The sequence below is a fragment of the Mesobacillus maritimus genome, from assembly GCF_023715205.1.
GTDB lineage: Bacteria > Bacillota > Bacilli > Bacillales > Cytobacillaceae > Mesobacillus_B > Mesobacillus_B maritimus_C.
This window is the reverse complement of the sequence record NZ_JAMBNR010000005.1, coordinates 1-230,686: the sequence shown is the minus strand read 5'-3', so window position 1 is coordinate 230,686 and position 230,686 is coordinate 1. Positions and strand designations below refer to the sequence as shown.

Below are 230,686 nucleotides of genomic sequence, written 5' to 3'. Positions count from 1 at the left end.
CAAAGTTATAAAAATGGGTTTATCCACTTCATGAATCCTATCCCAGTTCTCAAATGTCAACAGAGTAAAACCATGATCACGTAAATACACCATCTGCTTTTCAAAGTTTTCGGGAGTCACAAATAGCTCCTTTGACCCTTGCCCAGTGAACTCACCGATGGAGTGATAAATCAAGATTGGCACCTGATGCTGAGCACAAAATGGAAAAGGAAAAACAAAGAATAAACATGTAAGTAAAAACAAAGTCTTTTTCAAATATAGTCCCCCACTTTAGGCATTATCACGGTGGTAAACATTTCGCATTAAACACTTTATGTATTAATATGCCGCAAATGAAAGGATTTGTTGCGGAGAAGTTAAATATGTATACAGATCAATATAAGAAGAGAGATTTTAGATATGGCCAGCATTAATGAGGATATTCCTTTCCAAACACACAGAAAAACAGGTTCTCCGTCAAATGTTGGGGTGATGACTAATTGTCGTCACCCTAACCAATATGAAGTCCAATTCCTTTATACTGATGTGACAATAGTATTTTTGCTCGAAAGCGTTCAAAACTTCTGAATCCATAGGCATTTCGCTTGAGCACCTTCGTTGAGTTATTTATCCCCTCTAAAAAACCATTAGAGTAGTTGTAGACAAAACTATTCAGGATTTCTGTCTGCCAATTCTGGAATGTCCCAATAAGATTCACCATCTCAGGGATGCCAGAGGATTTTAGTGACTCATAGAAGAGCTTCAGCTCTTCCTTTACCACACTTATTTCATTTGTTCCAATTTCTTTCGCTTTTGAAAACCACTTCCGGTATTCTTCCTTTAACTTATATGCTTTCCTTAGTTCCTCTGACATTCCTAAGTACCTTTCTAAATGCCAGCGTTCATCTTTTGTAAGCTGTTCTTGCGCCTTATGAAAAACATATCTCATGCGCTTGCACTTCTTACGATCATACGGGTGAAAGTTCTTTTGAATCCTTCTTCTGACCCCATCCAGTGCCCAATAAACATATCGGCAAAAATGAAACCGATCGGCTACATTCACCGGTTTACCTAAAGCGCTTTGAACAGCTGCTTTAAAGGAATGACTCATATCCATAATAACAACTTGAACTTGATTTCCATGTCTTTGAAGATAATGCTTAATTGTACTCTTGTAACGATTGGGAAGTATATCTAGTGGTTTTTTTGTAATTCCATCGGCAATTATAAGCTGGTATTTTCCCTCTCTTGTATCACCTTTATATTCATCAATGGCAATGACTGGAGGTAGTTCTTCTACTGGTTTTACTTCACCTCTAGCTAGCTGATCAAACCTTCGGACAATGGTCGTAGCTGACGTTCCATAATTGTCCCCAATCTCTTTAAACGTTTTTCCTTTAATGGCTCTAATACCAACAGCTTGATTCCACTCAATAGAGGTACGTTGATACCTTTTAACAAAACTATTCCTCTCTGAGAAGCGCTTACCACAATCGCAAACATACCGCCGGCGTCTATAAAAAATTTGTGTCTTTCGTTCAAAGTCTTCAGGTGTTGAATTTTTTGAACACGGTAATCATGTACACGAGAGGTTCTTGATTGACAGCTGGGGCAACGATGAGTTTTGCGTTCCATTTCTACGAAAATACGTATAGTTTCCTCAACTTCCTCCACTCGCTTAATAACGACTTCTTTTAAACCTGGTAAACTTATGCTAAAATGCACTTACACGCAACTCCATTCATACTTGTTTCTCGACAACTCAAGTATAAAAGAATTGGATGTTTGCGTGTTTTTTTATGCTTTCATAGTTGTATTAGAACCCCAACAAATATTATAGAGCCGAAAACAAAAGGCCGTTGTTGTAAAGAGTGTTGTTAAAACCTTAACTAATTTTAACGTAATATGTTTGAGAAAAGATCAAAACAAAAAGAACAGCATTTTTTCAGCTGTTCTTTCTGTCTGCCCGGCAACGTCCTACTCTCACAGGGGGAATCCCCCAACTACCATCGGCGCTGAGAAGCTTAACTTCCGTGTTCGGCATGGGAACGGGTGTGACCTTCTCGCCATCGTTACCAGACTTTTTAAAATTTGTGATGGGCCTAAGTGGACTCGAACCACCGACCTCACGCTTATCAGGCGTGCGCTCTAACCAGCTGAGCTATAGGCCCATTTTGTAAAGTGGAGCGGGTGATGGGAATCGAACCCACGAATGTCGGAGCCACAATCCGATGCGTTAACCACTTCGCCACAACCGCCATATTGGCAATTTTGTATAAAAAATGGTGGCTCAGGACGGAATCGAACCGCCGACACATGGATTTTCAGTCCATTGCTCTACCGACTGAGCTACTGAGCCACACGACATAATCTATTTCAACAGCACAAACACATGCTGAAGTTTTATTATGATGGCGGTCCGGACGGGACTCGAACCCGCGACCTCCTGCGTGACAGGCAGGCATTCTAACCAACTGAACTACCGGACCAAAAATATTTTGCTTTTTAAATATTTGGTTGCGGGGGCAGGATTTGAACCTGCGACCTCCGGGTTATGAGCCCGACGAGCTACCGGACTGCTCTACCCCGCGATAATATTGTATAAAATATTAAGTAAGAAGAATTCAATGGCGGAGGAAGAGGGATTCGAACCCCCGCGCGGTTTAACCCGCCTGTCGGTTTTCAAGACCGATCCCTTCAGCCAGACTTGGGTATTCCTCCATCATATTTGGTAGCGGCGGAGGGGATCGAACCCCCGACCTTACGGGTATGAACCGTACGCTCTAGCCAGCTGAGCTACACCGCCATATTAGTATTTTTAATTAATATAAATTGAAAATGGTGGAGCCTAGCGGGATCGAACCGCTGACCTCCTGCGTGCAAAGCAGGCGCTCTCCCAGCTGAGCTAAGGCCCCATTTTATAATGGTCGGGAAGACAGGATTCGAACCTGCGACCCCTTGGTCCCAAACCAAGTGCTCTACCAAGCTGAGCTACTTCCCGTTAAACTGGCGCGCCCGAGAGGAGTCGAACCCCTAACCTTTTGATCCGTAGTCAAACGCTCTATCCAATTGAGCTACGGGCGCATAATTTTATTTACAGAGTTATTTTCACTATCGTGATTTTATGGAAGATTATTTTCACTATCGTGAAAATAATCTTGATGCCGAGGACCGGAATCGAACCGGTACGGTAGTCACCTACCGCAGGATTTTAAGTCCTGTGCGTCTGCCAGTTCCGCCACCCCGGCCTAGAATAAGAGCGGAAGACGGGATTCGAACCCGCGACCCCAACCTTGGCAAGGTTGTATTCTACCACTGAACTACTTCCGCATATAGGGTAAACTCTTTTTTTAATACAATGAATAAAGTTTATTTTCGCTGTGGCGTTTTAAAGGATGATTATTTTCACTATCGTGAAAAAATCATGGTGCGGGTGAAGGGAGTCGAACCCCCACGCCTTGCGGCGCTAGATCCTAAGTCTAGTGCGTCTGCCAATTCCGCCACACCCGCAAAGTTGATTATTTTTACATAGGTGAAAAAGTGGTAAGTTATTTCGCTACCGCTATTTTAAAGGATGTTTATTTTTGCTATCACAAAAAGTAGAAAGTTATTTTCACTATTGTGAAAAAACTATGGTGAGCCATGAAGGACTCGAACCTTCGACCCTCTGATTAAAAGTCAGATGCTCTACCGACTGAGCTAATGGCTCATAAAAAATGGTGCCGGCCAGAGGACTTGAACCCCCAACCTACTGATTACAAGTCAGTTGCTCTACCAATTGAGCTAGGCCGGCAAATATTGAAGAGTATTTTCATAAATGAAAAAATCATGGTGGAGGATGACGGGCTCGAACCGCCGACCCTCTGCTTGTAAGGCAGATGCTCTCCCAGCTGAGCTAATCCTCCACATTGTAAATTATCTTCTCCTAATAAGTTGAAATTAAGGAGAGTTATTTTCGCTAACGCGAAAATACTTTGGTGACCCGTACGGGATTCGAACCCGTGTTACCGCCGTGAAAGGGCGGTGTCTTAACCGCTTGACCAACGGGCCAGAACATTATTATTATTATTATTATTATTATTATTATAGTAAGAAAAGGTAAATAACCTTTTGGGTGTTTGCCTGGAGACGAGACAACTTACTCACACAGGGGTAATCACTAACCACCAGCTGAGCTGGGAAGCTTAACTTCCGTGTCGCTGACGACGTTTATTAATATACAATATGCATTATTACATCGTCAATACTTTTTTATAAGTTTCCTAGATTTATTTAACATAATTTATTGAATAGCTTTTTATCATGGTAGTTTCTCGCGTTTAAATTTATAAAGATTCGATATTATACTACTAGTCCTCAAAAAAACTGTCTATCTCCGAATTTAAGTGATAGACAGTTTTTATCATGCAAGTTCAAACTCTTTGATTAAATGTTTCTCGTAGTTTATACTTTTGAATTTTTCCTGAAGGTGTTCGTGGTATTTCTTCAACGAAGTAGACTTTACGTGGCTTTTTATAACTGGCAAGTTGTTTTTGGCAATGAGATACTACTTCATGTTCGGTAAGATCACTCTCTTCTTTCTTGATGATAATCGCACAAACTGTCTCAATATATTTCGGATCTGGGATTCCAATAACAGCTACATCCACAATATCTTGGTGATGCATCAAGACATTTTCAATTTCCGCCGCATAAATATTTTCGCCACCGCTTCGTATCATATCTTTCTTACGTCCAGCCACTATCAAAAATCCATCTTCATCGACTTTCCCTAAGTCCCCTGTATAGCACCATCCATCTATAAATGTTTCTGCATTCGCTTCAGGTCTGTTCCAGTATCCTTTGCATACTACCGGACTTTTAATGCAGATTTCACCTACTTCCCCGGCGGGCAGTTCTTCTCTTTCTTGATTGACCACTTTTACTTCTACCATTGGCAATGGCTTTCCCACTGTATGACCTTTTATTTTTGCGTCTATTCCGTCTAGCGATGTTCCGATTGGTGTGCCTTCTGTTAATCCATATACTTGAACAAGCCCAATTTGCGGATAACGTTTCTGTAATTGTTCAATGGCCCAAGGGCGTACTGGATCACCACCTGAATAAATGGTCTTAATTGAATTTAACGGAAATGTTTTTTCAGATGTATTATGAAGCAATTCATAAATCATGAAGGGAAACAACATTAAATCTGTTGCTTTTTCTTTTTCTGCGATAGAAAGTGCATGTTCAATAGAAAAGTCACCACTCTTCATCGTAATGACTGTTCCGCCTGCTAAAATAGTAGGTAATGCGAAATCCTCCATTGCTCCGACATGGTATAGCGGTCCTGTTGTCATCGCAATCGTTCGATTACTAATCCCCCACTTCATGATTTGCATCGAACAAAACCACAATGTATTGCTATGTGACCAAAGTGCCCCTTTTGGACGACCAGTTGTACCTGAAGTGTACATCAACATAACAGGATCTGTAATATCTACATCTGAACTTGCGTTAAATGACACATCACCACGCTCAAAGATTTGCCAATCTAGCGCCCAATCTGGTCTATCTATTCCGTTACTTTCTAAAGATATATATTCTTTAACGGGCACTTTATCTTTAATTGGTTTTAGCGAATTTTTTAATTCAGAATGAAAACACAGAACCTTTGTACCTGAATCATTAATAATAAACTTTAATTCTTCGCTGGAAAGCCTAAAGTTTAGCCTTACTGCGATGGAACCAAGCTTGGCAATCGCAAAGTAAAGAGCCCAGTATTCTAATGAATTATATAATAAGATTCCGACACGGTCTCCTTTTTGAACTCCTAACTTCTGTAGGGTGTGAGCATATTGATTTGATATTTCATCAAGCTGTTTATACGTCCACTTTTTTTCACCTTCAAAGATCAAATCCACTTTCTGTTTATCAATGATACTTGTCGATCCTGAAATGCGCTCTAACATATGTGAAACATTCATTTTACTATACACCCTCCTTCTGTTCTAATCGTCGTAGATCTTCCTTACCTTCCTATCCGATGATTTTACTTGGCAACCATAGAATAAGTTGCGGGAAAATAGCACACAAAACTAATACCAATAATTGAAGGAACACAAATGGCCACGCGCCATTCATAATGTCTGAAGTTTTGACCGTTTTAGGTGCTACTCCTTTTAAATAAAAAAGTGCTGGTGCAAATGGTGGCGTGATAAAGGATGTTTGATACATGATGCAAATCATCGCTGCAAACCATATGGGGTCAAACCCAAGACTAAGAGCAATCGGAGTGAATATGGGAACGATAATCAAGATAGAAGCAACCCAATCCATGAGTAAGCCTAAGATAAAGACCACCAATAACATCAGTGCAAAAATCACCCATTTTCCAAATGGTAATGAAGTGAACGCTTGTTCCACCACATCCCCACCACCAAGGCGCATAAATACACTGACGAAAAACGTACCCATAAACAGAATGGCATAAATCATACTAGTTGTTTGCAAGGTGTTATAAAGGGTTTCTTTTAAGACTTTAAAGTTTAACTTCCCATAGCATAATGCTACAACCATCGCAGCCAAAGAACCGAGCGCTGCCGCCTCCGTTGGTGGAGCAATCCCAAACCAAATGGAACCTAGCACAGACAAAATAATCACTGCAATCGGTAGGATATGTAAAACCCCTATCAATTTGTCTTTTAAAGTATACTGCGCCAATTCTTCCTCAGGAATAGCTGGAGCTGTTCCCGGCTTTACATGTGCAATGATTAAAACATATATAATATACACAAACCCAAGTAATATCCCTGGAACTAAGACAGCATAGAACAGCTGCCCTACGGATATTTGGGCTAGAGGTCCATAAACAATTAACATAATACTAGGTGGAATCAATATCCCAAGTGTTCCTCCTGAACTAATGACACCTGTAGCTAATTTGACGTCGTATTTACGTTCAAGCATCGCGGGTAAAAACAGCAGTCCCATTGTGACGACAGTTGCGCCAACAATCCCTGTACTTGCCGCAAATAATAATGAGATTAATAGAGCCGCAACAGCAAGACCACCTTTTATCCTGCCAAGTAAGATACTAAGAGAATGAAAGATTTTATGCGCAAGACCTGATTTTTCCATAATATTCCCCATGAAAATAAACAGTGGGACAGCTAACATCGTATAATTTTGTATTGCCGTAAACGCACTGGTTGTAAGTAAATTGATCACGGTCTCACTCCAGAAAAGATACCCAAAAATGAGCCCCAAACCGCCAAGAACAATAAATAAGTAGTATCCCGAAAAGATTCCAATTAACAAACCAACAATCATTAAGACAAAGATAAATAAGGAATAACCGTCCATTTTTTAAATCCTCCTCCCTAGCAGTTGATAAATGTTCCGAATCATATCTGCCACTCCTTGGAGGAAGAGGAGCCCTAAAGCAATTGGAATCACCATTCTTAACGGATAAATCAATGGGCGCCATGAACCAGTTGCTGCCGTTTCTGCTCTTAAATAGGAGTTCATTGCGGCATCTAAAGAATTGCTAAATCCTAATATAATCAGCGGAAAAAACAAGCAAAGGCTTAAGACAATATCTAAAAGCGCTTGATTTCGATTCGATAGTTTTTCATAAAATAGATCCACCCGAACATGCTGGCGATTTTTTAACACCCACGCCATTCCTAAAAAAGCGGCGGAACTTCCAAGCATGTAACTAATATCATAAGACCAGAATGTTGGTTTATTAAATAAATGGCGACTAATTACCTCATAGACTAGGGTAAAAATGAGGACTAGGATCAGCCAACTCGAAATTTTCCCAGCCCACTCTCCCAAAGTTTCTAAAAAGTGAATGATTTTCTTGATCACGCATACACCACCTTTTCTTATTCCTACAATGCAACCAGGCAGTCATCACCCAACCGCTATATAAAGGTGAATGACTGCACAGTTTTTAATATTTTAATGCGCTGGTGTCATTAAATCTTTCCAGTACTTATATTCAACAAGATAATCTTGCTGAGATTCCCAAATTCGTTTAAATAGTTCGTCTTCGGCAGCACGCTTCTCGTAGTACTCATCAATGATGGTTTTTAATTCTTTTTGTGATTCTTCTTCAAATTTAACAATTTCAATCTTTCCTTCTTCTTCAAGCTTGCGATATTCGTCCATTGCTTCAAAATCTTCTTTTGCTACCATTGCGAAGCCTTTCCCCCACATATTTTCAGTCGCAAGGCGAACAATTTGTTTTAGATCATCTGGGAGCTCATCCCACTTTTCTTGATTAATAATAAAACTAGAAACACTTGATGGTTGGTGGATCGATGGAGTGATCAAATATTTAGCAATTTCATGAAATCCTAAAGGTAAGTTAGAAGCTGGACCAGAAAATTCGACTGCATCGACGACACCACGCTCTAATGATTGATACAGCTCGGGGCTACTAATTGAAACTACTGAAGCACCTACTTTTTCTAAAATAGCTCCCCAGTCACCAACAGCTCTAACCTTTAGCCCTTTAAAATCCTCTAGTGTGCGGATTGGTACGTTGGAGTGATAGAAAATTTCCGGTGTCCCAGGACCCGAATCCAAAACTTTTAGATTATAACCAGCTTGATCATAAGCTTCTTGCCATAATTCACGTCCTTCGTCCGTTGTTATCCATCCTAAATATTCTTGCTCATTCATTCCCATTGGAACCGAAGCAAATAAAGCAACTTGTGGAATCTTCCCAACCCAATAACCATCCCAACTATGAATCGCATCTACAGTTCCATTTTCAACTGCATCCAAAAGCTCCGTTGGTTGAACAATTTCTCCGGCTGCATGCATCTCCACTTGCAGGCGACCTCCTGAGGCTTCAGTGATGTCTTTTGCAATCTCTTCAGCTAATAATTGAAGAGCTGTCCCCTCTGGCCACGGGGAATGAGCGACCCATTTGTATGTTTCTTGTGAACCTCCTCCACCTGCCCCCTCATTCGTTGTGCTTTGTTTGTTTAAGCATCCTACCAACATACCCAGTAGTAAAACGCTTACAAAAAAGACCTTGGTTGCTTTCTTCAAACGCATTTCCCCCTTTGGATCAAATTTTTGGTTTAATAGTTATGCATACGATAATGCAAGTTTTATGCCAAGTCCTTCTATCTATTAATTAATGGTTTTTATGGGTGAAAAATAAATTTTAAGCAAAACTTGTAAGTAAAAATGAACAATCAGGTTTAAACAATTGTCAGGATTTCTGAACATTAAGAAAGCCCGCCGAATGGCAGGCTATCCTTACATCTAAAAAAACCACACAAGCATCGGTGCGGTTTTAAAGACAACAATATATTCGTACTATTTTAAATCCCAACTAATAAAATAATGAAAAAGCACAATTGTAATCGCTTCCACTTTTTGTAAGGATGTTAAGAGTTTCCCTTTAATTGTTTCAATATATCTGGCGGAAAGACAAGTCGACAAATAATCTTTGCTATAGCATGATAATTAGGTTCACTCTGATCCGTTCTCCTTTCCGGCAGTTTTTCAGTTAAGATTAAAATTGACCAAGCTACTTCAGTTAATTCAAGGTCGTCCCAAGTATACCCTAACTTTTGAGCTTGAAGGAGACCTTCATAGATGCTACCATGTAGCTTTTTTCTGACCTCAGCATAGACTTGGGCGAGTTCAGGGTCATGAGGCAGTAACTCATGTAGTACATGGTGAAGTCCTAACTTGTCTAATCGTTGGTCATGTTTTTTTAACATGGAGGCTAATCCTATTTCAGGATCATGGTTCATCCAACTCGGATTCGGATTCGGCGGCATAAACCTGTCCAATTGATCTTTAATGAGAGCCATCAAAAGTTGCCGTTTATCACAGAAATAACGGTAAAAAGTTCCCGTGGCCACATTTGCATGGGCTGCAATATCTTTCGCTGTTGTTTGTTCATATCCTTTTTCACTAAATAATTTTCGGCCGCTTTCAAGCAATGCTTCACGCTTTTGATATGCACGTTCTTGTTTCGGCAATGATGGAAACTCTCCAATCAATGGCTGCCCATCCCGGTCTATCATAAAAATCACCTCAAGATTAATATAGCACAAAAATGATAACTGAAGAGAGGTTCATTTTTTCCTTGACGATATTTCCCTCCTGTGGAATACTTGAACTATAGTTCATGTTTATCCATTTTGTTTATCACCCCTCTAACAAAATAGGTAAACATGAACCATTCAGATAATACTTCATTTGAATAAGGAGCTGTGACAATTGAACAGTATGAAAACGTTAACAAAACAAAAACGAGTGGCAAATCTAGGTGAAAAGGTTCGTTTTATGAGAAATGATATGATCATTGTTGGCGAGGTTACGATTGTCAAAGATGAAAGCGTTATCGTCAATGTCAGTCGTTCGGATGCGCGTAGGTTAAATATTGACACTCCGCTAACGGTTGTTGCACATAAAAATTATCAAGTATTATAAAAGGCTCCTATAAGTGAAAAGACAAAATGACCATACTTCCCTCATCTAGAAAAGGCCATTTTGTAAACGTTCAAAAAGCCTGGATCTTGATAATGCCCAAGCTTTTTGAATGTTTCAAGTTGCAACCTGTCATGAATAGAACAAACCTAAAAAGGCCTTAAGCTAAATTCCGTAGTATTCTAACCAAAATAACAAATTAAAACTCGCGTCTGCCTCGCAACTAATAATAAACCTAAAGAAAGGCCAACGATTACGTTGGCCTTTCTTACTATGCTTTAAGACGATAAACCAGTGACTCATAAGGGCGTAAATTGATCTTAGTGGAAAATGCAGGTGAATTAGGATAATTTGAAAGTAAAAGTTCACTCTGATAGCCTGCTACTTTTACATCCTCAGGTAGTTCAAACACAATTTCATTGTCATAAAAATTATTTACGACAACTAATTTTTCGTTCTCTACATTACGAACATAAGCAAAGATTTCCGGATGTTCATCGAGAATTAATTGATAATCGCCATCTGTAATAATATCGTAGTCTTTCCGTAATTGAATCAATTTTTGATAATGATAAAATACGGAATCAGTATCTTTCAATGCGCTTTCGACATTGATTTCTGGATAATTTGAAGCCACTGGAATCCATGGCGTTCCCGATGTGAAACCAGCATGTGGCTCATTGTTCCACTGAACAGGTGTCCGAGAATTATCTCTGGATTTATGTTTAAGAATCTCGAGAATCTCTTCTTTGCTCATTCCCTCTTCTTGCTTAATTTTATAAATATTTAACGACTCAACATCGCGATAATCATCGATGGTTTCAAACTTTGGATTGGTCATCCCAATTTCTTCACCTTGGTAGATATAAGGAGTTCCTTGCATCATATGAATGGTCGTTGCTAACATTTTCGCTGACTCTCTATGATATTCCCCATCATTTCCATAACGAGAGACAATCCGTGGTTGGTCATGGTTACACCAGAATAACGCATTCCAGCCGCCGCCTTTGTGCATTTCCACTTGCCAAGTAGACAAAATCTGTTTTAACTTCAGGAAATCAAAGTCTGCTATTGACCACTTCTCACCATTTGGGTAATCCACTTTTAAATGGTGGAAATTAAAAGTCATACTCAGTTCATGGCGCTCTGGGTTGGAGTATTTAATACAATGATCAATGGTTGTCGACGACATCTCACCTACCGTCATCGCATCATGTTTAGAAAACACTTCACGATTGGTTTCTTGTAAAAACTCATGGACACGTGGACCATCGGTATAAAACTTGCGGCCATCTCCTGGTGGAACAGAACCGTCATCATCAGGGAAGTCTTGATCTTTGGAAATCAAGTTGATGACATCAAGGCGGAAACCATCGACCCCTTTATCGAACCAGAAGTTCATCATTTCATAGACTTTCTTCCTTAATGTTTCATTTTCCCAGTTTAAATCCGCTTGAGTGACATCGAATAGATGTAAGTAATATTGACCTGTTTTTTCATCATATTTCCAAGCAGATCCGCCGAATTTGGATTCCCAATTGGTTGGCTCGCTGCCATCTTCTTTCGGATCCTTCCAAATGTAAAAATCACGATAAGGATTATCTTTTGAAGACAATGCTTGTTTAAACCATTCATGTTCCGTTGAAGTGTGGTTGACAACGATGTCCATAATAATTTTAATACCGCGCTTATGTCCTTCCGCTAATAAGCGATCGAAATCTTCCATTGTTCCGTACTCTTCATGAATGGAGTAATAATCACTAATATCGTACCCATTATCACGTTGAGGTGATTTGTAGATCGGCGTTAGCCAAATAACATCGACACCTAATTCTTTCAAATAATCTAGTTTTTCGATTATTCCTGGCAAATCTCCGACTCCATTGCCTTGGGTATCGTTAAAACTTTTTGGATAGATTTGATAAACAACTGCTTTTTTCCACCATGGTTGTTGCATGTATTCCACCACCAATAATTTATTTTACTAAAAAGACTTTTGCTTCATATGGTGCTAAATTCATTGTAGAAGAAAGGTCTGTGTTCTTGGATTCGTAATTTGTAATCAGAAGTTCTGAGTTGCGATTTTTTAGTTCCACCGGACAATCGAAGAATACTTCAAGTTCAGCAAAATTACAGATGACCAACAATGTCTCCTCGTTAAGTATACGCTTGTACACAAATAAGTCCGGATGCTCCTCATGTAATAACTCGTAATCACCATGTAAAATGACTTCATGCGTTTTACGAAGCTGAATCAATTTTTGATAATAATAATAAACCGAATTCTCATCGTTTAAAGCTTCCTCGGCATTGATGTCAACATAATTTGGATTTACTTTCATCCATGGTGTCCCCGTCGTAAAGCCGCCATTTTTTTCACGATTCCACTGCATCGGTGTTCTCGAGTTATCGCGGCCTTTTGCATAAATACTTGCCATAATCTCTGCTTCAGGAACACCTTCTGCTTTCATTTCTCGGTAGAAGTTTAAGATTTCAATGTCTTTATAATCGTCAATCGTTGGGTATTGGATATTTGTCATTCCCAACTCTTCCCCTTGATAAACATATGGGGTACCCTTCATCATATGTAATACCGTTGCTAGCATTTTAGCTGATTCTTTGCGGTATTCTTTATCATTCCCAAATCGCGTTACCGAACGCGGTTGGTCATGATTATTAAAATAAAGACTATTCCAGCCTTGCTGTTCGAGAGCTTTTTGCCATTTCGTTAAATTCGCTTTAAGATCAACTAAATTTAACGGTTTTAAATCCCATTTGCCATTTGGCCCATTATCAAGCCCCATATGTTCAAATTGAAATACCATATTAAGTTCTTTCCGATCTTCGGCCGTATAAAGCTGGGCTAGTTCTGGTGTCACCCCAGGCATTTCGCCTACGGTCATCACATCATATTGCGACAACACTTTTTCATTCATCTCTTGTAAATAGTCATGAATATGAGGACCATTGCGATAAAATGGGCTACCAGAAGCGTACTTTTTCCCTTCTTTTGGTTCGCCATCTACAAACACATCTGGTTTGGAGATAAAGTTAATCACGTCCATACGGAAACCATCAATTCCTTTATCCAACCACCATTTCATCATTTTATAAATGTCTTCACGTAAACTTGGATTCCGCCAGTTTAAATCGGGCTGTTTTTTCGAGAAAAGGTGTAAGTAGTATTGCTTTGATTGTTCATCATACTCCCATGCTGAACCTCCAAAGTTGGAATACCAGTTGGTTGGTTCTTTTCCATCTTTCCCTTGACGCCATATGTAATAATCACGATAAGGATTATCCGGTGATTTCTTCGCTTCAATAAACCATGGATGCTCATCGGAACTATGATTAACAACTAAATCCATGATCAATTTCATTCCACGGTTATGAACTTCTTTTAATAGTTCCTCCCAATCTGCCATGGTCCCAAATTCATCCATGATGTCTTGATAATCACTAATATCATAACCATTATCGTCATTCGGAGACTTATATACAGGTGAAAGCCAAATCACATCAATACCCAGTTTTTTTAAATAGTCAAGCTTTGAGATGATTCCTTGTAAGTCTCCAATCCCGTCCCCATTGCTATCCATAAAACTGCGTGGATAAATTTGATAAACAACACTTTCTTTCCACCAGTTTTCATTCATATGTATCACACTCCTATATGTATTCTAGGATCGTTTTGTTTAAGGTGCTAATAAGTAATCAATAATATTATTAATTGTAGAAAAGCTTATTTGAATATATCTTTTGTGCCTACTACCTATTTAGTGTTAACTGTTTGCTGGAAAAAGATAGCTTAAATTCTTGATTATTATCATAAAAATAAGTAACTATAAGAAGGATCCTTTTAAATAAAACAGAGGGCCAAATTTTGTTTGGCCCTCTTTGGTTTTATTGTACTTTGCGCATTTTACCCCATGCAAAGGTTAAGATAAATGGAACCACTAATGTGATTGCCATTCCGATAAAGAACGCTCCCCAGTTTTGTGGGAACACGGATAAAAAGGCTGGCAAGCCACCGACACCAATTGAAGGCGCTTGGACACTCATAAAGGAAATCACTGCACCTGCTATAGCAGAACCAATAATTGCGGAGATAAACGCAAATCTGAAGCGTAAATTCACCCCAAACATTGCTGGTTCCGTAACGCCTAGATAAGCAGAAACGGCAGATGTAACAGATAAACTCTTTAACTTTTCATCTTTTAATAAGAACATCATCGCTAAAGCAGCCGTACCTTGGGCAATATTGGATAACGCAACCATTGGCCATAAGAATGTTCCACCAATACTTCCGATTAACTGAAGGTCAACCGCCAAGAAAGTATGGTGCATTCCAGTGATAACAAGTGGTGCATATAAACCACCATATAATAATCCCCCAATAATTGGAGCAAATTCAAACACACTAACTACTGCGTTTGTGATACCACTTCCGATTGCAAACGTAATTGGGCCAATTGCTACGAATGAGACAAATCCCGTTACAAGCAAAGCAATCGGTGCAACAAGGAGCAATTGAAACGCATCCGGAATTCTCTTCTTTAAGAAAGTTTCAATCGATGCAAGTACATAAGAAGCAAGCAATACCGGCAATACTTGACCTTGATAGCCCACCTTTTCGATTTCAAGACCGAATAAGTTCCAAGTTGGAATTTCATCAGCCGCACCATAAGCCCATGCATTTAACAAGTCTGGGTGGACAAGCATTAGCCCAAGTACAATTCCAAGTAACGGACTTCCACCAAAACGTTTTACTGCGGACCAACCAATTAACCCTGGCAAGAAAGTGAAAGCGGTATTGGCAATTAAGTTAATAATGTTTGCAACATCCGCCCATTGCGGATAAACATGTACAACTGCCTCATCAAAGAAAATCCCAGGACCCGTGAGAAGATTATTGATTCCCATTAACAGACCTGCTGTCACAATCGCTGGAAGAATTGGGATAAAAATATCCGCTAATGTTTTAACGGCACGCTGCAATGGATTTAGGTTCTTTGCTGCTTCCGCCTTTACATCTTCTTTTGATACTTCGCCGATTCCTGTAATAGCCACCATTTCTTTATACACTTTATCGACTGTTCCTTGCCCAATCACGACTTGGAACTGACCATTTGTTGAGAAAGATCCTTTTACTAGACTCACATTCTCTAGAGACTCTTTATCGACTTTCCCTTCGTCTTTTAAGGCAAGACGTAATCGAGTGACGCAATGGGTTGCTGCCGAAATATTATCTTTCCCGCCGACAGCCTGAACAATTTGTTCAACCGATTTCTTGTCAACACTCATTTGTAATCCCTCCTGTCAACGTTCTTTCTTGCTGCTAATGTTGTTTGAACAACCATACCTTATAAACTAGAAATCTTACGATACCTTTGTTGCCGTTTTCATTCTGAAAAGAAAATATTTAAAGAAATACATTAAATAATTAGGTATTCGTTTACATTTCAAATTCGGTATTTGTATAGGCAAGTTTCATCTTGTATATACAAGATATTAAAACTACAAAAAATAATTGTCAACAAAAAACGACAAATTTAATAGTTTTGTATTTTTAAAGACCCAAAAAACGACATGAGCATGCGATTTCGGTCCAAGCTAAATATATTGTTAACACACCAAAACTGTTTTCATAAAATTTGTTGTTCAAATCCAATCCAATTTTAACGCGAAAAAAGCCTTTCTCTGCGTAAATACTTAGTTTGTAAGTTCTTTTCTCATCTTGTAAACGAACTTTTGAATGAAATCATAGGTAACTCATTCTATATTCCTTTAAAACCAACAATCCTTGAGAAAAAAGAGCCCACAAAAAAACAACTGCTTTGTTCCAAGCAGTTGTTTTTTGTGGTTAAGAGCTAAACCTCTGATGCTATTAGCGGCCTAACAAATAAGTCCTCGATTGCTTTATGTGCCGTTAAAGGGCCTGTACAATAAATATCTTGTTCTTGCCGTTTTCGTTTGCGGACGTTTTGAATGACTTCCGCTAATAACAATCCTGAAAATAATAAATATGGAACAACGATTACTTTCCCAGTTGCCTTTGTCGAAACGGTTTCAATCCCCTCTGAAAAGCGGGGATGTGCTGCTGCTAAATAGCAGACTGAGACTTTCTTTGTTCCTAATCTTGTACCGATTCCAGTCGCAATTTTCGCGAAGGCACGATGAATGCTTGGGTCACTACTTCCTCTACCCACAATAAGCACAGAGTCCTTTTCTGTAATTGTTTCTACTTCATCTCGGACTAGGTCCGCAATTGCATCTAAAATCTCTCCTTGCACCCCGAAAGGGTCCATCATGGAAAGTTTTATATCCGGATAATGCCTACTGACTAGCTCTAAGGCTTCAGGAATATCTTTTTTAATATGGCCAGCCGCAAGCAAAAAGAGAGGAACAACGGTAATCTCCGTTGCTCCTCGCTCTACACAGCGCTTAAAGCCTTGGTCAATGAGCGGGTCTGTCAGTTCAAGAAAACTGATTTCTTGAACTGGGATATTAACACGGTCGATGACTCTTTGTAAAAAGGATTTTGCCTCTTCCGCCCCTTTTTTTGACCTTGTTCCATGACCAATATACAAGATGGCTTTCAATGCGGTGTGCCCCTTTCTCTACTATAACGTCCCCGATTCTAATGATTGATTCTTATATTATATAATATTTTCATCTCGTAAGTAAGTGAGAACTTGTTCAACTGCTTCTTCCACAGAAAGTTGATCTGAGTGAATCGTAATCTCAGGCTTATCTGGTGCTTCATAAGGAGAATCAATTCCGGTAAAATCCTTGATTTCCCCACGACGAGCTTTTACATACAATTGTTTCGGATCGCGACGTTCACATTCCTCTAATGGGCAATCAACAAAGACTTCAATGAACTCCCCTGCTTCAAACAACTCGCGAACTTGGTCACGGTCAGAGCGAAATGGTGAGATAAAAGCAGTTGTGACAACTTTTCCACTATCAACAAACAGTTTTGCCACTTCGCCAATTCGGCGGATGTTTTCCGTCCGGTCTTGTTCAGAAAAGCCCAGGTCTTTATTTAAACCATGGCGGATATTATCGCCATCTAACACATACTCATTGATTCGTTGACGGAACAATTCATTCGAAACTGCGTTTGCGATCGTTGATTTTCCTGAACCAGATAGACCGGTAAACCAAAGAACACAGCTTCGATGCCCGTTTTGTGCATGACGTTCTAATTTCGTTACAGTTGAATCATGCCAAGTGATATTTGTAGCTTTTGTCATGTTTGCTCCTCCTTACACCGTTGTTTTTTCACGCATTCCGTCAATTAATACTTCAACAACCTCTTTCCGGCTAAAAGTCGATGGTGGAAGTTGACCTGAACGTAGCATTTCTCTAACCTTTGTTCCCGACAGAATCACGCGGTCTTCTTTTCCATGTGGGCACGTTTTATCTGAAGCCATACCTTCGCATTTTGTGCAGTAAAAGCTGTGTTCAAAGAAGAGTGGTTTGATCCCTAATTCTTCTTCAGTGAAGTTGCTAAAAATCAATTGAGCATCATACGTACCATAGTAGTTTCCAACACCGGCATGATCACGGCCCACGATAAAGTGAGTGCAGCCAAAATTTTTACGAGCAATTGCATGGAAAATCGCTTCTCTTGGGCCGGCATAACGCATTGCCGCTGGATACACACCTAGTTGTACACGTTCAGTAGGATAATAGTTTTCTAGTAACACACGATAGCTTTTCAAACGAACATCCGCTGGGATATCATCTGATTTTGTTTCGCCAACTAACGGATTGACAAATAATCCATCGACAGTTTCAAGCGCGGCTTTTTGAATATATTCATGTGCGCGGTGAATCGGGTTTCGCGTTTGGAAGCCGACGACTGTTTTCCAGCCGTTGTTTTCAAATAGAGCACGCGTGTCTTTCGGTTCGAGCCACACGTCTCCAAAAACGCCTTTTTCAGGCTTTTTAATTAACGTAACATCTCCTGCTACATACACAGAACCTCGTTCAAACAAACGTTTGACACCTGGATGGGCGAGTTCCTCCGTTTTATATACTTCGCGAGCTTCAAGGGTTAAATCTGGTTCATACCATTCTGAAACGGTAATCACCCCGTAAGTTTCATTTTCAAAAGTTAAACGATATTGTTCGCCAACTTTTAGAGTGGTTGCTACTTCTGAAGACACTGGTAATGTAACTGGGATGGACCAGATTGTATTGTCTTTTAAGCGCATATTGCGGACTACAGATTCATAGTCTGCTTGACCTAGGAAACCTGTTAGCGGACTGAACAGTCCTACGCCGATTAGTTCAAGATCACTTAGAGCAATATTATCAATAACAATTTCCTTTAGGATGTTGCTAACATCAAAAGCAGGATCATAGGCTTGAATTAGTTTTCCACCATGTGGTTTTGGTAAATATGACATATTCTATCAACCTTTCTATTTATGTTTTGAGATGTTGATTAGCCTTCAATATTGGCTGTTTCAGAACTCGATCTTTTCATTAAGAAAAGAACACCTAAAATCGAAACAACAACGCCAACAATAGCAATCACTGGGTAAATATCATTTTCAATTAATAACTGGATGAGTGTGTAGGAAAGCACCATTGATAATACGGGAGACACGACCCACACCGTTAGCAATTGCACAACTATCCCTTTTTTCAAGACTTCTTTTCCTTGATTGACAAATCCGATTCCAATAATTGATGAAGTGGTAATTTGTGTTAGTGGCACTGGGATTCCGAATAAAGAAGCTACAGTCACAATGCTTGCACCTGTCCCTGAAATGACACAGCCTTCTTCAAGCTTAATGTTTGTGATTTTTTTTCCATTTGTCTCAAGAACTCGGCCGCCTAGGAAAAGGGCCCCTATTGCAACAAAGAGTCCACCCCACAAAATTCCGTTTTCAATTGACATCATCCCTGCTCCGACGAGCGGTCCAACGGCATTGGCCACATTGTTCATCCCCGCGGCAAATGCTTCAAACATCCCCATTATTAAGACCAGGACAGATAAAAAAGAGAATGCCTTTTTGGAGGCAACCCATCTCTTGATCCACTTTGTTTTAAGCAGATACGCGGAGATAATTGCTAGAAGAAATGCACCCACTGGTGTAAGGACCCAAAACAAAAGAATCCATAGTAATTTTCCAACGAAAATACTTTGGTAAACGATCCCTACGCCAATAACAGAACCGACAGCAACTTCACTAGTTGATAGCGGGATTCCAAAAATATTGGCTAAAAATAACGACAAAGCCGCTGAAGCCAGCACGATAATTGCGATTTGCGTCGTAAAGGTACTACTAGGTACAATTCCGCTTCCTAGTGTTTTCACGACTTCCCCACCACCCAACCATGCACCAAGGAACACAGCTACACCACATAGGAGGAGAGCAATTCGTTTTTTTACGACGCCTGCACCATAGGCAATCCCCATTGAGGCAGCAGCGCCACTAGCTCCAATATTTAATGCAAAAAACAGTCCAATCGCTATGGCGATGATAACCAGCATGGGACCTCCTCCTTCCGGATAATAACGTGCTGTATAATCGTCGCAGTTTACGTGTGTAAACCACACTCCGTTTTGCTACTACCTGTCCAGCGACCTGCACGGGAGTCTCCATTAGCAGCAACAGCTTGAGTACAGGGAAAACAACCAATGCTAGGGTAATTTTGATCATGCAGTTTGTTATATGGCAAGTTATTTTCTTTGATGTATTCCCAGACTTCATCCCACGTCCAATGAATCAACGGACAAATTTTAATATTCTTAAATTTTTCATCCTTATTGAGGAATTCTGTATTGGCTCTCGTTGGTGATTGCTCACGCCGCAAACCAGAAATCCACGCTTGTTTTTGTGTCAATGTTTCCCGAAGCGGAATGACTTTTCTTATTTCACAGCATTTATTCGGGTCCCTTTTCCACAATGCCGATCCATACTGCTCTCGCTGTTCATCAAGAGTCAATTCTGGCGTTTTCTTTTCAATTTTCAAGGAAGGAAATCTTGCTTGAATTTGGTCAATCACGTCATAAGTCTCCGGAAAATGAAGACCTGTATCGAGAAAGACAATATGTGCGTCTGGTTTCACTTGAGCAATCAAGTTAATTAAAACAATCGCTTCGGCACCAAAACTTGATGCATAGACAATTTGCTGTTCTGGGTAAACTGCATATGCCCACTTTAAGACTTCGAACGCACCTTTCGTCTCCGTTTCGATTGGAAATTTCTCTGAGATTGAGGACCAATCTTCATAGGTTACCGCTTTACTCATTCAATATTTACCACCTTTCTGATGAAAAAAAGGCGGTCTACACCTTATACCAGATAAAGTGAAGACCGCCTCTAGTTTGTCTAGTCAGCGTGTTTTATTTGATTGAAGACGAACCTTCTCGTTCTTCTCAATTTGAATGACTTTTCCATCCTGAATTACTAAAGTGATGGAACCAAAGTTTAGACTTTCTAGCATTTGTTCCACATGTTGGGAAACTTCCTGCCATTCTGATGGTTTCAGTATAGTTCGCCCTCCTCCCCGAAGTACTTTTTTCCTTTCTTAATCGAATGTAAATTAATCCTACCATACACATAGGATTTGTCAATATTAATATTGCAATTTTTCTTTTAATTGGACGAAAGTACTATAAATCTAGGAAGCATATACGGTTACAGGAGGCGAACAAAAAGCCCTTTTCTGCATAAGCAAAGGGCTAAACTTGCGTGAATACAAATTCTAATTAAAAGTATTTATAACAAGTTATAAAGAAATAAAGACCCGGTCTTTATTTCTAAAAAAACACCATTCTTTATAGCCGATGTCCTTTAATTTTTTGGCCACTAGTTCAAAATCATCTCCGACCCGCTCTGGATCATGGGCGTCCGACCCAAAGGTAATTTTCACTCCAAAATGATGTGCGCGTTCAAGAATATCGTCTGCTGGATACCAGCCTCCAACGTCCTTGGTTTTTCCTGAAGTGTTCACTTCGATGGCCATGTCATGCTCACCAATCGCTTTTAACGTTTTCTCAACTGCGTTCGTTTCGATTGTGGAAAACTCAGGATAAAATCCCTTCATGGCATCAATATGACCAAGGATTTGATAAAGGCCACTTCGCGCAGAATGTTCGATTAAATCATAATACGTTTCCTTTGTTTGGACTTTTTCTTTTTCAGAAAGCTTTTTCCATCGCCGCCTATTAAAAATACTAATCCCATCGACTTGATGGACTGAGCCTATGATGTAATCAAATGGGTATTTGTCAAAATAGGGACGGTAATCTTTTACTTGCTCGGGAAAAAAGTCCGCTTCAATCCCAAGTAAAACCTCGATTTTACCTTTGTATTCCTCTTTTAGCCTGAGAACCTCGTTTACGTACTTTGGGAATTCACTTTTTGCCATTGCAACATTAGGTAGGGCATGATCTTCTGGTTTTGAAAAATATGGCGTATGATCGGCAATGCCAATCACGTGCAAACCTTTATCAATCGCTGCTTCAATGTAATCACGTATGCTTCCACGAGCATGTCCACACCGTTCATGATGAGTATGTAAATCGAATTTGATTTGATCTCCTAGGTTCGTCATCTTCAAACCACTCCATTCATCGAATCATCCTTTTCAAATTATCTCCGACTTCCCTACCCAGCATTCATTCATAATTGGAAGAAAAAAGGATGGTGCCAGGCACCATCCTTTTTTTTACCATTATGAAAGTCCGATAATTTCACCGTTTTCGGTGATGTCCATGTTGTTGGCGGCTGGTGTTTTTGGCAAGCCTGGCATGGTCATAATATCGCCTGTTAGTGCGACAATAAAGCCTGCCCCTGCAGAGACTTTTACTTCTCTAACTGTTAAGTTGAAACCTGTTGGCGCGCCGAGTAATGCTGGGTTATCTGAGAACGAATATTGTGTTTTTGCCATACAAATTGGCATTTTATCTAACCCTAATTGAGCGATTTGAGCGATTTGTTTGCGGGCTGCTGAGGTAAATTCTACATGGTCTGCACGATAAATTTCAGTAGCAATCTTGGTGATCTTTTCTTCAATCGTTCCGTCTACTTCATAGAGCGGTGCGTAGTTTGAAGTTTTCGTTTCACAAATCTCAACTACCTTCTTTGCAAGTTCGACGCCACCTTCGCCACCTTTTGTAAATACATCTGTGAGAACCACATCGACGCCTTTAGCAGCACATTTTTCTGTTAATAACTGAATCTCCGCTCCTGTGTCGGTTGGGAACTTATTGATTGCCACAACTGCCGGGACACCAAATTTTTCAATATTTTCAAGATGACGCTCGAGATTCACCAAGCCGGCTTCTAATGCTGACAGATTTTCAACACCAAGGTCACCTTTAGGGACACCACCATTCATTTTCAAAGCGCGGATGGTTGCGACTAGAACGGTTGCATCTGGCTTCAAGTCCGCTTCCCGACATTTAATATCGAAGAATTTTTCAGCACCAAGATCAGCACCGAAGCCCGCTTCGGTCACCACATAATCGGCTAATTTTAGCGCAACTTTTGTGGCCATAACGGAGTTGCAGCCATGAGCGATGTTGGCAAACGGACCGCCATGGAGAAAGGCTGGCGTATTTTCAATCGTTTGGACTAAGTTTGGCATAATTGCATCTTTTAAAAGCAATGCCATTGCACCAGTTGCTCCTAAATCACCTGCAGTCACAGCTTCTCCATCTTGATTATACGCGACAACCATTCGAGACAAGCGGTTTTTCAAGTCTGATAAACTCGTCGCCAAGCAAAGAATCGCCATAATCTCAGAGGCAACGGTGATGTCAAAGCCACTTTGACGCACGAAACCGTCCATTCTGCCCCCTAGGCCAATAATGATATTGCGAAGCGCGCGATCATTCATATCAAGGACACGTTTCCACACAATCCGCTTTGGATCAATTTCCAATTGATTGCCTTGGTGAATATGATTATCTAACATCGCTGCTAGTAAATTATGGGCCGAAGTAATCGCGTGAAAATCACCAGTAAAGTGAAGATTAATATCTTCCATTGGGACCACTTGGGCATAGCCACCGCCTGCAGCGCCACCTTTGATTCCAAATACCGGACCTAATGAAGGCTCCCTTAATGCTGTGACCGTTTTTTCACCAATTTTATTTAACCCCATTGAAAGTCCCACATTCACTGTCGTTTTTCCTTCTCCAGCTGGGGTCGGATTAATTGCCGTCACGAGAATCAGTTTGCCATCCGGCTCAGCTTCTAATCGGTCAAGAACGTCTAAAGAAACCTTTGCTTTGTATCTTCCGTACGGTTCTAGTTCTTGCTCATTGATTCCAAGAGCATCTGCAATTTCTGTGATGGGTTTCATCTTAGCTTCTTGTGCAATTTGAACATCTGTTTTCATTTAGGCCTCTCCCCTGTATGTAGTATGTATCATCTTCCCATTAGATTTTAACAGGAATCTGTTTGATTCGACATGATTAATTTCACAAATCAGAGTGTTTCTAAAAGGTCAACAGCCCGTGACAGTATGTTTCGTGTCCATAACCGCCGTATTGTTTCTAATTGCTCGTCCTTCTAAAATAATCGTGAAATAGAATAAAAATTTGTTTCATGATTTATTGTTTGAACCGAAAACTCAACCTCAAGCTTCTGTTCGTTTTAACATAAACTGTTTTTGAATTGTAGTGGACTTACCGGTTGATTAACAGTGAACTATCGGTACTCCACCTTACTTGGTGAGCTTGTATCCATTTTGGAAATATACTTGTCCAATTCCGCCATCCACTCCTCAAATTATTATATTCCACTATTTTCATCTAAAAAAGAAAGCATTTTCCTTGTATACTTACAGCATGGAAGGAGCTGAAGCGAATTGAAATTTTTATTCATGATTTTAGTATTATCGATTCTTTTCAAACTAATTAAGAAATCCTATCAAAATACAAAAGATGTTCAGATAAATGAAATTACCGTTAACAAACACCTCTCGCCTGAGCAAAATCCAAGCTTATCAATTTTACAACTTTCAGACTTGCATCTTGAAAACATCTCGATTTCTCCAGAAGAACTTTATCAAAAAATAATAAATCAACCAATTGATATTATTGCCTTGACTGGTGATTTTCTTGATCGGTCATGGACCATACCTAAGCTTATTCCGTATTTAGAAGTTCTGAATAAAATAAATGCTCGTTACGGTATGTATGCTGTACTTGGAAACCATGATTATGTATTAAAAAAGAAAAATTTAGATAAACTGATTCAAACGCTAGAGGACCATAATTGTAAAGTGCTCCGTAACCAAAACGAGACCATTCTCGTCCATGGACGCCCAGTCAATATCATTGGGGTTGATGACTTCAGTACAAAGCGAAGCGATTTGACTGCTTCGTATGCAAACCTAAGCGATGGTACAAATCTGGTACTAACGCATGACCCTAATGTTGTGCTAAACATGAAAGACTATCATTTTGATTATTTGCTTTCTGGTCATTTGCATGGCGGGCAAATTTGTTACCCGAAGGCCTATCACCTTGTAAAAATGGGCAAACTACCGCGCATGAATATTATTAAAGGAATGCATATGATTGATGGAAAGCCTTATTATATCAGTGAAGGGCTTGGACAAACGGGGGTTAATATCCGTGTTGGTAGTCGTCCGGAAATCACGTTTCACAAGCTTCCACTTATTTCAAATACGAAACAGAGTCAACAAGCAATTTAAAGCTGCTTCCTATTAGCAGCTTTTTTTCTATTTGCGATAACGTTCAGTTAACATGTTAGTGGACATGAATAAATAGCTTGGTTTGTGGTTTTTCACAATTTCTTTTATTGATAAATTGTGGTTGGATAATAATTCAATTGGCAAGAACGCAAAGGTTTTAAACAATCTGTAAAGTGGATGCGAAATGTCAAATACTTCAAACCCTAGTCGTGTGCTAGCTTTATTTAACGATGTAATTCCGATAATTCCTTTGATTTCTTCTTTCCGTGGATGTCGCCGAATAAACTTCTCCAATTCAGGTAATGAGTTTTGCATACCACGATAAATCATTTTTGCTCGGCGAAGTTCACTTTTGATTTCTTTTAGTTCGTATAAAAGCTTGGCATTGTGAAGATGGATTTTTACAAGAAAATCATTCCGATTAATTGTTGTTCCGTCCGACAACATGATTTCTCTCCCCTTATACTTTGTTAAACGTACTCTGAGGATGTTTCCTTTACAGGGTAAACATTGAAGGCGATTAAAAAAATAATAAATTGGGTCGAGGAAATTCCAGACAGTAAGGACATAACTTCGCATCTTTCTGCTCCTTTTTTGATGATGAAATGCACATAGGTTGCTGTTTTAATTTAACCAGTTTTGACTTCCCTCATGTTTGTAAAAATATCCATGCTATTACCGCTGGTCCTTTTTATAAATGGCTGTTTTCGTAAAGTTTGTTGTTAAAATCCTAAAGCCGATTTTAACGAGAAAATAGCTTTTCTCTTCGATACTACTTAGTTTTTAAGCTCTTATCTCCTCTTATAAACGAATTTGAAGGGAATCATAGTTAAATCATTCTATGTTTTCTTTAAAAAGCAACAATGTTTGAGAAAAGAGCCTTATAAATAAAAAAACAGTCAATTCCCCCAAAAAGGAAGAAAAATTGACTGTTTTTTGGCTCAGCTAAGTCTTATCAAAGGTGATAGGGCCGTACTTAGTTTGATTTTTTTATCTTCCGAGTTTTCCCTAAGAGATAGGTTAAAACGAATGGAACAATTAAAACGATAACCATCCCGATAAAGAACGAGCCCCATTTATCAGGAAAAATCGATAAAAACGCTGGCAATCCACCGACACCGATGGACGGTGCTTGTACACCAGCCATTGCGATAAAAGCTCCTGCAAGAGCAGACCCTATCACTGCAGAAATAAACGCAAACCGAAAGCGTAAGTTTACCCCAAACATCGCCGGTTCCGTAATCCCCAGATATGCGGATACTGCTGATGTCGCACTCAAGCTTTTAAGTTTCTCATTTTTCAACACGAAGAACATTGCTAACGCAGCCGTTCCTTGGGCAATATTGGAGAGTGCAACCATTGGCCATAAAAACGTCCCACCAGTGCTACCGATTAATTGGAGATCTACAGCCAAGAAAGTATGATGCATCCCAGTAATAACAAGTGGTGCATAAAGGCCACCGTATATGAGACCACCGATTAATGGAGCAACATCAAAAATGCCAACTACCGCATTGGTAATTGCGTTTCCAATGGCAAATGTGATTGGCCCAATGGCAATAAACGAAATAAAACCTGTTACCAATAAGGCAACTGGTGCAACTATTAATAATTGAAAGGCATCCGGAATTCTCTTCCGCAACCCAACTTCAATTTTAGCTAACACATAAGACGCAAGTAAAACCGGTAAAACTTGCCCTTGATATCCAACCTTTTGGACGGTTAAACCGAATAAATTCCATGTAGGGATTTCCTCTGTTGCCCCGTAACCCCAGGCGTTCAATAAATCAGGATGGACAAGCATTAACCCCAAGACAATTCCGAGAAGTGGGCTCCCACCAAAACGGTTCACTGCGGACCAACCGATTAAACCTGGTAAGAAAGTGAACGCCGTGTTGGCGATTAAGTTGATGATGCTTGCGACATCTGCCCATTGTGGATAAACATCAGTGACCGCTTCTTCAAAGAAGATCCCTGGACCAGTGAGAACATTATTGATTCCCATCAGAAGACCAGCCGTCACAATTGCAGGTAAAATCGGAATAAAGATATCTGCTAAAGTTTTAATGGCTCGTTGAAGTGGGTTTAATTTTTTTGATGCTTCATTCTTGATATCCTCTTTGGTCGCTTCTCCAATACCTGTTTGAGCGACCATTTCTTTATATACTTTGTCGACCGTTCCTTGACCAATCACAACTTGAAACTGCCCATTAGTTGAAAAAGAACCTTTTACAAGGTCATTCTCCTCAAGCGCATCTTTATCGACTTTTGCTTCATCCTTCAAAGCAAATCGTAAACGTGTCACACAATGCGTTGCGGCGGAAATGTTTTCTTTCCCTCCAACCGCTTGCACAATTTTTTCCACAGACTCTTTGTTTACGCTCATCTTCCATCCTCCTATTACCCACGTTAAAGAATCATAAATCTATACAGAAAAACAAAAAATATCAGCCTCTACTCTCTTTTACCTTTTGTTTACAATGCTCATCCTATTCTTTGGTAATTAACTGGAAGAGTCCTTTGAATACAATAAAAAATGGGAACATACTTCCTACTCGCTTTGAGGAAGACAGTTCCCATTTGGTGAAGTAAATTATTGTTTCAAGACAAATTGAGGCAATGCAAAACAACCGGTAACGACTTCAGAGTTCACATACTTTGTCTCTTAGTTATCAACCTTACTTGGTACCGGTTCCGTATACTGTTTTGAACCGATTGTGAAGCTCCACAGACCTCCAGGATAAGTCGGAACGACAGCGGTATACCGCTTTACATGCGGAAAAAATTCCTCAATGCGATGATACGTTTGATTCATAATCTTTTTATGAAAAATCGGCGATTGACTTTGACAAACCATAATACCGTCTTGTTTCAATGCTTGATAAAGACTTTGGTAGAAGCTTTTCTCGAACAGCACATGCGCAGGTCCAACCGGGTCGGAGGAATCTACAATAATGACATCATACTCATTCTTTTTCGTTTTCGCAAAGGCCACGCCATCTGCGAAAATAAACTCGACCCTTGGATCCGAAAGTTTTCCTGATACAGCAGGCAAATACTGCTTGCACGCGGTTACCACTTGACGATCAATTTCAACCATATGAATCTTTTCAATATTTTCGTACTTACAAACTTCTTTTGCGACACCGCAATCTCCACCACCAATAATTAAAACTGTCTTAGGATCTGGATGAATCGCAAGTGGCACATGAGCAATCATTTCGTTATAAATGTATCCGTCTAAGGATGTGGTTTGTACCACGCCATCTAACACCAACATACGGCCAAAATCATATGAATTGAGAATCATCAAATGCTGGAAAGGAGTTTGTTCTTCGTATATCACTTCTTTAATGCGATAACTCACTTTCAAATTATCTTGTTCATCCTCAATCAACCACAAATCCCCATTTATCTCTTCTAAATAGTTCACCAATTTGCTTCGTCCTCCTCAATAAGCAAAATCTTACTGGTTATTTTTCGGTAATTTTTTCATGGTGACATGCACCATCCAGTTATTTGGTAATTAGCTCCCTTTTGTTTCAAAGCGAAAAAACCTTTCCATTTTTCAACTTTTAGAAGTAGGAGCTTGTCGAGTCTATCATAATAGAAATATAGTTTTTCGTAAAAAGAATATACTTTTCAATCGAGATTTAAGTGTCATAGTGGTCCTTTTACTATTGCCAATCAAGGAATTGAAACAAATCGTTCCCAACTTGAGTAAAAATACTCTATCCACTCGTTTCCGATGACAAATTAGAACTAATTCGAAATGTAAATAGGTTGACCTAAACGTCTCGAATACACTCCGTGGCTTTGTGGCTCTAGCGGAAGATGGTGCTGTTCTCCACTCTCTAGAACTTGATTTGATTTGTGAAGAAGTTGTTAATATCTTCGACTATGCTGCTGAAATTTGGCCAATCAATAGTTAAAGAATTTACCTACAAAAGACAACTAACGTTTAATGACAATAAAAGCCTAAAAAGTTTAAACCTTATAAAGGCGAAACTTTTTAGGCTTTTTCTCATCCTTTCGCTTTTAAAACTTGATTAAACCAACTAAATAATTTAACAACACCATAAAACAACAAACTTAGTTAAAAAGTAGGTAACTGGTCCAAGTTATTTTCTTTGACACCATCTGGCTCACTGCGGAGAATGTCACGCCCATATTTATGAAATACATCCACATGTGCTAATCTTCCAGCTTTCGCTTCTTCTAAGGCGGTCACGTAATCCAATTCACGTCCACTCTCGGTTTTAAAGGCAATCAAATCGCCATCGTCATTTTTACGCACAGCGACAATCTGTTCTTTACCAGGTTGGACCTCCACATTTGATTCCATTTGTGCTTGCTGCTCACTTTGTTGCTTATAATTTTGATAAATTTGGTTAAAATCTTGATTGTTGTCCATAAAATCAGCCTCCCGAACATTAGTTTGCACTAATTAAGAGGTTTTATGTATGCATTCAAACACACTAAACGTTTTGCCATACGCCACTATACTTCTTCTTATACTTTTCATCCTCTTCTTCCTCAATTAACCTTAATGCGAGTGACTTTACTTGCTCATCATGAGTTTCATCAATAAGTCTCGCAATCCATGTATAATGTCAAAGCGAATTAACGTATAATTTTTTTCACCTACACAAGTATGAAAACGCTCTGTGATGCTTTTAAGGACGAGGTCTTTTTGCTCATCGCCAGCAAGTGCGATCCTCCAAATGCTTTGCAAACTATGGCGTGCAGTCACGAACTTTTTATCTTTGGTGACTTCCCATATGGAGGGATAATCACGTAAAATTCGTTTTTCAGGGTCACTAATGGCAAGCTGACTAAGGAACTGCGCCGCTCTTGAACGTTTATGAGCGTCCTTATCAGTTAACTCTGTAACCAACTGGTTCAAACTTCATAAGCCCAATTCACTGGTTCTTTTGTTACGAGCATGATTTTTTGATAGGCTACGTACTGTTCTTCTTTGTCTGTTGAAGTTAAATTTTTAAAATATGTCTCGGTACTAGCATCCACTGGTTTCTCTCTCCCTATAATTAATAGCGTTTTTCAAATCCACCGCCCCAGAGTTCACGACCACCGGTATGTCCAGTATGCTGATGATAGTCGCGGTCAACCAACTGCAGTTTGCCAGGTTCTTCATGATGATGCCATGCATAGCCGTCAGGTGTGTTGCCGACTTTTAATCTCTCAATATCTTGTTGATCCAAGTTTAGTTCATGAACTAAATCCGAATTTGTCTCCAAAGCTTGATGTAGTTCTATATTAGCATAAGCAAAATGAACATCGTCAGAATAAAGATACAAGCTTTCTGGTAACTGTATTTCATATCCAACATCAAACACAGGAAAAGTCCCGGTTACTTCCCCAATCGGTAGTTCAATCGTTTTTTCAACAAACGGAACCTTTGTGTCAGCTTTGACATTTTCTTTTGATTTATCCTGTTCTTTATGAGTATTTTTAAAATCGACACTCCCCACAGAAAACATGAAACCTGCATTCACTTTACCGTTCTTAAGTCCAGCGGGTTTCCCTTCATACATCACTCCTGACGTTTTAACCTGATAAGTAAGAGAGTTGCCAGTATTATCAAGTATTTCTAGAGCCGACGCTTTCAATGGGTCCACACCTGATTCTGATTTTAGTTCCTTCTTTGAAAAAACATCAACACTGTCGTGGTCAGCTTGATTGATTTTCTTCCCGACACGTTCCATCGCCTGTTTCGTACCTTCTGTTATACCGGCACCAAATTCTTCGACCCCCGGAGAATGAAGCTTTTTGCCAACAAAACGAACTCCACCACCTAGCACAACCCCCGCTACTGTTCCAATGCCTTTTCCAATCACATGAAAGAATCCGATGATAATCCCCTCCATAACATTTCATCCTATCTACATGATTGCCAAAGATGAAACAGTGCATAAGTTGTCCATTAGTGGAAGATAAAAGAAATATTTTGAGTGAGGATAGAACATGATTTATTGTTCAGGCAAATCAAAGCTTAAGCCTTTTCTATATAACAAAATGTCCCAAAACAAATCAGTCGTTTTGGGACTTCAAAATTTGTTAATATGGCTGCCAAGTTAGCTTACTTGCTTTATTAAATCGGTCTTCAACTTCCTTCCAGTTAACCACTTTCCACCAATTTTCAACATATTTTCCTTTTTCGTTTTTATACTGAAGATAATAAGCGTGCTCCCATACATCTAATACAAGCAATGGAATTGTATCCCATTGAGTTAAGTTTTGATGTTTTTCTGCTGTCAAAATTTCTAATCTGTGAGCGCGCGGAGACCAAACGAGAATAGCCCAACCGACAGCTTCAACATTCTTCGCTGCTTCTGTAAAGTGCTTTTTAAATTTGTCAAAGCTTCCAAAAGATTGATCAATCGCTGTTTTTAATCTTCCCGATGGCTTGCCACCGCCATCAGGACTCATTACATTCCAAAAAATCGTATGAAGATAATGACCAGAACCATGAAAAGCGGCTTCTCTTTCCCAATGTTTGATCAAGCTAAAATCGTTATTGTCACGAGCTTTTTTCATCTCTTTTTCAGCCTTGTTTAACCCATCTACATACCCTTGGTGATGCTTCGTATGATGAAGTCTCATAATTTCTTCTGCAATGACTGGTTCCAATGCATCATAACGATATGGCATTGGTGGTAAACGATGACCACCAATCGGTACAGGTTGAAGTTGCATCCCCTCTTGACGCTCTGCCTGGCTGAGAAAAGAATTTAATTCATCATGTAACAAAGTTGCTTTTTCATATAAAGAAACTTCATCTTGAATATCGACTTCTGCTTCTACTTCTCTTTTTAATAAACTTAATTGTTCTTCCCAAGTTTGTATTTCATTTTCATCCATACGCCCGATTAGGTGATCTTTTACATCGATAAACGTAAACTCAATTTCGTTGCACCAATCAGCGATTATTTCTCGGTAGGATTTTTCCGCCAAATTCTTTCGCCTCCCTAGGAATAAAACATCTTTAACAGCCTATGAGGCAAATATTGGATTGGTGCCCGTTTCAGGAGCCTTCCCCTGTTTTATAAAATTGCTTCGAAAATGTTTTTGGCGGAGAGTCCTTTTTCATATAAGCATGCCAATACGCCCCGGCGATAAAAATCGCGCCGCCAACGGCATTCCCTAAGAGCACAGGGATAAAATTATGTAAGTATTCAAACCAGGAAAAATAGCCAGCAAAAATTGCACTTGGAATCACAAACATATTCGCTACAACATGCTGGAACCCGACCGCTACGAACGCCATTGTTGGAAACCAAATGCCAACAATTTTCCCAATTAAGTCATCTGAGGAGTAACAAAGCCAAACAGCAGAGGCAACAAGCCAATTGCATCCAATCCCTGAAATAAACGCTTGGATAAAAGTTGCGTCAAGTTTATGAGCCGCAATCGATACCGTTTCCGCTAGATATGGAGCGGACTCCGTTAGACCCACCACATGTCCGAAAAAATAGGCAATAAATACAGCGCCGAGAAAGTTGCTAATCATCACGAAAAACCAATTGATAAATACATGATGCAAGGTAACACGATTTGCGAGCTTGGCAAATGGAACTGTCATCATATTGCCAGTTAACAACTCCCCACCAACGAGTAAAGTTAAAATTAGTCCGATTGGGAACACCGATGCTCCGACCAAACTACTGAGCCCTTGTAAATGCTCGGGAAGAACGGCGGTTACTCGGATTGATAATAAATATCCCAACGCAACAAACGCACCTGCTTGGAAACCTAAAATGAAAATTTTCAAGAAGGGGTAGCCGGTTTTATTGACACCTGTTTCAACGATTTTTTCGATATTTTCTTCTTGAGTTCGATATGCCATTCCTTTTGCGCCTCATTTTCTTTTTTGTTTGTGAAACTCCTCACTTAATATTAAATAGTTTTAGGAAGATGCACCTCTTACTAAGATGTAACTTGGTGTTCACTTTCATTTTCATTGTCACTTCCTCCCTACACTGCAAATCCATCCTGCTCCATTCTTCTATGTACCTCTTCATTCTACTCTTTTCTTTTTCGAAGAAGCTTTAAAAATATTACAATTTAATAGAGATTTATTGTGAAAAAAGCACGAAAATTTCTCTCCTTCATGCTAGAATGCTTTTAAATAGTACTTAACAAAGGCTGATAACGTGGAAGTAGTTATGAAAATCTATACATGATTTTAATGAAGATGTTGTTTATAGGCTATCTCCTAAAAGGTCTACCCAAGTTTACAACTAAAATAGCCCTTAACTTTTTCCATTAACAACATATTTTGCGAAAAGACTTTATTAAAAATAGCTAAGAAATGGAGCAGTTTCCCAATGATTTTATTAATCGACAACTATGATTCTTTCACTTTTAATCTATTCCAGTATATTCGTGAGCTTGGCGAAGACGTGGTTGTGAAACGGAATGACCAGATTACAATAGCGGAAATCTCAAAATTGAACCCTTCCCATATTCTGTTGTCTCCTGGTCCAGGGAACCCTGATTCTGCAGGTATTTGTTTAGAGGTTGTCCAAACTTTTTATCAGGAGATTCCGATTTTTGGGGTATGTCTTGGTCAGCAAATTATTGCCCAAGCATTTGGATGTCAAATTATTAAAGCCAAACGGCCGATGCATGGAAAAGTCTCTTTAATTGAACATGACAATCAAGGCGTTTTTACTGGACTTTCAAAGCCTTTGCAGGTGGCACGCTATCATTCATTAATAGTTGACGAGCACACGGTTCCTCATTCTCTTGAAATCAGTGCTCGCAGTACGGATGGAGAAATCATGGCGTTGCGGCACCGGGCGTTTCCCGTTGAGGGCGTTCAATTTCACCCGGAAGCGATTCAATCAGAACAAGGGCTAGATTTGTTGCAAAACTTTTTTATCAACCAACCAGCACAACAACAAAAGGAAAAATTAAATTATGACACAACTAGAACCCCTATTATCGTTTGAGTTTGCCACTAGTGATGGCCATATTAAGCCACTTACATTTAAAAATGCAAAGAAGATCTTTTGTGCTAATTCTATTGATGATGTGATTCCTATGTTAAAAAAAGTACAAAATGAAGTGCAAAATGGCTTTTATGCTGCTGGCTTTTTATCCTACGAAAGTGCACCTGCATTTGACACTGCTTTTAAAGTGAGTAAAGGTGGAGAATCTTTTCCACTGCTTTGGTTTGGAATCTTTGATGAACCGCATGAATCACCGCTTGCTAGTTCAGGAGTGTATCAAATTTCAGAGTGGACTCCTTCCGTTCCAGTTGAAACATACGAAGAAGATATCAACACGATCAAACAGTTCATTGAGAGCGGTGAAACATATCAGACAAACTACACCATTCGGCTAAACGCGAAATTTACTGGGGATGATGTGGCTTATTTTGAAAAACTAAAGAAAGCACAAAATGCGAATTATTGTGCTTATCTTCATACTGGAGAGGTGAGTATTCTTTCCGCTTCGCCTGAATTGTTTTTTCACTTAAAAGGAGAAAACATTACCACCCGTCCGATGAAAGGCACGGTGAAGCGAGGTCCGACACCAGAAGAAGACAAAAACAATGCGGATTGGCTTTATCATTCTGAGAAAAACCGGTCTGAAAATGTGATGATTGTGGATTTGTTGAGGAATGATTTGGGCATGATTGCTGAGCCGGGAACAGTCCATGTTGCTAAGCTTTTTGAGATTGAAGCTTATCCAACCGTACACCAAATGACTTCCACGATCACGGCAAAACTCGTGGAAGATACCAAATTGGTAGATGTGTTTAAAGCCTTGTTCCCATGTGGTTCCATTACTGGTGCGCCGAAAATTAAGACGATGGAAGTAATTGCTAATTTGGAAACGTCTCCCCGCGACGTTTATTGCGGAGCAATTGGTTATATCACCCCTAATCAAGAAGCTATTTTTAATGTCCCGATTCGAACGGTGCTAATTGACCATCAAACTGGAATAGCAACCTATGGAGTTGGCGGCGGCGTGACATGGGATTCAACCGCTGACGGAGAATATGAGGAGGTACTCGCAAAAGCTAGTTTTCTACAGGAAAAACGAGCAGACTTTCACTTATTAGAAAGTTTATTGCTTGAGAATGGTCGTTATTTTTTATTAGCTGAACATTTGGAGAGGCTTGAGCGGAGCGCGTGTACATTTGGCTATCAGTTTAGGCGTGATGACGTAAAACAGCATTTGAACAGCTATGCCGCTTTGCAACAAGAGGATAGAAAAGTTCGCCTTTTGCTACATAAAAACGGTGAGATCACGATTGAGGGGCAACCACTTTCTGCTTTTGAATCACCTTTTACTGTCACTTTGGCCGATGAACCAGTTGACCGCGAGCACCCTTTTCTATATCATAAAACGACAAATCGTGAAATCTACAACTATTTTCAACAGAAAAAGGCTGATGACGTTTTCGACGTTTTGCTTTGGAACCAAGATAGAGAGCTTACGGAGTTTACCAATGGCAATCTTGTTGTTGAAATGAACGGAGAACTTTGGACGTCACCAATTTGCAGCGGTTTATTAGCTGGAACTTTCCGGCAACACTTACTTCAAAATAATGTGATTAAAGAAAAAGTACTAACAATAGAAGATTTAGAATACGTGAGTCAAGCATGGTTTGTGAATAGTGTCCGAAAATGGGTACCAGTGCAATTTGATTAGAAGTAGAAAAAAAGGAGTATTCCACCGTACAAGTAGGAGGAATGCTCCCTTTTTCTAGTATTCTAGGTTTCAGATGTTAAAAACTTGATGACATCGGGAAATCGCCGCTTAAATGTTTCATAGTTATGTAGTGCGCCTTCGATTTGACGAGACTCCGCTAGTTTCACTTTGATTTTCAACAGTTGGAAAACTGTTTGATTGGAGTCCAGAAACAGCTCACTCACTCTATCGTTTTCGCCAGCTTCTGCTGTGCCGCAATCTAAGTAAATTTTTTCAAGGGAAGATAAATCACTCTTTGTAATGATATTTTCTATTTCTTCTTGGTTTCTGTAATAAGCTGCGGATAGGGCGGCCACTCTTTTGAAAATATGCGGATAGCAACAAGCGGCATACGTCGAAATCAGCCCACCCAAGGAAATCCCAGCCATATAAGCTTGTTCAGGATTTGTTCGATATGTATGGTCGATATGCGGCTTTAAATTTTCGACGATAAACTTTATATACTCCTTCCCTTTCCCCCGTAAGTCGGGATAGATCCGATTAACTTTTCGGTGAAAGTGCCGTTTTTCCAGGGGCAATATTCATTAACTCTTTCTTCCCCTTCTGTATTTTGATCAATCGCCACAACAATCAAATCAAGTTCTTGATCATCTAAATATTTGTGCAATTTTAGTGAAACACCGTTAATCGCCTCCTCGTTTCCAAACACATTCTGGCCATCGTGCAGATACAAAACAGGATAACGACGAGATAAACCATGTTGATAGCTTTTCGGAAGGTAAACACGAATTTTTCGATCCTTCCCAAATAACGAAACCGAAAACATTTCTATCATAAACTCCCCCACTTTCAATTAACAATTACTGGATGGTGCCTGGCACCTTCCAAATTCATTCCATGTCTTCTAATGCTTTGTGAATGAAGTGTAATGTGGTTTCTAAGTATAGTTTATCTTCATTTAGTAATTGGTGATTGCCTCCATGTATTGTGCAGATGGTACAGTTTGGGAATTTCTTTTTGATAAAAGATAAGTTGTATTGCCAGTCGACCGTTTGGTCCTGGTCGCCTTGGATAACAAAAATCCTTTTAAGTGACGGTGCCTTCTTTTGAATCCTTCGATACCATGTATGTAACGCTTCAAACCATATTAGCGGGAGCTTGTCATGTTGTAGTGGGTCCTGTTTTACCACTTCGAGATAGTTATGATTTGAGGAATTCCGTTTAAAGACCCGTTTAATTTCTTTTAAAAAATGGTTGATCAGTAAAAAACCCAATCTCGAGCTATACCAACGATAGGATCGCACTAACGGTGCCAGTAAGATAACTTTTTCAAATGGAGAAGAGCTTTCCAATAAATAGTCGATACAAATTGCTCCTCCGGTACTATGGGCTACAACGGCTAACGGCAAATCTGTATCTTTGAACCTGTTATTGACCAAGTCTTCAAAAACGTGAACATAGTCATCAAAGGCTGTGATCTCAGCTCTTGGCCCAGAAGACAACCCATGCCCTGGCAAATCAAACGTCATCACTTGATATCGTTCTGCTAAGAGATGATCGATTAAATTCCGCAGGGAACCTGAATGATCTAAGTAACCATGTAAGACAACCACACGGCCGATTGGCTCATTAGGGGTAAAACTCTGAAGGAATATATTTTCCCGCTTTATTTGGTAAAACTCATAATGATGATAAACATCGGACCAATTTAATTGATAATAATCTAAATATATTTGAATATCTGCTGTGCTCGCATCTGTTGTGATTGATTTTATTTTGGCTTTTACGTCTAGTTTTCGCTTCATTTTCGAAATTCCTTCCTTTTAACAAAGCATCCTTTTTCTAATCATTTACAGATTCTTTCGTTTTACTATAGGTAAACTTGAAAAAATCCTTGCTCTAATATTTTATAGGTCAAATAGGTTAGGAATAAATACCCATAACCCCTAATAAAATTATATTGTTCAACACATAAGGGGGTTAAATTATGAGAGTAGGGATTTGGTTTTTAAAGCTAGCTGCTTTCTATTTTTTAGTTGGAGTTGCGATGGGATTAACGATGGAAATCATTGGTGATCATCGTCTATCTGGAGCACACGCACATATTAATCTAATTGGTTGGGCCTCAATGGCTCTATTCGGAATTATTTACGTTCTCTTCCCAAAAGCTGGCGAAACGAAACTAGCTCAACTTCATTTTTGGCTTTATAACATATCTTTCCCATTATTTATGCTAGGATTATCCTTCATTCTTTTAGGAAACGAGTCGCTTCTGATTTTATTAATGGTTTTCCCTAATTTCCTTGTCTTAGCTGTCGTGTTCTTTGTTTTAAACGTATTTTTACAAGTAAAAGTGGAGCATGTGAATTCCTTTTTAAACAAGAATTGATTTTGTATAGCCCTAAGATGACTATAGACAAACTTAATAAAATGAGCCTGCCAAAAACGCTGGTTGGTGACTGTTTCCTGTGGGAGATCTTCTTTCTGTCTTTCAAACGCTGCTTGTTAGACACATTCCACACGGATTTTCTAATTTCTGCCCTTCAAACGCTAATTGTTAGACAGATTCCTCGCAGAGACTCTAATTTCTGTCCTCCAAACGCTGCTTGTTAGACAGATTTCTCGCGAGGACTCTGATTTCTGTCCTTACAGTTTTTTTGCTGTTTCTTCTTTGTCATTTGAGACCAAAAAGATTTTTATTTCCAAAACACTTCCATCTCTTCCGCTGAAACCGCTTGACTAAAATAATAGCCTTGGGCTTCGTCACAATGATGCTTTTTCAAAAAGCGAACATGCTCTTCGGTCTCGACTCCTTCTGCTATGACTTTCAGATTTAAATGATGGGCCATCATAATGATAGTCATTACGAGTGTTCGATCACTTGCCGAACAGATATCACGGATAAAGGATTGATCAATTTTTAATTTATCGATTGGAAATTTTTTTAGATATGAAAGAGAACTGTAACCCGTTCCAAAGTCATCAATACTGATGTTGACTCCAATTTTCTTTAGGTCTTGCAAAATTACGATAGCACACTCGACATCCATTGTAATATTTTCAGTGATTTCAAGTTCTAAATAGTTGGCTCCGAGTTCTGTCTCCCGCAAGATTGTTTCAATCTGTTTCACTAAATGTGCTTGGAATTGTTTTGGTGAGATATTCACCGATATCGTAATGGGCGGAAATCCTTGAGCTTGCCAGTTTTTATTTTGTTGACAAGCTTCACGAATCGCCCACTCCCCAATTCGAAATATTAAACCAGACTCTTCAGCGAAAGGAATGAATTCACTCGGAGCAATGACCCCTTTTTCCGGATGGTTCCAGCGAATTAATGCTTCAACCCCAATGATTTCTTTACTTTCAAGATTGAACTGCGGTTGATAAACCAGAAAAAGTTCGTTCCTTTCTAGCGCTTTTCTTAGGTCCATGTCCATCTTAATCTCATTTTCTTTTTGTTTCATCAATTCCTGAGCAAAGATTTGAAAGCGATTGGAGCCTTGCTTTTTCGCATGATACATTGCGATATCTGCATGTTGAATTAAAGTATCCGGATCTACCCCATCACGCGGAAAAAGAACCATTCCGATGCTTGGGGTTATGACTATTTCATGATTCCTAAGTGTGACTGGTTTGGATAATTCCGCTAAGATTTGTTTTGCGAGGTGTACAGCTGTATCTAAATTTGAATCTGATAGCAAAATCGTGAATTCATCGCCACCATGTCTTGAAATCAGATCATTTTCGCGTAGACAGCTTTTCATTTTATCCGCAATCTTTATTAGTAATTGGTCTCCTATTTCATGACCTAGATTATCATTTACTAGTTTGAATCGGTCGAGGTCCACAAACAATAAGGCAAACTCGCTTTCCAGTTTGGTGGAAATGTCGATCAATTCCGTTATCCTTTTATAGAAAAGATTTCGGTTAGGCAAGTCTGTTAGTTGGTCATGGTACGCCATATGCTTTATGATTGCTTCATTTTGCTGTTGTTCCGTTACATCAATTACAGTCCCAATTACCGCATTTTTCCCATTATACATAATTTTTGTTCCATAAACTTGTAAAGTAATGACGGTTCTGTCTCTCTTAAGCGCCCGGTATTGATATGTATTGGTTGTGTCCGATCCCGCTAATCTTCTTTGAACATTGTTTTTCACTTTATTAATGTCGTCAGGATGAATAATTTCATCTAAGCTCTTCGTAATGGCTTCTTCATAAGAGTAACCAATTATTTCACATAAACCAGGGTTGACGTAAACCATACGATTATCTTGTAAAATATAGACGCCAACAAGTGAGTGTTCCACTAGGCTCCGATATTTCGCCTCAGCCTCCAGCAACTCCTGCTCAGCTTGTTTTAGTTCAGTGACATCTTTGATAATACTGTAGACTCCTATGACTTTCCCGTTTATGACAATTGGAATATTGATTACCTTGTTCTGTCGATGATTCCCCTCTGAATCGATAATTACGCACTCAAATGCATTGACCGTTCCTTCCACTGCCTTTTTAAAATTACTTTGTGCTTTTTCCAAATCCTGTTTAACAATATAAGGTGTAAACGGTTTGTTCACAAGGTCCTCAATCCGGTAGCCAAACAATGAAGTTAACGCTTGGTTTGCAGTTAAAAAGCGACCTTCTAAATCGAATGTTAGAATCGTGTCTGGGTTTTGTTCGTACAAAGACTTGTAGTATTGTTCATTTAATTGAATCGTTTCTTTTTGAGTATCCATTTTTTGATCGATTTTAGTGATCACCAATAAAAGAATACCAACCATAACAATGGTGGTTTCGACGCCAATGCCTAATAAAGTTGTCTTGACCATTGGCGTAAAATGTTCACTATGCCCATCATAATGATAAACGAAATCCGTTGCGAGCATTGCGAGATAATGCAAGCCGCTAATGGCACTGCCTAATAACAGACCACTTTTTAATTTACCCCAAAAATAAGCACCTTGGGTGATAAAGGTTTTAAAAGCGAGAGTAGAACAAATGCAACTAAATATTACCCCGCCTAAAGTAAGGACAGGATCATAAGAAAACTCATATTGCTGATGGAAGGTGCTCATTCCACTACCGTGGCTGACTCCTATTCCAATCCCCATGAGGACTCCGCTAATTGTTGCGCGAAATGCGACTATCTTTTCGGTAACGACAATAAAGAGAGGAATAGTCGATAACAAAAAAGCCAAGACAAACGTTAACAAGAAATTTAAAGGAGAATACTCTACCGGATGCGGCATCATAAGCGCCAGAATCCCGATATAATGCATCGACCAGATTCCAAGCCCTAGATTAAAAGCACTGCCTAGCAACCAAGATGCTCTTTTCATCCCATATAAGTCTCTTGCTCTTACGACGAGTTCTATCGCAGTATAAGAAGTGAGGATAGACGTGATAATCGATAAGATAAAAAGGATGGAATTATAGTTCGTAAACAGGCTAATGTTTCCCATTAATGCATTACACCGCCAAATAAATTTTCAGAATAGAAAAACTCAGAACCTTACTAGTCCTGAGTTTTTTCTTATAATTAGTTTTCGATTATCCATCATAATTATACAAATTGTTGAGCTCCATTCACTGGTGCTGATTGAGATTCGTTTAAACGGAAACACTTCGTTCAGGTACAAACATTTATGTCTGACAAAAATAAAGAATGCATAGAGGAATTCTATTTAAGGGATGCTTTGTTTTCTTATAAAAGATCATTATAAAACTTTACTTAAAAATGATTGTGTCCGACTATTTTGCGGATCTTCAAAGATTTGGTTTGGTGAACCTTCTTCCATGACAATTCCTTCATCCATAAAAATAACCCTGTCACCGACTTCTTTAGCGAAGCCCATTTCATGCGTGACCACGACCATGGTCATTCCTTCGCTCGCTAAGTCTTTCATGACCTGTAGTACGTCTCCAACCAGTTCCGGATCGAGTGCTGACGTCGGTTCATCAAACAGCATCACTTTCGGCTCCATTGCCAGTGACCGTGCAATGGCTACTCGTTGCTTTTGACCGCCTGATAAACTTTCAGGATAAACTCTCGCTTTGTCTGATAAACCGACTTTCTCAAGTAAAGGCAAGGCAACTGCTTCGGCTTGTGCGTCTGTATAACCTTTAATCTTTCGTGGCCCTAACGTAATATTTTCAAGTACGGTCATATGTGGAAAAAGATTAAAATGCTGAAACACCATTCCTACCCGAGAGCGAATTGAATTGATATCAATTTTTGGGTCAGTTAACGATTCTCCGTCCACATATACCTCACCGCTTGTTACTTCTTCTAACAGATTTAAACAACGTAAGAAAGTACTTTTGCCCGAACCAGAAGGACCGATTACACAAACAACCTCTTTTTCTTTGATCTCAGCGTCAATTCCTTTTAATACTTCAAGTTTTCCAAACGATTTATGCAAATCTTTTACTTGTATCATTAAACATCGAGTCTCCTTTCAACCCTTCTTAAATAAATTGAGGTTGGAATTGTAATGAGTAAATAAAGCACACAAACCATGGTTAATGTTTCAAAAGGTGTAAATGTCGTAGCATAATAGGTTTTCGCTTTATATACCATTTCCCCCACCGCGATGGCTGAAAATAACGACGTATCTTTTAAGCTAATCACAAATTGGTTACCAAGTGGCGGAATCATCCGCTTAAATGCTTGTGGCCAAATAATATACCGCATCGTTTGACCTTTGGTTAAGCCGATGGAACGTCCAGCTTCCATTTGGCCTTTGTCAATGGAATGTACAGCTCCGCGAACGATTTCGGCGATATAGGCGCCGGCGTTGAGTGCAATGGCTAAAATAGCAGCCACGAGTTTGTGCATGTTAATATCCATTAGCTGTGATAATCCGAAGTAGATAAAGAGAATTTGTGCCAATAATGGCGTTCCCCGGATCACTTCAACATACACAGATGATAGACCGTAAATGAATTTATTCTTTGATAATCGCCCTAGACCGGTGAAGGCCCCGATAATAAAGCCGAAGAAAAGCCCGGCAAAAGTGATGAGCAATGTATATACTAATCCTTCTAATAGATAAGGCATTGGTTTGATATATTCTGAGTTTAAAAATACTTCCATGTTCTCTCCCCTCTTATAATTGCTCTCTTCTTGGCAATTGCTTTTGCATTCAAGATGAGAGATTTCGTTTATTGATGTTTTTACCCTTTAAGCAGCTTCACATGCTAGGAAGGTAAGCTTGCCATTACGCAATGTTTTTATGACAATCCGCTTCGAATCGAACTAACCTACTGAATGATAAGAGCCTCGTGTAGGTCACTAATCTAAGTGTAAAAAAAGTGTAACAAGATTGAACTTGCTACACTTTTTATCAGGTGTTTATTTCTCTGTGCCGAATGGGCGCTCCCCAAACCATTTTTCGTAAATGTCATCATAGGTGCCATCTTCTTTGAATTTAGCAAGTGCTTCGTTGAAAGGTGAAACAAGCTCTGAACCTTGTTTAAAGGCTATCCCGTATTGCTGTGCTTCGGCAATATCCCCAACTGTTTTCAAGCTACCATCTGCTTTTTCATTTACGTAATATAATGCGTTCGGAGAATCATAGACAACGGCATCAATTCGACCACTGCGTAGCTCCATATAAGCTTCAACGATTCCTTCAAATGGAATCACTTCTGCATCCGGGTAATTTTCTGTTAAGTAATCAAAACTAGTAGATCCTGTTCGTGTTGCAACCTTTTTCCCTGAAAGATCATCCATGGACGTAATGTCTTCGTTATCTGCTTGGACTACCGTAATTAAACCTGCATCGTAATACGGATCAGAGAATTCAATTTTTTCTTTTCGTTCATCGGTAATCGTAATTCCAGCAATCCCAATTTCGAATCGTCCACTTTCCATTCCGGCAATCAGCCCGCTAAATTCTAGCGTTTCAAACTGAATTTCCACGCCCGCTTCATCCGCAAGTGCTTGAATCAATTCGATATCAAACCCTTCCATTTCCCCTGTATCAGGATTTTGAAACTCAAACGGCACGAAATTGCTATCGGTTGCTACTGTATAAACTTGACTATCCCCAGATTCATTACTAGAACCATCATTCGATTCACCAGATGACTCCTCACTTCCACCACATGCTGCTAGCAAAACCAAAACAAAACTGAGCATTAGTGATAATAAAAATCCTTTTTTCAAATAGCTCTCCCCCTTTATTACCAATTATCACAAAGTTCATATAATTGAGTAAACTTTTATATTGACGGTTTATTCTGAATAATCAGTCGTATACTAGCCCTAGGCTTCTCCAAATTTCTTTTCCTTACATTTCCTATCAATCGCTAGAGTATCCTCAAATCCACCGACAACAACAGACAAACCTCAACTAAATTACCAATTTTATGGATGGTGCCTGGCACCTAGGAGGTTTTTCCCATAACTTTTATTTTTATCCTACAACGTCTTCAATTTTCTTCTTTCATATGGTGAACAGGAATTTTTTGCTATACTTATTTTTGAGTGAAATGGGTTGAGGAAGGTTGGTGGATGGTTTGTTTAAAATTATGCTGATTGAAGATGATGCCACCTTATTTCATGAAGTAAAGGATCGGTTAGAGACATGGTCCTACGAGATACATGGTGTTTCTGATTTTTCGAAAGTTTTTCAAGAGTATACGTTGTTATCACCTGATTTAGTGATAATCGATATTCAGTTGCCTAAATTCGATGGGTTTCACTGGTGTCGAATGATTCGCACACACTCAAAGGTTCCTATCATTTTCTTATCGTCGCGGGATCATCCCACCGATATGGTCATGTCTATGCAATTGGGAGCCGATGATTATATTCAAAAACCTTTTCACTTTGACGTGCTAATCGCTAAAATTCAAGCGATTCTCCGCCGCGTTTACAACTACAATACGGAAGAAACCGTGCTGAAAACTTGGTCTGGAGCAACGATTGATTACGAGAAAAATATTGTGACAAATAAGCTAGGTTCAATTGAATTGACGAAAAATGAAATGTTTATTTTAAAGGAACTCATTGCACATAAAAACAAGATCGTTTCTCGAGAGGCTTTGATGAAAAGCTTATGGGAGGACGAACGTTTTGTAAGTGATAATACCCTAACAGTAAACGTAAATCGCTTGCGGAAAAAATTAGAGGAACTTCAAATTGGTAGATTCATTGAAACAAAAGTTGGACAAGGATATATCGCAATAGAAGAGGAAGCTTCTAATGGTTAAAAATTTTTTATTAGAAAGACGAAGGTGGATTCTTTTCAGCTTTCTGTTTCCAATTTTACTTGTGATCGTTGCCTATCTTGATCCTGCCCTCCCGCTAAAATCAATCTACTATGTCCTGTTTTTATGGATCATTCTGTTTCTTTTCTTTCTAATCATTGCCTATATAAAAGAAACAAAATTTATCAAAAGTATTGAAGATTGGTACGAAGACCTCGATATAAGCTCGATTACCAAAGCCGAAAGTCCTTTTGAGAAAATCATTCAAGAGCGACTTTTTAATCAAACAAATCGGCTCAAAAGTGAAGCTTCTCTCCAGAAAATTCAATCTGAACAAGAAAAAGATGATTTGATGGCATGGATTCATGAAGTGAAAACACCGTTAACGGCGATGTCGCTCATTATCGATAGGATGGAAGAAACTCCACTGAAATCTCAGCTAGCTTATGAATGGCTCCGAATCCATCTCTTACTTGACCAACAACAGCACCAAAAGCGGCTTCCATTCATGGAAAATGATTTATATATTGAAAAAGTCGATTTGCAAAAAATTGTGTTTACTGAAGTGAAATCGCTCCAATCTTGGTGTATGCCAAAAGGCATTGGTTTTGATATCGATTTGCAAGAAACAGTGTTGCTCACAGATGCGAAATGGCTTAGTTTCATCTTGCGTCAACTGATAACTAACGCGATAAAATATAGCGAAAAAGCAGACATTGTAATTACAAGTCGAGTCAAGGATGACCACATCATCATAGAGGTGACTGATTTTGGTCGTGGAATTGCTCCAAAAGATTTACCAAGGATCTTTGAAAAAGGATTTACGTCTACAACCAATCATCAAGATTCAGCCGCAACTGGAATGGGCCTTTACTTAGCGGAAAAAGCAGCAGAATCGTTAAATATTGTGATTCAAGTAGAATCTGAATTAGGTCTCGGGACTACTTTCACACTCATTTTTCCAAATAAAAATGAATTCGTGAATCTTGCAAGCATGTGACAAAAATGTCACATGCTTTCCTCATTTGTTACCTCAATCGCAGGAAAAGTCACGTTGCCATTTTTATAATGAAATTATGAACAAAAAGGAGCGTGCGGAATTGAAGATATTGGAAGCAAGTAAAATTTATAAAAGTTACGGAAATAAGTTTAATAAGCAAGAGGTTTTGAAAGGTGTCGACCTTTCGATTCACCAAGGAGAGTTTATCAGCATTATGGGTCCCTCCGGTTCGGGAAAAACCACCTTGCTAAATGTGCTTTCGTCGATCGATAAACTGAGTAACGGCTCGATTCTAATTAATGGTCAAGAAATGACCAAACTAAAAGAAAAACAACTCGCAGAATTTAGAAAGGCGCATTTAGGTTTTATTTTTCAGGAGTATAATCTTCTAGATACCCTAACGGTAAAAGAAAATATCTTATTGCCATTAACACTTTCAAAAACCTCTCGAACCGTAGCTAATCATAAATTCAAAGAAGTCGCCGAAGAACTCGGAATCTTCGAGTTACAAGACAAATACCCGAATGAACTTTCTGGTGGTCAAAAACAACGAACATCTGCTGCTAGGGCTTTCATTCATGAACCGAGCATCATCTTTGCTGACGAGCCAACAGGTGCACTAGATTCAAAATCTGCTTCTGATTTGCTGAATAAACTAAGTCAATTAAATCAAAAACGTCAGGCAACAATCTTGATGGTCACTCATGACCCAGTTGCCGCGAGTTATTGTAGCAGAGTTATTTTTATCAAAGATGGACTGATTTTCACTCAACTGAATAAAGGGAACGAAACAAGACAAGCGTTTTTTAAAGACATTATGCGAACACAAGGTGTTTTAGGTGGTATTCAACATGACCAGTAAGCAACTTCTATTTCGGAACTTAAGAAAGAATTTAAAAAACTATTCTTTATATGTGTTTGCCTTGATATTTAGCTCTGCCCTATATTTTTCGTTCGTTACACTTCAATACGATCCATCAATGGATGCAGCGGAAGGATCGATTAAAGGGGCCGCAGCAATTCGAACTGCTTCCATTTTATTGATTGCCATTGTCGCCATCTTTCTGTTGTATGCCAATAATCTTTTTATCAAACGGCGAAGCAAAGAAATCGGCTTGCTGCAATTAGTCGGGATGAATAAAGGGATGATTTTCCGACTACTAAGCGCTGAGAACTTTATGCTTTATTTTGGATCACTGTTAATTGGGATCTTTATTGGGTTTTCCTTTTCCAAATTAATCATCTTGTTGTTATTTAAAATAACCGGCGTAGAATCGATAGCGACATTGAGGTTTTCAACGGAAGCTCTTCTGCAAACGTTGATTGTGTTTTGTATGATCTATCTTTTGATTATGCTTATTAATCATCTTTTCATCAAAAGACACACGATTCTCGCTCTCTTTCGGGTAACTTCTTCAACAGAAGAACAAATCAAGAAAGTGACGTTTTTGGAAATGATGATGGGAATCATCGGTCTCTTCTTAATTGTTCTCGGATATTATATTTCATCGAAATTGTTCGGCGGCGATTTTACAACGATTACGGAATTATTCCTGGCAATGGTCATTATTTTAGGGAGTGTAATTATTGGAACCTACCTTTTCTATAAAGGTTCGATCCGATTTATTTTTCATCTTATTCGCAAACGAAAAAACGGCTATCTGAAGGTTAATGAAGTCGTTTCGCTTTCGTCTGTAATGTTCCGGATGAAATCGAATGCTTTGTTATTAACCATCATTACGACGGTTTCTGCACTTGCGATAGGTTTATTATCATTAAGTTACATTTCCTATTATTCGGCCGAAAAGACTGCTAAAGATTATGTAGCCGCTGATTTCTCTTTTACTGATGAAGATCAAGCGTCAACCTTTACAGAGACGTTAAATGAAAATGGAATTGAATTCGAGGAAAGAAGCACTGAAGTCATCCAAGTTGAAGTAGATTTATCACACATTTCCGATGGCGATATTGAAGGAGATCTAGTGGAGGGTACGGTCCTTCCTGTCGTCAGCGATACAGCGATTGAACATATCGACTTATCTTCTGGTGAAGTCATTCTATCAGGATATAACGACTTACTTCAAAATTTTATCCGTTTAAAAGACACTGGTGCACTTGAGTTGAACAACCAAAAGTTTACTTATTTAGGTTTAGAAGATGAGTTTATAGTCTCTGGCTATTTTACTAGCGGAGGTTTACCTGTGGCAATCGTTGATGAGGAAGTGTTTACAAAGTTCGTGACCGAAGCAAATCCTGACATTCAAAAACCGTCTAATACGTTTTACGGTATTGATATTACGAATAAAAATCAACTAAAAGAAGCAAACCATTTTTTCAATGAAATCATGGCAACAAGCAATGGACCTCATGAATCCCAACTCAATTTAAGCAATAATCAAAAAACAAATATGGGTTTCATGATGTTTATCGTTGCCTTTTTGGGATTAACGTTTTTAGTCACTTCAGGATGTATTCTCTACTTTAAACAAACAGGTGAAAGTGAAGAAGAGAAGCCAAATTATACAGTTTTAAGAAAGTTAGGTTTTACTCAGAACGATCTTTTAAAAGGTGTCCAACAGAAACAGTTATTTAATTTCGGGATCCCCCTCCTACTCGGTTTATTTCATAGCTATTTTGCTGTCAAATCTGGATGGTTTTTATTCGGTAGTGAGCTTTGGACACCAATGATCGTCGTGATGTTGCTGTATACTGTATTGTACTCAATTTTTGGCCTCCTTTCTGTTAACTACTACCGTAAAGTGATTCGTGACGCTCTATAACGGTAAGTGACATATTTTAGGGACGCTGCAACATGAGAGAACGCGTAGCAAGAATAAAGCAAAACAGGATCCTTTCCGAGCACAGTCTCCTCCAGTAGGGCACTGTGCTTTTTTGTGTAACGTCAGGAATTTGGGGACTTTCTTTTAAAGGCTACATATTCCCTACTTTATTGGTAATTATATGAAAGGAAAAGTTTCCCGAAAGGACGTAACGCCTATGGATGATTTATTGATTGCCCGTTCCCTGTTTGGAACCACGATGGCCTTTCATATTATTTTTGCGACGATCGGGGTTGGACTTCCCCTGATGATTCTGACCGCAGAGCTTCTTTATCAAAAATCAAAGGATCTTGAGTATGTGGTGATGGCCAAACGCTGGACGAAAGCGTTTGCCGTGTTATTAGGAGTTGGGATTCCAACAGGAACGATAGCTGGAACGCAATTATCGTTATTATGGCCAGGTTTTATGGAAGTGATTGGTCGGGTTATGCCACTGCCGTTTCAAATTGAAATTTATGCCTTTTTTATTGAAGCTTTATTTATGTCCATCTATGTATATGCAGCGGAACGAATAGCTCCGTGGATGCGGATTGTCAGCTTAATTTTAGTCGCATTAGGGGCTCTTGCTTCAGCTGTGCTGATTACCAATGTTCATGCGTTTCAAGGAACGCCGGCCGGTTTCCGAATTGAAGACGGCAACATTGTAGATGTTAATCCATGGGCTGCTTTCTTCAACGCTAGCTTTTTCGTAACAGCTGGCCATGTCGCCTTATCCGCTTACGTGACTGGTGCGTTTGTTGTTGCTAGTGTGGCAGCGTTTAAAATGCTTCGCAATGAGTATGGCTCGAGATTGTATAAGTTTCATCAAAAAGCATTAATGATTAGCCTTGTTGTTGGGGGCATCGCCTCATTCGGAACAGCCTTAAATGGGCACTCAGCTGCTCAATACTTACATGAATATCAACCAGAAAAGCTCGCAGCTGCGGAAGGGTTATTTGAAACACAATCTCATGCCCCGCTAGCAATTGGCGGCATTACCGACCGTGAAACAGAATCAGTAAAATGGGGAATTGAGATTCCTTGGGCCTTGAGTTTCCTTGCTGGGAACAGCTTTGATACGGTTGTTGTCGGCTTGAATGATTTCCCTGAGGAATGGTGGCCACCTTTGTTCATTCATACCTTATTTAATGCAATGGTCCTGATTGGGTCTTTATTGATCATGATTGCGTTTGCCGGGATTGTATGGAAAAAGTTTCTGAAAAAAGATCGTTTTCCAAAATGGTTTTTATGGTTATTGGTCACTTCGGGGCCATTAGCTGTTGCTGCGATTGAATTCGGTTGGATCTTTGCATGTACTGGACGTCAGCCTTGGGTCATTTATCGAATTCTTTCAACTGCTCAGGCCGCTACTACTGCGACGGACCTTGGCTTGTTGTTTATTTTATTTATAGCGGTTTACATTATCCTCGCAATTGCTGTTGTGTTGGTCTTGCTTTATTACTTTAAGAAAAATACTGTCTTGGATGATATTAGACGAGCGGAAGATAAAAATGTTCAACTATTTAGTTCTAACTCTTAGGGGGCTTTCGTTATGACGGACGCACTAATTGCAATTACTGTGCTTTGGGGATTTGTGTTTATTTACGCTGTAATGGCAACCATGGATTTTGGTGCAGGATTTTGGTCGATGATTTACATTAACCGTGAAAAAACAAAAGCAACGAATATTGCCAATCGCTATCTCTCCCCTACATGGGAAGTAACAAATACGTTTATTGTTGCGCTGGTCGTGGCGGTGTACAGCTTGTTTCCGACTGCTGCTTATACGCTTGGAACAGTTCTTTTAGTTCCAGGAAGTATGATATTATTGTTACTTGCGTTAAGAAGTGCGTTTCTCGTCTTTTCTAATATCGCTACAGAATATCGCAAACCATTAACGTATATTTCGGGCATTACGGGGATTTTGATTCCGGGACTATTAATCAGTGTGCTCCCGATTACACATGGGGAATTTGTTGACTATGAAACGGGATTTGCGCAACTTAATCTTGGAGAGTTGTTTACGAGCCCAAATGTATATGCGTTTATTGGGTTTGGTATTAGCAGTACACTGTTTCTATCATCTGTTTTGTTGGCGGATTATTCAAAGGTCTCGCATGCAATGGACGCATATCAAGTGTACCTTCGTGATGCAAGAATTTTTGGTCCAATTTCATTAGCGATGGCGTTTCTGATTATGTTGACCTTACGAGGGGAAGCGCCTTGGTTATATGATAAAATGATGGAAGATTTGCCGCTGCTATTGTTTTCATTGGTCTTCTTTTTAATTGGCGGTGCTGGTTTATTTCTTCCCTCGTTTTTCGAAAAAGGGGTTCGCGGGATGCCTCGGCTTGCAATGATTGCTGTGACCATTCAGTATTTGGTGGCAAGTTATGTATATGGAAAGGCTCATCTTCCGTATATTGTCTACCCTGGCGTGACGATTGAATCCGCGTTTACTGATCCAAATTCATTTCGCGCCGTATTTGTCACCTACATCGTCGGCTTTGCAATTCTATTTCCCGGATTTATTTATTTCTGGAGCTTATTTATGCACGATAAACGCTATTTGCGCCAAAGAAAACCAAAAGAAGGAACACAATCATAATGTGGAAGAAAAATGGAAGGTGCCAGGCACCTTCCATTTTTCTGTAAACTTAATTAATGATGGTTTGAATGGTCAATGGTTTGCTTTAAGATGCTATTCACATGTTCATCGTCACAGCTATAGTACACAGTCGTTCCCTCTTTGCGAAATTTAACAAGGCGAAGATTTTTTAAAAACCGCAATTGATGAGAAACGGTTGATTGAAGAAGGGAAAGCCTCTCAGTAATTTCATTGACTGAGTGTTCTCCCTGAAATAATAAATGAAGAATGCGTAAACGAGTTGGATCCGATAACGCTTTAAAGGTTTGCGAGACAATAAATAACGTTTCTTCATCCATGACCTGGTATTCTTTTTTATCCAAGGAAAATCAACCTCCTTCCCGACGTTTGTTTCCTACTTTTACTTAATTAGTTCCTGATAATGTTTATTGTAAGTCTAATTTTATCATAAGAAGATTTTTAAATTCGTTGAACGTATCCCATTGGCTATATTTAGCAAAAAACTCATCAACATTTAGAAAAGCAGCAGTATTTGAGGAAAATACCTAAGTCTAGTTGCAGTTTCCATGCTTGCTTGGACAACCAGCTTCTTCCGATTCTACTTGGATGGTACAATGATCGACCCCAAATTGGTCGTGAAGCAAGGTTTGGGCATTGTGAAGAACGTCATCATGTTGTCCGTCGCGTGATATCGAAATATGACAGCTTAACATCGGAACACCAGAAGTAATGGACCAAACATGCAAATCATGTACTGATTGAACATGGGTCAAAGAAGAGAGAGCCTTTTTCAATTCTTCAATGCTCAGATGATCTGGTGAACCTTCCATCAGCACATGAAGTGAATCTTTCATGACTCTCCAGCCACTGAATAAAATCAAACCGGCCACAATGACACTTGCAATCGGATCTGCAATTCCCCAACCAAAGAAATAAATCAACAGCGCCGCAACGATCGCTCCAACTGATCCAAGCATATCTCCAATTACATGGAGAAACGCACTGCGAACATTTAGGTTTTCATCTTTATCGCCACCCATTAACATCCACGCCGCGAGAATATTGACCAATAGCCCAATAATCGCAATCGTCAACATTCCAAGACTTTGGACTTCCGGTGGATTCAAAAAGCGATCAATCGCCTCATAAAAAATGAAAATAGCAATGATGATCAGTGTGGCCCCATTTATCGCCGCCGCAATAATTTCAAATCGTTTAAAGCCAAATGTTTTCTTAGCTGTCGCACTTCTTTCTCCAAGTTTGATGGCAAATAAACTTAACCCTAGAGCGGCCGCATCACTTAGCATGTGCCCTGCATCAGATAACAACGCTAAGCTATTCGTTAACAAACCACCAATAAATTCAATTATCATATATGTTGCAATCAGCAGAAACGCCATAAATAACGCTTTTTTATTGTTCGTATGATGGTGGTGCCCATGACTATGACCGTGTCCATGCCCGTGGTGGTGATGTCCATGTGAATGACCGTGACCCACTTCAACCCCTCCTAATGTTTATCGATTCAAATATGAATATATGCTCATATTTACATTATGTAAGAAAACAACAAAATGTTCAATCCTTTTTCAAAAATCAATTATAATTAGTATATGGAATGTTCCGCCCCTTAAAAAATAAGAGGCTGATTGGTTTGTAAAAAAATTAAAGATTGAGTTCAAACTAATATAAATAGAAAGGACTTTCCCAATGATTCTACTTGAGCGCAATGAGAGCTTTTTAATGGTAACGCAACAAGATCATGCGAAACTTTCCGGAGAAATTGCGAGCAATTGGAAACGAAATTATTTTGCAGGTTTCGAACGAAAGGATGATGTCATCCAAGCAATTTATGAGCATGATCGGTGTTGGATTGAGTTAGACAAAAAGCCACTGTGGAATGAAGAGAAACAACAGCCCTACTCGTTTACGGATTATCCTGCAAAGCCTAAACTTGATGCATATACAAGAGGAATTGATGAAGTGAGTAAACTGAGTACTTACGCAGCTCTTTTATGTAGTTTGCACTACACGTCGTTTCTGGAAGATTCGACAGATTCCCTGGCAATATCATTTTGCGAACAAGAACGAGTCCGGCAGAGACTGATTTTTAAACAATTAGGCAAGGTAGGAAACAAAAAGTTCCTTCAGGAAGTTGACGAGCATGTTAAATTGCTTAAGTTTTGTGACAATCTTTCGTTGTATTTGTGCTTAAATGAGCCAGGAGGTCCTAAAGCAAACGAACATCCATTTTTTCGCAATGGATTTCCGCAACGTTTTTGGTTTTATCGCGAAAAGATTCATGCGCATTGGCAAACAAAAGAAACGGTCACCTTAACTTTCTTACCTTTTTCTCAAAACCTCCAGCTTACTCTGCCTTATAAAAACGTAAATAAAAACCAAATTCATATAGACGGTTTGGCAAAGGCGTACGCAGATACTCCCTTAAGCTATCGAGAATTAGAGATCAAATAAGATAAATATAAAAAAAGTTGGCAAGCCCAAAAGGTAGTGTTTCCTTGTGGTTTGCCAACTTTTTATTGCGTTTTCAACAAAGTTTCTGTAGTCTCCACCTCCAGCCCCGTTGAATCCTGCTACCGTTTTCTTTTCATAACTTCTACTGGGGAGTCTGGTTACGATAGAGGTTCGCTTTTCAATATATAGGCGTCGTCTATGCCAAATTCCTTTAATGCTTCGAGTTGTTTCTCTGCGTTTTCCTTTTTCGAAAACGCTCCTACCTGAATCCGGTAAAATACCTCATCGTCTATAACATAAGGAACCATAAACGCGTCTATGTCATCTTCTTTAAAGTTTGACACTTGTTTTTCGGCATTTTGTTTGTTCTTAAACGAACCGCCGATCACAAGATATAGCTCAGAATCCAGATCCGCAGGAATTAAAAGTTGCTCCCCAGCAAAAATGAGATCACTGGTGAGACCATTCAAGTCTTTTATTTCTTCTACCGTTAAACCATATTTTTTCGCAAGACGATATAGTGTATCTCCTTTTTGAATTGTAATAAAGCTGTGCCTTGCTGCTTCATCAGCTGTCGCTCCTGCAAGACCTGAGCTAAATGCGTACATGCCGGCTGTTACAACCAATGAACTTAAGAAAAGTTTAATGGTTGTTTTTATTTTTCTCATTTGAATCACCCCCGTTATTATACCGTACGCAAGAGGGTGGAAATATTCTCCAATTTAATGCACCCAATTTTGCTTATGGAGAAAATTTGCTTGAACAGAAAAAAGCCCTTTTCTTTTTGAAAGAGCTGTTTTGGACAGACAGATAGTTGTTAAAATTCTAAACCTCGATGTGAATTGATATTTGTGAAAAGTTAAATAAATCTTGTAGGCTCTTTTCGCGTAAATTTGATGTCTAAATACGAAACGTCGCTACATAAGAAATTTGAGAAAGAGCCTCCTTCATTAAAATTAGATTGAACTGCTTGTAGACAGCATTTACGATGTCTTTTTTTGATGGTCGTCCATTTGAACAAGTAAACCTCGTTTGATCCAATATTCAAGATGCTCGACTGGAAACACCCCTCTACCATTGGATTTATCCATTTGGATAATGACGCTGTTTGGGTTCACTTCAAGTATTGTCAATGATTCAGAACGACTAAGATTCGGCATAAAGCCATTTTTGATCTCAAATTGCATATTTTTATCAAGATTCACGAGGAGACCTCCTTTATATATCTTTTAATCTTATCTTTCCCAAACTCTTCGTTTATATCCATATAATGGATTGCAGGAACCAAAAAAATGGATGGTGCCAGGCACCATCCATTTTTGGGATTAGCTAGTATATTGTTGGTTGTTGTTCATGATGGCGGCTACTTCTCTTAAGCGGCTAACGCGGTTATTTATTGGGTATTTGGTCAGTTCTTTGATCACTAAAGAAGAGATTTCTGGGAGTGTAGGGTGATTACTTTCGAAGCCGGCAATTAGTTCTTGGCTAAGGAGTTGAACTTTTAAAACACTTTGCTCAACGACCATCTTTGCGAGTTGTTCTTTCAATCTTTCGTTCTCCTCACCATTTTGGTTAATTGCTTTAACAGAACGTAACACGGCCGATTCTGCTGCGTATAATTCAATGGCGATATCAGATAGCTTTATCACAGTTTCTTGTTCGTCCGCAAATTGGTTGCCGTATACTTCATAAACCAATCCGGCTAATGCAAGGTAGGCTCTCCGAATGGACGCCACTGCTTTTCTTTCGGCTGCTAACGGACCGCTCACTTCCATCACTTTTCCTTCCCGGAGCTCGCGAACGGCGTTCCAAATTGCTTCTTTACCGGCTAATTCTCCTTTGGCCATTTTCTTGTAAAAATTCCCGGTAATCAATAATCGGTTAATTTCATTGGTTCCTTCAAAAATTCGATTGATTCGTGAGTCGCGATATGCTTGTTCAATAGGATATTCTGCAATAAAACCAGAACCTCCATGTAATTGCAGCGATTCGTCCACAACTTGATCCAATGTTTCCGATCCGTACACTTTACAAATGGCACATTCTAACGCATATTCCATCATCCGGACACCGACCAGTTTTTGATCCTCGGTATCATATACATCTCCTAATGCATCTTCAATTAAGTTCGCTGTGCGATATAACAAAGATTCAGCGGCATAAATTCTCGCTGCCATTTTTGCTACCTTTTCTTTGCTGGCACCAAACTCAGCTATCGTTTTGCCAAACTGCTGACGTTCATTTGTATATTCAACCGCTAGTTTTAACGCTTCTTTCGCTCCGCCCATACACGCGGCGCCAAGATTAAAACGACCAAGATTAAGGACATTTAACGCAATCACATGGCCTTTACCAATCTCTCCTAGCACATTTTCGACGGGAACAAGGCAATCTTCCATAATCACAGATCTCGTCGACGACCCTTTGATGCCCATTTTCTTTTCTTCTGGTCCAAGTGATAAACCTTTGAAGTCTTTTTCTACAATAAATGCCGTTAATTTTTCTCCATCAACCTTGGCATAGACAATAAATGTGTCTGAAAAGACTGCATTGGTAATAAAGATTTTGGTCCCGTTTAACACATAATGTGTCCCTTCCTTATTTAAAACAGCAGTCGTTTTCGACGCTAATGCATCTGAACCTGCTGAAGGCTCTGTTAAACAATAAGCTCCTAAATATTCACCAGAAGCTAATTTTGGTAAATATTTTTTCTTTTGCTGTTTCGTCCCCCAGTAAGTAATCGGGAGCGTTGCGATACACGTATGATTTGATTGGGCTACTCCATATCCACCCGTTCTCCCAACGGTTTCCCCAACGATGATTTTACTAATCTTATCTAAACCAATCCCACCATATGCCTCAGGAATGCTATGCCCTAATAACCCCAGTTCTCCAGCTTGATGCAGCAAACTGACTACACGCTCAAAATCTTGGTTTTCAATATCCTCACGATATGGGCGCACTTCTTTCTCAATAAATTGTTTAGCTGTCTTTTTAATCATCTGATGTTCATCGGTAAAATCTTCGGGAGAAAACACCATTTCTGGAGTTGACTCTGAAATCAGATACTCCGCACCCGCTAATTTTCTCACTTTCTCCAACAACATCCCTTCCCTTCTTATAAAGTGAAACTTCATTCAGTGGGAGTTTTGTCCACCCGAACTGAATGTTCGTCACGCATACCCCGATTGATTTTTCTAAGCGCTAAGGAAAGTTTTAGTTCACCAATCGGGCTGTTGACTTTCAGTTGATCCCCTACTTATCCTCTTTTGGTCTTCCTCAAAACTTGATGTGGGGGGTAGTACTGCCAGTTAATGTGGAATAAAAAAGCTGTTTGGCTAGAATTTTCCTCTCAAACTTACAAATCAGTCCCATTTTCTCGATGATTCTAGCTCCCCACAAATTTATGCATGAACAAACTTGAACATGCATGGCCTGACAGCTCTTTGGAGGTTTTCATATCAGAAATACGATTAATGATTTTACAAATTTCTAAATATTTTGTATTGTTTTTATTAGTTTAATAGAAAAAAGGATTGGTCCATATGAAAAAGAAGATCTGGATTATGGTATTGCTCATAGTAGGTTTGTTCACAGGCCTTTATCTACTTATCATCCTTAATCCCCCTATGGAAACGGGTACGCTTGCGTCGAATGGTGATCGGCATGTGGTTGTCGTAGGTGTTGGAAATAAAGGCATTCATGAAGTGAAAATAGCAAAAGTTACGGTCAATAATGATGAAGAGCCATTCAAAACAAAGATTCAAGTTAGTCATGCGTTACAAGGGTTTATTATTGTGGATGATGAAACAAATAAAGAAGCGAAAAAATACAATTTTAAAAGCTTAGAAGATGTGGGAATTCAAACCGGGACAGCTCCTTCGACTATTTTAGAAAAACAGAATACGAACAAAGCCACGGAAGATGATAAATTATACGGAATTACCGTGTTCCATCATGAGCCCATTCGGCAAGTAACCATTTATTATCGTTACTTAGGTGTCTCATTTCGTGAATCGGTAAGTTTTCAGTAAAGGCTCTTTCTGAAAATTTGTTGCTTTTGAAAAAAAAGACTGAGTGGTCTAGTTTTTACAAGAAATAGCTTAACTCAAGAGAAAAACTCATCCCACACAAATAGGCTCGCTGATTAGCGAGCCTATACGTAATTTTTGTCAGTATTCCTATTAAGGATTTTCTTTTCGTCAACACACATATTGCCAAACTTCATCATCCACTGCTGGGTCCCACTCAACTATTTTATGATTCTGTTTGGGTTGGTTATTGATTTTACTAGATTTTGAGTCATTCACTATTTCATATAATGATTCAGCTTCCTGCTCATCCATTTCATCGATTAAATGATGCAAACGTTGTTTTACTGATTTCACTTTGCCTCACCCTTTCTAATGAAGACTATACCACTTAAATTTAATAAAAAGTGAATGTTCACGTACTCTTCAATAATTTGTCACGGGACATTCTTTTTTAGTGTGAAAGATTGCTGGCCTATAAGGAATTGATAAACCATTTTAGCCTAAAATTAAATGAAAATAACATCAAAAAGACCGGGAACGATTTATATTTTTTAAAATGTATATATTTTGTTTTATAGGATAATGAAAATAAAACGACCTAGGGGGATAATATGGATAATCAATTTAGGAAATTCTTGAACATTTATTTAGAGGCTTGGCGTGCTTCCTCATTAACAGAAATAAGAGATTTAATTTCAAAGAATTACAAAGGCAGAGAAATTACAGGTGGAGAGATCGTTGATTTTGATTTTGAAGAATCTATACTTGGTTGGGAACAAGGATTTACTTTTGTTAAAGAAAATAACGCTCAATGGAACCTAAAAGAAATTTCTATTCTTCCATTAAGAGTTGATGAGATGTTAGTTATAATATCTGCATCTATTATTTTACAAGGCGAGGAATTAAAAACTGCAAACCTATTTTTCCAGACCTTTGAAAAAGGTAATTCTAACGATTGGAAATTGATAAGAAGTTATATTGAAACAGGTATACCGATCGAAAATCTAGGGAGTATGAAAATCAACTAAAGACATTTAGAAAGGGTTCCCCTTTTTGTGATATATTCAGAAAATTCAAATATATAAAAGAGAACGAGAAAAATGGAGATTTTGCCCACTTTTTTGAAAAAAATGACCTAATATGCGTTTTACATCTATTTGCACTTTTATAAAGGTAGTAATAAAATTATCTAAAATAATCAATAAAGGTGGTTAATATGATTCAATCAAAAGTTAGCAAACTAGGAATGCCCTATTTGCATTTTGGTGTTGGTGAGCCACTGGTGTTGATACATGGTCTTGGTGAAATAAAAGAGGGGTGGGTGAACCAGTTTGAGTTAGCCGATCAATACGAATTATTTATTCCAGATTTACGCGGTCATGGCGAACATGACCTTAACAAAGAAATTTCCATATCCCTATTTGCCACAGACATTATTCAAATGCTTACAGAAAACAGTATTGAAAGCGCTAACATAATGGGGTTGTCAATGGGCGGTGCTGTTGCTCAAGAAATATTCCGGCAAGCACCTGACAAATGCCGGTCGCTGATTTTGGCGAGTACCTTCCACTACTTTCCGAAACAATTGGCACCGCTGTTCTTAAAATATCGTAAGAATAAAGTAAAAAAGTTAGCTTCACATCAAACAAAACAATCAGCAGCGGAACTTGCGCTGTATTCATGGAATCAAGATGGACTTGACGAATTCGAAGATCATTTCCACCCAAAACAAGAATCATTTATAAAATCCCTTCAAGCCTGTTTAAACGTAAATAACTTAAAACTTTTACGCAAAATCAATGTGCCCACGCTCGTGATTAGTGGACAATACGATGCCGTAATCCCTGTTTGGATTCAGGTGTGGATGCATAAACTGATGCCTCATTCTGAATTTATCATCATGAGAAATACCGGTCATGTTGCTAAATTAGAGGCAAAGGACCGCTTCAACACCTTAGTCCGTGATTTCCTAAGCAGGAATGGCACGTTGTCTGAACCACTAGAAAAACAAAATATTATATAATTAGTCATTTTTTCCACTCCCTAATTCGTATATATGGTAAAAAACGGATTTTCCTCAAGCGAATACTTCCCTTTTCGTCACGTTCCCTTACAAGTTGAAAATAAACTCAGAAAAATCAAACATTAATTTACAAAAATTTGTTATAATGGTTTTATCCGTATGAAAAAAAGGAGATTGACTAACTGAGGCTTAATTGTTCCTGCTAATCCTTTTTTAAATAAAACCATTATTCTAAAGGAGGAGCTCTATGTACAAAATCAAAGAAAAAGAAAAATTATTTATTTACACAGGTCCAGATGGCTCAGGTAGAAAAACGATTGCCAAGATGGTAGCGACTGCTTTTGATATGGAAACAGTATTAAGTTATACGACTCGACCACCTCGGCATTATGAACAAGACGGAGAAGATTACCATTTTGTAACAGTGGAGCAATTTAAACTCATGCAGGAAAATCAAGAGTTTCTTGAAAGTGTCGAGATTGATGGCTTTCATTATGGCATCCGCGAAGAAGATATTGTCAAAGCCTTCGAATCTCATAATCTCGTGTACTTAACGTTAAACCCCGAGGGAACCGAAAAACTAAAGAATATGTATGGTGACAAGGTTATGCGTTTCTTCATATATGCGGATCGCGAAACCGTTATTCGGCGCCAAAAAGAGCGGGAAGATAACGCTGAAACGATAGAACGTCATATGAAACACTATGATGAAATCATGACTTATAAAAATCAGTGTGAGCATGTGTTTGAAAACTACGACCGACCGCAAGTTTCTTTTCAAATTAGTGAAGTAATTGAAAAGTTTTTAGACCGGGACTTCATTGTCACGGATTATTAAAAAAACCGGAAGCGGATCGTTCCTAGGCGATAGACTAATTAATTTAAACATTGTTGGGACTTGTTGGATTTTATCAGCGGGTCCCTTTATGATTTCATACTTGATAATGAATGAAACTAGCATTCTAGATAATTCTTCGCTTTGATCACAGCATTGACCGCGTATTGGAAAGCTCTCCAGCAATAAAATTGCTTTTCCTTCATCACTCACAATATACCTACCCCGTACAACCATTCAATAGAGGATTCACAATAGGGGTTTGTTTTTATAAAAAAAATGTCCACTAATTCAATTTTAAATAGTGTGGCATTCTAATTAGAGCCTTGATTAATGACCACTTAGTCCACTTCAATTGAAAAATTCCCATCGCGCAAATGGTGTTCAAGTTTCACTGCAAGAGTAACACAATAATCGACGTTTTGAAAACAGCACTACAGAACTGTTTTGCAACTTGGTCACTTCAGATTCATTCCCTTTAAGGTTTCGCCACGGTAAATGAGAATCACTCTTTTAGCTACAGGTTCTAATTCATTGCCCAATCAGTAGCCGAATTTCCTCCTCCTGAAATCAGCACTGTTTTTTAAAAAAATTAATGTTTTAAATTCTTGTTTCATATCATTCCACTTCTTGGTTTGGAAGCTTTTTTGTTTTCAAAATCCCACTCCAACCGCAACAATCACCGCATTTAAATAATGCTTTCCCCCCACTTAAAATAAAGATTCCGTTTTCTTGTTTTGTTTTCGATTGAATTTTCTCTTTAGAACAACACATTGATTGAAAGTGATTCCCTGTTGAATGAGCTGTGGACCGGTCACAGGCGTTACTTCCCCAACCTCCCTGATTATTTTTTCAGCAAAAAGGAATTCTCTCTCCAAGCTTTGGTTGAAACTCAAGATTTTTTTGTTTTCATTGCCCTTAAGCTACTTTAAAATGCCGAAAATTAGCCTGTAGGACCCCCACCGATAATCGTGACATCAAACAAATATTCTTTCTATATGCCGCTAGCTCCCTTTCTAAAAACACCTATTTTTATTTAAAAAAATTGTGTTGACATTCGAAATAAACAAAATTATAGTCTAATTATAACTGAAACTGAAAATCATTATCAATTAGTTTTTGAGAAGGATAATGACAAATTGGAGGATTGATAATGACACGACTTTATACAGAGCAATTACATATCGGTTATGGAAATAACTTGATTGTAAAGGGTTTAAATATCAAAATTCCTGACCAACAAATCACAACGATTATTGGCGCTAATGGCTGTGGGAAATCTACCCTATTGAAAGCAATCACTCGAGTGCTCCCCCACCATTCAGGTAGCATCATTCTTGATGGTGAAAGCATTACAACCGAAAATACAAAAAAACTTGCAAAGAAGATGGCGATTCTGCCCCAAACACCTGAAAGTGCTAGTGGTTTGACCGTCGGCGAGTTAGTATCTTATGGTCGCTTTCCTCATCAAAATGGCTTTGGAAAGTTAACGAAAAAAGACCTTGAGGTCATCAATTGGTCATTAGAAGTTACTGGCATCAAGGATTTCAAATATCGATCTGTTGACGCTCTTTCCGGCGGGCAGCGACAACGAGTTTGGATTGCAATGGCTCTTGCCCAAGAAACGGAAATGATTTTTTTAGATGAGCCTACCACCTATTTAGATATGGCCCACCAACTTGAGGTATTGGAATTGCTGCAAAAACTCAATAAAGAAGAGAATCGTACAATTGTCATGGTCCTCCATGATTTAAACCAAGCCGCACGTTTTGCGGACTATATCATCGCGTTAAAAAATGGCGAGGTTGTCAAAGCCGGACCTAGTGATGAAGTGATTCAACCAGCAGTTTTACGCGAAGTCTTTCAAATTGACGCGGTAATTGGCCGCGATCCACGTACAAACAAGAAAATGTGTCTTACTTATGACCTCATCAAAGGAGAAGAAAATCATGAAAAAACTACTTATTCCATTCCTACTGCTATTAGTAATGCTTATTAGTGCATGCGGAGCTAATAACGAAGAAACCACAACGTCAGATACAACTGAAACAGAAGAAAAAAGTTCAGAGACCATTACGTATCAATCAGAAAATGGTCCGATTGAAGTTCCAGCTAATCCACAACGAGTAATAGTGTTGTCGACTTTTGCCGGGAATGTCAAGGCGTTAGATGTGAACTTAGTTGGCGTCGATTCTTGGTCAAAGATGAATCCGCGTTATGAACTAGATGGTGTTGAAGAAGTTACAGACGAAAGCTTGGAAAAGATCATCGAACTCGACCCTGATTTAATTATTGGTCTTTCAACTATGAAGAATGTTGATAAACTAAGTGAAATCGCCCCAACGGTCACATTCACTTACGGGAAGCTAGACTATCTTACGCAACACCTTGAAATCGGAAAACTATTAAACAAGGAAAAAGAAGCAAAAATATGGATTGATGACTTCAAGAGTCGTTCCCAAGCTGCAGGTGAAGAAATTAAGGCGAAAATTGGTGAAGAAGCAACTGTATCAGTAATTGAAAACTTCGATAAACAATTATATGTATTTGGCGATAACTGGGCACGTGGAACTGAAATTCTTTATCAAGAAATGAAATTAAAAATGCCGGAAAAAGTAAAAGAAATGGCGTTAAAAGATGGGTATTACGCAATTTCACCAGAAGTATTAAATGAGTATGCTGGAGATTATGTGATTTTTAGTAAAAATGCTGATACAGAGACATCTTTCCAAGAAACACAAACGTATAAAAATATCCCTGCTGTGAAAAACAATCAGGTGTTTGAAGTAAACGCGAAGGAATTTTATTTTAATGACCCAATTACACTAGAATACCAACTAGAGTTTATCCAAAAGTCCTTCCTTACAGAGTAAAAGTTTAAAAGAGGAATTCACGACATGAGAGTTCCTCTTTTTTTATCATCGTCAGTTTTACAGGTTTGAAGCAAATTATACGGACTCTATTCTCATTGGTGTTTGCTTTAAAAACTACAAAGCTATGAGAAATAAGAGCCTTTCCAAAAAACAAGAAGAGTTGAGATGCAGATGAAGATAAACACGACCAATTCATATATTATTAAACTACTAGCTGGAGTATTTTTATTGGTGATTGCATTTATACTGAGCATGACGTTTGGAGCGGCGGACACAACGTTGAAGGATGTTTGGTTGGCACTCACAACCGAAGCTGGGACCGAAAAAGCCAATATCATACGCGAAATCCGACTGCCACGTGAAGTTGCAGCGATCCTAGTTGGTGCTGCGCTTTCTGTTGCCGGTGCCATCATGCAGGGTTTGACTCGAAATCCACTGGCTGATCCAGGACTGCTCGGGTTAACAGCCGGAGCGAATGCTGCTCTTGCTTTTACAATGGCACTCATTCCTAGCGTCAATTACTTCGGAATCATGATTGCCTGTTTTATTGGAGCTGCTGTTGGTGCCCTTTTAGTCTTTGGGATCGCAAGCTTAAAACGTGGTGGCTTTTCCCCATTTCGAATTGTTCTTGCTGGATCAGCGATTTCCGCTTTCCTCTATGCCATTGCAGAAGGAATTGGATTATTGTTTAAAATTTCTAAAGATGTTTCAATGTGGACGGCTGGGGGCTTAATGGGCACCAATTGGAATCAAGTTCAGGTGATTCTCCCCTTTGTACTGATATGCATGATTGTGTCACTCTTTTTAGCAAGACAGCTAACCATACTTAGTCTGAATGAAGAAGTGGCGATTGGGCTCGGACAAAAGACGTTGAGAGTAAAATTAGTGTTATTTGTTCTTGTTGTTATTCTCACAGGGGCTTCTGTTTCTCTTGTTGGGAATATGGCGTTTATCGGCTTAATGATTCCACATATGGTTCGCCCTTTTGTTGGCACCGATTATCGAGCAATATTGCCGATGTCCGCGTTGTTTGGAGCTTCATTTATGCTGATTGCTGATACGGTTGGACGTACCATGAATGCACCTTATGAAACACCAGTTGCTGCAATTGTTTCTTTATTGGGCCTCCCCTTCTTCTTGTTTATTGTTCATAAAGGAGGGAAAGCTTTCTCATGATCCATCCAGATTTGATCAAAAAGCAGCGAATTATTTTAGCGATTTTAACAGCACTCATACTTGTCACAGCTGTAACTGGTTTGGTCGTTGGGTATTCCTCAATCCCATTAAACCGAATCCTTCCGATTCTATTAGGAGAAGGTTCGTTCAAAGAAGAGTTTATTGTCTTTTCCGTCCGAATGCCACGCTTGATTATTACGTTATTGGCGGGGATCGCGCTCGCGTTGTCGGGCTCCATTTTACAGGGCATCACGCGAAATGATTTGGCTGACCCTGGGATTATCGGGATAAATTCTGGTGCAGGTGTGGCTGTCGCTATATTCTTTCTGTTTTTTCCAATTGAAGTGGGTTCATTTACATACCTTCTCCCATTGGTCGCGTTTATTGGTGCGCTTGTTACGGCCTGTTTGATTTATCTTTTTTCTTATCAGCGAAAAGTTGGTCTTCAGCCAGTGCGATTAGTGCTTGTCGGGGTCGGGTTTTCGATGGCGTTATCAGGTGCGATGATAGTCATTATCTCAGCGGTCGAACGTGAGAAAGTCGATTTCATTGCTCAATGGCTTGCAGGCAACATATGGGGAACCGATTGGCCATACATTTTTGCCATTCTCCCTTGGTTAATGATCCTCATTCCATTTACTTTGTTTAAAGCAAACCGGCTGAACCTTCTCGGATTAGGAGAACAAAGTGCGATTGGAATTGGATTGGCGGTTGAAAAAGAACGTTTGATCCTATTGTTTACAGCTGTTGCTCTCGCAGCTACTGCGGTGTCTGTCACCGGTGGCATTTCTTTTATTGGCTTGATAGCCCCTCATTTAGCGAAAGCACTGGTCGGCCCTCGTAGCCAGTTGTTTTTACCAGTGGCAACGCTTATTGGCGGATGGCTGCTGTTAGTAGCTGATACAATTGGCCGCAACCTAGTCGAGCCAGCTGGTATTCCTGCAGGAATCATGGTCGCGTTAATCGGTGCGCCGTATTTTATTTATTTGTTATTAAAGAAAGCATAGTGTTTTTTAAAGTCCCCTTTGTTTGGGGCTTTTTTTGTTGAAGGCGTAAAACTTTTTACGTTGTGTTGGCTTTGATTAGGGTGGGAAATGAAAGTAGCTCTCGGTTACCGTCAAAGTGATTTTTTTTGACTGGATGGGCATCAAGTCACGCTCCCGGTTACCGTGGGATTGTGTTTTCAACTATACGGGCAGTGAGACAATCTTTTGTTTTTCGTTTGCCTTTCTTTTGTATTGACGCACTATGCACAGTTTTTATCAACACCCTTTTCACTAATAACCATGCACTATGCTTGTTAGTAACCAAAATAAAAAGGGAGCAGTTTCCTGCTACCTATTTGTTAAAAGTCACTTGTTCGTAAGTTTCGCCTAGTTGAATGCTTGTTTCACGTGGTTTCGTTTCGGCAATGATTTGGCCGTTGCGGATGGAGTAGCGGACGGCGGCTTGTTTGCGAATGGCTTCATATTCATTTTCTGCATCTAATACAATCAGATTCGCTGTCTTCCCGACTTCGATTCCATAGCGGTCTTCGATGTGCAGGGTTTTCGCGCTGTTGTCAGTAATCAGGTCAAAAGAACGAACGATTTGCTCGTAACCCATTAATTGTGCTACGTGAATGCCCATATGCACGACTTGGAGCATATTTCCTGTTCCTAGTGGATACCATGGGTCGAAAATATCGTCATGGCCGAATGAAACATTCAAACCAGCTTCGACTAATTCTTTTACGCGTGTCATTCCTCTTCGTTTCGGGTACGTGTCAAATCTTCCTTGAAGATGTATGTTAACGAGTGGATTTGCTACAAAATTGATTTCTGATAATTTTAATAAACGAAACAGTTTTGAAGCGTATGCATCATTATAAGAACCCATTGCTGTTGTGTGGCTTGCTGTGACACGACTCCCTAATCCGCGTTCATAGGCTTCAGCTGCGACCACCTCGACAAAACGTGATTGTTCATCATCGATCTCATCGCAATGAATGTCGACAAGACGGTCGTATTTTTCCGCCAAATCAAACGCCTTTTTCATTGATGTCACGCCATACTCACGTGTAAATTCATAGTGCGGGATACCGCCAACGACATCAGCTCCCATTTTTAACGCTTCTTCTAAAAGCTCTTCCCCGTTTGGATACGAAAGAATGCCTTCTTGTGGAAAAGCAACAAGCTGAAGGTCCACGTAAGAAGATAGTTCTTCTTTTACTTCTAACATTGCCTTTAAGGCGGTTAAATCGGGATCTGTTACGTCTACATGCGTGCGGACATGCTGTATCCCTTGAGCGATTTGCCATTTCAACGCAGTTTTTGCTCTTGTTTTTACATCTTCAATGGTTAAACTTTCTTTACGCTGAGCCCAGCGTTGAATTCCTTCAAACAAGGTTCCGCTCTGGTTCCATTCAGGTTCGCCTGCTGTCAACGTGGTATCCAAATGGATATGTGGTTCGATAAACGGTGCAGTCACAAGGGAACCCCCTGTGTCTAACACCTGTTGATCATTCACTGGCAATTGTTCTTGTGTAATCTCAGTAATTTTCCCTTCATTAATTTTAATATTCCATAATCCGTTTCGGCCTCTTAGTTTTGCATTTTGTATAATCATTTATGAACCCACCTCTTCAAATTTCGTCATTACTGTCTTTTTCGCTTCCAATTGAGCAACAAGTTTGGAGACAATCACGAACGTCACCGCAGCTCCTAATAATCCGTTAATTGGCGGAATGCCTGGGACTAAGTTTGCAGCCATAACACCTGTGCCCCATGCTAAAATCGCAACCCAGTTTACCTGCTTAAATTTCATGTCTTTAAACTCTTTGTAATTTCCTCGTCTGACGATGAAATAATCTGCTAAGATAATCGCGCCAATTGGTGGCAACGCTGCACCTAAGATGCTTAACCACCCGACAAAATGGTTGTATAACCACATCGCTGCAATGGTTCCGAGAATTCCGTTGAACACAACGACTTTCTTTTTAGCGATTTTTGTAATGTTTGAGAATCCTAGACCAGAAGCGTACAGAGCATTATCGTTTGTCGTCCAAATGTTCAATCCTAGAACTAAAATCGCTGGAAGAATTAATTTTTGTAAAAACATGACTTCTGAAATATCCGCAAACCCTGTAGCGATTGCCCCAATAGCACCGAACAAGAACATTAATGAGTTGCCTAGGAAGAAAGCAATCAGTGTTGTGATGACAGAAGACCGTTTTGTTTTTGCAAAGCGGGCAAAGTCTGGTGTCAGTGTACCTGCAGAGATAAAGGACCCGATACAGATGGTTAAAGCTGTTGCCAGTCCAATCGCTTCTGTTGGTTGGTAACTCATCAAGCCTTCCATTCCACCGAGTGTTTCCGTTGCTTTCACCATCGAGAAGCTTCCTAGCATTGCGATGAGTGGGACGGCAATAAAACTTAAAATTGCTAATGCTTTCATCCCAAAAATGGCGGTCACAGTCATCAACGCTCCCATGATGATGATCAGTATTGTCGTATCGATCCCTGTTACGCGGTGAACAGGCACCGCGAACATCGCAACTCCGACTCCAAACCATCCAATTTGTGTTGATGCTAGTAAAAATGAGGAAAGATAAGAACCTTTTACACCAAAAGCATACCGCGTTAAAAGATGCGTAGATAATCCTGTTTTCGCAGCAATATAGGCCAGTGCACCGGTATAAGCGCCAAGAATCAAGTTACCTGCTAATACGATGAACATAAATTCGCTAAAAGTTAAACCCAAGCCCAATGTTCCACCGCTAGTCATACTCGCTGAAAAGAAAGTCAGTCCTAACATGACCGCAAGCATTTTCCAAAACCCATTCCTATTCGCTTGTGGTACCGCCTCTAACGAAAAATCCAAGTCTACCTTTTTCATTTTTTATTCCTCCAATTTCAAAATTGTTTGAAACTGGTACCGAAGGATTCTTCGAGTATGGTCGATGGAATGCACCTAGGTGCTGTGCTGGAGAACGAAAAAAGGCTTCTTGCCGTTTTCCGACAAGAAGCCTCTTCTCCATGACAATCTAAAGGGTAGTTACACCTCACCCAATGGATTGTCAACATTCCGCTGTCCTTGTCAGCCTCACGGGACTGAATTAAAGGTACCAGTATTTAATTGATTTTATTATTGCAGAATACTGAAAATGTGTCAACACTTTTTTCTGAAGTTTATTGTTTTTCTAATTAATAATCTACACGTTTGATTCGACCATCAATTTCATAAGAGAAACCCGCTGGTTGGTCTGCAATAAAATCAACGAGTGCATCCAAATCAACTGGTCCTACTTCCCGGTCTTTCCCTTTCTTAAAGACAGTAAATCCGTCGCCACCATCTGCAAGAAATAAATTGACTGTGACGGTGTAGGTGCTATTTGGATCAAGGCTTGTTCCGTCTGGTAGTTGAACTTGCACAACTTTATTCCCTGCGGATTCGCGGCCATCCCATGTATAGGTAAAACCGGAAATTTGCAACATGATTGGGTTCGTGCCCGCCCATTGCTGATTCAGAACATCGATAATTTGCTGTCCAGTCATCGTCATTTTGACTAAATCATTATTAAATGGTTGGACTGTATAAATATCTCCCCAGCGAATATCACCCGCTAACAGATCCGCGCGAATGCCACCAGGATTCATCAGCGCAAAATCGGTTCCCATTGCCTGGCGCTGGGCATCTGCTACAAGGTTCCCCATGATGCTTTCACCATTTTCATTTCGAGCGGCAGTCAAGTCTACACTAGTTGAACCGATCACTTGATTGACGATTGGTTCGACCTCCATTTCGTACTCAGAAAGAAGCTGTGAAATTTCAGTATCTGGCTCGATGCCCTCATGGAATGTGGTTACGATCTCAGCTCTTTTGCTAACAATGTCCTTTGTCTTAGGGTCAATTTCAATGTCCACATCTGAAAAAGCGGTGCCATATGAATAGGATTGCACCAATAGCTTATTGTCGACAGTCGCATTCATATAAGCATGATTATGTCCACCAAAAATGATATCGACTTCATCATCGACACCTTTAGCGAGTTCAACAAGTTCACCTGTAGGATTTTCTCCGTTTGGTCCCGACGAACCAGGATTATGGGCTAGAACAACAATCGCCTTGACTCCTTGTTTTTTAATTTCAGGGATATACCGATTGATGGCTTCGACTTCATCGGTAAATTTTAACCCTGCAACACCACTTGGAACCACAATGGATGGCGTTTCAGAATACACAACCCCAATAAAAGCAATTGGCATCCCATTTACTTTTAAAATTTTATACGGTGGGAGAATCGGTTCATTTGTTTTTTTATCGACGACATTGGCCACTACCCATGGGGACTTTGAACCGGCAAAATTCCCGGTTATTTCATGCGTACCGCCATTAATTAAACGCTTTAATTCGTTAAGTCCTTCATCAAATTCGTGATTACCTACTGTCCCGATATCAAAGCCTAGTTTGTCGAGAATTTCAATTGTTGGCTCATCTTGTAACAGCGCGGAAACCGGTGGACTTGCGCCAATCATATCACCAGCTTGAACATACAGCGTATTCTTCGGGTTTTCGGCTTCCCGTTGCTTTAAATATGCCGCTAAATAATCGACGCGTCCTGCATTTTTTCCGGCGACACGGCGAGTGACATTTAGCTGCCCGTGCAAATCATTGATTCCGAGTAATTGAATCTGCTTATAACGGTTATTGGCTGCGGGAGGTTGGTTTTTTTTGTTTTTCAGTTCTGGTCGGTCTGAAATATGACCATGGTATTCAGCTGAAGCACCCCCACCTGTCGTTTGAGAGTTGTTCATAAAGCCGACGTTTCCCTCAGTGTTTAGTGAAAGTGATTCGTCGGGGATGTGTTTGGTATCATCCTGGTGTTGCTCACTAGGATGACCTGCTTCACGTTCGTCTCTCCCATCATCCTTTAGAGTTCCCCCCTGTTCAACTGGGGTCTGTGAAATCTCAAATGTCGAAGACTGATCATTTTGGTTCCTTTTCTTTAACAAATATTGTGAGTACTGTTGATTACCTGCACAACCTGCCGCAGCAACCAGCATGATCACGGAAAGAACAAAAAGATAAAGCCGCTTCATCAAATTCCCTCCTTAGTCATTTCTCATACACCCTTGGTATTTTTTGCAGACGGAGGAAACCTATGCAAAAGAAATGGAATGAAAATGGAAAGTGCCAGGCACCATCCAGTTTTCTGGATGGTGCCTGGCACCTGGTAGAGAATTTCCATTTTAGACTTTTAATTTTACTTTTTTTGTTACCGTTTCGGTAGATTGTTTTTGCCACATAAATGTCGTAAATAGGGTCGCAATTAACAAGAGTAACCCTAAAATAAATGGATAAATAATGTTCACATCATAGAGCAAACCTGCTAGTGTTGGCCCTAAGACATTCCCAATGCTCATATAAGCGTTGTTCATTCCCATGGCAAAGCCTTGTTCATTGTCCGCTAGTTTTGATATAAGGGTGTTTAACACCGGTCGTAAAATGGATGTTGCAAGGAAGATTAATAGAGTGATAGCGAAGAATAAAAGATACGTAGAAGCAAATAAGGACAATAGGAACCCAAATGCCACTACCCCTAAAAAGATATTTAACACCTTTCGTTCTCCATATATCGTTACAATTCGGTCGACAATAAATAATTGCACAATCACACTAACAATTCCTGTGCTAGTAATCATGACGGCAATTTCTTTCGGAGAAGCACCAAATTGATTGTCTACAAACAGCCCAAGAACAGATTCGTAAGCCATCAATCCGAAGCTCATCACGAGCGTAATCACCAATGGAATGAAATAAGGCATTTTGACTGAACGAGCCATTTTCTTTGCCATCGATTCATCGACTTGGATTGTAAAATCAGGTTTTTCTGTTTGACTTTCTTTAAGGACAATGACTGAAAAAACAACCGCCACAAGAGAAACTAACGCCGAAATGAGGAAAGGCATTTTCAGACCAAAATCAGCCAAAAACCCGCCAATCCCAGGTCCAACCACAATCCCTAGAGACATCGCAGCTGAAACTAAACTATTCCCTCTCGCCCGTTGACCAATTGTCGTAATATCTGCTACATAGGCGAATATCGCCGGAATCATCAAGGCTGCTCCAATTCCCCCAATCACTCGGGAAGTATAAAGCCACCAGATATTATCAAACGCATAAAAGATAAACATCGAAAGAGTTAAGCCAATCAAACCGCTAATAATCATTTTTCGACGTCCATATTGATCCGTCCACTTTCCAGCAATCGGCGACATAATAAACTGTGCACCTGCAAAAATCGCAATCATTAAACCAGCCGCTGTTCCTCCTTCGCCGATGGATTCTAAATAAGCTGGTAAAATCGGAATTATGATCCCGAAACTACCTATCGCAATAAACATATTGATCATTAATATCCCAAGTTTTTTTCGCTGTTCGGATGTCACCTGAACAACACCTTCCTTCTCATAATCTATTTTTATTATAAGCACTATTTATGACAAAAAATGTTCTACAGATAAGTAAGCTAATTAAAGTGATTATTTGTCAAAAAGAAAAATCATAACACCGTGTTTAGAAAAGGTCAATAGGCAAAAAAACGCCAGGCACCATCCAGTTTCTGGATGGTGCCTGGCACCTTACATTTTTTACATGTGAACTTTTATCCTGAAGTAGATCTTCCTAACAAATTATCGTTTAGTTGGAGCAACTTGCTGTTTTGCTTCGTTTGCTGGAGAGCTATTTTTTAGGAAACAGGCGAGGACGAGGCCCGCTGCTGCGAGCAGACCTGCGACCATAAACGCAACATTGACACCGTGAATATAGCCCTCTATTCCATGCGACGCCGGATTCAATGCCGTACTCGTCATTATCGTGACAAGCAGCGCGGTTCCAATCGAAGCGGAAACCTGTCGCATCGTATTATTCATCGCGGACCCGTGTGGAATCAGGCGGACCGGTAATTGGTTCAAACCTGCAGTCGTAACCGGCATCATGACCATTGAGATTCCTAACATGCGCACAGCATTCACGACGGATAGAAATGTAAACGAAGTGGTCGCTGTTAAATCTGTAAATAAAAACGTAGATACTGTAACTAAGGATAACCCGGTAATAGCTAACCATTTCGCCCCAAACTTGTCAAAAATTCTCCCTGTGATTGGATTCATGATTCCCATAACAATTGCACCTGGCAACAACATCAATCCAGATTGTAGAGCCGTATAGTCATGCATATTCTGCATATAAATGGGCAGAATCGTTGCTCCACCAATCATGCTAATAAAAACCAACATACCCATGATGGTCGTAATGGTAAAAATCCTGTATTGGAAGACTTTAAACTCTAAAATTGGCTGTTTTAGCTTGAATTGCCTCAAAACAAAGGATATCAGTGTCAGAGCTCCAACAATGATTCCAATCAGAACATGAGCACTGGTCCACCCATAATTACCGGCACTGCTAAACCCGTACAAAATCCCACCAAAGCCAAGTGTCGAAAGAATAATCGACGCAAGGTCGAGTTTTGGAAAACTTTGTTTCGTAACATTTTTTAATAAAAGATAAGCGAACAGAAAATCCAAAATGGCGATTGGTAAAATGATAAAAAACAACACTCGCCATGGAAATTGATCAACAATATATCCAGATAACGTCGGTCCAATGGCTGGTGCAAAGGCAATAACCAAGCCAAATAAGCCCATCGCTTGCCCACGCTTTTCAATCGGAAAGATGATAAAAAAGATGGTTTGCATTAACGGCATCATAATTCCAGCACCAGCTGCCTGCAACACACGTCCGACCATCAGCATGCCAAAAGCAGGTGCAAACGCACAAATGACCGTTCCGATGATGAACAGCCCCATAGCGGTTAAAAATAATTTCCTTGTTGTAAAGGTTTCAATTAAAAAAGCTGTGATGGGTATCATGATGCCATTAACAAGCATGAAAATCGTGGTTAGCCATTGAGCTGTGTTTTCAGTTAAGTGTAAATCATGCATAATATGCGGCAACGCTGTCACCAACAGCGTCTGATTTAAGATTGCGACGAAAGCTCCAGATATAAGTACTGCCATCAGTGGAGCGACTTTAATATCTGGAGTTTGTGGGGTTTCCTCCATCATTTGTCCCTCCATTAATTTTTTTAAAATTCCAATTCTCAAAAAATCCAAAAGAAATCATTCTACTTAAAAACATGCTTGTATGTATCGTAAAAAGCGAAATCACACGACGAAAAGAATCCATTATACACTCTATGTACCCTTTCCAACCGTTATTCCTCCTTATCTACTTCTGTGGGATTCCCAAATAACCCTCTTTTTTATGATAAATATGCTAGAATCATAGGTTCCCGGACTTAATTAGAAATAAATGGTATAATCAACTTGAGCAATAAATGATTAAGCAACAAGACCAAATGTTTTAAGTTAAAGGTATATGTATCCTTTTTACTTGGAGGTGTTAAATCGATATGATTTGGCTAATTATACTCATCCCTTTATTCATCATCGGTGCGATTGCAGTTTATTTTGAAAAAAGAACCGGGATGACTCCGCCAGAAAGTACGGATAAACAATTAGATAAGCTTGCGGAAATTAAAGCACAACAACGGAAAGATATGGGTGGAGGAAACCACTCTGGTTACAATTAAGTTGAGAGAAAACATGAATATGAATCTACATCATTAAATTTTTCAGTTGAAAGAAACATCAAATTAATCGATCAATAGCAAACTCGTTCATCTAGATTCATAGAAAGACGCTTGTTCTCCAAGCGTCTTTTTGGATTTTCTACATTATGATATTGCTGGTTTATAGTTGCTTTATCGTAGGTTTAACGTAGACTTGTTTTTCCGAATTTGAACACTAAATTATATCTTAAGTAATTTTTACTTTCTAAAAGCAACTTACACAAATCCGAAACTTAATTATTAATTTTTCCTGAATACCACCAAAACCATTCGACAAGCCCTTTTGTTTGTTGACAAAAATCATCAATGTTCTATTAGCGATGTGATATCTTATGCTAGCAATTTGTCATTTGTTGCTATCACGCAGCTAAAATTGCTGCTATTAAAGGATTTATGGTTTGTCGAACAAAAAAGTAGCATGCCAATCAATAAGCGATTTAGCATGCTACTTAATATTGTATTTTTGATTGCAATATAATAGCTATTGTTATTTCAGCTTATAAAAATAAACGAACCCTTGAGATTCATCAAGGGTTCGTTTAAAAAAGCTTATTTAAAAATCGTATTGATCACTTCATCCATGGACATCTCACTGTCAAGGGTAAAGGTTCCTGGACGTAATTCATTTTCTAAGTTGCGTTTTTCAACTTCACGGTAGAAATCCATTGAATTATCAATGATTTCCCCTTGTTGAAGCGCTTTGCCAACATCAATGCTTGTCATCCCAGTAGCGACATTTAAGACCGTCTTGTAAACAACAGACTGATCGCCGTCTTTCGCCTTTTCAGCAACTTCTTTTTCAGCGGTTTTCACAGCCTCCGCGACTTGAGCATCCATTTCTTCTTGTGTTAAAACGACATATCCTGAAGACGATAGTAGTGTTTTCATATCTTCTTCCGTTGGTTGCTCAGCAACAATTACTTCTTCTTCAAGAGGTTGTTTTTGCTCTTCGACTTTTGGTTCCTCTTCAGCCGCTTCTTTTGTACTTTCTTGACTCACAGCATCACTTGGCGCCAAGAAATACACAGCCCCACAGACACCTGCAGAAACGATTAGACCAGCGGCAAAGCTACGTAATCCTTTAGCTGTCATTTGCAACTTTTCTCCTTTCGCTCTTAGCTGCCATATATGGAGCAAGCAGGTATTCAACTTCTTTTTCATTTAATTGTGTTTTCTCTGCAATGCCTTCCATTGTGTAGCCACGCTTGTACAAATCAAGCAGTTCGCGAAGTAGGACTCTTTCTTTTGTATGGATTCCAATAATTTGAGCTTCTTGTGCTGTAATTTCTGCATCTAGCTCAACATTTCGAAGTTGCTCTTGAAGTTTATTAATCTCTTCCATCAACGAAACGTATACTGTATCAATTTCTCGCTGCTCTACCTGGGATGATTGTTTTGTTTTTACAAAAGACACAATCAACAGTACAGCTGCTGTACCAAATAAAATTGCTATTGCCCATTCCATTTTCCTAGAGTTCCTCCTCATCAAACTATCATCTTGCAGATTACTATTATACATCCAACTTCGACCATTTTCGAATCATTTTATGAAAATACTCCAAAAGTCTTGTTTTTTCGTAGTTTAAAAGGAAAATTCCCACTCTAAATACAAAAATTGGTTTAGGTTTTGAAACAAACAATACTAACTGGGAGTTTACTGGATGGTGCCAAGCACCATCCAGTAAACTCCCATTAATTCAACTTTTTCCTATGTGATACATAAATTAGTGTATCTATTTTTGTAGGTGATTTGAAATGAGAAGAGAGATGCAACCGATGATTGGGCAAGCTTGGACAGGGAGACATGTTGTCTTCCTTCACTGCACATCGGATAACCAGTTGCTATCACTATACAAGAGTCATCATGCTCCAATCGAACCTCCGCAACCAAATTGTGCGGAAACATTAGCTCAGTTCCTAAGCATTGGTTATCAAATACATGCCATTACTTCTTTAGCTCAAAACGAAATTCAATATGTTTTGGTATTATGAACACGAAAAGAAAGCTCGGAGCATATCACTATATGCTCCGAGCTTTCAGGCAATAACTAATCAGGTTTTCCTACTGAACTTTATTCTCTTTATCCGCTAATAGTTGATCAACCTTTTCTTCCACGCGCTTTAACTGATCCTTTTGGTTTTTTCGACTTCGAATCAAAAAAATAATAAGGATAGGAATTCCCACAAGAGTAAGGAGCATCATCATTTGAAAAATAACATCTCCAATATTAAAACCTGTCTGTGTGGATACTACTGTCAGTAACATCCTAATTCCTCCTAAAATCTATTCTATGTATGTAACTGATAGCTTGTCATTTCTTTACACCACCACTTGTAAAATACAAATAATTTTACATATTATTAATCACCTTTTCAACTGTACGTTCGAATATAATTGAATACCACTTTAAATATAGGTATATTAGGAAAAAGGAAACAAGCTACCCTACTCTCAAAAGAAAAAGGTGAAACAAAATGAACGGTCAAAATCGAAAAGACATTAAACCTGGTATCGAGGTTGAAATTGTGTTAAAAGCCGATCAACGAACAGGCAAGCTAACATCTGGAATTGTAAAAGATATATTAACAAATTCCAGCACGCATCCGCATGGCATCAAAGTTAGACTTACAGATGGACAAATTGGCAGAGTAAAACAAATTCGAGGTTAACCTCCTTGCCTCTTTATCTTGATGAAGAGGCATTTTGGTCAACTCCATATAGCACCTTGCTTTCTTAGTGGTTACAACTTCTCGTCTAAACTATCCCAATCTTACTCATCAGTAAGTTTGCTATATTTCGAGACCAAGAGTAGAAACACAATGTACATACTTAAGCTTAGAAGAACAGAAATCAATTCGTAAGGAACTAAGAAATCTGTTGTCATATTGACGGCAAAAGTGCTTGAAAACAAAACAAGAAACATCGTACCCATATAAATTTTAAACGTCGTCATCGTCCGCTTCGATAACTCACTAACCCCTTTTACTCTAGCTACCTCAAGCATCAATTGAAACAGGAAAAACACCAGAACTAGATTCAAAATCTCAAACGCATTTTGGTAAATGTTCCACCCTGAGAAAGTGCCCATCTGTTGGATGACCTCTTTTTCGATAAAAACCGTAGGAATAGATACTAGTAGCAGCACCAGCGAAATGAAATTCGATTTATTAGCGAAACCAAAATGGTCATTTAACAAAGATACTCCAGTAAAAATTAGATAGTACCCTATAGGATCTGCTAATAAATCAAAAGCAATAATATGAATTTCAATCAAAATAAAAATTAGGCCCCAGAAAATTTGCCGAGAACCTCGATAAATCATTTCACTTCCCCCGCTTTCTCAGCTATGATTTTGTCAACCTGCTGCTGGTTCAAATAGGGTTGGTCATTAATCGGCGAATAGTTAATAAAAGGTTCTCCCTTTTCGGTTTTCCCTTCCATTTTAATCCCGAATTGATAATAGCTCGTACGGTTTGGATTGAAATACATATTTAAACTTACCCATTCGCCTTTTCCTAGTTTTAATGGAAAGAGATCCTCTGTAATCAATATCCCCGATCTTTCTTCCAACTTTAATTCTTGCTCTTCTTCAATCCATTCTGGAATTTCTCCTCCATAGTCAAGGTTCTCCAACTCTTTTAATCTCTGTTGATTGGTCTCCATCTTAATCGCCACTTCTTTATTCAGATCAAATGGGACTGAAATCTGCTCGATGGTTATCGGTTCTCTTGTTACCATCGCTTCATGACTCCAGTGCTGATTGCTGCTTGAACTCATCCGTGAATCAAAAACATTTGATTCATCTGTTCGATAAAAGTTCACTTTCCCAATATCCGCAACGATCGAGGACTGATCATTAAAAAAGACTTCCATCCTTTCAAATGAAAAAGAATCTCCTTGTTCCTTTAGTGGCAGAATGTTCTCGTTAAACTCCAAAGTGACCGATTTCAAATATTGATGACGAAAGTAATGCTCATAACTAGGCTCGGACCCTTCCCAGAAAGAGTGATTTCCGACCGGATACACCTCGAAATCCATGCCATCGATCGTAACATATTGCACCTCCGCTGGGTTTTCTTTATTTGTTAAATAATAAAAGGTTAAAGGTTGTTCATAGGCTGTGTTTACTTCATAATAATGATCAAGGAAGATTGGCGAATCTAGTTGTTTTGATTGATAATAAGCATAATTGAGTACCCAGCTTAATAGAATACTAGCAATCCCTAGCCATAAAACCTTTTTGCTCAAACTTACTCCCCCCTTTTACATCCTTGTCGATTGTACCATATCTATAAGGAGTGAAATGGTAAATCCTCCTAATTTACCCACATTCTCCTTGTTTGAATATAGAACCCCTTCAACTCGCGCTTTTCAGTCGTTTTTTAAGGCTCTTTTCTCAAACTTTGTTGCTCTTGAACAAGAAATCCGGCTGAATGAGCTAGGTTATACAAAAAAATAACTTCACTTATGAGAAAAGAGCTTGCAAACTTAATTCAAACATAAGAACTGGCTACAATTGCGTTAAAATCGGCTTTGGGATTTTAACAACAATCTTTACGAAAAGAGCCTTTTTAAATTACTGTGTTCTAAATTGATTTTGAAAGTAAAAAGAAACAGTTGCTTTCAACGGCAAAAACTGTCAAACTTAACGGATGGACAACTTCAATAAAGAATGAGCAGGTGACAAACATGATTGAAATTAAAACTTCGAAACTCAGTGATGGGGAATTCAATAGAGGCGTGTTTGCAACAAGGGATATTGCAAAAGGTGAGTTGATTCATGAAGCCCCCGTGATTGCCTATCCAAATGAGGAGCACGCACATATTGAGAAAACGTTACTTGCTGACTACGCGTTTGAATATGGAATTAATCATACCGCGATTTTATTAGGATATGGGATGCTGTTTAATCACTCCTACACACCAAATGCAACCTACGAAATCAATTTCGCTAATCATACTTTTGATTTCTTTGCTTACAAAGACATCCAAGCAGGAGAAGAAATTCTCATCAATTACAATGGCGATGAAGATGATCAAGAATTGCTTTGGTTTGATCGAGAAGACCAAGAATAAAGGAATCGACTCACCAAACGAACTGTTGTTTCCTTACCAAAAAAGGAACTTCCATCATGATGGGAGTTCCCTTTTTTGTTCCTTAGTCCACTTCTTTTTCCAAATTACTTCGCTTCGGACTTGGCGGATTGATTTCCTTATCTTCATCATTATCCCGTACAACCTTTTGTAAAACGATTGCAGATGAAATTGCCCATAATGTCGCAGCGGCATAATAGCCTTTTTCCACCAACGGCCAATCGGCGTTCCATAACGCGACAAAAATAAACGCCAGCGACAATACAAAGGACGTCCACGCAAGGAAGGTAAACGCCGGGGTATTTCTTCTTCTCATTGCTTCACCTCATATAAAATTAAAAATACTATTCCGGATATTATATATTCATCACTTAAGGTCATTATCCTTCTTTTTCAGAATCTTATTTTAACAAGAACCCTTTTGACAAAAAATCGTTTGTCTTCCCTCATGCTCTTCTTCTTCATAAAACAGGATTTTCCAATCGATAAATTCTTTCAATAACTCTTGAGATTTTAATTTATACTTATTACTAACATGCTGTTGATCTATTTCTGATGTAAGAAAATATGTCTCGATAAACAGAAAACCAGATTCTTTGAGTATTGATTTTATAATTGGAAAAAGGTTTCGGTCCAAATAATAAGTAATGTGGACCAAATCGTATTTTTGATGGTTCAGTTTGAGGTTTTCGTACTCTGTTAAATCAGCCAAAATCGGCTGGATGGACAGGTTTTCCTTTTCTACTTGCTTCTTTACATACTCAATGGCTACGTCTGACCCATCGATCGCATCAACTTTATACCCTAGTTGTGCCAAGTATCTACTATTTGCTCCAAGCCCACAAGCAATGTCTAACGCAGTGCCTCCTTTTAAGTAAGGAGAAAAATTTATTAAGCGCTTATTGACCTGCGATGGTTGACTGGTGGTTAAACGTTGTTGATATTTCTGATTCCATTTCTCTCTAGAATTCATGCTCCGTCCTCAACTTTTTTTCTTCATTTTAATCTAAAATCAAAGAACTATCTAACCTTGATTGAAGATTAATTGGTTGAATTTTCAAAAATTAAAACTCATTTCTGTCCGCTCTGCATATAATAATCAATAAACTCTCTCTTTTTCCATTTTGTGGAGAAATACTTTTAAGGAGTGATGTGCATGAAAGAAAACCTGAATTACCGTGAGTTTTACCACAAGGTCCCTTTCCATATTTGTCAAAATGATTGGTTTGCAATGGAAAAGAATCCTAAATACGCAGGTAGAATCAATGAATATACCCATTGGGTGATTGCATTAGAAGGCAATGAAATTGATTGGCAGCGTTCACAATGGCGTGTCGTTGTTTTCCCCTCCAATGAAGACGGTCAATTTAATTCGAACCTTCCTTTCTTCCAATCTCCTTTTCAGCGAACTTTTGACGGAGCCTATGAGTTGTTGAAAAAAATTGAGCAACTGGCAAAGCAAGACCAACTATCCAATCTCCAACTATAAAAAAAAAGACCCCAATGAATATTTTTCCTTTTTGAAGTTTTATGTGAAAAAAGTACATAATAATCTTTGTCTTCTAAACATAGATTTATATAATAATGAATAAGAGAGCATAAATGCGGAGCAATTAATAAGGGTATTTCCTGATAGGTGAGAATCAAAAGTGGAATGGAGTAGGTTCATTGTGAGGTATTCAGTGTTTACAAACTCTGATTATTGGACAGGCAGTTATTATGAACTTTCAATTGAGTTTCATCCAGCTGGAAACGATCAGAGGTTAAACGAGGCTCTCACGGCTTTGCAACTGAGTGATTTTGTTAGTGACTTATATGATCAGCAAATGAAGCCTGTTAGATTCCCAATTTCAATTGAACCAAGCAGTATTTATTCCTTTTACGGTATGTTGACCTTATCAGATGTAGTGACCTTACCTTGTTTGATTTCAATCATAAGAACGGATGAAGAGTCTGACTGGTTGGATTTCAGCTTTCCTTTAGCGAGTTTTGAGAAAAACTTTCTCCTTAAATATCCACTCACAAAGGAACTTAATCTTTGGTTAGGTGAGGTAGATAAGCTGTTTATTAAGTTAGCAGAATTCATTTACAAGCAGTCTCCCTTCGATTTTGCAATGATAGGCGAAGAAATATCTGGTTATACCGATCAAGAAAATCTGAAGGTGGATTGTTTAGATACAATCACCTGCCTTTTACCTTTTGAGTTACAAAGACGACTTGGAGTGCAGAAGCAAGGAAAAATCCTTTCTAATCAACTCAGACTTTATTGTAAAAGTTAGAATAGTAATTGTTTGTTGACTTGTTACCACATATAAAAAATAAAAGGCTGTTTTCGTAAAGTTTGTTGTTAAAATCATAAAGCCAATACTAACGGTAAATAAGCTTCTTTCTGCGTTATTACTTAGTTTATAATCTCTTCTCCTATTCTAAACTTGCTGTGGATGAAGTCATGGCTAAATTATTTATTTTTTATATTTATAAGTTTAGAAAAGAGCCAATTAAAAAGAGGACTACTCCACAAGCTAGCCCCCCAGTAAATGTTTATCCTAATCGAAATACAATGCCGTGTCCGCCTTTTGGATACTCCCATTTGATATTTTGATGAGGGCAGCCAATTCGACAGCTTCCACATTCATGGCATCCTTCATAACCGACATGCATGCGAATATCTTCCCACTTGTAGATTTCGGCCGGACAGAAAATGGTACAAATTTTATCTGGACAACTGGTCATGCAAATATCTGGATCTTTCACGTGAAGATGTGACTTTGTATCAGCGTTGAAGCGAACGAGGTACTGCTTTTCTTCGATGCTTTGCCCTTTTTTCTGTTCACTCATTACTTAATCACCTTCCAAGCTCGATACATATCTCGAGCGAGTTTCATTTTGTCTTTCCCCGATCCAATGTCTTTCCAGATTTTCTTTTGTTTATCCCATTTTGACGAACCATCGACGGTAAACATTTGACTAGCCGCTTTGTTCAACATTGGAATGTACTCATCGAAATAATGCGGGAATTTATCGAAATGATGGGTCGCGTCTTTATACTTTTGCATATCTTGACCAACAAATCCGCTCATTAATCTCGTACGATATAAATCAAGCATACTCTCAGAAAAGTCGCCGGCTTCTTTCGCAAGTAAAATTGTTTCCGCTGCCATTCGGCCTGAGGTCATCGCCAAGTTGGAGCCTTCACGGTGAATCGCGTTAACCAGCTGCGATGCATCGCCAATCACAATCACCCCGTCGCCGACGATTTTCCCCATTGATTTAAAGCCGCCTTCCGGAATCAAGTGCGCTAAATACTCTTGAGGCTCACTGCCTTGAATATACGGGCGAATCATTGGATGATTTTTCACGTATTCCAACAGTTCATATGGCTTGATTTTATGCTTAATCAAACCTGACAATAATGTGCCTACGCCGATGCTCAAAGAATCTTTGTTCGTGTATAGGAAACCGGTGCCGAGGATCCCTTTTGTTGCGTCGCCGAATAATTCGATGGTACAGCCTTGATTTTCTTCGAGATTAAAGCGATCTTCGATAATTTTTTTATCCAACTTTAAAACTTCCATAGTCGCAAGGGCGACTTCGTCTGGTTTGTATTCTTTGTGGAAGCCAAGCGATTGCGCTAGAAGGGAATTGACGCCATCTGCTAACACGACTACGTCTGCATAAACATCCCCATTAGGTCGATCGGTGCGAACTCCGACGACTTTTCCGTTTTCAACAATGCACTCTAGCACAACGGTTTCATTGACTAAAACCGCCCCTTGCTCGACAGCTTTATCAGCGAACCATTGGTCAAATTTCGCACGTAACACAGTGAAATTGTTATAAGGCTCTTTGCTCCATTCCATACCTTTGTAGCCAAAAGTGACGGCGGATTCTTTATCCATCATCATGAACCTTTGCTCAACCACTGGGCGCTCTAACGGGGCTTCTTTATAAAATTCCGGGATAATATCTTCCATCATTTTCCGATAAAGTACACCGCCCATGACATTTTTTGAACCTGGATACTCCCCCCTTTCTAGCAACAAGACGTTAGCGCCGCCTTTCGCTAATTCATAGGCACACGAAATCCCCGCCGGACCAGCTCCCACGACAATGCAATCAAACTTCTCGGACATGGCTAACCTCCTCACGATTGAGCGCTGCTTTAAATTGCTGCATTAAAATTGGTACAATTTCAAACGCATCGCCGACGATTCCATAATGACAAGCATCAAAAATTGGTGCCTCTGGGTCCTTGTTGATGGCAATAATGATTCCTGAATTTTTCATGCCGACAATATGTTGAATGGCACCGGAAATGCCGATCGCAATATAAATTTTTGGAGTCACAGTGACGCCGGTTTGCCCGACTTGATGAGGGTGCTCAATCCAACCGGCTTCAACAACATCTCGACTAGCACCTACTGCAGCACCAAGGGTATCGGCTAAATGCCGAACAAGCTGAAAGCCTTCCGCACTTCCCAATCCTTTGCCACCAGCGACAATGATGTCTGCTTCATCTATACGCACTTTCTTAGTCGTTTCTCTGACAATTTCCAATACCTTCGTGCGGATATCGGATTCTTTTAAATCAATGGTTTCTTCAATCAATTCACCTGATCGCCCTGGCTCTCGCTCGAGTGCTTTCATCACTTTCGCCCGCACCGTCGCCATTTGCGGCCGATATTTTTTACATAAGATCGTTGCCATGATGTTGCCGCCAAATGCAGGTCTGCTGGCTAACAACAGCCCTGTTTCTTCCTCGACATCCAATTCTGTTGTATCGGCAGTCAGCCCTGTTGGAAGATCGGTTGCTACAGCACTGGCGAGGTCTTTCCCAGTTGACGTCGCTCCGAACAGAATAATTTCCGGTTTATACTTATTCGAACATTCAAGAAGCGCTTTCATAAAGGATTCAGTGCGGTAATTTTCAAAAATCGGTTGGTCATACAAATACACTTTATCGGCGCCATACTCAAAAATAGGAGATGCGAGTTGTTTAACATGATGACCAATTAAGATCCCTGCTAACTCGGTGCCCCGTTTGTCCGCTAACTTTCGCCCTGCTCCTAAAAGTTCCAATGAAACAGAAGGGATTTCACCATCTTTTTCTTCAATAAACACCCAGACACCCTTGTAATCCTTGAAATCCATTAAACACCCTCCTTGCTCTGAAACAACTCTTTCTTATCCAACAACACTGAAAGCAATTGTTCCACTTGTTGTTGCGGATTGCCCTCGAGCATTTCTCCACCTTGTGGTTTCGGTGGAGCCCAAACCTTCGAGACAATCGTTGGCGAACCTTTTAAGCCAAGTTGCTTAATATCGACATCGTCCAGATCGTCAACTGACCAGACATGCGGCTTATATCGGGCTGCTTTCAGCATATTTGGAAATGGTGCATAAGGAACTTCATTGACCGTTTTTTCAACCGAAAGTAAACAAGGTAAAGTTGATTGAACCACTTCGTAGCCGTCCTCCAATTTCCGATGAACCACTATGGTACGTTCTGTTTGGTTTATTTCAACGACTTTATTCACCGATGTGAGCGGTGGGATGTCTAGCCGCCTTGCAATTCCGGGACCAACTTGGCCCGTATCGCCATCGATAGTCATCTTGCCGCAAATAATGAGATCAACTGGGTTTTCCTTGGAGATTTTCTCGATCGCTTTTGTCACCGCATAACTTGTTGCAAGTGTATCGGCTCCAGCAAATCGACGGTCTGTAATTAAATAGCCTTCATCCGCGCCAATTTCGATACACTTTTTGATTGCTTTTACTGCGGGTGGCGGGCCCATCGTGACAACCGAGACTTTACCTCCATATCTCTCTCTTAAGCGAACAGCCTCTTCCACCGCATGGGCGTCGTAAGGATTTAAAATCGCTGGTGCTGTTCTCCTGTCCATTGTGTTGGTTTTTGGATTCATTTTGATGATTTTTGTGTCCGGTACTTGTTTAATACAAGCCACAATATGCAACATGTATCCCCCTCCTCCTTTAAAAAAACGGGTAGGATCCCTCTAGATGATGATTGTTTAAAACTCCTTAAGGAAATAAACTAAAATGAAGACAGACTTGTCGTAGAAATTCCACATTGTTTGCAACTTGAATTGGGAATTAATCCGAATTTCCTCACTTTATGCTTGTTTACGTTAGATATATATTAGCGAAACAGTTAAAAAATGTGAATTTTCTGATAAATGATGTTAAAATAACTTTTTATAGTCTATTTAAGTGGATATGGTACGAGGGATAATTCAGTTGAGTTTGGGAGTTTTGTAGCCTTACTATAATAATCATGCAAACACTCATTATAAAAGCTTGAAAGCTTGTTTTCGTAAAGATTGTTGTTAAAATCCTAAAGCCGATTTTGACGCGAAATAAGCTCTTCTCTGTGTTACTACTTAGTTTGTAAGCTCATTCCTCCTCTTCTAAATGAACTTTGGAATGCTTTCATAGCTAAATCAATTCTATATTTACTATAAACAGCAACAAAGTTTGAGAAAAGACCTAAATAAAAAGTTCCCGTTTAAATCCTTGTGTTTTTAAACGGGAACTTTTTTAAAATATTGTTCTTATTCTTCTGAAGGTAAATTGCGTTGTTCTGGTAATGTATCCCAGAAACTTGTATCAGCTGTTTCGATGGATCCGTCGGCAATCGCGCGTACGGCCGCATCTAAAGTGAGTACCGTTTGTTTAATTAAATAACCATTGCTCTTTTGACCTAGAGCATAAGACTCGTAGGAATGGTCGGACATACCGCGCATTTCAAATAACAGTGTGGAGATGTCGTAGCGAACAGCGGCACCGTTACGGCCAATGTTTTCACCTGTTCCGCCAACATATTTTCCAATATGCCCCCAGCCTGTTGGGTGAAGCGTGTTAAACACAACCGATCCTAATTTTTTCGAACCTTCAAGAACTTCTGGGTCAACATTTGGGTTGGTTGGATAAAGAATCGAACCTGATACGAGTTGTCCGTCCGTCGCACTTCTTGTTCCTTGGTGATGAAGGTCAATCATATAATCAATCTCGTACTTTTGGAATACATTTTCATGAAGAACTCTTGCTTCAGGAACCATCTCTTCTGTCGCTTTATCATGCTCACGGTTTATATCTACGCCATTCGCATTATAGCGAGTCAAATGGCGATCACCATCAGCAAGATAATCATCTAGTGAGAAGTTGACATCGCCCATCGCTCCGTCTGCATTTAACATTGGGATTACGAGAACGTTTACATTTTCTAATACACCTTTTGATTTCCCTGTGCCAAGATGCTTCATAAACTCAAGCGCACCTTCAGTTGTTAATTGTTCGTTTCCGTGCTGCTGAGTTAAAAATAGAATGGTAGGATTTTCGGGATTGGAGATGTACTTTGCCATATAAATGTCACGGCCTTTAACAGTTTGACCAATCACTTCGAGCTCCATTGCTTCTTGATTTGCTTCATAGTTTTTTAGTGTGTCTACTAACTCATCATATGTATGTAGAATCGAAGTTTGGATAGAACCTCCAACATTGGGTCCATTTCCGACAGCTCCTACTGGTAAACCGATTGCAGTTACAGCACCAAATGCCATTAACCCTGATAACGAGACAGATAAAACTTTCTTTTTCATACTCATTAAAATGACCTCCCTCATTTATTAATTCTAGTAAAAGAATCTTTCTCTCTTATTGTAACGGCAACATTTACTAGTCTTAAATAGAGTATCCTTCCTATCCTTTTGACAATTTTCGCGTTAACTAAATGGTTTTATTTTCCTATAAAATAAATAAAAACATTATATAATAGGTATTTTACCACCTTTTTACTTTTATGATTTAATGAAGCAAAGGCATCGAGGATAGGTAAAAAGTCTTCTCTTTGACGTCTCAATATGCTAGGTTATTCAAAAAATAGTTTTTATGAGAAAAGAGATTGCGAACTAATTTTAAACATATAAAATTCTACTATTTCGTTAAAATCGGCTTTAGGATTTTAACAACAATCTTTACGAAAACAGCCTTGTTTTTTTTTTGCGAATGAATGAAATTTTTTTATTATTCCTAGGAAACCTTTATAATAAGAATGAAATGGATTGGAAATAGAGAGGAGTTTTACATTGGCTTATCCTAATACAGAAGAAACAGTTCAATTAATCAAGGAATTGGTGTCAATTCCAAGTCCGTCAGGTAATACAAACGAGGTTATCACTTTTGTGGAGAATTACCTAAAAGACTTACAAGTTGAAACGAAGCGCAATCGTAAAGGCGGGTTAATTGCCACTTTGCCTGGGAAAGATTCACACAATCATCGCATGCTGACTGCACATGTTGATACGCTTGGTGCGATTGTAAAAGAAATTAAAAGTAGCGGCCGGTTAAAGCTCGATTTAATTGGTGGCTTTAAATATAACTCGATTGAAGGTGAGTATTGCGAAATCGAAACGTCCGCAGGCCAAAAGTTTACTGGTACGATTTTAATGCACCAAACATCTGTTCATGTTTATAAAGATGCAGGTAAGGCAGAACGCAACCAAGACAATATGGAAGTTCGCCTTGATGAGACCGTACATAATGCTGATGATGTCCGCGCACTCGGGATAGAAGTTGGCGATTTCGTTTCCTTTGATCCACGCGTGCAAGTAACCTCAACTGGTTTTATTAAATCACGTCATCTTGATGATAAAGCAAGTGTTGGCATCTTACTTCAACTCATTAAACAAGTAAAACAGGAGCAGATTGAACTTCCGTATACCACTCATTTTCTGATTTCTAATAATGAAGAAATAGGATACGGTGGGAACTCCAATATTACGCCTGAAACAGTGGAATACTTGGCCGTCGATATGGGAGCCATGGGTGACGGACAGGCCACTGATGAGTATACTGTGTCCATTTGCGTGAAAGATGCTAGCGGTCCTTACCATTATGAATTAAGAAAACGGTTGACGCAGCTTGCTATTGACAATGAAATTGGTTACAAACTCGATATTTATCCATATTACGGCTCAGATGCGAGTGCCGCGATTCGTTCGGGGCATGATATCGTTCACGGTTTAATTGGACCAGGAATTGATTCTTCACATGCTTTCGAGAGAACACATCGAGATTCTATTGAAAATACCGCAAAGCTTTTATATCATTACGTGCAATCGGAAATGGTTCTGTAAACGTGAAAAAGGAAATCCACATTAGCTGGTGGATTCCCTTTTTTAATTTGTTGTCAGAGTTTGCTTTTTTGTTTTTAACCATTTTATCAAGATAAAAGTTTCTCCGACTATTAGCCCGATGAATAACGCCAATATAGCTGTTGAGTAGTCTGGGGAAACGTTTAACAATCTACCAAGTAAAAGTCCGATAAAGATTCCTACTAAGGTACCTTTATAACTCTTGATTCTTGTTTTAAGATAGGTTTTCATTTCAGATTCAAATCCTTCTTTAGATCATCATTAACACGTAAATAGAGGTTATCTTTGGCCTTTGAAAGCCTCTTCTACTATACCGTTCCTTGGTTTTCAACAAGTATGTCAGCTAAAAGCTTTTCCTATTAGCTGTCACTTTTTTTCAACTCACTGAATCTTTCCAAGAGTTCGAGTAACGAGCAAATTATTTAGGAATGCCGATTTCATCAAAAGGATAATAGCGGAATTTGACTTCTCCTACTACGGAATCGTTGGAAATGAAACCAAAAATGCGGCTGTCCTTACTCTTGAGACGATTGTCGCCCATAACAAAGTACATCCCTGCCGGTACCGTTGTTTCTCCGGTTTTATCCTCTAACAAAAAGTCCTCAGTTAATTTAACCAATTGATTCTTTGCTTTATTTTCCGTTAAGTACGGTTCTGGTAGGGCTTCGCCATTGATATACAATACATCATCTTCGACCATGATTCGATCACCAGGAAGACCGATGACTCTTTTCACATAAAATTTGTCAACAGCGTCTGGGGCATCAAATACGACTACATCAAAACGGTCAATCGTAGATGTTTTGCTCACAATGACGCGATCATGATTTTGAAAAGTCGGGGCCATCGACTCCCCTAAAACAGTAGTTGGAGTAAAAATAAAATGACGACAAATAATGGCTACTATGAATCCAAATGCCAATGCTTTTAACCAAGAATAAATCTCTTTTTTGGTAGTCCCTTTCATGCCTTCCCTCCTCCAATCAATCCGAATTAAAATTATTAAGTATATCATATCATTTTTTTACAATTTTTAGATAATAATTCTATTAGGATATAGAGGTTTTTCCTTGATGGTAAGCTTTCGTTAGTTAACATAATAATTCTATCGGAAACTTTTACCCAAAAAACAATGACTAAATAACTCCTGCTAATCATAAGATGGTATGGATTTTTATGGTAAAATAGAATAAACATAGAGTTTAAAATGGTGAGGATGACCATTACTAGCTTGAGAGCTTCCCTACCCATTCTTATTTTCAATAAAAATCTCAACGGTTTGGAGACGTTCTAGTCAAGTAGTTTAAGCCTTTATGGTCAAAATTAGCTCGAATTAAAAAAGCTTTACAATAACCATTACTCGTAGAGGTGTAACCGATGCTTAAAAATGAACTGATAAAAAAATTAAATTTGAAGTACCCAATTGTACAAGCCCCGATGGCTGGCGGTGTTACTACTTCCCAATTAGTAGCCGCGGTCAGCAATTCCGGAGGGTTGGGAATGATTGGTGCAGGTTATCTGTCTCCTGCTAAAATGCGAACACAAATTCAGGAAATCAAAGAGTTAACACCGAACATGTTTGGGGTGAACCTCTTTGTGCCCGAAGAATTTAAAATCAGAGCAGAGCAAGTGAAATCCGCCAATCAACTATTAAACCCTATTCGTACGAGTTTAAACTTACCTCAACAAGAACAAACTGAAGTACCTAGTTTTCATCATGTGCTTGAAACCTTTAAAGAACAAATTCAGGTTGTCATCGACCTACAAGTACCTGTTTGCTCTTTTACATTTGGGATTCCTTCTAAAGAGATCATCGCTGAACTGAAGCAGCAAAATATCATTCTGATTGGCACGGCTACGACGGTTAGAGAAGCGATTGAAAATGAAAAAGCAGGCATGGATATAGTGGTTGTCCAAGGAAGTGAGGCTGGTGGTCATCGAGGATCTTTTATTGATGAACACAACGAGAGTCTAGTCGGGTTAATGTCCCTGATCCCTCAAGTTGTTGATCAAGTCAATATTCCAGTGATAGCGGCTGGGGGCATTATGGATGCTAGAGGTTTGATGGCTTCGCTTTGCTTAGGAGCTAAAGGAGTCCAAATGGGGACGGCTTTCTTGACTTGTATAGAAAGTGGTGCCCATCCTGTCCATAAGGAGGCGATTCTCCAGGCCGCCGATGACCAAACCGTTATTACTCGAGCTTTTTCTGGTAAACCTGCAAGAGGGATTCACAATCAATTTATAGCAGATATGCAAAATCAAGAACTAGAAGTCGCTGAATTCCCCATTCAGAATACCCTCACTCAGGATATTCGAAAGGCAGCTTCAGCGCAAAATAACTCAGAATTTATGTCTTTATGGTCTGGCCAGAGCGCTAGTTTAGCGAAAAAGCAAACTGTGGAAGAGCTTATGAAAAGCTTGATTGCAGAGGCGAAAAAACTGGACCTAAAATTCTAATAAAAGATTATGGTCAGTCAGAAGCATATTCTGGTTGGCTTTTTTATTGTTCATTTGTGTATGCTTTGTTGCTTGATATATATTTTGTGTTATTTCCATATGCATCATTTCATAGAATCCAACCTTATTGGAAAAGATATACTATCCGTCTTTTAAGGGGAGTTGGATTGTGGATTTACAGCTAATTGAGGCTTATATTCCTAAAAAACATTTTGAAAAAGTCAGCGAAACTTTATCTGAGTTTCCGATTGTTTCTAATTGGGTTTCTAGAGAATCGGAAGAACGAAAATTGGTACGTGTTTTAGTTGAGACGAAAAATACGGAAGAAATTTTAAATTACTTAGAAAATGCCAGCAGCGTAGTGGACGGCTTTGAAGTGATGTTATTTCCGGTTCGTTCATATTTGACTCGGTTTACAGATGAAGAAAAAGAACAAATCCACCGAGAAGAACAAGAAGATAAAACCAAAATCCAACGAGCCAGTCGCCATGAACTATTAGGAGCAATTGAAAAATCGAGCCGAATTACGCTAAATTTTACTTTGCTAGTCATTTTATCAGCCATAGTGGTCACAATTGGATTTATCAAAAATAGTGAGGCGGTTATCATTGGGGCCATGGTGATTGCGCCAATGTTAGGTCCAATCAATTCGATGGCGTTTGCATCGATTTTAGGGGATTTTAAATTGTTGCGGCAGTCAACGATAACGTTGTTATATGGAATTGGAATAGTTTTAGCAATTGCAATCTCCCTTTCTTTTGTTTTACCCGTCCCCATTGAGAACAACGAATTCGCGTCAAGAACTCATGTAAATTTGTCTGATATTATACTGGCAATTGCATCCGGAACTGCCGGGGCATTGTCCATTATCAGTCGTTTGTCGGATGCGTTAGTAGGGGTCATGGTGGCGGTTGCTCTATTGCCTCCAACCGTTGTGGTCGGGATGACAGTAGGTTCAGGGTTTTGGCAGGAGGCTTTTGGCTCTGGGTTACTTTTGTTAGGAAATATTAGTTCTGTTATCTTAGCCGCAATCATTGTATTTTCCCTAAGTGGCATCCGGCCTGTTAAATGGAAAGATGTTGATCGTGCTAAAACCTCACGTAAACTCTCAATTTTGTTTGTTAGCTTAACGGTTATCTTTTTAATACTTGCTATTCTGTTTAGCTCGCATATTGATTTAATTTAATGCCGTAAAAACCCAGAGTTCATAGATAGAGTTCTGGGTTTGAGTGTTTAGCGTTTTGAGAAGAAGTCGCCAACTTGGTGAAGCGTCTGTTTTGATAGTACATAGATTAGATAAAGCCCAAGATATGCACCTGAGGTTAAAAACACCGGGTTAAGGAACAAGCCATGGATATTCGTCATGAACACAGTATCATCCTTGATGATTTGGAGAATTGCCATCGCCGAGATATTCCCGAACACCAGAGCGGAAAGAACAGCAAGACTATCAAAAAAGAACATCCATCTTTTTGATTGATAACAAAGGAACATCATAAGAGCTGGGCCGAGCACACTTCCAATCATAATGAAGAATTTCACTAACAATCACCTCTAGTATGATTCTTCACGTTGAAAAAGAACGGTATACTATTGTGGATGAAAATAAAATTGAAAGTGGGCTCTAGAAGTTATAATTGAATATTGTGACGATGTGACGGGGTTTGTGAATCTATTATGGGGCACATTTTTGCCTCTGCAACCTTCTTGGCTCTCCTTTCTATTTTTGCTTATGAACACTTCATGGTACACATTTTCTGCTACCTCGCGTTGAACTCTTCATGGTGCATGTTTCTGCCTTTCCTTCTCCTATTAATGCTCTATGAAACTATACTTAAAAGATGTGTTAATGCCCACCTACCCAACAAAATTTTAAATGTTGTCGACAAATGAAAATAATTGTTTGTATTCCCAAAAAATTCAATTATAATAGGTTTGAAATTTTATATTTTTCTAAAGGAGAAAGAAGGATGCAATCCGATACGCAGTATCCAATCTGGGCCTGGGTTGTTTTAATTGGCGGGGCAATCTTTTTGGTTTCAGCTTTACCAGGGTTTATCTCCACCCTACTCATCCCGCTATGGAAACCAGATGAGTTAGGCATGTTTTCAATGTTGTTTAGTTTGATGGCTCTCTGTTTTTTATTTTTTAGGATTTGGGGTATGAGAAAAGCTTATCAAGCTTTAAAAGCCTATCAACCATTGCAAAAACAACAAGCTAGTTTCGTATCTCAGCCTCAAAACATAGTCGAAGAATCCCCTCTTCCAGTTATCAAAAAACCAATATGGCCCTGGTTTTTCATCGTACCAGGAGTACTTTTGCTCATTGGGATGGGATCAGCTGTTTTGATGCTCCCGATTATGCCATTGTTTTTAGCGGGGATGTCGACCGATTCAGGAACCGTACCAGATTATGTTCCCATTCTGATCATTTTGGTTGGTTATGGAGTTATGATCGGCTTTACCATTTTGTTAGTTCTCGCAATTCGCGCATTACGAAAGAAGTAACAAAAAAGGCAAAGGAGTCAAAAACCCTCCCTTGCCTTTCTATATTTTATTTATTTTCACTAACAGCTTTATCTTTTTCAAATAGCACAATTAAACCTGGCAATAATACTCCTCGAATGATGAACGTATCGATCAAAATTCCAACCGCGACGATGAAACCAAATACGAATAATAATTGAATTGGTTGCGTCATCAGTACTGCGAACGTTGCGGCTAGGATGATCCCCGCTGATGAAATAACTCCGCCTGTATGGGCAACTGCGATTTCTACCGCTTTTTTCACCGAATGTTTTTTCCGTTCTTCCTGGAATCTGGAGATTAACATGATGTTGTAATCGATTCCGAGTGCGACCAAGAACACAAATGAATACAGTGGAACTCGGTTACTGATCGTATCGATGTCGAAGAACAGATTTGATAAAAACATTCCCAAGCCTAGTGCCGCTAGGAATGAAATTAAAATTGTTCCCATCATATAAATTGGCATTTTAATGCTCTTTGTTAACACAATCAACATTGCAAAAATTAAAACTGTTTCGAGGATGACAATTAAAATAACATCACGATTATTGATGCTGCGGTCATCAACAGAACTTGCTGTTTCACCTGCAAAATAAAGTTCCCCAGAAACCCCGCTGTCAGCCACGATTGTTTCAGCCTTTTCAATCATGCTTTCCATCGCATCGATGGCTTCAACTGAGTATGGACTTTCAGTAAACGTTAAATTGAAGTTAATGACCTTTTCATCTTCAGCCGTCCCATTCATACGTACATTGCTTACTAGAGGTTGATTGCTCAGTTCTTCTCTTAAAGCTTCCTGCTGTTCAAGGCTCAGGCTCTCTTTGCCTTCAAATAAAACCGTCGTTGGAGCAAGGTCTCCTTTTTCAAACTTTTCTTCTAAAATTGCATATCCTTGACGCGATGGCATATCTTCAGGAAATGAATTCAGTGTATTGAAATCATATTTTAGATTAAACATGTTGCTTGCGGATAGTAAAATAAATGCAGTTACAAGTAAAACAGCCCAACCTGGTTTTTTCACGACCCAGCGACCAACTTTACTCCACATGGAATTCTTTTTCACCATTTCTTCGCCAACACGTGGGACTTTAGGCCAGAATGATTTACGGCCAAACAGTGTAAATAATGCTGGAACAAGTGTGATCGAGGCCAACATTATGATCGCCATCGTTGTGGCAAAGGTTGGAGCAAAGTTGCGGTAGTCCGCGAATTCTGCAAAGAACAGCACAAGCATTGCCGCTAACACGGTACCTCCTGAGAAAAACACCGGCATCCCCGTTTCTCTCATTGCTGCTCTCATTGCCTCATACTTATTCTCATGAAGTTTTAATTCCTCACGGTAGCGTGAGAACACAAACAATGAATAATCAATGACCGCCGCGAATAACAAGATCGACATGATGGAAATTGTTTGATTGCTCATCACTAGTCCAGCTTTCCCCATCAATCCAAGTGTCTGCATGACCACTTCATAAACAAATACAGCGGCGAGAAGTGGAATTAATGCCAACAATGGTGAACGGTAAATCACGATTAATAAAATAAGAATTAAACCTACGGTAGACAAGATCAAGACTAAATCCGCTCTTGAGAATAAATCAAGCGTATCGGTTGCAATTCCTGCAGGTCCGGTAACATAAAGATTTAAATCTGAGTGATTTTTGACCAAATCATTGATTTGCTCTTTTGAAGTTTTAATTTCTTTCGTTTCCAGCTCAGGATCAAAATTTAACGGAATGACAGCCGTTGTTTTATCCTCTGAAAGGAAACCTTCAATTGCCTGTGGTGGCAACTGTGTAATTGGGATCAACTGTTTGACACCTTTAATCTCAGCTTTGTCGATTTCGTCAAAAACCGATATTAATTCAGATGTATCCAAATTGCCTTCCTTGCTTTGAAAGACTAAAATCGCAGGGATTCCATCATTGTTTTCAAAATATTGGTCGACTTTTGCTTGTGCAACAACTGATTTGGCATCTTCTGGTAGTGAATCGAGACTAGATACTTCATAGTCTTTGACACTCGGTGCAAACATAGCCAACATCATAGTGACCACCAACCAGGATGCTAGCGTAATCCACATCCCTTTCTTGGTGGCGACCCGGTCGGTGATCACTTGTAAAAACGAACTCATATTTTCTCTCCTTGTCTAAAATTAATTTTTCTAGGTTACTAAAACGACAAAATGACACAAGTGTCACTTTTACTAAAATAGGGGCATTTGGATTGCCATTCCTATTATCTTGCAAAGTGACAGATGTGTCAATTAATTTTGTAGAAACATTCCGTGACAAATTATTTCCTTTATTCCCTCAATCCATTCACTACGAGGGACGTTAAAGTGATTCGGAATCGTGATCGTTTGGAAAATCAACCCTAAAATCAGTGAAGTAGGCAGATTCTTTTTTAGTCTCTGCTCCCTTCTCCCTAATTGAATATAAGACTCTAGTTGGTAGTACATATCCATACGTTGTTCGTCTAATTGCTTTTTATTCTTTTCCACTTTTTCATTGGTGTTGGGAATATGTCGCCCTATTTCAATCAGTTCTGGAATGGTAGTTTGTTTAAAGATTAAATCAATTAAATACTCCGTTTGGGCTTCAAAACCTTCTTGCGCGTGAATATCTTTTAACTTCAGCATAAATTGGCTCATTTCATAGAGCATAAACTCGGTAATGAGCTCATCTTTATTTTCATAATACTTGTATAAGGTTCCCCTCGATACTTCTAACTGCTCGGCGAGGATACTAAATGTAAATCCTTCGTACCCATATGTAAGCAGGAGTTGATGCGTTAGTTGAAATAATTCGTCCGTTGAAAATTTCCGGTCGCGTGCCATGTAATCACCCCGCTTTATTATAAACAAAATAACCACTAATTTAACAACGAAGGATTAATATTGTGTTGTAAAAAATAAAAAAGAAAGTCCTACATCCATTTTTTTGGATGGTGCCTGGCACCTTCCAGTTACTGGTATCGAAGGAATAAGTCGAAGCCTAATATGGTGGCAAATCCAAATACGAGTGTCCAAATGGCGAGACTCGCAATCATCCAAACTAGAACCCAGTTTTTCTTTGCTCCTAACGACATTCCAATAAACGTCGCAATGTGGATACCAATCAAAATTGGACCCAGTAAAGCAAGTCCTGGCAATCCATATTTATTCCAAATCTTTTTAGCTCGTTCATTTCGTTTTGATGGTTCTTTCCTTTGTTTATTCCGTCTTTTATCGAGCCATTGTTTCACTTTTTCATATGCGTAGACGATGGGAATTACTGTACTTATATTTCCGACGAACGCCAGTACCATAACCCAAAACGGAGATAAACCTGCGACAATCCCAAGTGGAATCACTAGCGCAATCTCAAACCAAGGAATCGCTGCACCTAAAAACACCAAAAAATATTCATAAATAACCAAACTATTCCCCCTTATCCTTTCGTTTGCATATGCCCCATAATAAAGGATGGATAATAAGATGAAAAGCGTAATTCACTAAATCACAAAAAATGGTGGGGATAATAACGATTCAATGGACAGGTTTTGTAAGCTCCGATGCGAATGGATTGATCACCTTCCAACCTTTTGCCTCAAATAGCTTACCTAGCATCCAAAGATGGTCACTTCCCACTAATAATAGAATCGGACCCTCATCATCGGCCGCACTCGACAATTCAACCACTCTTTTAAACATAATCAACTCTCGCTCCATCCATTTTTGCAAAAACTGAACCCCTATTTGATCTTTGTTCCTGTTCTCCACGGTCACAAATGAAAGGTACATCATCTCTAATTCTTTTAATCTGTCAGGAGATTGTAAACATCGATAACTTTCCATTAACTCTACATCTTGATGGAGATTCGCCACTTTGTCTTGGTAGCATTTATCTGTTTTAAAATTTGAGGATAAAATTCTGAACAGTGGTCATGAGATCGTCCAGTTCATCTTGTGTAATCTTTCCAGCTTCATTGAAGCATATACTCGATCGTGCTGTTGCTTTTTTGCCAATCTAAAACCAATTTGTTGGATTTCATCCATCGTATACTGACCATCTGAATGAAGATAGGCTGTATTTAATTCATCTTCAGTGGAACTTTCCCATTCTAAAGCAACTTTAGTTGGTTGATATTCAGCTAAAAAATCTACGAGTTGCTCAATTTCTTGTGTTTTCTTTTGAAGAATGTCTTCATGTTGTTCAAAATGGAAAGTACCGACAAGAATAAGTTTTTTGATCACGTTTAGCCTCCGTTATTACATAAGGCTTTTTTCTGTAACCTTGTCGCTGTGAAAAGAATTAGATAGATTTCGAACGACTAACTCTTTCATAAAATGCTTATTACAAAATCGCTTTTAAATTTCTATAACAGTTTTACGAAAAACAGCTTCATATAAAAATGGCGCGATTTTTTATCGCGCCATCATGATATGAATGTATTAAATCACACGAACAGTGACAATGCCGTCGATCTGCGTGATTTTTTCTAATAAACCTGGAATGGTTTCTCCGTTTACTTTATTATCAATATCGATCATGGTATACGCGTATTCGCCACGGCTACGATTGACCATGTCTGCGATGTTCAGGTTGTAAGCAGAAATCGCGTTTGTAATTTGCCCAACCATGTTTGGTACATTTTTATGGAAAGCCGCAACACGACGCTTGCCAGTATAAGGAAGAGATGTGTTCGGGAAGTTCACAGAGTTGCGAATATTTCCTGTTTCTAAAAACTCCTTTACTTGACGGGCAGCCATGAGCGCGCAGTTTTCTTCTGATTCTCTTGTAGATGCACCAAGATGTGGGATTGGAACAGCGTTTTTCATTTTTAATACACGTTCATTTGGGAAATCAGTAATGTACTTGCCAACGCGTCCGCTTTCAAGTGCAACGGCCATATCTTCTTCATTCACAAGTTCACCACGAGAAAAGTTCAAAATATGAACGCCAGGTTTCATGATCGCAAACGTTTCTTTATTGAACATTTCTTTTGTTCCGTCCGTTAATGGTACGTGAACGGTAATATAATCGGAGTTTGCAAACAATTCTTCAAGGGACATTGCACGTTGGACATTGCGGGAAAGGTTCCAAGCAGTATCAACAGAAATGAATGGATCAAAGCCGATGACATCCATATCTAAATCAAGTGCATCATTGGCAACAAGTGCACCAATCGCTCCTAAACCGATGACACCAAGTGTTTTGCCTTTAATTTCTTTTCCAACAAATTGCTTTTTGCCTGCTTCCACTAACTTCGGAATTTGCTCCCCTTCACCTTCTAGTGATTTCGTCCAAGAAACACCAGCAAATAGATTACGAGAAGAAGCCATTAAACAAGTTAAAACTAATTCTTTAACGGCGTTTGCATTAGCCCCAGGTGTATTGAAGACAACAATTCCTTGTTCCGTACATCTAGCTACAGGGATATTATTGACTCCTGCTCCGGCACGTGCAATTGCCTTTAAATTCTGGTCAAAAGACATGTCATGCATATTGAAACTGCGGACAACAATGGCATCAGGGCTTTCGCTATTTTCATCAATTTTATAATCTTCTTGGGTTTGAAAGACATTTAGTCCACATTCCGCAATATTATTTAATGGTTTAATCGTTTTGACTTTGTCAACTGTAAGTGCACTCATTCCATTTTCTCCTCTTTTCGTTTAATTTCTCTTTATAAAAACTCTTTTCTCGAAAGCTGATTAATCAGCAAAAATGAAAAAAAGAGCAAACAAACAAAAACATTTTTCTACTTGAAATTAGCTGTAGGATTTTAACAATAATCTTGAAAGTTCTTTTATCGAACTTTGTTGCTTGCTTGTTTTAATTAAGGCTGTATTTATTATGGTTCAAACTAGCCTCGTGATAAAGAAACTTTATCAGAAAACATTATGACTCTCTCACTCACTAATCTGAATAATTAATAAACTACCATTAATAACTCCTGATGTACACCCTAAACTGCTGGATAAAAATACTTTTCTTCTGCTAGCGCCTCCCTTAAAACACAAAGAGGTAAAGGGATTCCTCCCCTTACCTCTGCCCAGGCGAACGGCTTTTCGATACTATGTGCTCCCTCACGGTGATCCGTGTTTCGCCAGTTACACATAGCCATTTCATTTTGTACTATTTTATCAGAATCTACATTTTCCATCAACAGAAATGTTTACTTTTTTCGAATAATTTCGAAACTAACTAGCCAAAGGTTGAAAATTTCAGAGGGGGTGAGCAGGAATTTTACAATTTCTACAGAATATGTGCTAAAACTACCATTTTTTCATTGTTTTTAAAATACTATTTTTCCTAAGTATGATAGAATTTAGCTGTTCTCATATTAAATAGGATAATATTGTCAGATTTTAGGAGGCGAAAATGAAAAAGAAAAAGAATCTCTTCCTACCGAGTCTATGCTTTGCTGTTTTATCAACAGCAGCTTATGAACAAATAATAGACTCTGGAGACCGCGTGTTGGCAGCAGAATTTCAACCCTTCGCTGAAACACAATACGTAAATGTGAGTTCCGGGTCGCTGAATCTTCGTGAAGAAGCGTCTACGAATGCAAAAGTAATTGCTGGACTTGCAAATGGAACACAAGTAAATGTCTTGGCAGTTGATAACGGCTGGGCAAAAATTCAAGCAATTGGCAAAACTGGGTATGTGAGTACGCAATATCTGGGGAAAGAGAAAGCATCAAGTAAAACCGAAACTTCCTCACCTACACCTGCCAAGTCAGTTGCTACTACGACTAAGTATGTGAACGTGAGCACTTCCCTGAACTTAAGGGCTTCGGCTTCTACTAGTTCAAATGTACTTGCGAGTATTTCGAATGGCACTTCCGTAAAAGTTTTATCGGAAGAAAATGGCTGGAGCAAAGTGACCGCTGGCGGTAAAACCGGATATGTGAGTTCACAGTATCTGGGAAAAGAGAAAGCTTCAAGTAAAAACGAAACTTCCGCTCCTGCACTTAGCAAGTCAGTTGTTACTACGACTAAGTATGTGAGCGTGAGCACTTCCCTGAACTTAAGGGCTTCGGCTTCTACTAGTTCAAAGGTACTCTCGAGTCTTTCGAATGGTACTTCCGTAAAAGTTTTATCGGAAGCAAATGGTTGGAGCAAAGTGACCGCTGGTGGCAAAACTGGGTATGTCAGTACACAGTTTCTGGGAAAAGAGAAAGCTTCAAGTAAAACCGAAACTTCCGCTCCTGCACTTAGCAAGTCAGTTGCTACTACGACTAAGTATGTGAGCGTGAGCACTTCCCTGAACTTAAGGGCTTCGGCTTCTACTAGTTCAAAGGTACTTGCGAGTCTTTCGAAAGGTACTTCTGTAAAAGTTTTATCGGAAGCAAATGGTTGGAGCAAAGTGACCGCTGGTGGCAAAACTGGGTATGTGAGTTCCCAATTCCTGAGTAACGAGAACAAACAGGGATCGACGAATGAAGCTAAACCTGCTAGAACTGTGACTAAGGTTGTCAACGTTAGTTCTGGATCTTCTCTAAACATGCGTGCTGCGGCTTCCACCAGTTCGAAGGTGCTTGTGAGTCTTTCGAAAGGTACTTCTGTAAAAGTTTTATCGGAAGCAAATGGTTGGAGCAAAGTGACGGCTAGTGGTAAGACTGGGTATGTCAGTTCGCAATTCTTGGCTAACAACGAGAACAAACAGGGATCGACGAATGAAGCTAAACCTGCTAAAACTGTGACTAAGGTTGTCAACGTTAGTTCTGGATCTTCTCTAAACATGCGTGCTGCGGCTTCCACCAGTTCGAAGGTACTTGCGAGTCTTTCGAAAGGTACTTCTGTAAAAGTTTTATCGGAAGCAAATGGTTGGAGCAAAGTGACGGCTGTCGGTAAAACTGGATATGTGAGTTCCCAATTCCTGAGTAACGAGAACAAACAGGGATCGACGAATGAAGCTAAACCTGCTAAAACTGTGACTAAGGTTGTCAACGTTAGTTCTGGATCTTCTCTAAACATGCGTGCTGCAGCTTCCACCAGTTCGAAGGTGCTTGCGAGTCTTTCGAAAGGCACTTCCGTAACAGTTTTATCGGAAGCAAATGGTTGGAGCAAGATAAAAGTTAGTGGCAAAACTGGATACGTGAGTACCAAATATCTGGCTAATACCTCGAATTCTTCGAGTAAACCAGCTGCACCAAGTCAGTCAGTAGCAATCACAAAGGCAGTAAAGGTTCAGCCTGGTTCTAGTTTGAATATGAGAAATAAGCCTACAACCAAGGCGTCCGTCATGATAAAATTAGCAAACGGCGTTAAGGTTACTGTTTTATCAGAAGAAAATGGCTGGGCGAAAATTAAGATTTATGGTCAAGAAGGCTATGTCAGCTCCGAGTATCTGACGATTGTTCAAGCCGAAACAGCACCAACACCTCCAGTGGAAGAATTGCCTTCTGAACCTGAAGTTGAAAAAGAGCCCACCCCTTCTCCAAATACAAACGTAAAATATGTGAATGTTTCTGAAGGTTCCACTCTAAACATGCGTGCCGAACCATCTACTAAAGGTAGGATTGTTACGGCTTTAAATCGAGGAACAGCAGTTAAGATTCATGCCGAAGAAAACGGTTGGGCCAAAGCTACCGCGAACGGGCAAACAGGTTACATTAGTTCGCAATATTTAACTACTAAGACAGATCAGTCAGAATCTGCTAATCGGAAAGTGAACACGAGTTATTTACAATACGATGTGACATTGGATGCATTAGTTGATATGCAAATGTCAGCGAAACCACAAACAGATAAAAGTTATGCCTCATACATACGAGAAGATGCACTTGTCTTCACCGACGCCTCGACTGCAAAAATTAAAGGAAATGGTTGGAAAGTTAGAGGTGGAGCTGGAACTGAACATTGGGAAATCGGAACGATTAAAAACGGAGAAACCGTTAATATTCTTTCAAAGATGAAAGGATCTGACGGGTATAATTGGTATCAGATTGAATTTAAGCAATCATGGGTAAACGCAAGTAAAGAGGATGTTAAAAACTATCTTGATCCAACTAACTTCGTCGATGATCCCGTCTCTTCGTTGCAGTTCTTGAAGTTATCGGAATCCACTTCTTTGGATCAATTTGAAGTTAATGAAAAAATTCTATCCGGAAAAGGTGTTCTTTCCGGACATGCCGCTACTTTTGCTGCTGCGGCTGCAAAATATGGAGTCAATGACGTGTACTTGATTTCCCACGCCCTGTTAGAAACAGGAAACGGAACTTCAAAGTTAGCAACAGGTGTAGAAATATACGGTAAGACCGTTTACAATATGTTCGGCATTGGAGCATACGATGGTTCCGCTGTTGAAAGTGGCGCAAAACACGCCTATAATGCTGGGTGGTTTTCTCCTGAACAAGCGATTATGGGTGGCGCTCAATTTATTGCCAAGGGCTATATTAGTAAAGGACAAGACACACTTTATAAAATGCGCTGGAATCCAGATGCTACAATTGCAAAAGGAACAGCCACACATCAATATGCAACCGATATTGGTTGGGCAACAAAACAAGTTAGTTCGATTTATAACCTATATAGCTTACTAGATTTCTATTCTATTTCTTTGGAGATTCCGAAGTACAAGAGTTAACCATAAAAGTGCTTGATTCCCACGAGAATCAAGCACTTTTTTCAATTGTATGTAAAGCTTCCAAGTCCCAAGGAATATATCTTTACTATATATCTAATAAGAAAGGAGGCATTGGGATGATCTATAAGGTTATAGCTGGAGCTTTTAAACTGAAGGAGAATGCGGAAAAGCGCAAGGCAATGCTCCAATCCAATGGGATTGAGGCCGATATATATTCAGTGAATCGTGCACACGAAACCTTATATCGTGTGCAAGCTGGTGCCTTTTCCACCCGTGAAATGGCCGAGAAAAGGCTAGCAGAAGTGAAGAAAAATGGAGTGCCTGATGCGTACTTTTTTCTTGAAAAGAAAGGCTCTTCCCCTACATCTGTTTCTATATTAGGGAAATCAATTCTATCCTCCAAACAAATGCAAGCATTTGTGAAAAGCAAGAACCCATTCGCCATTCGATTGGAAACTATGTACTTATCTTTTGCTGAAAGTTATGGCATTCGTGGAGATATTGCCTTTGCCCAAGCTTTGCTGGAAACAAATGATTTGCGTTTTACAGGTGTCGTCCGCGCCGAACAAAACAATTTTGCTGGAATCGGCGCAACGAATCGCAGCACACCAGGTGCTATCTTCAGTACACCTCAAGTTGGCGTCCTCGCTCACCTTCAACATTTGTATGCTTATGCTACCAACAAACCACTACCACCTAAACATCCTCTCGTCGACCCGCGTTTTCATCTAGTTTCAAGAGGTTCTGCTTCGACCTGGGTCGCATTAAATGGTAAATGGGCCGTTCCGGGTGAAGAGTATGGACAATCGATTTTGCGAATTTATCATCAAATGGCTGGATACAGTACAAAATGAGACGGTGAGTTGTATTAATACTGGTTGGATGATCTACCGAACCTGGTATAAAACCAAATGTTTGCTCATTTATAGTCTATTTTTTAACAGAAAAACAACAGATTTATTCTTTTGTGAATAAACCTTTTGAAGTTACTAGTTAAAAGGATTTTGGGAGGGTATTTTTCTCTATTTTACAGCTAAACGTGGGCACTCTGATCAAAATACCCTCCCCCTTCTTTTTTTATGCAGTAACCTTTTATTCTCCGCTTAATTGCATTTTATTGCTAGGACTGGGAATAAAACAATAGTAGGTATGCTACTAAACCTCCATCCTTGGTCTGTTATTACTTTGTATTATATTTTATACTCGCTCTTCGAAATCCTTGGAACACTTCCAAAATCGCAAAGACTACAACTAAAAATAAACTACTGCCAATGAGCCACTTCCCCCAACCAGATGGGAAATCCAATAAATCAGTTATCGTGGTTGTAAAAGCTGAGTTTAGTAGATTAGGGTCTATTATAATCACAACAAAGACAATCGTGGTTACGACTTGGACATTGAGATTAAATACAGCCAACCGATATGTCCACTGACCAACCACTAGTTTATAGAGCGCAAGAATGACTTCTAGGGCAAGCACTACAACAATTAGGGCCCAATACGTTTCCAAGACGGTTTGATTGAAGGTTGGTGTTACAAAAACACCACTCTCAAAGACACCAATCAGTTTGTCAACATGAAAATAACCAGTTCCCCAAATTGCAGTCCATATTAAACTCCAATAAGGTCTCTCCTTGTAATCATTTTCCCTCTCACCATTTGAGAAACCTCTACTAAATCATCTGGTGTCCATTCTTTTAGCTTCAACGTGACAGGTTCCTGACTTTGATTGCGGTCGGTTCGATCTAAAAATCGCAAAAATAACTGTTAACCAGAAAAAGACTTGAAACGAAATGGTGATAAAACTCAAAACCGTCTCACCGACTAAACCGTAAAGCACTGTCATAATAGCTAATTCCCCGTCGTAAGATATGATTTGGTTTCCTAACACTGATATTAAAGAAATCACCGCAGCGAATTGCAAGATCAACTTAAGCAGTTGAACATAAAGATCATAATAACGGCGGTCCGATTAAATGCATCGGTTTATCCTGGTAACCGTTCGCGAGATTTAGCCGGACTTCCTAACTGTTTTAAAACGGATTTTACATCGTCCTCGGTATAATTGTCAGGAAGCATATCTTCAATCGTCGACCTCATTTCAAGGGCAATATCTTCCCGAGTTGCTTCTGGAAGCCTCCGCGTTACATCGTGAATATAAAGCTCAATCCGATTCATCCTCGTTTTCTCCTTCAGTTAATAATTGAGACAGCTCTTTCGTAGTCTTTTCCCACTCTTGTTTTAATTGGGTAAAAATTCCAACTCCAAAATCGCTTAAAACATAATATTTGCGTGGTCTGCTTTCGGTTGTATCCCACTGGCTTTTCACTAACTCTTGCTTTTCTAAACGTCTTAAAAGTGGATATAACGTACTCTGTTCAATCGAGATGCCTGAATGTTCTAAGCGCTGAACTAAAGAATATCCATACTGTGGCGTCCGCAATTGACTTAAGACCGCAAGTGTTAACGTCCCCCTTCGTAATTCGGTTGTCATTGTGTTTAATAATTGGCTCATCTCTACACCTCAGTTGCTTAAATACTGTATGTCATACAATATACTTTATACTATGTATCATACTCTATTATGTTTCTTATACCAATTGTTTGATCTAGGTTCTTTACAACAATCTTTACGAAAGACAGCATAGAATACGAATGGCTTAAATTGGAACTTTTATCCTAGGCAAAGTAAGATAGAGAGGTAGAAAAAGTTTGAAATGAATGGAGTTTGTTTATGGAAAAACAACAAGGTAGCTTAAAACCGTTTTTTTTACTGATTTTATCCACCAATATTCCAATATGGTCGTTGACAATTGGTTTAATAGCAAGTGTGTTTACGACGTTTGTCGGACTTTCGATTCCGCTGCTAACGAGAGAGTTAGTTGATGGATTTTCACTATCGGCGATTAGTACGACACTCATCGTGACCATTGGAGTCGTATTCATTCTTCAAGCCGTACTTGATGGGATTTCCACGTATCTTCTCGCTGCAGTGGGTCAACGAATCGTTGCTCGTTTGCGACAGAAAATGTGGGTGAAACTGATTCGCCTACCAGTTCCTTATTTTGATAAAAATCAAAGCGGCGAATCGGTCAGTCGGGTCATCAACGATACTGGAATTGTAAAAGATTTGATTTCACAACATTTCCCACAGTTCATTTCAGGAATGATTTCGATTATTGGTGCCATCATTATTCTTCTAATCATGGACTGGAAAATGACGTTGTTGATGCTGGTTTCAGTGCCGATTACAATGATGATTATGATTCCACTTGGTCGAAAAATGGCTAAAATCTCACGAGGCTTACAAGATGAAACTGCTCATTTTACAGGAGATATTCAGCAAACTCTTAGTGAAATTCGTTTGATGAAATCTTCCACCGCTGAGAATTTTGAGGAAAACAAAGGTATTAAAGGAATCCAGAATTTATTACAATTTGGTTTAAAAGAGTCACGCGTATTTGCGCTGATTGGACCGTTTATGTATTTTGTCGTCATGGTGGTCATTGTGATGATTATCGGTTATGGCGGAATCAGGGTTGCTAACGGAACGATGTCGACAGGTTCTCTTGTCGCGTTTTTATTGTATTTGTTCCAAATTATCTTTCCGATTACCTCGTTTGCAATGTTTTTTACGCAATTACAAAAAGCTACTGGTGCAACCGAACGAATTATCGAAATTTTGGACCTCCCTCTCGAAGAAGGTCAGGTTGGAAAGGAAATGGACATTTTCGGAAAATCAATTACGGTCGCGAATGTCAGCTTTGCCTATAGTGAAGATGAGCCAGTGATTACAAATGTCTCTTTCGAAGCACAACCTGGTCAGATGATAGCTTTTGCTGGTCCGAGTGGTAGTGGAAAAACGTCGATGTTTGGTTTAATCGAGCGTTATTATGAACCAACCTCTGGGGCCATTTTTATCGGTGACACTCCGATTTCCCAGTTGTCACTTACTTCATGGCGCAATCAGATTGGCTATGTGTCACAAGAAAGCGCGATGATGGGCGGAACGATTCGCGAAAACTTATGCTACGGACTTGAGAACCCTGAGTCAATCCCGGATGAACGCTTATGGGAAGTCGCCAAAATGGCTTATGCTGACCAATTTATCCATTCCTTTTCGAAAGGCTTGGATACGGAAGTTGGGGAACGTGGCGTCAAACTTTCAGGTGGTCAAAGACAGCGAATTGCGATCGCCCGGGCGTTTTTACGAGATCCAAAAATCTTGATGATGGACGAAGCAACTGCAAGTTTGGATAGTCAGTCTGAAAGCATCGTGCAACAAGCATTAACTAGATTAATGGAAGGTCGGACCACCTTTGTGATTGCCCACCGCCTCTCGACAATTGTTGATGCCGATCAAATTATATTTATTGAAAAAGGTGAAGTGACGGGTATTGGAACACATCGCGAATTAATTATGTGCCATCCATTGTATCGCGAATTTGCCGAACAGCAGTTGGCTTAAAGCTAGAGAAAGTTGTTTAATCATTTCTTTACATAACAACAGATACTAGCATGGTAAAATGAACGATATAAATAGAAATGCGGATGTGGATTGTTTTATTCCGACAGTCATAATAGACCAAAATGGAAAGCATTATTCCCATCAATTTTGAAATGGATTATCACGCGAAGAGTTATCCGCTGATCATAAAATTTTCAAGTTGAAAATTTTATGATTTTTTTAAAAGAACTTAGTTTAGTTTGGAGGAATGTACATGAAGCGATTAGCGGTTTATTGTGGCTCTAGTTTAGGAGGCTCTGATGCTTACAAAACAGGAGCCATTGAGTTAGGAAAAGAGCTCGCACGTCGGGAGATTACGTTAGTTTATGGCGGCTCTAGTATTGGCCTAATGGGCATTTTAGCAGATACTGTTTTAGATCATGGTGGTCAGGCGATTGGTGTGATTCCACGGGTGTTAGAGGAAAAAGAAATCTCTCATCCAAACTTAACAGAATTGTACGTTGTTGAATCAATGCATGAACGCAAAGCGAAAATGGCTGAACTCTCTGATGGTTTTATCGTCCTACCTGGTGGAGCTGGTACATTGGAAGAGTTTTTTGAAGTTTTCACCTGGGGTCAAATCGGGATTCATCAAAAGCCATGTGGGTTGCTGAACATTGAAAAGTATTATAACCCATTGCTTCACCTCTTTGACCATATGGTTGAGCAAAAGTTTTTACAAGAGAAATTCCGATCTATGGTACTTGTTGATGACTCCCCTTCCCGCTTAATCAACCAGTTTTCGGTTTATACTCCACCGGCCGTGAAAACGTATCATGGGGAAAAGAAGATAATTTTGGAGTAGATAGCTTTTTTTGAGGTTGATGAGTCATACAAATTAACATCATATTCTATCTCGGTGACTTTTTGAATGCAACTCACTAAATCTTGAAACCTCTAATTTCCTTACATATTTGTCCCTCCCTTCATCCATTAGGATTACTGGGTAGTCAAAAGATAAGAAAGGGTGTTATTTTGTGGAGAGACTACAAAGTTGGAATGTGAATTTGTATGATTCAAAGCATTCGTTTGTTTCGATGTATGGAGCCGATTTGATTGAAATTCTAGCACCAAAACCTGGGGAGAGAATCTTGGACCTTGGCTGTGGCACTGGAGACTTAACTAAAAAAATTTATGATTTAGGAGCTCAGGTTGTAGGTGTTGACCAAACTGAAAAGATGATCCACCGTGCGAAAGAAAAATATCCCCATCACCAATTCCTTGTCCAAGATGCAACGAACTTAGCTTTTTATCATGAATTTGATGCGGTGTTTTCAAATGCGACTCTCCACTGGGTTAACGAACCTGAAAAGGCGCTCACTTCAATTTATCAGGGTTTAAAGCCCAATGGACGATTTGTCGCAGAATTCGGGGGCAAGGGCAATGTTCAATTCATTACGAGCGCCATTCTGCAGCGAAGAAAAGATTTGCAAAAAGACGAAGTTAGGTTCCCTTGGTATTATCCAACCATCGGCGAGTATACCCAGTTGATGGAAAAGCTTTCCTTTCGGGTCACCTTTGCACAACATTTTGACAGGCCGACAAAATTAGTAGGGCCTGATGGGTTAAGAAATTGGATAAAAATGTTTGGAGATGGTTTGTTAGATGGGCTTTCCCTAGAAGAAAAAGAGTCATTGATTATTAGAGTGGAAAATCATTTGAAACCGCAGAATTTTGATGGTTACGATTGGTTGGTTGATTACAAAAGAATACGCGTTATCGGGATCAAATAACAACATTAACACAAACAAAGGTGACAATATTCTTGGTTATTGTCACCTTTTGTCTATTTCCTAGAAAATTCAAATTCCCATAGTATTGCTTAAAACTTGGGTAGGTAAGCAGATTGACTAGTTTTCTGCGCTTCCATATGCCGCTCGACTTTTTGAAAATGAAGTTCTTCTTCTATTGTATAGTCACGCTTTTTAATGCTTATGGTAAACAGAATTAAATTTAGTGTCATTGTTATAACCTCCATTTAAAGGGTAGGCGTTTCAGGAAAAAACATCCATTAACTGCCGACAATGATTCATTTTAGCCGAAAACGATTAAAGCTAAACTTAAAAAAGATAGTTCGCCAATATTTTTTAAATAGGAATAATCTTGTTTATCCACTTCCTCATAAACCTCCCCTTCATTCAGACAAATAAGTGGTTGTAAAACCCTCTTTGTTTTTTGTCCGAAACAACCACTTCCCCGAATAGGGCAATGGCGGCTACTTTGGCTGTTAATATCCCCGGTTCGTCTTCTTTATCAAGAATCCATTGACCTTCAATACCGAAATCTAAATATAAGAATTGTTCATTTGACCATGAGATAACAGTTCCGTTATTTTTAAGTTTGTGACAGCGGCTACCTGAATGGAAAAGTCCAAAATCCCCCCATTCTGTTAGTACTCTTTGTTTTCACGGTCATCATTAATTAATTTATTTTTCATCACTCTGAAAAACCATGAACGTTGCTTATATATCTGGTAACTGAAGAATTTCAGGACTTTTTACGCTTTTTCTACTGCACTTGTATCATGTCATTTGCTTCCTGTTCTTCCCGCGAAATGGACCGAGCAAAACTTTACAAATCTTCCTTTAGCTTTATATATAAATCACTCACTTCCATTTGAATCACTCACTTTTTACTTGTTTAATTGGAATCATGTAATGGCTGTTCATTAAGATAACGGATGAAAAACTTGAAGTGTTGGTAAAAATTTTAAAAAAATAAAATTTATTGAGGTTTTTTATTAAGTAGAATAAATCTTCCTCCATAATTTTCGCACATATGTTCGTGTTTGTCGAGCGGTTTTTATCATAGAATGAAAAAAGCACCATCCTTTTACAGATGATGCCTTTCCGGTCATATATATTAAAGGGGGTTTGAGGGAGGAAAAGGGTTTATCCTTTCCATGTAATTATTCTATCTAAAATTTATGAACAAACTATGAACAAAGCATGGCTGTACTATTAAAATCTTCCGTCCCCTTTCTCTTATGAAAAACCTAAATTTGTAAACTTTTCCCTCTATTTTTATAGAACTTTATACTGTTTATGAGTACAATAGTACTATTGCAATATTTTTTGAGGTGACAGGTATGAATATACAAGTAGAACCAGATTACATAACTCAGTCGAAAAAGTTATGTAAAGCAGCTGGCATGGACCCAAATGCCCCCCCTAATCCCAAAAGGTCTATGTCTAAAGAAGACCTCAACGTGAAACGAAAAGAATTTCAAGAGATATTGTCTGTTGTGACAATCTTTTCAAATAAATTATTAGATTTTTTGAAAGGAAATCCCGTTTTAATTGTCGTATCTGATGCAAATGGGTATTTGTTAGAAATGTATGGCGATGATAGTATTCAATCGACTATTCGCACGTTAGGAATTCGAATAGGAAGTTTATTTACCCAGGAAGATCCTGGGACTAATGTAATAAGCCTAGCTCTACAACAAAGACATCCTGTTCAAGTGATAGGTGCAAATCATTTTCATAAAGCGCTCCATGGGATTGCCTGTTACGGAGCAGCTTTTTGTTGTCGCGATGAAAATTCTTTACTTGGTACGATTAACATCATGACCCCTATTACCCATCAGGATCCGATGTTGTTGACGATGTTATCGCAGATAGCAGAAACAATTGAACGAGAACTTCAATTACGAAATCAGAATAAGAAGCTCGATATCATGAATCAGATTATGTTAAACCGTACAAGAAGTGGCATCATTGTTACTGACATCGACGGTACCATTATCGAGGCAAATGAATTGGCACAAGAAGTTTATCCCCACCATCAAGGCGCAATAATAGGTGAAAATATTTTTGACTCTGACATATTCGGAAACTACTTTTCCCAAGTTCTCCACCATCATAAAGTCTATGAAAATAAAGAATTTAAATTTACAAATTCACATGGACAGCCGTTTGTTTGCCTATTAGACGCGCAACCAATATTCGAAGATAAAAAAATGATTGGTTCCTTCGGGCGGTTTCGGGATATTACGGATCGTTATAGAATGGAAGAAAAAATGCGCGAAGCTGAAAAAGAAGCATTGTTAGGTCGGATTGCCGCTGGAATTGCCCATGAGGTTCGAAATCCCCTCACCACCGTTAGAGGATTTTTACAATACCTTGAAAAAGATGTGGATGATCATATGAGCGAACTTTTCTCCAAGTTATTAATTCCGGAAATTGATAGGGCAAATAAAATCATTTCCGATTTCCTAAGTATCTCAAAACCTTCGTTCAAAGAGTTTGAAAGCATTCGAGTAGAGAGCTTGCTTGAGTATATGTGGCATTTTCTTAAAAGTGAAGCATTGCTATATAACATTGATGTTCAAGTTGAGATTGAACCACGAACAAAAGATGTTCCCATCCTGTGCAATCGTGATGAAATGTTACAAGTGTTCATTAATCTCTTTCAAAACTCTTTGCAAGCGAAGCATAGTCAACCATTGCAAATTATGCTCGCGACAAAGCTGGTGAACGGAGAAGTTCATTTTGTTTTTAGTGACAATGGCAATGGGATTCCTGCTGAAGTCCTAGAACATATATTTGAACCGTTTTTCTCGACTAAAGATGAAGGAACGGGTTTAGGATTATCCGTCTCACGAAAAATCATTGAAAACCATAATGGAACAATGGAAGCCAATAGCAATCCTAATGGGACAAGCTTTGTGATTGTCCTCCCGATACATCACCAACCAGAAAATTAAATAAGCTGTACGGAATCAATTGAAGTCTCCTATTCTCAGGTATAGGAGACTTTTTGATTTGCCCTTTTAATAATGTAAACTCAACTTAAGGTTTCCTAGGTCTCAATTCCATAAAAAAGTTTTTATTTTTTTGAAGTGAGAGAAAGTGTATAATTTTAAAAGTGAAAATTCATAGAGATTAGAGGTATACATATGGGCACTATTAGAAGAAAACCAAACAGTACAGGAAAAATGGCGTTACGTGCCATTCCAATCATCATTGGGGCCTTCATTACGGCTTATGGATTAGAAGCAGTGTTAATCCCAAATAGTGTGTCTGATGGAGGTGTCACGGGCCTAAGTATCGCTGGATCGCAGTTGATGGGATTACCACTTGGACTGCTAATCGCAATACTGAATATCCCTTTCGTCTACTTAGGGTATAAACAAATTGGTAAAAGCTTTGCCATCTACTCTGTGATCGGTATTGCTTCCCTTGCGGTTGGAACAAGTGTGATGCACCATATTCCTACGATTGTAGAGGGAGATACATTACTGGTTACGGTTGTTGGCGGAATCATCATCGGTTTTGGAATGGGACTTGCATTGCGAAATGGTGGTGCGTTAGATGGCATTGATATGTTGGCCGTTCTCCTTTCTCGGAAGTTGCCATTTGGAACAAGTGATCTGATCCTCTTTTTAAACCTATTTGTGTTCATTATCGTTTCATTCGTATTTGGTTTAAAGGGAGCTTTTCTCTCAGGAATAGCCTATTTTATTGCTTCCAAAGTCATTCATATTGTCGAAGAAGGCTTAAGTGGTTCGAAAACCTTTAAGATTATTACAAAACACCCTGAGGAAATGGTTGAGACGATTCGCGATCGGTTAGGAAGAAGCGCCACCTATAATCTTGTGCTAGGGGCTTATTCAAATGAACAATTCAAAGAAATCACGTGCATGATTAACCGCCTCGAAGAAACAAAAATGAAAGAAATCATTAACGAAATTGACCCTCAGGCGTTTGTTGCAGTATATGATGTCGCCGAAATTAAGGGCGGAGACTTTAAGAAGAAGGATATTCATTAAAACATGGATGCAATGGTCATTCTTGTTTAGAAGGATAGGATAGATGACATCATTTCATCTATCCTTTTCTTTATTTGTGTAGGGTATTCACATTTTTTCGATGGTGGTTTCCGTCAAATTTGTCACACCCCAAATCGACGGGTGGGTAAACAATAATCCGATGATGACAACCTGTTTTATGACGAGCTTATCTAACATTTTTCCATATATCGGAGACATAAACGCATTCACCAATGCTCCTGGAAGCAATAATAACGCAGTATCTAAAACGGAGAATCCCCTACTTGTTTGCAGGTAAATAGGCAATAAAATCATATCACCATACATGACCATCATGCTTATAATTGTCGTGTTTGTGTACATTCTAAAGTTGAAAACACGTAAATTGAGCAATGGATCTTTAGAAGAGAGTTGCCGATGGATGAAGAAACCAAGAAAAACAAGTCCAATTGTGATAAATATCAAAACTTGAGGGCTACCCGAGCCTTTGTCTCCTGCACCACTCAGTCCAAACAGTAAGGCACCAAACCCGATGGTCGACATTAGGACTCTAGTAACATCGAGTTTAGATTTGCTGTTTCTGAGACATTAATAAGAAACTTATAGGGTAAAAGAATAACGATCGCAACAAGTGGTAGCATTCCGATGAAAATCCAGCGCCATGAAAATTGCTCGCTTACAATCCAGCCAATACTGGACCAATCGCGGCGTGGAGAAATTTTATAACGGTCATTAGGTGTCTTATCTTTTTTTATAAAGAGGGAAGCAAAGTCTTCAAAGAACACGTTGCGCTGATTACAGAAGGATAGATGGTGTTATTCACGAACGTAGCGTTGATTTTTTTATTAGCTATTGGGAGTTTCTCACACATTTTATGAGGCAAGCAAACTTAAGCAGATGAAAGAGAATGTTGGTACCTCTCACCATATTTTCTGGAAGATTCCAGGAAACGTAAGTGGAACCTATCAACATCAGGTTATGCACTCTTAAATCTACGAATCCCCTTAACTAGTAAATAAGGACATCCTCTTTCAACCTGAGGATGTCCCTTCTCTTTTATTCCTAGACTAATGCATTGATTCGAGCTTTTTCCTTCTTCCCATGCATCACAAAATATAGACCAGTAGAAGCCAACACAACGACTCCTAGAATCATATAAAGCATACTGTAGCTCATCATTGGAATGAAAAATCCAAGCAGATATGGGCCGAATCCAAGCCCGGCATCGAGAAAGATGAAGAACGTTGACGTCGCAAGTCCCATCCGATGGGAAGGAGTTAATTTTACAGCAATGGCTTGCGTACAAGACTGCATGTTCCCAAATCCAAGTCCGATGAGGACGCCTCCCAACAACAAGGTAAAGCTGTTATGAGCTGAAGCTAGAATCATCATTCCGGCAGCAAAGAGAATAAACGCTGGGTACATGACGTAATTTGCCCCTTTTACATCCATTAACCGACCTGTAAATGGACGTGAAATTAAGACTGCAATCGAATAGACTAGGAAAAAGAAACTTGCAGCGTTCACTAAATCAATTTCAATCGCATAAAAGTTGATAAAAGATAGAACACTAGAGTAACAGAAAGCCACCACTAGCGTAATCACCGCAATTGGAACGGCCTTTGGCTCAACAAATTGGGAGAGTTTGATCCCTTTCTTTTCAGTTGCATCGTTTGATGACTCCACTTGAGGTACATACACAAAGAAGGCAGTGATGAAACTAAAGACCCCTAAAGCCAGGCAAAGGCTGAAAATGATATGAGTGCTTGTATGCTGGCTCATATAAAGTCCTATGAATGGTCCGATAGCAGTTGCTAGCGTCGCACTCATACTATAATAACCAATCCCTTCACCCTTACGTGTATTCGGAATGATTTGCGCTACAATCGTTCCCGTTGCGGTGCTTGCAATCCCCAATGTCACTCCATGTAGGAAGCGAGTCAATAGCAAGAAGCCAATCCCTAATTGGATAAAATAGAACGAGGTTGCGATGGTAAATAAAATTAATCCTAAAAACAACGTCTTTTTACGTCCAATAAAATCAATATTCCGGCCGATTAACAATCGACCAATTAACGCGCCAACAATAAAAATTCCGGTAACAAGCCCAGCTTGACTAGTAGTCGCCTGAAATTCGTCAACCGCATAAACCCCCATAATGACGATCAATAAATAAAAGACTAATGTTAAGAAAAAATTAACACTGGATACTATGATAAAATCCTTCGTCCATAATTTAGGTTTAATCACTTTTGTTCTCCTCTCGATGCAAAATGTTCTCTTTAATTTTAGGTAAGGTATGAAACGTCGTAATTTTCTCATCTGAATGGATGCCTTCCATCACACTATGTTCCAAATCTGTTATTTTTTTTCTGCATTCCTTATAAATTTCTTCGCCTTTTTCGGTTAGCTGAATGATCTTCTCTCGTCGATCTTTTCCTGGAATCTGCTTCACAATTTCCAGCTCTTCGAGGCGATGTACCCTTCTCGTAATCGTCGGTTTTTCAACTTGGTACTGATTCGAAATATCGACAAGTGTAGATGGACCATGATTTTTTATATAAAACATGACTTGCCATAATGAGTAAGAGAGCTCATATGTACTCAATAGTTCATTCAATTTCGTGATCAGTGGTCGATATAAACTTAAATAACGTTGAAAAAAGCCTTCCACTTTTCACCCATTCCTTTCTTTCAATTAATTTAATTATCATAGGTAACTATTACTGAAGGTAACTATATGCTCTTTTCATTTCACTGTCAAGGAGGGATTATTGTCATTTCTGTCCTTCATTATGTTAGAAAAACTTGAAATGGGGCTAATTGACCATTAAGAAAGTCTTGAAGGTGTTGTCAAATTTCGCGGAATTCACTTTATGATATAAAAGCTTGTATAATGATTACTTAGGAGGACAAAACATGCAATTCACTAAATGCAGAGAAAAAGTGCGATTAGTGGCTAGTATTGATGAAGTATGGAGGAAATTTGTTTCAGCTGTCTTTTAGTAAAAGTGAGCTCTAGTTCAAAAGTCTGGTCTACCTTCGAGTTAAGGTGGTTTTTTAAAGGAGAGAGAAAATTGTGTTTGCTGAGTAATTTTAGACGCTATATATACCCTACCATGTACAGTATTTATTCCGAGTACAGCGAATAAAGTAAGTTTAACAGCAAATAAAATCGAGTTTACAGCGAAAAAATTTAAACGTACCAGCATTATATCCCTTTTGTGAGGGTATTTTATATATCTTATTACTCATATCGATCGTAAGCATTACGCCTAATAAAACCCTCCATACAAGGGTCTTTCTAGTAAAAGTAATTTTTTTTAAAAGATTTGGTACATTTTTAAGACAAGATACTAATTTTTTATCTTTACTTGAAGGATTTCGCACATTTACCCATATGGGTACCAACTATAATTCGGCTACTCCGTAAATAATATAAAACTCGCATCCTAAAAACACATTTAAAATAACTTGCAAGGTACTTTTAGCCAATTCTAGAAAGTTCGTTCCTTTTTAATAAAAAAAGCCGTGAAACATCACGCCTTTAGAGAGATACCGAATATGTTGTTAAAAAACATCTACACAAAATTAGTGCTCGTAACTTTCTATATACCCGGAACCAATCTAGGAATTTGAGCCAATGATCTTAAGAAGTTCGTTTTGAAAGTCTTCAGGTTCGTTTGCATAATTGTAGATTCCTAAAAATTTTTCTTTTAGAGTAGTGTTCATACTAATTAGCTGGTTGATTGCATTTTCTTGACCTGTAATTGGTTGGTTTTTTGAGAGTTCACAGCCCATGTAATACCGAGACATAAATTCAGATTGTATGGATTTTTGGTACTCCTCGGCCATTTGGTTCCAATCAGGTTGTTGGAGCGTATGTTTGCTATTGACGTTGGCTAATATTTTTGCACCATAGATTGCATCATGAATTCCTTGGGCCATCGCAGGGTCTTTAAAGCAAATGGCATCTCCGACTAGCGCCCAACCATTCCCCATTCCTCGGTACCAGTAGTTCTCATATCCAACGAGTCCTTTCGGTGATTCTTCCAGTTTTGCGTTCTTAAAGCGCTCTAGAAGAGAAGTATTGGGAAAATGATCGATTACCTGTTGACGAATACTCTTCTCTGGGTCTTTTTTAAAGTTCTTAAGTAATTCCTTGTTTTCTAACGGAAAATTTACGACAACGACATACATCTGATGGTTAGTTGGAAACAAAATCGCCATGCGATCTTTCTTCTTATAGACTTCAAACGCAGGTTTCCGCTCCGGATGGATCCCTGAAAAATAGCCAAAATAAATCCCTACGGTTGACGGACTGCTTAAAACCTTTTCACTTTTTACTAGTTGACGAATCGTCGAGTTTCGACCATCTGCCCCTACTACAAGCGGAGCATAAAATTCATTCACTCCCGTTTTAAAAGAAACCCCTCTTACTCCCGCCACCTTCGCTTCTTCCCAGATGATATCTGTAAGGCGAAACTCCTCTAAAGCAGTAACATTCTGTTCTTTTTCTGCTTGTTGAAATAAAAGATGGTCCAGGTAGGTTCTCCGGATACAATAGCCTGCATCTTCCCCATTCATTTCAGGCATCGGGCCTTCAATCACGGTATCTTCTAACTGAAACTTAATCTGTTTAACGGGAGTTACATGCGTCTTTAATAACTCGTCCATGACTCCGAGTTCTCTAAGGAGCGTTACAGTATTATTAAAAAATGTATTTGTCGATAGTGTATCGCTTGGGAAAGATGACCGATCAATTAATAACACTCTATACCCCGCTCTCGCTAAATAAATCGCAAGACTCGAACCAGAACAACGAGCCCCCGTCACGATAACATCATAATTCTTCCTCAAATGCTCACACTCCCTCTAATAAAATCCATACCACGATACAAAATATGGAAATACCAGATGAATATACCTAGTTGTTATTTAAAATTTTCCTAGAAAAAAATTTGGTTAATGAATATTTTAAAATCTGAGGGATGCGAAATCTTCTTATTTTTTATCAAAATTAGGGAAAACCAAAAGAGATTCCGGTTTAATTCGTTGACAGTATTACCGGAGTTGGTTAATGTACCCTATTAGGTATAAATTTTAGGAGGTTATCAAAATGAACGAAATTATTGTTTACACAACAAATACTTGACCGTACTGCACAATGATGAAAGAATTCCTTGAGGCTCAAGGATTAGACTACAAAGAAGTGAATGTACAAACAGATCAACAAGCGGCCCAAAAGCTCGTTCAGGAAACGGGACAAATGGGTGTCCCTCAAACGAAGGTAAATGGCCATTGGGTCCTTGGTTTTGACCCTGAAAAGTTAATGTCCCATATTAAATCTTAATTCAATGCCTGTAGACTGTTTCATCCTGTCTACAGGCTTTCCTTTTATAAAAAGAGACGCAAAAAGGATATGTTCATCTTGAACACATCCTTTTTGCGTATTATAAGCTTTGTTAGGTTAACACCATTAAAATGACTAGGTGAGTTTAACCTCTTATAAAATGTCCATCCAAATGTTTACTGCTGTTGCTAGTATTAACACAGCTAGGATAATTTGAAGGAGTTTTGTATTGATCTTTTTCCCTGCCATCGCTCCAATTGGAGAAGCAATTAAGCTGGCGACAACCATAATCCCGGCCGGACCCCAGTCAACTTGCCCAGTGGTTACTTTTCCTACTGTCGCTCCGATAGATGAAATCAATGTAATTGCTAATGATGATGCAATCGTCATTCTTGTAGGGATTTTAAGGACAACCAGCATAATTGGGACTAATAAAAATGCTCCGGCGGCACCGACAATTCCTGCCCCAACCCCAACAATCAAGGATAGAACAGCTGCTAACCATTTGTTAAACTTCACTTGATCTAGTGGTATATCATCAATTCCCTTTTTAGGAATGAACATCATGACTGCTGCAATTAACGCTAAAAGTCCATAAACGACATTAATGCCGCCTTCTGACATCAATTTTGAACCGTATCCACCGATAAAACTACCGATTAAAATACTAACACCCATATAAGCGATGAGTGATTTGTTTAGATAGCCACCTTTACGGTAGGCCCAAACTCCACCGATGGTCGCAAAGAACACTTGCACCGCACTGATACCAGAAACCTCATGGGCAGTAAACGCCGCAAATCCCAACATTGGTGGAATATAAAGAAGCATTGGATATTTAATGATCGATCCGCCAATTCCGAGCATCCCCGAAACAAACGACCCGATAAAACCAATTAAGAATATTGTAAGAATAAAGCCAAAGTCCATGGTGGTATGTCCCCCTTATAAAAAGGGAACCAAAACGGTTCCCCTTATCATTTTACGCCTTTTTAATCCAGAATTTAAGAACATCGCCGTCTTCTTCATGCTTAACAAGCTCATGTCCACCAGATTTTGCCCATGCTGCTAGATCGTTTTTTGCCCCTTTGTCTGTTGCATGAATTTCTAGAACTTCTCCTGATGCAAGATCGTTCATTGCTTTCTTTGTTTTTACGATTGGCATTGGGCAAGCTAATCCTTTTGCATCTAAAACTTTTGTTGATTCCATTTTATGATTTCCTCCTAGTAGTTAATTAATTATTTTTATCGTACAGCACAACGGTTTGGTCCAATTTCCATTTCACGTTGTTTTTCAATATCAGGGTTGGCTTTCCCCATATTGGTTTCACGGATTTCTTGGTAAGCATTTGGTTGTGGTGGTAAGTTTTCAGTAACAATTTTACGGAATTCATTTTCGTCTTGGATGTTTAGACCATGGTTCTTTGCAAACAAAGTTCCTAATTTCTCGCCGACGCTTCCATCTTCATTCAATTCATCAATGATCATAAAGTGTGCTGGTAACACAACAAGTTCATCAGAAAGTTCGCGGTAACGCTTGTAAAGTGTTTCTCTTAAATCGCCTACCCAATCTTCTGCTAAACCAGCAAGGTCAGGTCGGCCAATTGAATCGATGAATAGGATATCCCCTGAAAGCAAGTATTTTTCATCGACAACAAAGGATGTTGACCCAATTGTATGGCCTGGAGAATACAATGAATGAATGTTGATTGTAGTGCCTCCGATGGTTACATCGTTTCCACCTTCAAGTGCGTTGTATTCAAATGTAACTTCTGTTGCATCTTTTGGTGGCAACCAGTATGCTGCACCTGTTTTCTCGGCAATTTTGCGTCCGCCAGAAATATGGTCTGCGTGTAAATGTGTGTCAAATACATGCTTAATTTCTGCATTTTTACTTGCAGCAAAATCAAGGAAAATATCCGTCATCCGAGTTGCATCCACAATCGCTGCCTCCCCATCGGAAATCGCCATATAAGATAGGCAACCTTTTCCGATGCGAACGAATTGATAAAGTTCGCCGCCATCTTTTAAATCCCCAACTTTAACAGGCTCCAGATGTTCGCTCCATGATTTCATGCCACCTTCTAGATATGCCACGTCGCGTCCTGCTTCAGAAAGCATCTCTGCCACCATTACAGATGAACCCTCTTTTGCACAAACAACAAGAACGTCCATATCAGTTGGAATTTGATCAAGAATATCTTCGACACCATCAAGAAGCTCAAAATAAGGAATGTTTAAATATTGAAAGTACTCGCCTTCAATTTTCCAATCTGCAAAATCACTTTCGTTCCGCACGTCAAACACGAATAGCTTTTCTTTATTAAAGACTTTTTTCGTTACTTCACTTGAATTCATAGCTTTTACAGTCATTTTTTGTTACCTCCTAGGGTATATTTTTATTGAAAAATTTTTAGAATGTGAGTGTTACATCTGCATCTTTTGCGAATTCTAAGAATGTGACTGCGCCACCAACTTCGATTCCATCAACAAAGTCTTCTGTTCCTAAGCCCATAACATCCATTGTCATTTGGCAACCGATAAACTTAACACCAAGTTCTTGAGCCATAGCCACCAATTCTGGGATTGCTGGTACATTTGCTTTTGCAAAGCCTTCTGCAAAATGCTCTTTGCCCTCTGGCATTGGTAGTTGCTGGTTTGCTTGTTTATGAATCAAGTTTAATCCTTCAAAAGTGAAGAATACTGCTACTTCTGAATCAGAAGCAGCTGATGCTGTTGCGATGTTAAATACTTTATATGCGTCAAATAATCCACCATTGCTTGCGATAATTGCTACTTTACTCATGTTTAAATTCCTCCAATATTGTGGTTTTATTTATTTTTAATTATTAATGCTTTCTGTTGTACCTTTCCAAGCACTCATCCCTGGTACGACATTGGTTACGTTCATAAAGCCATTTTCAGCTAGTTTTTGTGCGGCGAAATCACTACGGCTTCCTGTACGGCAAACCACATAGATATCCGCATTTTTATCTAATTCATTTAAACGCTCTTCCAATTGACCTAACGGAATCGAAACCGCATTTGGAATATGATTAAAAGCATATTCTGCTTCTTCCCGAACATCCACAACAACGATTGATTCATTCGCTGCAAGCTTCTGTTCAAGTTCTTCATTTGAAGCAACTACAGGATGTTTTGTTTCTGATTTCACTTCATCATTTGTTGCTTTTCTTAAATAATGATAAAGCACTTCTCCTTCAGTCATTGATCCTAAATATTGATGTCCTGTGCTTTCTGCCCAAGCTTTGATATCAGCTAAAGAACCTTTATCAGTTGCTTGAACCTCAATTACTTGGCCAGCTTCGACTTCATTCATTGCTTTTTTTGTTTTTACGATTGGCATTGGGCACGCAAGGCCTTTTGCATCCAATACGAAATCTACATTTAATGCTTTCATTAACGAAATCCCCCTGTGTGTTTTTTACCCCTAAGGGTATAGTTTTTAGTAAAAAAATATGGTTATTGTTAAGTTATCAACTATACTACTATGGGTATAATGTTAATAAAATAAAAAAGATTTGTCAATCAAGAAATATTTTACTTAAAAACGAATGTTTCTTGGAATACTGTGACGCGAATCACTTACAGGACTAATAATATACCCTACTGGGTATAATGTCAACGCATTCTGTGAAATTTTTTTTACAAAATATTATTTAGTTCGATTGTGCACCGTCAATCTCGTTACTGCCTATTACAAGATACCCTATAGCCTATCATTTTGCAACGAATAAACCTGCTCATTTTGTTAGAACCATCCACAGCCAAGTTCATTGGAGTATTATGGTAAGATTATAGGTACATGCGTATGAAAGGGGGTTGATTAGATATGAAACGATTAGCAATGAGTGCACTTGGGTATGTGACAACGGGGATTGGCTTTTACCATACCTTTTTTGGAAAAGGACCTGTTGTTTATGGAGTGATCTTGTTCTTACTTGGATTAACGGCTATTCTGTTTAATTTATTTCAACCGAAGCCTAATGAAGTTTTTGAAAACAAATAAACGATGCTATACGAATGCACAGCAAGGTTTCGAATGGCTGTTTCTCTCTATAATTATCTATTAGTTAGAAGACGTGAACGATTCAATCTGACGCAAGCTTATGCCAAAATAGATTCATCTAAATCCAGTCCAACGATACCCAGCGACAGAGTTTCGGCCGACAAAGCTTGGATAAAACCAAAATTGTTGATCCTGGTGCAAAAATATTAGCCAACGTCATTAGCAAACATACGCTCCAACAACCTGATTGGAACAAAATGACCGAGGAGTACCAACAATCCATACAATCTGAATTTATGTCTCGGTATTACATGGCCCCCCTTTTAAATCATATATAGGTGAAGCGGAAAAGGTTGTGCCTGTGCTTGTGCTCGTACGAAAGTTGGTGGTGAAGTTGTTGGGACTATCGTCGGCATTCCCATTTGTCTATCTTCTTGAGGTGGAAAATAACCGAACTGATGAAAATTTGGATACATAATACGTCCACCTCTTTTACTACTCTCACCTCTATCGTATTCGATAGTCGTTAACCCATTATCTTGTACGGATAAAAAAGTGTGTTTATCTAAGTGAGTTATAGCACTATTTGAGTCCGACCCTCTTCTTTTTATAAGAGAGAGTATTGTAGTACATCAAATTGTCTAGGCTGAAATTAGTGATTAAAAAAAAGGAGCGAACAGAAATGACAAAAAAATGGCGAATGATTTTTTACGCAATTCCGCTTTTCCTATTCTTACAAGGATGTAATACGAACAACGATGAAGTGAACTCTCCGCCTGAAGAAGCACCCGTTGAGCAAGAGGCCACACCTAAAGATAATGAACAAAATCAAGCAGATGAACAGCAAAACGGTCAAAGTGATGAAAATCAAGACGCTCAGAAAAATGAACCATTATTTGCTTTTACAAGTTTTGATCTAGATGTGGAATATAAGGATAACCAGTCATATGAAGTGGATTATGAAAATGAAAAAAATGGAATGGAAGCAGAAATCGAGGATCAACGAAATAACGAAAAAGTAAGTGGCGATGAAGCTTTCGAACAACTTCGACCAATCTTTGAAAACTTTTCGTTTGATCAAAATACCGCAAAAGACGAAGTGATTTCAGAGGTATTAAAAGCCTTTGAGCTTAATGCCGATTATACGAAATTTGAATTGGATATCGATTTTGCGGACGGAACAAAAAAAGAATATAAAGGATAAAACAGCTATAGCACCTCTTTTTTAGGAGTGCTATAGCTGTTTTAGAAAGGTTGTTGAATAGGAGGTATTTCTGCCTCAGGAAATAGAATGTTTTCTACGTATCTGATCCATTGTTTTTTCTGCGTAGGTGGTCACTTAGAACTTCTATACATGACCGACCTCCTAATTATTCCACGCTGGTGGGCACGTAGAACCGCTCTATGGTACCGATCCCTTAGTTTTTCCGCGGGAAAGGGCACATAGAACCCCTCTACGTTACCGATTCCTTGGATTTTTCGAATGAACGGGCACGTAGAACTTCTCTTCGTGACCGCGCACATAAATTTCACGCAGTGACGGGCACATAGGAAATATCCACATTGAACTTCTCCCCCATTCCACTAATAAAAAACAGTCCTACTCCGCTAAGAGTTGGACTGGCTATCTTCTATTAACACATCTATTAAGCTAGCAATGCTGCCATGTCTTCTTCAACTGTAGAGATAGTGCTGATGCCGAAGTTTTCAACAAGCACTTTTGCTACATTTGGTGATAAAAATGCTGGTAGAGTTGGCCCTAATTTAATGTCTTTTACACCTAGGTATAATAGCGCTAATAACACAATGACCGCTTTTTGCTCATACCAAGCAAGGTTGTATTCAATTGGAAGTTCGTTGATATCGTTTAGTTCAAAGATTTCTTTAAGTTTCATTGCCACAACGGCTAATGAGTAAGAGTCGTTACATTGTCCAGCGTCAAGCACGCGTGGGATGCCGCCGATATCGCCTAAAGGCAATTTATTGTAACGGTATTTCGCACAGCCTGCTGTTAAAATAACTGTATCTTGTGGAAGGGTTTGTGCAAAGTTTGTGTAATAGTCGCGAGATTTCATGCGACCGTCACAACCAGCCATAACAAAGAACTTCTTGATTGCGCCTGTTTTCACCGCGTCAACGACTTTGTCTGCTAACTGTGTCACTTGGTTATGTGCAAAGCCACCAATGATGGTTCCTTCTTCAATTTGCGTTGGTGCTGGCAAAGTTTTCGCATGCTCAATGATTTCAGAGAAATCCTTCTTGCCACCTTTATCACGATCTGGAATGTGCTTGAACCCTGGGTAGCCTGTAGCACCTGTGGTATAAATTCGGTCTTTATAGCTTGCTTTTGGTGGCACAATACAGTTGGTAGTAAATAAAACTGGACCGTTAAAGCTTTCAAACTCTTCTTTTTGCTTCCACCATGCGTTACCATAGTTACCAACGAAATGATCGTATTTCTTGAACGCTGGGTAATAGTTCGCGGGTAACATTTCAGAGTGTGTATATACATCAACTCCTGTGCCTGCCGTTTGTTCAAGCAATTCCTCGAAATCTTTTAAATCATGACCACTTACAAGAATCGCTGGATTGTTACGCACGCCAATGTTGACTTCGGTCATTTCTGGGTGTCCGTAAGAAGTTGTGTTCGCTTGATCCAACAACGCCATTACGTCTACGCCAAATTTTCCTGTTTCCATTGTTAGGTCCACTAGGTCATCTGCTGTTAAACTGTTATCTTCAGTTGCGATTAACGCTTTTTCGATAAAATCGGAAATCTCATCTTTTTTATATCCAAGATTCAATGCATGCTCTGCGTAAGCTGCCATTCCTTTTAATCCGAATAAAATCAGTGAACGCAAGCTGCGAACATCTTCATTTTCTGTTCCTAGAATCCCTACTTGTGTTTCTTCTGATTTCGCTATAAAACTAGCACGCTCGCCAGTCCAAGTTGCATAATCTGGATAAGGATAATCTTGGTATTGATTTTGCGCGATCAACATTTGTTTGATGACTTCGCGCTCTGCTAATGCGCTCTCAATGCGCTTAGAGATAGAATCTTCATCGAAGTTTGCATTTGTAATTGTTGAGAACAAACCATCCATAATCACACGATCGGTTTTCGCCATGTTCAAGCCAGCTTTACGTGCTTGCTGGTTAAACTCTGCTACACCTTTTAATGTGTAAATGAGCAAATCCTGAAGATTCGCGACAACACTCGTTTTTCCACAAACCCCTGCCATGGCATTACAACCAATTCCTTTTAACGCTTCCTGACATTGATGACAAAACATACTCATAAAAATAGAACCTCCTATACTCTCTTCGCTTTCTAGTTAAAAGTTTAAAGGTGAAGCGATTTTATTGTTGTGATTTAAATCACAGCAATTGCTTATGTCATAAAATGGTCAAATTTGGGTTAGGTATCTTCATTTTTAGAATTATCCGTAAAATTAGACAGATAAGTTTAGAAATAATAGGATAAGTAGAGAGGAATGTAAGAAAAGAGGAATGTAAAATGTCAGGGATTCAACCGGGAACATCATCGTATAAACAGGCGAAGTTTGCATTGTTTATCGCTGGTTTAGTTCCATTTATGCTCATTTATACGGTACAACCGACCTTGCCACTGTTTGCTGATGAATTCAACGTCTCTGCACCAGTCGCCAGTTTAACACTGTCATTCACGACTGGTTTACTCGCTGTTACTTTACTTGTCGCTGGGTCATTTTCGGAAAAAATCGGCATGAAGAAAATGATGGTTTTGTCAATGATTATGACATCCATTTTCGCGGTGCTCTCTTCTTTTAGCCCTAACTTTATAACATTGCTCTTGTTTCGAACGTTTTTAGGAGTCGTTGTTGCTGGGGTGCCTTCAATAGCGATGGCGTATATCGGAAAAACGTTTCATCCTCTACATACGGCAATGATTATGGGCTTTTATATTTCCGGTTCCAGTATTGGTGGCATGTCTGGAAGACTGTTGACGGGATTATTAACCGATTTGTTCACATGGAGAACGGCCTTTGCAATCATCGGGATTGTTACCTTATTATTAAGTTTCCTATTTTGGTATACTCTCCCCACTACAAAAAAACAGTCTGACCAAGCTAGTCTTAGCTGGTCCACGATTTTGAAATGGTATCAAAACCATATCACGAATCGCCAGCTTAACTACTTATTTTTATTAGGGTTCTTATTAATGGGCAGCTTCGTGTCGATGTACAATTACATCGGTTTCTTATTGGTAAAACCTCCGTATAATTTAAGTCAGGCGTTCATTGGGTTTATTTTTATTGTGTATTTATGCGGTACTTTTAGCTCGATTTATATGGGGAAAAAGGCGTCGCAATATGGAAAAACGGTGATTTTGAAGCTTTCGTTTGTGATTACCATTGCAGGTGTGCTCATCTCGCTGATTCCAGTTCTGGTGTTTAAAATTGCTGGGCTCGCGATCTTTACCTTCGGGTTTTTCGCTAGTCACTCGATTGTTAGTTCGCTAGTCACGGAACGTGCTCATGAAAACAAAGCCCAGGCCTCGTCACTGTACCTGTTATTCTATTATCTCGGCTCGTCGGTGGTCGGATCAATTGGCGGCTACTTCTGGGAACATCTTCATTGGCCAGGTGTGATTGGATTTAATTTCTGTTTGCTCCTGGGTGGATTGATTCTGTTGAGCTTGCGAGGCTATAAAACAGCTGAAGTTGGCTATCATGAAAGGGATTATCTTAACTCGTCGAAATAAGTTTTGCTTGAGAACAATGTCCAGATCGCGTAAAAGGAAAAATGCTTGGTTCACCCCAAGCATTTTTCTCTATTTGTTTTCATTTTCTTGATCATTTAGAACAAGTGCGACGTTATTGTTATTGATAAGTGGGTCGACATCGATGGTGTCTTGCTCATTTTCTCCGTTTAAAATTTGATTGATTTTAATATTTGCGTTTTCTGCTTCAGATTTCCGATCTTTCATGCTTGCACCCCCTAAATTTTACCATCACTCTGTATTAGTCATTTAAATCGTATCTTCTCCCTTTTACAAGATAAAGAAGATGTTCGGATATGTTTGTCGAGTGGTCGGCAACTCTTTCAACATGTCTGCAAATAAACGACAATTGCGTGATTTGTCCGATATATTCAGGTTTTTCGGTCATCAACTCTAATAATTCTTGGGTCAATCGACCATATGCTTCATCTACCTCATCGTCCAGTTTGGCTACTTTTTTTGCGAAGCTCACATCTTCATCATCGTATGCTTTGAGCGAATCAGCCACCATCTTATTCGCAAGCTCTGCTATGCGTGGGATTTCCTCAATGGGCTTGATGTGTGGCTTTGATCCGATTCGAATGACCGACTTTGCGATATTGACAGCTAAATCCCCTACTCGTTCTAGATCCGAAGAAATTTTAATGGCAACAATTACTCTTCTTAAATCAATCGCGACTGGGGATTGCTGGGCAATTAATAAAATGGCTTTATCATTGATTTCTTCTTCCATTAAATTAATTTGACCATCATCTTCAATGATTTTTAATGCTTTATCGATATCCTGATTTTTTAGCGCATCAATCGACCGACCTACCGCATCTAGTACTTGATTCCCTAATTCTAAAATCATTTGTTTAAGACTGTTAAGTTCTCCTTGAAAGGTTGCTCTTATTGACACTTTAAACGCCCCCCTATTTTACCCGAAACGACCTGTGATATAATCTTCGGTTTCCTTTTTCTCTGGGTTTGAAAACATTTTACTTGTCTCACTAAACTCAATCACTTCGCCACTTAAGAAAAAGGCTGTTTTATCTGAGATCCGCGCCGCTTGTTGCATATTATGGGTCACAATGATGATACTGTAATCCTTCTTTAATTGCTGAATCAGCTCTTCAACCTTTAGGGTTGAAATTGGGTCAAGTGCGGAAGTTGGTTCATCCATCAAAATAACATCAGGTTCTATCGCTAAACATCTCGCAATGCATAAACGTTGCTGTTGCCCACCAGACATACCATAAGCATTTTCCTTCAAACGATCCTTGACTTCATTCCAAATCGCAGCTCCACGCAAACTTTTTTCAACAATTTCATCTAATATTTTTTTATCGCGAATCCCATGAACTCTTGGACCATAGGCAATGTTGTCATAAATTGATTTTGGAAAAGGATTCGGCTTTTGAAACACCATCCCCACGTTTGTACGTAACGCTTCGACTTTATAAGATTTGTCAAAAATATTCTTTCCGCGATACAAGATTTCACCTGAAGTACGGACAACGGGAATTAACTCCACCATCCTGTTCAATGTTTTGAGGTAGGTTGATTTCCCACAACCTGACGGACCGATAATCGCCGTCACTTCATTTTCAGCGATTTTTAGATTAATGTCTCTCAAAGCTTGGTCTTCACCGTACCATAAGTTTAGATTTTTTGTATCATAAACAATTTTCTTTTCATCAATTGATGTTTCAGTGGTTTTTCCCTTAATATTTTTCTGGATACTTTCAGTTGAAACGGCCATTTGTTGTTTTCCTCCAATAATTAATACCTTTTTTGGAATTTATTCCGAATAATCACCGCAATTGAGTTCATGATTAGTAGAATCAAAAGTAAAATCACAATCGTCGCCGCAGCCAAATTGGAATATTCTGCTACTAATGCGGAATCGATTGTCCAATAATAAATCTGCATTGGTAAGACCGTAAATTTATCTAAAATAGAATCCGGAAACGGAATTAATAAGGCTGGGATTCCAATCACAGTCAGTGGAGCTGTTTCTCCAACTGCGCGTGACAAAGCTAAAATCACGCCAGTCAAAATTCCGGGTATGGCTGCTGGAAGAACCACTTTTTTAATGGTTTGCCATTTTGTCGCTCCCATTCCATAAGACGCTTCTCTTAAAAATTGTGGGACGGACCGGAGTGCTTCTTGGCTTGCGACTACGACAATTGGCAGGACAAGGAGTGCCATCGTCAGACCACCGGCAAGAACAATATTTCCAAGCCCCATTCCTCTCACAAAAACAGTTAATCCAAGGATGCCAAAAACAATGGAAGGCACACCGGCTAAATTTGCAATATTGGTTTGGATGAAAGACTGGAAACGTCCCTTTTTCGCATATTCCTCCAAGTAAATCGCTGTTCCGATTCCAAGAAACATTGTGACCGGTGCCACAACCAGCATTAACCATAATGTTCCTAAAATGGCCCCCATAATTCCTGCCCTATCGGCATCTACAGATAATCGATTGGTAAGAAAGTTCATATTTATCCAACCAAGACCATCCGCTAACACACGATAAAACAAAACAACCAAAACAACGAGACCAATCAGAGTGGATATTAGAAAAAGGATTTTCATGATTTGGTTCGTTCGTAATCGACCACCCATGTTTTTCTGTACTTGAGCTGAATCTACATATTTCATCTTTAATATCCCTCCCTAAATCTCTTAGAGATATATTGAGCGATTAAATTCATGATTAAGGTAAAAACAAATAATGTCATCGCCACAGCATAGAGACTATAGTATAAGGTTGAACCAGCCGGAGCCTCGCCACCTGTTACTTCAACAATATAGGCTGTCATGGTTTGCATCGACTGAGTTACATCAAACGTAAAGTTTTTTGAACTTCCACTTGCAATCGTGACAATCATTGTTTCCCCAATGGCTCGTGAAATCCCCAATACAAAAGATGCGACGATCCCAGACATCGCTGCTGGGATGACGACTCGCCAGGTAGTCTCCAGCTTAGTCGCACCAAGAGCTAAAGCACCCTCTCTCATCGCATTTGGAACAGAGCTCATCGCGTCTTCAGACAGAGAAGCAATCATTGGAATAATCATGACTCCCATCACAAGGCCAGGACTTAAAATATTCGTTGGCTCTAATCCAGGAATAATTGTACGTAATAACGGAGTTACAAAGGTAAAAGCAAAAAAACCATAAACAATCGTAGGGATACCAGCTAAGACCTCCAATAGAGGTTTTAATGTCCTTCGTACTCCTTCGGATGCATACTCGCTTAGAAAAATTGCCGACATAAGTCCAATGGGTATCGCTACGAACATAGCGATAGTAGAAGAAATGATTGTTCCAGTTACTAATGGTAAAATTCCAAATTCAGCATCAGAACCTAGTGGACTTAATTCAGTGCCGGTGAAAAACTCTGCAAAAGATACGTCTCTAAAAAAATGGACCGTTTCGGTTAGTAGGGTGATGACGATTCCAATTGTTGTAATAATCGAAATGATGGCTACAACAAAAAGAAATCTCGGCATAAGTTTTTCCGTAACACTGTTTAAACTAACGTTTTGCTTGTTCTGTTGAATCATCTCACGTACTTTTAGGTCCCTGTTCTGTTCATTATCCATTGTTCACATCCCCTTTCCCTGTTTAGATTCTAATAGGAGACCGCTGTCATTACTTGTTAGACGAGTTCTCTTCTCCGTTTACACTTTTTAAGCCTTCCAAATATTCAACAGAAGCTTGAAGCTCTTTTTCGGGTACTGGGGCAAATCCAGTTTTTTGTGCAGCAGTTCCTGCATTCTTCATCGCATAGATGGCGAAATCCAGCACTTGTGGTTCTTCTTTTGCTACCCCTTCTTTTAGGTATGTGAACACGGGGCGAGTAAATGGAGCATAAGCTCCGTCTTCTTTAATTGTTTCGAGCGTAGGTTCAACCGGTCCATTTCCAAAGTCGATTTTTACCGCATTTAGCTTATCTTTATTGCTCTCATAATAGCCATATCCAAAAAAACCAATTGCATTTTTTTGCTTTGAAACGAGGTCTACTAATGTTGCGTAATCTTGTTGCAGATTAATATCATCGACAAGGTCCTGCTCTTCTAAGATGGTTTCCCAGAAGAATTCATAGGTTCCATGGTTTTCATTTGGACCATATGTCTTGATTGGCTCATCAGGAAAGCCCTCCCGAACATCAGACCATTTCTTTTTGCCACCACTGGCAAGGAATATATCAATCACTTCCTGATGGGTAAGCTCTGTTGCCCAATCATTTTCCTTATTGGTCACAATCGTAATTCCATCTAGGGCAACTTTTAACTCTTTCACGCTTAAGCCTAGCTTTTCTGCTTCGGCAAGCTCTTCTTCTTTTATACTGCGTGAAGCATCATTGAAATCCGTTCCTCCATCTTGAACTAAAAATTTTTTGAAGCCTGCACTCGTACCAGATCGACTAACTTCAACTGAAACATTTATTTCCTTATTGACCATGTAGTCTTCAGCAAGTCTGGCCATTAAAGGATAGACGGTTCCAGATCCATCAATTACAACACTCCCTTCTAATCCAGTGCTGTTCCCTTCGTCACCACCACATGCGGTTAAAAAAACGAACAACATGGATAAAAAGATCATATGGAAGGTTCTCCTGAAATTCATCACCCATCACCCTACCTATCTTTTTCTCTTTTTTACATTTCCCATCAATATCTTGAATTATTTCTTAAGATTGGAGTTGATAACTGAAGATGTGGAAAAAAATCCAGGCGTTAGGAGGAAAAGATGATTTTACAAGCCATCAAATGGAGGTTTTTACTTTCTCGACACTTTTTAAAAATTTTCATAAGTGTAAGTTTACACTTCGCTATTAGAGGGAATAGTTTTTTACCATTATTGACATTCAGATGACCAAGTCTCCAATCCTTAATTGGTCAGTTTTGTGTTCAACTTGACTTTTCAATCGATATGCCCCTACTCCTATATTTTGATGAATTGATAGATTCGCGTCTATTTGTTACCCTAAAAAGCCTAAGCGAAAATCGCTTAGACTATATTTTATAAGAGGTGAAAATGTGAAGAATGTTAGCTCAGTCTTTTGGTATGCACTTTCGATTTGTGCAGTTCTTGTTGTTTGGGGAGTGTTCAAACCGACACATCTTCAAACACTATCAGCGAATGTGACGAATTGGATTTCCGAATCATTTGGTTGGTATTATTTATTGATTGTGATGATATTATTGGCTTTCTGTATCTACTTAATTTTTTCACGCTTTGGAAGAATTAAACTAGGTAAAGAAAGTGATCAACCGGAATTTAGTCTTGCTTCCTGGTTTGCGATGTTATTTAGTGCAGGAATGGGGATGGGATTAGTCTTTTGGACAACAGCCGAACCGATTTCCCATGCGTTTAAAAGCCCTCCTCGTACTGCTGTTGGTTCTGATGAGGCGATTAAAGAGGCGCTTCAATATTCTTTTTTCCACTGGGGCATTCATGCTTGGGCCATATACGGAATTGTCGCACTCGCCTTAGCGTATTTTAAATTCCGGCGCGGTTTTCCTGGATTGATTAGTAGCACCCTCGTTCCGATATTTGGTGAACAAAGCATGCGAGGAGTGCCTGGAAAATTAATCGATACACTGGCCGTATTTGCGACAGTGGTCGGGGTTGCTTCCACACTTGGCTTTGGCTCTGCGCAAATAAATGGGGGCTTATCTTTCCTATTTAACACTCCCAATAATTTTGGTATGCAACTACTGATTTTAGCAGTATCCACCGTTTTGTTTATTCTTTCCGCTTGGTCTGGGATCGGCAAGGGGATCAAATATTTAAGCAATATCAATATGGGACTAGGATTTCTTCTATTAATCATGTTATTTATAGTTGGACCTACTTTATATATCCTAAACATGTTTACACATACAATAGGAAGCTATATTGCAAACTTTTTTGATATGAGTTTCCGTATCGCACCGTTAAATGCGGAGGGACGTACGTGGATTGACAATTGGACCATTTTTTATTGGGCATGGTGGATTTCTTGGGCACCGTTTGTAGGGATTTTTATTGCGAGAATCTCGAAAGGACGGACGATAAAAGAGTTTATGCTTGGGGTCCTATTTGTCCCTGCGCTCGTATGCTTTATCTTTTTCTCCGTTTTTGGGGTTTCGGCATTGAATATCGAACAACACGGAGTCACACTGATATCAAGTTTATCTCTTGAAACAACGACGTTTGGAGTTTTGCAACATTATCCTTTAGGTGAATTCATGTCTCTCCTGACCATCGCGGTAATTGCCATCTTTTTCATCACTTCCGCAGACTCTGCTACATTTGTACTAGGGATGCTCACTACGGGTGGCTCTTTAAACCCTGCCAATTCTGTGAAAATTGTCTGGGGCCTTGCGATGTCCGCAATGGCAGCCATTATTGTTTATTTTGGAGGAACCCAAGGACTACAGAATATGTTAATCATTGCAGCTCTTCCATTTTCTTTTGTCATGCTGTTGATGGGAGTTTCTTTCTACAAAGAAGTACGACATGATCTTGGAAAAAAGAATGATCATAAACGTGAAAAGTTAAAACAAACTTCCTAACAAAACTGAACCACCCTACTTATAGGGTGGTTTGTTTTTGTTAAGAGGTTACTAGTAAAGGAAATTGTTTTTTTCAGGGTAGAACTTTATTATGTATATCATACCCTATACAGTATTTATTCTCCGTACAGGGAATAAAGATAGCATTGAGAGAATAAACCTGAGTTTACAGGGAATAAATTTACATGATTGCCGATTGAACGCCATCAATGGTGGATAAATTCGTAAGGAAACTCATGTCATTGTCTTTGAAACGAACCTCATTCGTGACTTCATAATCATTTCCAGGCATCATAGATTTTGATTTAACCGTATGTTTTTTAGCATGGTTGGCGATTAAATGCTCAATTGATTTCTCCCGAGAGACCTGCGGATAATTTGAAAGTTCCTGCTTTTATGGCTAAGAGGTCACGCCCCATTAAGGCATCGTCTACTGCATAAATTTGGATTTGTCCACTTGTGATTTTTTTATTCATCTTTAGAGGCAATACCGTTATTATAATGGCCTTGTACCACTAATGTTCCGCTGCCATTAATGTCAAATCGTCCTTGCTAAACAGGTCAGCGTTGGGCTCGTCGTCTTCTGAGTCCTCATAAAAATCATTAATATGAGTTCACCGCAACACCTAGCACAGATGCGCGAACCATCTCTACATCTTGTAAAAGCCCGACATCGACTGCGGTTCCAGTTACGACCGCACCGCTGATTTTAACATCTGCATCTGATAATACGGCTGAATCTCCTCTCAAATTGTTATTGATCCGTGTGAACTCTCCAAAATATTTTCCATCTTCCCTCTCCAAGCCCATTTTTACATCTGAAACAAAGTTTTTTACACTATTTTTAGGGTCCGTAGGATCTTCCGCAAATCCGTATATTTCCGTTGCTAATTCTGTTGTCTTTTCTAGTTGATTTGTCGTTTTAATTTCTGAATCAGAATACGTATCAACCCAATACCATTTAAGTGAAAGGGAATCAGGAATCGCTTCTCTTACTTCTTCTACTGTATAAGCTTTATTAAAAGATAATCCGACCTCAAGCAAGGTATCATCCGAAAAATCACCAATCATCCTTAGGTCCTGACGTATTTGCGAATATTGAATTTCTGGATGATAAAAATGAAGCATTCTCTGTTTCGTTTCACGGTCATAATAGCGGATGAGCCCATCTTTTTGGTCTTGAATTTGAATCGGAGCATGGTCCCCTACTAGACGGCTGACACCGCCAAATAAGCTATAAGTAAACACGTCATCACTCCAATTAACCGGAATTCCTTCGACTTCTTTATAGCGATTAAACGTTAGAAGCCCCTCAAATATCCCATTTGATTCACTCTGACTTCCTAAAAGCTCCACATTCGGGTCGGTGATACGGTTAAAAATTACAATGTCATCTATAGCTTGTTGTTCATTATTACGCATGATGGAAAGCCAGGTATAGCTTAAAAGGATACTCAGTAACAGTATGACCCCTAAAGTGATCGCTACATTTCGAAGGAAGGTCATTCTTTTCGCCTTTTTTACTACTTTTGTCAGATTGTTCTTAGAATTCCCCGAAAATAAATCGTCTAACTCCTTTTCCTTGTTGTGTTTATTGGTTTCATTCATGTTTTTCCTTCTCCTTTCGATACAAGTCTTTAAAAGATTGTCTTGCACGATATAAATAGGTTTTTAACGTACCAGGGTTCAAATCTAGCATTTCAGCGATTTCTTCATAACTATAGCCAAGGACATATTTGAGTAAAATCAATTGTTTATGTAAGGGTGACAACTGATCTAGGAGATGCTGAATCTCTTTTTCCATCTCCATCTGTTCGATATACTCTTCAGGTAAAAACAATTCATCGACAAACTCCATGTTCTCAAAAGAAAAAGATACTTCGCGCTTCTGTTTGCGGCACAAATCATAATATTGATTGACTGCAACGCGAAACAGCCAGCTATATGCTTTGTCAGGGTCAACGGAATCAATGTATAAAAATAATTTATAGAGTGCTTCTTGAACAATATCTTCCGCATCGCGAGGATTGGCCCCGATTTTAATGAGATATTTAAAAATCGTTACGGTTTTTTCTTGCAAGACCATCATCATTTCATCATTCCGATTCATTACTCCCCTCCTTTTCTTCTATTAGACTCTTAACCAATGGGAAAGTGAACATAAGACATAGAATTATTTTTTAAAACTCAAGATTATTAAAAAATACAAGGGTCAATTTGAGTTCACATGACTGAGCTAGTTACTGTTTGCCCTCACTACCATTACCATTATAATAGAATCAAAAAAGTAGAATTTTCTTATATTAGAGAACTCTTAGTAAGTGCAGATATCAATCATACAATAATTCAAATAAAGGGAGAGAATATTTTTGGCTGATATGCAAATGGTGGAGCTTAATACGGAAATCTTGAAAGGCATGGGGAGTTATTGTCTTAGAAGCAAGAAAAAATCGCATGGATACATTCAGAAAAATAAATGGTTAAATGAGAGATTCGAAGAAGGTTTAAAGTACATTCAATTAATGGAAAACAAAAAACAGGTCGGTTTTATAGAATACACAGTAGAGGAGGATTATTTGGTTATCCATTGCTTGTGGGTAAGTGAAACTGGAAAAGGATACGGAACGAAACTAATTCAGCAATGCCTACACGATGCAAAAAGCCAGTCTAAGCGAGGCATAGTTGTGGTCACCAATCCTCAAACGTCTTGGACACCAAGCAAGGAGATTTTTATAAAAAATGATTTTCAATTGATAGACACAGCCCCCTATCATTTTGAATTACTTGTTTATCATTTTGATTCTCGTACCCCACTCCCTAGCTTCCCGACAAATTGGGAAGAAAGATTGAATCAATTTCATGGTCTGACCATCATCCGCTCTTTTCAATGCCCTTATGTAGAAGTAGCAACCGAAAATATCATCGCAGGTGCAAAGCAATTAGGGATTGATGTCAAAATCATTGATTTGAAAAACAGAGAAGAATTAATGAAGTTAGCTCCTACTCCCTATGGAATCTATTCTGTTGTTTTTAAAGGAAAACTTATTTCGTTTCATCGATTGACCATTCATTCGGTCGTGAAAAAGGTAAAAGAAGTGATGGGACAATGAGACTGGGAAATTGATGTTTTGGTATAAGCGATTCACCTAATGATTGCGGGAATCTTATAAAGTGAAACAAAGGCCAAAGTAGACTATGATTATCTAGTTTGGCTTGCCCCACTCCTCTGTATATAAATCATTCTGGCTCTGAGCTCCTTAGAGACTTATCGTTTAAATCCACCTTCAGAATGAAGAATTTGTCCTGTGATCCAATCGGCGTCTTTGCTCACGAGGAATTTGATTGTTCTGGCAACATCTTTCGGTTCGCCAATTCTACCGAATGGAAACTTGGGGGTCTCAACTCAGCTTTGATTTCCTCTGTCATCCATCCGGTATCAGTAGGACCTGGATTAACGGCATTCACGGTAATTCCGAGTGGAGCAAGTTCAGCCGCTAGTGTGATGGTGAACGCATCGACGGCTCCCTTTGTTATTGCATACGCCAATTCACCAGGCATCGGTCCTTGAAACTGACCGGAAGTGAGATTGACGATTCTACCCCCTGATTTCTTTTTAAAATTTTTAGCAAACTCACAACTTAAAAGTGTCGTAGCACGGACATTGATATTGTAATGTTGATCTAGACCTTCTGGTGTCAGGTTCATAAAATCATTGTTCAATGAATAAGCTGCATTATTAATCAAGATATCCGGATCCCCCATTTGTTCAATTACCCTCTTAAGTAGGTTCTCAGGTGCCAATCTTTGAGATAAATCCAACTCAAGGCAAGATACATTCACACCTTTTTTCATCAATTCTTCTTTTAATAGCATGGGTTCCTTTTGGTCCACATGCCACGGCATCTGTTGGTCATATTCACTCCAATAAGTGAAGAAGAGATCACAACCCCGCATGAGCAAACTCTCTACAAATAGCAGCACCAATCCCTTTAAGACGGCCGACGCCTGTTACAATAGCGATTTTATTTTCTAAAGACTTCATTGAAAAATCCCCTATTATATTGGACGATAGAGTATCTGTACAAGAAGATTAAAATAAGCGGAATTTGTATACCGAAGCAAAGACCCAAACATGTGAATTGGTTTATCAACGGTAATACTCCCCACACATTATTCATAAGCAGAGAATTTTCGATGATTCAAATTATTACCATTGCACCCGAATTTTAGTATAAAATGGAGAAGGAATGTCTAGGTCTGTTGCCCTAATGCTAGATGTTTTGAATTAAAAAGAAACAGAGGTTGTAGGTATATGAAAACGGAATTTAAAAAAGAAAAGAGTTCTAAGCTTCCATTGATTTTAGGTGGTCTTGTTCTAGTCTTACTGATTGGGGCTTTTGTGGTCTACAAAATGAATGAAAATGCTCGTGCATATGAACTAGAACAACAAAAGAAACAACAGTTACAAGAAGAACGCATGGCGTTATTGGAAAAACAACAAGAGGAAGAAGCGAAACAGGCTGCAGAAGAAGCAGCGGCCCAAGAAAGTGCGGAACAAACTGGATTCATTGGTGGGATTGAATATGATACGGGCTTAGCTGAAGATTCTACGGAAGCCGAAGTTATCGATGTTATGCACAAAATGACTCATCAAAAAGTTAGAGCCGAAAAGAAACACGGAGCCATCCCAATGGTAGAGGATACCATAAATCAAGTTTATGATCTTGTATTGAACAGTTCTTTTCCAAATAAAGAAAAAATGCTAGAAATTGCCGATAAATGGAAAAACGGGTGGTTTGATACAATTGATTCTGATCACAACTTTTTCTGGGAACTACAAGATGGTCAAATCGGCAAAGCATATGGTGTCTTAAGTCGAGATGAAGAGAAAACGTTTATTAAAAACAATTTTCCTGAATTTGTAGAAGAGTAAACATGGTTAATTAGAGGAAAAATTATACATAACGGGAGGCAATCGGATTGATTGCCTCCCTTCTTTTTGTCCGTTTCTCGTACGAAACATGAATGTCGACTATACTTAAAATTTTTAGGTGACAATAAAGAAAAAGGAGGTGCACCAGTGAATTCTATTATGTTTTTCCTCCTCTCCTTCTGTTATCTAGGTTTGTTCATATGGGGTGTTGCTTTGGGAAAGAAACAGGTTTTTTTTCACCTTAGCAATGTTATTTTGCTCGTTGTTCTAGCTTTGATTTATGATAATTTCGTCTTAGCTGCTGGCAAGTTTATTGGGGAAGGAAGTGCTCTTGAACAATTAAACACTGCCCGTTTTTGGCTGCACGCGTTATTTACTCCCCTCCTCGTACTATTTGCTTGGAGCATGAGTATTAGAGCTGATTTCGCTTGGGCTAAAAGGAAGTTTTGGAAATTGTTCGCTTTCCTGTTAACCCTCGGTTTAATTGTATATGAATTTATTACCTCCGTTCGAGGGCTTGAACTTAAACCAAAATGGGAGAAAGGAACTCTTAGTTATGAGAATGTCGCTAGTTCACATAATCCCGTTATGGTTATCACAGTCACACTCGTTCTTGCGATTGTTGGTTTTCTTTTAGCAAGGAAACGTCACAACCCATGGCTATTGTCAGGTGTGCTTTTCATGTTGATAGCCGGTGTGTTCGGGATTTGGATCAGAGCCCCTTGGTTTATGAATACATTAGAGCTGGGATTAATGGCATCGATTTTGCTTACAAAGCAAAAGTTTCAAACCCCCTCCCCATCATAAGAATAAACCTCGCTGGGGCGTGGCATGGCCGAAAAATTTCATATTAATTTTTCTATTTTTCCACATTTACATTGGATTTTATTGTAATATAAAAAAGTTGAATATAGACAGTTCAAATTGAGGGGTTACCATAATGTATTACATAAAAAAATGGATGTGGATTTTGTTTTCCTGTTTATGTGTTAGCATCGGGATTCAGTTTTTAACGGCTTCCGATTTAGTCATTGGCGGTACAGCTGGTCTAGGAATTGTGATGCAACATTTAACAGGTGTTTCGTTCGGTGTATTGTTTTTCACCATCAATTTACCTTTTTACTTTTTAGCGATTTCTCAATTAGGAATATTGTTTACCATTCGAAGTTTTATTAGTGTCAGCATTATGTCGGCCATGTCGGATACGCTTGCGCTGATGTTTTCGTTTGAATTGCCTCATCCGCTGATAGGAGCGATTGTTGGCGGTTCAATTATTGGCTTTGGATTGATTTTTCTATTTAGAGAAGGTTCTTCACTGGGTGGATTTAATATGCTTTGCATTTTCCTCGATAAACGCTTTGGGATTAATCCTGGAAAAACAATGTTTTTGACGGATATCCTTATTGTCGCATCCGCTTTAATTGTTTTTGGGATCGTCCAAGTGATTTATTCAGCGATTGCCATCTTTATGATGACCACCATTCTCGGTCGTTACCATAAACGCGCACCGATTGAACGTCATTCTACACAAGAGGATGATGAAATTCACCAGAAGCAAACGGTATCCAATCTGTAATATTATGATAAACGGCTCAGGTCAATCTGAGGCGTTATTTTTTCTATTCATCCCTCTCCTACAATCCAAAAATGGCGCTCATTCCCTACCGTTTCACATAAAAAATACTTCACAGGTCATTCTAATGAAAGAAGTAAAGAAAAAACGGAGGAAGTGAATATAGATGAAGTTTATGAAACTTTTGTCCATCTTTATACTTGCCATTTTGATTGTTGCGGGATGTGGCGGAAAAGATGATGCCAAAGAAGACGATAAGAAGAAGGAAGACAAGGCAAAAGTACAAAACGTAGAAAGTCGGAAAGATGAGGAAAAAATACGAATTTCAGAAAAAGCAGAGCATAAAGTAGAAAATTTATCAGAAGTCCGTCACTCCAATGTCATTGTGACTGATAAAAATGCGTATGTTGCCGTAATTTTAGATGATGAGCCTAAAGGCGAGCTACGAGAAGAAGTGGAAACGAGAATTGCCGACCAGGTAAAATCCACTGACGAGAACATTGATCATGTTTATGTGTCAAGTAACCCTGATTTCGTAGACCGTATGGGAGACTTCGGCGATCGAATTCGAGAAGGCAAGCCCGTAAAAGGATTAGTTGATGAATTTACGGAAATGGTGCAACGAGTCTTTCCAAATGCCCGATAATTAAATTTTTAGCTTATGGGGAATACCAATCAAGGTTTCCCCTTAATGTTGTACTCGTTAAAAGTTTGAGCCCATCTACCATTCTCTTTTAGTACCATCTTTGTATTGCTTATGATACTTCTAGACTATATTGAGATTTTATTAGATTTTTCCCTTCCCCCATTTGTTTCTGACAACAATTAGGTTCTAAAGTTCCGCTCCCTTACCTATGAACAAATCTAAAGTCATGCTATGATGGAAACAGATAAAAAAATTTTTTCCTATTAATATAGTTTCTAAATACCTTCTAACCTCTGATTCTGCATACTGAATCTTACAGTTTCTAGGCAATTTACTTTAATAAAAAACATTTTATAGAAGGGATTTGTGATGAGCAACAAAATTCTACATTTTCCAAATCAATTCACCAACCTGAATCGAAATAATGTCCAAAACGATGTGTTAGCCGGGTTCACCATTTTTATCATGCTAGTCCCACAAGGGATGGCTTATGCGATGCTCGCTGGCCTACCGCCTGTGATGGGCTTGTATGCTTCAATAATTCCGCTTTTTCTTTACGCTTGGTTTGCGTCTTCCAAGCATCTGTCGATTGGCCCGGTTGCGACCACTTCTCTCCTAGTGTTTACAGGGGTTTCGGTGTATGCCGAACCAAATTCGGCCAGTTATCTTTCGCTTGTGCTTACCCTGACGCTTTTGGTCGGCGGAATCCAGCTGGTATTTGGGCTTTTGAAGGTTGGCTTTATTGTTAAATTCATCCCTCATTCCGTGTTAAATGGCTATACATCAGCTGCGGCGATTGTGATTGGAATGAGCCAGTTTAAGCATTTGTTAGGGATTGAGGTTCCGAATCACTTGCAAATCCATCTTTTGTTGATTGAACTCGTCAAACATGTTCAAGAGTTGAATCCGTACACATTCTTGATAGCGATTGGCAGCATTTTGTTGCTTCTTGGTTTAAAAAGAATCAAAGGAATTCCTGGTGCTTTTGTTCTCGTGATTGTCTCGATTGTCTTTGTTTCATTTTTCCACTTAGACGATAAAGGGGTTGACATTGTTGGTGACGTACCAAACGGCTTGCCGTCATTTGACCTTCCATCTTTGACGTTTGAAACGGTTCGAATGTTATGGCCGATGGCGCTAACGATTGCCATCATTAGTTTTATGGAGTCGCTTGCGATTAGCAAAGCCATCGCCCGGAAAGCGAAGTATAAAATTTATCCGAATCAAGAACTAAAAGCATTAGGGCTTGCTAACCTAATTGGAGCTTGTTTCCATTCTTATCCTGTCAGTGGGAGCTTTTCGCGAACGGCTGTAAATAAAGAATCTGGTGGGAAGAGTCAATTAACATCTATCGTTACGGGCGTTCTGGTCTTGATGACCATCCTTTTCTTTACATCGTTTTTTTACTATTTACCTTACGCGGTGCTTGCTGCGATTATCATTGTATCGGTTTATAAATTAGTCGATTTAACTGAAGTGAAGCATTTGTTTCAGGTAAATCCATTTGAAGGTTGGACATGGGTGACAACTTTTACGATTACGTTAATCGTCGGAATTCAATGGGGCATTTTACTTGGGACAATTTTTACGCTGATTTTGATTTTGATGCGCAGTACACACCTCAATATTGTTGAGCTAGGCTATCTAGAAAGTAAAAAAGCTTTTCGTAATGTGTCACGCTACCCTGAAGCGAATACTCTTGAAGACGTGTTATTGGTTCGCATTGATTCTTCCTTACATTTTGCCAACAGTTCCGTGTTAGACGAAAAAATAAAGGAATTTCTTCGTCGGAAACCAGATGCCAAATGGGTGTTGATCGACATGTCCGGTGTCAATGACATCGACACCATCTCCGTTGATACACTAGGTGAACTGATTGAATATTATCAAGAAGAAAAGATCACTTTCTTATTTGTAAACATGAAAGGTTCTGTACGTGATAAAGTCAATAAAGCCGCATGGGGAAGCAATTATAAAGAATCGATTAACTTATCATTAGAGAAGATGCTAAAAGAAAAAGGATTTAATTACAAAGATACACGCAAGTACATTCCAGATGTATTGGATTATCAGATTTGATTGTAAGAATGTGAAAAGTATTTCATTATAAGAGAAAAGCTGTCAGCAAGTTCATTCTCGCTGACAGCTTTTTTGCCTCTTCTTGTTTAGTGTCATACATGTGGACTGTAATCTTGAATTACAATATCCTATACAAAGCGATTATATAGATCTGTATGAAAATTAGGATTTTTTTAATCTACTAGGAATATAGGAAATCAGTCCATTGATAACAAACATTCCAACTAAACATTTGACCAAAAAGGCTAGGTCCGGTGCGAAAAGCTGAATGGTCTTCCACGGTGCCCCCATGCTATAAGCGAGCAGCGGAATGAGACTAATGGCCAGGAACAAACAGAAGGCGCCAAAAACGAATGACCATTTGTTGCTTCGGGCTGGTTTACGTCTACGGACACTAAAATGAACCAAAGTTAGTACACCTATCAAAATGGTTACTACTAACGTCCACCATTGAATGGAAAGATTCATAGCTGGCAATCTATCAGGTTCTCCCCCATTCATGATGGCACGAATGCCCTGCATGATGTAAGCAACGTGTGGATCTTCGGTAATATGATATTTATTGGTTAAAAGAACAGCGGCAACGTTTTGTTCGGGAATGAAAAACATTTCTGTTCGATAATCGGAGGTTCCGCCACCGTGGAAAGGAAAATGTTCTGTTTTTGAAAAATGCCATCCGAAACCGTAAGTTCTACCTTCACTAGGTAGTGTTCTTAATTGCTGAAGAGATTCTTCAAATAATAGGTCTCCCCCTATTAACATGAAGGTTAAAAAGTTTGCTAAATCGTTAGCACTTGAAGTGATGTAACCATATGGAGTTCCACCTTGATCATAGAAGCCGTCACTCTTTACAGGTCTTCCAAACCAGGACTCAAACCCAGGGACATATCCTTTTTCAACCGCTGTCTCGTAATCAGCCGCAGATTGATTCATACCAAGTGGAGTGAAAATCCGCTTATTGACAAACTCTGCATAAGATTGATTTGTCACGTTTTCTATGATGGACCCTAATAATAAATAGTTCGCAGAAACATATTCATAATGTTTTCCAGGCTCACTTACAAGCTCGACCCCACTTAATTGTTCGACTGCTTTTGCAATGGCATCTCCGTCTATTGTGTTGTTATCAGTCACTTTAAACCCATCATGTGCACCAATCCCGCTTGTCTGTTGTAATAAATGCATCACAGTTAGATTCTTGGAACTGTGTGTATAATAAGTAAACGCTGGGAGATACGTTTGAATCGGTTCATCCAGCTTAACTAGACCATCTTCAACTAACATCATGATGGCCAGAGACGTAATTGGCTTACTTAAGGAACCTATCAGAAAAGGAGTATCCGTTGTCACTTCCTTCCCATTGCTCATCTCGCCCCACTGCCCACTGTAGAAAATCTCTCCGTTTTGAATAATGACAAGGGAAGAACCTGGTATTCGATACGTTTCCATTGACCTTTCGAGATATTGTGTTAATTTTTGCTTTCTCTCATCCTCTAAAGCTGAAACTGATAATGGAGTCAGTAGACAAAGCAAGAAAGCTAATACTACAAATGTTTTTTTCATCGTTTCTCCTCTACATCTATCTAGCAATCTTTGACTTTAATTGAGAAATCCCTTGAAGGGTGCTTCTTTTTTTGGCCACCTAACAAAATAGTATCAAAATTTTAATAAACGAAAATGAAGGGACCATTAAGATTTAATAAAAAGGTTGTTTTCGTAAAGTTTGTTGTTAAAATCCAAAAGCCTATTTTAACGAGAGATAGGCCATTCTCTGCGCTACTACTTAGTTTGTAAGCTCTTTTCTCCTCTTGAGTACGAATTTGGATGGAATCATGGCTAAACTATTCTATATTTCCTTTAAAAAAGGAACAATGTTTGAGAAAAGAGCCAATAAAAAACAACTTTATAAAGGAAGCATTTAAAATGTCAGTGTTTATTTAAGTTGTAAATTCCCACTCTGGATTCCAAACTACTTCCCACAAATGGCCATCTGGGTCTTGAAAATATCCTGAGTATCCGCCCCAAAATGTTGAGTGTGCAGGAACGGTCACAGTAGCTCCTGCTTTTTCCGCCTGTGTCATTACCCGATCAACTTCGTCTTTATTAGCTACATTATGACCAAGTGAAAATTCCGTTGGGCTTGGTGGTGTCACATTCATCTTTGTGTCATGGGCAAGATCTGTTCGTTTCCAAATGGCCAGTTTTAAGTCAGGTTGTAAATCAAAAAAAGCAACAGCACCATGTTCGAATTCTTGTCCAACAATCCCTTCCGTTGGGAGTCCTAGACCATCCTGATAAAACTTTAGTGATTTATTTAAATCATTTACGCCTAATGTAATAACGGAAATACGTGGTTTCATTTTATGCCTCCTTACCTTTATTTCTGACACTTATGTTATTGGTATCAATCATCTTCTTAATGGTTTCTTTCAAGAACCTTCATAAGCCTTTTTTAACTTATCCATATCTAGTTTCGTTTCCATTTGAAGAAGTGCCTTCATGACCCTTTCTGATTTGGTAGAGTCTTCGTCACTGATCATAGCGTTTAATGTAGACGGAACCACTTGCCATGAGACACCAAATTGATCTTTCAACCAGCCGTTAGCTTGTGCTTTCTCATCTCCACCTTCCGAAAGCTTCTCCCAAAAATAGTCAATTTCCTCTTGTGTCTCACACTGAACGATAAACGAAACTGCTTCTGTGAATGTGTATTTTGGGCCGCCATTTAAAGCAACGAATTTTTGGCCCTCTAATTCAAATTCAACTATCATTACTTTTCCTTCAGAAATGCCTTTCATTTCGTGTCTTTTTTGTCCATAACGCGTGATTCGATGAATTCTTGAATTCTGAAAGACACTTGTATAAAACTTTGCTGCTTCTTCGGCTTGGGAATCGAACCATAAATTAGTGGTGATTTTTTGAATTCTATTTGCCACGTTTTTACCCTTCTCCTTGTAGACCCTAAGTTATAGGCTTAGCTACGTTTTATGTTTTAAAAACGAAAACTCTATGTAATTATCCTCATCAAACGAGAAAAACTTTATTTTTAGAATCCTTCACCGAATCTCTACCAACCTACACTAGGATACAGGATTCGCAAAATCATTAATGTTCATTCTTATTAGTTGAAATATAGTAAGAAAACATTGTTTGCAAATAGAGAAAAAAGTAACGTAACCGCTACTTTTTTATACTTACTCTTCAATATTCAACTCTAAATATTCTTCCGTTTCGACAAATCCAAATTTCTTATAAACTGGTCTTCCCATCTCTGAAGCTGCAAGCCATATTTTTGTCACTCCAGCCATAATTGCTTCATCTACCAATTTTGTTAACAAATTAGTGGCTATGCCCCGACCACGGTAATGGTCGTTTGTATACATATTGGCAATATAAGCTTTCCTTCCCGTTTTATTGGTAAACGAAGGCGGAAAATCATAAAAAAGGATAGCCCCGCTTGCAACAATCTCTTCCTTGTCCTCTACTAACCACTGAATAAGCGAACCGTCACTCAGTTTTTTGTTAAAGAAAGTATGTAGTTCTTCATCAATATCTATATTCGGTTCAATTCCTTCATCCACCAATTGTTTTTTCCTTAGTTCAACTAATTGATTAATATCCTCTATCATGGCTTTCCGATAAAGCAACCACACTCGCTCCTTTCAATGCGTAGTTTTAAACCAATTCACTTCGATACTTTTCCGGCAATAACTCCATTACATTACACTTTACGAGTTCACCATGATAAGAAAGGATCACATCAATATCTTTTCCATAATCACTGATTAACTCCCGACACATCCCACACGGGGAAACGACCCAACATTTTTCTTTTTCTTCATGTGGATGAGGGTGCGCGACTGCGACAATGGTGTCAAACTGGTGGTCTCCTTCTGTAATTGCTTTCCCGATCGCCATTGCTTCGGCACAAACGGTAATTCTTCCGATATTGGCTTCTACGTGTACAGCTGAATAGATTGTACCCGATTTCGCCCTAAGAGCTGCCCCAATATGATGCCGTCCAAACTTATAATTTTTTTCAATTACGTTTTCTGCACTCTTGATTAATTCATAGTCTCTCGTTTCTAATGGCATTACTTTTAACATAACATCCCCTCCTATGTCCCTAAAAGATTGTCATCTTCTTTTAAATTCATCAGATAACAGCGATAATCCTTCCAAAGGGTTGAACTGCTCACAAAAGTATATTTTTCGAGATCAAATGGAATCAATGTACAGGTGTTACAACAAAAGAAAGCGTCGATCTTTATCCATCGACGCTCTCTTTCAATAATCATAACCTATCTTCTATTCATTCAGTTCAATCAAACCGTTTTAACAAAATCAATAAACACATCCACTTTTTCATCTAAGAAGCTAAGTGTTCCTTCATCCACCAACTGACCGGTTTGCTCATCAAATTTTTGATTCGCCAAGCCAATCAGTACTTCATTACCGCCTGGAGGTAAGATTTTCGCTTGAAGACCAGGAGAGGAAAGAATTTCACGTAAATGCATTTGAGCACGTACGGTTCCGAGCATGCCAAGCGTTACCCCTAGAGCCATGACGGGTTTTCCTATAAAAACCTTGTCCACTCGTGAAGCCCAATCTAAAGCGTTTTTGAGGACACCTGGAACGGACCAATTGTATTCAGGAGTAATAATGATTACACCATCCGCTTTTGCAATGGACTCTTTAAACTCTTTGACTGTTTGCGGTGGGTTGTTTTCTTCATCTTGATCAAAATAAGGCAAAGAACGAATGTCCGCAATTTGCAAATTTACCTTCCCTTTATATCGTGCTTCCATTGTTTTCGCAAGCTGTAAATTATAAGATTCCTTTCTTAAACTTCCGACAATTACAACGATGTTCATTGAATTTTCCCTCCTAATGCATTGTTCATCATTTTTGATAAGAGATCTTGGATTACAACGTATTGTTCCGACGAAATGCCCTTCATCACAGTTTGATGCGTTTCTTGAAGAACAGGCAGAACCAAATGTTCCAACCGTTTTCCATCTTCCGTAAGGTGAACTTTATAGGTACGTTTGTCTGAAGGTCCCGTTGTTCGCTTGATGTACCCCTTCTTCTCCAAACTTGCAATCATCCGTGCGATGTTGGCTTTGTCTTTTTTTAATTCTGCTGAAAATTCGTTTGGAGCGATTCCATCCTTATTCCAGAGCATCATCATAATCAAGTTCTGTTCTGGGGCTAGCTGAAACGGCTCGAGTTGTTTCTTAACATAATTGGCAATCACCAGATCAGCATTACGTACCAATATCCCAATATGATCATGAATTTTCACGGTCAATCACTCTCCTGAGAGTTGATGACAAGACAATGTTGATATATCAACAATATATTATTAGAAATACTCTGTCAATTTACTTGATTATCCTACTCGCTAAATTCCAAATAGGCTCGAAAATTTTGTACTTACTTTAAAATGGGATGAGTATCCCAAAGAATTGACCTTTCCTTTGATGTTTGTTTATGCACTCTAGCTCCCTTATTTCGAACATGGATAAAAGAATAAAAAAGCGAACAGCCGAAAAAAACTGTTCGCATAAATCTTTATTCACTAAGAATGAAAGAATGGTTGGATTGGTAAATGTTTAGCGTGAAGCTTTGGGCGGTTGGCATACATCACATTTACGCTGATGGTTGTTTTTAAATTTCGTAAATGTTTTTTCAAACTGGTTTCCACATGAACATTGGAATTGTAACTTTTGAGAAAAACCGTGATATTCTGTCGTAAGCAACTTACTTTCAGAATTCTTTTCTACAAATTCTTTAATTTTATCGATGGTCCATCGTTTGTTCACTATCTAACACCTCTCTCTATTAGCGCTAAGCGGAGGCTGTTGAGCATCCGTTCCAATGATTGTTTCATCATTTCTAGGCTACTCATTATAACACGCACTGCTACAACATGGAACAAACTGTAGTTAAGTACTTTTCCTGCTTAACTTTTAGCCGGCATTTTGTTTCATATGTATAAAGAGCACTCCGTTCGTTTGAAGTTCCCTTTTTGGAACAACTAGATGCGTTTTTATAATAAATCAAATGATCCGCCCAATCCCTTTCTGCTAAAAATAGTTCATCTATTATCACTTCTAAATTGTGCTTTTTCTCCGATACCCCTTGACTCTATTCTTCATTAGTTTCCACCTTCACCAATAAGATAAGTGTAAAAAGTTTTTATACTATGAGTAAAAGAAGCAACCTATAAATGTCAAATATCTTTACAGCTATTCCACCTCTAGACAGACACCTAACCATCATCCATGCATAACGTAAATGGAAAAAATCGATTTTAAGCGCACAAATGAGGTGAAAGCTATATGGGTAATACTCTTGATTATACTTCCCCTACAACACAGTTTGCGTTTGATGTTAATCAAAGCCCTTTGTTTATGAAAGATCAATATAACTACATCAACGTACTTGGAATCAAACAATTGAACACGCTTGATCATGTTTCTTTGTTGGATATTTTCCTGAGTAAAAGCAATGTTGTGGAACCACACTATCACCAAAACGCAGCTGAACTTGTTTATTGCATTTCGGGTTCTGCGATTGTATCGATTTTAAATCCGTATACAAAGCAATTATTAAATTACACCATTACCCCTGGCCAGGTTGCAAATGTCCCTCAAGCATGGTGGCATTATGAAATGGCTTTGAAGGATCATACACATTTGTTGGCGATTTTCAATGCACCAACGCCAGAAGTCATTTTAGGTTCGGATTTATTAAAATTCACGCCTGCTTCGGTAATGGCCCATACTTATTGTCTTGACGAAAATTTATGGAAACAAGTAACCACCCCTGTAAACCCAACCACTTATATTGGCCCTTATCTGGATTGCCACGATGAAAATAGGATGAAAACGTATCGTCAACACACTTCGTATCCAGAGCATTCACCACATGCACCAACTAGCTCCTTTTGAGGTGAAAATAGAAGGCTGTTTTCGTAAAGTTTGTTGGTTTTCTCCAAAAGCAACAAAGGTTCAGAAAAGAGCCAAATAGAAAAAGCGAACAGCCTAGGAAAACTGTTCGCTTAAATTCTTATCCCCAAATTTCTTTTGAGATGTCAACAATGTACTTCAACTTCGCCCATTGTTCTTCTTCAGTTAAAATATTCCCGTGATGCGTGGAGGCAAAGCCACATTGAGGGCTAATGCATAACTGCTCTAAAGGTACATATTTAGTCGCTTCTTCTACACGAGCTTTAATATTTTCCTTGTCTTCTAGAGTTCCATGCTTGGAAGTAAACACGCCTAGCACGACTTGTGGACCTCCATTTGGAATATGCTCTAACGGTCCGAAATCACCAGAACGATCATCATCGTATTCTAGGAAAAAGCCATTTACTTTTTCTTTCGCAAACAAAGTTGGCGCGATTTTCGCATAGCTACCTTCAAACGCCCATTTTGAACGATAGTTTCCACGGCAAAGGTGGGTTGTGATGACAAGATCTTCAGGCTTATCTTCTAACACGCCGTTTGCAACACGTAGAGCCAAATCAATTAATTGTTCACGAGAAGATCCACTATCGTTAAATGGAATTTCTGGTGCATTTAAACCAGCAATGTATACATCATCTAATTGTAAGTAACGGCAACCCGCATCATAGAACGCTTTGATTGCATCTTTATAAGTTTGAATCACATCGTTTGCATATTCTTCGAGATCTGGATAGATTTCTAGATTGCGAATCCCAGCGTTAAACATTTGGTTTGGACTTGGGATTGTTTGCTTTGCTACCGCACGATCGCCAACGATTTCTTTAAAAAGAATAAAATCTTTTACATGTGGATGATCTTGGTTAAACGAGATTTTCCCAGTCACACGTACATCGTAACGTTCTGTTTCTTCTCCTTTAAAAGCAAAGCCGGATTCTGGTACATACCCCTCAACACCATTTAAGTGCTCAAGGAAATCAGTGTGCCAGAAACGACGACGGAATTCACCATCGGTAACCGCTTGAAGGCCAACTTCGATTTGCTTATCAACGATTTTTTGGATTTCTTCTGTTTCAATTTCATAAAGCTCAGCTGCTGATAGATCGCCTGCTTGAAAGTCTTTTCTTGCCTGATGAATTCGTTCCGGACGCAATAAACTTCCTACGTGATCCGCTCTAAAAGGCGCTTTAACAAGTGTTTTTGTCATTATGAATCTCCTACTTTCCCTCTTAACATTTCACCTTTTATTTTTTTAAAACAAAAGATTACGAATCTTTTTAATTGGTGTAACATTAGTGTAGCATAGAGAGTTATTATAATGTAACATCTAAAATCTATCTCTTGTTATAGCTTCAAACTATAACTGTCGCAACTCTTCATCAATTGTTTCTTTTAAATATTGAATGTAGATATTACCGAGCGTACTGGTGGTGACGTTTTTATGCGTGATATAGCCTACATGAATTCGTTCGTCCACCTTCAATGGAACCGCAATGATATCTTTACTATTTAATTTATGACTGATCACTCCAGTCGAAATTGTATAGCCATTTAAACCAATCAATAAGTTAAACAAAGTGGCCCGGTCACTGACGCGGATGTTTTTCGGTCTCGAGAGCGTGCTAAGAATTTCTTCTGAAAAATAAAACGAGTTGTAATCTCCTTGCTCATATGACAAGTACGGATAAGGATCTAAATCCTCCAATGTGACAAACTCCTGTTCCGCCAGTGGATTGGAGGAACTAATAAACACATGGGGTTTGGCGACAAACAGCTCATGAAACTTTAAATTTCCTTCTCTTAGAAACTTTTGAATCACGTTGCGGTTAAAATCATTCACATATAAAACCCCAATTTCACTACGCAGGTTTTTCACATCGTCAATGATTTCATATGTCCGGGTTTCACGTAAAGTAAACTCGTATTCTTCACGGTTGTATTCTTTTAACAATCGTACAAACGCACTGACCGCAAACGCATAATGCTGGGCAGAGACCGCGAAGTTTTGCTGCGGTGATGAAGCTTTAATATAGCGATTTTCAAGTAGTTCTGCCTGCTCCACGACTTGCCGTGCGTACCCTAAAAACTCGGATCCTTCTGGAGTAAGTAAAATGCCACGATTGGTACGTGAAAAGATCGTAATCCCAATCTCCTCTTCCAACTCTTTAAGTGCGTTTGAAAGACTTGGTTGACTAATAAACAAATTTTGTGCCGCTTTGTTAATCGAGCGACTTCTTGCGACTTCAATCACATATTTTAGTTGTTGTAATGTCATCGTTAATTCCTTTCTAAATATGAATGAACTACCTTGAAGTATACATGTTTTTAAGGAAAAGAGTTTGTTTTATTGTCATTTTTCTTTCTGCATAAACAGATTTAAAAGAATAGCGGATTCCAAACTACTATGTAAGGAAAAATGTTACAATTAGCATAGAGGTGAAGCTTATGAGTCTGTTTTTATTCGTTACCATTCATCTTCTCATTGGATTGGCATTGATTTATTTTTATGGAAAACTACCAAAACCCTTGACTACCTTTTCTTTTGTGTTTTTAATAATGAGTTTTCTCTATTGGGGAGCTGTTTTCATCGATTCTATTTGGAGCTAAAGAAGCATCCTCGGGATACTTGGGGCGTTTAATGGAAAGTACGAAAGACTTAAGGGGAAACGAATACATATTTAAAACATGCAAACTAACAACCGCTTGAATCGAAAGGATTCAAGCGGTTTTGCTTGCCCAAAATCAGAAATTCCTGATTGGAAGGATTATTGCTGCTTATCTTTCCTTATATTTGAAATACTTAAAGTCAGCTGGCTGATTTTGTCCGCTTGTATCTTGGCATTGCATGCCAACAAAGGCTCCAGTGAAGAATCCTCCGCCGCGAATATAATCATCGGATAATTTTTTCGATTCAAACACAACATCAATTGTTTGCCAGTCTTCTTTGTTAAAAGAATAAGAGTACGTGTAGGTTTCTTGTTCAACATTGACTTTCAAGTAGACATACTGTGCTTCCTGAGGAATCACGATTTTTTCTTTTAACGGCTGGGAGAATGTGAAGTTATCACATACAGTTAACTCTAAAATTCGGCCTAAGTCTTCATCGTAGGTGACTTGAAGCGCTGTCCAGTTTTCGGTGTTATAATAGTTCACCAATCCAGCTGCTTGTTGGAAGGTATTTGGCTGAAACTCAACAGCGGTTTCTGCTTCAAACTCGAGACTCTGCCAACGTCTTGCCACAAACGATTGTGTAAAGGTAGATGTTAACGATTCCTGACCGTATAAGCGCAGATGATTTGGTCTTGCTGTTAACGAACCTAAATTTTCGGTAAACGGAATTCTTAATGTATTAAAGTTAATATTTAGCTTTGTATTTTCAAATTCATCCACTTCCGGATAGGTTGCTGGAAACTTTGTTTCAGGAATGTTTGGAGCTTCTACTTCAAGGCTGCCTTCTTTTCCACCGACCACATATGGCCAGCCGTCTCTCCACTCTAATTTTTGAATCGCAGTTTCTCTTCCAAGTGGACAATAACCTCTTTGATGAAAAATCGTCTCCGTTTGATCGGGATGAATCGGGCGTCCTGTTAAATGAGCTAAATACCACTCCCCTGTATGTGTTTCCACAATCGAAGCATGTCCGCATTTTTGTAATGGATTCCTAGGATCATGCCAAGAAGTTAAAATTGGGTTATCCGGATGAACTTCATAAGGACCCTCAATTTTTTTTGAACGAGCAATGGTCGCCGCATGCTCAAATTTTGTTCCACCTTCGGCTGTTAGTAAATAATAATAGTCATCGATATGGTAAAGGTGTGGAGCTTCGGTAAGTTTGATATCCGTCCCTTTAAAAATCACTTCCGGCTTGCCGACTAGTTTTTTCTCTTCATGCGAATACTCTTGCATCACAATTCCGCCAAAAGAATGTTGATCGAGTCGCTGATCCCATAACATATTTACTAAATATTTCTTTCCATCATTATCATGAAACAAGGAAGCGTCAAACCCGGAGCTGTTTAATTTAATTGGCTCACCCCAATCGCCATCAACAGTCTCACAAGTGACTAAATAATTGTGGCAATCTTTCCAAGCGCCATCGACCACTTTAACATCTGTATAGATAAGCCAGAACTTTCCATCGCTGTAACTTAAACATGGTGCCCAAACTCCGCCTGAATTAGGGTTTCCTTTCATATCTAATTGCGAAACGCGCTGTAATGGATGCGCAACCAATTGCCAGTTTACGAGATCCTTAGAATGATGGATTTGAACTCCTGGAAACCATTCAAATGTTGAGACTGCAATATAATAATCCTCCCCTACCCGGCAAATACTAGGATCGGGATTGAAACCTTTAAGAACTGGATTGTTGATATTCATCTAAAATTCCCCCTAAGAAACTTATTCAACTACAAAGTAGAATCGTAAAACGCTTTCAAAAATAGTGTCAGTGCTAACCTTTGATACGAACATTAAGGTTCTTAGTTTTTAAATATATTTGTTGTTAGTTTGTTTATTGAATAAACTAACTTACCTTCATAGTAAGATATTCTTTCTTTTTTTTCAATCATTTTGATGAAATAAGTGGTAAGCAATGAGACCCATCTTGTATGAAGGGAAAAAATAGAGCCAACTACATGAAAAAGAATAATCAAATCAGCTAGGTTTTCTGGCTGCAATAAGATAGTTAATTAACAATTCCACTCCACCGATTTTATTGGTGTAATCATTATGCTTAAAAAATCTGTTTGCACTAATAAAAAGAACAGCCCAGTTTGGATATTGGACTGCTCATAAATATTACCAGTTCGACCCTAAATGATGATTAAAGAAGTTCTTTTTTATACTCAAAGATGACCCATTTATAATTCATAACAGAAAAATAGTTTCTCATAACGACAAAGTCTTTTTCCTCCGTTTTAATCATATAGGTGTCGTCACCTTTATAGATGACATCCTTTACGGTTGTATCCTTGAATTCCTTTGATAGTAATGGTTCCTCTAAAATATTTTCCGCGTTTAAATGGTGAAAGAAGTTATATGGTCCAAAAGTGCTAAGAAAAAAGATTGAAGCAACTACGATTAGGCTTGAATAAACAGTTTTCTTTTTAAGCAACCTCACAAGCTCCCCACCCTTCCCAAATATGGGCACTTTGTTCTTATACAGGGCTTTTCCCCATCTGTGTTGTAAGTATTACAAACCTTTTTGAACTAGATATTATTGACTGTAAGTAGGAATTGCAACCAACTTGATCCTGATAGATTGCAAGTTCATGCTAGTCATTCGTCCTCTCCGTCTTCATCCATTCTGTATTCGAGGATATCTCCGGGCTGACAGTCTAATGCCTTACAAATCGCGTCTAAAGTAGACAAGCGAATTGCTTTTGCCTTACCATTTTTCAAAATCGAAAGGTTAGCCATTGTGATTCCGACACGCTCCGAGAGTTCGGTCACGCTCATTTTCCTTTTTGCCAGCATGACATCAATATTGATGATAATTGCCATAGTTTTCACCTCAAACCGTTAAATCATTTTCTGATTTTATTTCGATTGCTTCTTGTAAAAGTTTTTGGAGCACTGCCGCAAACACAGCAATCACCATCGATGCAAAAGGAACCAGTAAGCCTACAAAAATGACCCCTGGTGCATCGTCCATTTCCGCAAAAAGATAGAAAATTGGGAGAACGAGCACGTGCAAAATACTAATGGTAATCGCACAATACTTGATTCTCTTTAATGCATTTACAGATAAATCGGAAAAAGCATTGCTTTTGTCAATGTAACTTAAAAGTTTAAAAGCTTGATACAACGCAAAATAGAACGGGATTACCGATGCATAAAATAGGCTCATTACGAGATATTGTACGAACGCAAACTCTGGTAACAATTCTGCCGTAACTTCCCCTAACTCCGGCACCAAAAAGATGCACAACAGAAGCACCGGTATTCCAATTAGAATAACAGCAAATTTTAAAAAGAGCGTGGAACTTCGTTTCATAAAAAGCACCTCACATGTTTATTTTCTATTTGATTTTACTCTATTATTTATCGTTTTACAATAAATTATTATTGATTTTATTTATGTTGTTATTGTTTTAATCTATTCTACCGTTTCCATTATTCGCTGAGGTTATAAAAATAGCGTGGATTCATAAAAGAATCCACGCTAAGATTTTATTTTTATACGAGTGCTTTCTGTTTAACAGGTGCCGGTTTTTTCCAAAGAAGTGTTAATCCAATCCCTATTATTAAGACAACCGTCGCAAAGTAATAAGGATAGTTAACATTGACGTCGAACAACATTCCACCGATAATCGGGCCGAAAATGTTCGCCAAACTTGTAAACATCGAGTTCATTCCGCCAATAAATCCTTGTTCGTTTCCAGCAATATTAGACAGATAAGACGTAACGGCCGGACGAAATAAATCGAAGCCAATAAACACGATAAACGTTACCAGTAAAATGGCAAAATAAGAAGAAACCACCGTCATCAAAAACACGAGAACCGCTGATATGACCAAGCAATAGCGAATCAGTTTGATTTCACCCCAAATACGGGTAAGTCGATCAAATAGAACCACTTGGCCAATCGCGCCAACAATCGCCCCACCTGTAATGACAATGGCAATATCCGTCGGCGTAAACTGGAATTTATGGTCTACAAACAAACTAAAAAACGACTCAAATGCGGCTAATCCAAACGAAGCGATGAAAATTAAAACCAATGGAATAAAGTACATTGGAGCAAAAATTCGTTTCATCCCGCCTTTTTCCATCGAGAGTGAAGTTTCTTCTTCTAAACGTTGTGGCTCGGTTAACAACAGAATCGATAAAATGCCGGCCACCGTGCCGAGTGCTCCTGCAAAATAAAACGGAACCCGCGTACCAAAGTCCGCTAAAAATCCACCAATACCAGGACCAATAATAAATCCCGTGCTGATTGCGGCAGACATGTACCCGAGTGCTTTCGGACGAGTTTCTTTTGTTGTGATATCGGCAATAAAGGCGGTAACAGCTGGCATGATGAAGGCTGCACTTATTCCCCCTAAAATCCGTGACACAAACAAGACTTCAATTACTTTTCCTAATCCAAATAGAAATTCGGAGAAACCAAAAAGAAATAATCCGATCACTATCATGATTTTTCGACCGAACTTGTCGGCTGCTTTCCCAGCAAACGGAGAACAAATCAATTGCGCAATCGCAAAGGCAGCGGTTAAATACCCAACGACGGTCCCTGTGATTCCTAGTTCATTCATCAACGTCGGCATTACAGGAATAACAAGGCCAATCCCCAAAAAGGCAATGAACAAATTCATTAACAACAAGCTTAACGTGACTTTATATGATCTCATTTTTCTATCCCCTTAACTTAAAATTACTCTAAAAACAAGATCTTCTAAAAATGAAAAAGTTCATTCCACCTGTATTCAGGCAATAACAAGCTTAACCGAGAAGTTCTATATTTTATTTTGTTTTTCTTTTAGGCTCTTTTCTCAAAGATTGTTGCTTTTTACAGGAAATATAAAATGAATTCCAAAGTTCGTTTACACGGTGAGAAAAGAGCTACAAACTAAGTAGTAACGTCGAGAAAGCTTGTTCCGCGTTAAAATCAGCTATTAAATTTTAAAAACAAACGTTACGAAAACAGCTTTCTCTTTCTAATCATTTTCGCAACCATCTCACTAACAAAAAAGACAAACAATCCTGTCAGCAACAGATGAATGTCTTTTATTTCGATTCTTTTATGAAAGCTCTTTTATCAAATATTGTTGCTTGCAAAGCTCAAATAGAACTCTAATGCCATTAGTTTCGTTTTTAAAAAAGCTATAGCATAAGAGAAAAGAGCTACAAACTTAGATATGTCGTACAAAATAGGTTATTCTGCGTTAAAATCGGCTTTATGATTTTAACAACAACCTTTACGAAAACAGCTATTATGAAAAACATTGAGAAAATTATTGATCAATAAAAATCCTGCCCAATAAATAAAGGCACAGGACAAGCGATATTCACGCTTGTTTTATCGACATTTTTACTTGTTTTAAATAACAACCAATCATCTCTTTATGGTAACTCCTAAGGTGATTGGAATCTATCACCCGTGATTAAAACTTGATTCTATCTTCTCTAGATTATAGAGGATTTTGGAATTTATTCATAGTAAAAAATAAAGGAAACAATTTGGTAAAAACACCATTGTGAAAAGGGTCATCTAAGCTGGTTGATTGGGTGTTGGGATAGACCGTATTTCTTTTCAAGTCGAGAAAAGTACAGTTTAGTTTGCTGGTGGCTTTTGCTTCATTTATTTGTGTGGTCAATCTGGAGATTCAAGCTTTGGAAACGGATAGAGTGTTGGTGATTTAGGAGGTTTGCTAATAGGGATATTGTTGGTTACCGTTTTGGACTCAGGGAACGACCTTTTAGACAACGAACGATCTCCTTGGTTACAATTTCCCCCTCAAATTCCTTAATTGGGAAGTTATTATAATCCCCTACGTGACCTTTTTCGGATTTTACTATGGAGAATGTGCACTTAGCTTTTCTTTACGTGACCATTCTTCCTCTTAAACATTCAAATCGGGCACGTATAAACCTTCTAGGTTACCGTTTTTGGATTTTACCAATGAGAACAGTCACGTACCTCTCCTCTACGTTACAGTTCTTCATCTGATTCTTTTAAATCGTGAACCTATAGAACTTCTACGTGCCTGTTTTCGGATTTTACCATAAAGTATGGGCACGTAGGCTCTTATTTGTAACTATTCATCAGTCTTCGATAAGATTAACAGGCAATTCAACACAAAAAAACGTCTTGCTCCTACATTTACTACTAATGTAAGAACAAGACGCAACAACTTTTTAGGATATTCGTTGATGTAATTTTGTTTGTACTGGTTGCTTGGATGCTTTCTTTTGTAATCGAACGAAAAGATTGTTTGACACAAGCGAGAGAATAATTAACACCGTACCGACAAGGTCAAAAACGGTGATCTGATAACCTTGAAATACCGAAACCAAAAGCGTTGTTACCGGTACAAAGTTAATGAATAACAGCGCATTGATTGGGGATAAAATGCTCACCCCGATGTTCCACCCTAGCAATGCAATCAACCCAGGGAAAATAATCATAAACAATAAATGTGGACTTGTAGCTAGGATGACTTCACTAGTTGGGATAGAGATATAACCAACCATGGTTGCTCCAATGACCACGACAAGGGATGTGAACGTCCCCAGGATACAAGTGAGCGTCGAGTAACGCAACGCGGACCACCCACGAAACTCGCTTCCCCCCATGGTATAAATCACCCAGCCTACCACCGCAACGAAAATGAGCATCGTAGGAATAAAATCATCAGTTGCACGAAGAAAACTATTCATATCCCCTTTTGTAATCACGAACATCGCACCAACAAAGGATACAATCACACAAAGGAATGTAAAGACATGTGGACGTTTATGAAAAAACATCCAGACAATCACAATCGAAATCATCGGCATCAATGACTCCATGATGGACGCAACCATGACCCCTGGCTCTCCTAATAAATCTTCTCCCCAGAATATCAAGAGATTGTAGACCGTAAAAGCCATTGTTCCGAAGAACCATAAGTGAAGACCTTTTCCTTCCAAGCGAAAAGCCTGCTTTCCTTCTTTCCAAAGCAAGAGAACGACCAAAATAACCGTTACCGCTCCATACCGAATCAGTGTAAAATAAAAGGGATCAATATGTTTAAACGCTGCATGGGCGACAGGAAACATCGCCCCCCACGAAACAGACGCAATAAAACATAAAATCGCTCCAAATAAAACATTTTTACTCACTTTCCATCTGCCTACCTTCCTCAAACATATTAGGTTCATTATCTATCCTTTTTGATATCGCGTAAAATGAATAATGATGAACATCAACCATCACTTTTTGTGATATCATAGAACTATAGAAAAATAGATAGTGGGAAGGAATTCATAATGGAATTTAAGGACTTAGAGATTTTCCAGGCAGTTGCGAAACAAGGGACGATTACAGGCGCAGCCAAAGAATTAAACTACGTGCAATCGAATCTTACGGCTAGAATACATAAATTAGAGAGTGAATTGAATACTCCCCTGTTTAATCGGCATCGACGTGGGATGAGTTTGACACCTGAGGGAAAGAAGCTCTTAAGTTATAGTCAAAAAATTTTATCGTTAACAGATGAAATGAAACAAGCTGTTCAAAATCAAACCGAACCGTCCGGAAAATTAGAAATTGGGACTGTTGAAACGGTCATTCATTTACCTAAAATTTTATCTACCTATATTAAAAACTATCAAGATGTTGATTTGTCTGTTTATACTGGGGTAACCGAAACCCTACAAAGAGAAGTACTCAACCACAAATTGGATGGAGCGTTCGTTACTGAATCGGACTTCCATCCAGATCTTGTTTCACATCAGGTGTTTCAAGAAGAACTTGTGTTAATCTCAGATCCAAGCGCCGGTCCTCTTGAAGAGCTGAAAGAAAAACCTTTCTTATGTTTCAGCAAAGGCTGTGGATACCGAGCGCGTCTTGAAACATGGTATAAAGACCAAAACATCACACCGAAACGAGTGATGGAATTTGGTACATTAGAAACCATCTTGCAAAGTGTTACTATGGGGCTTGGAGTCACCTTCGTACCAAAGTCAGCCGTAAACCATTTGGAACAAAACGGACTTATTCAATGTCATTCTCTTCCTAAACAATACAGCACCATTAAAACCGTATTTATCAGACGAGCGGATACGTATTTAACCGCAACCATCGCAAAATTTATTGAAACCATCGAGTCGAATAAATAAATATACTTCTCGTCTAATCACAAAAAAACTAATCGGAAGTGCTCCCGATTAGTTTTTTTATTAGATAGAATTAGTTCTGTCCTTTTTTGACCCACTCTGCAACAGAAACTGTACGTTTCGCTTGGTGCTTAACGGCGCCTTCTACGTCTTCAATCATTTTCCCATCTTGACTAACAGTAACACTTGTACCGTATGGGTTTCCGCCTGCTCCAAAAAGAACAGGGTCCGTATATCCAGGTGTGGCAATGATTGCGCCCCAATGCATCATCGAAGTGTAAAGAGATAACAATGTTGCTTCTTGGCCTCCATGCGGATTTTGTGCAGAAGTCATTGCACTGACAACTTTGTTCACGGTTTTACCTGTTGCCCATAAACCGCCTTGTATATCAAGAAATTGCTTCATTTGCGACGGCATGTTTCCAAATCGGGTTGGCACGCTAAAGATGATTGCATCTGCCCATTCAATATCGTCACCTGTTGCAATTGGAACATCTTTTGTTGCTTCGACTGTTGCTTTCCATGCATCATTTCCTTGAATCACGGAATCAGGAGCTAATTCTTGCACTTTTAATACCTTAACTTCCGCCCCCGCTTCTTGTGCCCCTTCTGCAGCCCATTTGGCTAGTTGGTAGTTTGTTCCGCCCATGCTGTAAAAAATAACCGCTAACTTAACCTTTTCCATAGTTTCAGTCTCCTTTGCATCTGTTTTTCCAAATAGTTTGGATAGAAACCCCATTGTTATGTCCCTCCTAATGTTGCTTTAGAAAAATCGAATCAATCAAGCAGCTTTATTTGCACTCTCTGAATCTTTTTTAAACACCAATTGTCCTACTGATAGTAGTTTGCTCCCATTAATCGAAAGATAAACAGCCATCGCTAAAAACGCTAAATCCAGTTCATATCCAGCCATTTGACCATTACCTAATAGTCCAAGCGAAAGTTTGACTTTAAGCGTTGCACCAATCATGATAACCGCAATCAATGCAGACACCAATTTCGTTCCAAATCCAATCACTAAAAGAATTCCGCCAACTAATTCAATGCCTGCAACGGCATAAGCTAAAAACCCAGGTAGGCCAATACTAGTAAACCATCCGACTGTATTTTCAATTCCATCTTGGAATTTGACTAATCCATGAATGAAAAAGATGACTCCTAAAGTAATACGTAAAATAAATGCTCCAATTTCTGTTTTCATCATTGTATTCCTATCCCCCACTAATTTTTTATCTATTTTTATACCAGTTGGCTGCCGCTTCTACTTCTGTAGCTGTAAGCTGATGCCCCCTGTTTTCCCAATGAAGTTCAACATTTGCATTAGCCTTTGTCAGCATTTCTTTCAACTCTGCTGATTCCAACGGGGAACAGATTGGATCATTGGTTCCTGCCGCAATAAATACGGACGTTCCCGCTAAATCCGGAAGCTCGATTCCTTTTCTCGGCACCATCGGATGATGGAGAATTGCTGCTTTTAATGCATTTTGATAATGGAACAATAAACTCGCTGCGATATTTGCTCCATTTGAATAGCCGATCGCTACAATATTTTTACGGTCAAAATCATATTTATTAGCCGCTTCATCTAAAAACTCATTCAGTTCTTTCGTACGGAACACAAGGTCCTCTTCATCGAAGATGCCTTCTGCTAATCTGCGAAAGAAGCGAGGCATGCCGTTTTCGAGCACATTTCCTCTAACACTTAGGACGTTCGCTTCATCATCAATCATCCCAGCAAGTGGAAGCAAGTCTAACTCATTGCCGCCAGTTCCATGAAGCAATAATAGTGTTGGTTTTGCTGGATTTTTTCCTTTTTGAAAGATATGTTTCATTCTTCTCCTCCTAAATTCGGGACCTTTATGTCTGGTAAAGTTGCCTCTAGTTCCTCTCTTTTGTCTTCAAACCACGAAGGCAGCATTAGCTTTTGGCCGAGTTCTTCTAATGGTTCATCCACGGTAAAACCTGGAAAATCTGTCGCAATTTCAAACAAAATACCGCCTTCTTCATGAAAATAGACAGCTTTAAAATAATTTCGATCACGGATTTCGGTTGGATAGTAGCCATTTTCCGCAACCAGCTCACGCCATTTATGAAGTTCTTCTTCATCTTTCGCCCGCCAAGCAATATGATGGACTGTGCCAGCTCCCATTAACCCACGGACGGATGGTGAAAGTTTAATGTCAATTATATTCCCCAGTATGTCTTCTGATTGAAAACGAAGGATAGTTTCTTCCTGACCAATACATGTAAGGCCAAGTACATTTTCGAGCACTTCTGCCGTTTTATGAGGTTTAGCGGAAAGAAGGGTTGCCCCGCCAAACCCTTTGATTGCAAACTCTGCTGGAATATCGCTAGTACTCCAAGTATTAAGTGGTCCCCCTGACCGCTCAACCAATTCGATTTCAAGTCCGTCTGGATCTTGGAATTGCAAGGAAGTTTCACCAAAACGTACCGTTTGAATGAATCGTTGGCCATATGATTTTAACCGCTGTTGCCAAAACGCTAGTGAATGTTCAGGAATCAGATAGCTTGTCATCCCAACCTGCCCTGTGCCAATACGGCCTTTTAATTGGTGCTCCCAAGGAAAAAAGGTAATCACCGTTCCAGGATGACCAGATTCATTCCCAAAATACAGATGATAAACTTCAGGACGGTCGAAGTTGATCGTTTTTTTCACAAGTCTCATTCCCAGTACCCCAACATAGAAATCAATCGTTTTTTGGGCGTCGTTCACCATCGCGGTGATATGATGAATGCCAGCTGTTCGTTGCACACTAAATCCCTCCCTTTCGTTCCATATCCTATTTCGGTCTTTCAATCGAAAACATCTCGCCAAGTTTGGCATAATTCGCGCCCGCTAATCGACTCACAGCAGCCAACCCGATTGGATCAATTCTCCCCTTTTCATAAAGCTTCTCTTCAATATGAAATTGAACAACTTTTCCAATAATAAAATCACAACCAGGAGTAGTGCCTGAACCACCTACCTCCAATGCGTGTTCCAACATACACTCAAAACGAATTTTTGCTTCAGCTATGCCAGGCACGGAAATTTTCATGCTTTCAACAGGAGTTAATCCCGCCAATTGTACTTCACTTTGATTCGCAGGAAGTGAGGAGGCTGTTTGATTGATTTTTTCAACATTTTGTTCATCAACGATGTGAACAACAAATTCCTTTTTATCAAGAATGTTTCTTGCAGTATCCTTTTGCATGCCTTCAGACCGCTGAATCGAGAGTGAAATCATCGGAGGATTCTATGTGACAATATTAAAATAACTAAATGGCGCTCCGTTCAACACTCCATCTTTGGATTGACTGGTGACGAAAGCGATCGGCCTAGGAATAATACTGCCAATTAAAAACTTATAATTTTCTCTTTCGGTCAACTGGTTTGGGTCGATTGAAAGCATCGGACAGCCCCCTTTTTCATAAAAATTAATCTAATGTTCTTACTTCAAACGGAATCAATCCTCGTTCAATCTGATCGCGGTGCGGTTCATATTGTTCTGGTAGCATCAACTGTTCACCCATTGTATCGTGTGATTCATCGTGCGCGAATCCTGGTGGGTCGGTCGCAATTTCGAACAGAATTTCGCCATGCTCTCTAAAGTAAATGGCATTAAAATAGTTGCGATCTCTGACCGGTGTCACACCATAGCCATTCGCTGTTACAAACTGTTTCCAATCCAATTGATCCTGATCATCTACCGCTCTCCAAGCAATATGATGGACCGTTCCAACTCCCATTTGCCCACGGCCAATTGAGGTTAATTTTAGATCAATGATATTTCCGATATCTCCTGTAGAACGATAACGAGCGAAGTCTCCTTCTTTTGCAACGAACTCAAGTCCCATCACTTTTTCTAACAGTTCACCTGTTTTGTTCGGTTGAGTCGACAAAAGTGTCGCGCCGCCAAAGCCTTTGATCCCGACATCTGAAGTAATTTCGCCGAAAGACCATGTATTCATTTCGCCTTCTTCTCTTTCAACAATTTCTAAATGAAGTCCATGTGGATCATCGAATTCCAAATATCGCTCACCAAACCGCTCCATTTTTGTAAAAGGAATGTTGAATTTTGCTAGTCTTTCCTCCCAAAAATTCATAGCGCCTTTTGGAACGACATAGGATGTAACCCCTACCTGACCATCGCCAATTTTCCCTTGATACGCATTTGCCCATGGAAAAAACGTAATAATGGTTCCTGGTTTTCCGCCTTCATCCCCGAAATAAAGGTGATAGGTTTCTGGATCATCAAAATTGACCGTCTGTTTAACGAGACGCAAACCTAATACTCCAGCATAGAAGTCGACATTTTCTTGTGGATGACCAACAATTGCAGTGATATGGTGAATTCCCATTGTTTTTTTCATGTTTTGCTCTCCTTTTTCTTCTATTATTTGTAGATATTTTTTACATTGATTTGCTAGTTTAACCGAATCGAACACCAAATTTGACTTAAATCAAGAATCTTGAATTAGAGATAATTAATTAAAAAAAATTAACTGATTTTTTGGTTATGACTCTTGAGCACATCCTTCAATCGGTTTGATAACAATCCGCTCAATTTTCATAATGGGACAACATGTACAGCTGCTTGTGCACATGTTGTCTATCTTTTAAAATTAATATTAACGAATAGTGAACAATGCTTTTGACCAAGTGTTTAATTGATCCAACATTTGATTCACTGATTCTTCTTGTACAGCTTTTGGTTTGAAGTCAGTTCCATTTTCAAAATCAGTGAATAAAGATAATGCCGGATGAACACGAACGTCTGCGATAGACAATTCACCTAAAATTCCGCGTAAATGTTCTGCGGCACGAGCGCCACCTACTGATCCGTAAGATACGATTCCAGCTGCTTTGTTGTTCCACTCATCACGTAAGTAGTCTAATCCATTTTTAAGTGCTGCTGTAATAGAGTGATTGTATTCTTGAACGATAAAGACAAATCCGTCTTGTTCAGCAATAATTTCAGACCATGCTTTTGCACCTGATGCATCGCCGCCTGCTTCGCCTAGGATTGGCAATTTATAATCTGCAAGATCGATAATCGTATAGTTTGCATCGCCGCGCTTATCTGCGATTTCTTTTACCCATGCACCAACTTGTGGACTTACGCGTCCTTCACGTGTAGAACCTAAAATAATACCAATGTTTAATTTTGTCATTGTTTGTTCCTCCTCTTTTTTTGTTCCAAATAATCTATCTAAAAATCCCATTGATGATTTCACCTCCTTGAAAAGTCTAGAGATATTGTTGATTAATTGCCTCTTGGAAAACATCCCTTTATCACTAAGTGTTTTAGATGGTACACAAAGGTCAATAATCTCGAATTCAAGATATAAAGCTAAAAAAATATTAATTCCATAACTCTTGAATTCATTTATTTTTAATTCGGGATAAATTTAACATAGAATCTTTATCAATGTCAACAACTTAAAACAACAATTTTTTTCAACTTTACTCATTTGTTGTTCATATAAACTAGATCCAATCTTGGAAAAAGTCCTATTGACCTTATATCTCAAAATAGATGTAACAATTAAAGGTTTTTTGCGCTGTAGCCAATTCGTTTTAATAAAGCAATGGCTTCCTTGACCTCTTCAGCATCCAATTCAGCAAAAATTTCTTGAATCTTCAATTCGTGTTGCGGGAAAATTTTATCCATTAATAATTTCCCTTCACTGGTTATCGCCGCGTAGGTTACACGTCGGTCTTTTGGGCATCCCCGCCGTCTTACATAGTTTTTTTGCTCAAGCTTATCCACAACATAAGTAATACTGCCACTTGAAATAAGAACCTTTTTGCCAATCTTTTGAATGGGCTGGTCGCCTCTATGATACAACAACTCTAACACAGAGAATTCCGTAGAATTCAGACCAAACTTGGCGGCGTCTTTTCGAATCACTTCTTGTATCGCTTGGGAGGCACGAATAATTACAGTTACAGCTTTCAACTCATCTTTTACTAATTCCACAACCGTATTCCTCCTTTCAAGGCTCATTAGTTTTGTCTACTAACGAGACTTTTCTTCCCCTATATCTCGAGTTCAAGATATGGGACCAAAAAAATATAATAGTATTCCTTAATATCTCGAATTTATATATCTTTGATTAAAGATAAATTTACCACATTTTTGTTTTGGGTGTCAAACTTTATACCTAGTTTTTGAGTTTTTGCATTGAACTAGTTTCCAAAACAAAAAGGGAAAGCACCTGTTGCTTCCCCCTTACTTTTCACTACCATCACAATAAGAAGCGACTACAGCAGCCATTGCTTTTGCGCTGATGATGAGACTTTTTTCATTAATATCAAATTTAGGATGATGATGCGGATAGGCTTCACCCGATTCCGGAATCGCACCGACATAGAAGAAGCAGCCTGGTACTTTTTCAAGATAGTAAGCAAAATCTTCTGAAGGCGGCTGTGGCGGTGTTTCCAAGACCTCTTCTACTTCTGGAATGGATGCTTGTTCTAAGGCTTGACGTACTTGCTCCGTTACATCAGGATCATTATAGAGGACTGGATAGTCATTTTTATATTCAAGTGTTGCTTTTACTCCATAGGATCTTTCCAAGCCTTCGGCAAATGCCTGCACTTCTCTTTCAACGGTTTCTCGCGTCTCAGGAGACATCGTCCGAACATCCCCTTCAATTGTTACAGAATCTTTAATGACGTTGAAGCTTCCCTTCCCGTCAAAGTTTCCAATCGTCACAGAAGCTGCATCAAATGGATTGATTCGGCGGCTAACGATCGTCTGTACATTCATCACAAAAGAACTTGCCGCTACAATCGCATCGTTTGCCAAATGTGGGGATGAACCGTGACCACCTTTTCCTTGAACCACTAATTTAAAATATGACCTTCCTGTTTGCGTATTGCCGCTTCGATAATATATGTTGCCCGTTTTCATGTTGCTCATCACATGAATGCCTAGGATTGCGTCTACACCATCCAGCACGCCTGCTTTGATCATACCGATTGCCCCACCTGGAGGCGTTTCTTCTGCAGGTTGATGAATGACTCGAATGGTGCCAGCTAATTGGTCTTTATGCTCTGCTAATGTCTCAGCTAAAATCAACATATAGGCAGTATGACCATCATGTCCACACGCATGCATCACACCCTCATTTTTTGAGGCAAACGGCAGTCCCGTTTCTTCTTTAATCGGCAATGCATCAAAATCCGCTCGGATGGCAATCGTTTTTCCTGGCTTTGAGCCTTTAATGGTGACAACAATCCCCCGCTCGCCTCCGAAATTGGTCTCAACTGAATCCACATTGACTTCTTTATAAAAATCAGCAATATAGTTGGCGGTTTGTTCTTCTTCGAAAGAAAGTTCGGGATGTTCATGAAGATAGCGACGTATCTCGATGATCCGGTCTTTTTTTTCTTCTAATTTTTGCAGTAATTCATTTAATAACATCTTTTCAATCTCCTTTTACTCAATGAGTAGGTTCTGGTTCTGGCTGCCCAGGAGGATTTTTTAACCGTACATTTTTTGCTTCCTTCTGTGTTTGTTCTTTTCCTGCATTTCTTGGAACCATGAAGATAATGGATAGAATCGAGAGAACCCCGAATATGACGTTTACGATAATCCCCGCTGTAGCTGCCAGTTCCAAGTTTCCCGCAGCGGAAATGGACGTATAAACAGTAGCCGATATCGCTACACCGAAAGCTCCGCCAAGGGAACTCGCCATTTTATAAACCCCTGCAGCTTCTCCTACTTTGTTTGAAGGTGCATTCGATACCGATGTATCTGTTGATGGTGTTGCATATACACCAAGTCCGAGTCCAAATAAAGCAAAACCAATGAAAACAACCACCGTATATGCAAAGTCAGATAAGAACGTTAATCCCATAATTGCAACTCCAACTGTAGTGATGAGAGAGCCCCAAATCATTGGTGATTTTGCGCCTGCTCTTTGTAATAATTTCTCTCCAACACGTATCATCGCTAACACAGCGACCAAATAGCCGAGTGAAAGCATCCCTGCTTGAAACGAAGAAAAGCCTCTCCCTACTTGTACATAAGTATTGGCTACTACTAGTGTTCCAGCAATCGCATTTAACAAAAAGTTAGAAATTGTTGCACCAGAATAAGGTTTGTTTTTAAATAAGGCAAAATCGATTAAAACCACTTCTTTGCTTTTTTCGATTTTGTAAAAGACAAATAATCCGATAATGGCCACAATAGCAAGGATTATTGAAATTATACTTGTCCAGCCCAAATCTGCCCCAAAAGTAATAAATACATTCAATGCAACCATGGTGACAATAAAGACAGCAAGACCAGTGTAGTCGAATCTAAATTTACCCGTCGATTCTCCTTTGCTTTCTGGTGTATCTTTAATCAACCACATACTTAGTAAAGAAAAGACGATACAAAAAATGAAGATCCATCTCCATCCCATAGACGTTGCGATGGCACCACCAGCAAAGGAAGCAGCTCCTGATCCACCCCATGATCCGATTGACCAATAACTCAGTGCACGTTGTCGTTCTGCCCCTTCAAAATACTCTTTCATTAACGCAATCGTTGCAGGCATAATACATGCTGCAGATAGTCCCTGAAGAACACGTCCGGTAATCAGTAAAAAAGATCCTTGTGCTAACACAAGACACAGGGAGCCGATCACACTTAAAATCAACCCAATATAGGTCATTTTTTTTCGTCCAATTTTGTCTGCCAATCCACCGGCAGCAACAATGAATAATCCAGAGAATAATGCACTTAAACCGATGGCAATGTTTAATGTACCAAGTGAAATACCTAAATCTTCTTGTACAGCTGGCACTACATTGACCACTGACTGAGCAAATAACCAAAACGAAATAACTCCAAATACAATCCCAATAATTAATTTATTGGTGCCTTTATAGTTCGTCGCTTCCATAGTAACCTCCAATTCATTTATTAGCTAAAATGTGAATGATAATGAATTAGCTTTTCAGGTTACTTTTTGCAGTTTTTATTAAGTTCATTCCTTAAGACCATTCTGTTGAGAATTTTTTATTTCCACTTATGGGAATATTGACTAGTTCGTAAATTCCAGTTTGTTTATAAAACCACAGCATTCCCACTAGAATGGTTTTTATTATAGAATACTAAGTTGATTTTGCTTTACCAGTTCCGCAAGCAAGGTCTTCATTTTGTGTTAAATGACGGAACTTGGAGAAGGTAAAGTTAGTTGAAGAAAAGTCTAAATAGAATCAACACCAAAATAAAGACTATGTACTAGAGGACTTAAACTCATGCTTTTGATTGCTATTGGTTTTCTGTTTTTATCTCGAATTCCAAAGTGTTCTGAAGCATGAACTAACCTATTTCTCCCATCAAGGGTCAAGAAGCTTGCTGATTTTTTGATCAAACAGCCATTGTTCGAATTTTTTTGCAACCTCAAAATACTCGAGCTCCTTTGCTTTTATTGAAAAAATCTTTGTGCCTAACCCATCTAATTCTTTTTCTGGATCATTTTTTAACCCCTCATGTTCAAAATCAAAGAAGATGTCCCGTATATCTTCTGACTTTCGTTTATACGCAGCAGCTTCCAAATCGAAACCATTTTTATAATAACCTACATGCAAATCGTATCTATGGTCATAGAGCATTTTTATCACCTCAGTAACACTACACTTGATCGTTTCGCCATTAGGAAAACTAATTATAGGTTCAATTATTTGAAGTTGGACGATTACTTAACGGAAGTCGCGGCCTCTCATCTTGATAGATTGAATAGGTCGTACCTTCGTTTTCCATTTCAGAACAGTGCTGATCCTTGCAAGAAAACAAATAGGTATGCTGATCGGTTCGGACACTCACGACGAAATAATAAGGGAATGCCCCCCCTTTGTTTTTATCCATACTTGGATCCATTGCAATGATGTTTTCTGTTGTTGCTAAGTTTTGTAGTCGTTACTCTCGATTGTTTTTTGAACCATTTCACTCAATATCACTTTTTCTTTTTGAGAAGGTTCATATGCTTTTTGGATTAGCTTTTTTCCTATTAGAATGACATTCACCGCTAAGCTGACAACCAAGAGTGCAAGTACAATTTTATTTCTCAACTAATCCATCTCATTTCATTTTTATCTCTTAATCATGGTTATGCTTTAAGGGTGTATACTCGTTTATCCGTTTCAAAGCTAAAAAGAATAGAATGCTGGCAAGGATGATGTACATAGATTTTATCATTTTCACGTTTTCCTCATAACAACATTATTGCATTTGGCGAATCTCCCTTGTAGAGCAATTGCTTCTTCTTGCGTTCAACAAACGTCGAAAACAATATATTTACCAAACTGATAGCACCAAATATAATAAAATTAAATTCTGAGTAGTAAGGAAGTTATAATGAAGGCTTCTGCCCTTTGTTCAAAAATTAATTTTGAAAGGTTTTCATCTTCTTTTACGATGAAATGTCCTTATTGCAGGGCCAACTGAATAGAAAAAATGTTATTGCTTTCCTATTAATAAAAAGATTACTAATATGTATTGGAGACTGAAATGGAAATTACTATTAGACAAGAACACCCTAAAAATTACCAAACAACTGAGGAAGTAGTGAAAAGTGCATTTTCAACATTAGCCTATAGCGACAATCATGAACACTACCTCGTCAATCGCATTCGCAAATCGGATGCGTTTATTCCGGAACTTTCAATAGTTGCTTTCAGTCAAGAAACGAATTGGTCGGTCATGTTCTATTGTCTAAGATTCAAATCGTTAATGGCCCGACCAAGGTCGATTCGCTAGCGCTTGCTCCCGTTTCGGTTGCACCTGAGGTTCATAGAAAAGGCGTTGGCAGTCAATTAATACTTGCTGCGTTAGAAAAAGCAAAACAGCTTGGCTATCATTCCGTTATTGTATTAGGACACCCAGACTATTATCCTAAGTTTGGTTTTAAACCTGCGAGCTTATGGAAGATTCGTGCTCCTTTTGAGGTGCCGGACGAAGTTTTTATGGTTCTAGAATTAACCGAAAATGCGCTTGAGCATACACAAGGGATTGTTCAGTATTCAAAAGCTTTTGATTAACTAAGTGGTCCTTTCAGGATATCAGGCATAGGACGAACTGGCTAGAAGGTTGTTCTCTAAATTAATTTACGGATTGTATGACCCGAGCCACTAACCGTTGAGGCTAGACCATCCTCTATATTTCAATAGAGGTTACTCCAAAATCGTCTGCTACTATTTTGGATAATCTCTTTTTTAAAGGCTGTTTTCAAAAGAATTGTTTTTATATCCTAAAACCATTCACTACACAAAAGGAACTATTTTCTATGTTTCAATTAAGTTAGCAAGCTCTTTTCATATACATTGAGCTTTTTTGTATAACCTAGCTTATTCAGTTGTATGCTGGTTCAACAGCAACAAAGATTTAGAAAAGAGCTTTTTTAAGATACTCATTTACCTTCCTCTATCCACCTGTAAATTTCACATTATCCCTTTCTTCCACATGTTTAAACATTTATCACATTTTTTCTCACCAATCCTTCTCTTTATTTCTTCGATGCATTTATTTATCCATTATGAGACTGAAAAAAAATCACAGCATTTTTATGCATAACTATCCTTTTTCTGGGACGTAAATGGATATTTTTGTTAAAATTTAATATGATTTAAAGATTAGTACTTTTGAACCAATCAAAATATGTTGAATGAGGCTAAGGGGGAAAACGTTGTGGAGTTAAACGAAATTAGAAATGAACTTTCAGTTAGAGGAAAAAACGGAATAGGCTTTTTAAGTTCTGCTGTTGTCATTTGGTCTCTGATCACCTTCATATTTTTACAGTCCTTTGACATACAACAGAAAAACATTTATATGTTGTTTTCAACAGGTTTAATGTTTCCATTATCCGTTCTCTTTTCTTCTTTTATCAAGGCTGATTGGAAACTCAAAAATAATCCATTGGGAAATCTAGGTTTATTTTTAAATATTGCTCAGTTAATCTATTTTCCTATCCTTTTTTGGGGAATTATCCATCATCCAAATGATGCAATTCTATTTTTTGCAATCATTACTGGGGCTCATTTTTTTCCTTATGGCTGGTTCTATCATACACTTGCCTATTATGTTATGGCACCAGTGATATCGGTCTTCATGCTATTCTTGGGATTGTATTTAGATGGAGAAAAATTATGGCTGATTCCTCTATCTATGACAATCGGTTTGTGCTTTTTAGTCTTTTGGAACCGCTTGGATTATAGGAAGAAAATGATTTGACAGGAAGGATTCATAGCATACAGCTTTATACGAGACTCTCACTCCCTTTTTAGTTCCGTGTAGTATTCCTCTGTAGCTAAAATCCATTGTGAATATACCTTTATACGTTTGATCAAATGAAGATTCTAGTAATTTTTTTTTAGAGATATAGGGAGAGGTTTGATGAAAAGATTTGGAATGATAGGTAGTCTTCAATTATTCATTGCATTATCGGGACTTGGTTACCTATTGATTACAAGATTAATAGGTATGGAACTCTCTGCATGCGATCAGTCTTATTTTCTTGATTCTCCCTATTTTGATATTGATTAAATAAACCGAGCCATTGGGCTTGGTTTTATTATTGTTGCTATGTTTAAAACTATGCTTATAACGGCACCCCAGTAAATTCTCCCCTAATGTGTCGCAACAAAAATTCCTAAATTAAATGAAGGATTTTCTCTCAGCCGGAAAGAATTGTAGTAAAAATAAATCATATACTAGGAGAAACTTATGGATAAATGGGATCGAAAGGATATACAGACACCCCGTGGTACTTTTGAAGTCTTTATGAAAGGTAAAGGCGAACCTCTTTGTGTGACTCACTTGTATTCTGAATTTAATGAGACAGGAGATTATTTTGCGGAATCATTCGTAAAAACCCATAAAGTACTTTTGGTGAATCTCAGAGAAGCAGGAAATTCGGCTAAAGCGGACAACCCAAATGAATTAAGCATGATCGATTCCATTCTTGATTTAGAGGCAATTCGTCATGCTTTAGGATTTGAGAAATGGGGGTTCGCTGGGCATTCGACAGGTGGGATGTTAGGAGTTGTTTATGGGATTTACTTTTCAAACAGTTTGACGTTTAATGTTGTTGTCGGGGCAGCTGCAAGAGAATATATGACCTTCTCTCCTGATTGTATCTACCATAAAGAACACCCCAAATATAGATATATGCAAGATTTAATGGAAACCTTAAAACGTGCCGACTTATCAACAGACATGCGTAAAGAATTAACAAAAGAGCGGACAAAATTATCTTTATTTAAACCGGAACTTCATGATGAATTTTTTTCACTAAAGATCCAGAAAAAAATATCGGCTGTTCGCTTGAATTATTTTAGCCGGGAAGTCCTCATATTTGATGTAACCAAAAAGCTAAAACTCATTTCAACTCCAACATTGATTGTTTGCGGGAAGTATGACGTTCAATGCCCTGTCACATACTCGATCGAAATGAATGAGTTGATTCCAGATTCTAAACTTGTTATTTTTGATCGAAGCAATCATTATCCTTTCTTGGAAGAGTCCGCGGAGTTTGAGAAAGAAATGAAGACTTTTATGATAAGTCACACATAAAGAAAATAAATTGTAATTAAACGATCGTCACGTTGGCGGTCTTTTTTTACGCTGGTGAAGTTAGGAAATTTCCACCCTATTAAATTGTTGGAGGAAGCGATGGAAGGATTTAAAGTTAAAAAAATAAAAGATTTGCTTGTTGTGAATTCAGACCAGATGGTGAAGGAAAGCAAAGACGAGGGTTTTCGTTTTATCGAAAGATTAGTAAATGACTATAAAAATGACAGTAATACCTTTCATCAGCTTGGTGAATCTCTATATGGGGTGTTTAACAATGAAGGTGTACTCGTTGCGATTGGTGGGCTTAATATTGATCCTTTTTCAACTGAAGAAACCATTGGTCGGTTGAGGAGGTTTTATGTTTCGAGGGATTATCGAAGAAACGGCCTTGGCAGCCTCTTGTTGGAAAGGATCATTTCTGAGGCAAAAGATCATTATAATGTAATCGTGCTTCATACGGATACAGAACAAGCGAATCATTTTTATCAAGCTTTTGGATTCATAAAAGAAGCTAGATATCCTAAAACAACGCATTATTTTAATTTGTAAAAAATGGGCAGGAGTTCATTTACTCTACATCTAAAGTAGTAGAAAAATTACATCTTTTATAGGACTCTTTAATTGTTGGATGTTGGTAATATGGATTCAAGGAGGTTTTGAAGATGATCAAAGGGCTGTTTGAAGCACACTTACCTGTAAAGCATTTAGAAACATCAATCAACTTTTACGAAAAATTAGGTTTGAAGTTGGCTTGGAGAGATGAAAACACGGCATTCTTTTGGATTGAAGAAGGAAAAAGTTGGCTTGGTTTGTGGGAAGGAAATGAGTACAAAACTGAGTACCACCCTTCTTTACGGCACATTGCTTTTCGTGTCACTTACGAGGCTTTAAAGGCATCTTTAGAATGGCTTGAAACTCTCCAAGTGAAAGCCGTTCCTTTTGGGAACCGAACAACGGTGGAGCCTTTCGTAAGACCCAATCAAGGAAATGCTTCGGTCTATTTTAAGGACCCTGATGGGAACAGTTTAGAGTTGATGTGTTTTGTCGATGTTCCTGAAGAACTTAGACATATGACTGAAAAGTTGTCGTTTGACGAATGGGAGAATGCGCTGAGTCGGAAAATTGATTAAGGGCTCTTTTCATTTGACTGCATATGGGTGCTTTATAAGGTCTCAATAAAACGCTCAATTAAATTTGAGTGTTTTTAATCTTTTCATATCGATTTATATCGAACTGATTCACTCGCCTCACACTTAAAATTCGATATAAAAAGGATGAGTATGTTCGTTCAAACAGTATTCAATTCTTTGTCTAAAGTTCTTCCAAGTCACCATTTCTAAAGCCTGATCAATTGGGAAGAATCCTACTTCTAAACTCTCTGGGGAAGTGGCTAATTCTCCTCCAACGGGTTTAGCGAGAAACAGCGTGTTACATATAGAGTTATGTACATTTTGGTAGATCCCACAAAATTTTAAAACCTCAATATCAACACCTGTTTCCTCCTTTGTTTCTCTTATCGCCGCGGCTTTTAATGACTCTCCTTCTTCAACTTGACCGCCAGGCATTTCCCAACCTCTTCTAGGCCCCCTGATTAATAATATTTCTTTTTTTTGTATTTAAGACAATTGTCGCTGCTGAAACGATATGTTTTGGATGTGTGTGTATAGCATTTGTGTTTTTTTCAGTTCTCTCCACTGGCTATCATCTCCTTTATGACGAAACAATCCATAATTAAACCATTTAAATGGCACCCTTTGTAAATACTTTCAAAACAATTTTAACATAAAATACCAGACTCCTTCACTTCCAAATTAGCAATGTTTGAGGAAACATGAAGAACTTTAATTAAAAATAGCAGACCAACTGACGGGCTGGTCTGCTACGTTGTGGCTATTTAATAGGTGTCCTAGGTTTAATATATAACAAAACGGAAATCTTCTTCCGAAGGATTTATTCCGTTTTTAATGAAATTTGATTGGAATAATCTTTCTTTTCATTCATGTTTTCATCTGTGTATTGAACGCCGCTATAATAGAGAACCCCATCTTCGATTCGAAGATCGGTGATTTGAATCTCATCCCCATAGTCCGTGACAGCTTCGGTTTCTTTGGTTTCAATATTGATTCTGTAGATATTCCCTCCTACACTAACCGTACCATGCGGATAACCAATGATGACGAGTACATGCTGATCATCTTCCCAAACGACCTCTTTCGGTTTCTTCTCCGCGTCAAACGGAACGAGTACATCCTGGCTTCCATCATGAAGATCAACAAGATAAAGATTGCTCATTGTTTCCCAGCCATAAGGGGATAAATAAGCCGCTTTCTCGCCATTGGGGGATTTTACCGGTTCGGAAGGCATGTCCTCTGCTAGTACGACTGTCTTTCCCCCAGCTTGTACCAACTCGATGGTATCCTTTTCAGCATTCAGTTTAATATCAAAGAGATCAGCTTGATTTTTTGTTTCTTCTTCATTCTCCTGAGTGCCTGTTTTCTCCTTTTCATTTTCCGTTTGTTTTTCCTGTTTCTCAGTGGATTCTGTCTCAGATGACTTCTCCTGTGTTGTTTCGTCTGTATTGGAACATGCTCCAACTACTAATGAGACTGCAAGTATTAATAATAGTAAATACTTCTTCATTATTATTCCTCCCCAGTATCGATGTTTACGTGCTAGATTCCCTCGGCAGGTAGAAATTATGCGTAGATATTATGAATTCGCCCATAGTTGGAGGTCTGTTTTTTAAATCACAATTGATAATTTATAGGTCACTATCCGGTTTATACTTGATTGGATGGAAACCGAATTTCAAGAAGATAACAAATTTCTCCGCTAATTTGCTAGTTGTTTAAAACGTATGTAGAATGTTTATGGATGTTCTAAGCATATTTAGTAAAACCTCTTGTGGAAAAACGAACAGTTTCTGTGAATTATATTTTTTTAAGAATTTTTGCAGGGTTGCCCGCTACGATTGTATTAGCTGGAACATCTTTTGTCACAACCGAACCCGCAGCAACAACGGAATGGTCCCCGATAGTGACGCCTGGCAAGATTACACAACTTCCACCAATCCACACATCGTTTCCAACTGTAATCGGAATCCCATATCCACTCTTGTTCCGATCCTTAGGTTGGATTGAATGACCAGCCGTATAAAACCCGACGTTGGGACCGATCATGCAATTATGACCTATCCTAACTTCAGCCATATCTAAAATTGTGCAATTATAACAGCATAAAAATGGTCGCCAACGTGAATATTGTAGCCCAAGTCACAATGAAAATTGTGTTCGATACTAGGATTAACACCAACAGAACCAAACAATTGTTGAATCATTTCCTCTCTTTTCAAAAAATCTTCCACAGCACTATTGTTGAATTCTTGCACAAGTTTATGGGCCCGGATATTTTTAAGTCTTAGTTCCTCAGTACCCCGTTCATAATGGATTTTCTTTTTTTTCTGCATTTGTTCTTTTCTCCCTCCGATATAAGTCTTTTAAATGATAAACATTTATAGTGTTCGATTAAAAATCTTATTAACTCATCATACTCATGGGCTTTATAGAGAATACCTTTAGTGGCAAACACATAATAAGCGGGTGTTTTTCTATTTTTAAAAGAGGATATTGTTTGTTTTGTTCGGGAAATTCTCTATCCTCCCCTACTACTTTCCTATTTGAATTATCTAAATACTCTATATTTTTATCGTATCATTTTATCTAATCGATTTGTTACCTATATTTGTTCTTAAGGGACCGTTTTACCGTTTCCTGCCTTTTCATTCATGGCGAGCACCGAGACCGGCTTCTTTCTTACCGATTCCTCCTTTTTTCTTTATCGGCGGTCACATAGAACCGCTCTAGCTTACCGGTTCCTCTTTTTTTCTTTGGCGACGGGCATCGAGCACGACTCTCGATTACCGTTGCTCACTTTTCTCTTCTTCAACGGGCATCGAGCACGACTCTCGGTTACCGTTGCTCACTTTTCTCTTCGTCAACGGGCATCGAGCGCGCCTCTCGGTTACCTTTGCTCACTTTTCTCTTCGTCAACGGGCATCGAGCACGACTTTCGTTTACCGTTGCTCACTTTTCTCTTCGTCAACGGGCATCGAGCACGACTCTCGGTTACCGTTGCTCACTTTTCTCTTCGTCAACGGGCATCGAGCGCGCCTCTCGGTTACCGTTGCTCACTTTTCTCTTCGTCAACGGGCATCGAGCACGACTCTCGGTTACCGTTGCTTACTTTTCTCTTCGGCAACGGGCATCGAGCACGACTCTCGGTTACCGTTGCTTACTTTTCTCTTCGGCAACGGGCATCGAGCACGACTTTCGTTTACCGTTGCTCACTTTTCTCTTCGTCAACGGGCATCGAGCACGACTCTCGATTACCTCTAACCACTTATCCCATCGTCAACGGGCATCGAGCACGACTCTCGGTTACCTCTAACCACTTATCCCATCGTCAACGGGCATCGAGCACGACTCTCGGTTACCGTTGCTCACTTTTCTCTTCGTCAACGGGCATCGAGCGCGCCTCTCGGTTACCGTTGCTCACTTTTCTCTTCGGCAACGGGCATCGAGCACGACTCTCGGTTACCATTGCAAACTTTTCTCTTCGCCAACGGGCATCGAGACACGCTCTCGATTGCCGTATTCCACTTTTTTCTTGACCATGGTCACCGAGAAAGTAATTACCCCGAGTACAATTCCAAATAACGCCAAATGGATGGGCCTTTTGTCGTAAAAGTAAGAAACAATCGAGACTTTAAAAGCAGGAACTATTGCCCATTAACAGGAAATTATTAGATGATGATGATTTTAAGAATGCCTACTAAAACTCGTTTTATGATGCGGCAGGATGTTAAGGAGGTTTAGGTAGAGAGAGGAATAGTTATAACACTTCTGGGGGGAAATAAAATGAAGAAAATAATGCTGAGTTTATTGCTGCTTTTTAGCCTGGTGTTCATTGAGGCACCTACACCTGCTTCGGCAGCAAGTGGAGATTTAATTATTATCAATAAGTCAAACAACCAACTAGCTTATTATCAAAATAATAAACTGGTAAGAACATTTAGTGTCGGAACGGGCCGGCAACCTTCACAAACGCCTGAGGGCAAATTTAAAATCGTGAATAAAATTAAGAATCGCCCCTACTATACTGACAATATTCCTGGCGGGGATCCACGGAATCCACTTGGAAACAGATGGCTTGGAATCAATGCACGCGGTACATGGGGAACAACATACGCGATTCACGGCAACAATAACCCGAACAGCATCGGTGGGTATGTGAGCGCCGGCTGTGTGCGAATGCACAACAATGAAGTACAATGGCTTTATAATCAGGTTGATGTCAATACGCCGGTTATAATTACAACGTCGGGTAAATCGTTTAACTCGATTGCAGCGGCAAATGGATACAACGTTTCCGGAAAAGCTTCAGTTCCAGCGACAGCTGCTCCTTCAAGCACTGTACTAAAAAAAGGAATGCGCGGAACGGAAGTGAAAAAATTGCAGCAAGATTTGACCAACAAAGGCTATAGCACAAAAGGTATTGATGGAATTTTCGGACCAGCAACAGAATCGGCCTTGAAAAAATTCCAAAAAGCGAATAACCTGAAGGCAGATGGCATTGTCGGACCGGCTACCCGCAAGGCGCTGAATAGCAAAGTTGCTGCGAAGCCTGCTAAAAAGTCAACTACTGCTTCGAAACCAACGAAAACAAAGAAAAAAACATCTACAGCTCCGAAAACTGCCACAAAAACGTCTAAAAAAGACACTTCAACAACTGCCTATTCAAGCAAAATCCTGAAAAAAGGCATGAAAGGCGCAGAAGTAAAAAAACTGCAACAAAATTTAACTAATAAAGGCTATAGCACAAAAGGAATCGATGGAATTTTCGGACCAGCAACAGAATCGGCCTTGAAAAAATTCCAAAAAGCTAAAAACCTTCAAGTGGATGGTATTGTCGGACCGGCTACTAAGAAAGCACTAGGTTAATAAATTTCGAATACGAAAGGTAATCATTATAATTGATTGCCTTTTTCGTATGAATTCTGTTGAATTGAAGCTAGGTAATTGTTTCTGATCTATAGGGAGAACCCCCATTTGTAAATGCCATGGGGGTTCTGGGACTTTTCCGAAACTTAGTATTCCATAATGTCCCAAGTATGTTCAAAGGCAATCGCCCCTTTTAACGTTTGGGAAACAGGACAAGCTTGGTCAAATACAGAAAGGGCTCGTTCCGCCGCTTCCCGTTTCCCTTTTGGAATTTTGAGCATATAATGACAGCTAATTTTTGTAATTTTCAAGACCCCATCTGGAGCCTCAATGACCCCTTGAACATTGGCTTTAATCTTATTGGGGGAACTTGGAATTTTACGCGCCTCCAGCGCGCCTGACAATGTCCCGACCAGTCAGCCGCCAGCTGCAGCAACTAGATGATCTAAAGTTGAAGGATATTGGACTTCTGGGTTCACGCCATAGAACTCCTTGACCCCACCATGAACGCCAAAAGTAAGAGGTTCTTCAAATCCATCAACGTAGGCCTTTTTCACTTTATTCCTCGTATCTTCCTGATAAATAGTGATATTTGTTAAAGCAATCGGCTTAGACAAAAATTCATCCTCCTCTATAAATTCGCTTTATGACTCTAATAAAAATCCAGTTAGAAATTCTAAGAATGGTATTCTCGTTCAGTTTTCGCTTTCCTGCTTTTCACCCTTTTTTTTTGTTTACCATTTTCGTTCCTTTGGCGATGTTTGTTTTTATGAAAGTATGGACAAAAGCCTGTACCTTTTAGGTGAACTTACATATCTTACACTATACCCTATAAAAAAGGAGCGATATGATGGAAGACAAAAGAATTCAAGGTTTATTTGGGCAGCCAGGTTACGGCGGTTACGGCGGTCAAGGTGGCTTTGGGGGCTACCCTGGTTATGGCGGGTATGGTGGATACCCAGGCTACGGTGGTTATGGCGGTGGATATGGCCACGGAGGATATGGCCATTACGGTCCCCACCATGGGCACCATGGGCACCATGGGCATCATGGGCATCACCACGGTTATCACGGACAACACCATGGCGGACACCATGGGCATCATTATGGAGGCTACCGTGGATAAATAATTCCATCTGAATGGAAACAAGCCGCTTCCCACAACTTTGGGAAGCGGCTTTATTTGTTAAACTTTTCTATAATTATCCATAAGAGGCTGATTTTCTGTTAAAATTGAAGCAGATTAAACAACAATCATGATAAGGTATTATGGTTGGAGGTGCTTGGATGGGCGCACTATTAGGAGTGTTGGCTGATTTATTCGGTGCAATAGCTTTTGCACTGATGGACGAAAACAATAAAGACAAAAACGAACTAGCCTCTAAAGAGTAGTGGTTTTTTAATCATGGACTTCTAAACCTAAAGTTTTTTACTTATCAATATTCTTATACAATTAAAAATAAAGCCAAGAAAATAAGGTGGGTATGTTGTGTATGCAGTAGTAGCAATCTTTGATACTAAGACCGAACAAATCATAAAAAACATTTGGCAGGAATTAAAGAAACAGTCTATTTCCTGTTATGCTTTCGAAGTTGAAGATAGACGACCACATATTACTCTAGCAAGCTACAATAAAATGAATATTAATGAATTTATTAGAGAAATGGATTCGTTCTATGATCATCAATCTGCTATTTCAATAAATTTTAAAACAATTGGATCCTTTTTGAATTCGGGCACCTTATTCCTGTCACCAACTCTTACAAAGGATTTGTTTGATTTCCATTTAAGTCACCACAAACACTTCGAGAAATACAATAATAACCCTCATTCTCTGTACTTGCCAAATCATTGGATACCCCACTGTACAATTGCTAACCGATTACCATTAGATAAATTAAAGGAGGCATTTAGTTATTGTTCTGAGAGTATCAGTGACATAAATGGGAAACTAGTTGAAATTGTCCTTATTGAAGTTTTAGACAAGAAAAAAGAAGCACCAACTGTTTTTTCAAAGAAGTTAAAGTATAAATAAAAAATGGTTAGCGGAGGTGGAATTGTGAATAAGTCTTTTTGGTTTCCGTTGATTGCATCAATTGGAACGATGATTTTCCTCTATGTTATAGGTTTTTTAGCAAGTGTAGATATGCTTGTCTTTAAGTTCTCATTATCCTATACTGAGATTTCTCTATTACCAATTTTTATTGGAATGGTAGTGGGATTTATTTGTGAACGGATTATGAAATTGAAGGTTCGTTCATAAAACGATTTACGCTAGAATGATAGAATCTATCATTCTAGCGTCTTTATTAGCGGACAACTTTTTTAGTGACAATCAATTCCCTATCCTTTTTGCTTCCAGAGCTTCATTGGGTCTTCTTGCCCTTCTTCTAAAACCATCCGGATCATCTTTAATTGGCGGTCTTCTCTTTCTTCCTTTAAATCTTCATAAATTAATTTCGATAATCCTAATCCGGCTCCAACTGCGTCTTCAACCGATTGGCAATAGACCACCTCTTCAATGCCTGCAAAGTACATCGCAGTTAAGCACATTGGACATGGCTCGCCGCTAGCGTACATTTTATAACCAGTTAGCTGATTGGTTTGGAATTGCTGTTGGGCTCTGCGGATGGCCAGCAATTCAGCATGTCCACTAACATCAAAGTTTTTATGATATTCATTTGCTCCTTCTGCAACAATACTGTTGTCTTTCACCAGAACGGACCCAAACGGTTGCCCGCCTTCCTTTACATTCTCGATTGCCAACTCAACAGCTCGTTTCATGAATGAATCCATTCAATCTCCTCCTTAGGTTTCATTTACCAAATATAGCAATTAAATTAAAATATAGTCCATTTCCCAGTAGTGTTCAATCAATCTACTTACTAGTTACTTGTTTTGAGCGGAAATTCCTATGTAGTTGGATTAGAGTCCGTTAACTTTATTTATCTACTAATACCGTTATGCAATTTCGAAAAAAATCCCCCTTGCTTTTATAAACAAGGAGAATTTCGCATCATTCGCTCAGTTTCAAGATCGGTTCCACGGTGACCTCAACATTCCCTTTCAAAGTTTGCGAGATAAAGCAAGCTTTTTCCGCACGTTCTGCGAATTGTTTAATCTTTTCTTCTTCATCCAGATTGGAAACAGTGACGACTGGTTTATGGATGATCTTTTCGAACGTTAATTTTTTCCCGTCTTTTGAGACGATTCCTTCCGAAGTCATTTCAATTTGAGTGAAATCAATTTTTCGATTGCTTAAAATGGCACCAAAAGTCGCTAAATAACAGTTTGCAGCTGATGCAATTAATAACTCTTCTGGATTCGCACCGTTTCCAACACCTGCAAGTTGTTTTGGTGTTGATATCACCGTCTCCCAATCGTCGGCTTCAATGGCGCCTACTCCTAAAAGACCCCCTTCCCAATTTCCTTTCACCGTAAACACATGCTTTTCCATAATGTCCCCCTACCTTTTCCAATTCTTTTAATATTCAATCTTTATTGTACCAAAATTTTAACCTGTAGAAAGGAAAGAATTGGGATTATCTTACCCTTACCATCTAAAAACTTTGTTCTATCACTTCCACCTCTATAATATCAGCCATCGGGATGCGTACAGCCGCCCCATCTTCCGTAACCATACGTACTTCTTTTCGAATGGAGTCGACATAATGTACTCGCCCTTTTTCTTCATATGTAAATCCTTCGGTCCAACGTTTGAGTAGTACTGGAAAGTTAAACTCCATCGCGTAACAGATTTTGCGGTCAAATTCTTCTATTTCATAAGAGTCAATCAGCGGCTTCTTTTGTCTGAGTTCGTCCTGTTCAGCTTCCCGCATCATTGAACGTAGTTCCGGTAAAAAGGACGCAGGTGCCCATTTGATCTTTCCACGATCTCTAATTGCCATGTTTAAATCATCTCCTTTCATTATTATATACGAATATATGTTCGATTATCTACATAAAAAAATGTCACTCTAGTAGAGTGACGAATTGACCGGTATTTTAAAACTATTTTTCCTCTCTTCATGTGGAGCAATTTGATTGCCCTATTGTGCCTTTATTAAGGTCATAAAATCTATTTTATCGATGTGTTGTGGAAAATCAATTAGTGGGTTGCGATTTTTTTGAATCTGATGGATTTCTTTGTTGCGATGTTTTTCATAGATGGATACTTCATGTTCGTGGTGCCAGTGGATGAGCATCTTGATGTCCTTGCTATTATATCGGTTAATTTCACCAGGATATCTTAGTAAAAAGTATAATGTTGCTCTAGCAACTTCGCCTTTTCCGCTTTCAGGTTCAAATTTACTGTCTTCATATTTCCCACATTCTGGCCGAATGGCTTCTATTTCCATTTGAGGAGTATAATCCTCAAAATCATAATAAGGGTAATTGGATCTTGAGGAGTTGCACACCTGTTCACAAGTGAAAAGATGGTGAAGATCTCCTCTCATTGGGTTGTCCTTATCAAACCAAGACTGAGGGACAACATGTTCGCAATTATACATAAACTCCCTTTCAATATCGGCCACAGCCTTTTGTCGCGCTTGATCATTTTCGAAGATGCTCATTGTTAACTTAGCCAGCGCTTTCTCTCTGTTCTGTTCCGCTTCATGATCTTCTCTAATGGTTTGTTCAGGATCTTGTTTGTTTCCAGAATAGATACTTTTTAGCGTACCATCCGTGTGAAGGTCTACTCTTGAATAGAGTAAATTCCGTGTCTCAGAATTATACGGAAGCTGATTTTCATGCGTGTTGGAGATTAATTGATGGAGACTTTGAGTAATAGCGGTTTTGTCACTTTGATTAAAATCTATGGATTGATAGTATTCCTTGATAATCTTTTGATCTTGTTCTTCATCATAATACCCTTTTTCATTTAAGATTTTTGATTTGTTTCGACTTAATTCTACTAATGCAGTATTTAGCTGAAAATTTTCCTTAGTCATTTTATCCCCCTTTTCACGGTTTAGGTTAGTTTTTATTATCCTTGGCATTTGTTACCGGAGTGTTTAGATTTGTTAACTTTTCGATTAAGTTTAGCTGCAAAAACCCGTTTCCTTCGGAGCTTTTTCGGAACCCAAGTGGTAACGTTCTTTTGACAAGTTGGGCATAAATTTCTGCTTCACTAAGAGATCGGCCAAACTCTTTTTCACTTAGATTCATGAGTAAGGCTAACGCACCGGCCACATGCGGAGCCGCCATCGAGGTTCCTGATAGTTTCGCATATTGATTGTCTAGATAGGTGGAATCGACCTCGACACCAGGAGAGACAAGATCAATTTCTGCATTTGTGTTGGTAAATGGAGCGAGCTCTAAATCATTGTTCACCGCCCCTACTGAAATGACTTCGTTATAAGCACCTGGATAGGCATACTCAAATGTTTCTTCGTTGTCGTCCCCTTCATTTCCTGCCGCGACAACGACGGAAATGTTCTGATTTACGGCTTTCTGAATCGCCTGATGCATTTCCGGTACATCAGTAGGACCTCCCAGAGACATCGAAATCACACGCACTTTTTCATTATTCGGACCAGTCCAATCGACAGCATAGTTAATCGCATTGATGATCCACTCATAATCACCAGCACCTTCACCCGTCAAAGCCTTTAAGCTTAAAATTTTTGACTTAGGCGCAACCCCAACAACTCCGTTTTGATTTAAACTTGCCGAAATGGTTCCAGATACATGGGTGCCATGGCCGTTATTGTCTTCAAATACGGTTGGATCACCATTATGATCACTGGTAAAATTCCTTCCTCCAATAATTTGGTCTTTCAGGTCAGGATGATCCGTGTCAATCCCAGTATCAACGACTGCAATGACAACCCCTTCTCCATGACTGCTTTTACCCCATATCGCCGGTGCCTGTACCAATTCAACGCCTTCTGGTGTTTCATTTGCATGATCCACTACTGATTGAATCGTATAGGGGATTAATTTCATTTGTTTTTTTGTCATTAAAATTCCTCCTTTAGAAATATCTGTCAATCTATTTCTATGGAATTATGCTAGAAAAGGGGACAAGTTTAATCATATTGAAATATTTTTTTAACATAATAGTAATAATTAACGCATAAAGTTGAGGCATTTCTCCCAAATAACCAACCCCCTTTTATTCATTGAATCTTCTAGAATTGTGCTCACTCCTCTCGTTGGGAACGTATGTTCTACCCCGCTGTTTTTTCATTATATCAGAGTTTCCTATCAAATAAAACAATAAATCCACCACTTTAGAAATATTCAGATTTCAATAGGTTTTCTCATCATTTTTTTAGAAAATAGACTTTGTCCCTGCCAAATTTCTTTTTATTCCATACATATATAAGTGTAAAGATTATTTTTCTAAAAAAAGAATTGGAGGTGAATGTAATGAAACTCTATTTAGATCCAGGACATGGTGGTTCAGATTCTGGTGCGGTTGGTAATGGATTGAAAGAGAAAGAGATTAGTTTGGATATCGCTTTAAAGATTCGTTCGATTTTAACCAATCAATATGAAAATGTACAAATCAAAATGAGTCGTACCGGTGATAGCGGTAAAAGCTTAGGACAGCGAACCAATGAGGCGAATGCTTGGGGAGCTGACTTTTTCCTATCGATTCACTGCAATGCCTTTAATGGCTCGGCAAGAGGATATGAAGACTATATTCACACAAGCCTGTCGAACTCTTCTACAACCGCGAAGTATCAAGATGTCATTCATGCAGAAGTGATTAAAGTGAATCAACTACAAGACCGTGGGCAGAAAAAAGCGGACTTCCATGTTCTCCGCGAAACAGCGATGCCAGCGCTTTTAACCGAAAACGGCTTTATTGACAATGCCCAAGATGCTGCGTTGATGAAGCAATCTTCATGGCGCCAAAAAGTGGCACAAGGTCACGCAATTGGAATTGCCAAAGCTTTTAATCTTAAAAAAAAACAAAATGATGATCAAGAAAAAGGAGCCGTATACAAAGTAATCGCCGGTTCCTTTAAAACAAGAGAAAATGCAGACGAACGTGTCAGTTTTCTACGTTCAAAAAACATTGATTCGTTTGTTGTGACTCTTTCCATCTCAGGTGAAACATGGTACCGAGTTCAGGCTGGGGCCTTTTCAAGCCGCGAGAATGCAGAAAAACGGTTGGAAGAAGTAAAGAAGGCAGGCGTTAGCGATGCCTATATTCTTTCTGAAAGCACAAGCGACAACTCAAATGAAGAAAAACCATCTGGATATTCGATTCTCGGGAAAACCTATTTATCTCCAGAACATATGAACCAGTTTGTGAAAAAAATCAATCCTGATGCCATTGAGCTGGGAATCTACTATTTAACGTTCGGAGAATATTATGGTATCCGAGGAGATGTCGCGTTTGCGCAAGCAATGCATGAAACCGATTATCTTCGTTTTACCGGAGTCGTGAAGCCAGAGCAAAACAACTTTTGTGGCTTAGGTGCTACAGGACCAGATAATCCAGGAGCAAGCTTTGAGACACCTCGAGATGGTATACTAGCCCATCTGCAACATTTATATGCTTATGCATCGACAAAGCCGTTGCCTGATGGATATCCATTACTAGACCCACGATTTGATTTGGTAACAAGAGGGTCTGCCACAACATGGGTAGGTTTAAACGGTAAATGGGCTGTACCTGGCACAAATTATGGACAATCTATTTTAGGCCTCTACGAGAGAATGATCAATGGAGCAATGCAAAATCTAGAAGAAGTCATAAATGAGGTTAAACGGGCATCTTCTTAGGATTTGCCCTCTTTCTCTTTCACTTTACTCTAGTTTTCTATTAAAAAGAGTTTTTTAAAATAAAGGCTGTTTCGTAAAGTTTGTTGTTAAAATCCTAAAGTCGCTTTTAACGAGATATAAGCCTCTCTCCGCGTGACTACTTTGTTTGTAAGCTCTTTTCTCATCTCGTAAACGAACTTTGGTATGGAATCATAACTAAATCATTCTATATTTCCTTTAAAAACAACAATCTTTGAGAAAAGAGTCAAAATAAAAGAAAGGATGATTTGCATGTTTAGTTTTTCGATCGTTCAACTGGTTCGGCGAATGGGTAATAAGCTGGATAAAAACATACAAAAAGAACTGTTGCACATGTACTCCCCTTTTCCTTCCCTACCATGCTTTTTGCATCGGCCAGTTGAATATATTACGAAAAAGGCTAAGAAGTTGCCCTTGGTGATTGAGTTTGAAGACGATTGTTTCGATCTTGGTGTGAAAGATTTGCAGAATACTAAATGCCACTCGCTCCACCAATTCCCTTCCGTTTCCTGTTGTTCCGCAAAAATGTCTGTTGAAAGCATGGAGCAATTCCTCAATAGCTGTTCGCATATTAAAAAAGTCTATTATGACCGTAAAGTACAGGCACTACTTGATACCGCTACCCCCGCGATCAACTCCGACCAATTACAGGAATCCGGTTTAACAGGAAAAGATGTTACCATCGCCGTTCTTGATACAGGTATTTACCCACACGAAGATTTAGAAGGAAGAATCATTGGATTTAGAGACTTTATTAACAACCGAACAGATGCGTATGATGACAATGGACACGGCACACATTGTGCGGGTGATGCGGCAGGAAACGGAGCTTCATCCGGTGGGATGTATAAGGGGCCTGCACCTGAAGCGAATTTAGTTGGAGTAAAAGTTTTAGATAAAATGGGCTCCGGCTCCCTATCGACAGTGATATCAGGTGTTGAATGGTGTATCCAAAATCAATCACAATTCAATATTAAAGTTCTTTCCTTATCGCTCGGCAGTGATGCTCAACAGTCTGCAGAAGACGATCCTGTTGTAAAAGCCGTGGAAAGAGCGTGGGATAACGGCATGGTTGTTTGTGTGGCCGCTGGAAACTCTGGACCAGGTTCTTCCACAATTGCTAGCCCTGGAACGAGTCCAAAAGTCATTACCGTTGGCGCTGCGGATGACAAAAATTCAGTCGATCGCTCCAATGATACTGTCGCTGATTTTTCAAGCCGTGGACCAACGATTGATGGCTTAACAAAACCTGACCTTGTCACACCAGGCGTGAATATTATTTCGCTTCGCTCCCCGGGTTCATTTTTAGATAAAACAAACGCCTCAGCACGTGTTGATACAGATTATTTTTCACTATCCGGAACTTCGATGGCGACACCAATCTGCGCAGGTGTTGTGGCACAAATGCTACAAGACAACCCAAATCAATCCCCTGACGATGTAAAAAGACACCTTCTGAACGCTTGTGAAGATTTGGGACAAGACGAAAACGCTCAAGGCTATGGTTTGTTAAATGCGGTACGTTTGATGGAAATGCAGATGAGTCAGCACTAAGTAACAAAAGATTTCTAGAATAAAAGGTTAGCCGGAGAATGAATCTCTGCGCTGACCTTTTTTTATGAATGTCAGGTCGCTTCGCTTCAATCGCTGCCATTAATCACTTCTACTTTTGGGTCTTCCCTATTACCAGTTGGTGAATTTACTTGGCTTCATCAGTTTTCCATTTTTTGTAACAGATTCATAAACGATGTCAGACAACAATAGAGTAGTAGTATTCCGATATATGAAAAAGAGGTGAAGCATCATCAGTCAGTCTACCCAATCTCATGAGTACTTAAAGGCTAACTACCGGGCACTTACCGATGCCATTCTTCCTAGACTCGGGAACAATTACGGGGCAACAGATATGTCGGTTCATGAATATCTCATTTATGCTTTAAATCACCAGGTTTCCATACAGCAGCAGTTACACAATACCATTGTCCCCTTAGCGTATCCTACAGCCGTCATGTTAGACAGCGCGGCAACTCAACTTATCAACGCTCAGAAAGCACAAGTCTCCTCGCAAAGTCCGTTTCCTGGAGGAGGAATGTTTTCTCGCCTTTCCCGAAAAGGTCGCGTTCGAACTTTATCTGCACTAGAGAACCTTGAGATTGACCTTTACTTGTTACCATCTCCTTTTCAAAATAATGCTGGATTAGTCAAATATGTAACAGATGCTCTCAATCGCCTTTCCATGTTTGGGTATTATTCAGAATGGCCAGCATATGGCTCGACCCGTTTAAATCAGCCGGAACATCGCCGCCTCGAATTTTTCCCTTTGAGCTGGAATCAAATTGGATACCCAGGAGTATCACATGGGTATCGTGATTTTCGTGGATTTCTTTTAAAAATTGCAGAGACGAGGGTGAAGAATGAAGAATCCTGATGTGATTGTGATTGGATCTGGCGGTGGCGGCGCCGTTATTGCAAAGGAACTAGGAGAATTAGGAATTCGTGTGTTGGTATTGGAAGCCGGTCCATGGTATGGAAATAAAAAGTGGCCTGAACCGAACAAAAACCGTGGTGAAGCAAAGGTAAGTTCCAATGCTGTGGATTTGGATGGATCGCTTTATCGCCAGCAGTTGACTAGACTTGAAAATGATATGAATGATTTCGTTACTGGGAAATTTCGCTGGGGGTCTGCCGACCGTAGGCGTACGCCTTGGTTTCGCAATCTTCCTGATCGGGCGGTCCTTTGGCAAACGGCTGGAGTTGGAGGGTCTACCCTTCATTATTATGCCAACTCTCTGCGTGCATTTCCGCAAGCCATCAATAATGAGTGGCCCATTAATTATAAAGAACTCATTCCCTATTATGAAAAAGTGGAACAAACTTTGCCGGTTGAATTTGCGCCGACCACATCGAAAGAAGCACTTTTTTATTATGGAGCAGAAAAAGCTGGCTTTACCCTTAATAAAACGTTAGATGTTACGCGCGTTGGGTACCGGCCACAACCGAATGCCATTTTACCGCCAAATGAGCATCTGATGGATCCAAATTATTCGTTGGAAGAATTAAGCCATATGGAAGGTTGTACATTAAGTGGGCATTGTGGGCAAGGTTGTCCTTATGGTCCATCGCTTGAAAAGATGGCTAAACGTTCAACAAATGTCAGCTATATCCCCCTCGCGATGAAGACGGGAAATGTTACGATTCGGCCAAATACATTTGTCACAAAGGTCCTAACAGTGCAAAGTTCCGGCAGAGGTCGCCGTGCGATTGGGGTAAAATGTCGAGATACGTGGACAGGTGAAATCGAGGAAATTCGAGCAAAAGTGGTGGTAATGGCAGCTGGGTGTGTCGAGACTCCACGTCTATGGCTAAACTCTGAATTGCCGAAAAACCAATGGGTTGGACGTGGTTTGACCAATCATTATATGGACATGGTGACAGGAGTATTTGATGAAAAAACCTTAATGGACGTTTTAGGGAGCCCAACAATTAACCCATTCGTAGGGCATACTTCAGGAGCACGGCTTGATTATCCGGGTCTTGGCATGATTGAAAACATTGGAGAAAGCCCTGGACTGAGTGCTCAAACCCTTTTTGGGTTCAGTCAAGACGGGTATAATCGCCTTCGCCTATCGGATTCTAACGAGTGGGATCAAAGAGGCAGACTCATCGGGTCTGAACTAGATAAAGCGATGAAAGACTACAGAAGAACGCTCACGCTTTCGATTATCACCGATGATGAGGTCCAATATCGAAATCGAGTGGAGTTGGATCCCCACGTAATAGATGAACACGGAGCTGTTCCGTTGATTCATTATACACCGAGTCAAAAGTCGAGAAAGAGACGAGAGCAATTAACGAAAATAGCTACAAATATTTTACGGCAAGCAGGTGCCAAACAAATCCATCGCGCCGATCTGCCCCCAAATTATTTTATTCATCTACAAAGCACGATGCGGATGGGTTTTGTGGTGGATACATCATGTGAAGCTTATCAAGTAGAACGTCTCTATATTGCTGACAATAGCGCGGATTACAATTCCCTTGGCGGTCCGAATCCGACCTTAACAACACAAGCACTCGCAACAAGGACAGCTGAGAAAATGGTGCAGAAATATTTTCAGTAGACTTTTAATATGAATTGAAGAAAACGTTAATCACCAATTGGCAAGTATAATTTAACACTGAAAAAAGTGTGAACAATAAGAAAGACCGACTGAATTCAGTCGGTCTTTGCCATATCTGTTAATCATATAAGAACGCCACTGTTCGTAGCGTTAAGTAGTTTACTTCATCATTATGTATACTTTTATGCTTTTAAAAAAAAGGCAAAAAAATGGCTCCGCAGGTAGGATTCGAACCTACGACCGTTCGGTTAACAGCCGAATGCTCTACCACTGAGCTACTGCGGAACAATTATAAATTAGCTTAACGTCCTTCTCTTGTTAGGATATCCGAAAAGAAGAAATTTAATCATTTCCTATGAAAAATGGTGGGCCTAAGTGGACTCGAACCACCGACCTCACGCTTATCAGGCGTGCGCTCTAACCAGCTGAGCTATAGGCCCATAATAATTGGAGCGGGTGATGGGAATCGAACCCACTACATCAGCTTGGAAGGCTGAGGTTTTACCAGTAAACTACACCCGCGTGTTGGTTTGTTATCTTTTCGACGATGAAAATAATAACATAAATCTAAGATTATGCCAAGATATTATATAAAATAATAGACTAGCATGCCTTCAGATTTCCTTTAAAAGCTCAATACCTCCTCCTTATTGATTATCCTTTCTTCTCATTGGTTATTCTTATTTACAACATAGCGGTCATTGAATTTCCTTCGCATGTATGTTCATTTCTCTTTTCGAATACAATTCAATAACTACCATTCCTCTATTAGATACTGCTTTACTGAATTCCACTTTTAAAGATTGAAAGGGGCTTTTCGGAATGAATTTTAACCTTGAAGAATCGATTGAAGTTTTGGCAAGAATACCACTCACCATAGAACAGCTGCTAAAAGGGATTTCGGAATGTTGGTTGCACTGCAATGAAGGCGAAGGAACTTGGAATGCCTACGAAGTGGTGAATCATCTGATTGAGGTGGATGATACGAACTGGATTCCTCGATTAGAAAGAGTGCTTCAAGACGGTTCAATTAGCCCCCTTCCCCCATTTGACCGATTCAGCCACCTAAAGAGGTCCGCTCATATTCCCATTGAAGAAAGGTTAATAGAATTCAAGAACATCCGCGCTCAAAATATCATGAAACTGAAGAGTTTGGTCAATCCAGAAAGAGACCTTGAAAAAACAGGTCTCCATCCCGAATTTGGTTTAGAGAATTATTATTAACCTGGGTAGTTCATGATCTAACGCATATCTCTCAAATTGTAAGAGTGATGGCAAAAAGGTACAACACCGACGTTGGCCCATGGGAAGCATACTTAAGTATTCTTGCGTCGAAAAAATAGCCCGGTCGAGAGTATACTCCGACCGGGTTTATTTTGGCTCACTATCTGTGGAACATCCATCCTGTGAAACAAGATTTTTCGGGGCGTCACTGTGACTTTTTCTGTTGGTTTAATCTTTCTAGTTCCTCTTCAATTCTAGCTAGGTCTATTCGTTCATATATTGGTTCAATTTTGGATAGTTGTTGTGATTGGACTTTGACTGGTTTCCATTGGGTTTGTTGTGTGTTTACCATTTCTTTGACCTTGTTGCTTGAGAAAGGTAGGAATGGGGCTAGGATTTGCGCTAGATTTGCTAGTAGGTAAACACAGTCAGCCAAGGTTTGTTTGCACGACTCAGGGTCCTCTTTTATTTGTTTCCAAGGTTTTTGTTCGTCAAAGTATTTATTGGAGAACCTTACTAGTTCAAAGACTTTTTCCAATCCTAGTTTAAATGAAGTGGCTTCAATGCACTGACCTACTTCATCGTATAGTTGCTTAACTTTCTCTTGAATATTTGTAGTGATAGGCTTCTCAGGAATCACTCCATCAAATGATTTTTCAATAAATTTCAATGTTCGATTGACAAAGTTTCCATACGCTCCTAATAACTCGCTATTATGGCTATGAATGAATTCCTTCCAAGAAAAATCAGCATCACGATTCTCTGGTGCGTTGATGGTGAGGAAATACCGAATCGAATCTGGATGATACCTTTCTAATAGGTCCGGAACCCAAACGGCCCAGTTTTTACTTGTGGACAATTTCTTCCTCTCCAATGTTAAGTATTCATTGGAAACGATGTGAGTTGGCAACGGTTCTTTACCAAGACCAGCAAGAATTCCAGGCCAAATAATCGAATGAAATGGGATATTATCTTTCCCGTGAACGTAATAAGATACAGTTGAGGCATTCCAAAAAGCCGAATCATCTTGATTATTTTCTTTCGCCCATAACTTACTAGCTGTGTAATAACCTGAAACCGCCTCAATCCATACATAGATCTTCTTTTCTTCATAACCAGCTACTGGAACACTCACTCCGATCGGCAAATCTCTTGAAACGGCTCGATCTTGTAAGCCTTCTTTTAAGTAGCGTTTCGTTAAACTAATAGCATTTTCACGCCAGAGATGGTTCTCCTCCGCTGCTTGAGTATACTGTTCTAACACTGCTTGGAACGAACTTAGTGAAAAATAAAAATGCTCTGTGAACCTTGTTGTTGGGGAATTCCCGCAAATTTTACATTTTCGATCCAGTAAGTCAAGCGGCTCTAACACAGTTGAACAATGATCACATTGGTCGCCTCGAGCATTTGCACCACAGTTTGGACAAATCCCTTCTACGTATCGATCAGGTAAAAATTGTTGGTCAAATTCACAATAAGTTTGTTCAATTTCTTTTTTGTAAATATGACCCCTTTCAAGCAATTCTAAAAAAATCTCTTGGACGATCCTATGATGATGAACTGTATCGGTCCTTGTATAGGTATCGTATGAGAATCCTAGTTTGGTGAAACAATCAACAAATTCCTGATGATAACGGTCAGCGATGTCTTTAGGACGAACCCCCTCCTGTTTAGCTTTGATCGTGATCGGTGTTCCATTGCAATCACTACCTGATACATATAAAACCTTTTCCCCTTTCAAGCGATAATACCTCGCAAGTATGTCCCCCGGTAACAAACTTGAAAGATGACCGAGATGTAACGAACCGTTCGCATAAGCCCAGGCACCACCAATAAAAATACTCATAATATAAACCTCCTACAGTGATTTTTTGAAAACAAAAAAACCCCGCCCTAACTATAAAAAGTTAAGGGCGAGGTTTGTATTTCCACGCGGTACCACCTTAATTCGCAAATGATTTACACCATTTGCCTCCACAAGTACGGAGCAAGAAAAAGTTGCTCTTATACTGTGACATTGATAACGAGTGCCAACTCTCGTCGTATCCTACTAAAACAACTAGTTCGTTCAGTACGAAGCTCAGAGACCATTGTTCAAATGAATGTTTTTGCTTCTTTTCAGCTACCGAAGCTCTCTGGGGAAAAACAAATTCATTTTACTTTTTCTCTTCATTGCCATTATTTCATTAAGGTTAATTAACGAATATTTTATTCTTAAATACATATGGAGTCAATCTAAATCTGCCCACTATTCTAAATTTTTCTCATTAATATGAAATCGAACCTCAAACATAGTCCGTGAAACATTCTGTGAAACAAGATTTTTCGGGGAGTCGCTGTGACTTTTTATATTCGAAGATTGAAACCTAGGAGTCTTTATAATCGTATGAACAACTAGTAAGGAGGGATAGACATTGTTTTTTCCATCAAAACGAGATGTATGGATGACGTTTATTATTTGGTTGTTTGCGTTGTTATTAATGGTGCCACCTGTTTTGTTTCCAGAGTTTGGCGTTTGGATGACACCTGATTTTTTTGATCAGCAATGGATAAAAATTTTGATTTTATGGTCAATTGGCTTGTCATTATTGTGGATATGGTTTAAAACGGGCTACACCATTGAAGACAACACTCTTAAAATTCAATACGGGCCTTTTAAGAAGAGGATCAAGATTGAAGAAATCACCAGCATTAGAAGAACGAGAAATCCATTTACAGACCCCGCTTTATCTATAGATAAAATCGAAATCAACTATGAACGGTATAAAACAATTGCGATTTCGCCCAATGATCATGTCGTGTTCGTGCATCAAATGTTAATACAAAACCCTTCGGTAAAATTTGATAGCCAGTTTGAAGACGAAATCACCGAGCAGCCATAGTTTAACAAAAAATGAATGAAACTTTTATTTTGCATTGCCGTCGAAGTATATATACGAGGGGGGTTTAAATGAATAAAATGATTATGGTATGTTTATTCCTTGTTGTTATTTTGAGTGGTTGTATGAACATGAACTCGAATGTTCCTGAAATATCAGAGGCAGAAGCGAAACAAATTGTTCTTGGTTCCCACACACAAGACATTGGTGAAGTTGAAATCATTTCTGTAACGACGAAATCTAATAAATATATAATTGAATGGGAAAACAAAGAAAACTGTGAAAACGGTACAGACAGTATTAGCATGAAAAGTGGTGTAATAAAAATGATTGAAGCCTCGATATGCTAGTCGTAATTTAACAATCTCGAGCTCATGGTAGTACACCATATCGGATTAGCCGAGGCTGGTCCTTTATTTTTTCTATATTCTCCCTTTGATACTAGTACTCTTGTACAATCATATTTATATATTTTATGGTTCTGCAAATTCAATACGCACCTTAATAACCAAATGAGTTGTGTAGTTAGCCACTATAAAGGTATTTATTCTTATCGCTAAAACAGGTTTTAAAAGTAGTGCGAGTTTGTATAGTAAAATACATAAATTGGGCTATTAAAAATTCATACATCAAAAAAATGAGGTGCAAATTTTCATAATAATTACACCTCCAAAAGCTATGATATTTTCCGTTTTTCCAAACTTTATTCAACCGATTATCCGAGCAAACTCTGAGCTTTTTTAACTAGCTTTCGCTTGTTTCTTTTCCATTTTATTTATCATCCACTCTCCGATTAAAGCAATCCATAGAGATGAAACAAACCACCTTAAATTTGCATCAAAAAATTCTCTACCAATATTAAAAAACGCTAAAGTAAATGCTCCAGCACTAATAAAAGCGACCGTCTGGAACAATCCTTTCAAAAGTTTCATTTGTAACCTCCAGATCAAATCCACATAAAAGATTTTTCTATTTAAAGGTATTCTAGATGAAGAAAATTAATATTTTATAGGATACTAGGCTTTCATAGAATAAATCGCTTGTTCCGCCCCAAACCTGATTACCTTGTGTTCTAACTGCATCCCTACCCTTTCTAGGAGTCGACATGACCGTTCATTAGCAGTTTGAGTTTCAGCGACGATTTTTTCTTGTTTTAGATCGGTAAAAGCGTATTGGAGCACCCGCTGAACACCCTCACTTGCATAGCCTTTTCCCCACCACTTTGGCAAAAATTGATAAGACACTTCCAAAAAATCTCCATCATGATGAGGATCTAGTGAAACAAGACCAATAAGATTCTTTGTTGTTTTTTCTCGCACAACCCAATAGAATTCATTTTCACATGGATTGATCATCCAGTTCAATGATTCTTGTTTGTATGTTTCTTCTCGAATTCCACCAAGGAATTTCCGCACTTCTGGATGGACAAATAGTTTTTTTGTATCCGAAGAATCCTCTTTTTCAAAAGGTTGTATTGTACATCTTTCCGTTTCAATCAAAATAGTCTTCCTCCCCATTTTTCCACAGATACTACTCGCCTGTTGTAGAAAAACCACCACCAGCAACTGCTAACCAAATTTTAACAAAGTCGTTGTCAGTCTAATATTCAATGAAATATAATTTATAAGTCTTAAAGTTGAAAATGTTGAAAATGCTATGAACCTATGACGATATGGATGGTGAACAAAATGTTCCTAAATGCAAAAATTGAAACGGACCGATTAATCTTGCGGCCTCTCATCGAGGAAGATGTGGTGCCTATTTTTAAAATGGCGACAGAACCAAACCACTTTACCTATCAGCCTGATACGCCTCCTGCCGATGTCACAGAAATTGAAAACATGGTTCAATGGTCAAAAAACTGCAACCAAAAAAATACACCTGAGAAAATTTACAAGTTTAATTTGGCTTTTGTTTTAAAAGAAACGCTCGAAACGATTGGGATTGGGGGTCTCGGTCCACATGACATCGATCCGCAAGAAATAGAAATCTACTACGGCATTCAAGAAGCCTTCCAAGAACGTGGCTTCACTAGTGAAGCAGCGGAAGCCATTTTAAACTATGGATTCAACACCATCGGCTTAAAGAAAGTCATCGCAACCGTACATCCGGAAAATACGGCGTCGAAAAGAATCATAGAGAAACTCGGTAAGAACGACTGTAAAATACTATCAGGATTGACAGGGGAAAACAGTGCGTTTAACAGTTATTTGCTTTATACTCTAGTGAAATCAGAATAAACCCAAAATGCGACTGCTGCTTTTTTAGAGCAATCGCATTTTTTCTTTAGTTATGATCAAAATGACTTATACTCCCTTTTCTCGAGTACATATTCCCCATTGATACTCTTTATCACAACATCAAAATTTTGATGATAAGGATGCATAAATAATTCGTATTGAATTCTACGCTCTTCATGAGATTCTCGTAAATAGTTTAAACTGGTTCCTCTTTCAGACACATCGCGAACCGATCTTCTTTGAAACTCGGTTTCTCCATCTGTATAGAGATAGATTTTCAAATCAAACAAATCGGGATTCACAAAGGCCACACTCATTCCTTCAACAATATTCCCTATGTACTGAGAAGAAATTAGAGTGCTATTTTTATAATGAGTGTCAATTGTGTAAAAGTCTAAACCATCTTTTATCATGGTTACATCTCTCTGTAGCGCTAAAATGTTGTGTGCCGCAGGATGACACGCTGTCATTTTAGAATGATGATTTTCGCTGTTATATTCGTAATTTATTGAGCTGTACATCCTAAGGTCAGAGCCAATAATATAAGGGTCGGTGTTCAAATAATTCACATCGTTAGGTTCCAGCATTTTTAATAGCTTAGTTGCAAATGTTGTCTTGCCAGATGCCCCATGACCTGATATCCCTATGATGACTCGGTTTTCGTTTTTACTGATAAAATTGGCGACTTCCTGTAGCACATTTTCCATTCGTTTCCCCATTTCGTGTATATTTTTATAGTTGCCACTCCCTTATAAAGAGGACCTTCTCCATTCGTTTCGGTGGTTAGCGCACATATAATTTTACTCATCATGAACCATAATCAATTCTATTAATCCGATGATTTCTTCATCAACACCTGTATCAACGGTTACGAGCTTTGTATTTTCAATGATTTCTTTATAGAAATCTTCTCCTGCAGGATATTGTCCGTCCCAACGTAAAGGAACGTTGTAAACATTGATTGTGCCATCTCCATTGCCACTATAGGTAACGGATCCATCGATTAAACGCGAACCAGCCAACTGAATCACATCTTCTGGATAACTCGCGCTGGTTTCATCATCAGGATTAAGCGGCGTACCCGCTGGAATCAGTCGAACATATAAGCCATCCACATCTTTATTGGGTCCAAGTTGCAACCAAACTCTTGCATATTCAATTTGTTCACTCGAATATGGAGCTAAAGGGTCTTTTACTTGCTGCTCGTCGTCCTTCTTGTCACTGTTTTCGGAAAGCTGGTCACTTTCTGAAGAGTCCTCCGTTGCATCAGAAGTTTCTGTGTTTTGTTCCTCATTTGTTGATGTATTTTTATCTGTTGTGTCTTTGGCAGTAGATCCGACCGCAGAACTATTCTCCGAAGAATTTTTTGATGTTTCTTCATTTGTATCGCCAGCACATCCTCCTAGCAATAGCAAAGCCAAGGCCGAAGAAAGAATTAGGGATCCTTTTTTCATCTGTTTATTCATCCTTTCATATAAATCGTATGAAGGTTTAGTCATTAATTTCGCTTTGTAGTGGTCAAGAACTATTTATGCAAGAATATTCACACTTCTACGAATAGTTTACCATAGTATGCTAAAACTCCTAGTAAATTTGTAAACGTAAAAAATCTATCATATTAAAAAGGCCCATACATAGTACTAAAATGTATGGTCCGATCGTATAATTTATTTTCGCAAATTTTTCTTCATCAATGCGGCCACTTGTTGAGAGTCATGGTGTGGAGAGTTTTCTAGATGCTGAATAACCCTTTCTTGTCGTTCTACAGGATGATTTTGACTTAATTTCGCTTTTGCTTCGATTTTGGTGATATGGATTCTGAACGCAACAATTCCCTTGCTCATTCCTTCTATAAAATAAGGTTCTACCTCATCTAATTGATAGGAACTGTTTGGGCCTTCATACTTTTTGACCAAGTCGTTTAGCGAGTCAAATACTAGATTGGGAGTTTCAATGACTTCAAGCTTTCCATATACATGGATGGACACATAATTCCAAGTAGGGACGGCTTTATTTGTTTCATACCAAGTAGGTGAAATATAGCAGTGAGGTCCTTGAAAAACTGCGAGAACTTGTTGGTGTTCAGCATCCTTCCATTGTTGATTCGGCCGGGCAAAATGACCGTATAAAGCCTTTTCCGATTTGTTTAACATGAGCGGAAGATGCGATGCGTAAGGTTCTCCTTCATGCTGAGAAAAAAGAGTCGCAAAGCCAAATTCTTCAATAACCTCATAAATTTCTGCTTCATCTTCCATTTTAAAATGCTTAGGAATATACATTGTCCCCACCCCTTTCAAATGCAGTGATTATAATGTTTTGGTCAAGATGAAATCGATTTGTTTTTCATCGCCCATATAAAAAGCATGTGCCCCGGTTTGAGTGAATCCCATTTTTTCATAAAAAGCGATCGCGTTTAAATTTTTCTCCCAAACGCCAAGCCAAATTTTCGTTTTCTTATTCTTTGAAGCGAGATCCATCGCATGATTGAACAAAATTTTTCCGAGCCCGTGTTTTTGAAACTTGGATTTTATATAAATCCGCTCGATTTCAAGAGATTCATCCCCCATGTCTTCCGACTGAGCATCATCGGTATTCACCTTTAAATATCCAGTAACTTCTTCGTTTACAGTAACAAAAAAGAATTGTGAAGCAGGATTGGTTAATTCTTTTTCTAATTGAGCTAAGTTAAAGGCCTTTTCCAAGTAGGTGCTCATATTTTCAGGTGAATTTTGATCTTTAAACGTTTCATTAAATGTTTCATAGCTAATGTTTTGCAGGGTATGTAAATCTTCAAGGGTACACTTCATTATATTTATAGTCATTTCAATTAAACACTCCTTCGTATATTCAATAAATTCGCTTGTTTCCCTTTTTTACAAACTCCCAGTCTTTTTCGACATTTTTTCTTACCCTATGAAGAAGGTGGTATAAGGTTTCTGCTTCTGTTTCAGAAAAACCATCTAATGCCACATTATTGGAGTAATCATTTTCTCTTTTGATAAAAGGACAAACGATATTCCCTTTTTCTGTTGGAAAGAGTTTTTTGATTTTTTTATTTTGGTGATCGTCTTTCTTTTCAATAAACCCATTGATTTCTAGTTTTTTGATTGCCCGAGCGGCTGTTGTTCGATCGACTTTGATCATTTCCGCTAATTTCTCTTGGATGATTCCAGGGTTTTCACAGATTCGCACCAAATACAAATACTGCCCTTTTGTCAGGTCATATTCTTTGAATTCGATATTGCTAATTGAATCCAATGCCCTCGCAATCATTCCGATTTCACGAAGAATTTCCATGATCATGAACTCCTTAGTGTGGATTTCTGTTATAAATATTTAAAAAGATTTTACAAAACATACAGCTTAAGTTTTGTTGTAAATGCAACAAAAACAGCATAAACTTAATTTACTCTCTTTTTATTGCAATTGCAATAAAATTCACCAGCAAATGGGTAAATTTCCTACATGACAAATGCTGCGAATGATACAATAAATGTAGCGCTGGCTCTTCATTAGTTCGGACGGTATGTTGCCCCCTACGAGTGTCCAGGAAACTTTTATTCTTATGGATTTGAATGTTCTGCCTCTAAAGAAGCCTTTAATTTAATGCTTTATAAAAGTCTCTATAGCAAGATGCTGGGTTGTGCATCTTATCAGACGGAAATAAAGACGTGTTTGAACTGCAACCAGAATTTTATGAGAAAGAATTAAAAATAATTGGTTCGAGTGATGGTTGGGATTACAAAAAACATTCAAAATGGTATTTTGATCACATGAAACAGGAAGGTTCTATGTTAAATAAATTATCTGAATGGAAAATTAGGAAACAAGAACTAATTCAATGTTTTGAGGATTTGAGTCAAGGAAAAGTTCGTCCGTTGAAAGTGTTAATTGAATACTAATAGGTTTTAGATAGAGCTTGATTATGTTTCACCATGTAAATGCAAGGTTAATTGTGTATTACGTTTTAAGAATAGCAAGATCCATATAACCTTGATTAAACTTGTGATGAATCGAATCCCCCAGGTTTATCCGTAGATGAAAGGAGTAAAATTTTATGAACCGTCCAATTTAACATCCCCTTATCTAGACAAGATTCATTTTAAAAATTGGGGGATATTGAATGAAATTGAATAAAAATTTTACGTTCCTACTATTGGGACAATCGCTCGCTAATATTGGTGATGTATTATACATGGTCAGTGTGATTAGTACGATTTTTGTTTTAACCGGCTCAGCAACGGCATCGTCATTTGTTCCATTTACGATTACTTCTTGCATGTTTCTTTCTAGTCTATTAACTCCTCTTTTAGTTGGGAAAATAAATCTAAAATGGTTAATGGCTGGGTCGCAAATTGGAAAAACGGTTTTGCTTTTTATTCTAGGATTCATGTTCATTGGAATAACGGCATCAAACTATATTTTCATTTTCCTCATCATAGGATTGATTGCGTTATTGGATGGATGTGCAAATCCGATTCGGCAAACATTGATTCCCTACTATGTGGATGCGAAAAAGTTGATTCAAGCGAATGGAATGGCTGAAACTGTTACCCAAGTCATCCAAGCGGTTATGTGGTTCGTCGGAAGTTTACTTTTATTGATTATGAATGCACAACAACTAGTTTGGTTGGTCGTTGGTTTATTCATATTGGCAAGTGTTTTTCTTTGTTTATTAGAAAATGTCACGCATATAGCCGCTGAGCCTAATGGGAAATTTACACAGATGAAAGAGGGATGGGTCACTTTATCGAAAACTCCAGTGTTAAAAAGAATCGCTTTGATGGAGTTTTTCGAAACCCTTGCAGGGACCGTTTGGATCGCTGCCATTTTATATGTGTTCGTCAGCGATGCCTTGAACGTTGATGTAAGATGGTGGGGTTGGATCAATGGTGCTTTCTTTTTAGGGTTGATTTTAGGAAGTGCATACTGTCTAAAATATTCGACTGTTGTTGAAAAGAAGTTGGGAACTTTTATGTATGTTGGCTCCTTCCTAAGTTTCATAGTCACATTCTTTTTTAGCATCAACAGTATTCCAATCATTGCCCTATTTTTATCGTTCTGTATTGGGATTTTTGGACAAATTAAAAATATCCCTCAACAATCCGTTATCCAAACGAGCGTTTCAAAAGAAAAGCTGTCAACGGTTTATACTTCATTAGGTGCGATTGGAACGGGAATCTTTGGCATTGGTTCTCTTTTTATAGGCTTGCTAGCAGATTTGCTGGGGGTTAGAATCGTATTCATGATTTCAGGGCTTTTGCTTGCAGTGGTTAGCATAATTGTTCATCAAAATAAGTCTCTGTTTGTTAGAAAGTTTGAGCAATAAGCAATGAATGAAGGACTTTGTTACCTGCAAAGTCCTTCTTTTGAATTGGCTGTGTGATTGCTTGTGAAGACATCCACTTTAAAAGCTAGATTATAAAAATGCGTGGAACAAATCACGTTTTTCCATCCGATAATGTTAAACCTAGAAGACCACCAGAGAAAAAAAGGATAAAATTATTTAAGTTAATGTGGGTATTAAAAATACCCTCAACTATAGGGATACATGATCCACCTGCCAGAATAGTAAGAAAATTTTTCAGAGGAATACCGGACATTTAGTACACCTACCTGTTGTTAATTGTATTTTTTAATCATTTTCATTAATAAATCAACTTTTAACAACGAACTCTATTCCGTATTTCAACTGGAATATAATACTAGTTCGATACTAAAACTATAGAAAAAAAGAGCTTAGCAATCTCCTAAACTCTTTTTCAGTATTAATGGTTAAGCGTTACGAGCCAGCCATTCCGATAATGAACAAAGCGATGATAACCAAATAGCCAATAGGTAGGATAATCAAAACCGTTGCAGATGCTTTTCTCCAAAATCCGCTCGTACTATACCAAGAAGATAAGGCCGCAGCCACATAGCCAATGACAATGATCCAAACCCACAAATGCCCGATTTGTTTGCCAACGAGAGATTGGAGGATGAAATACGTTACTATTAAAATGAAGATTGATAATATCCCCAAGTATTTTCGCAAACTTGTCTCCCCCATTCCTAAGGAAAATTTTTTACCACAATGATACTGATCGTCTATCCCGCAGTACATGAAGGTTATCGTTAAGACGAAGGAGTTTTGGTACCTTGATGAAAAACCATCTTCCACTTTCCCTCGTTCTGCTTCCATATGGAACTACGCAAAGAATGTTGGTTGGTGCTTTCATTCAATACCAGGTATGTGGCTAATACAACATCATCCGATAAAAGACGGATTTCGAAATCACTCATTTTCATCTTTACGATTCCGATGCCATCTGCCGCAATCTCTTCGTCTTTATACAAAACCCTCCCTGAACTACCAAATTCAAAGAAATCGTCCGCTAATAATTTCTGTAGTTCCACTTTTGATGAGCGCACTTCTGGGCTTAATAATTTTTCTTCTAATTGTTTGATCTGTTTTTTTAAATCAATCTCATTTTAGAAGTCCCCTTTATACAATAACTCTAGACCTGTATTCCATAAGCTTTTACGATACTACTCAACCATTTCATGAAGAACCTTAAATGAACGCTCACACTCATCCCAAGTAAGATTTCCCATTAAAGCAAACTGAATCCAATTTCGTTTTAAGAGATAATTGCTTTCATAACTTACGAGTATCCCTTTTTCTTTTAACTGATCCCCAAAGGTTTTTGAAGAAATATCCTCAGCTAGCGAAAGTGTTAGAATCCCAGGTGAATAGGTATCATTCCCCAATATGGTAAATCCCAGTTTTGTTAACTTGTTTCGAACAGCACTCGCTAACGTGGATTTGTTTTCTATATTCACTTGATCTACTGCTACATGTAATGCCGCAACTAAATTGGAAGAATGGGTATACGGAACGCTATCCGCGATTGCGTACTGCCCTAAATCTAAGTACCTTGGGATTTCGGAAATCGGAGTCATCGGTTTTTGATGAAAAAGAATTGCCAAACCTGGATAAGCTCCTAATCCTTTTCCACTTACGGTACTTGCTAAATATACACCGTGAAAATCGACTGGTACAACTCCCACTGAACTGCAGGCATCCACACAGAGTTTGATGTTCCTTTTTTTAGTTAATTCTTTTAATGCATTCAAGTCGTAAAGATAACCTGTTGATGTCTCACAATGGACAGCCCAGATCCACTTGATTTCTTGATGCTGTTCAAGAAAATCGTGAATCTCCTTGATTGGAATTGGTTCATTCCATTGTTTTTTCATTGTATAGTAAGATAGTTTGAACCTTTCCGCATGATCGATTAACCGCTCACCAAATTCGCCATTGGCTAGAATCAGCCCTTTTTCAGCGAGTTGTTTGATTTGTGCAGCCACTAAATCATTCGCCAGTGTCCCTGTCCCAACGAGAATTTGAGCATGATTTGCGTTTACTAGTTCAGCTATTTTAGTTCGTAGCGTATTCATTTCGTTGATAAAATCGGATGATCGATGAGAAACAGGTGTGTTTTGAAATGCTTGTTCGACTTCTTTGCTAATGGATACTGGGCCAGGTAAAAAATTAATGATGTTTGGCACTTGCTTCTGCTTTCTTTGGTCCATCAATTTCGAAAATGCTTTGGATGTTGTTTCAAATTTTGCTTTTGTCAAATACATCGGCTGAAACATGGCGTCTTTTGTTCCAACCATAGGGCCGAACGGTTCAAAACCAATTTTTTTATAAAGACGAATTTGACGGTCAGTGCCAGAAATAAGAGCGATATTATAATTTTTTTCTAAGCAATAGTTCATCAGCATGTTCGCCAACTCGAAAAAGACCCGAGTTTTTCGATATTCTTTTTTCACAGCTAGCAAGCGAATTTCACAAGGGTTGGCGTCGTTCGGTAAATAATCATCGAGATTCGCAAGCTTATGATCAAGCGAAAACGGACGGTTGCTACGCACCGTAATCATACCGACGACCTTATCTTGGTCCTTGGCAATGAGGTAGACATTTTCCTCGTCGAATTTATCTACTAATCTACGACTTTCGTTTTGATGATGCTGCGGAATTTCTTCTACAAACGTTTCATAATTCAATTTGTAGATTTGTTCCATCTCCTCGGGTTCCGATGCCATTTTATAAGTAAGTTTATGCGGTTCCATCATTTTGCCTCCTTAAGCAAAGGCTATTTTCGTAAAGATTATTGTTAAAATCCTAAAGCCGATTTTAACGCCGGATAAGCCAATTTGTGCGTTCATACTAAGTTTACTGGCTCTAATCTCCTGATTAAAAGTTGCTATTCAGTGAAAACACAGCTAATTCTTTATATCAAATTTTGAGAAAAGAGCCTAAACAAAAGACCAGTTGATGAGTCAGTTTGTTCGATTTCCTTTTAAGTGTGAGAGCACAACCACAATCAATAAACAGAAGAGTCCAATTGCAAATGTGTTTTCTTCTAAAGCCCAAGCGGTGATTGGTATGGTTGCCATCGAAATTAATCCAGCAATCGTAAAGTTTCGAATCAGCAAGTAAAGAATTGCGACACTGATACCTAAAACAACAATCGCCTGTGGCACAACAAACAAGGTGAATGCCAAAAACACAGCGACGCCTTTCCCACCTTTAAAGCCAAGAAACAACGGCCAATTATGCCCAAGTAGCAAGAAAAAAGCGCTAACCAACAACATCATGTCTTGTTGTGGAAACAAAAGTGTGGTCGTATAAAGAGCGATCATCGTTTTGGCCACATCAATCAAAGCCGTATAAACAAATCCTTTTCTCCCAAGCAGTCTCCCAGCATTTCTGGCGCCAACATTCCCGCTTCCGAGCTGGCGAATATCTTTCCCAATCATCTTTTTTGTAATCAGATAAGCTCCGGTAATGCTTCCAAGAAAATAGGAAAGCAAAACAATAAAAATAATTTTTAGTATGATGTACTCCCCCCATTGACCCCTTTAGTCTTCTTGTTACTTTGTTTTAATGTATGTTTTTTCTATTATGTATGACAAACTTATTGCCTACAGGCTCTCTTGTCTTTTTCCATTCTTTCAGAGGGAATCATTTTTCGTAAGGTGTTTTTATCGTACCATAAAAATAACCTCATTTTTCCAGTTCAATCATTATTTTTTCTGAACTCTTCTAATCTTTTATTGGTTAAGGAAAGACTCGTATGCTTGGGGTTGAGATAATCGAAGCCCATCTTGATTAAGGTTTAACAATAAAAGTAAAAAAGGACATGTGCCAACGCACACGTCCTTTTTTGTGAAACAATTTTTGTGAAACAAGATTTTCCGGGGCTTCCCTATGACTTTTTGATTTTCACGAACTTCCGTTTCCCTACTTGAACGATTAAATCCTCTGTAACCGTCAACTGAATATTGGGGTCTTCAACGGTGTTTCCGTTTAGTTTTACGCCGCGGTTGCTAATCATCCTTCTGGCTTCGCTTTTGGATTGGAATAAGTCCAACTGTACGAGGAAGTCGATGATTGATATTTCGCGTTCACCTTGCCAATTTACCTCAGGCATTTCATCTGGAATCGCACCTTTTTGGAAAACGGAGATAAAATGTTGTTCCGCTTTCTCTGCCTCCTCAGCACCGTGGTACATGCGAACGATGGTTTTCCCTAGAAGCATTTTCGCATCTCTCGGATGCAAGATACCATTCTCCAATTGTTCTTTAATAGATTGAATTTCCGACGGCTGTAGATCAGTAATCAGCTCAAAGTATTTGGCCATCAGCTCATCTGGAATCGACATCGCTTTTCCGTACATTTCCTGCGGGCTTTCATCAATGCCTATGTAGTTTTTCTTTGATTTAGACATTTTCTCTACGCCATCAAGTCCTTCTAACAATGGCATCAACAATGCAACTTGCTTTTCTTTGCCAAATTTCTCTTGGAAATGTCGGCCCATTAAAATATTAAAATGCTGGTCTGTTCCCCCTAATTCGATATCACATTCCAACATAACCGAATCGTATCCTTGCATGAGCGGGTAGAAGAATTCGTGAAGGGAAATCGGCTTTCCAAACGCAATTCTTTCCTCAAAGTCATCACGTTCTAAAAGTCGTGCAACCGTGATTTTGCCCGCCAATTGAATGACATCTTCAAAGTTTAACTTTGACAACCACTTGGAATTGTAATGCAGTTCCACTTTTTCCATATCAATGACTTTTGCAAATTGTTCGAAGTATGTTTTCGCATTATGTTTTACTTCTTCGTCTGTTAATTGTTTTCGTGCCACAGATTTCCCAGTTGGGTCACCAATTTTCCCAGTAAAGTCTCCAATGATCAATTGTATGATGTGACCATTCTCTTGAAATTGTCTCATCTTGTTTAAAACTACGGTATGACCAAGATGCACATCCGGAGCTGACGGATCTAATCCTAGTTTGATTTTAAGCGGCTTCTTTTCTAAAAGCGATTTGGCAATTTTATTTTCTAACTCCTCAGACGGAATGATTTCTTGAACACCTTGCTGGTAGATCTCCATTTGCCTCTTTACTTCAGTTCGTTGTGCTTCGTTTAATTGATCCATATTCGAATTCATCTTTTCTTCCTCCCTAAAAAAGAATATAAAAAAACCACATCCCTCTATAAAAAGGGACGTGGTTTAACTTTTACACGCGGTACCACCCTAATTGAAGGACAAAACATCCTTCCACTCTAAAAATAACGGAATCTCCGTTCTTTGTTTTTACCCAAAGAAAGCTCAGGGACTGTAATTCGTCAAATGACCTTTGTGTCGATTCGCACCAACCATCGACTCTCTGCAAACAGGGAGGTTATGACTACTAGGTTTCCCATCAAAGCTTTTTGCTGTATTTACTTATATTTTTACCAATGTTCCTTTTTCGAAAGACCGACAATCATTCTAAAACTGATTATCCCGAATGATTGTTCTCAGGAAAAGCGTCATTGTCTTTTGTTCCTCGATCGATAAACCGGAAACAATTTCGACTTCTCCTTTATGGAAGCCTGGATAAAGTCCCGCCATCACTTGTTTCCCCTTTTCAGTGATAGAAACATATGTGATTCTTCTGTCTCGTAAATCATTTTTCCGAAAGCACAATTCCTTCTTTTCAAGTGTTTTCGTGATATTGCTGATGGTGGCTTTCGAGACCCCCGCCGATTCCGCAAGTTTTTTTGTCTCAACAGAATCCCAGATCCACAAATCATAAAGCATCGAAAACGCGGTCCAAGATAACCCATATTCCGCTAAAATTTCTTGTTCCATCTTATTTCGCACTCCCTGTGCAACTCGATAAAGATTGGTTACGACTGAAATTGCATCAAGATTTAATGAATCCATCGGAATATTTGCTAACTTATTAATCGTATCGATTTCTTCCGGAAGCAGTTCGCCCTCTTGATTAAACGAATGGATTTTGATTCACCTCTATAAATTGTCACAATCATTAGCTTTGAAACGATATTACCAAAAACGAAGATAGGATGCAAGACGCAATACTAAATTTATTTCATGCTCGAATGGAACACAAACAGGTTGAAGTCCATAACGGACCTCAACCTGTGGAACATTCTGTGAAACAAGATTATTCGGGGCGTCCCTGTGACTTTTTTTATGAAGTTCCGATCACTTTATCGATAATCCCGTATTCTAATGCTTCTTGTGCGCTCATGTAGTAGTCGCGTTCGGTGTCGGTGGAGATTTTTTTGAGCGGTTGACCGGTTCGTTCGGCGATGATTTTGTTGATATGTTCGCGCAGTTTCAAAATTCTTTTTGCCGATATTTCGATTTCGGTTGCTTGGCCTTTGACGCCACCAAGTGGTTGGTGGATCATGATTTCACTGTTGGGGAGTGCAAACCGCTTCCCTTTTGTACCGGCAAGCAAGAGCATTGCGCCAAAGGAAGCGGCCATGCCGATACAGATTGTATTCACATCAGGTTTAATATGCTGCATCGTATCGAAAATCGCAAAACCGGCGGTAACCGAACCTCCAGGACTGTTGATATAAATCGAAATATCTTTGTCTGGATTATCAGCCTCGAGAAATAAAAGCTGCGCAATCACGCTGTTTGCCACTTGATCGTTGATTTCATCGCCAATCATTACAATCCGGTCTTTTAACAACCGCGAATAAATATCATAAGAACGCTCTCCCCGGTTGGATTGATCAATCACATATGGAATGGTCGCCATATTCTTTCCTCCCTTTTTTAAGCTGCCATACAACAAACATTGAGAGGGGTACGGATTGGTTGGCGTTTTTTCAGCATAGGGACATTAACAAGCATAGGAATTTCTTTTAGTCGCTCAATTAACACTTGCGGATCGTCTGCTCTAAGGGAACGATAAATCACATCATATAAGAGTGATTGCTCGGTTGCATCCTTTTCAGACTGCCTCCCATCTCCCCTTACCATAGTGTGCCGCGCACGGTGTAAGGCCGATTTAACGGCTGTTTCGGTCGTTTCAAGAAGATCGGCAATTTCCTTGATTTGATAACGAAAGCCTTCTTTCAAGGTAATAATAACTGCTTGTTTCGCGGTTAAATGATCGAGCAATGTCTTGACTGTCTCCATCGTTCGCTCAACATGAGTCTCAAAATCATGGTCGACAATTTCTTTGTCAATCCCCACGGTTTCTCGTTTTCTTTTACGAATCGTATCAATCCATTGATGATACGCAATCTTGTTCACCAATGCTGGTGTCAACTCTGCTGTTTGATAGTATCGAACAGCCTTCGAAATACTTTCCTGAACAAGATCCTCTGCATCCCATGAATTTTGCGCAAGAAAATGGCAATACCTACGGAGCCCTTCATACAACTCCCCCAGCCGAGGATCATCCTGTTGGTCCTCTTCTTGAGTTGGTTTTATACTGACAATCCCTTTATTTGCAGTCATCCAATTCACTCCTTCCCACCTCTCTGCCTTAATAACGGATCAACTATAGAAGAAAGATACGGCTTGAAAAAATTTTTATAATGCTCTTAACTCAAACATTGTTGCTTTTTAAAGAAAGTGTAGAATGATTTAGGATTTCCATTCCAAATTCGTTTATAAGAGGAGAAGAGAGCTTAAAAACAAAGTATGTAGCAGAGAAAAGCTTATTTCTCATTAGAGTTTTAGGATCTTAACAACAAACTTTACGAAAACAGCCCTTTATAAATAGTTACTTCATTGTATATAGATTCTTCTTCTAACTTATGATTATTTTAACCGAGAGAAGACACGAATGGATAGAATATCCACACGCACCTTCATCTCATAACATGGTCATTGATACGGAAGAGATTATGAATAAATATAGATATGACCTCCCATCTGCAAGGATGTGGTATGAAGAGAGCCTTTACTGAACAACAAGAAAAACCCCAAGAAAATGGATCTTGAGGTTTTTAGTATGCTGCTTACCTTTTACTTGTCAACATTTGCTGTTTGTTTTACAAAATATGTAGATTTAGCAGTAGCTGCCTTGTTCAACCGTAAAAACAATTACCCTATATAAATCTTTTTTCTTTCACTCAAATACTGAACGAAATAGAGGATACTCGCTTTATAATTAAGGTAAAAGAAAAACTGAAGGTTGCTCAATTTCATATTAATGATTTTGAGCTTTCGTAGTACATTAATGAACCAAAAAGCAAAGAGACCATCTACTACTACATTCGCAACCATGAACTTTTTGAAGTCCCCATAAAATAATTTCAGAAGCCACATTGAAAGCGGCATATATGGCCCGATACTAAATGGGAGTTCATTCGTTAGAAAAGATTTACGTTTCACATAAAAGGACCACCAATTCTTTTTGTAACCAACAATATGATTGATGATCTCAAATACAACAATGGTCACCCCTGCTACGGAATAGCGTTTCAAATCTCGCTTGCCCATGAACAACAAAGTTGCCCAAGGAATGATGATTATGGCGAGGTTAAATAAAGTATGCCTTCTAGCTAGCTTCCTTTTCCTCAATGATTTCACCTTAACCTTTTTAAAAAGTCTCCTAATTAGGATGTCCAAGGAAGCTGTAATTATTCCCTAATTTTCGTTATTCATGTAAAAATTGATCTTTTTCTTTAATTTCAAAGTGAATTCATAGTAAAAAAAATTGCCATTTTACATCACCATTCCCATTAACCCTTCTAGGTAAATTGGGTCAAAACTGCTCATTCAAGTTAAAAAACCTTTAATGACAACGAAGAAATCCAAACTAGCCACGATAATCAATAAATAGCCAACACTCTTTTGTGGTTTCTTCAGTTCTTCTCGCGCCATAGTGAGCAACAACGCTCCTAAGAAAAACAACATAATCGAATTCAGGATTGCACTTGGATTTATAAATACATTTATACCTAAAATGATCACAAGAATCGCTAATATAATTTTAATGATTTTCATTTAACTCCCCCTAACGAAATCAATACCTCTATTTATGAATGGAGGTATTGAAAGAAACAACTAAATAGGTAAAGCCAGAACATTTTTTGATTCTTAGACAGATTAGGGTGACATTCTCTTTGTTCTGTCTTTCAACCGCTTGTTCTTAGACAGAGTCTCCTTCATTACTCGCCTTTCTGTCCTTCAACCATTCGCCTTAGGAAGCTAGTATCTTATTCATGGTCCTCTTCAGGTAGATCACTGAGGAATAAAGCTTTGCTTAATAGTTTAATATCAGAATAAATCAATTCCTTGGTTTCTGTATGATTGCAGTTATAATACTCGTCTGTTAATCGTCGGAGCTCGAGACAAATAAGCCTAATAGCCATGGTGTTGATTATCCTTTCCAGTTAAAAATTCTCTCTTTATTATAACTTATCACTTTAGGAGAGATAATACTGCAAATTTCCCAATCTACGAAGGAAAGTCCATATGGCAACTCCAATTCTGCTTAGACAGTCATCTATTTTGATGCTCTTCTTGTCTCAAACGAAACTGCATTTCCCTCTTGTGATGATTCTTTGGCTCAAGCATCATTCAAATGGTAGATTAATTGCACAACTCCAGATGAAAATGTTCTAGTCTTCACCAATTTCAAATTCACCCTCTGTTTTATATCACTAAACAACGGTTTTCCTTCTCCTAAAACAACAGGGTGAACCGATAATCGAAATTCATCCACAAGACCTTGCTGGAGAAATGTTGTAATTAGACTGGCTCCGCCATAAAGCCAAATGTCTTTCCCCGGCTGATTCTTTATTTTCTTGATTTCATCTACAATCGAATCATTTATATAGATAGTTTGATCATCCGTTTGCTTTTGTGTTCTAGAAAACACATATTTTTGTTTCTGATGTACTTTATCCCACATTTGTTTTTCTTCATTTGAATCATTAGTTCCAGGGGTGTATTGACCCCATAAATCATAGCTTTTTCTACCATAAAAAATCGCATCGACTTGATCTAAAAAGGCAGTAAACTCCATCTCCTCGTCCATAATACACCAATCGATTTCTCCGTTTTTCCCTTCGATAAATCCATCTAACGTAACTGCTAAATCTAAAACAATTCTTCTTGGTCTTAACTGATCGGACATCTGTCTTCCCTTCTTTCAAGCATATATATTCGTTACTTACTCACCCATAAAAAAAGCGTTCATCCGTTTCTTGGATCAACGCATACTTTCATTGTAACAGGTTCCTATTTTTTCCGTTCGGCAGCCATGGGAGGTTGCTCCATCCAATTGTTTTTAATTAATAAATTCATCCCATCGTCCGCAAAGGTCATCATTTCGGTAATCAGTTGCGCATAACGAGCACCGATGTCTCTTCTCATGATCGTTGCGAGACTGAATCCGTATTGATCAATTCCCCCACCATTTAAAATCGCTCCATGAAACAAAATCAGTTTATCAGAAAATGGTGGCGTTGTTGTATCGGAAACATAGGTATACCAAGGGGATGCGCTTGATAGTTCTTCATCTTCCAATAAGGTCCGTAGCTGTTTAATGGTTTTGGTACTTAGCTCTTTTCCTCTCCTCAATAAATCCCTAACATCTTTTGATTGTACAACTTGTGCAAAACCAATCAGTAACGTCTTCACGACTTCAACTGTCTGGATGTTAAAAAATATATTTGTGATTTCCAAGGAAGTTAATGGTCGTTTTTCACCCAAGAAACCTTTTAGGTATCCTATTTCTTCAATCATTTCAGGTTGATCTTGATCAGGGATATAAGGCGGTCTGATATATAGCCCTTTCTTGAGTAACAATTCCTTTGTTCGCGAATTTAACTCAGTAGAAGAAGTGATGCATTCTTTATAAAAATCATGAACATCCTCACGCGCGACCATGCTAAGGGCTTTTGAATAATATGACAACCCTAAATTGGCAACTTGGTGGAGATAAAAAAGCACAAACTCATCCGAAAACAATCTTGGTGCCGATGCGTTCACATCTTCTTCTGTAAACCCAATTGGAATTGGAATCTTTTCATCTGTAAAAAACTCCGCACATTTATTCGTATGCAATTGTGATAAATCGAGCGCATATTTTAGAATTTCCTCAATTTCTTGTTCTTCGCACTTTTCAATAAAGTACTTAATCACACAGATGGCCATGCTGTCTACCATGTAATTAACCCATAAATAGCTTTTTTCTGAAGCAGATAAGTGTATGGACATCAAATGTCTCCCCCTCAAGTATTTCTTTCATTATTTTTAGGAATTTAATGCTTTTTTATCCTTAAAATTAGGAAGGTTTTAGGGGATATTACGCAACCACAGGCTTTTCACCGTGGAACATTTTCTGTGAAACAAGAAAATTCGGGGCGTCCCTGTGACTCTTTATTCATAATTCCGTTTTATATTGGCAAAATAAAAGGAAGGTTTTTTAATTTGATCTAGCTAAGTGTGGGTTTAAACTAGGGGCTGGTCCTTCATTTGCATTTTATGAAACGAATGGGGTGGCTGAATCGTGAAACTCGTAACGATTTTCGTGTTGATCTCCTGTATTGTGTTCACATTGGTGGCATATCTTATTCCGAAAAAAATGAAACCATATGAAATCTATGTAACCTCATTGTTCGCCGCTTTATTTGGCCTTTTTATTGATTGTATCTTAGCGCTTAAGTATAAATTTTATGTTCTTGATGAACCGGGAATCCAAATTCCACCATTAATTGGACAAGTTGTTTTATACTCCACAACTAGTGCCATCTTATTGAACTTTTTCCCTTATGGGAAATCCATTAAATCAAAAGTGATTTACATATTGGGCTTCACTTTGCTTACGGTAGCATATGAGTTTGTATGCTATAAAGTTGGATTTATTAAATATCACGAGTGGAAAATATGGTATTCTGCATTGAGTTACCCTTTTTTTATTGCCTTTCTAATTTGGCATTATCAGTTTTTTCAGCGGATGGTAAAAAAGAATTCTACATTCTAGACCCTTATGGAAATCCTTTTGTGATTTTTTTCAAACAATGATAGCACGTATGTCAGAAATGAGTTGTTTGAAAGAGGGGATTAGTACCAAGTTGCTCCTCCATTTTTTAAGCGGTTTTATTATTCCGTATCTTAGTCTAGAATTTGCAAATATTAATGTTGACTAAATCTAATATAAGGTGGATGACCATGAAACAGAATCGACAAGATAATATGAATTCGAGTTCGGTAATGCAACCAGGATTTGCTGGGACAAACCCGCAAAAGGTAAAACAAGAAATTCAAAAAGATGTTAATCAAGGCCAAGGAGCAATGACTTCCCGAGAAGCAGGATCCATGCGCGATTAACATTACTCTTATTGTTTCACCCTATAAACAAGAGAGATTGCCGTTGCAATCTCTCTCTAGTTTTATTTAAGCGCACAAAGTAAACTTCGTATGTACGTCCAGTTACTGCTTTAAGAGTCTGTTACTTGTTTCTCTAATGGGACCAATGGGACATGCACTGTTACTCTTCTTTTCCCGCAAGAGTTGGCCCACCTCATAAACTCAATCCTTATTTGGACCAAACACTCGTTTTTCGATGGACGACTTCTCTCCTGCTAAACGTTTAGCTAAAGTTTGCTTCCAGCTTTCAGCTAGAAATTTGCAGGCATACAGTTCATTTGCAAGCGTTAAATCGTCTGTTTTCACATGCATGACTTCATTGCACTTCGCAATCGTCCATTGTGGATAAGGTCGATCTAGCAAAGTCAACTCAGTTTCTCCTTGAACCAAACCTTCCTTTAAAACACGAAAGTACCATCCTGTTCTTCCGGATTGCTGGATTCGTAAGGCAAAGTCGATGACTTTAAAACGGCGTGCGGGTTTCCAACATGGTTGCCTTGGTTGTGAAACTTGTATAATCGCATCGCCAAATTGGTAAGTATCCCCTATACAAACAGTGTGCTCGTCCATAAAGTGAACCGCGATGTTCTCGCCCATCGCACCAATCTCAATTGCGTTTACATCCAATTCTTCCTTCCAAACATCATAATGTGTAGCAGAATAGGCAAAGAGTGCTTTCTCTGGTCCACCATGGTTCTTTTTATCAGCTACCTCATCCCCTGTTAACCCTTTTTGACTAAGCCATAATTTATCATCAACCGTATTTTTGAATATGCCACTCTCCCATTGTCTGTCCAATCGGTTGGAAGCATGAGGATTCCCTACTGTTTTTACTTTCCCTGTTAGAAGTTTTTGAACATATGGTGCACTCATCGTTATTCCTCCTTCGTTACACTTTACTGGATGATTACATCCCGTTTGTAAAGGTATACTTATATGATAAATTCAAAAGCTTAGATAATAAATGGAAAATTAAAAATAAAATAGAGTGAATACGATGAATAGCTCAAAATCGAATGGATGGGGGTTGAAGCGTGCGTTGGAATTGTAATTGGATTCTTTAAGTGCCTTTTAAAATTTAAACTTGAGGTATCCGCCGCTTTATTGGGATATGGCGTTATATATAAATGCTTTGTAACAGTAACCATAGTAAACAGGCAAAGTCCTCACCTTTCAAAAAGTGAGGACTGTTAATAAGAAATTCTCATTTTCACTTACTTCAACTCAATTAATACTCAATTTCATCAAATTCTTTCGGTTGGGGCGTTGGTTGCCTGTTTTCTAAGTTTGGGTTATTGGAGATTTCTTCAGATAGTTCCACAAACGGTTTGACCTTATTCGGTTCCTTCATCTCTCGCTTTTCTTTAAAATCTCTTTTCATCCTTTTCCCTCCATTCATGATTTCCAGCTCTTCTTTTACCTTTCCCAGAACGAGCGTTCATACTCTTAGAATGACAGGGAGTAGAAATTGAGGTGAGCGTGAGCCACCGGACTAAGCTGTTGTTAAACACCAAACAAAAGCTTAACCAATGACCAACCTATTTTAAAACTTTTCCCATAATCACATATGGTGAATGAGCGTTACTGTTTCCTGGAATAAAAGGTTCTTTCACGACTTCCCATCCTAAACCTTGATACAACTTCCGCGCCGATTGATTGGTAACCTGAGTTGTGAGGATTGCCGTTTGATTTTGTACTTCTTTTAGCAATTGGGTAACAAGAAGTTTCCCGTAACCGAGGTTGCGATGGGAAGGATGTACAGCCAATTCAACCAATTCAAAACAGTCTTTAAGCCATCTTTTCGATTCGACCGAACCAAGTTCGTTTGCAAGCAATTCGTGATAATACTGTCCTGGCATTGAGCAGTAACCATAAACAAAGCCTACAATCTCCTCATCACCAGAGATACAAACATATCCTTTAAAACCATGATAACGATAGTGTTTGTTCAAACGTTCTTGAATGGAATGATTCCATATTTGACGATAGAGGTCGTCAATTGCGTTTAATAAATATTCATCCATCTTGTATATGTCAACCACGCTTGCCATACTTATCCCCCCAGAAAAACGATGGTTTACTGACTTTACCTATTCGATGAATGGTGGAAATTATCCTCTGAGTGTTCGATTTATATTTAGAAAAGGACGATTTACGGGGATAAATAACGATGCGCTCCTTGCGTGAAACATTTTTTGTGAAACAAGAAAATTCGGGGCGTCCCTGTGACTTTCTATTCATTAAATTTTAGGACCGAGGGCATACCCCCTCGGTCCTCTCCTGTTAAACTTTTTTCGCTAGGCTCCTCAAAATTTGTTATTTGCTAAAAATATGACTGAATCAGCTAGGTTTTACAAAAAAATACCTTCATCTAAGGGAGAAAAGAGCTTGTTAACATAATTTTCAGCGTACAAAATAACGATTACTGCGTTAAAATCGGCATTAGGATTTTAACAACTATCTTTACGAGAAGAGCCTTTCGCTAAGTCTGTAATGTAATCGAAGAAGGCATCGCGATTGACATCATAGACCACATTGACAGGACGGCCATCAGCGGTTTCTTCGGTACGCCCTTGGCTTGGCCCATTTGTATGGACAATGCTGTTGATTGTCTTCGTTTTTACAAGGTCGGGATTGCCTACAAATGCTGTCGTTAACACATCCCACAAAAAGTAAGTGGAGTTTGTCGTAAAGTGGACAAGCGGCGGGCAACAAGCATAACATTGACCGATAAAATCTAGTCCAAGGTATTTACGTTCAGCTGCCCAACGGTTGCGGATATCGACAGTAAGTGGGACTTGATTGGTACTCTCAAGCGCCACTAAATCAATTTCGATGCTACTGTTCCAGACACGACCAGCTGCTTCCGGGTCCCAAAATACATTCCATTCTGCTGTGCCATCATGTTCCGGCTCTTCGACGTTTCCTGTCTCACGAAAAGTCCCGCCCATCCAAACAAGGCGTTCAATTTTCTCTTCAATCGATGGATCGACCTCTAATGCACGCGCAAGATCGGTCAGTGGACCCGTAAATAATAACGTTGTTTTTTCAGTTGAGTTGTGAATCGCATCAATCATATGAAGATGGGCCGGCTTTTCAGCAACAGGTGTGTCAATCTTCCCAGATTCATTCAAAATTGGCAAAGCATCCACAAAGAAAGCGTGTAAACGCCAATCTTTCGGGAATGGATTTTTCCCACGTGAGTTGGATTCAGCTACCTCTAAACCTGTATGTCCAAAGCGATCAATAATTTTTCGACTTGCAAACATCGCTGGCTCTAAATAGCAATCAGCAGGAATAACAGAGACACCCGTTAGTTCCACATCATCCATTTGTTCTAATAAAAAAAGCGAAACAAGATCATCCACTCCGCCATCGTGATTAAAATAAATTTTCTTTTTCATACAATTATCAATCCCTTCATGGTGAATTTATTATCCATTGCTTTGGGAAATCCTTCTTGTTGGAACATCCAAACACATTTTCCTTATTTGAGCCATTAAGTTCATCCTTGCCTTCCGTACAAAAAAACGCCCCGAATGCGACCGGAACGTTTGACTAAGGATATGTAAACACAAAGAAAGAGTTTCCTCTTTTTCATTTTACACATACCTCGTAGTCAAGCCCTTTACGGCGGCTTGGTAGAAACTCTTGGGCCCTATTCCCAATATTATACGACGTATTACTCTATGAACTTCGGATTTAGAATAGCAACGATTTAAAATTCCGTCAACAAAATGACGAACAATTTTATATTTTATATGAATTTCATTCGCAAACGAAAACCCTTACAGTCTAGCAGGATCAATGGCTGGAACGCCAACTTGGTCATTCTTCTTAAAAATTCAGTATTTTATTACTTTATATTAAACTATTGTTTGTCTAAAAAACATCTGTTACAATTCAAAAAACAACTTCATACGACCCTTATATATCTATGGAAATATGGTCCATAAGTCTCTACCTGGCAGCCGTAAAGTGCCGGACTATAAGGAAGGTTAGAGTGCAACACGTAACACGTGTACCCGGGTGCATTCTCTCTTTCTTTATAGATGGAGAGAATGCATTTTTTTATTTTCATAAAAAGAAGTCAGACTTCTGACAATATAAGGTCTGTCTATGAAGCCATTATAAGGAGGCACATCATGAATATATTATATGGTTTATTATCCTTAGTCGGCTTATTGTTTTTGGCTTGGCTGTTAAGTAAACATAAAAAGGCCATCAAATGGCGTACCATTTTAGTAGCCGTCGTGTTAGAAGGAATTTTCGTTTACTTCATGCTCAATGTTCCCCTTGGACAGTGGCTTCTGACCAATGCGGCTCAAGGTGTGCAACATGTCCTGGATTATAGCCAGGCAGGGATTGACTTCTTATTTGGTGGTTTCTTCACGGAAGGAACCAATATCGGATTTGTTTTTGCCATTCAAGTGTTATCGGTGATCATCTTTATCTCAGCATTGGTCTCCGTTCTATATTATTTACGAATTATTCCCATTGTTGTTCGTGGACTTGGTTGGGTTGTTGGGAAAATTTTTGGCACGACTCGCGTAGAATCATTTAACACTGTGGCGAATACGATGCTCGGCGTAGTCGAAGCTCCGTTACTCATTAAGCCTTATCTAGCAAAACTGACACGTTCGGAATTGTTCACGGTTATGGTTGGAGGTACTGCTTCAGCAAGTGGGGCGATTCTTTTGTCTTATGCGCAAATGGGAATTGATATTCGCTATTTATTGATTTCAATTTTCTCGGTTCCATTTGTTGCGATAGTGATGTCTAAAATTATGGAACCTGAAACAGAGCAATCTGAAACGAGCGAAGATGTGAAAATGGAACAAGCAGGACATACAAATATTTTTGAAGCCATGTCTGAAGGAGCGGTCAGTGGAGTAAAACTTGCTGCGAATATCGGTGGTTTGCTGATTGCGTTTATCAGTATATTGGCTCTGGCTGACGGGATTTTAGGGATTGTTGGAACAGATATAGCGACCATCTTTGGTTATGTTTTCTTTCCGTTTGCTTTGCTTGTCGGGGTTCCGTTTGAAGATGCGTTCCGTGCAGCATCGATTATCGGAACAAAGCTTGCCGCCAATGAACTGATTGCCTTCCAAGAGGTGCTAAAATTTCAAGATGAATTAAAGCCACAAACTGTTGCGATTTTATCCGTTGCCTTATGTAACTTCGCGAACCTCTCTTCGATTGGCCAGTTAATTGTCGGTCTCGGTTCCTTAGCACCAACAAAGAAAAAATTAATTGCTTCTTTAAGTTTTAAAGCAATTATAGCTGGTACAATGGCAAGTTTTATTACCGCTATTTTTGTTAATATGTTTATCTAATGTATTATCTGAAAATCGATCCTCATTCCATTCAAAGGGTTATGGGAGGATCGTTTTTCTTTTAAAATTTCGAGTTATTTTCCTAATAATCTCTTAATACTTCGAATCTGTCCACGATGATTGATTTCATCCTCCATTACGTGAAACCATAAATAATAATGGTTATAAGCAATACCATTCCCCCACTGATTCTCTTCATATAACCATTGATCGTTTTTTAATTTTAGTAATGTTCTTTTCTTCTCGCGAACTTGTGCTAGATGTTTTAAATAATAGTCGAGTGGATGATGTACAATCTCGTCTCTTGCTCGGTCTCCTAATTCCAATGCGGTCCCCCACTTCGAGTGTTCCCCTTTTGTTAAATCTCTATTTTCAAACGAGATGACTTGATGAACGAACTCAATTGACGCAATATGAACCAAAAGTGAACCAATTGAATTGGCACCATCGCTTGGTAAAAAATCTAATTCACTCTGCGTTAAGGTCGCAACCTCCTGCAATGTCACTTCTCTTACATGTTCTAGCATCCATACGAATTCCCCGATTTTCTCAGGAAAGCTCTCTTTTGGTTTAATTGTATATTCGTTCATTTAGTTACCTCCAATTCATGACAGGTATCTTTCTCTTCATCCCTTGCGAAGTCTTACACTATAATACCTCATTGCTTTTGGCACACCTTTTATTTCAAATTGGCCATTCACAATCAGGTGTCTGACTCGGTATTCCAAAAACTGGTCGCCGATATATTGAGGAATATGCCCCATGGCTTCTCCAATAAGACGAGCTGATTTGATGAAATCATGATTTTTTCTCTTCGTATGTATTTTTCGAACAGTATCGACTAAATAATCGTCGAAGTAAGATTCATCCACACTATGAATCTCATGGTTTTTCCAGATTCTTAACACTTCTTGTTTTGAGGATAACTGCTCCCATTCTTTTTCCAATCGTTGCCGTTCTTTGGGAGTCACGGCGTTTTGTGTTCTTGATTTTTCATAGATTATTCTCATTTGATCATGTGAGATTTCTCCTGTATGTAACGGTGAAAAATCACGATCAGGAATATTAAATAAACTTTTATATTCCGTAGTTGTATTCATAATGAAAAAATCGTTTGGTTTGTTTTTTAATTGATTTAAAACATATCTTAAAGCCGTTTGTTCATGCGCATTTTCCCCAACCCAAATTATGATTGGGGCATCTTGTGGGATGTCATTCAGCTCTATAAGAGTTTGATTGCAGCTTTCTTGGTAGTAGTCTAAAACTTCATCATCCATATTTATATGGTTTTTCAGCCATTCATATCTGTTGCTGAGCCCTTCCTTTTCATGCAATCGCCAAACGGGTCCGACTGAAAAAATATCAGAAAAAGGGACTACCTTTTCCTCAGCTTGCACCCCCATCTCTTTTAATGCTAATTTTAAGCCTCCAGCAGGCGAGTCGCCAAATACGAGATGAACAACTTTATATTGCGTATCTCGTCTAATAGATTGATTCTGTTTATAATTTAAAAAGTCATGAAAGATTCGCTTTAAATCTAAAACTGTTTGTTTCTCTGAATATTGCTCGATTTCTTCCGCTCGATGGATATGTAAAAACATGTGATACAAAAGGGATTTTACTTCTTCTTCACCTGAGTTTTTCACGATCTTTTTTAATTCATCGATCACTTGCTTCCCCTCCTCATAGACTATATTACCACGACCGAAATTCCATTTGTTCTGTCCTTCGTATGTACATATCGTTTTCATTCACACAAGCACCGAAACAAAAATAGGCGCGTCTTTGTGACGCACCTATTCTTGGTTTATAACTATAGAGAGTAAGTTGAAGATATCTCTCCCCGTTAACATATTTCTTTTGAATTTTCATTGATTGCTTTCTTATAAGTTTCCATCTTAATGTGAGTAATTTAGCTTCACTTTTTTCAAATCCAAACGATCTAAAATCTTTAATTCTAATTCTCTTCTTGCTCGTAAAACTTGAATCGTTCCGTCTAGTCCTTCGTAGCTATGTTGCTTCCCATAACCTTGTCTCGTATAGTATTCAATAAACCCTTCTGACCATATCTTCGGTCGTTCGTTCACCGCTTTTTTAAATGAAGATTCCAGATCCTCTTGTTCGATATAAAATAAAACCGGATTTAGTGTTTCAATTGTTTTTTCCAATCTCATCACATAATCGAAGATTTTTTCTTCTGTTACTCCGTATTTGATCATACCAATAGTGATCGGATTTTGAATGAAACAGCATTCAAAAATATATGTTTTGTTTTCAGTTGTCGCCTTTGTCGCAAATTCCTCCCATTTTTGAATGATCAGATCTCGATTTTGTTCGAATGGCAATTCATAGAGATCCTTTTTAAAAATAGTGGAAAGGAGTTCATCGGGAAACTGTTGAAACTGATTACCGTATTCATTCATGATCTTTCTATAAGGCAAGAAAAATTGACCTCCTTTTTCGGTTACTGTCTCAAGTAAAAGTTCCTTATATTGCCCGCTTTTCGTTAATAATTGGTGGAATTCATATTCAGTAAAAAAAGAGACACCATCGTAGTCGGCTGGGTGGTCCAGATTCCCTTCTAAAAACAACTCAACATCCAAATTGTGTTTCGTTAAGAGTTCATGAACGAGCCTGGCAGTGGTTGATTTCCCAGACCCAGGTAAACCCTCTACAAGAATTAATTTCGAATCCATATTGGAATAGATCCCTTCTTTCATAGTATTGAAATGGTTAGATTTCGAAGTATACTGCTGCCATCACTACTTTAACAGAAAATATTCACCACATTCATTGAAAAATCCTTTATGAATGAGAAGGCCCAAGAATTTATTCGACAAAACCTGGGGCGTCCCTGTGACTTTTTCGACACTTTTCTGCACATACTAAGCCATATGAATGTTTTGTAAAGGTGGATTGGTTGATGGATAAAGAGGATTTGAAACTTACTTCAGCTGAGATTGGAACGCTGTGGGGTGAGTATGTTAATGGTACAGCGGTTGATGTTGTCAATCGATATATGCTGTCTATTGTTGAGGATGAAGAGATAAAGGCACTTTTCGAGGATGCGACGAAAACGTTTGCCAAGCAGAAAAAACAGATTGCTACTTTTATTGAAAATGAAGGCTTTCCTATTCCAATTGGTTTTTCGGAGGCAGATCTTAATCGTGGAACAAAAAGATTATTTTCAGACATATTTTGTCTACATTATTTACACATCATCACCCTTCATGGATTAATTGGGCACACGACCGCATTTAGTTCATCTGTACGAAAGGATTTACGAGAGTTTTATGATTCCTGTGACAATGACGGAAAAAGAATGTACAACCAAACCATTGAATTACTACTAGAGAAAGGACACTTCCAAAAAGCCCCAATTTTTTATCCTGAAGCAAACCCCGAATTTATTTCAGGACCACAGTTTTTAGATGGCCTATTTAAGGACCAACGCCCTTTGGCAGCTACAGAAATGATCGGGATATCGTTTAATTTAAAAAAGAAGATTCTAGAAAAAACTCTTTCTATAGGTTTTAGTCAAGTTGTGAAATCAAAAGAGGTTCGAAAATTTTTATTAAGTACACAAGAAGTCTCAGATCAGCAAATTCAAGCATTAGGGAAAATATTGCATCAAGATCAATTGCCGAGCCCAATGTCATGGGAATCAGAGGTGACCACTTCTCAGGACGCTCCTTTTTCAGATAAGCTGATGATGTACCACATTGGATTCTTACTGCAAAGTTCACAAGCTTATCACGGGACGGGGCTTGCATCCGCCATGAGAACAGACTTAGTCCTGACTTATGAGAAAATCATAATGAAAAATTTACTGGTGACAAAAGAGTGGTTCAATATTATGACAAAAAACAAATGGTTAGAGCAGCCACCACTTGCCCCCAACCGAAGAAAAATTGCAGAAGATAAATAATGACCTTTCCATCTTTCCTTTACAAATAATGAGTGTTTTCATTCTTATGCCTGAAAGAATTTGACCTCTTTCAGGCAACAGCTACTACCTAACTTTTACACCCGTGGAACATCCTTGTGAAACAAGAAAATTCGGGGCGTCCCTAGCGACTTTTCATGCAACCCTTTATCAACGAACCACTTTTCCTTCGAATTATCTTTCCTTCCTTTAACTCTTCCTGAGAAACTTTATTAAATCCGTACACTGAGTTTACAAGATTTTAATATCCAGATGCTAGGATAGGTATACCAACTCATGAGGAGGCAATATTATTGAAGATACGAGCAATGTTTATTGATATGGATGGGACGTTATTGACAGCTTCGAACGGGATTTCTCGACGAAATATGGAGGCGATTGATCAGCTCCTGAGTAAAGGGATTCAGGTTTTCCTTGCGACAGGTCGACATTACGAAGTCACCTCCCCTTATCATCAAGAACTCGGTTTGCGAACGCCAATGATTTGTTTAAACGGTGCTGCGATTCACGATGCTAAGTCCGGAAGAGCTTTGCAAACGAGAACGGTTCAACTTAACGAAGAACGTTTTCATCACCTTACCGCTTCGAACACTTGTAATGTTTTAATCCATACAGAAAACGGCCTTTATTGTAAGGAAATCAATGAAGAAATTGAGTACTGGACAAATGTCGGGAAAATTCCGCCAAGATACGTGGGCGATTTACGAGAGGCCAATTACGGAGATGTTCTGAAGTATAGTGTTCGCACAGGTTCCCCAAGCCATGATTTTTCAGCTTTGTTTAAAAACGAAGCAGACGTCATCAATTGGAATGATGGGTTTGAGCTGGTTGCTCAGAATGTTTCCAAATGGTCTGCCATCAAAAGCATCCTTCATGACTATCGATTGCATCCAAAAGAAGTCGTCGCAATTGGCGATGGCCCCAATGATTTAGAAATGCTAAAGTTTGCAGGTACCGGGGTCGCGATGGGGAACGCTAGTGAACATGTTCAAGCAACTGCTGATTTTGTTACAAGTCACCACGAACAGGATGGATTAGCTGAATTTATCGAGCGTTATCTTCTCACATCGCATAGCTCACATGAGAGTAGGATCAGTTAAATTAAGAATGTCGATAAATGACAGGATGTCGATCAAAAATCCTGTTATTTTTTATTCCTCGGACAAACAGGACATCAACAAGTAAAAAATAGAGAAAATTGTTAGCTAGGCATAAAATAGGCCGTTGACGTTTCATTTAAATGACTTTTGGGTAATTAAGATAGTCCACTGGGCAGTATTAGAGAGAAATCTTTGCCTCAGGTACCGGAACCTATGCTGGTCCTCTAATTCTAATGATGAAGGCGGCTCTTTTCGTTAGTTTGTTGCTATAGCTAATCTCAATAAGATGCGATGTTATGAATCTTTGATAATATTGTTTTTAGCTCCATTAAGTCATCAATTACAAAATCAGCCTGAGCAAGTTCATCTTCTTGCGCAAAATCAAACTTACATCCTATTGCAAACAACCCATTATCTTTAGCTGCATTTAGATCAGATAGACGATCGCCGACCACTGCTGCATTTGTGAGGTCGTATTTTTTTATGATTTTTTTGACTAAATCACCTTTATCGAGCGTTTGGATCTGTTGAATACTAAAGGTTTCTGTAACCCAATGATCCAACTGATAATAACTCACAATGGCTTTTAGATATTCCACTAATCCATTACTCGCTATATAAATGGCATAATTGTTTTCTTTTAAGTACGTGAAAACTTCCTTTACATTAGGATATAAAGCCCCTTTTCCGCTATTAATGTTTTCAATTAACCTTTCGAGAAAATAGGCATCCGTTTGTTTTCTTTCCTCTTTAGAATGATTAGGCAACAAAGTTTCCCAAACTTTTGGTAATGGAACACCCATTATTTCACGGTATTGATCAATTGGTGTGTTGGCATCCCACAAATTTAGTGACCGTAAGTGGTTAAAAGTATCATCAAGTGACAATTCTAATATTCTATCTGTTTGAAATAGAGTCCCGTCCATATCAAAAATAAGTGATTGTAACATTGCATTCTCTCCCTATCTGCTATTGCTTAATAAACTTTGATCTCCATTATACTCAATAAACGAAGATGGTCTTTGCTTATTTAAAAGAAACAAAGTTTTAGAACTTTTAATAAAACAACTTCGCATAGATATCATAAAAAAAAGGTCCTGATTCATAAAAGACCATAATAAAAAGCAGGGGATTGTTCAAAGAATTCACCTGCTTTTCTTCATCACTGTACAACAGCATTCCCAACATATTGAGCTTTTCCTCGGTCTGAACGTAGATCTAAGACAATCACGTATTCCCCTTTTTCTTCTGGAAAATAGAAGGAACGTCCGTCCATCACGTCCAATTTCATTTCTTCATCTTGTTTCCACATTGAAACTTCTAATTCTTCTACGGCAAAATCTTGACTACCAAACTCAATATCCACTTTTTGTCCGGAAGATATGGAAACTGGCGTTTGATCTTTTGCAAAGGCAAAAGCATCCTCAGTTTCCTTCGTTAGCGGTTCACCCTCTTCTCCTCGCCAATCAATATTGGCTTCTGCTAATTCCACCAAGTTCTTTAAGGATGAAGAGTCATTTAGTGTTACCGTAGGTGGAGTAAAGTCATATTCTTCTCCAATGCAACCAGTTAGTATAACAATAAAGTACGCTAGGAATATTCCCCTGAAAAGTCTTTTCAAAAAATTTCACCTCCATCAAAAAAAACTGTCAATCTATTTTTTTCTGGTAGTGTTTTCCTTTAACCTTAACAATTTTACCATATTTTTTAAAAATCACTAGGAGGGAACTGATTTTATACGCAAACCTACAGGAAACTACTAAGTTTATGCCTGAACCATTTCCCTTCCCATTTTTAAAAGCAAATTCACCAATTTCTTTATTTTTAAAATTCCTAAAATATAGAATTAATGGTAAGAATGGTATAATGAAAAGTTGAAAGATTCTTTTTAGACAATTGTGGATAAAGGAGGCGTTCATGATGACAAACAAAACCTGTCTGATTTGCAATGAAAACAAGGGGATTGCGCCGAATTAACAAATATTTAGCGTTTCCCCATATTTGAAAGGGGAAAAGAATGAGTACAGAATATGTGAGAATAGTCGAATTAAATGCAGACAATTGGTATGAGTGTTGTCTACTAGAAGTTGCACCAGAACAAGAAGAATACATGGTACCGAATGCGATTTCAATCGCTCAGTCGAAGTTCGAACCTTCATTAAAATCATTTGCGATTTACGCTGGAGAAAAAGTGGTTGGCTTTTTGATGTACAATTCCGTTCTAGAAGAACTGGATGGGTATTGGATATATCGAATCATGATTGATAAAGAATTCCAAGGTAAGGGATTAGCTAAAGCGGCAACACAGTTATTGATTTCAGAAATGGCCAAAATGCATAATGCGAAAAAAGTCGTTGTCGGGTACCATCCTGAAAATGTGGCAGCGCATCATTTATACGCGAGTTTAGGATTTATCGACCATGGTGACCGATTTGGGAAGGAAATGGCTGTGATCAAAAAGATCACTGATTAATACATCATTTATTGTTAGGAAAGGACCTTCTTGGTCCTTTTTATTGTGCTGCATTCAATCCTGACAACAAAAATGAAAAAGGATAGGCAAAGCAGAATTCAAAACTGCTCGCCTATCCTTGAACATTCATAAATACAAATCGATACTATCAATCAGGTTATATTGTTTCGCTTCTTCTAATAAATCATCTTTTAACTTTTTAGCCAACTTAATTCTTCCCTCTTCAATCGTAGAAATGAGGTCTAGGCCAGAAAGATGTCCTCTTTCATGAAGATATTCAATCAGAATCTCTTGATAGTCGGTTTCATCAATCACTTCAAGACTTTCAAACTTTTCTTCTCTGTCCGCTATTTTTTTGGCAGCAGAGATGATTGCATACAAACTATATAATCCTGCAAAATATTTAGGCGCACCATAAATCTTATAAAAAATTTGTTGATCGCCAGAGTTGTTTACAATAAACGATGGTTGAATGAATGAATCAGAATAAACGGTATCCTTCCCAATTCTCTCGACAATTTCGTATTCACGCTCATTCTCCAAACCACGAAAACCATTCTTTATGAGTTGAGCTTTTGTAATAAACGCCGCTTCCTGCATTGCGTCCCCTCCCCTACTGAGGTTCATATCTTATTTCTGGTTCCATTTTGATTGAATCAAGATTGCTCCATCTTGTTCTTACTATACTATTCTAACATTGCTTTTCATTTTCCTACTCTTTTCAAAAAATCGATGGAATTATTAAAGATAACATTGAAAGGGAAGCAATGTCCACTAATAATCATTTCTATCCCGTGGAACAAATGCTGTGAAACAAGAAAATTCGGGGCGTCCCTAGTGTAGGAAATAGAGGAGGAAAATAAAAAAGCCACCGTTTTCATAGTAAAATAGAAGTACCTATCACAGAACTTCCAATTACATTCTCAAACCAGGAGATGAAAACGATGGATT

At 38.8% G+C, this 230,686-nt stretch carries 229 protein-coding genes, 20 tRNA genes, 1 rRNA gene, 9 pseudogenes, 3 riboswitches and 2 other annotated features (1 of these 264 cut by a window edge); of the genes and pseudogenes, 76 read left to right on the top strand and 183 right to left on the bottom strand.

Annotation, left to right across the window (positions count from 1 at the left end):
* From M3182_RS09350 to M3182_RS09230, 25 genes and pseudogenes are all read right to left on the bottom strand, one after another.
* Positions 1-255: the start of a polysaccharide deacetylase family protein gene (locus M3182_RS09350; RefSeq protein ID WP_251557820.1), read on the bottom strand. It extends 477 nt beyond the left edge of the window; only the first 255 of its 732 coding nucleotides appear in the window; it begins with the start codon at positions 253-255; its stop codon lies beyond the left edge, outside the window.
* Between the two features lie 235 nt (positions 256-490).
* A pseudogene (locus tag M3182_RS09345) lies at positions 491-1,704 on the bottom strand (ISL3 family transposase).
* A 239-nt stretch (positions 1,705-1,943) separates the two neighbouring features.
* A 5S ribosomal RNA gene (gene rrf / locus M3182_RS09340) occupies positions 1,944-2,059 on the bottom strand.
* A gap of 17 nt (positions 2,060-2,076) precedes the next feature.
* A tRNA-Ile gene (locus tag M3182_RS09335) sits at positions 2,077-2,150 on the bottom strand.
* 11 nt (positions 2,151-2,161) lie between these two features.
* Positions 2,162-2,237: transfer RNA gene (locus tag M3182_RS09330), tRNA-His, on the bottom strand.
* Between the two features lie 25 nt (positions 2,238-2,262).
* Positions 2,263-2,338: transfer RNA gene (locus tag M3182_RS09325), tRNA-Phe, on the bottom strand.
* Between the two features lie 53 nt (positions 2,339-2,391).
* Positions 2,392-2,468, bottom strand: a tRNA-Asp gene (locus tag M3182_RS09320).
* 25 nt (positions 2,469-2,493) lie between these two features.
* Positions 2,494-2,570, bottom strand: a tRNA-Met gene (locus M3182_RS09315).
* 37 nt (positions 2,571-2,607) lie between these two features.
* A tRNA-Ser gene (locus tag M3182_RS09310) sits at positions 2,608-2,700 on the bottom strand.
* 8 nt (positions 2,701-2,708) lie between these two features.
* Positions 2,709-2,785, bottom strand: a tRNA-Met gene (locus tag M3182_RS09305).
* A gap of 33 nt (positions 2,786-2,818) precedes the next feature.
* Positions 2,819-2,894 (bottom strand) — tRNA-Ala (locus M3182_RS09300).
* 9 nt (positions 2,895-2,903) lie between these two features.
* Positions 2,904-2,980 (bottom strand) — tRNA-Pro (locus tag M3182_RS09295).
* 6 nt (positions 2,981-2,986) lie between these two features.
* Positions 2,987-3,063 (bottom strand) — tRNA-Arg (locus M3182_RS09290).
* A gap of 78 nt (positions 3,064-3,141) precedes the next feature.
* Positions 3,142-3,227 (bottom strand) — tRNA-Leu (locus M3182_RS09285).
* Positions 3,228-3,237: 10 nt separating this feature from the next.
* A tRNA-Gly gene (locus M3182_RS09280) sits at positions 3,238-3,309 on the bottom strand.
* Positions 3,310-3,404: 95 nt separating this feature from the next.
* Positions 3,405-3,489: transfer RNA gene (locus tag M3182_RS09275), tRNA-Leu, on the bottom strand.
* Positions 3,490-3,612: 123 nt separating this feature from the next.
* Positions 3,613-3,688, bottom strand: a tRNA-Lys gene (locus M3182_RS09270).
* Between the two features lie 8 nt (positions 3,689-3,696).
* Positions 3,697-3,772, bottom strand: a tRNA-Thr gene (locus tag M3182_RS09265).
* A gap of 36 nt (positions 3,773-3,808) precedes the next feature.
* Positions 3,809-3,884, bottom strand: a tRNA-Val gene (locus M3182_RS09260).
* Positions 3,885-3,954: 70 nt separating this feature from the next.
* Positions 3,955-4,029: transfer RNA gene (locus M3182_RS09255), tRNA-Glu, on the bottom strand.
* A 362-nt stretch (positions 4,030-4,391) separates the two neighbouring features.
* Complete coding sequence (locus M3182_RS09250) at positions 4,392-5,945, bottom strand: class I adenylate-forming enzyme family protein (protein WP_251557817.1); 1,554 nt, start codon at positions 5,943-5,945, stop codon at positions 4,392-4,394.
* 52 nt (positions 5,946-5,997) lie between these two features.
* Entirely contained in the window at positions 5,998-7,323 is a 1,326-nt protein-coding gene (locus tag M3182_RS09245; RefSeq protein WP_251557816.1) for a TRAP transporter large permease, read from the bottom strand.
* 3 nt (positions 7,324-7,326) lie between these two features.
* Complete coding sequence (locus M3182_RS09240; RefSeq protein ID WP_251557814.1) at positions 7,327-7,833, bottom strand: TRAP transporter small permease subunit; 507 nt, start codon at positions 7,831-7,833, stop codon at positions 7,327-7,329.
* Positions 7,834-7,926: 93 nt separating this feature from the next.
* Positions 7,927-9,027, bottom strand: a complete 1,101-nt coding sequence (locus M3182_RS09235; RefSeq protein WP_251557812.1) for a TRAP transporter substrate-binding protein — start codon at positions 9,025-9,027, stop codon at positions 7,927-7,929.
* A 344-nt stretch (positions 9,028-9,371) separates the two neighbouring features.
* Positions 9,372-10,019, bottom strand: a complete 648-nt coding sequence (locus tag M3182_RS09230; RefSeq protein ID WP_251557810.1) for a TetR/AcrR family transcriptional regulator — start codon at positions 10,017-10,019, stop codon at positions 9,372-9,374.
* A gap of 205 nt (positions 10,020-10,224) precedes the next feature.
* Between M3182_RS09230 and M3182_RS09225 the strand changes: the two genes are divergently transcribed.
* Positions 10,225-10,428, top strand: coding sequence for a DUF2187 family protein (locus M3182_RS09225; protein WP_251432848.1), 204 nt, complete (start codon positions 10,225-10,227; stop codon positions 10,426-10,428).
* Between the two features lie 268 nt (positions 10,429-10,696).
* On the opposite strand, the gene treC is transcribed toward M3182_RS09225, so the two are convergent.
* From treC to M3182_RS09170, 11 genes are all read right to left on the bottom strand, one after another.
* Positions 10,697-12,382, bottom strand: coding sequence for an alpha,alpha-phosphotrehalase (gene treC / locus M3182_RS09220; RefSeq protein ID WP_251557808.1), 1,686 nt, complete (start codon positions 12,380-12,382; stop codon positions 10,697-10,699).
* Positions 12,383-12,401: 19 nt separating this feature from the next.
* A complete protein-coding gene (locus M3182_RS09215) occupies positions 12,402-14,081 on the bottom strand; it encodes a glycoside hydrolase family 13 protein (protein ID WP_251557806.1) in 1,680 nt (559 codons plus the stop codon).
* Positions 14,082-14,328: 247 nt separating this feature from the next.
* Positions 14,329-15,729, bottom strand: a complete 1,401-nt coding sequence (gene treP / locus M3182_RS09210) for a PTS system trehalose-specific EIIBC component (RefSeq protein ID WP_251557804.1) — start codon at positions 15,727-15,729, stop codon at positions 14,329-14,331.
* Between the two features lie 566 nt (positions 15,730-16,295).
* A complete protein-coding gene (locus tag M3182_RS09205) occupies positions 16,296-17,027 on the bottom strand; it encodes a sirohydrochlorin chelatase (protein WP_251557802.1) in 732 nt (243 codons plus the stop codon).
* Positions 17,028-17,084: 57 nt separating this feature from the next.
* The gene (gene cysC, locus M3182_RS09200; RefSeq protein ID WP_251432737.1) at positions 17,085-17,684 is read right to left on the bottom strand and encodes an adenylyl-sulfate kinase; all 600 of its coding nucleotides are present in this window, start codon (positions 17,682-17,684) and stop codon (positions 17,085-17,087) included.
* Positions 17,685-17,696: 12 nt separating this feature from the next.
* The gene (gene sat, locus M3182_RS09195; RefSeq protein ID WP_251557800.1) at positions 17,697-18,845 is read right to left on the bottom strand and encodes a sulfate adenylyltransferase; all 1,149 of its coding nucleotides are present in this window, start codon (positions 18,843-18,845) and stop codon (positions 17,697-17,699) included.
* A 38-nt stretch (positions 18,846-18,883) separates the two neighbouring features.
* On the bottom strand, positions 18,884-19,939 hold the full coding sequence (gene cysP / locus M3182_RS09190) for a sulfate permease (protein WP_251557798.1): 1,056 nt from the start codon (positions 19,937-19,939) through the stop codon (positions 18,884-18,886).
* 47 nt (positions 19,940-19,986) lie between these two features.
* Positions 19,987-20,700, bottom strand: coding sequence for a phosphoadenylyl-sulfate reductase (locus M3182_RS09185; RefSeq protein ID WP_251557796.1), 714 nt, complete (start codon positions 20,698-20,700; stop codon positions 19,987-19,989).
* A gap of 84 nt (positions 20,701-20,784) precedes the next feature.
* Positions 20,785-20,940, bottom strand: coding sequence for a YezD family protein (locus M3182_RS09180; RefSeq protein WP_285867623.1), 156 nt, complete (start codon positions 20,938-20,940; stop codon positions 20,785-20,787).
* A gap of 240 nt (positions 20,941-21,180) precedes the next feature.
* Complete coding sequence (locus M3182_RS09175) at positions 21,181-22,008, bottom strand: histidinol-phosphatase (RefSeq protein WP_251557794.1); 828 nt, start codon at positions 22,006-22,008, stop codon at positions 21,181-21,183.
* Positions 22,009-22,128: 120 nt separating this feature from the next.
* Positions 22,129-23,799, bottom strand: coding sequence for a formate--tetrahydrofolate ligase (locus M3182_RS09170; RefSeq protein ID WP_251557792.1), 1,671 nt, complete (start codon positions 23,797-23,799; stop codon positions 22,129-22,131).
* A gap of 471 nt (positions 23,800-24,270) precedes the next feature.
* Between M3182_RS09170 and M3182_RS09165 the strand changes: the two genes are divergently transcribed.
* Complete coding sequence (locus tag M3182_RS09165) at positions 24,271-25,122, top strand: metallophosphoesterase (protein ID WP_251557790.1); 852 nt, start codon at positions 24,271-24,273, stop codon at positions 25,120-25,122.
* Positions 25,123-25,149: 27 nt separating this feature from the next.
* Here the strand turns inward: M3182_RS09165 and M3182_RS09160 are convergent, their stop codons facing one another.
* The 9 genes and pseudogenes from M3182_RS09160 to M3182_RS09125 form a co-directional block, all read right to left on the bottom strand.
* A complete protein-coding gene (locus tag M3182_RS09160) occupies positions 25,150-25,701 on the bottom strand; it encodes a YkoP family protein (protein WP_251557788.1) in 552 nt (183 codons plus the stop codon).
* A gap of 397 nt (positions 25,702-26,098) precedes the next feature.
* Positions 26,099-27,508: a PTS system trehalose-specific EIIBC component gene (gene treP / locus M3182_RS09155; protein ID WP_251557786.1), complete on the bottom strand. Its 1,410-nt coding sequence runs from the start codon at positions 27,506-27,508 to the stop codon at positions 26,099-26,101.
* A 207-nt stretch (positions 27,509-27,715) separates the two neighbouring features.
* Positions 27,716-28,555 (bottom strand): annotated as a pseudogene (gene speE / locus M3182_RS09150) (polyamine aminopropyltransferase).
* A gap of 663 nt (positions 28,556-29,218) precedes the next feature.
* Positions 29,219-29,536, bottom strand: coding sequence for a DUF3892 domain-containing protein (locus M3182_RS09145; protein WP_251557784.1), 318 nt, complete (start codon positions 29,534-29,536; stop codon positions 29,219-29,221).
* 147 nt (positions 29,537-29,683) lie between these two features.
* Positions 29,684-30,028 (bottom strand): hypothetical protein, encoded by a 345-nt coding sequence (locus tag M3182_RS09140; RefSeq protein ID WP_349775439.1) that lies wholly within the window; start codon positions 30,026-30,028, stop codon positions 29,684-29,686.
* Entirely contained in the window at positions 30,025-30,150 is a 126-nt protein-coding gene (locus M3182_RS26380) for a hypothetical protein (RefSeq protein WP_349775438.1), read from the bottom strand. The genes M3182_RS09140 and M3182_RS26380 overlap by 4 nt, the downstream gene beginning before the upstream one ends.
* 20 nt (positions 30,151-30,170) lie before the next feature.
* On the bottom strand, positions 30,171-31,010 hold the full coding sequence (locus tag M3182_RS09135) for an HNH endonuclease (RefSeq protein WP_251557782.1): 840 nt from the start codon (positions 31,008-31,010) through the stop codon (positions 30,171-30,173).
* 190 nt (positions 31,011-31,200) lie between these two features.
* The gene (locus M3182_RS09130) at positions 31,201-32,097 is read right to left on the bottom strand and encodes a superoxide dismutase (protein ID WP_251557780.1); all 897 of its coding nucleotides are present in this window, start codon (positions 32,095-32,097) and stop codon (positions 31,201-31,203) included.
* A gap of 70 nt (positions 32,098-32,167) precedes the next feature.
* Positions 32,168-32,989, bottom strand: a complete 822-nt coding sequence (locus M3182_RS09125) for a formate/nitrite transporter family protein (protein ID WP_251557778.1) — start codon at positions 32,987-32,989, stop codon at positions 32,168-32,170.
* A 481-nt stretch (positions 32,990-33,470) separates the two neighbouring features.
* Here M3182_RS09125 and M3182_RS09120 point away from each other — a divergent pair, with 481 nt between their 5' ends.
* Together M3182_RS09120 and pabB are read left to right on the top strand one after the other, a co-directional pair.
* Positions 33,471-34,097, top strand: coding sequence for an anthranilate synthase component II (locus M3182_RS09120; protein ID WP_251557776.1), 627 nt, complete (start codon positions 33,471-33,473; stop codon positions 34,095-34,097).
* Positions 34,066-35,808 carry an aminodeoxychorismate synthase component I gene (gene pabB / locus M3182_RS09115; protein ID WP_251557773.1) on the top strand — a complete coding sequence of 581 codons (1,743 nt, stop codon included), beginning with the start codon at positions 34,066-34,068 and terminating at the stop codon, positions 35,806-35,808. The genes M3182_RS09120 and pabB overlap by 32 nt, the downstream gene beginning before the upstream one ends.
* Positions 35,809-35,870: 62 nt before the next feature.
* On the opposite strand, the gene M3182_RS09110 is transcribed toward pabB, so the two are convergent.
* Genes M3182_RS09110 through M3182_RS09100 form a run of 3 tightly spaced genes read right to left on the bottom strand, consistent with a single transcriptional unit; the run spans position 35,871 to position 37,613 of the window.
* Positions 35,871-36,386, bottom strand: a complete 516-nt coding sequence (locus M3182_RS09110) for an alpha/beta hydrolase (protein WP_251557772.1) — start codon at positions 36,384-36,386, stop codon at positions 35,871-35,873.
* A complete protein-coding gene (locus M3182_RS09105; protein WP_251557769.1) occupies positions 36,305-36,643 on the bottom strand; it encodes an alpha/beta hydrolase-fold protein in 339 nt (112 codons plus the stop codon). The genes M3182_RS09110 and M3182_RS09105 overlap by 82 nt, the downstream gene beginning before the upstream one ends.
* Before the next feature lie 55 nt (positions 36,644-36,698).
* Positions 36,699-37,613 carry an alpha/beta hydrolase gene (locus M3182_RS09100; RefSeq protein WP_251557767.1) on the bottom strand — a complete coding sequence of 305 codons (915 nt, stop codon included), beginning with the start codon at positions 37,611-37,613 and terminating at the stop codon, positions 36,699-36,701.
* A 182-nt stretch (positions 37,614-37,795) separates the two neighbouring features.
* Here M3182_RS09100 and M3182_RS09095 point away from each other — a divergent pair, with 182 nt between their 5' ends.
* Entirely contained in the window at positions 37,796-38,197 is a 402-nt protein-coding gene (locus M3182_RS09095; protein WP_251557765.1) for a cytochrome-c oxidase, read from the top strand.
* 307 nt (positions 38,198-38,504) lie between these two features.
* On the opposite strand, the gene M3182_RS09090 is transcribed toward M3182_RS09095, so the two are convergent.
* The 4 genes from M3182_RS09090 to M3182_RS09075 form a co-directional block, all read right to left on the bottom strand.
* Positions 38,505-41,270 (bottom strand): bifunctional diguanylate cyclase/phosphodiesterase, encoded by a 2,766-nt coding sequence (locus M3182_RS09090; protein ID WP_251557763.1) that lies wholly within the window; start codon positions 41,268-41,270, stop codon positions 38,505-38,507.
* A 255-nt stretch (positions 41,271-41,525) separates the two neighbouring features.
* Positions 41,526-42,248, bottom strand: coding sequence for an amino acid ABC transporter ATP-binding protein (locus tag M3182_RS09085; protein WP_251557761.1), 723 nt, complete (start codon positions 42,246-42,248; stop codon positions 41,526-41,528).
* On the bottom strand, positions 42,248-42,904 hold the full coding sequence (locus M3182_RS09080) for an amino acid ABC transporter permease (RefSeq protein WP_251557759.1): 657 nt from the start codon (positions 42,902-42,904) through the stop codon (positions 42,248-42,250). The genes M3182_RS09085 and M3182_RS09080 overlap by 1 nt, the downstream gene beginning before the upstream one ends.
* Before the next feature lie 258 nt (positions 42,905-43,162).
* Positions 43,163-43,951 carry a transporter substrate-binding domain-containing protein gene (locus M3182_RS09075; RefSeq protein WP_432806697.1) on the bottom strand — a complete coding sequence of 263 codons (789 nt, stop codon included), beginning with the start codon at positions 43,949-43,951 and terminating at the stop codon, positions 43,163-43,165.
* 380 nt (positions 43,952-44,331) lie between these two features.
* On the opposite strand from M3182_RS09075, the gene M3182_RS09070 reads away from it, so the two are divergent.
* From M3182_RS09070 to M3182_RS09045, 6 genes are all read left to right on the top strand, one after another.
* The gene (locus tag M3182_RS09070; RefSeq protein WP_251557899.1) at positions 44,332-45,027 is read left to right on the top strand and encodes a response regulator transcription factor; all 696 of its coding nucleotides are present in this window, start codon (positions 44,332-44,334) and stop codon (positions 45,025-45,027) included.
* The gene (locus M3182_RS09065; RefSeq protein WP_251557755.1) at positions 45,020-46,024 is read left to right on the top strand and encodes a sensor histidine kinase; all 1,005 of its coding nucleotides are present in this window, start codon (positions 45,020-45,022) and stop codon (positions 46,022-46,024) included. Before M3182_RS09070 ends, M3182_RS09065 begins: the two co-directional genes overlap by 8 nt.
* Before the next feature lie 100 nt (positions 46,025-46,124).
* Positions 46,125-46,886 (top strand): ABC transporter ATP-binding protein, encoded by a 762-nt coding sequence (locus M3182_RS09060; RefSeq protein ID WP_251557753.1) that lies wholly within the window; start codon positions 46,125-46,127, stop codon positions 46,884-46,886.
* Positions 46,876-48,804, top strand: coding sequence for an ABC transporter permease (locus tag M3182_RS09055; RefSeq protein WP_251557751.1), 1,929 nt, complete (start codon positions 46,876-46,878; stop codon positions 48,802-48,804). The genes M3182_RS09060 and M3182_RS09055 overlap by 11 nt, the downstream gene beginning before the upstream one ends.
* Before the next feature lie 217 nt (positions 48,805-49,021).
* Positions 49,022-50,383, top strand: a complete 1,362-nt coding sequence (locus M3182_RS09050; RefSeq protein WP_251557750.1) for a cytochrome ubiquinol oxidase subunit I — start codon at positions 49,022-49,024, stop codon at positions 50,381-50,383.
* A gap of 12 nt (positions 50,384-50,395) precedes the next feature.
* A complete protein-coding gene (locus tag M3182_RS09045) occupies positions 50,396-51,451 on the top strand; it encodes a cytochrome d ubiquinol oxidase subunit II (protein WP_251557748.1) in 1,056 nt (351 codons plus the stop codon).
* A gap of 53 nt (positions 51,452-51,504) precedes the next feature.
* On the opposite strand, the gene M3182_RS09040 is transcribed toward M3182_RS09045, so the two are convergent.
* Positions 51,505-51,789: an ArsR/SmtB family transcription factor gene (locus tag M3182_RS09040; RefSeq protein WP_251557897.1), complete on the bottom strand. Its 285-nt coding sequence runs from the start codon at positions 51,787-51,789 to the stop codon at positions 51,505-51,507.
* A gap of 213 nt (positions 51,790-52,002) precedes the next feature.
* Positions 52,003-52,950 carry a cation diffusion facilitator family transporter gene (locus M3182_RS09035; RefSeq protein WP_251557746.1) on the bottom strand — a complete coding sequence of 316 codons (948 nt, stop codon included), beginning with the start codon at positions 52,948-52,950 and terminating at the stop codon, positions 52,003-52,005.
* Positions 52,951-53,161: 211 nt separating this feature from the next.
* Here M3182_RS09035 and M3182_RS09030 point away from each other — a divergent pair, with 211 nt between their 5' ends.
* Entirely contained in the window at positions 53,162-53,926 is a 765-nt protein-coding gene (locus tag M3182_RS09030; protein ID WP_251557744.1) for a DUF3891 family protein, read from the top strand.
* Positions 53,927-54,084: 158 nt separating this feature from the next.
* Here M3182_RS09030 and M3182_RS09025 read toward each other — a convergent pair whose 3' ends face one another.
* The 3 genes from M3182_RS09025 to M3182_RS09015 all read right to left on the bottom strand — a co-directional run bounded on the left by M3182_RS09025 (position 54,085) and on the right by M3182_RS09015 (position 57,033).
* A complete protein-coding gene (locus M3182_RS09025) occupies positions 54,085-54,594 on the bottom strand; it encodes a LysM peptidoglycan-binding domain-containing protein (RefSeq protein ID WP_251557742.1) in 510 nt (169 codons plus the stop codon).
* A 315-nt stretch (positions 54,595-54,909) separates the two neighbouring features.
* On the bottom strand, positions 54,910-55,131 hold the full coding sequence (locus tag M3182_RS09020) for a hypothetical protein (RefSeq protein WP_251432812.1): 222 nt from the start codon (positions 55,129-55,131) through the stop codon (positions 54,910-54,912).
* Positions 55,132-55,251: 120 nt separating this feature from the next.
* Complete coding sequence (locus M3182_RS09015) at positions 55,252-57,033, bottom strand: acyl-CoA dehydrogenase FadE (protein ID WP_251557740.1); 1,782 nt, start codon at positions 57,031-57,033, stop codon at positions 55,252-55,254.
* A gap of 438 nt (positions 57,034-57,471) precedes the next feature.
* Here M3182_RS09015 and M3182_RS09010 point away from each other — a divergent pair, with 438 nt between their 5' ends.
* The gene (locus M3182_RS09010) at positions 57,472-57,960 is read left to right on the top strand and encodes a hypothetical protein (RefSeq protein ID WP_251557738.1); all 489 of its coding nucleotides are present in this window, start codon (positions 57,472-57,474) and stop codon (positions 57,958-57,960) included.
* 168 nt (positions 57,961-58,128) lie between these two features.
* On the opposite strand, the gene M3182_RS09005 is transcribed toward M3182_RS09010, so the two are convergent.
* On the bottom strand, positions 58,129-58,314 hold the full coding sequence (locus tag M3182_RS09005; protein WP_251557736.1) for a hypothetical protein: 186 nt from the start codon (positions 58,312-58,314) through the stop codon (positions 58,129-58,131).
* Between the two features lie 257 nt (positions 58,315-58,571).
* Between M3182_RS09005 and M3182_RS09000 the strand changes: the two genes are divergently transcribed.
* The 7 genes from M3182_RS09000 to M3182_RS08970 all read left to right on the top strand — a co-directional run bounded on the left by M3182_RS09000 (position 58,572) and on the right by M3182_RS08970 (position 65,874).
* Positions 58,572-58,988 (top strand): flavoprotein, encoded by a 417-nt coding sequence (locus M3182_RS09000; RefSeq protein WP_251557734.1) that lies wholly within the window; start codon positions 58,572-58,574, stop codon positions 58,986-58,988.
* Positions 58,989-59,176: 188 nt separating this feature from the next.
* Positions 59,177-59,983 (top strand): alpha/beta fold hydrolase, encoded by an 807-nt coding sequence (locus M3182_RS08995; protein ID WP_251557732.1) that lies wholly within the window; start codon positions 59,177-59,179, stop codon positions 59,981-59,983.
* 247 nt (positions 59,984-60,230) lie between these two features.
* The gene (locus tag M3182_RS08990; protein WP_251557730.1) at positions 60,231-60,821 is read left to right on the top strand and encodes a guanylate kinase; all 591 of its coding nucleotides are present in this window, start codon (positions 60,231-60,233) and stop codon (positions 60,819-60,821) included.
* Positions 60,822-61,971: 1,150 nt separating this feature from the next.
* Positions 61,972-62,817 carry an ABC transporter ATP-binding protein gene (locus tag M3182_RS08985; RefSeq protein ID WP_251557728.1) on the top strand — a complete coding sequence of 282 codons (846 nt, stop codon included), beginning with the start codon at positions 61,972-61,974 and terminating at the stop codon, positions 62,815-62,817.
* Positions 62,768-63,691 carry an iron-hydroxamate ABC transporter substrate-binding protein gene (locus tag M3182_RS08980; protein ID WP_251557727.1) on the top strand — a complete coding sequence of 308 codons (924 nt, stop codon included), beginning with the start codon at positions 62,768-62,770 and terminating at the stop codon, positions 63,689-63,691. The genes M3182_RS08985 and M3182_RS08980 overlap by 50 nt, the downstream gene beginning before the upstream one ends.
* Before the next feature lie 165 nt (positions 63,692-63,856).
* A complete protein-coding gene (locus M3182_RS08975) occupies positions 63,857-64,867 on the top strand; it encodes a FecCD family ABC transporter permease (protein ID WP_432806695.1) in 1,011 nt (336 codons plus the stop codon).
* Positions 64,864-65,874 carry a FecCD family ABC transporter permease gene (locus tag M3182_RS08970; RefSeq protein ID WP_251557725.1) on the top strand — a complete coding sequence of 337 codons (1,011 nt, stop codon included), beginning with the start codon at positions 64,864-64,866 and terminating at the stop codon, positions 65,872-65,874. The genes M3182_RS08975 and M3182_RS08970 overlap by 4 nt, the downstream gene beginning before the upstream one ends.
* Before the next feature lie 331 nt (positions 65,875-66,205).
* On the opposite strand, the gene M3182_RS08965 is transcribed toward M3182_RS08970, so the two are convergent.
* The 5 genes from M3182_RS08965 to M3182_RS08945 all read right to left on the bottom strand — a co-directional run bounded on the left by M3182_RS08965 (position 66,206) and on the right by M3182_RS08945 (position 73,974).
* Positions 66,206-67,474, bottom strand: coding sequence for a cytosine deaminase (locus tag M3182_RS08965; RefSeq protein ID WP_251557724.1), 1,269 nt, complete (start codon positions 67,472-67,474; stop codon positions 66,206-66,208).
* Positions 67,475-68,743: a cytosine permease gene (gene codB / locus M3182_RS08960; protein WP_251557721.1), complete on the bottom strand. Its 1,269-nt coding sequence runs from the start codon at positions 68,741-68,743 to the stop codon at positions 67,475-67,477.
* Between the two features lie 308 nt (positions 68,744-69,051).
* Entirely contained in the window at positions 69,052-70,947 is a 1,896-nt protein-coding gene (locus M3182_RS08955) for a bifunctional metallophosphatase/5'-nucleotidase (RefSeq protein ID WP_251557719.1), read from the bottom strand.
* Between the two features lie 150 nt (positions 70,948-71,097).
* Entirely contained in the window at positions 71,098-72,297 is a 1,200-nt protein-coding gene (locus tag M3182_RS08950) for an MFS transporter (RefSeq protein WP_251557717.1), read from the bottom strand.
* Between the two features lie 243 nt (positions 72,298-72,540).
* Positions 72,541-73,974 carry an MDR family MFS transporter gene (locus M3182_RS08945; protein ID WP_285867539.1) on the bottom strand — a complete coding sequence of 478 codons (1,434 nt, stop codon included), beginning with the start codon at positions 73,972-73,974 and terminating at the stop codon, positions 72,541-72,543.
* A gap of 347 nt (positions 73,975-74,321) precedes the next feature.
* Between M3182_RS08945 and M3182_RS08940 the strand changes: the two genes are divergently transcribed.
* Positions 74,322-74,501, top strand: a complete 180-nt coding sequence (locus M3182_RS08940) for a hypothetical protein (protein ID WP_251557715.1) — start codon at positions 74,322-74,324, stop codon at positions 74,499-74,501.
* Positions 74,502-75,089: 588 nt separating this feature from the next.
* On the opposite strand, the gene M3182_RS08935 is transcribed toward M3182_RS08940, so the two are convergent.
* Both M3182_RS08935 and M3182_RS08930 read right to left on the bottom strand, forming a co-directional pair.
* A complete protein-coding gene (locus M3182_RS08935) occupies positions 75,090-75,632 on the bottom strand; it encodes an endolytic transglycosylase MltG (RefSeq protein ID WP_251557713.1) in 543 nt (180 codons plus the stop codon).
* Positions 75,622-76,005, bottom strand: a complete 384-nt coding sequence (locus M3182_RS08930) for a hypothetical protein (protein WP_251433238.1) — start codon at positions 76,003-76,005, stop codon at positions 75,622-75,624. Before M3182_RS08930 ends, M3182_RS08935 begins: the two co-directional genes overlap by 11 nt.
* Before the next feature lie 290 nt (positions 76,006-76,295).
* Here M3182_RS08930 and M3182_RS08925 point away from each other — a divergent pair, with 290 nt between their 5' ends.
* On the top strand, positions 76,296-76,532 hold the full coding sequence (locus tag M3182_RS08925) for a hypothetical protein (RefSeq protein WP_251557711.1): 237 nt from the start codon (positions 76,296-76,298) through the stop codon (positions 76,530-76,532).
* A gap of 70 nt (positions 76,533-76,602) precedes the next feature.
* On the opposite strand, the gene M3182_RS08920 is transcribed toward M3182_RS08925, so the two are convergent.
* Positions 76,603-76,806 carry a hypothetical protein gene (locus M3182_RS08920; RefSeq protein WP_251557709.1) on the bottom strand — a complete coding sequence of 68 codons (204 nt, stop codon included), beginning with the start codon at positions 76,804-76,806 and terminating at the stop codon, positions 76,603-76,605.
* A 209-nt stretch (positions 76,807-77,015) separates the two neighbouring features.
* On the opposite strand from M3182_RS08920, the gene M3182_RS08915 reads away from it, so the two are divergent.
* Positions 77,016-77,210, top strand: a complete 195-nt coding sequence (locus tag M3182_RS08915; protein WP_251557707.1) for a YwbE family protein — start codon at positions 77,016-77,018, stop codon at positions 77,208-77,210.
* Between the two features lie 101 nt (positions 77,211-77,311).
* On the opposite strand, the gene M3182_RS08910 is transcribed toward M3182_RS08915, so the two are convergent.
* Both M3182_RS08910 and M3182_RS08905 read right to left on the bottom strand, forming a co-directional pair.
* Entirely contained in the window at positions 77,312-77,863 is a 552-nt protein-coding gene (locus tag M3182_RS08910) for a hypothetical protein (protein WP_251557704.1), read from the bottom strand.
* Entirely contained in the window at positions 77,860-78,789 is a 930-nt protein-coding gene (locus M3182_RS08905) for a hypothetical protein (protein ID WP_251557702.1), read from the bottom strand. Before M3182_RS08905 ends, M3182_RS08910 begins: the two co-directional genes overlap by 4 nt.
* 441 nt (positions 78,790-79,230) lie before the next feature.
* On the opposite strand from M3182_RS08905, the gene M3182_RS08900 reads away from it, so the two are divergent.
* The gene (locus M3182_RS08900; RefSeq protein ID WP_251433220.1) at positions 79,231-79,617 is read left to right on the top strand and encodes an SET domain-containing protein; all 387 of its coding nucleotides are present in this window, start codon (positions 79,231-79,233) and stop codon (positions 79,615-79,617) included.
* 82 nt (positions 79,618-79,699) lie between these two features.
* Here the strand turns inward: M3182_RS08900 and M3182_RS08895 are convergent, their stop codons facing one another.
* Both M3182_RS08895 and M3182_RS08890 read right to left on the bottom strand, forming a co-directional pair.
* Positions 79,700-79,951 carry a YiaA/YiaB family inner membrane protein gene (locus tag M3182_RS08895; protein ID WP_251557701.1) on the bottom strand — a complete coding sequence of 84 codons (252 nt, stop codon included), beginning with the start codon at positions 79,949-79,951 and terminating at the stop codon, positions 79,700-79,702.
* A 90-nt stretch (positions 79,952-80,041) separates the two neighbouring features.
* Positions 80,042-80,608: a class I SAM-dependent methyltransferase gene (locus M3182_RS08890; RefSeq protein WP_251557700.1), complete on the bottom strand. Its 567-nt coding sequence runs from the start codon at positions 80,606-80,608 to the stop codon at positions 80,042-80,044.
* Positions 80,609-80,791: 183 nt separating this feature from the next.
* On the opposite strand from M3182_RS08890, the gene M3182_RS08885 reads away from it, so the two are divergent.
* Both M3182_RS08885 and M3182_RS08880 read left to right on the top strand, forming a co-directional pair.
* Positions 80,792-81,124, top strand: coding sequence for a hypothetical protein (locus M3182_RS08885; RefSeq protein ID WP_251557699.1), 333 nt, complete (start codon positions 80,792-80,794; stop codon positions 81,122-81,124).
* 181 nt (positions 81,125-81,305) lie between these two features.
* Positions 81,306-81,914, top strand: coding sequence for a hypothetical protein (locus tag M3182_RS08880; protein WP_251557698.1), 609 nt, complete (start codon positions 81,306-81,308; stop codon positions 81,912-81,914).
* A 262-nt stretch (positions 81,915-82,176) separates the two neighbouring features.
* On the opposite strand, the gene M3182_RS08875 is transcribed toward M3182_RS08880, so the two are convergent.
* From M3182_RS08875 to M3182_RS08855, 5 genes are all read right to left on the bottom strand, one after another.
* Positions 82,177-82,473, bottom strand: coding sequence for a ferredoxin family protein (locus M3182_RS08875; RefSeq protein WP_221874809.1), 297 nt, complete (start codon positions 82,471-82,473; stop codon positions 82,177-82,179).
* Positions 82,473-83,768, bottom strand: coding sequence for an FAD-dependent oxidoreductase (locus M3182_RS08870; RefSeq protein WP_251557697.1), 1,296 nt, complete (start codon positions 83,766-83,768; stop codon positions 82,473-82,475). Before M3182_RS08870 ends, M3182_RS08875 begins: the two co-directional genes overlap by 1 nt.
* Positions 83,752-84,786 (bottom strand): electron transfer flavoprotein subunit alpha/FixB family protein, encoded by a 1,035-nt coding sequence (locus tag M3182_RS08865; protein WP_251557696.1) that lies wholly within the window; start codon positions 84,784-84,786, stop codon positions 83,752-83,754. The genes M3182_RS08870 and M3182_RS08865 overlap by 17 nt, the downstream gene beginning before the upstream one ends.
* Complete coding sequence (locus M3182_RS08860) at positions 84,786-85,613, bottom strand: electron transfer flavoprotein subunit beta/FixA family protein (RefSeq protein WP_251557695.1); 828 nt, start codon at positions 85,611-85,613, stop codon at positions 84,786-84,788. The genes M3182_RS08865 and M3182_RS08860 overlap by 1 nt, the downstream gene beginning before the upstream one ends.
* A 594-nt stretch (positions 85,614-86,207) precedes the next feature.
* Positions 86,208-87,254, bottom strand: a complete 1,047-nt coding sequence (locus M3182_RS08855) for a M14 family zinc carboxypeptidase (RefSeq protein ID WP_251557892.1) — start codon at positions 87,252-87,254, stop codon at positions 86,208-86,210.
* A gap of 486 nt (positions 87,255-87,740) precedes the next feature.
* On the opposite strand from M3182_RS08855, the gene M3182_RS08850 reads away from it, so the two are divergent.
* Positions 87,741-88,790, top strand: coding sequence for a M42 family metallopeptidase (locus M3182_RS08850; protein WP_251557694.1), 1,050 nt, complete (start codon positions 87,741-87,743; stop codon positions 88,788-88,790).
* A 42-nt stretch (positions 88,791-88,832) separates the two neighbouring features.
* On the opposite strand, the gene M3182_RS08845 is transcribed toward M3182_RS08850, so the two are convergent.
* Positions 88,833-89,039 (bottom strand): hypothetical protein, encoded by a 207-nt coding sequence (locus M3182_RS08845; protein WP_251557693.1) that lies wholly within the window; start codon positions 89,037-89,039, stop codon positions 88,833-88,835.
* Positions 89,040-89,226: 187 nt separating this feature from the next.
* Entirely contained in the window at positions 89,227-89,775 is a 549-nt protein-coding gene (lepB, locus tag M3182_RS08840; RefSeq protein WP_251557692.1) for a signal peptidase I, read from the bottom strand.
* Positions 89,776-90,185: 410 nt separating this feature from the next.
* Between lepB and M3182_RS08835 the strand changes: the two genes are divergently transcribed.
* Together M3182_RS08835 and M3182_RS08830 are read left to right on the top strand one after the other, a co-directional pair.
* The gene (locus tag M3182_RS08835; protein WP_251557691.1) at positions 90,186-91,265 is read left to right on the top strand and encodes an NAD(P)H-dependent flavin oxidoreductase; all 1,080 of its coding nucleotides are present in this window, start codon (positions 90,186-90,188) and stop codon (positions 91,263-91,265) included.
* Positions 91,266-91,434: 169 nt separating this feature from the next.
* On the top strand, positions 91,435-92,451 hold the full coding sequence (locus tag M3182_RS08830; protein WP_251557690.1) for a TIGR00341 family protein: 1,017 nt from the start codon (positions 91,435-91,437) through the stop codon (positions 92,449-92,451).
* Positions 92,452-92,498: 47 nt separating this feature from the next.
* Here the strand turns inward: M3182_RS08830 and M3182_RS08825 are convergent, their stop codons facing one another.
* Entirely contained in the window at positions 92,499-92,807 is a 309-nt protein-coding gene (locus M3182_RS08825) for a transposase (RefSeq protein ID WP_251557689.1), read from the bottom strand.
* Positions 92,808-93,235: 428 nt separating this feature from the next.
* Between M3182_RS08825 and M3182_RS08820 the strand changes: the two genes are divergently transcribed.
* Positions 93,236-93,772 carry a hypothetical protein gene (locus M3182_RS08820; RefSeq protein WP_251557688.1) on the top strand — a complete coding sequence of 179 codons (537 nt, stop codon included), beginning with the start codon at positions 93,236-93,238 and terminating at the stop codon, positions 93,770-93,772.
* A gap of 46 nt (positions 93,773-93,818) precedes the next feature.
* Here the strand turns inward: M3182_RS08820 and M3182_RS08815 are convergent, their stop codons facing one another.
* The 5 genes and pseudogenes from M3182_RS08815 to M3182_RS08795 all read right to left on the bottom strand — a co-directional run bounded on the left by M3182_RS08815 (position 93,819) and on the right by M3182_RS08795 (position 99,431).
* Complete coding sequence (locus tag M3182_RS08815; RefSeq protein ID WP_251557687.1) at positions 93,819-95,927, bottom strand: MMPL family transporter; 2,109 nt, start codon at positions 95,925-95,927, stop codon at positions 93,819-93,821.
* A gap of 132 nt (positions 95,928-96,059) precedes the next feature.
* Entirely contained in the window at positions 96,060-96,632 is a 573-nt protein-coding gene (locus M3182_RS08810) for a TetR/AcrR family transcriptional regulator (RefSeq protein WP_251557686.1), read from the bottom strand.
* 128 nt (positions 96,633-96,760) lie between these two features.
* A complete protein-coding gene (locus M3182_RS08805; protein ID WP_285867526.1) occupies positions 96,761-97,213 on the bottom strand; it encodes a small multi-drug export protein in 453 nt (150 codons plus the stop codon).
* A gap of 109 nt (positions 97,214-97,322) precedes the next feature.
* Positions 97,323-98,030 (bottom strand): annotated as a pseudogene (locus tag M3182_RS08800) (DUF5694 domain-containing protein).
* 198 nt (positions 98,031-98,228) lie between these two features.
* The gene (locus tag M3182_RS08795) at positions 98,229-99,431 is read right to left on the bottom strand and encodes a phosphoglycerate dehydrogenase (protein ID WP_251557685.1); all 1,203 of its coding nucleotides are present in this window, start codon (positions 99,429-99,431) and stop codon (positions 98,229-98,231) included.
* A gap of 392 nt (positions 99,432-99,823) precedes the next feature.
* Positions 99,824-99,904, bottom strand: a riboswitch (ZMP/ZTP riboswitch).
* Positions 99,905-100,161: 257 nt separating this feature from the next.
* On the opposite strand from M3182_RS08795, the gene M3182_RS08790 reads away from it, so the two are divergent.
* Both M3182_RS08790 and M3182_RS08785 read left to right on the top strand, forming a co-directional pair.
* A complete protein-coding gene (locus tag M3182_RS08790; protein WP_251557684.1) occupies positions 100,162-103,371 on the top strand; it encodes an SH3 domain-containing protein in 3,210 nt (1,069 codons plus the stop codon).
* Between the two features lie 116 nt (positions 103,372-103,487).
* Complete coding sequence (locus tag M3182_RS08785; protein WP_251557683.1) at positions 103,488-104,225, top strand: SPOR domain-containing protein; 738 nt, start codon at positions 103,488-103,490, stop codon at positions 104,223-104,225.
* A gap of 326 nt (positions 104,226-104,551) precedes the next feature.
* On the opposite strand, the gene M3182_RS26375 is transcribed toward M3182_RS08785, so the two are convergent.
* From M3182_RS26375 to M3182_RS08775, 3 genes are all read right to left on the bottom strand, one after another.
* The gene (locus M3182_RS26375; RefSeq protein WP_349775435.1) at positions 104,552-104,881 is read right to left on the bottom strand and encodes a hypothetical protein; all 330 of its coding nucleotides are present in this window, start codon (positions 104,879-104,881) and stop codon (positions 104,552-104,554) included.
* Between the two features lie 476 nt (positions 104,882-105,357).
* On the bottom strand, positions 105,358-105,549 hold the full coding sequence (locus tag M3182_RS26370; RefSeq protein ID WP_349775434.1) for an HAAS signaling domain-containing protein: 192 nt from the start codon (positions 105,547-105,549) through the stop codon (positions 105,358-105,360).
* Positions 105,536-105,886: a PadR family transcriptional regulator gene (locus M3182_RS08775; RefSeq protein ID WP_251557682.1), complete on the bottom strand. Its 351-nt coding sequence runs from the start codon at positions 105,884-105,886 to the stop codon at positions 105,536-105,538. Before M3182_RS08775 ends, M3182_RS26370 begins: the two co-directional genes overlap by 14 nt.
* Positions 105,887-106,105: 219 nt before the next feature.
* On the opposite strand from M3182_RS08775, the gene M3182_RS08770 reads away from it, so the two are divergent.
* The 3 genes from M3182_RS08770 (at position 106,106) to M3182_RS08760 (ending at position 109,611) form a co-directional block, all read left to right on the top strand.
* On the top strand, positions 106,106-107,839 hold the full coding sequence (locus M3182_RS08770) for an ABC transporter ATP-binding protein (RefSeq protein ID WP_251557681.1): 1,734 nt from the start codon (positions 106,106-106,108) through the stop codon (positions 107,837-107,839).
* A 253-nt stretch (positions 107,840-108,092) separates the two neighbouring features.
* On the top strand, positions 108,093-108,683 hold the full coding sequence (locus M3182_RS08765) for an LOG family protein (protein ID WP_251557680.1): 591 nt from the start codon (positions 108,093-108,095) through the stop codon (positions 108,681-108,683).
* Between the two features lie 172 nt (positions 108,684-108,855).
* Positions 108,856-109,611: a class I SAM-dependent methyltransferase gene (locus M3182_RS08760; RefSeq protein ID WP_349775433.1), complete on the top strand. Its 756-nt coding sequence runs from the start codon at positions 108,856-108,858 to the stop codon at positions 109,609-109,611.
* Between the two features lie 89 nt (positions 109,612-109,700).
* Here the strand turns inward: M3182_RS08760 and M3182_RS08755 are convergent, their stop codons facing one another.
* Positions 109,701-109,841 (bottom strand): YrzI family small protein, encoded by a 141-nt coding sequence (locus M3182_RS08755; RefSeq protein ID WP_251433155.1) that lies wholly within the window; start codon positions 109,839-109,841, stop codon positions 109,701-109,703.
* A gap of 1,125 nt (positions 109,842-110,966) precedes the next feature.
* Between M3182_RS08755 and M3182_RS08750 the strand changes: the two genes are divergently transcribed.
* Together M3182_RS08750 and M3182_RS08745 are read left to right on the top strand one after the other, a co-directional pair.
* A complete protein-coding gene (locus M3182_RS08750) occupies positions 110,967-112,586 on the top strand; it encodes an ATP-binding protein (protein WP_251557679.1) in 1,620 nt (539 codons plus the stop codon).
* 192 nt (positions 112,587-112,778) lie between these two features.
* Positions 112,779-113,651, top strand: a complete 873-nt coding sequence (locus tag M3182_RS08745; RefSeq protein WP_251433148.1) for a YitT family protein — start codon at positions 112,779-112,781, stop codon at positions 113,649-113,651.
* A gap of 87 nt (positions 113,652-113,738) precedes the next feature.
* Here the strand turns inward: M3182_RS08745 and M3182_RS08740 are convergent, their stop codons facing one another.
* From M3182_RS08740 to M3182_RS08725, 4 genes are all read right to left on the bottom strand, one after another.
* A complete protein-coding gene (locus M3182_RS08740; protein ID WP_251557678.1) occupies positions 113,739-114,194 on the bottom strand; it encodes an efflux MFS transporter permease in 456 nt (151 codons plus the stop codon).
* Positions 114,195-114,713: 519 nt separating this feature from the next.
* Positions 114,714-115,901 (bottom strand): MFS transporter, encoded by a 1,188-nt coding sequence (locus M3182_RS08735; RefSeq protein WP_251557677.1) that lies wholly within the window; start codon positions 115,899-115,901, stop codon positions 114,714-114,716.
* On the bottom strand, positions 115,894-116,325 hold the full coding sequence (locus tag M3182_RS08730; protein WP_251557676.1) for a MarR family winged helix-turn-helix transcriptional regulator: 432 nt from the start codon (positions 116,323-116,325) through the stop codon (positions 115,894-115,896). The genes M3182_RS08735 and M3182_RS08730 overlap by 8 nt, the downstream gene beginning before the upstream one ends.
* 953 nt (positions 116,326-117,278) lie before the next feature.
* Entirely contained in the window at positions 117,279-118,511 is a 1,233-nt protein-coding gene (locus M3182_RS08725; RefSeq protein ID WP_251557675.1) for an NAD(P)/FAD-dependent oxidoreductase, read from the bottom strand.
* 259 nt (positions 118,512-118,770) lie between these two features.
* Here M3182_RS08725 and M3182_RS08720 point away from each other — a divergent pair, with 259 nt between their 5' ends.
* Positions 118,771-119,004 (top strand): glutaredoxin family protein, encoded by a 234-nt coding sequence (locus M3182_RS08720; RefSeq protein ID WP_251433137.1) that lies wholly within the window; start codon positions 118,771-118,773, stop codon positions 119,002-119,004.
* Between the two features lie 153 nt (positions 119,005-119,157).
* Here the strand turns inward: M3182_RS08720 and M3182_RS08715 are convergent, their stop codons facing one another.
* From M3182_RS08715 to M3182_RS08695, 5 genes are read right to left on the bottom strand one after another with little or no spacing between them, the layout of a single operon-like run.
* Positions 119,158-119,934, bottom strand: a complete 777-nt coding sequence (locus M3182_RS08715; protein WP_251557674.1) for a sulfite exporter TauE/SafE family protein — start codon at positions 119,932-119,934, stop codon at positions 119,158-119,160.
* A gap of 52 nt (positions 119,935-119,986) precedes the next feature.
* Positions 119,987-120,214 (bottom strand): sulfurtransferase TusA family protein, encoded by a 228-nt coding sequence (locus M3182_RS08710; RefSeq protein WP_251557673.1) that lies wholly within the window; start codon positions 120,212-120,214, stop codon positions 119,987-119,989.
* 35 nt (positions 120,215-120,249) lie between these two features.
* Positions 120,250-121,377: an MBL fold metallo-hydrolase gene (locus tag M3182_RS08705; protein WP_251557672.1), complete on the bottom strand. Its 1,128-nt coding sequence runs from the start codon at positions 121,375-121,377 to the stop codon at positions 120,250-120,252.
* Positions 121,378-121,417: 40 nt separating this feature from the next.
* Positions 121,418-121,810, bottom strand: coding sequence for a DsrE/DsrF/DrsH-like family protein (locus tag M3182_RS08700; protein ID WP_251557671.1), 393 nt, complete (start codon positions 121,808-121,810; stop codon positions 121,418-121,420).
* 36 nt (positions 121,811-121,846) lie between these two features.
* On the bottom strand, positions 121,847-122,425 hold the full coding sequence (locus M3182_RS08695; RefSeq protein ID WP_251433131.1) for a sulfurtransferase TusA family protein: 579 nt from the start codon (positions 122,423-122,425) through the stop codon (positions 121,847-121,849).
* Positions 122,426-122,857: 432 nt separating this feature from the next.
* On the opposite strand from M3182_RS08695, the gene M3182_RS08690 reads away from it, so the two are divergent.
* Positions 122,858-123,034 (top strand): hypothetical protein, encoded by a 177-nt coding sequence (locus M3182_RS08690; protein WP_251433129.1) that lies wholly within the window; start codon positions 122,858-122,860, stop codon positions 123,032-123,034.
* 323 nt (positions 123,035-123,357) lie between these two features.
* Here the strand turns inward: M3182_RS08690 and M3182_RS08685 are convergent, their stop codons facing one another.
* Positions 123,358-123,510 carry a hypothetical protein gene (locus M3182_RS08685; protein ID WP_251557670.1) on the bottom strand — a complete coding sequence of 51 codons (153 nt, stop codon included), beginning with the start codon at positions 123,508-123,510 and terminating at the stop codon, positions 123,358-123,360.
* A 206-nt stretch (positions 123,511-123,716) separates the two neighbouring features.
* On the opposite strand from M3182_RS08685, the gene M3182_RS08680 reads away from it, so the two are divergent.
* On the top strand, positions 123,717-124,238 hold the full coding sequence (locus M3182_RS08680) for a YusW family protein (protein WP_251433126.1): 522 nt from the start codon (positions 123,717-123,719) through the stop codon (positions 124,236-124,238).
* 442 nt (positions 124,239-124,680) lie between these two features.
* On the opposite strand, the gene hcp is transcribed toward M3182_RS08680, so the two are convergent.
* Positions 124,681-126,333, bottom strand: coding sequence for a hydroxylamine reductase (gene hcp / locus M3182_RS08675; protein WP_251433124.1), 1,653 nt, complete (start codon positions 126,331-126,333; stop codon positions 124,681-124,683).
* A 218-nt stretch (positions 126,334-126,551) separates the two neighbouring features.
* On the opposite strand from hcp, the gene M3182_RS08670 reads away from it, so the two are divergent.
* Positions 126,552-127,778 (top strand): MFS transporter, encoded by a 1,227-nt coding sequence (locus M3182_RS08670; RefSeq protein ID WP_251433121.1) that lies wholly within the window; start codon positions 126,552-126,554, stop codon positions 127,776-127,778.
* A gap of 69 nt (positions 127,779-127,847) precedes the next feature.
* On the opposite strand, the gene M3182_RS08665 is transcribed toward M3182_RS08670, so the two are convergent.
* Genes M3182_RS08665 through M3182_RS08640 form a run of 6 tightly spaced genes read right to left on the bottom strand, consistent with a single transcriptional unit; the run spans position 127,848 to position 132,395 of the window.
* Positions 127,848-128,003: a hypothetical protein gene (locus M3182_RS08665; RefSeq protein WP_251433120.1), complete on the bottom strand. Its 156-nt coding sequence runs from the start codon at positions 128,001-128,003 to the stop codon at positions 127,848-127,850.
* Positions 128,004-128,037: 34 nt separating this feature from the next.
* Complete coding sequence (gene phoU, locus M3182_RS08660; protein WP_251433116.1) at positions 128,038-128,697, bottom strand: phosphate signaling complex protein PhoU; 660 nt, start codon at positions 128,695-128,697, stop codon at positions 128,038-128,040.
* Between the two features lie 18 nt (positions 128,698-128,715).
* Complete coding sequence (gene pstB / locus M3182_RS08655) at positions 128,716-129,540, bottom strand: phosphate ABC transporter ATP-binding protein PstB (protein ID WP_251433113.1); 825 nt, start codon at positions 129,538-129,540, stop codon at positions 128,716-128,718.
* A 20-nt stretch (positions 129,541-129,560) separates the two neighbouring features.
* Positions 129,561-130,445 (bottom strand): phosphate ABC transporter permease PstA, encoded by an 885-nt coding sequence (pstA, locus tag M3182_RS08650; RefSeq protein ID WP_251433110.1) that lies wholly within the window; start codon positions 130,443-130,445, stop codon positions 129,561-129,563.
* 2 nt (positions 130,446-130,447) lie between these two features.
* On the bottom strand, positions 130,448-131,392 hold the full coding sequence (gene pstC / locus M3182_RS08645) for a phosphate ABC transporter permease subunit PstC (RefSeq protein WP_251433107.1): 945 nt from the start codon (positions 131,390-131,392) through the stop codon (positions 130,448-130,450).
* A gap of 49 nt (positions 131,393-131,441) precedes the next feature.
* On the bottom strand, positions 131,442-132,395 hold the full coding sequence (locus M3182_RS08640; RefSeq protein WP_432806694.1) for a PstS family phosphate ABC transporter substrate-binding protein: 954 nt from the start codon (positions 132,393-132,395) through the stop codon (positions 131,442-131,444).
* Positions 132,396-132,832: 437 nt separating this feature from the next.
* Between M3182_RS08640 and M3182_RS08635 the strand changes: the two genes are divergently transcribed.
* Positions 132,833-134,353: a glycine betaine uptake BCCT transporter gene (locus M3182_RS08635; RefSeq protein WP_251557668.1), complete on the top strand. Its 1,521-nt coding sequence runs from the start codon at positions 132,833-132,835 to the stop codon at positions 134,351-134,353.
* Between the two features lie 344 nt (positions 134,354-134,697).
* Here M3182_RS08635 and M3182_RS08630 read toward each other — a convergent pair whose 3' ends face one another.
* The 4 genes from M3182_RS08630 to M3182_RS08615 all read right to left on the bottom strand — a co-directional run bounded on the left by M3182_RS08630 (position 134,698) and on the right by M3182_RS08615 (position 136,463).
* Positions 134,698-134,829, bottom strand: a complete 132-nt coding sequence (locus M3182_RS08630; RefSeq protein WP_251433097.1) for a carbohydrate-binding domain-containing protein — start codon at positions 134,827-134,829, stop codon at positions 134,698-134,700.
* A complete protein-coding gene (locus tag M3182_RS26365) occupies positions 134,822-134,869 on the bottom strand; it encodes a hypothetical protein (protein ID WP_251433253.1) in 48 nt (15 codons plus the stop codon). Before M3182_RS26365 ends, M3182_RS08630 begins: the two co-directional genes overlap by 8 nt.
* Before the next feature lie 87 nt (positions 134,870-134,956).
* On the bottom strand, positions 134,957-135,961 hold the full coding sequence (locus M3182_RS08620; RefSeq protein ID WP_251557667.1) for an anti sigma factor C-terminal domain-containing protein: 1,005 nt from the start codon (positions 135,959-135,961) through the stop codon (positions 134,957-134,959).
* Complete coding sequence (locus M3182_RS08615) at positions 135,954-136,463, bottom strand: RNA polymerase sigma factor (protein ID WP_251433092.1); 510 nt, start codon at positions 136,461-136,463, stop codon at positions 135,954-135,956. The genes M3182_RS08620 and M3182_RS08615 overlap by 8 nt, the downstream gene beginning before the upstream one ends.
* 268 nt (positions 136,464-136,731) lie before the next feature.
* Between M3182_RS08615 and M3182_RS08610 the strand changes: the two genes are divergently transcribed.
* On the top strand, positions 136,732-137,463 hold the full coding sequence (locus tag M3182_RS08610; RefSeq protein WP_432806696.1) for a GNAT family N-acetyltransferase: 732 nt from the start codon (positions 136,732-136,734) through the stop codon (positions 137,461-137,463).
* A gap of 155 nt (positions 137,464-137,618) precedes the next feature.
* On the opposite strand, the pseudogene M3182_RS08605 reads toward M3182_RS08610, so the two are convergent.
* Positions 137,619-138,395: pseudogene (locus M3182_RS08605) on the bottom strand (SDR family oxidoreductase).
* A gap of 270 nt (positions 138,396-138,665) precedes the next feature.
* Between M3182_RS08605 and M3182_RS08600 the strand changes: the two are divergent.
* The 5 genes from M3182_RS08600 to M3182_RS08580 all read left to right on the top strand — a co-directional run bounded on the left by M3182_RS08600 (position 138,666) and on the right by M3182_RS08580 (position 143,584).
* Complete coding sequence (locus M3182_RS08600; protein WP_251433086.1) at positions 138,666-139,286, top strand: DUF6241 domain-containing protein; 621 nt, start codon at positions 138,666-138,668, stop codon at positions 139,284-139,286.
* 147 nt (positions 139,287-139,433) lie between these two features.
* Complete coding sequence (locus tag M3182_RS08595; RefSeq protein ID WP_251557665.1) at positions 139,434-140,093, top strand: hypothetical protein; 660 nt, start codon at positions 139,434-139,436, stop codon at positions 140,091-140,093.
* 133 nt (positions 140,094-140,226) lie between these two features.
* Positions 140,227-140,862 (top strand): YitT family protein, encoded by a 636-nt coding sequence (locus tag M3182_RS08590; RefSeq protein ID WP_251433080.1) that lies wholly within the window; start codon positions 140,227-140,229, stop codon positions 140,860-140,862.
* A 163-nt stretch (positions 140,863-141,025) separates the two neighbouring features.
* The gene (locus M3182_RS08585) at positions 141,026-141,505 is read left to right on the top strand and encodes a YhcN/YlaJ family sporulation lipoprotein (protein WP_251557664.1); all 480 of its coding nucleotides are present in this window, start codon (positions 141,026-141,028) and stop codon (positions 141,503-141,505) included.
* 369 nt (positions 141,506-141,874) lie between these two features.
* Positions 141,875-143,584: a SulP family inorganic anion transporter gene (locus M3182_RS08580; protein ID WP_251433073.1), complete on the top strand. Its 1,710-nt coding sequence runs from the start codon at positions 141,875-141,877 to the stop codon at positions 143,582-143,584.
* 162 nt (positions 143,585-143,746) lie between these two features.
* Here M3182_RS08580 and M3182_RS08575 read toward each other — a convergent pair whose 3' ends face one another.
* The 8 genes from M3182_RS08575 to M3182_RS08540 all read right to left on the bottom strand — a co-directional run bounded on the left by M3182_RS08575 (position 143,747) and on the right by M3182_RS08540 (position 149,409).
* A complete protein-coding gene (locus M3182_RS08575; protein WP_251433070.1) occupies positions 143,747-145,147 on the bottom strand; it encodes a beta-lactamase family protein in 1,401 nt (466 codons plus the stop codon).
* A 374-nt stretch (positions 145,148-145,521) separates the two neighbouring features.
* Positions 145,522-145,944, bottom strand: coding sequence for a VOC family protein (locus M3182_RS08570; RefSeq protein ID WP_251557663.1), 423 nt, complete (start codon positions 145,942-145,944; stop codon positions 145,522-145,524).
* A gap of 69 nt (positions 145,945-146,013) precedes the next feature.
* A complete protein-coding gene (locus tag M3182_RS08565) occupies positions 146,014-146,520 on the bottom strand; it encodes a VOC family protein (protein ID WP_251557662.1) in 507 nt (168 codons plus the stop codon).
* 258 nt (positions 146,521-146,778) lie between these two features.
* A complete protein-coding gene (locus M3182_RS08560; protein ID WP_251433062.1) occupies positions 146,779-147,231 on the bottom strand; it encodes a GNAT family N-acetyltransferase in 453 nt (150 codons plus the stop codon).
* A gap of 28 nt (positions 147,232-147,259) precedes the next feature.
* Entirely contained in the window at positions 147,260-147,691 is a 432-nt protein-coding gene (locus M3182_RS08555) for a cytidine deaminase (RefSeq protein ID WP_251433059.1), read from the bottom strand.
* 218 nt (positions 147,692-147,909) lie between these two features.
* Complete coding sequence (locus M3182_RS08550; RefSeq protein WP_251433056.1) at positions 147,910-148,458, bottom strand: NADPH-dependent FMN reductase; 549 nt, start codon at positions 148,456-148,458, stop codon at positions 147,910-147,912.
* Positions 148,455-148,889, bottom strand: coding sequence for a MarR family winged helix-turn-helix transcriptional regulator (locus M3182_RS08545; protein ID WP_251433053.1), 435 nt, complete (start codon positions 148,887-148,889; stop codon positions 148,455-148,457). The genes M3182_RS08550 and M3182_RS08545 overlap by 4 nt, the downstream gene beginning before the upstream one ends.
* A 310-nt stretch (positions 148,890-149,199) precedes the next feature.
* Positions 149,200-149,409 carry a hypothetical protein gene (locus tag M3182_RS08540; RefSeq protein WP_251433044.1) on the bottom strand — a complete coding sequence of 70 codons (210 nt, stop codon included), beginning with the start codon at positions 149,407-149,409 and terminating at the stop codon, positions 149,200-149,202.
* Positions 149,410-149,928: 519 nt separating this feature from the next.
* On the opposite strand from M3182_RS08540, the gene M3182_RS08535 reads away from it, so the two are divergent.
* Positions 149,929-150,540 (top strand): cupin domain-containing protein, encoded by a 612-nt coding sequence (locus M3182_RS08535; RefSeq protein WP_251557661.1) that lies wholly within the window; start codon positions 149,929-149,931, stop codon positions 150,538-150,540.
* 118 nt (positions 150,541-150,658) lie between these two features.
* Here the strand turns inward: M3182_RS08535 and M3182_RS08530 are convergent, their stop codons facing one another.
* The 8 genes from M3182_RS08530 to M3182_RS08495 form a co-directional block, all read right to left on the bottom strand.
* On the bottom strand, positions 150,659-151,762 hold the full coding sequence (locus M3182_RS08530; RefSeq protein WP_251557660.1) for a 5-methyltetrahydropteroyltriglutamate--homocysteine S-methyltransferase: 1,104 nt from the start codon (positions 151,760-151,762) through the stop codon (positions 150,659-150,661).
* A 150-nt stretch (positions 151,763-151,912) separates the two neighbouring features.
* Positions 151,913-152,830, bottom strand: a complete 918-nt coding sequence (locus tag M3182_RS08525) for a LysR family transcriptional regulator (protein WP_251433033.1) — start codon at positions 152,828-152,830, stop codon at positions 151,913-151,915.
* A 500-nt stretch (positions 152,831-153,330) separates the two neighbouring features.
* The gene (gene xynB, locus M3182_RS08520) at positions 153,331-154,935 is read right to left on the bottom strand and encodes a xylan 1,4-beta-xylosidase (protein ID WP_251557659.1); all 1,605 of its coding nucleotides are present in this window, start codon (positions 154,933-154,935) and stop codon (positions 153,331-153,333) included.
* 445 nt (positions 154,936-155,380) lie between these two features.
* Entirely contained in the window at positions 155,381-155,671 is a 291-nt protein-coding gene (locus tag M3182_RS08515; RefSeq protein ID WP_251557658.1) for a hypothetical protein, read from the bottom strand.
* 164 nt (positions 155,672-155,835) lie between these two features.
* Positions 155,836-156,060, bottom strand: a complete 225-nt coding sequence (locus M3182_RS08510; RefSeq protein ID WP_251433024.1) for a helix-turn-helix domain-containing protein — start codon at positions 156,058-156,060, stop codon at positions 155,836-155,838.
* 10 nt (positions 156,061-156,070) lie between these two features.
* Entirely contained in the window at positions 156,071-156,553 is a 483-nt protein-coding gene (locus tag M3182_RS08505) for a DUF2975 domain-containing protein (RefSeq protein ID WP_251433021.1), read from the bottom strand.
* A 182-nt stretch (positions 156,554-156,735) separates the two neighbouring features.
* A complete protein-coding gene (gene norA, locus M3182_RS08500) occupies positions 156,736-157,911 on the bottom strand; it encodes a multidrug efflux MFS transporter NorA (protein ID WP_251557657.1) in 1,176 nt (391 codons plus the stop codon).
* Positions 157,912-159,418: 1,507 nt separating this feature from the next.
* Positions 159,419-160,423 (bottom strand): DMT family transporter, encoded by a 1,005-nt coding sequence (locus M3182_RS08495; protein ID WP_251557656.1) that lies wholly within the window; start codon positions 160,421-160,423, stop codon positions 159,419-159,421.
* 108 nt (positions 160,424-160,531) lie between these two features.
* On the opposite strand from M3182_RS08495, the gene M3182_RS08490 reads away from it, so the two are divergent.
* Entirely contained in the window at positions 160,532-161,383 is an 852-nt protein-coding gene (locus tag M3182_RS08490) for a LysR family transcriptional regulator (RefSeq protein ID WP_251557655.1), read from the top strand.
* Positions 161,384-161,453: 70 nt separating this feature from the next.
* On the opposite strand, the gene wrbA is transcribed toward M3182_RS08490, so the two are convergent.
* From wrbA to M3182_RS08430, 12 genes and pseudogenes are all read right to left on the bottom strand, one after another.
* Positions 161,454-162,065, bottom strand: a complete 612-nt coding sequence (gene wrbA / locus M3182_RS08485; protein WP_251433252.1) for an NAD(P)H:quinone oxidoreductase — start codon at positions 162,063-162,065, stop codon at positions 161,454-161,456.
* A 96-nt stretch (positions 162,066-162,161) separates the two neighbouring features.
* Positions 162,162-162,584, bottom strand: coding sequence for a DoxX family protein (locus M3182_RS08480; RefSeq protein WP_251433009.1), 423 nt, complete (start codon positions 162,582-162,584; stop codon positions 162,162-162,164).
* 25 nt (positions 162,585-162,609) lie between these two features.
* Positions 162,610-163,212, bottom strand: coding sequence for an alpha/beta hydrolase (locus M3182_RS08475; RefSeq protein ID WP_251433006.1), 603 nt, complete (start codon positions 163,210-163,212; stop codon positions 162,610-162,612).
* The gene (locus M3182_RS08470; RefSeq protein WP_251557654.1) at positions 163,209-164,153 is read right to left on the bottom strand and encodes a ring-cleaving dioxygenase; all 945 of its coding nucleotides are present in this window, start codon (positions 164,151-164,153) and stop codon (positions 163,209-163,211) included. Before M3182_RS08470 ends, M3182_RS08475 begins: the two co-directional genes overlap by 4 nt.
* A gap of 28 nt (positions 164,154-164,181) precedes the next feature.
* A pseudogene (locus M3182_RS08465) lies at positions 164,182-164,793 on the bottom strand (flavin reductase family protein).
* A 25-nt stretch (positions 164,794-164,818) separates the two neighbouring features.
* Positions 164,819-165,754 carry a ring-cleaving dioxygenase gene (locus M3182_RS08460; RefSeq protein ID WP_251432999.1) on the bottom strand — a complete coding sequence of 312 codons (936 nt, stop codon included), beginning with the start codon at positions 165,752-165,754 and terminating at the stop codon, positions 164,819-164,821.
* A 258-nt stretch (positions 165,755-166,012) separates the two neighbouring features.
* Positions 166,013-166,606, bottom strand: coding sequence for an NADPH-dependent FMN reductase (locus M3182_RS08455; protein ID WP_251557653.1), 594 nt, complete (start codon positions 166,604-166,606; stop codon positions 166,013-166,015).
* A 323-nt stretch (positions 166,607-166,929) separates the two neighbouring features.
* Positions 166,930-167,364: a MarR family winged helix-turn-helix transcriptional regulator gene (locus M3182_RS08450; protein ID WP_251432995.1), complete on the bottom strand. Its 435-nt coding sequence runs from the start codon at positions 167,362-167,364 to the stop codon at positions 166,930-166,932.
* A gap of 252 nt (positions 167,365-167,616) precedes the next feature.
* Positions 167,617-168,813, bottom strand: a complete 1,197-nt coding sequence (locus M3182_RS08445; protein ID WP_251432993.1) for a M20 family metallopeptidase — start codon at positions 168,811-168,813, stop codon at positions 167,617-167,619.
* 19 nt (positions 168,814-168,832) lie between these two features.
* Positions 168,833-170,284, bottom strand: a complete 1,452-nt coding sequence (locus M3182_RS08440) for an MFS transporter (protein ID WP_251557652.1) — start codon at positions 170,282-170,284, stop codon at positions 168,833-168,835.
* A 439-nt stretch (positions 170,285-170,723) separates the two neighbouring features.
* Complete coding sequence (locus M3182_RS08435) at positions 170,724-170,999, bottom strand: DUF3986 family protein (RefSeq protein ID WP_251557651.1); 276 nt, start codon at positions 170,997-170,999, stop codon at positions 170,724-170,726.
* Between the two features lie 288 nt (positions 171,000-171,287).
* The gene (locus tag M3182_RS08430) at positions 171,288-171,455 is read right to left on the bottom strand and encodes a hypothetical protein (protein ID WP_251432987.1); all 168 of its coding nucleotides are present in this window, start codon (positions 171,453-171,455) and stop codon (positions 171,288-171,290) included.
* A 439-nt stretch (positions 171,456-171,894) separates the two neighbouring features.
* Here M3182_RS08430 and M3182_RS08425 point away from each other — a divergent pair.
* The 6 genes and pseudogenes from M3182_RS08425 (at position 171,895) to M3182_RS08400 (ending at position 176,084) form a co-directional block, all read left to right on the top strand.
* Positions 171,895-172,424: pseudogene (locus M3182_RS08425) on the top strand (GNAT family N-acetyltransferase).
* 646 nt (positions 172,425-173,070) lie between these two features.
* Positions 173,071-173,613, top strand: a complete 543-nt coding sequence (locus M3182_RS08420; protein WP_251557650.1) for a DUF7010 family protein — start codon at positions 173,071-173,073, stop codon at positions 173,611-173,613.
* Positions 173,614-173,775: 162 nt separating this feature from the next.
* A complete protein-coding gene (locus M3182_RS08415) occupies positions 173,776-173,925 on the top strand; it encodes a hypothetical protein (RefSeq protein WP_251432982.1) in 150 nt (49 codons plus the stop codon).
* A gap of 180 nt (positions 173,926-174,105) precedes the next feature.
* The gene (locus M3182_RS08410) at positions 174,106-174,954 is read left to right on the top strand and encodes an alpha/beta fold hydrolase (RefSeq protein ID WP_251557649.1); all 849 of its coding nucleotides are present in this window, start codon (positions 174,106-174,108) and stop codon (positions 174,952-174,954) included.
* 99 nt (positions 174,955-175,053) lie between these two features.
* Complete coding sequence (locus M3182_RS08405) at positions 175,054-175,503, top strand: GNAT family N-acetyltransferase (RefSeq protein ID WP_251557648.1); 450 nt, start codon at positions 175,054-175,056, stop codon at positions 175,501-175,503.
* 113 nt (positions 175,504-175,616) lie between these two features.
* Entirely contained in the window at positions 175,617-176,084 is a 468-nt protein-coding gene (locus M3182_RS08400) for a VOC family protein (protein ID WP_251557647.1), read from the top strand.
* A 123-nt stretch (positions 176,085-176,207) separates the two neighbouring features.
* Here M3182_RS08400 and M3182_RS08395 read toward each other — a convergent pair.
* The 5 genes and pseudogenes from M3182_RS08395 to M3182_RS26125 all read right to left on the bottom strand — a co-directional run bounded on the left by M3182_RS08395 (position 176,208) and on the right by M3182_RS26125 (position 179,675).
* Positions 176,208-176,619: pseudogene (locus M3182_RS08395) on the bottom strand (NUDIX hydrolase).
* 285 nt (positions 176,620-176,904) lie between these two features.
* The gene (locus tag M3182_RS08390; RefSeq protein WP_251557646.1) at positions 176,905-177,594 is read right to left on the bottom strand and encodes a DUF4652 domain-containing protein; all 690 of its coding nucleotides are present in this window, start codon (positions 177,592-177,594) and stop codon (positions 176,905-176,907) included.
* Positions 177,595-177,890: 296 nt separating this feature from the next.
* Positions 177,891-178,043: pseudogene (locus tag M3182_RS26485) on the bottom strand (DapH/DapD/GlmU-related protein); the annotation flags it as partial.
* A 122-nt stretch (positions 178,044-178,165) separates the two neighbouring features.
* Entirely contained in the window at positions 178,166-178,420 is a 255-nt protein-coding gene (locus M3182_RS26480; RefSeq protein ID WP_432806693.1) for a maltose acetyltransferase domain-containing protein, read from the bottom strand.
* 1,126 nt (positions 178,421-179,546) lie between these two features.
* The gene (locus tag M3182_RS26125) at positions 179,547-179,675 is read right to left on the bottom strand and encodes a hypothetical protein (RefSeq protein WP_285867492.1); all 129 of its coding nucleotides are present in this window, start codon (positions 179,673-179,675) and stop codon (positions 179,547-179,549) included.
* Positions 179,676-179,870: 195 nt separating this feature from the next.
* On the opposite strand from M3182_RS26125, the gene M3182_RS08380 reads away from it, so the two are divergent.
* On the top strand, positions 179,871-180,953 hold the full coding sequence (locus M3182_RS08380; RefSeq protein WP_251557645.1) for a L,D-transpeptidase family protein: 1,083 nt from the start codon (positions 179,871-179,873) through the stop codon (positions 180,951-180,953).
* A gap of 146 nt (positions 180,954-181,099) precedes the next feature.
* On the opposite strand, the gene M3182_RS08375 is transcribed toward M3182_RS08380, so the two are convergent.
* Positions 181,100-181,357 carry an OsmC family protein gene (locus M3182_RS08375; protein ID WP_251432965.1) on the bottom strand — a complete coding sequence of 86 codons (258 nt, stop codon included), beginning with the start codon at positions 181,355-181,357 and terminating at the stop codon, positions 181,100-181,102.
* Positions 181,358-181,369: 12 nt separating this feature from the next.
* On the bottom strand, positions 181,370-181,570 hold the full coding sequence (locus M3182_RS08370) for a hypothetical protein (RefSeq protein ID WP_251432963.1): 201 nt from the start codon (positions 181,568-181,570) through the stop codon (positions 181,370-181,372).
* A 233-nt stretch (positions 181,571-181,803) separates the two neighbouring features.
* Here M3182_RS08370 and M3182_RS08365 point away from each other — a divergent pair, with 233 nt between their 5' ends.
* The 3 genes from M3182_RS08365 (at position 181,804) to M3182_RS08355 (ending at position 183,216) form a co-directional block, all read left to right on the top strand.
* Positions 181,804-182,079: a hypothetical protein gene (locus M3182_RS08365; protein ID WP_251432961.1), complete on the top strand. Its 276-nt coding sequence runs from the start codon at positions 181,804-181,806 to the stop codon at positions 182,077-182,079.
* Between the two features lie 363 nt (positions 182,080-182,442).
* Entirely contained in the window at positions 182,443-182,988 is a 546-nt protein-coding gene (locus M3182_RS08360; protein WP_251557644.1) for a 2'-5' RNA ligase family protein, read from the top strand.
* 24 nt (positions 182,989-183,012) lie between these two features.
* Complete coding sequence (locus M3182_RS08355; protein WP_251557643.1) at positions 183,013-183,216, top strand: ATPase; 204 nt, start codon at positions 183,013-183,015, stop codon at positions 183,214-183,216.
* Positions 183,217-183,296: 80 nt separating this feature from the next.
* Here M3182_RS08355 and M3182_RS08350 read toward each other — a convergent pair whose 3' ends face one another.
* From M3182_RS08350 to M3182_RS08330, 5 genes are all read right to left on the bottom strand, one after another.
* Positions 183,297-183,749 (bottom strand): nucleoside deaminase, encoded by a 453-nt coding sequence (locus M3182_RS08350; protein ID WP_251557642.1) that lies wholly within the window; start codon positions 183,747-183,749, stop codon positions 183,297-183,299.
* Between the two features lie 220 nt (positions 183,750-183,969).
* The gene (locus M3182_RS08345) at positions 183,970-184,410 is read right to left on the bottom strand and encodes an OsmC family protein (RefSeq protein WP_251557641.1); all 441 of its coding nucleotides are present in this window, start codon (positions 184,408-184,410) and stop codon (positions 183,970-183,972) included.
* 103 nt (positions 184,411-184,513) lie between these two features.
* Positions 184,514-184,861, bottom strand: a complete 348-nt coding sequence (locus tag M3182_RS08340) for a YolD-like family protein (protein ID WP_251557640.1) — start codon at positions 184,859-184,861, stop codon at positions 184,514-184,516.
* A gap of 141 nt (positions 184,862-185,002) precedes the next feature.
* The gene (locus M3182_RS08335; protein WP_251432951.1) at positions 185,003-185,905 is read right to left on the bottom strand and encodes an endonuclease I family protein; all 903 of its coding nucleotides are present in this window, start codon (positions 185,903-185,905) and stop codon (positions 185,003-185,005) included.
* A gap of 25 nt (positions 185,906-185,930) precedes the next feature.
* Positions 185,931-186,917 (bottom strand): S8 family peptidase, encoded by a 987-nt coding sequence (locus M3182_RS08330; protein ID WP_251557639.1) that lies wholly within the window; start codon positions 186,915-186,917, stop codon positions 185,931-185,933.
* A 411-nt stretch (positions 186,918-187,328) separates the two neighbouring features.
* Between M3182_RS08330 and M3182_RS08325 the strand changes: the two genes are divergently transcribed.
* The 4 genes from M3182_RS08325 (at position 187,329) to M3182_RS08310 (ending at position 192,835) form a co-directional block, all read left to right on the top strand.
* Positions 187,329-188,696 (top strand): N-acetylmuramoyl-L-alanine amidase, encoded by a 1,368-nt coding sequence (locus M3182_RS08325; RefSeq protein ID WP_251557638.1) that lies wholly within the window; start codon positions 187,329-187,331, stop codon positions 188,694-188,696.
* A gap of 270 nt (positions 188,697-188,966) precedes the next feature.
* Positions 188,967-190,268 (top strand): S8 family peptidase, encoded by a 1,302-nt coding sequence (locus tag M3182_RS08320; RefSeq protein WP_251432945.1) that lies wholly within the window; start codon positions 188,967-188,969, stop codon positions 190,266-190,268.
* Between the two features lie 352 nt (positions 190,269-190,620).
* On the top strand, positions 190,621-191,142 hold the full coding sequence (locus tag M3182_RS08315) for a hypothetical protein (protein WP_251557637.1): 522 nt from the start codon (positions 190,621-190,623) through the stop codon (positions 191,140-191,142).
* Entirely contained in the window at positions 191,129-192,835 is a 1,707-nt protein-coding gene (locus tag M3182_RS08310) for a GMC family oxidoreductase N-terminal domain-containing protein (protein ID WP_251557636.1), read from the top strand. The genes M3182_RS08315 and M3182_RS08310 overlap by 14 nt, the downstream gene beginning before the upstream one ends.
* Before the next feature lie 210 nt (positions 192,836-193,045).
* Here the strand turns inward: M3182_RS08310 and M3182_RS08305 are convergent.
* The 3 genes from M3182_RS08305 to M3182_RS08295 all read right to left on the bottom strand — a co-directional run bounded on the left by M3182_RS08305 (position 193,046) and on the right by M3182_RS08295 (position 193,357).
* A tRNA-Asn gene (locus tag M3182_RS08305) sits at positions 193,046-193,120 on the bottom strand.
* 78 nt (positions 193,121-193,198) lie between these two features.
* A tRNA-Ile gene (locus tag M3182_RS08300) sits at positions 193,199-193,275 on the bottom strand.
* Positions 193,276-193,283: 8 nt separating this feature from the next.
* Positions 193,284-193,357: transfer RNA gene (locus tag M3182_RS08295), tRNA-Gly, on the bottom strand.
* 300 nt (positions 193,358-193,657) lie between these two features.
* On the opposite strand from M3182_RS08295, the pseudogene M3182_RS08290 reads away from it, so the two are divergent.
* A pseudogene (locus M3182_RS08290) lies at positions 193,658-194,178 on the top strand (DinB family protein).
* 86 nt (positions 194,179-194,264) lie between these two features.
* On the opposite strand, the gene metG reads toward M3182_RS08290, so the two are convergent.
* Positions 194,265-195,905: a methionine--tRNA ligase gene (gene metG, locus M3182_RS08285; protein WP_251432936.1), complete on the bottom strand. Its 1,641-nt coding sequence runs from the start codon at positions 195,903-195,905 to the stop codon at positions 194,265-194,267.
* Positions 195,906-195,965: 60 nt separating this feature from the next.
* Positions 195,966-196,241, bottom strand: a binding site (T-box leader).
* A 232-nt stretch (positions 196,242-196,473) separates the two neighbouring features.
* Between metG and M3182_RS08280 the strand changes: the two genes are divergently transcribed.
* Positions 196,474-196,941: a PH domain-containing protein gene (locus M3182_RS08280; RefSeq protein ID WP_251557635.1), complete on the top strand. Its 468-nt coding sequence runs from the start codon at positions 196,474-196,476 to the stop codon at positions 196,939-196,941.
* 68 nt (positions 196,942-197,009) lie between these two features.
* Positions 197,010-197,288, top strand: coding sequence for a hypothetical protein (locus tag M3182_RS08275; protein WP_251432930.1), 279 nt, complete (start codon positions 197,010-197,012; stop codon positions 197,286-197,288).
* 390 nt (positions 197,289-197,678) lie between these two features.
* On the opposite strand, the gene M3182_RS08270 is transcribed toward M3182_RS08275, so the two are convergent.
* Both M3182_RS08270 and M3182_RS08265 read right to left on the bottom strand, forming a co-directional pair.
* Positions 197,679-197,870 (bottom strand): hypothetical protein, encoded by a 192-nt coding sequence (locus M3182_RS08270; RefSeq protein WP_251557634.1) that lies wholly within the window; start codon positions 197,868-197,870, stop codon positions 197,679-197,681.
* Between the two features lie 84 nt (positions 197,871-197,954).
* On the bottom strand, positions 197,955-198,437 hold the full coding sequence (locus M3182_RS08265; protein WP_251557633.1) for a GNAT family N-acetyltransferase: 483 nt from the start codon (positions 198,435-198,437) through the stop codon (positions 197,955-197,957).
* 189 nt (positions 198,438-198,626) lie between these two features.
* Between M3182_RS08265 and M3182_RS08260 the strand changes: the two genes are divergently transcribed.
* Positions 198,627-199,178 carry a GNAT family N-acetyltransferase gene (locus M3182_RS08260; protein ID WP_251432920.1) on the top strand — a complete coding sequence of 184 codons (552 nt, stop codon included), beginning with the start codon at positions 198,627-198,629 and terminating at the stop codon, positions 199,176-199,178.
* Between the two features lie 56 nt (positions 199,179-199,234).
* On the opposite strand, the gene M3182_RS08255 is transcribed toward M3182_RS08260, so the two are convergent.
* From M3182_RS08255 to M3182_RS08235, 5 genes are all read right to left on the bottom strand, one after another.
* The gene (locus M3182_RS08255) at positions 199,235-199,885 is read right to left on the bottom strand and encodes a uridine kinase family protein (protein WP_251557632.1); all 651 of its coding nucleotides are present in this window, start codon (positions 199,883-199,885) and stop codon (positions 199,235-199,237) included.
* 93 nt (positions 199,886-199,978) lie between these two features.
* The gene (locus M3182_RS08250) at positions 199,979-200,632 is read right to left on the bottom strand and encodes a YdeJ family lipoprotein (RefSeq protein WP_251557631.1); all 654 of its coding nucleotides are present in this window, start codon (positions 200,630-200,632) and stop codon (positions 199,979-199,981) included.
* Between the two features lie 213 nt (positions 200,633-200,845).
* Entirely contained in the window at positions 200,846-201,457 is a 612-nt protein-coding gene (locus tag M3182_RS08245; protein WP_251557630.1) for an FMN-binding negative transcriptional regulator, read from the bottom strand.
* Positions 201,458-201,484: 27 nt separating this feature from the next.
* Positions 201,485-202,000 (bottom strand): spermidine/spermine N(1)-acetyltransferase, encoded by a 516-nt coding sequence (paiA, locus tag M3182_RS08240; RefSeq protein ID WP_251432910.1) that lies wholly within the window; start codon positions 201,998-202,000, stop codon positions 201,485-201,487.
* A gap of 25 nt (positions 202,001-202,025) precedes the next feature.
* Entirely contained in the window at positions 202,026-202,478 is a 453-nt protein-coding gene (locus tag M3182_RS08235; RefSeq protein WP_251433250.1) for a MarR family winged helix-turn-helix transcriptional regulator, read from the bottom strand.
* Between the two features lie 341 nt (positions 202,479-202,819).
* Here M3182_RS08235 and M3182_RS08230 point away from each other — a divergent pair, with 341 nt between their 5' ends.
* Together M3182_RS08230 and M3182_RS08225 are read left to right on the top strand one after the other, a co-directional pair.
* The gene (locus tag M3182_RS08230; protein ID WP_251557629.1) at positions 202,820-203,080 is read left to right on the top strand and encodes a hypothetical protein; all 261 of its coding nucleotides are present in this window, start codon (positions 202,820-202,822) and stop codon (positions 203,078-203,080) included.
* A gap of 221 nt (positions 203,081-203,301) precedes the next feature.
* On the top strand, positions 203,302-204,507 hold the full coding sequence (locus tag M3182_RS08225) for an MFS transporter (RefSeq protein WP_251557628.1): 1,206 nt from the start codon (positions 203,302-203,304) through the stop codon (positions 204,505-204,507).
* Between the two features lie 453 nt (positions 204,508-204,960).
* Here the strand turns inward: M3182_RS08225 and M3182_RS08220 are convergent, their stop codons facing one another.
* From M3182_RS08220 to M3182_RS08160, 13 genes are all read right to left on the bottom strand, one after another.
* Complete coding sequence (locus tag M3182_RS08220; RefSeq protein WP_251432902.1) at positions 204,961-205,215, bottom strand: hypothetical protein; 255 nt, start codon at positions 205,213-205,215, stop codon at positions 204,961-204,963.
* Positions 205,216-205,295: 80 nt separating this feature from the next.
* Positions 205,296-205,646: a nuclear transport factor 2 family protein gene (locus tag M3182_RS08215; RefSeq protein ID WP_251557886.1), complete on the bottom strand. Its 351-nt coding sequence runs from the start codon at positions 205,644-205,646 to the stop codon at positions 205,296-205,298.
* Positions 205,647-205,709: 63 nt separating this feature from the next.
* Positions 205,710-207,302: an aminotransferase class V-fold PLP-dependent enzyme gene (locus tag M3182_RS08210; RefSeq protein WP_251557627.1), complete on the bottom strand. Its 1,593-nt coding sequence runs from the start codon at positions 207,300-207,302 to the stop codon at positions 205,710-205,712.
* 207 nt (positions 207,303-207,509) lie between these two features.
* On the bottom strand, positions 207,510-208,043 hold the full coding sequence (locus tag M3182_RS08205; protein WP_285867477.1) for a glycerol-3-phosphate acyltransferase: 534 nt from the start codon (positions 208,041-208,043) through the stop codon (positions 207,510-207,512).
* A gap of 395 nt (positions 208,044-208,438) precedes the next feature.
* Complete coding sequence (gene tyrS, locus M3182_RS08200; RefSeq protein ID WP_251557626.1) at positions 208,439-209,686, bottom strand: tyrosine--tRNA ligase; 1,248 nt, start codon at positions 209,684-209,686, stop codon at positions 208,439-208,441.
* A gap of 49 nt (positions 209,687-209,735) precedes the next feature.
* Positions 209,736-209,955 (bottom strand) — a binding site (T-box leader).
* A 55-nt stretch (positions 209,956-210,010) separates the two neighbouring features.
* The gene (locus M3182_RS08195) at positions 210,011-210,448 is read right to left on the bottom strand and encodes a MarR family transcriptional regulator (RefSeq protein ID WP_285867474.1); all 438 of its coding nucleotides are present in this window, start codon (positions 210,446-210,448) and stop codon (positions 210,011-210,013) included.
* Positions 210,449-210,719: 271 nt separating this feature from the next.
* Complete coding sequence (gene clpP / locus M3182_RS08190; protein WP_251432889.1) at positions 210,720-211,301, bottom strand: ATP-dependent Clp endopeptidase proteolytic subunit ClpP; 582 nt, start codon at positions 211,299-211,301, stop codon at positions 210,720-210,722.
* A gap of 17 nt (positions 211,302-211,318) precedes the next feature.
* Entirely contained in the window at positions 211,319-212,008 is a 690-nt protein-coding gene (locus tag M3182_RS08185) for a sigma factor-like helix-turn-helix DNA-binding protein (protein WP_251557625.1), read from the bottom strand.
* A gap of 591 nt (positions 212,009-212,599) precedes the next feature.
* Complete coding sequence (locus M3182_RS08180; RefSeq protein WP_251432882.1) at positions 212,600-213,079, bottom strand: hypothetical protein; 480 nt, start codon at positions 213,077-213,079, stop codon at positions 212,600-212,602.
* 198 nt (positions 213,080-213,277) lie between these two features.
* Positions 213,278-213,505, bottom strand: coding sequence for a DUF3953 domain-containing protein (locus M3182_RS08175; protein WP_251432879.1), 228 nt, complete (start codon positions 213,503-213,505; stop codon positions 213,278-213,280).
* Positions 213,506-213,717: 212 nt separating this feature from the next.
* Positions 213,718-213,873 carry a hypothetical protein gene (locus M3182_RS08170; RefSeq protein WP_251432876.1) on the bottom strand — a complete coding sequence of 52 codons (156 nt, stop codon included), beginning with the start codon at positions 213,871-213,873 and terminating at the stop codon, positions 213,718-213,720.
* Positions 213,874-214,070: 197 nt separating this feature from the next.
* Positions 214,071-214,640: a dihydrofolate reductase family protein gene (locus M3182_RS08165; protein ID WP_251557624.1), complete on the bottom strand. Its 570-nt coding sequence runs from the start codon at positions 214,638-214,640 to the stop codon at positions 214,071-214,073.
* 104 nt (positions 214,641-214,744) lie between these two features.
* Positions 214,745-215,725 carry a DUF3231 family protein gene (locus M3182_RS08160; RefSeq protein ID WP_251557623.1) on the bottom strand — a complete coding sequence of 327 codons (981 nt, stop codon included), beginning with the start codon at positions 215,723-215,725 and terminating at the stop codon, positions 214,745-214,747.
* Between the two features lie 292 nt (positions 215,726-216,017).
* On the opposite strand from M3182_RS08160, the gene M3182_RS08155 reads away from it, so the two are divergent.
* Together M3182_RS08155 and M3182_RS08150 are read left to right on the top strand one after the other, a co-directional pair.
* The gene (locus M3182_RS08155) at positions 216,018-216,491 is read left to right on the top strand and encodes a CBO0543 family protein (protein ID WP_251432870.1); all 474 of its coding nucleotides are present in this window, start codon (positions 216,018-216,020) and stop codon (positions 216,489-216,491) included.
* A 188-nt stretch (positions 216,492-216,679) separates the two neighbouring features.
* A complete protein-coding gene (locus tag M3182_RS08150) occupies positions 216,680-216,838 on the top strand; it encodes a hypothetical protein (protein WP_251557622.1) in 159 nt (52 codons plus the stop codon).
* Between the two features lie 201 nt (positions 216,839-217,039).
* On the opposite strand, the gene M3182_RS08145 is transcribed toward M3182_RS08150, so the two are convergent.
* The 4 genes from M3182_RS08145 to M3182_RS08130 all read right to left on the bottom strand — a co-directional run bounded on the left by M3182_RS08145 (position 217,040) and on the right by M3182_RS08130 (position 220,281).
* A complete protein-coding gene (locus M3182_RS08145) occupies positions 217,040-217,750 on the bottom strand; it encodes an MOSC domain-containing protein (protein WP_251432866.1) in 711 nt (236 codons plus the stop codon).
* A gap of 355 nt (positions 217,751-218,105) precedes the next feature.
* A complete protein-coding gene (locus M3182_RS08140) occupies positions 218,106-218,258 on the bottom strand; it encodes a hypothetical protein (protein ID WP_251557621.1) in 153 nt (50 codons plus the stop codon).
* A 157-nt stretch (positions 218,259-218,415) separates the two neighbouring features.
* Entirely contained in the window at positions 218,416-218,928 is a 513-nt protein-coding gene (locus tag M3182_RS08135) for a GNAT family N-acetyltransferase (RefSeq protein ID WP_251557620.1), read from the bottom strand.
* 399 nt (positions 218,929-219,327) lie between these two features.
* Positions 219,328-220,281, bottom strand: a complete 954-nt coding sequence (locus tag M3182_RS08130; RefSeq protein ID WP_251557619.1) for a nucleoside hydrolase — start codon at positions 220,279-220,281, stop codon at positions 219,328-219,330.
* Between the two features lie 192 nt (positions 220,282-220,473).
* Positions 220,474-220,575, bottom strand: a riboswitch (purine riboswitch).
* Between the two features lie 209 nt (positions 220,576-220,784).
* A riboswitch (purine riboswitch) is annotated at positions 220,785-220,886 on the top strand.
* A gap of 136 nt (positions 220,887-221,022) precedes the next feature.
* Between M3182_RS08130 and M3182_RS08125 the strand changes: the two genes are divergently transcribed.
* Entirely contained in the window at positions 221,023-222,216 is a 1,194-nt protein-coding gene (locus tag M3182_RS08125; protein WP_251557618.1) for a NupC/NupG family nucleoside CNT transporter, read from the top strand.
* Between the two features lie 74 nt (positions 222,217-222,290).
* Here the strand turns inward: M3182_RS08125 and M3182_RS08120 are convergent, their stop codons facing one another.
* From M3182_RS08120 to M3182_RS08110, 3 genes are all read right to left on the bottom strand, one after another.
* Positions 222,291-222,806: a DinB family protein gene (locus M3182_RS08120; protein WP_251557617.1), complete on the bottom strand. Its 516-nt coding sequence runs from the start codon at positions 222,804-222,806 to the stop codon at positions 222,291-222,293.
* Positions 222,807-222,842: 36 nt separating this feature from the next.
* Positions 222,843-223,886, bottom strand: a complete 1,044-nt coding sequence (locus M3182_RS08115; protein WP_251557616.1) for a DUF1835 domain-containing protein — start codon at positions 223,884-223,886, stop codon at positions 222,843-222,845.
* Between the two features lie 228 nt (positions 223,887-224,114).
* A complete protein-coding gene (locus tag M3182_RS08110) occupies positions 224,115-224,912 on the bottom strand; it encodes a P-loop NTPase family protein (protein WP_251557615.1) in 798 nt (265 codons plus the stop codon).
* A 227-nt stretch (positions 224,913-225,139) separates the two neighbouring features.
* Here M3182_RS08110 and M3182_RS08105 point away from each other — a divergent pair, with 227 nt between their 5' ends.
* On the top strand, positions 225,140-226,144 hold the full coding sequence (locus M3182_RS08105; protein WP_251557614.1) for a DUF3231 family protein: 1,005 nt from the start codon (positions 225,140-225,142) through the stop codon (positions 226,142-226,144).
* Between the two features lie 311 nt (positions 226,145-226,455).
* Positions 226,456-227,262 carry an HAD family hydrolase gene (locus M3182_RS08100; RefSeq protein WP_251557613.1) on the top strand — a complete coding sequence of 269 codons (807 nt, stop codon included), beginning with the start codon at positions 226,456-226,458 and terminating at the stop codon, positions 227,260-227,262.
* Between the two features lie 278 nt (positions 227,263-227,540).
* Here M3182_RS08100 and M3182_RS08095 read toward each other — a convergent pair whose 3' ends face one another.
* Together M3182_RS08095 and M3182_RS08090 are read right to left on the bottom strand one after the other, a co-directional pair.
* Positions 227,541-228,212 (bottom strand): HAD hydrolase-like protein, encoded by a 672-nt coding sequence (locus M3182_RS08095; protein WP_251557612.1) that lies wholly within the window; start codon positions 228,210-228,212, stop codon positions 227,541-227,543.
* A gap of 212 nt (positions 228,213-228,424) precedes the next feature.
* On the bottom strand, positions 228,425-228,883 hold the full coding sequence (locus tag M3182_RS08090; RefSeq protein ID WP_251557611.1) for a hypothetical protein: 459 nt from the start codon (positions 228,881-228,883) through the stop codon (positions 228,425-228,427).
* A 396-nt stretch (positions 228,884-229,279) separates the two neighbouring features.
* Here M3182_RS08090 and M3182_RS08085 point away from each other — a divergent pair, with 396 nt between their 5' ends.
* On the top strand, positions 229,280-229,735 hold the full coding sequence (locus tag M3182_RS08085; RefSeq protein WP_251557610.1) for a GNAT family N-acetyltransferase: 456 nt from the start codon (positions 229,280-229,282) through the stop codon (positions 229,733-229,735).
* 126 nt (positions 229,736-229,861) lie between these two features.
* Here M3182_RS08085 and M3182_RS08080 read toward each other — a convergent pair whose 3' ends face one another.
* A complete protein-coding gene (locus M3182_RS08080; protein ID WP_251437237.1) occupies positions 229,862-230,335 on the bottom strand; it encodes a hypothetical protein in 474 nt (157 codons plus the stop codon).
* Between the last annotated feature and the right edge of the window lie 351 nt (positions 230,336-230,686).

Excerpts from the sequence above, each read along its gene's own strand:
- M3182_RS08435 (WP_251557651.1), bottom strand. The coding sequence starts at position 170,999 with ATGCTCTATGACCATAGATACGATTTGCATGTAGGTTATTATAAAAAT.
- M3182_RS08875 (WP_221874809.1), bottom strand. The coding sequence starts at position 82,473 with ATGAGTGAACAGAAAAAAGGGCAAAGCATCGAAGAAAAGCAGTACCTC.
- cysC (WP_251432737.1), bottom strand. The coding sequence starts at position 17,684 with ATGACAAAAGCTACAAATATCACTTGGCATGATTCAACTGTAACGAAA.
- M3182_RS08250 (WP_251557631.1), bottom strand. The coding sequence starts at position 200,632 with ATGAAAAAAGGATCCCTAATTCTTTCTTCGGCCTTGGCTTTGCTATTG.
- M3182_RS08445 (WP_251432993.1), bottom strand. The coding sequence starts at position 168,813 with ATGTTATTAAATGAATTACTGCAAAAATTAGAAGAAAAAAAAGACCGG.
- M3182_RS09185 (WP_251557796.1), bottom strand. The coding sequence starts at position 20,700 with ATGAGTAAAGCGGTAACCTATGAAGATTGGTCCTCAATCTCAGAGAAA.
- M3182_RS09090 (WP_251557763.1), bottom strand. The coding sequence starts at position 41,270 with ATGGGAAACATTAGCCTGTTTACGAACTATAATTCCATCCTTTTTATC.
- M3182_RS09075 (WP_432806697.1), bottom strand. The coding sequence starts at position 43,951 with ATGCTCAGTTTTGTTTTGGTTTTGCTAGCAGCATGTGGTGGAAGTGAG.
- M3182_RS08080 (WP_251437237.1), bottom strand. The coding sequence starts at position 230,335 with ATGCAGGAAGCGGCGTTTATTACAAAAGCTCAACTCATAAAGAATGGT.
- M3182_RS08455 (WP_251557653.1), bottom strand. The coding sequence starts at position 166,606 with ATGGGATTTTTAGATAGATTATTTGGAACAAAAAAAGAGGAGGAACAA.
- M3182_RS08740 (WP_251557678.1), bottom strand. The coding sequence starts at position 114,194 with ATGTCGACCATCGGGTTTGGTGCCTTACTGTTTGGACTGAGTGGTGCA.
- M3182_RS09120 (WP_251557776.1), top strand. The coding sequence starts at position 33,471 with ATGATTTTATTAATCGACAACTATGATTCTTTCACTTTTAATCTATTC.
- M3182_RS08970 (WP_251557725.1), top strand. The coding sequence starts at position 64,864 with ATGATCCATCCAGATTTGATCAAAAAGCAGCGAATTATTTTAGCGATT.
- M3182_RS08600 (WP_251433086.1), top strand. The coding sequence starts at position 138,666 with ATGAAAACGGAATTTAAAAAAGAAAAGAGTTCTAAGCTTCCATTGATT.
- M3182_RS08310 (WP_251557636.1), top strand. The coding sequence starts at position 191,129 with ATGAAGAATCCTGATGTGATTGTGATTGGATCTGGCGGTGGCGGCGCC.
- M3182_RS08975 (WP_432806695.1), top strand. The coding sequence starts at position 63,857 with ATGCAGATGAAGATAAACACGACCAATTCATATATTATTAAACTACTA.
- M3182_RS09175 (WP_251557794.1), bottom strand. The coding sequence starts at position 22,008 with ATGACGAACCTAGGAGATCAAATCAAATTCGATTTACATACTCATCAT.
- M3182_RS08535 (WP_251557661.1), top strand. The coding sequence starts at position 149,929 with ATGGGTAATACTCTTGATTATACTTCCCCTACAACACAGTTTGCGTTT.
- M3182_RS08670 (WP_251433121.1), top strand. The coding sequence starts at position 126,552 with ATGTCAGGGATTCAACCGGGAACATCATCGTATAAACAGGCGAAGTTT.
- M3182_RS08710 (WP_251557673.1), bottom strand. The coding sequence starts at position 120,214 with ATGGAATCAACAAAAGTTTTAGATGCAAAAGGATTAGCTTGCCCAATG.
- M3182_RS08555 (WP_251433059.1), bottom strand. The coding sequence starts at position 147,691 with ATGTTAAAAGTAATGCCATTAGAAACGAGAGACTATGAATTAATCAAG.
- M3182_RS09050 (WP_251557750.1), top strand. The coding sequence starts at position 49,022 with ATGGATGATTTATTGATTGCCCGTTCCCTGTTTGGAACCACGATGGCC.
- M3182_RS08210 (WP_251557627.1), bottom strand. The coding sequence starts at position 207,302 with ATGATGGAACCGCATAAACTTACTTATAAAATGGCATCGGAACCCGAG.
- M3182_RS08475 (WP_251433006.1), bottom strand. The coding sequence starts at position 163,212 with ATGAAACATATCTTTCAAAAAGGAAAAAATCCAGCAAAACCAACACTA.
- M3182_RS09065 (WP_251557755.1), top strand. The coding sequence starts at position 45,020 with ATGGTTAAAAATTTTTTATTAGAAAGACGAAGGTGGATTCTTTTCAGC.
- M3182_RS08685 (WP_251557670.1), bottom strand. The coding sequence starts at position 123,510 with ATGTATCCAAATTTTCATCAGTTCGGTTATTTTCCACCTCAAGAAGAT.
- M3182_RS08845 (WP_251557693.1), bottom strand. The coding sequence starts at position 89,039 with ATGAAAACCTATCTTAAAACAAGAATCAAGAGTTATAAAGGTACCTTA.
- M3182_RS08955 (WP_251557719.1), bottom strand. The coding sequence starts at position 70,947 with ATGAAGCGGCTTTATCTTTTTGTTCTTTCCGTGATCATGCTGGTTGCT.
- M3182_RS08175 (WP_251432879.1), bottom strand. The coding sequence starts at position 213,505 with ATGAAAATCATTAAAATTATATTAGCGATTCTTGTGATCATTTTAGGT.
- M3182_RS09010 (WP_251557738.1), top strand. The coding sequence starts at position 57,472 with ATGAAAAAGAAGATCTGGATTATGGTATTGCTCATAGTAGGTTTGTTC.
- M3182_RS09000 (WP_251557734.1), top strand. The coding sequence starts at position 58,572 with ATGGATAATCAATTTAGGAAATTCTTGAACATTTATTTAGAGGCTTGG.
- pstA (WP_251433110.1), bottom strand. The coding sequence starts at position 130,445 with ATGAAATATGTAGATTCAGCTCAAGTACAGAAAAACATGGGTGGTCGA.
- M3182_RS08925 (WP_251557711.1), top strand. The coding sequence starts at position 76,296 with ATGAGAAGAGAGATGCAACCGATGATTGGGCAAGCTTGGACAGGGAGA.
- M3182_RS08935 (WP_251557713.1), bottom strand. The coding sequence starts at position 75,632 with ATGACAGCTAAAGGATTACGTAGCTTTGCCGCTGGTCTAATCGTTTCT.
- M3182_RS08315 (WP_251557637.1), top strand. The coding sequence starts at position 190,621 with ATGTCGGTTCATGAATATCTCATTTATGCTTTAAATCACCAGGTTTCC.
- M3182_RS08585 (WP_251557664.1), top strand. The coding sequence starts at position 141,026 with ATGAAGTTTATGAAACTTTTGTCCATCTTTATACTTGCCATTTTGATT.
- M3182_RS09125 (WP_251557778.1), bottom strand. The coding sequence starts at position 32,989 with ATGGCATATCGAACTCAAGAAGAAAATATCGAAAAAATCGTTGAAACA.
- M3182_RS08770 (WP_251557681.1), top strand. The coding sequence starts at position 106,106 with ATGGAAAAACAACAAGGTAGCTTAAAACCGTTTTTTTTACTGATTTTA.
- M3182_RS09105 (WP_251557769.1), bottom strand. The coding sequence starts at position 36,643 with ATGATAGAAATGTTTTCGGTTTCGTTATTTGGGAAGGATCGAAAAATT.
- M3182_RS08550 (WP_251433056.1), bottom strand. The coding sequence starts at position 148,458 with ATGAACATCGTTGTAATTGTCGGAAGTTTAAGAAAGGAATCTTATAAT.
- M3182_RS08945 (WP_285867539.1), bottom strand. The coding sequence starts at position 73,974 with ATGATGGAGGAAACCCCACAAACTCCAGATATTAAAGTCGCTCCACTG.
- M3182_RS08965 (WP_251557724.1), bottom strand. The coding sequence starts at position 67,474 with ATGATTATACAAAATGCAAAACTAAGAGGCCGAAACGGATTATGGAAT.
- M3182_RS08590 (WP_251433080.1), top strand. The coding sequence starts at position 140,227 with ATGTATTACATAAAAAAATGGATGTGGATTTTGTTTTCCTGTTTATGT.
- M3182_RS26370 (WP_349775434.1), bottom strand. The coding sequence starts at position 105,549 with ATGAATCGGATTGAGCTTTATATTCACGATGTAACGCGGAGGCTTCCA.
- M3182_RS08910 (WP_251557704.1), bottom strand. The coding sequence starts at position 77,863 with ATGATTTATCGAGGTTCTCGGCAAATTTTCTGGGGCCTAATTTTTATT.
- M3182_RS08530 (WP_251557660.1), bottom strand. The coding sequence starts at position 151,762 with ATGACAAAAACACTTGTTAAAGCGCCTTTTAGAGCGGATCACGTAGGA.
- M3182_RS09030 (WP_251557744.1), top strand. The coding sequence starts at position 53,162 with ATGATTCTACTTGAGCGCAATGAGAGCTTTTTAATGGTAACGCAACAA.
- M3182_RS08110 (WP_251557615.1), bottom strand. The coding sequence starts at position 224,912 with ATGGATTCGAAATTAATTCTTGTAGAGGGTTTACCTGGGTCTGGGAAA.
- M3182_RS08855 (WP_251557892.1), bottom strand. The coding sequence starts at position 87,254 with ATGAAAAAGAAAGTTTTATCTGTCTCGTTATCAGGGTTAATGGCATTT.
- paiA (WP_251432910.1), bottom strand. The coding sequence starts at position 202,000 with ATGACTATAAATATAATGAAGTGTACCCTTGAAGATTTACATACCCTG.
- M3182_RS08150 (WP_251557622.1), top strand. The coding sequence starts at position 216,680 with ATGAAACAGAATCGACAAGATAATATGAATTCGAGTTCGGTAATGCAA.
- M3182_RS08820 (WP_251557688.1), top strand. The coding sequence starts at position 93,236 with ATGCAATCCGATACGCAGTATCCAATCTGGGCCTGGGTTGTTTTAATT.
- M3182_RS08460 (WP_251432999.1), bottom strand. The coding sequence starts at position 165,754 with ATGAAAAAAACAATGGGAATTCACCATATCACTGCAATTGTTGGTCAT.
- M3182_RS08195 (WP_285867474.1), bottom strand. The coding sequence starts at position 210,448 with ATGGATTCATTAAATCTTGATGCAATTTCAGTCGTAACCAATCTTTAT.
- M3182_RS08610 (WP_432806696.1), top strand. The coding sequence starts at position 136,732 with ATGCAAATGGTGGAGCTTAATACGGAAATCTTGAAAGGCATGGGGAGT.
- M3182_RS08885 (WP_251557699.1), top strand. The coding sequence starts at position 80,792 with ATGAAAGAAAACCTGAATTACCGTGAGTTTTACCACAAGGTCCCTTTC.
- treC (WP_251557808.1), bottom strand. The coding sequence starts at position 12,382 with ATGCAACAACCATGGTGGAAAAAAGCAGTTGTTTATCAAATCTATCCA.
- M3182_RS09045 (WP_251557748.1), top strand. The coding sequence starts at position 50,396 with ATGACGGACGCACTAATTGCAATTACTGTGCTTTGGGGATTTGTGTTT.
- M3182_RS08130 (WP_251557619.1), bottom strand. The coding sequence starts at position 220,281 with ATGAAAAAGAAAATTTATTTTAATCACGATGGCGGAGTGGATGATCTT.
- M3182_RS08510 (WP_251433024.1), bottom strand. The coding sequence starts at position 156,060 with ATGGCAATTATCATCAATATTGATGTCATGCTGGCAAAAAGGAAAATG.
- M3182_RS08145 (WP_251432866.1), bottom strand. The coding sequence starts at position 217,750 with ATGAGTGCACCATATGTTCAAAAACTTCTAACAGGGAAAGTAAAAACA.
- M3182_RS08680 (WP_251433126.1), top strand. The coding sequence starts at position 123,717 with ATGACAAAAAAATGGCGAATGATTTTTTACGCAATTCCGCTTTTCCTA.
- M3182_RS08775 (WP_251557682.1), bottom strand. The coding sequence starts at position 105,886 with ATGAGCCAATTATTAAACACAATGACAACCGAATTACGAAGGGGGACG.
- M3182_RS09095 (WP_251557765.1), top strand. The coding sequence starts at position 37,796 with ATGAGAGTAGGGATTTGGTTTTTAAAGCTAGCTGCTTTCTATTTTTTA.
- M3182_RS08620 (WP_251557667.1), bottom strand. The coding sequence starts at position 135,961 with ATGAATGAAACCAATAAACACAACAAGGAAAAGGAGTTAGACGATTTA.
- M3182_RS08365 (WP_251432961.1), top strand. The coding sequence starts at position 181,804 with ATGGAAGACAAAAGAATTCAAGGTTTATTTGGGCAGCCAGGTTACGGC.
- M3182_RS08120 (WP_251557617.1), bottom strand. The coding sequence starts at position 222,806 with ATGAACGAATATACAATTAAACCAAAAGAGAGCTTTCCTGAGAAAATC.
- M3182_RS09215 (WP_251557806.1), bottom strand. The coding sequence starts at position 14,081 with ATGAATGAAAACTGGTGGAAAGAAAGTGTTGTTTATCAAATTTATCCA.
- M3182_RS08140 (WP_251557621.1), bottom strand. The coding sequence starts at position 218,258 with ATGAAAAGAGATTTTAAAGAAAAGCGAGAGATGAAGGAACCGAATAAG.
- M3182_RS08330 (WP_251557639.1), bottom strand. The coding sequence starts at position 186,917 with ATGACAAAAAAACAAATGAAATTAATCCCCTATACGATTCAATCAGTA.
- M3182_RS09170 (WP_251557792.1), bottom strand. The coding sequence starts at position 23,799 with ATGAAAACAGATGTTCAAATTGCACAAGAAGCTAAGATGAAACCCATC.
- M3182_RS08390 (WP_251557646.1), bottom strand. The coding sequence starts at position 177,594 with ATGAAGAAGTATTTACTATTATTAATACTTGCAGTCTCATTAGTAGTT.
- M3182_RS08795 (WP_251557685.1), bottom strand. The coding sequence starts at position 99,431 with ATGAGTGCACTTACAGTTGACAAAGTCAAAACGATTAAACCATTAAAT.
- M3182_RS08695 (WP_251433131.1), bottom strand. The coding sequence starts at position 122,425 with ATGAAAGCATTAAATGTAGATTTCGTATTGGATGCAAAAGGCCTTGCG.
- M3182_RS08895 (WP_251557701.1), bottom strand. The coding sequence starts at position 79,951 with ATGAGAAGAAGAAATACCCCGGCGTTTACCTTCCTTGCGTGGACGTCC.
- M3182_RS08810 (WP_251557686.1), bottom strand. The coding sequence starts at position 96,632 with ATGGCACGCGACCGGAAATTTTCAACGGACGAATTATTTCAACTAACG.
- M3182_RS08170 (WP_251432876.1), bottom strand. The coding sequence starts at position 213,873 with ATGGCTATTAGGCTTATTTGTCTCGAGCTCCGACGATTAACAGACGAG.
- M3182_RS09250 (WP_251557817.1), bottom strand. The coding sequence starts at position 5,945 with ATGAATGTTTCACATATGTTAGAGCGCATTTCAGGATCGACAAGTATC.
- M3182_RS08580 (WP_251433073.1), top strand. The coding sequence starts at position 141,875 with ATGAGCAACAAAATTCTACATTTTCCAAATCAATTCACCAACCTGAAT.
- M3182_RS08870 (WP_251557697.1), bottom strand. The coding sequence starts at position 83,768 with ATGTCCGAGAAGTTTGATTGCATTGTCGTGGGAGCTGGTCCGGCGGGG.
- M3182_RS26480 (WP_432806693.1), bottom strand. The coding sequence starts at position 178,420 with ATGCAGAAAAAAAAGAAAATCCATTATGAACGGGGTACTGAGGAACTA.
- M3182_RS08405 (WP_251557648.1), top strand. The coding sequence starts at position 175,054 with ATGGAAGGATTTAAAGTTAAAAAAATAAAAGATTTGCTTGTTGTGAAT.
- hcp (WP_251433124.1), bottom strand. The coding sequence starts at position 126,333 with ATGAGTATGTTTTGTCATCAATGTCAGGAAGCGTTAAAAGGAATTGGT.
- M3182_RS09160 (WP_251557788.1), bottom strand. The coding sequence starts at position 25,701 with ATGCGAAGTTATGTCCTTACTGTCTGGAATTTCCTCGACCCAATTTAT.
- M3182_RS08865 (WP_251557696.1), bottom strand. The coding sequence starts at position 84,786 with ATGGATTTCAAGGATTACAAGGGTGTCTGGGTGTTTATTGAAGAAAAA.
- xynB (WP_251557659.1), bottom strand. The coding sequence starts at position 154,935 with ATGAATATCAACAATCCAGTTCTTAAAGGTTTCAATCCCGATCCTAGT.
- codB (WP_251557721.1), bottom strand. The coding sequence starts at position 68,743 with ATGAAAAAGGTAGACTTGGATTTTTCGTTAGAGGCGGTACCACAAGCG.
- M3182_RS08705 (WP_251557672.1), bottom strand. The coding sequence starts at position 121,377 with ATGACTGTAAAAGCTATGAATTCAAGTGAAGTAACGAAAAAAGTCTTT.
- M3182_RS08575 (WP_251433070.1), bottom strand. The coding sequence starts at position 145,147 with ATGAAAAAAACATTTGTAGTATTAGCTTTCTTGCTTTGTCTACTGACT.
- treP (WP_251557804.1), bottom strand. The coding sequence starts at position 15,729 with ATGAGTGTTGACAAGAAATCGGTTGAACAAATTGTTCAGGCTGTCGGC.
- M3182_RS08135 (WP_251557620.1), bottom strand. The coding sequence starts at position 218,928 with ATGGCAAGCGTGGTTGACATATACAAGATGGATGAATATTTATTAAAC.
- M3182_RS08765 (WP_251557680.1), top strand. The coding sequence starts at position 108,093 with ATGAAGCGATTAGCGGTTTATTGTGGCTCTAGTTTAGGAGGCTCTGAT.
- M3182_RS08980 (WP_251557727.1), top strand. The coding sequence starts at position 62,768 with ATGAAAAAACTACTTATTCCATTCCTACTGCTATTAGTAATGCTTATT.
- M3182_RS08255 (WP_251557632.1), bottom strand. The coding sequence starts at position 199,885 with ATGGAAAATGTGCTACAGGAAGTCGCCAATTTTATCAGTAAAAACGAA.
- M3182_RS08570 (WP_251557663.1), bottom strand. The coding sequence starts at position 145,944 with ATGAAACCACGTATTTCCGTTATTACATTAGGCGTAAATGATTTAAAT.
- metG (WP_251432936.1), bottom strand. The coding sequence starts at position 195,905 with ATGAGTATTTTTATTGGTGGTGCCTGGGCTTATGCGAACGGTTCGTTA.
- clpP (WP_251432889.1), bottom strand. The coding sequence starts at position 211,301 with ATGGCGACCATTCCATATGTGATTGATCAATCCAACCGGGGAGAGCGT.
- M3182_RS08835 (WP_251557691.1), top strand. The coding sequence starts at position 90,186 with ATGCTTAAAAATGAACTGATAAAAAAATTAAATTTGAAGTACCCAATT.
- M3182_RS08750 (WP_251557679.1), top strand. The coding sequence starts at position 110,967 with ATGAATATACAAGTAGAACCAGATTACATAACTCAGTCGAAAAAGTTA.
- M3182_RS08245 (WP_251557630.1), bottom strand. The coding sequence starts at position 201,457 with ATGTATATTCCTAAGCATTTTAAAATGGAAGATGAAGCAGAAATTTAT.
- M3182_RS08125 (WP_251557618.1), top strand. The coding sequence starts at position 221,023 with ATGAATATATTATATGGTTTATTATCCTTAGTCGGCTTATTGTTTTTG.
- M3182_RS08350 (WP_251557642.1), bottom strand. The coding sequence starts at position 183,749 with ATGGATTCATTCATGAAACGAGCTGTTGAGTTGGCAATCGAGAATGTA.
- M3182_RS08665 (WP_251433120.1), bottom strand. The coding sequence starts at position 128,003 with ATGAAAGATCGGAAATCTGAAGCAGAAAACGCAAATATTAAAATCAAT.
- M3182_RS08440 (WP_251557652.1), bottom strand. The coding sequence starts at position 170,284 with ATGGAAGCGACGAACTATAAAGGCACCAATAAATTAATTATTGGGATT.
- M3182_RS09225 (WP_251432848.1), top strand. The coding sequence starts at position 10,225 with ATGAAAACGTTAACAAAACAAAAACGAGTGGCAAATCTAGGTGAAAAG.
- M3182_RS08860 (WP_251557695.1), bottom strand. The coding sequence starts at position 85,613 with ATGTTGCATATTGTGGCTTGTATTAAACAAGTACCGGACACAAAAATC.
- M3182_RS08095 (WP_251557612.1), bottom strand. The coding sequence starts at position 228,212 with ATGTTACAATCACTTATTTTTGATATGGACGGGACTCTATTTCAAACA.
- M3182_RS08915 (WP_251557707.1), top strand. The coding sequence starts at position 77,016 with ATGAACGGTCAAAATCGAAAAGACATTAAACCTGGTATCGAGGTTGAA.
- M3182_RS09055 (WP_251557751.1), top strand. The coding sequence starts at position 46,876 with ATGACCAGTAAGCAACTTCTATTTCGGAACTTAAGAAAGAATTTAAAA.
- lepB (WP_251557692.1), bottom strand. The coding sequence starts at position 89,775 with ATGAAAGGGACTACCAAAAAAGAGATTTATTCTTGGTTAAAAGCATTG.
- M3182_RS09040 (WP_251557897.1), bottom strand. The coding sequence starts at position 51,789 with ATGGATGAAGAAACGTTATTTATTGTCTCGCAAACCTTTAAAGCGTTA.
- M3182_RS08495 (WP_251557656.1), bottom strand. The coding sequence starts at position 160,423 with ATGAACCTAATATGTTTGAGGAAGGTAGGCAGATGGAAAGTGAGTAAA.
- treP (WP_251557786.1), bottom strand. The coding sequence starts at position 27,508 with ATGAGCGTAAACAAAGAGTCTGTGGAAAAAATTGTGCAAGCGGTTGGA.
- M3182_RS08480 (WP_251433009.1), bottom strand. The coding sequence starts at position 162,584 with ATGATGAAAACAGAAATTGGAGCATTTATTTTACGTATTACTTTAGGA.
- M3182_RS08940 (WP_251557715.1), top strand. The coding sequence starts at position 74,322 with ATGATTTGGCTAATTATACTCATCCCTTTATTCATCATCGGTGCGATT.
- M3182_RS08920 (WP_251557709.1), bottom strand. The coding sequence starts at position 76,806 with ATGTTACTGACAGTAGTATCCACACAGACAGGTTTTAATATTGGAGAT.
- M3182_RS08985 (WP_251557728.1), top strand. The coding sequence starts at position 61,972 with ATGACACGACTTTATACAGAGCAATTACATATCGGTTATGGAAATAAC.
- M3182_RS09245 (WP_251557816.1), bottom strand. The coding sequence starts at position 7,323 with ATGGACGGTTATTCCTTATTTATCTTTGTCTTAATGATTGTTGGTTTG.
- M3182_RS08785 (WP_251557683.1), top strand. The coding sequence starts at position 103,488 with ATGATCTATAAGGTTATAGCTGGAGCTTTTAAACTGAAGGAGAATGCG.
- M3182_RS08900 (WP_251433220.1), top strand. The coding sequence starts at position 79,231 with ATGATTGAAATTAAAACTTCGAAACTCAGTGATGGGGAATTCAATAGA.
- norA (WP_251557657.1), bottom strand. The coding sequence starts at position 157,911 with ATGAGATCATATAAAGTCACGTTAAGCTTGTTGTTAATGAATTTGTTC.
- M3182_RS08890 (WP_251557700.1), bottom strand. The coding sequence starts at position 80,608 with ATGAATTCTAGAGAGAAATGGAATCAGAAATATCAACAACGTTTAACC.
- M3182_RS08640 (WP_432806694.1), bottom strand. The coding sequence starts at position 132,395 with ATGATCTTTTTATCCATGTTGTTCGTTTTTTTAACCGCATGTGGTGGT.
- M3182_RS08525 (WP_251433033.1), bottom strand. The coding sequence starts at position 152,830 with ATGACATTACAACAACTAAAATATGTGATTGAAGTCGCAAGAAGTCGC.
- M3182_RS09100 (WP_251557767.1), bottom strand. The coding sequence starts at position 37,613 with ATGAAGCGAAAACTAGACGTAAAAGCCAAAATAAAATCAATCACAACA.
- M3182_RS09015 (WP_251557740.1), bottom strand. The coding sequence starts at position 57,033 with ATGTTGTTGGAGAAAGTGAGAAAATTAGCGGGTGCGGAGTATCTGATT.
- M3182_RS08995 (WP_251557732.1), top strand. The coding sequence starts at position 59,177 with ATGATTCAATCAAAAGTTAGCAAACTAGGAATGCCCTATTTGCATTTT.
- M3182_RS08630 (WP_251433097.1), bottom strand. The coding sequence starts at position 134,829 with ATGAATAAAAAAATCACAAGTGGACAAATCCAAATTTATGCAGTAGAC.
- M3182_RS08085 (WP_251557610.1), top strand. The coding sequence starts at position 229,280 with ATGAGTACAGAATATGTGAGAATAGTCGAATTAAATGCAGACAATTGG.
- M3182_RS09025 (WP_251557742.1), bottom strand. The coding sequence starts at position 54,594 with ATGAGAAAAATAAAAACAACCATTAAACTTTTCTTAAGTTCATTGGTT.
- pstC (WP_251433107.1), bottom strand. The coding sequence starts at position 131,392 with ATGGATAATGAACAGAACAGGGACCTAAAAGTACGTGAGATGATTCAA.
- M3182_RS08225 (WP_251557628.1), top strand. The coding sequence starts at position 203,302 with ATGAAATTGAATAAAAATTTTACGTTCCTACTATTGGGACAATCGCTC.
- M3182_RS08340 (WP_251557640.1), bottom strand. The coding sequence starts at position 184,861 with ATGGCAATTAGAGATCGTGGAAAGATCAAATGGGCACCTGCGTCCTTT.
- M3182_RS08400 (WP_251557647.1), top strand. The coding sequence starts at position 175,617 with ATGATCAAAGGGCTGTTTGAAGCACACTTACCTGTAAAGCATTTAGAA.
- M3182_RS08105 (WP_251557614.1), top strand. The coding sequence starts at position 225,140 with ATGGATAAAGAGGATTTGAAACTTACTTCAGCTGAGATTGGAACGCTG.
- M3182_RS08790 (WP_251557684.1), top strand. The coding sequence starts at position 100,162 with ATGAAAAAGAAAAAGAATCTCTTCCTACCGAGTCTATGCTTTGCTGTT.
- M3182_RS08380 (WP_251557645.1), top strand. The coding sequence starts at position 179,871 with ATGAAGAAAATAATGCTGAGTTTATTGCTGCTTTTTAGCCTGGTGTTC.
- M3182_RS09145 (WP_251557784.1), bottom strand. The coding sequence starts at position 29,536 with ATGGACAACAATCAAGATTTTAACCAAATTTATCAAAATTATAAGCAA.
- M3182_RS09080 (WP_251557759.1), bottom strand. The coding sequence starts at position 42,904 with ATGGAAGTATTTTTAAACTCAGAATATATCAAACCAATGCCTTATCTA.
- M3182_RS08415 (WP_251432982.1), top strand. The coding sequence starts at position 173,776 with ATGAAAAGATTTGGAATGATAGGTAGTCTTCAATTATTCATTGCATTA.
- M3182_RS08260 (WP_251432920.1), top strand. The coding sequence starts at position 198,627 with ATGTTCCTAAATGCAAAAATTGAAACGGACCGATTAATCTTGCGGCCT.
- M3182_RS08410 (WP_251557649.1), top strand. The coding sequence starts at position 174,106 with ATGGATAAATGGGATCGAAAGGATATACAGACACCCCGTGGTACTTTT.
- M3182_RS08505 (WP_251433021.1), bottom strand. The coding sequence starts at position 156,553 with ATGAAACGAAGTTCCACGCTCTTTTTAAAATTTGCTGTTATTCTAATT.
- sat (WP_251557800.1), bottom strand. The coding sequence starts at position 18,845 with ATGTCATATTTACCAAAACCACATGGTGGAAAACTAATTCAAGCCTAT.
- M3182_RS08490 (WP_251557655.1), top strand. The coding sequence starts at position 160,532 with ATGGAATTTAAGGACTTAGAGATTTTCCAGGCAGTTGCGAAACAAGGG.
- M3182_RS08160 (WP_251557623.1), bottom strand. The coding sequence starts at position 215,725 with ATGTCCATACACTTATCTGCTTCAGAAAAAAGCTATTTATGGGTTAAT.
- tyrS (WP_251557626.1), bottom strand. The coding sequence starts at position 209,686 with ATGAATTCGAATATGGATCAATTAAACGAAGCACAACGAACTGAAGTA.
- M3182_RS08345 (WP_251557641.1), bottom strand. The coding sequence starts at position 184,410 with ATGGAAAAGCATGTGTTTACGGTGAAAGGAAATTGGGAAGGGGGTCTT.
- M3182_RS08275 (WP_251432930.1), top strand. The coding sequence starts at position 197,010 with ATGAATAAAATGATTATGGTATGTTTATTCCTTGTTGTTATTTTGAGT.
- M3182_RS08815 (WP_251557687.1), bottom strand. The coding sequence starts at position 95,927 with ATGAGTTCGTTTTTACAAGTGATCACCGACCGGGTCGCCACCAAGAAA.
- wrbA (WP_251433252.1), bottom strand. The coding sequence starts at position 162,065 with ATGGAAAAGGTTAAGTTAGCGGTTATTTTTTACAGCATGGGCGGAACA.
- M3182_RS08930 (WP_251433238.1), bottom strand. The coding sequence starts at position 76,005 with ATGGAATGGGCAATAGCAATTTTATTTGGTACAGCAGCTGTACTGTTG.
- M3182_RS08165 (WP_251557624.1), bottom strand. The coding sequence starts at position 214,640 with ATGTCCGATCAGTTAAGACCAAGAAGAATTGTTTTAGATTTAGCAGTT.
- M3182_RS09135 (WP_251557782.1), bottom strand. The coding sequence starts at position 31,010 with ATGGAGGGGATTATCATCGGATTCTTTCATGTGATTGGAAAAGGCATT.
- M3182_RS08185 (WP_251557625.1), bottom strand. The coding sequence starts at position 212,008 with ATGACTGCAAATAAAGGGATTGTCAGTATAAAACCAACTCAAGAAGAG.
- M3182_RS08690 (WP_251433129.1), top strand. The coding sequence starts at position 122,858 with ATGAAACGATTAGCAATGAGTGCACTTGGGTATGTGACAACGGGGATT.
- M3182_RS09230 (WP_251557810.1), bottom strand. The coding sequence starts at position 10,019 with ATGATAGACCGGGATGGGCAGCCATTGATTGGAGAGTTTCCATCATTG.
- pstB (WP_251433113.1), bottom strand. The coding sequence starts at position 129,540 with ATGGCCGTTTCAACTGAAAGTATCCAGAAAAATATTAAGGGAAAAACC.
- M3182_RS08700 (WP_251557671.1), bottom strand. The coding sequence starts at position 121,810 with ATGAGTAAAGTAGCAATTATCGCAAGCAATGGTGGATTATTTGACGCA.
- M3182_RS08745 (WP_251433148.1), top strand. The coding sequence starts at position 112,779 with ATGGGCACTATTAGAAGAAAACCAAACAGTACAGGAAAAATGGCGTTA.
- M3182_RS08715 (WP_251557674.1), bottom strand. The coding sequence starts at position 119,934 with ATGGACTTTGGCTTTATTCTTACAATATTCTTAATTGGTTTTATCGGG.
- pabB (WP_251557773.1), top strand. The coding sequence starts at position 34,066 with ATGACACAACTAGAACCCCTATTATCGTTTGAGTTTGCCACTAGTGAT.
- M3182_RS08615 (WP_251433092.1), bottom strand. The coding sequence starts at position 136,463 with ATGAATCGGAATGATGAAATGATGATGGTCTTGCAAGAAAAAACCGTA.
- M3182_RS08325 (WP_251557638.1), top strand. The coding sequence starts at position 187,329 with ATGAAACTCTATTTAGATCCAGGACATGGTGGTTCAGATTCTGGTGCG.
- M3182_RS08755 (WP_251433155.1), bottom strand. The coding sequence starts at position 109,841 with ATGACACTAAATTTAATTCTGTTTACCATAAGCATTAAAAAGCGTGAC.
- M3182_RS09085 (WP_251557761.1), bottom strand. The coding sequence starts at position 42,248 with ATGATACAAGTAAAAGATTTGCATAAATCGTTTGGAAAACTTGAAGTA.
- M3182_RS08270 (WP_251557634.1), bottom strand. The coding sequence starts at position 197,870 with ATGAAACTTTTGAAAGGATTGTTCCAGACGGTCGCTTTTATTAGTGCT.
- M3182_RS08335 (WP_251432951.1), bottom strand. The coding sequence starts at position 185,905 with ATGACTAAGGAAAATTTTCAGCTAAATACTGCATTAGTAGAATTAAGT.
- M3182_RS08320 (WP_251432945.1), top strand. The coding sequence starts at position 188,967 with ATGTTTAGTTTTTCGATCGTTCAACTGGTTCGGCGAATGGGTAATAAG.
- M3182_RS08990 (WP_251557730.1), top strand. The coding sequence starts at position 60,231 with ATGTACAAAATCAAAGAAAAAGAAAAATTATTTATTTACACAGGTCCA.
- cysP (WP_251557798.1), bottom strand. The coding sequence starts at position 19,939 with ATGCTGGTTATCATCGCCATAGCGATTGGACTGTTTTTTGCATTAAAT.